The sequence below is a fragment of the Massilia sp. BHUDP2 genome (assembly GCF_046236355.1).
GTDB classification, from domain to species: Bacteria; Pseudomonadota; Gammaproteobacteria; order Burkholderiales; family Burkholderiaceae_D; genus Telluria; species Telluria varians.
This window is the reverse complement of record NZ_JBJUVW010000001.1, coordinates 795238-1023537: the sequence shown is the minus strand read 5'-3', so window position 1 is coordinate 1023537 and position 228300 is coordinate 795238. Positions and strand designations below refer to the sequence as shown.

Genomic DNA, 228300 nt, shown 5'->3' with positions numbered 1-228300 from the left:
CGAACGCTTGCCGCCCTTGAACGAATACAGCGTGATGGTGCCGTCCTTGATATCGCCGCGCGCGTCGAACGCGATCGGCCCGGTCACGCCCTTGTGCTGGATCCTGGCCAGCGCCGGCAGGTACTTGGCCGGCTGGCTGGAGCCGGCCTTCACCATCGCCTCGGCCATGGTCATCACCGCGTCATAGGCATACGGGGCGTTGATCTGGACGTCGATGCCGAAGCGCTTCTTGTAATCGGCGCGGAACTTGTCCATGGCGGCGCGGGCTTCGCCCTGCACGCCGCCCGCTTCCGCGCACACCACCTGGCCGTCCGCCATGGTGCCGCCGGAGAGCTTGTGGATCTCGTCCGAGCACAGGCCGTCGCCGCCCATCATGCGTACGTTCATGCCGAGCTGCTTCATCTGGCGCAGCATGGGGCCGGCGGTGGCGCTCATGCCGCCGAAGAAAACCAGGTCCGGCTTGGTGGCGCGGATGCGGGTGATGATGGCGGAAAAATCGGTTGCCTTGTCGTGCGTGAATTCCTTGGCGACGACGGTGCCGCCCTGGCTTTGCAGGCTGCGCGCGAATTCGGTGACCAGGCCCTGGCCGTAGGCGGTGCGGTCGTCGACCACCGCCACGCGCCTGGCCTTCATGGTGCCGGTCGCGTAGCGGCCCAGCGCCTGGCCCAGCTGCACGTCATTGGCGACCACGCGGAAGGTGGTGTTGAAGCCCTGGCGGGTGTACATCGGCGAGGTCGACGAGGGCGAGATCTGCGGGATGCCCGCCGCATGGTAGATCTTCGAAGCCGGGATGGTCGTGCCCGAGGTCTCGTGGCCGACCATGCCGTTGATCTTCGCGTCCACCAGTTTCTGCGCCACGGCGGTGGCCTGTTTCGGTTCGCCGGCGTCGTCCTCGGCCACCAGCTCGAAGCGGACCTTCTTGCCGCCGATGCTGACGCCCTTGGCGTTGAGCGCCTCGACCGCCATGCGCGCACCGTTCTCGGTGTCCTTGCCGAAGTAGGCCACCGGGCCGGTCACGGCGGCCGCGTGGCCGATCCGAACGACTTCCTGGGCCGAGGCCAGGCCGGCTGCCGCCAGGCCGGCCAACAGGACTGCTTGCTTCTTCATCGATTCCTCTAGATATCCGCTCAGGGCCCGCTGCCCTGTGAGCAAAGGGACCATTCTACCGTTACCCTGCCGCGCCTGCCGAACGCCCGCATGGCGAATGTGACAATTGGCGAGAATTCAAGGGCCATAACGCGGGTATCCTGCGCGCCTTATACAAGAACGAGAGGGGCCGGCAGTGCCGAGCGACCCTCCGGCACCACGGAGACCACCATTCCTACCCTCGCCACGCGACCTGCCGCCTCCCTGGCGGCGTGCATCCTGCTGTCCTGCATGCTGGCCCCGGCCGCGGCACGCCAGCTGGCGTCACACCATCTCGCCGTCGGCTGCGAGGCCGGCAAGACCTGCGCCGCCGCTCGTCACCGCAGCACGAAGCAGGCGCCGGAATGCGGCCGCCTGCGCGCGGCCATCCTGGAAGCGGAACAATCGGAGCGGCGCGTGCGCGCCGCGATGATGGAATCGGTGCAGCTGGACCTGCTCAGCCTGCGCAAGCGCTACCGCAAACTGGGCTGCCGCGCCTAGGGCCCCGTGCCTACAGAGATTGTTCCCACACCAGGCGCCAGGTCGGGCGCAGCTGGTAGACGGTGGCGCGTTCGAGCGGCCTGTGCCCCTCGTACGCCAGGCGTTCCAGGTAGTCGCGCTGCGCCAGGCTGGCCACGGACAGGCGTAGTCTCGAGCGCGCGTCGCGCTTCCATACCGCATACAGGTCGAGCTGGCGCCGGCTGCCGTCCTCGCTGAAGATCAGCGCGCTCGCGCGGCTCGCCACCCGTCCCCGGTAAGTCCAGGTGCCGCCCAGGTCGAAGCGGCCGGCCGGCGCCGCGTAGTCCAGCCCGAGATTGCCGCTGTAGGCCGGCTGGCCTTCGATGCGCTTGTCCGGCCCCGGCACGCTGTCCAGGCGCGACCAGTTGCGCGCCAGGTTCAGGCGTCCTGACAGCGCGCCGCGCGTCAGCTTGCCTTCGAACTCGATGCCGCGCACCGCTGCGCTGCCCGCGTTGTCCGGGGTGGCGGTCCACACGCCGCGGCTCTCGCCGATGCGCGTCAGCGTGATGTCGCGGATGCGCTTGTGGAACAGGCTCACGCTCACCATGTCCGCCGCGCCGAAGTAGCGCTCCCAGGCCAGGTCGACGGCCAGGGCGAGTTCGGGCCGCAGCCTGGGGTTGCCCTGCTGGTCCGGATTGGTGGCGCTGTTGTTGTTGTCGACCGTGTAGCGGCGCGGCAGCAGCTGGACGATGTTCGGCGCTTTGTAGGTGCGGCTGACCGCGAAGCGAAAGCCGTCGCGCGCTCCGGTGCCGCCTTCCGCCCGCTGCGGCTTGAACAAGGTCTGGAACACGGGACTCCAGGCGCCCGCGTCGACGTCCACCGGGGCAGCCGCATTGCCTTCGCCCGTCGTGCGCAAGTCTTCGCGCCGCAGGCCCGCATAGGCGGACCAGCCGGGGCCGATGTCCCACTCGTCCTGGATGAAGAAGGCGCTGCGTAGCACGCTGGCGCGGTAATCCTCGTCGCTGGAAAACAGCAGCGTGCCGCGGGGATCGACATGCCGTTCGCGCCGGTATTCGCTGCGCCCCTTACGGCCGAACTCCCATCCGGCCGCCAGGGAGTGGCTGCCCCACAGCGGGCGGCGCCAGCTGCCGCTGAAGGTCCATTCGCGCTCGACCGGGCCGGAGGCAACCAGATGGGACTCGCGCAGGCGATCCTGCGCATCCATGCCCCGGTAGACGAAGCCGGCCTCGCGCTTCATTCGGAAGCCGGACAGCTTGGCGTTCAGGCGGGCGCCGCCCTCCAGCCTGCGGGTCCAGGCCAGGTCGGCGTAGGCGTGCAGGGGACGGGTCTCGAAGCTTTGGTAGGCGTGCGGGAACGGCGTCGGCCGGCCAATCTCGGTGGTCTCCTTTTCGCGTTTGACGTTGTCGATGTGGCGCCTGCGCAGGTAGCCCTGCGCGCTGATGCTGTCGGCCGCGTTCGCCTGCCAGCTCAGGCGCGGCGCCAGTTCGAGGATGTCCTCGAACTGGTGGTCGGTCCAGGCCGTACGGCGTAGCAGCGCAGGGTCCGATCCTGCCTCGGTGCTCAGCGCCGCGATCGGATTCAGGTTGCGCTTGACGGTCGCGGTCACGGTGTAGGCGAGCGCTCCCCTGCGTCCGCTGTGCTGGGCAAGCAGCTGCGGCGCCGCATGGCCGCGCTGGAAGGCGCTGCCCGCCTTGATCTCGTTCGCGCCCTCGTTCTTTGCCGGGCCGGCGCGCCGCATGACGATATTAATGGCGCCGGCCAACGCCTGGCTGCTGGTTTCGGCGGTGGCGGCGCGCTGGATCTCGATGCGTTCGATCAGCTCGGGACTGATCGATTCGAGCGAGAAGCCGGCCGGCGCAGGCACGCCGTTGAGCAGGATCGCCACATAGCCGCTGCCCAGGCCGCGCATGCGGATGGCGGCTTCCCTCCCCGGGCTGGCCTCGAGCGTGATGCCGGGCTGCCGCTTCAGTACCTCAGCCAGGCTGGCGTCGCCCTGGCGCAGGATCTCGTCGCGCCCGACGACGATGGCGGTGGTAGTCGACTGCGCGCGGCTGTTCGTTGCGCCGGCCTTGACGACGACCTGCTGGATGGACGGTGGAGCAGCGCTCTGGGCGGATGCACAGGCGTGCGCCGCCAGCAGCAGCGCGCCTGCGCTGCCGGTTCGGGTCATTCGCATGGTAGGAATCAGTCAGGTGGGTGGATGGAAGGTAGTTCGGCTGCGGCGTTTCCCTCGGCGGCCCAGAGGATCAGCTGGTCGAGCACGGCCCTGCCCCTGCCCTCGCCGGCCTGCGGGTCGTTGACGAAGGCCGTCACGATCCAGTCCTTTCCGCGCCGGTCGCGCACGTAGCCGGACAGCGCCGCGACGTCACGCAGCGTGCCGGTCTTCAGGCGCGCGTTGCCGGCCGCGGGGCCGGTCTTCAGGCGATTCTTCATGGTGCCGTCCAGCGCCACGATCGGCAGGCTGGCGGAAAATTCCGGATACCAGCGGCCCGCCGCGGCGGACTTGAGCAAGGCGGACAGCTGTGCGGCGCTGAGCCGCTCGATGCGCGACAGCCCCGAGCCGTTCTCGATGACGATGCCGGCCGTGTCGACGCCCTGGGCGGCGATCCAGTCGAGGACGCGCCGGCGCGCCCGTTCGAGCGTCGGCTGGCTGCCGCTCCCGCCGGCCGTGGCGCCCAGCGTCAGGTAGACCATGCGCGCCTTGACCGCGTGCGAGTCCTTGTTGATGGCGCGGACCGTCTCCGCCAGGGTCTCGAACTGGCGCTCGACCAGCACGGCCGCGCGGGCGGGGACCTTGCCCTCGCGGGCGCGGCCGCGCCACCGGCCGCCCATCTCTTCCCACAGCGCGCGCACCAGGCGTTCGATGTAGAGGTCACGGTCGAGCGTGTGCAGGTCGACGGCCTTGCTGCAGTCGCGCGGAAAGCTGCCGTTCAGGACGATGCGCACCAGAGCGCCCTGTTCCTCCACCCTTGGCTGCTGCCAGGTCTCGCGCCAGTCCTTGCACGGCAAGTCGTTGAGCGTCATCCGGTTCAGCACGGACACCCCGGACAGCGGTGGCGTGGCCTGCGCCGCCACGGTCGACGCATCCGAGGACAGCGTGTAGGTGACCAGGTAGTCCGACAGCGCCAGCGCGTCGGGGATGACGTTGTACGAGGCGTCCGGCGTGTCGTCGAACGGTGGCGCGCCGATGTCGAGCCGGGTCGGCTGGAACAGGGTCCGGTCCAGCACCAGGTCCCCGCCGATGGAGACGATGCCGCTGTTACGCAGGCTGCGCAGCATGCCGCCCAGCCGCTCCCAGCTCAGGTTGGGGTCGCCCCCGCCCAGCAGGTACAGGTCGCCTTTCAGCTCGCCGTTTTCAAGCCTGGCGTCGGCGAGCATGGCCGTGGTCCAGCGGTGCGCGGGCCCCAGGGTATCCAGGGCGGCCAGGGTCGTCACCAGCTTCATGGTCGACGCCGGATTAAGCGCGCGGCGCTCGCCGAATCCCTGCGACGGCATTCCTGCCAGGGCCTCGATCCGGTAGCTCAGTGCGCCGGCAGGGATGCCCTGGCGCGCCAGTTCCTGTTCGACGACGGGAGGCATGGCGGTGGCATGCGAGCCCGCCAGGAAGGCGGCCAGGATCAGACAAAGGCTGCGAAGGAGCATGGTGGTTTCTCGATGCACTCGACAATGGACCTGGCTATTCTGCGCACCCTTTCGCCGGCCGCCACCCGGTATGTGACGAATGCCCGCTTCCGTGTGATGGCATCCCCGGCAGGCCTGGTTTGGCAGCCGTTTCGCGCTGCTATACTTTTCCGATGAGCTCCTCCTCCTATCGCATCCAGCCCTTCGCCAGGATCGTGCTGTCCATGGTCGTCCTGTGGACCGCCATCAGCGTGCTCGGCGCACTCCAGACCTACAGCGACAACCTGCGCGCCGGGCAGTCCAGCCACTATCCGGCGCTGCTGGCGACCTGGTTCGTCGAATATGCCGTGCCGCTGATCGTCCTGAGCTGCATCCTGTGCATCGCGCTGACGCGCTGGCCGGCCCTGATCTCGCGTCCGCGCAACGTGGTGGCGATGTTCGCGTGCCTGGTGCTGCTGTTCCAGCCGGCCCAGTGGATGTACATGGCCTGGCAGCGGGGGATGCTGCAGGTCTCCAGCCTGGAGGATGCCTGGCAGCTCTTGATGAGGATGCTGCTGGTCGGCTGGTTCTCGACCACCGGCACCTTTGCCGCGATCCTGGCATTCTTCTACTGGCGCCAGTCCAAGGAACGCGAGCTGGCCTGGCAACGCTCGCAGACCGACATGCTCAACCTGCGCCTGGCGCTCGAGGAGCAGCGCATGCTGGCCCTGCGCGCCCAGCTCGAACCGCATTTCCTGTTCAACGCCCTGAACGCGATCAGCGCCCTGGTGCGCAGCGACGACAAGCGCCTGGCGCTGCAGGGTATCGGACGCCTGAGCGAGCTGCTGCGCTACGTGCTGTCCGCCAGCAGCGGCCATGCCGTCAGCGTCGCCGCCGAGCTGCGCTTCGTGCAGGACTACCTGGCCCTGCAGCGCCTGCGCTACGGCGAGCGGCTGCGCATGCAGGTCGACGGCGCCGGCGAAGGGCTGGAACACATCGCCTGCCCGCCGCTGCTGCTGCAGCCGCTGGTCGAGAACGCGCTGCGCCACGACCTCGATTGCAGCGAAGGGCCGAGCGACATCCACCTGTCCTTCATCCGCGAACACGACGCGCTGCTGGTGCGGGTCACCAATCCGGCGCGCGGCGACCTTCCCGCCAACCCGGGCGCCGGCCTCGGGCTCGCCAACACCCGCGACCGGCTGCGCCTGATGCACCCGGAAGCCGCCCTCTTCGCCGGGCGGCAGGGCGAGCGCTTCGTCGCCGAAGTGCGCCTGCCGCTGGCGCAGGTGGATTGAGGCCATGGCGATCCGCTACCTGATCGTCGACGATGAACTGCCGAGCAGGCTGAATCTGCGCCTGGCCATGGCCGCCCATCCCGGCTGGCAGCTGGCCGGGGAATGCGGCGGAGCGGCGTCGGCGCGCGCGGCACTGGCGGGCCTTGACGTCGACCTGGTGTTCCTGGACATCCAGATGCCGGGGCAGTCCGGGCTGGTGCTGGCGCGTGAACTGAGCCGCCTGCGCGAGCCGCCGCTGGTCGTGTTCGTGACCGCCTACAGCGAGCACGCGATCGAGGCCTTCGAGGTGCATGCCCTCGACTACCTGCTCAAGCCGCTCGACGATGCGCGCCTGGCGCAGGCCGTCGAGCGCGCGGCGAGCATGCTGCGCCAGCGCCAGCGCGAGGCCTATGGCGCGGCCCTGCGCGGCTTCGTCGATGGCGCGCAAAGCCTGGACACGATCAGCGTGCGCTCGGTCGGCCGCATCGAACAGGTCAAGGTGGGCGACATCCTGCGCATCGAGTCGGCGGGCAATTATGTGGAGCTGCGCCTGGCGGGACGCACGGTCCTGCACCGGATGACGCTCAGCCGCCTCGAAAGCCTGCTGGCCCCGGGGGAATTCGTGCGCGTGCACCGGGGCACGATCGTGCGGCGCAGCCAGATCGCCGGCATGGAAACCCGTGGCGACGGCAGCTACTGGCTGAGCATGCGCAATGGCGAGGTGGTGGCCGTCAGCGAGCGCTACGCGGGCGCGCTGAAGGCCATCCTGATGCGCAGCAAAGGGTGACTCAGGCCGGCTGCTGGAAGCAGACCGTGGCCGACAGGCCGCCCAGGCGTTCCGACTCGCCCAGCGCCAGGGTGGCGCCGTGGCGTTCGGCAATCGCCTTGATGATCGCCAGTCCCAGCCCGCTGCCGGCCGCCTCGCTGCCGGCCACGCGGTAGAAGCGGTCGAACACGCGCTCGCGTTCCTCCGGCGGGATGCCGGGGCCGCTGTCCTCGACCGTGACCGTGACCGTGCAGCCGTCCTTTGCACTGTCGCTGCGCACCGAGATGTCGGCGGTGCCGCCCGCCGGGGTGTACTTGATGGCGTTGTCGACCAGGTTGCGCAGCAGGATGTGGAGCGCATCCGGCTGCCCTTCCACCGTGGCCGGATCGGCGTGGTGGATGCCGACGTCCACGCCCTTGGCGGCAGCCACGCCGGCCAGGTCGGCCACGGTGCGGCGCGCCAGGTCGGCCAGGTCGACCGGGCGCGCGACGGTGCCGGCGGCGGCGGTGGCTTCCTGGCGCGCCAGCACCAGCAGCTGCTCGACCAGCCGGGTGGCGCGGTCGATGCCGGCCGTCAGGCGCTGCACGGCCAGCTTGCGCGCTTCCGGCGTGTCGGCGCGGTCCAGGCTCTGGGCCTGCAGCCGCAGCGCCGCCAGCGGCGTGCGCAGTTCGTGCGCGGCGTCGGCAACGAAAGACTGCTGGGCGTCGAAGGCGGTCCTGACGCGTCCGAACAGCAGGTTCAGCTCCTGCACCAGCGGCTGCACCTCGTCCGGCAGGCCGGCGTCGGACACCGGCGACAGATCGTCGGCCTGGCGCGAAGCCACCTGCGAACGCACCCGCGCCACCGGCTCGAGCGAGCCGCTCACCACCCACCACACGACCAGCATCAGGATCGGCATCATGACGGCGATCGGGCCGAGGGTGCGCAGCGCGAGGTTGCCCGCCATGTTGCGGCGCACGGCGAGGTCCTGGGCCACCTGCACGGTCTGGTTCTCGCTCTGGATCGAGAACACGCGGTAGACGGTGCCGTTGGCCTTGACGTTGGAGAAGCCCAGCACCGCGCGCTGCGGCAGCCGCGCGCGCGAGACGCTGTGGAAGACCTGCACGCCGTCGGGCGACCACATCTGCACCACCATGTCGTCGTTGCCGGCGCCGCCCGGGCTGGCCTCGTTCTTGGCCTGCAGGCGCTGCTGCGCCTCGCTGTTCGACAGCGGCGTGCTCGAACGCAGCGACAGCGCCATCTGCTGCATGTGGTAGTCGAAGATCTGGTCGGCGTCGTGCAGGGAGGTGCGGTAGGCGATCGAGGCTTGCGCCAGGGCGGCGATGGTGATCGCCGCCAGCAGGTACCACAACAGGCGCCCACGCAGCGAGTGCGTGACCTTTGACCTGAATTTCATGCCTTGGGCACCATGTAGCCGACGCCGCGCACGTTCTGGATCAGGTCGCTGCCCAGCTTCTTGCGCAGGCCGTGGATGTAGACTTCCACCGCGTTGCTGGAGACTTCGTCGCGCCAGCTGTAGAGCTTTTCTTCCAGCTGGGCGCGCGACAGCACGGCGCCGGGCCGCGCCACCAGGGCTTCCAGCACCGCCCATTCGCGGGCGGACAGGGCCACCTGGGTGCCGTCGACCAGCACTTCGCGGGTGGCGGGATTGACCGAGATGTTCTTGTATTCGAAGATCGGTTCGGCGCGCCCGGCGGCGCGGCGCAGCAGCGCGCGGATGCGCGCCAGCAGTTCGTCGAGGTCGTAGGGCTTGAGGACGTAGTCGTCGGCGCCGGCGTCCAGCCCGGCGATGCGCTGGGCCACCGAATCGCGCGCGGTGGCGACCAGTACGGGAGTGCGGTCCTTGCGGGTGCGCATCGAGCGCAGCACGTCCAGCCCGTCCTTGCGCGGCAGGCCAAGGTCGAGCAGGACCAGGTCGTAGTTCTGGTTCTGCATCAGGGCCGTGTCGGCCATTTCGCCGTCCTTGACCCAATCGACAGCGTAGTGCTCGGCCCGCAGGAGGTCGAGCACCACTTCGCCGATCATCGTATCGTCTTCTACCAGCAATAGCCGCATGAATTATCCGTTCGTGTAACCAGCCGGTCGAGGACGCTGCGCTTCCTTAGCCAATCCGCACTGGAATGAAGATTCTTTCACTTCCGCGCTGGATCAGCAAGGCCACCGACTTGCTGGCCTTGCCCACCACGTCGCGAACCTGCTCGAGCGAGTTGACCGCACGGCCGTTGACCGAGACCAGCACGTCGCCCGGTTCGATGCCGGCGCTCGCGGCCGCGCCGCGCGCATCCTCGATCAGCAGGCCCGAGGCGATGCCGCTCTGGCGGCGCTCGATCGGCTCGAGCGGACGCAGGACCAGGCCCAGCTTGGCGCCCTTGTCGCCGCCGTTCGCGGCCAGCTCTTCCGGCGCGCCGCGCTTGGCCTTCTCGCTGGCGTCGGCGAGGACCGCATCGACGCGCACCAGCTTGCCGTCGCGCCAGACGTCGAGCGCCACGCGCTCGCCCGGCTTGGACAGCGAGACGCTGCTGGACAGGTCGCCCGGCGACACGATGGTCTGGCCGTTCAGGCGGCGGATGATGTCGCCCGACTTCAGGCCGGCGCGCTCGGCCGGGCCGCCGCGCTCGACGTTGGCGATCAGGACGCCTTCGGGCGAATCGAGGCCGAAGGAGTCGGCGAAGACCTGGTCGATCGGCTGTACGTTCACGCCCAGCTTGGCATGCTGCACCTTGCCGGTGGCCATGATCTGGTCCTTGATCTTGACCGCGATGTCGATCGGGATCGAGAAGGACAGGCCCTGGTAGCCGCCGGTCTGACTGTAGATCTGCGAGTTGATGCCCACCACTTCGCCGCGGGTGTTGAACAGCGGGCCGCCCGAGTTGCCCGGGTTGACCGCCACGTCGGTCTGGATGAAGGGCACCTGGCCGTCCGGCAGGTTGCGGCCGGTGGCGCTCACCACGCCGGCGGTGACGGTGCTCTCGAGGCCATAGGGCGAGCCGATGGCCAGCACCCACTCGCCCGGGGCCAGCGAACGCGATTTACCGAGCGGCACCACCGGCAGGTTCTTGGCGTCGATCTTTAGCACGGCCACGTCGGTGCGCGCGTCCGCGCCCACGACCTTGGCGCGGAATTCGCGGCGGTCATGGAGCTTGACGGTGACTTCGTCGGCGCCTTGCACGACGTGGGCGTTGGTCAGGATGACGCCGTCCGGGCTTACGATGAAGCCCGATCCGGCGCCGAAAACGGGCGCTCCACGACCGCTGCCGCGCGGGTCCTGGAACTGTCGGAAGAATTCATAGAACGGGTGGCGCGGGTCGAGCTGGGGCACGTTGCCGCGGTTGGCGGTCTTGGTGCTGCCGACCACCTGGATGTTCACCACCGCCTTGCCGTTCTGGGCGGCGATGCGGGTAAAGTCGGGAAGGGTCACGGTGCCTGCCGGCGCCGGGGCGGCGGCGGGAGCCGGGGCTGCAGCCAGCTGCGCAGGCGCCGGCGCTGCTGCGGCGGCCGCGGCTTCGGCTGCCGCGTTGTTATGGTTGACGGCAAGCGCACCGACCGCTCCGCCGATGACGCCCGCGGCACACAGGGCCAGCGTGAGGCGTTTGGCAGTGATGGCAGTGACGGCACCTTCGTTACGCATGTATGTGCTCCTGATGAAAATGGTTGACCGATGATGTTCTTTATCGATGGGCTTATCTTCCCAAAGCTGGCTTAGACCATGCTTAAGCAGGCAACTTTTGGCCTTATACCGCTCTTAAACCGAAGCCAGGCCCCATCGTCAAAAAGGGCGCCCCACGGGACGCCCTTCTTTCACATGACTACCTGTACTTAGGCGGCGCGCTGTTCCAGCTGCTGCACGTTATTGGTATTGCCGTTGGCGTCGCCGATCGCGATCTTGCGCGGCTTGAACGCTTCCGGCACTTCGCGCACCAGTTCGATGGTGAGCATGCCGTTGTCGAACGATGCGCTGGTGACCTTCACATGGTTCGCCAGCTGGAAGCGCTGCTCGAAATCGCGGGCGGCGATGCCACGGTGCAGGAAGGTGCGCTGGGTCTCGTCCTTCTGCTTGCGGCCGGTGACATGCAGGGTGTCACGCTCGGTCACGATTTCCACTTCGTCGCGGGTGAAGCCAGCCAGGGCCATCACGATGCGGTAGTTGTCTTCGCTCACCAGTTCGATGTTGTACGGCGGGTAGCTCGGCTCGGCGCGCTGCTCGAGCAGGCTGGCCAGGCGATCGAAACCGATGGCGGAACGGTACAGGGGAGTCAGGTCGAAAGTACGCATGATAAATATCCTCGTAAAGTTTAAGCGATATAGTTGCCGAACCTCATCGTGAGCATCCGGTGACTCCAATCTAGTGCCATGCCAAGGCAGTTTCAAGACATACGAAATATGGATTTTTAGGCATTTTTGCAAATATTATTTGCATCCCGGCATGTGCGCAAATTTGTCAAATTTGCGTTAAGGTAAGCACCTTCGGCCACAGCATCTGCATCCATGTTTTCGATCGTCCTCAATATCGTCGGTACCCTCTTCCACCTGTACGTCGCCGCCCGCCTGTATTCGCTCGATGCGGTCAAGCGCCGCATCCCGCGGCGTGCCTGGTGGATCGGCGCCTTCCTGGTCTGGCTGCTGTATTTCGCCGGCGTGCGCATCGGCGACCAGGCCCTCGACTGGCGCTGGTGGCCGGGCCAGTTCGCGCTGACCTGGCTGGGCATCACCTTCATCATGTCGCTGTGCCTGCTGGTGACGGACCTAGCCAGCGGCTTTGGATTCTGGTGGCGCGCGCATACCCAGAAGCTGCGCGCCATCGGCGCCATCGGCGGCGTGCTGCTCGCAAGCTTCGCCATCTTCCAGGGCATGCGCGCCCCCGTCATCGTCGACCAGGAAGTCGTGATGAAGAACCTGCCGCAGGCGCTGGACGGCACCGTCATCGTCGCCGTCAGCGACATCCACCTCGGCGCCCAGCGCCGCTCCGAATGGCTGGCGGCGCGCGTCGAACAGATCAACGCATTGCAGCCGGCCGCGGTCCTGCTGCTCGGCGACCAGGTCGAGGACGATCCGATCGGCGAGCCGCAGCTGGCCCCTACCCTGCGCGGGCTGCGCGCGCCCTGGGGCGTGTGGGCGGTGACCGGCAACCACGAGTTCTACGGCGACCTTGAAACCACCGTGCGCGAATTCGAGGAAGGCGGCGTGCGCTGGCTGCGCGACCGCCAGGTGGAGCTGGCCCCGGGCCTGGTGCTGGCCGGGATCGAGGACATCGGCCGCGCCATGCGCAATGAACGCGAGATCACGAGCGGCCTGGCGCGCACCATCCCGGCGCCGACCGGCAGCGCCACCATCCTGATGTCGCACATCCCGGCCGCCGGCATCATCGAGGAAGCCAGCGCGCGCGGCGTCGACCTGATGCTGTCCGGGCACACCCACGGCGGCCAGATCTGGCCCTTCGGCTATGCGGTGCAGAAACGCTTCGCGAGATACATCGGCGCCTACGACGTCAATGGCATGATGCTGTACGTGACCCGCGGCGCCGGCAGCTGGGGCCCGCGCATGCGCCTGTGGCAGCCGGGCGAGATCATCCGCCTGACGCTGCGCGCGCCGCACTGAAAGAGACCCATGCACGAGAATCCTGTCGATCCGTCCGCCCTGAACGCCCGCTGGCGCGCCTTCCAGCTCCGGCTCGCCGACCAGCTCAAGACGCTGTCCTCGCCCACCGCCATCGTCGAGACCGCGACCAGGCTGCTGGCCGGGTATCTCGGCGCCTCGCACTGCTGGTACACCGAAGTCGGCCCGGACGGCCATACCTTCTTCTCGCGCGCGGGGTGGTTCGACGCCGGGATTCCGCCCATGCCCACCTCGGGACGCATCGACGACTTCGGACCGGCGGTGGTCGCGACGCTGGGCACGGGAAGCGACTTCGTGGTCGGCGACGTGGCCGCCGACGCCAGGACCGCCGCCTTTGCCGGCAGCTACCGGACCATCATGATCGGCGCGCTGCTGGCGGTGCCGATCTTCAAGGACGGGCGCTGGGCCGCCAACCTGAACCTCGCCAAGCCGGATGCCTACTGCTGGACCGGCGACGACATCCTGGTCACGCGCGACGTGGCCGAGCGCACCTGGTCGGCGGTCGAGAATGCCCTGGCGCAGGCCGCCCTGCGCCAGGAACGCGACCGCAGCCAGTACATCTTCGATACCCTGAGCGAGGGCCTGGTGCTGCTGGCGGCGGACGATGCCGTGACCTATGCGAACGATGCGGCGCTGCGCTTTTCCGCCCTGCCGCGCGAGGCCATCGTCGGCAAGCCCTACTGCGAGGCCTTCCCGGCGCTGGCCGGCGCCGAGATCCTCGCCCTGCTCGCACGCGTGCGCGCCGGCCGCAAGGCCGAGTCGGCCGAGCAGGCCTGTCTCCTGCCGGATGGGGGCCGGGCCTGGCTCGATGTCCGGGCCAATCCCGCGCTGGACGACGGCCTGGCCGTGTTCTTCGACGACGTCAGCGCCCGCAAGCTGGCGGTGCTGGCGGCGCAGAAGGCCGAGGCGCACAAGACCATGCTGCTCGACCTGGACGAACAGCTGCGCAGCGTCGCCGACGACCCGGCGATGATGATGACCGTGGCCACCCGGGAGCTGGCACGCATCCTCGGCGTGCCGCGGGTCGGCTACGTCAGCATGGACGAGGCGGTCGAGTACGGCGTCGTCGGGCACAACTACAACGACGTGCGCCGGGTGCCGGAACTGCCGGCGCGGGTCGAGCGGCTCGACGATTACGGTCTGGCCCTGGCAGCCGATATCCGCGCGGGGCGCGTGATGCGCGTCAGCGACCTGGCCAGCGATCCGCGCACCGTCGGCGCGGCCGCCGCGGCCCACGCGGAGATCGGCGCGCGCGCTTCGGTGGCCGCCCCGATCCAGCGCGACGGCAAGACGGTGGCCTTCATGTTCGCCCATCACGACCAGCCGCGCGCCTGGAGCGACGAGGACGTCGAGCTGATGCGCCAGACCGCGGCCCGCACCTGGGATGCGGTGGCGCGCGCCCGGGCGGTGCTGGCGCTGCGCGAGGCCGACCGGCGCAAGGACGAGTTCCTCGCCATGCTCGCGCATGAACTGCGCAATCCGCTGGCCCCGATCAGCTCGGCGGCCGACCTGCTGCGCCTCGGGCGGCTCGACGAAACACGCGTGCGCCAGACCAGCGGCATCATCTCGCGCCAGGTCAGGCACATGACCGGGCTCATCGACGACCTGCTGGACGTGTCGCGCGTCACCCGCGGCCTGGTCAGCCTGGAACGGAGCGAGGTCGACGCCCGCAGCGTCGTCAGCGAGGCCGTCGAACAGGTCAAGCCGCTGATCGAACTGCGCCGCCATCACCTGGAAGTCCACGTGGCGCCGGGTCCGGCGCATGTGTGGGGCGACCTGAAACGCCTGGTCCAGTGCGTTGCGAACGTCCTGAACAATGCGGCCAAGTACACGCCGGAAGGCGGCAGCATCGTGCTGCACCTGCGTACCGAAGCGGAACAGGTGGTGATCACGGTGACGGACAACGGCATCGGCATGACACCCGACACGGTGGCCCATGCCTTCGAGCTGTTCGCCCAGGCCGAGCGCACGCCGGACCGCGCCCAGGGCGGCCTGGGCATCGGCCTGGCGCTGGTCAAGAGCCTGGTCGAGCTGCATGGCGGCCGGGTCGCGCTGCACAGCGCGGGATTGGGACAGGGAAGCAAATTCAGCATTCATCTGCCGCGCCACCGGCAGGCGCCGGCGCCCACCGTCGCGCCCCCGCAGGCGCAGGCGGCGCCGGACGCACGCGCGCGACAGGCGCGCGTGATGGTCGTCGACGACAACGTCGACGCCGCCGAGGTGCTGGCAGCCTTGTGCGAACTGCTCGGGTACGTGGTCACGGTCGAACATTCTTCCCTGCGCGCCATCGAGCGGGCCAGGCAGGAGCGGCCGGAGGTCTGCCTGATCGACATCGGCCTGCCCGACATGGACGGCAACGAGCTGGCCAGCCGCCTGCGCCGCCTGCCCGAGACCGCGGGATCGATGCTGGTGGCGGTGACGGGCTACGGCCAGGAAAAGGACCGGGAAGCCGCCCAGGCGTCGGGTTTCGACCATTACCTGGTCAAGCCGGTCGACGCGGAACAGATCTGGGCGCTGCTGCAGGCACGGGACGGCGGCAAGGCCTGAGGTCCCTTCTCTTGCGGTTCAATCCGGCAGGCGCGCGTCCCTGGCAACCATCTCCTGCAGCGTCTCGCGCGGCAGCGCGGGGCTGAAGTAAAAGCCCTGCATCTGGTCGCAGTCGTGTTCGCGCAGGAAGGCGATCTGCTCGCGCGTCTCGACGCCTTCGGCCACCACCTTGAGCTTGAGGTTGTGGCCGAGCGCGATGATGGCGCGCGTGATGACCAGGTGGCCGTCGTGGCCGACGTCGCCCAGGAAGGAGCGGTCGATCTTGATGACGTCGACCGGGAATTTCTGCAGGTGGCTCAGGCTCGAGTACCCGGTGCCGAAATCGTCGATCGACAGGCGCACCCCTAGCGCCTTGAGCTGGCCCAGCGCGTCCAGCGCTTCGTCGGGATGGTCCATCAGCTGGCTCTCGGTCACCTCGAGTTCGAGCGAGCGCGGGTCGACGCCGTGGCGGCTCAGGGTCGCGCCGAGGCGCTCGGCGAACTGGCGCTGGCGCAGCTGGCGCGCCGACAGGTTGACCGCGATGACGAAATCCTTCACGCCGAGCGCTTCCATGGCCTTGAGCGCGCTGCAGGCCTCGTCGATGACCCAGTCGCCCAGCGGCACGATCAGGCCGGTTTCCTCGGCTACCGGGATGAAGCGGTCGGGTGGGATCACCCCCTCGACCGGATGGCGCCAGCGCACCAGGGCCTCGGCGCCCACCACCTTGCCGCTGCGCAGGTCGACCTTCGGCTGGTAATCGAGCACCATCTCGTGCTGGCGGATCGCGCGGCTCAGGTTCGCCTCGAGCATCAGGTGTTCGTGCACGATCTGGTTCAGGTCGGTGGAATAGAACTGGAAGTTGTTCTTGCCGAGGGTCTTGGCGTGGTACATGGCGGCGTCGGCCGCACGCATGATCTTCTCGGGACTGTCGCCGTCGTCGGGGAAGATGCTGACGCCGATGCTGGTGCCGGGCAGGATGTCCCGCCCCTTCACCTCGACCTTCGCCATGACGCTGCGGCGGATGCGCTCAATCAGTGCGGCGATGCGTTCGTGGCTGGCCGGGTTGCAGATGACGAGGACGAATTCGTCGCCGCCCATGCGCGCGATGGTGTCCTCCTCGCGCACGTTCTCGCGCAGGCGCTGGGCGATTTCGCGCAGTACCGCATCGCCGGCATCGTGGCCGAAGTTGTCGTTGATGTGCTTGAAGTTGTCGAGGTCGAGGAAGGCCAGCGCCACCATGAAGCCGCCGCGCTTGGCGCTGTCGATGGCCTGGCGCAGCCGGTCCTGCAGCAGCGTGCGGTTGGCCAGGCCGGTGAGCGGATCGTGGTGGGCCAGGTGGTGCAGGCGGCGCTCGTAATGGCGGGCCTCGGTGATGTCGTTGATGACCCCGACGAAGTGCGTGATCTCGCCGTCGCCGTTGGACACCGGATCGATGCGCAGGTCGTTCCAGAACACCTCGCCGTTCTTGCGCTTGTTGCGCAGCACCACGCGCACGCTTTCCTTGCGCGCGAGCGTTTCGCGGATGCGCTGGCGCTCGTCCTCGTCGCAGCCCGGAATGGCCATGAAGCGCGGATCCTGGCCCCGGATCTCGGAAAGCAGGTAGCCGGTGATGCGCTCGAAGGCCGGGTTGACGTAGTCGATGCGGTGCTCGTCTTCTTCGCAGCGGGTGATGACGATGGCGTTCAGGCTCGAGTAGATGGCGCGCTCGCGCACCCGCAGGCCGAGTTCGGCCTGCTTGCGCGCCGTGATGTCCATGCCGGTACCGAACACGACCGGGACATTGCCCAGGTGGGCCAGGGAACAGCGGAACAGGTAGGGGGTGCGCTTGCCGTGCTTGCCGACCAGTTCCGCCTCGTGCGTGGAACCGCCGCCGTCGAAGGCGGCGAGGATCTTGTCGACGATGAGTGGCCGTTCCTTTTCGTCGAAGAAGAACTTGACGTTGGAAGTGGGCAGCTCCTCGGCATCCATCTCCAGCGCCTCTTCCAGCTGGTGGTTCCACAGCAGCAGGTGGCCGCTCTGGTCGATCACGTAGAACACGCAGGGCAGCGACTCGAGGATGTCGGCCACCGGCAGGTCCTGGATCAGGGCGTAGCGCGTCGGGAACTGCCTGGTGCGCGGGATGAGGATGACGCTGAAGGTGCCGGGCTTCTCGGTGTCGAAGGATTGCGGCGCCACCGTGATGCGCACCGGCAGGCGCCGGCCGTCGGCCGTGTGCAGGGTGCCCTCGTTCTCGGCGTCGGCGCGCGCGGCCATGCGCGGTTTGGCGCCTGCGGGGTCGTCGAACTCGACGATGCGGTCCAGGGTCATGCCCTGGATCTCGCCGGCGCCGTAGCCGGCCAGTTTTTCGCAGGCCTTGTTCCAGCTGGTGACGGTGCCGGCCGCATCGACGACGAACACGGCAAGGGGCAGGGGCGACAGGTTCACAGCTCCTCCGGGATGGCCGCGCAGCGGTGCGCGCGGCAGGCAGTGAGCACGTAAATACATGATAGCGCAGCAACCGATGCCCGGCCACGCGAAACTTTCATGTCGTGCGGCAAGATCGCTGCGGAAGGAAGCGCCCTGCCCTTACAATGTCATCTGAAACTTTGACAGGTGGGACATGGCGGTCATCGACCCGGCGGAAGTCGAATTCAGCGCAATCCGGGCCCAGGGACCGGGCGGACAGAACGTGAACAAGGTGTCGTGTGCGGTGCACGCGCGCTTCGACGTGGCCGCCTCGTCCTTGCCGGCAGCCGTCAAGGAGCGCCTGCTGGCCCTGCGCGACGCCCGCATCACGCAGGAGGGCGTGATCGTTCTCAAGGCGCAGGCCTCGCGCAGCCTCGAACAGAACAAGCTGGACGCGCTGCAGCGCCTGCAGGCCCTGGTCGACCAGGCCAGCGTCGTACCCCTGGTACGCCGCCCGACCCGGCCGACGCGCGGATCGCAGCTGCGCCGGCTCGATGCCAAGGCGCGCAGCGGGCGGGTCAAGTCCTTGCGCGGCAAGGTCAGCGAGTAGCCCGGGGGGCTAGGCCGCCGCGCCCGGGTCCGCCTTGCTGCCGATACGGAGCGACGGCGCTATCATCTCCTTATCGACAACCGAGAGGATGCACGCCATGTCCCTGTCCCCTGCCCTGCACGCCAGCCTCGACCGGCCGGTCTGGTCGGCCCTCGAAGGCGGCCACCGCCACCTGGCCCGCGGCGGCCCGCTGGCCAGGCGCTATCCGCGCGAGATCGGTCCCTTCGCGGCACTGGCCGACGACAGCCCTGCGGCCTGGGAGGCGCTGGCGGCGCTGCTTGAACCCGGCGAGGCGGCCATGCTGGTCACGCCCGAGGCGCCGCGCCAGGCGGCCGCGCAGCGCGCCGGACTGGTGCTGACGCCGCTCGATCCGGTACTGCAGATGGTGGCCACGCGCACGCCGGGGCCCGGCACGCTGCCGTTCACGGTGCTGGGCCAGGCGGACGCCGGCGAGATGCGCCTGCTTGCCGGGCTGACCAATCCGGGACCGTTCGCGGAGCGTACCCACGAACTGGGCGAATTCCTCGGCATCCGGGATGGCGGCCGGCTGGCGGCGATGGCGGGGGAACGGATGCGTCCGCATGGCGCGGTCGAGGTCAGCGCGGTGTGCGTGCACCCCGAGCATCGCGGCAAGGCCTATGCGCGCCACCTGATGGCCGAGCGCACGCTTCGCATCATGGCGGGAGGCCTGCAGCCCTTCCTGCACGTCTACCCCAGCAACCTGGGCGCGATCGCCCTGTACGAATCGCTGGGCTACGTGCTGCGCCGCCAGCTGCACCTGACGCGCGTCATGCCGGCCTGAAGCGTGGCGGTGCGGCCTCAGGTGCGCAGCAGCCGGAGCAGCTGGTCGATGCGGTAGGGCTTGGCAATGAAGAGCTGCTTTATCGCCTGTCCATTGAACATGCTTGGCGCCATATAGCCGGACGCGAGGATGACCTTGACCGCCGGATAGCTCCCGGCGATGCGCTCGGCCAGTTCCAGCCCGTTCATGCCGGGCATCATGACGTCGGAAATGACGGCGTCGATGTCGGGGTGGGCGGCCAGCATCTCGAGGGCCGCGGCGCCCGAATAAGCGACCATCGCGTCCATGCCGTGGGCCGCCAGCAGCATCTCGGCCAGGTCCGCGACGTCGGCCTCGTCATCGACGACCAATACCCTGCGCACCTCTCCCAGCTGTGCTCGCGCATCCTGTTCATCCGCCTGCATATTGCCGGACGGGAATCGGGGCCGCCCCTTGTCACTGCACCAGCGGCTGTTCATCAAGCCGGACACTCGGTCCTCCATGGAGTGAGATTGTTGGTAACCAGCGCAGCCCCGGGGGGCCGCATGCGCCAGTATCGCGCAAGCGCGCCGAATGAAGCGCCCGGTTAAGCCTTTGCAGGACCTTCGGTCTCCCCTGGAAACTCCTCCTTTGTATGCTATCCGAACAGCCCGTGCAGGTACCAGCGCGGCTCGGCATCCTCGCCGGCGCCGACGATGCGTTCGCGGTAGATCCAGTACAAGGTATGGTCCTGCCCTTCGGCGATGAAGTAGTCGCGGGTCTGGGCCTCGCTCCACCAGCCGGCCTCGATGCGCTCGGGTGTCGAGGCCACCATCAGCGGCGAACCGTAGAAGGGCCGGTGGTTGCGCATGAGCAGTGCGATCGGCTTGGCCAGCAGCCAGCTCGGGCGCGGCAGGCTGGTGACAATCGGCGGCAGCCGCGCCGCAGCTGCCGCCGTGCGCTCGGTCTTTTGCTGCACCGGCACCCATTCGTTGGCCACCTCGGGCCGGTAATCGGCCTGGGGCAGCGCCTGCAGCACGTTCTCCGGTCCCAGCCGCGCCACCAGCAGCTCCAGCATGCGCATGCGGTCTTCCTCGCTGCCGCCCGGCTCGGGGAACAGCGATTCGGTGGGCGGCGCCATCGCCCTCACCTGCCGCGCTTCCAGCCCGAGCCCGATCACCGGGCCCGGCAGCTCCTGCCGGGCCAGGCGTTCCTTCAACAGGCGCACCAGGTGCTCGTCGCGCCAGGCGGGCTCGGCCAGGACGATCTCGAGCGGCGTCGGCGGCATCGCCACCCGTCCGCGCTCGTGCTCCATCAGCAAGGTGAAGCGCTCCACCGCGAGCTGGCGCGCGCACAGCCAGCCGACCAGCTGCAGCACCAGGTGGTGGGCGCCGGCCAGCAGCAGATCGGCCTGCTCGATACGGTCGAACAGTTCCAGCCGGGCCCGGAAATGCTCGGGCGGCGCGATCCAGTCGAACAGCTCGGGACACATGCCGTAGGCGGCGTCGAGCATGTCGAGCAGCTCGCGTCCGCAGCGCCGCTGCAGCCCCGGACGCGGCAGGCGCCGCAGCTGGCCCAGCGCCTCGCAGCCGATGCCTTCGAACCAGGACATATAGGGCCGGGCCGGCGGCAGCAGCGCCACCGACAGGTGCTCGAGGCGGCGCTCGAGCGAAGCCATGCGCAAGGAACGTACGAGGACGCGCCTGCCGCCCTGCCTGCCGCCGTGCGCCATCGCATTCGCGCCCGCGCGCGCCAGCAGCCAGGCTGCGCGCGCCGTCGGTGCGCAGCTGACCGAGGCGGTGAAGCCGAGCGCACGCAGGCTGGCGCGCACGCGGGCGCATAGGGCGCGGATGCCGCCGAACAGGCGCAGGCTGGCGCCGATGTCGAGCAGCAGCGTCGCTTCTTCAAGCAGCGCGACCTGGGGCGTGAACTGCAGCATCGCCAGCGCGACCGCGTCGAGCGCCTCGGCTTCGCGCGCGGGATTGCGCTCGTACAGCCGTGCTTCGGGCATGAGCATGAGCACACCGCCGCGCCGCATGCCGCGCCCGACGCCGGCCGCGCGTGCTACTGGCGATACCGCCAGCACGCGGTCCTGCTCGAGCACGACGCTGCCCGGGTCACTGCACCAGTTGGGGCTGAAGATTTCGAGCGCCAGCTGGGGTAGGGAGAGGCCGATCCACAAACGCATGTCGGTGCAGGAGAGAAGAAGTGAGAGGTAAGCCGAGGGGTAAAAACAGCGGCGCATCGCGCTGCGGTCCCCGGCGCTTGACGAAATCGACGTGCATGCCGCCGGCCGCGGGCCGCAACCCCAGGCGCAGGGGCGCGGGAGAAGCGTCCTGGGCCGCGGCCAGCGGGCGCAGCATGAAGAACAGGGTTTCCCCGGCTTGGGCCGCCAGGTGCAGGCGGCGCAGGCTTTCGCCGCGCGCATGGTTGGCCCAGAACAGCAGCGCGCCGCAGCTGCCGCTGCGCAGCACCTGTTCGGCCGCCCACAGCGCGTCGGCGCTGCGGCTGGTACGCAGCCACAGCAATCGCGAAGGCGGCAGGCCCAGCGCGGCCAGCGCCAGGGCCTGGGGCGGATGGGGCGGCTGCAGCAGGACGATGCGGCGCTCGGCGCAGGCCTGCAGGGCTGGGCGCAGCAGGCGCATTTCGCCGATGCCGGGCTGCTGTTGCAGCAGCTCGACCAGGGTGCCGACCGGCCAGCCGCCGCCGGGCAGCTGGGACGAGAGTGCGGCATGCCCGGTGTCGACGCAGCGCGTGCCGGAGCGTGCCAGCTGCGAGGCGCGCCAGAGCGAAGGGTGCAAAGCCTCCGGCGCAGCCAAAGGGGAAACCCCTGCGGTAGGTGAGCAGTTCATATGGGTTGGTAAAAAAGTACTGTATAAACGTACAGTACTCGCTGAGCCCGGATTTGGCAAGATGTATTCATTTAGGCCATACCAGTTGGGCGATTGGTATTGACAGAACTTAAAGGTGTGCCCTGTCTGGAAAACCGCGCCAGCATGGCGAATCATGAAATAATGGCGCTCTGTCCATTTACACCCAGACAATGATTAACCTGTCTCATGCACGCGACGGAGTCGCTCTGTGAATACGCTCCAGATTACCGGCGCCATCCTGTTCGCGATCGCCCTCGTCCACACCTTTTCCACCAAGCTGTTTCACTCGCTAGCCAAGCGGCATCCGCGCCATGCCGGGCTGTTCCACCTGCTGGGCGAAGTCGAAGTCGTGTTCGGCTTCTGGGCCTTCGTGCTGATCCTGGCGATGGCCCTGCTGGCCGATGGCGCCACGGCCATCGCTTATGTCGAGTCGCGCCAGTACACCGAGCCGCTGTTCGTGTTCGTGGTGATGGTGATCGCGGCCTCGCAGCCGGTGCTCGACGCCGTGCGCGACCTGCTGGCCCTGCTGGCCCGGCTGGCCCCGGTGCGCACCGAGGTGGCGCTGTGCTGGCTCGGCCTGGCGCTGGTGCCTCTGTCCGGCTCCCTGATCACCGAGCCGGCCGCGATGACGCTGGCGGCCCTGATGCTGGCCCCGCAGGTATTCCGGCCCGGCATTCCCGAATGGCTCAAGTACGGCGCGATCGGCGTCCTGTTCGTGAACGTCTCGATCGGCGGCACCCTCACCTCCTACGCCGCGCCGCCGGTGTTGATGGTGGCCGGCACCTGGGGCTGGGACAGCGCCTTCATGGCCTCCACCTTCGGCTGGCGCGCCGCGCTGGCGGTGATGTTCAATGCGACCGTCATCACCCTGCTGCTGCGCCGCCACCTGAGGCCGGGGAACGTGGTCGAGGACGTGCAGCTGCCCTGGATCGTTTCCATCGTCCACCTGCTGCTACTGGCAGGCGTCGTGCTGCTGGCGCATCACCCGGTGCTGTTCCTCGGCCTGTTCCTGCTCTTCCTCGGCTATACCCAGGCCTACCCGAAGCACCAGTCGCGCCTGATCATCAAGGAAGGCCTGCTGGTCGGTTTCTTCCTGGCCGGGCTGGTGGTGCTGGGCGGCATGCAGCAATGGTGGCTGCAACCGCTGGTGTCGAGCCTGGAGCCGACCGCGCTGTTCTTCGGCGCGCTGGCCCTGACGGCAATCACCGATAATGCGGCACTGACCTACCTCGGTTCGCTGATCGAGGGCTTGTCCGATCACGCCAAGTACATGCTGGTGGCCGGCGCGGTCGCCGGCGGCGGCCTGACCGTCATCGCCAACGCGCCGAACCCGGCCGGCGCCGCACTGCTGCGCGAAGGCTTCGAGGACGGCTCGATCGGCATGGGCGGGCTGTTCCTGGGGGCGCTGGGGCCGACCTGCGTGGCGGCGGTGATGTTCCTAATTTAAAAGCGTCTAACAGAGCCCTCAGGGCAAGGCGCATCGTCGAAGACAGTACGCTAGTACGGCGAGACGATGCAACGCAGCAATGAGGGTTCTGTTAGGCGCGTGGAGGAGATAATGGACGACGACATCCTGGTGCACAAGGCGGGGACCATCGAGCGCTGCTGCCGGCGCGCGCGCGAGGAATACGAAAAGGACCCGACCACTTTTGTCACCGACCTCACGCGCCAGGATGCGGCCACCCTCAACGTGATCCGCGCCTGGGAAGCCGCCATCGAGATGGGCGACTACGTGATCGGCAACGCCAGGCTCGGCCTGCCGCACGACGAACGCGAAGTGATCACCCTGCTGGCCGAACACGGCTGGATCTCCCCTACCCTGGCCGAGGACCTCAAGCGCACCGGCGAATTCTGCCGCGCCGAATGGGATTACCAGGAAGCGCCGCTGCCGGCGCTGGTGACCATCATCAAGCGCGGGCTGGACGATTTCGGAGTGTATGCCCAGGCGCTGGTGAGCGGGGCCTCCACCGCCTGATCCAGCACGCCTTACGGCTGGGGCTCGTGCACATCTGATACCTCCACATCCTCGGCGGCGATCTTCTCGTCCGCCAGCTCGTGGTCTTCCTCGTCCGCCACCAGGCCCTCCTGATCGGCGCCGCGCGCACTGTCATAGGTGAGCTCGACCAGCATCGGGAAATGGTCGGATCCGAAGGACGGCAGGCGCTCGATGTGCGAGAGCGTGAAATGCTCGCTGTGGAACAGGTGGTCGAGCGGCCAGCGCGCGAACCAGAAGCCGGCATGGAAGGTATTGAACATGCCGCGCCCGATGCGCGGATCGAGCAGGCCGCTGATCTTGCGGAACAGCCGGGTGGTGGTCGACCACGCCACATCGTTCAGGTCGCCCGCGACGATTACCGGCGTCTCCAGGCCGGCCTCGTCCACGCTCTTGGCAACCACCAGCAGTTCGGCATCGCGCTGGGTCGATTCCATGTGTTCCGTCGGGCTGGGCGGCGTCGGATGCAGGAAATGCATGCGCACCTTGTGTCCGGACGGCAGGATGACCAGGGTATGGATCGACGGGATGTCGTCCTCGACCAGGAACTGGATGGCGCTGTCCTCCAGCGGCAGCCGCGAATAGACGTGCATGCCATACAGATTATCGAGCGGACACTTGATGGCATGGGGATAGTCCTTCTCGAGCACATCCAGCCTTTCCTGCCACCACGCATCCGTTTCCAGTGTGACGAAGATGTCGGGTTGGTGCTGGCGAATCAGCGCGATCAAGCCTTCGGTATTCCGGTTCGGCATCAGCACATTGGCCGTCAGGATACGGAACTGGCGGTTCGCCCCGCCGATCACCGCATTCTTCACCTCGTGGGGATAGGCTTTGGTGTATGGAATGATCCACCACATCTGGTAAGCAAGACAGGCGGCATTGGCCACCAGCAGCAGGTGGAAATGGCTGTCGCGCCAGTCGAGGAACACGAACTGCCCGACCAGTACGGCGAGCGACAGGATAGCCAGTTGCAGGCGGGGAAAATCAAGGTCGCGTATCCACCACCCTGTGCATCGCAACAAGGGAAGCAGCGTCGCGAGGACGATCACGGCAACCAGGGTTACGAATGTCGGCAGCATGGTCTCTCGAAAGCGGCAAGTAACTCATCATAAAACTGAGGCTTGCAGTATGCCCCTTCTCAAACGCAGTCGTCTGTACGCTAGCGTGCACAAGCCGCAAGATAATCGTCGTGCTCCCGCCTCCGGAACGCGTCGATTGCCCGAAGTTTGCGCACATCGCTTGCAAATCCCGCCGCCGAACCTATCTTTGAGCTTGAGGGCGACATTCAGGTCGCAAGCCAGAAATGAATATCATCAGGCAAGTGCAGGAAGCCGACAAACGCGTCCGCGGCAGGAAGACGAAATCCAGGTTCAACCTGTATCCCCTGCTCGGCATCGTGCTGGCCATCGTGCTGGCCGTGCTGACATACGGCGCCTTGTTCGCCTTTTTCTTCTAAATAGCCCAGGGTGCGACCTTGACCACCAGCTTGCCGAAATTGCGTCCCTGCAGCAGGTCGATGAAGGCCGCCGGCGCCTTGTCCAGGCCTTCGACGATGTCCTCGCGGTAGCGCAGGCGCCCATCCCCCACCCACCCCTGCGCTTCCTGCAGGAAGGCGGGCCGCAGCTCGGCGAACTCGCGCTGGATGAAGCCGCGGATGGTCAAGCTCTTCGTCAGCACGTCGCGCATGAGCAGGGCCAGCCGGTCGACGCCGGGCGCGGCCTGCGGCAAGGCGTTGTACTGGGCAATCAGGCCGCACACCGGCACCCGGGCGAAGTCGTTCAGCAGTGGGAATACCGCATCCCACACCTTGCCGCCGACGTTCTCGAAATACACGTCGATGCCTTGCGGGCAGGCGCTTGCGAGCTGCTGCGCGAAATCGGGCGCGCGGTGGTCGACCACGGCGTCGAAGCCCAGCTCGTCGCGCACGAAAGCGCATTTGTCGGGACCGCCCGCGATGCCGACCGCACGCGCACCCTGGATGCGGGCGATCTGCCCCACCGCCGAGCCCACCGCGCCGCTCGCCGCGGCCACCACCACGGTCTCGCCCGGCCGGGGACGGCCGATCTGCAGCAGGCCCGCCCAGGCCGTGAAGCCGGGCATGCCCAGCACGCCGAGCGCCGTGCTGGGCGGCGCCGCCGAGGGGTCGAGCTTGCGCAGTCCGATGCCATCGGACAGCGCATAGCGCTGCCAGCCCGAATGCGACAGCACGATGTCGCCCACCGCGTACTGCGCGTGGCGCGATGCGATGACGCGCGCCACGGTGCCACCTTCCATGACGGCGCCGAGCGCGACCGGCTCCGCATACGATTTCGCATCGTCCATCCTGCCGCGCATGTAAGGGTCGAGCGACAGGTACAGGATCTCCAGCAGCAGCTGGCCATCGGCGGGAACCGGGCAAGGCTCCTCTACAATGCGGAAGTTGTCCGGCCGCGGCAGGCCCTCGGGACGTGAAGCGAGCAGGACCCGCTGGTTGCGTGCTGGTGTCATCGTCGGCATCCTCCAAAAAATAAGGAACAGACAATCCTACGCCGGATCGGGAAATTTTTCTGGACAGTCCTTCGGCACAAAGCCCACATCCTCGTCGACGATTACAAGAACTTACAGAAATCCGACCATTGCCGCCTTCTCAACGGTTCGCGGCACTTGTACCATAGCCGTCATTCCCGTTTCATTACTCTTCATTAGAAAAGCACCATGACCTTCACCACCCTGTCCCGCGCGCTGTGCCTGGCCGCCTTCGCTGCCGCCGTCGCTGCTCCTGTCCACGCCACCAGCTTCACCTCGTCCGCCTCCAGCGCGGGCTCGGCCTCGTCGGGCAGCATCTCCGACTCGATCGGCGCTTCCAGCAACAGCTCGAGCGGCGAAGACCGCGTGGCCGCGGGCGAATACCGCGTGATCGACATCGCCCAGGCGCCGGGCAAGGTGGATACCACCCGCATGACCCTGCGCGCGGTCGCTGCCGGCCCGGTGCGCGAATTCACCCTCGACGTGCCCAACCGCGCGCTGGCCGAACGCGGCGTCGGCAAGGGCGAACTGGTGCAGGTCAGCGAACGCGTGTACGGCTTCGACTTCGCCCACGCTGACACCAAGCGCTCCTTCTTCCTGGCCCTGCAGGACGACTGGTACCGCGACCTGGCTTCGCGCAAGGTCACGATCTAAGCAATGTTCAGCAAGTTCGCCGCTGCCGCGCTCCTGCTGGGCGCGAGCGCGGCAGCGCAGGCCGGGCTGCCGGCCTTCTGCCAGCAGTCGATCGACATCAGCGCAGCCGAGCAGGACCGTGTGCTGCGCTTCGCCGGCGCCGTCAAAAACGAGCTGGAACGTTCGGGAGCGCGCGTCGCCCTCATCGCGCGCGCCGGCCTCGACCTGAGCCGCTTCGGCCAGCTGTATTCGCACGCCGGCATCGCCCTGCGCGACAATCCCGGCGGCCCGTGGGCCGTACGCCAGCTGTATTACGCCTGCGACGAATCGCGCCCACGCCTGTTCGACCAGGGCGTGGCCGGCTTCGCGCTGGGGGCCGACGCGCCCACGCGCGGCCATATCTCGCTGGTCTTCCTGCCTGGCGAAGACGCCGCCCTGCTCGAAGACGCGGCGCTGGACAAGCGCCTGGCCCTGGCCCTGCTGGGCGGAGAGTACAGCGCCAATGCCTATGCCTACGGCACCCGCTACCAGAACTGCAACGGCTGGGTGGCCGAACTGCTCGCCAGCGCCTGGGGCGCGCGCGCGGATCGCGGTGCCGGCACCCACCCGCGCGAGGACGCGCAGGGCTGGCTGCGCGCGCAAGGCTATACCGCCGGCCCGGTCCGGATTCCCTCGCACTGGCTGATGTTTGCCGGACAGTTCGTGCCGCTGGTGCACATGAACGACCACCCGGTCGAAGACTTGCATGCGCTCGCGATGCATACGAGCGTGCCGGCCTCGATCGAAGCCTTCGTGCGCCGCCGCGCGCCGGAAGCGCGCCGCGTCGAGCTGTGCCACACCCAGGACCGCATCGTGGTGCGCCGCGGCTGGGAGCCGCTGGGCGCCGCCTGCGAGCCAGCGCCGGGCGACGACGTCATTCCACTGAACTGAGGCTCCGCGCTTCCAAGCATGAGCAAACATGAGGGTCACAAACATGAGGGTCAGGTCTGACATTCAGACACGAACTCGAGCGTTACCTTGTCGTATTGCTCAGCCCGTGTCCAAATGTCAGACCTGACCCCGATATATGCATCCAGGTTCTTCAGCCACGCACAACAAAAAGCCCCGCTCGCAGCGGGGCTTTTTGCAGAAACCGGTAGGGCTTACTTGGCGGCCTCGGCCAGCTTGCGCAGCACGGCGGGCGATACCGAGTCGCGGCCACGGCTGAGCTGATAGAGGGTCCAGAGGTCGCCGCCGCTATTGTGGGCCATGATGGGGGCCGGGGTAAGGAAGAGGCTGCGGAAGAAATTGACGATGGTGGACATGATGTTATTTCCTGAGATCGCTATGGAGTAACTCCAGTATGCGCCCTTTCAGATAGAAATCAAATTGCGATCCATGATGATCTCCATTCACAGATCAACTATCTCTCGCACATGATAATTTGCTCACACATTTGTGCAAATGCATTGTGTGTTACACTCCAGCCCGCTGGTCAAGGCCAGCGTCAATATCCCTCTCGCCAGTAAGGGCCATAGCGCGGTGCGACAGTCTCGCAGCGATTGGTCCATACTGAACGCCTGTCATGCAGGCGATCCGTCAAGGTCAAGCTGGCAGTGCATGCCCGGCATCTCCATGCCCAGGCACCTGCTTCGCCGACCCTGCCTGCGGCTACGCCCGGCCCGCCTGCTGGCCTGCGCCCGCACGCATCAATAAGGAGAACTCATGCAACTGCTCTGCTCTGCGGGCTTTATTTTTCTTATCGTCCTATGGGGCATTATTGCCCCGGACAACATGGCCTCGGTCTTCTCGGCCATGCTCGCCGCCCTCACCCGTAATTTCGGCTGGTTCTACCTGTGGGTCGTGCTGGCCCTGGTCCTGTTCGCCGCCTTTGTCGCCTTCAGCCGCTACGGCGACCTCAAGCTCGGCGGCGAGGACGACGAACCGGAATTCACGGTGGGCAGCTGGTTCTCCATGCTGTTTGCCGCCGGGATGGGCATCGGCCTGGTGTTCTGGGGCGTAGCCGAACCGGTTTCCCACTACATCACCGCGCCGCCCGGCATCACGGCCGGCACGCCGGAAGCGGCCAACGCCGCCATGCGCTACGTGTTCTTCCATTGGGGCATCCACCCCTGGGCCGTGTACAGCGTGGTGGCGCTGGCGATCGCCTTCTTCCAGTACCGGCGCGGCGGCAATTCATTGATCAGCACCGTCACCAGCTCGCTGCCCTGGCGCCCGATCCGCGCCATGTCGGGGCTGTTCAACGGTCTGGCGATCGTGGCCACGGCCTTCGGCGTCGCCGCCTCGCTCGGCGTCGGCGCGCTGCAGATCAACAGCGGCCTGAACGCCGTGTTCGGCGTCGCCATCAGCCCCACCGCGCAAGTCGTCATCATCATCGTGACCGCCGCCATGTTCATCACCTCCGCCATCAGCGGCGTGGAGAAGGGCATCAAGCTGCTATCGAATACCAATATGCTCATGGCAGCCCTGCTCGCCCTTGCCGTATTCGTGCTCGGCCCCACGGTGGCGATCATCGACACCTTCAGCAATACCCTGGGCAGCTACGCCAGCGAACTGGTCCGGATGAGCCTGCGTTCGACGCCTTTCCGCGACAGCAGCTGGGTCGGCAACTGGACCATCTTCTACTGGGCCTGGTGGATCTCGTGGTCGCCGTTCGTCGGCCTGTTCATCGCGCGCGTCTCGCGCGGCCGCACCATCCGCGAATTCATCCTCGGCACCGTGCTGGCGCCCTCGCTGGCCGCCTTCATCTGGTTCTCGATCTTCGGCGGCACCGCGCTCTACCTGGAGATATGGCAGCATGTCCCGCTGGCCGAAGCCGTCAAGGCAGACCTGGCCACGGCGCTGTTCGCGCTGTTCGACGCCATGCCTTTCGGCCAGATCATGTCGGTGGTGGCCACGCTGCTGGTGGTGGTGTTCTTCGTCACCTCGGGCGACTCGGCCGTGCTGGTGCTGGGCATGATGAGCCAGGACGGCAATCCGAATCCGACCACCCGCACCAAGCTGATCTGGGGCACCCTGATCGCCGGTATCGCCATCAGCCTGCTGCTGGCGGGCGGGATCGACGCCGTGCAGACCGCCACCATCCTGTTTGCCCTGCCCTTCGCCCTGGTGATCGTGCTGATGGTCATCGCCCTGTGGCGGGGGCTGCGCGACGACTGGGAGGAAGAAGCACGCCGCGAACGCGCCCTGCGGCGCAAGATGCGCGAGATGGCGGCGCGCTAGCCGCCCCGGGGGAGGGGCTGGAGGACGCGCGTGCCCGGGCTGTAGCCAAACTGGTATCATGCGCGTTTTCCGGACCCTGGCCCGACAGCGCGCCCGTCCCCACCCTACAGAACATCAAGAATGAATACACCGACCCAACTGCCCGGTTTCTTCGGCCGGCTTTCGATCGCCTTCGGCAGCTTCTTCAAATCGCTCGGCGATGCCGAATTCGCCGCGCGCGTGCGCGATGACGCGGTAGGCCCTGCCGTGGTTCCCACTCCGGCGCCGACGCCTGCCCCGCCCCTTGCCCCGACGGCCGCGCCGACGCCGGCCCCTACCCCGGCGCCGACGCCTGTGCCAACTCCTGCACCGCTGCGCGCCCCGAGCGCCGAGTCGGCCCTTCAGCTGCTGAGCCTGCTCCAGCGCGAAGCCCGCCTGATCGACTTCACCCAGGAAAACCTGAGCGCCTATTCCGACGCCGACATCGGCGCCGCCGCCCGCGTCGTGCACGAAGGCTGCGCGCGCGTGCTGCGCGAGCACTTCACCATCGAACCGGTGCGCGCCGAAGCCGAAGGCAGCCGCATCACGCTGGAAGAAGGCTTCGACGCCGCCAGCGTGCGCCTGACCGGCAACGTGGTTGGCCAGGCCCCATTCAAGGGAACCTTGTCGCACCGCGGCTGGCGCGCCACCAAGGTCCAGCTGCCGCAGCTGGCGGAGAAGCACGACGCGCGCGTGCTGGCCCCGGCGGAGGTGGAACTGTGAGCGATCCACGCTATGCCATCGGCATCGACCTCGGCACCACCCATAGCGCCCTCTCGTATGTCGACCTGCAGGCCAGCGACGGCGAGAAGACCGTCGACGGCGTGCTGCCGGTTCCGCAGCTGAGCGGACCGGGCACCGTCGAGGCGCTGCCACTGCTGCCCTCCTTCCTCTACCTGCCGCACCCGGACGAACTGGCCGCGGGCGAAACGGCGCTGCCCTGGAGTGCGGGCGGCGAAGGCTTCATCGCTGGTGAAATGGCGCGCAGCCGCGGCGCCACCACCCCGATCCGCCTGGTGTCCTCGGCCAAGAGCTGGCTGAGCCACCCGAGCGTGGACCGCCGCGCCGCGATCCTGCCGCACGACGCGCCGGAAGAAGTCACCCGCGTCTCGCCGCTGGAGGCATCCACCCGCTACCTGGCGCACCTGCGCCAGGCCTGGAACGCCGCCCATCCGGACGCGCGTTTTGAAGAGCAGCAGGTCACCGTCACCATTCCGGCATCGTTCGATCCGGGCGCGCGCGAACTCACCGCGGAAGCCGCACGCAACGCCGGCTTCTCGCCTACCCTGCTGGAAGAGCCGCAGGCGGCCCTGTACAGCTGGATCCAGGGAAGCAAAGGCGCCTGGCGCAAGCAGGTCAAGGCCGGCGACATCGTGCTGGTCGTGGACGTGGGCGGCGGCACCAGCGACTTCTCGCTGATCGCCATCCTCGAGCGTGACGGCAAGCTCGAACCGCACCGCGTGGCGGTGGGCGACCACATCCTGCTGGGCGGCGACAACATGGACCTGGCCCTGGCCCACTTCGTGGCGCGTAAACTCCAGGCGAACGGCACCCAGCTCGATTCCTGGCAGATGCGCGCCCTCACCTACGGCTGCCGCAGCGCCAAGGAACACCTGCTGGCCGACGCCAACGCCACCGTGTGGCCAATCGTGGTGCCGAGCCGCGGCTCGAAACTCATCGGCGGCTCGATCCGCACCGAACTCACGCGGGACGAAGTGTCCGCCTTTATCCTAGAGGGCTTCTTCCCACGTGTGGAGGCTGCTAGCCGTCCGGCCACGCGCCAGCGCGCCGGCCTGACCCAGGTCGGCCTGCCCTATGCGCAGGACGCCGCGATCACCAAGCACCTGGCCGCCTTCCTGGCGCGCCAGGCCGGCGCTACCGCCGAGCTGGAAGGTTTCGCAGGCCGCGTGAACGCGGAACACAGCTTCCTGCACCCGAGCGCGGTGCTGTTCAACGGCGGCGTGTTCAAGTCAGGCATCCTGGCCCAGCGCGTGATGGACACCATCAACGACTGGCTCTACATGGAAGGCGCCGAGCCGGCGCGCATGCTCGAAGGCGCGGACCTCGACCTGGCGGTGGCGCGCGGCGCAGCCTACTTCAGCTACGCGCGGCGCGGCGGCGGCGTGCGCATCCGCGGCGGCACGGCCCGTTCCTACTACGTCGGCGTGGAATCCTCGATGCCGGCGATCCCCGGCATGGAGCCGCCGATCGAAGCCCTGTGCGTAGCGCCCTTCGGCATGGAAGAAGGCAGCGAACTCGAACTGCCGGGCCAGGAATTCGGCCTGGTGGTGGGCGAGCCGGTCACCTTCCGCTTCTTCGGCTCCACCACGCGTCGCCAGGACCGCATCGGCGAGGTGCTCGAGTTCTGGGGTCCGGACGAGCTGCAGGAGATGAACGAAATCCAGGCGACCCTGCCGGCGGAAGGCCGTGTCGCGGGCGATGTGGTCCAGGTCAAGCTGCACGCGCTGGCGACTGATGCCGGCACCCTGGAACTGGCCGCGGTATCGCGTGAAGGCCAGCGCTGGAAGATCGAGTTCGACGTTCGCAACGCGCCCGACCAGCAGTGAAGCCGCAGTGACGCAATACCTCGTCAGCATCGACCTGGGCACCACGAATACGGTGCTCGCCTACGCCCTGCCCGGCGCGGCAGAGGTCGATCTGCTGGCGATCGAGCAGCTGGTGGCGCCCGGCGAAGTTGCCGCGGCGCCGCTGCTGCCCTCGATGCGCTATCACCCCGCCGAGGGCGAACTCGCCCCCGGCGAACTCCAGCTCCCCTGGAGCCAGCAGGACCCGGCCGGCGTCGAACGCGTCGCCGTGGGCCGGCTGGCGCGCTTGCTGGGCGCGCAGACGCCCGGACGGCTGGTGGCCAGCGCCAAGAGCTGGCTGTCGCATGCGGGCGTGGACCGCATGGCGCCCATCCTGCCCTGGGGCGCCGAGGATGCGGACGTGGCCAAGGTCTCGCCGGTCGCGGCCAGCGCCAGCTACCTGGCGCACCTGCGCGCGGCCTGGAACCGGCGCTTTACCACCGCGCCGCTGGAAGCCCAGCAGATCGTCCTCACCGTGCCCGCCTCCTTCGACGAGGGCGCACGTGCGCTCACGCTCGAAGCGGCGCGCATGGCCGGCCTGCCCGAGCTGCGCCTGCTGGAGGAACCGCAGGCTGCCCTCTATGACTGGCTGTACCGCCACCGCGCCAGCCTGGCCCAGGACCTGGCCCAGACGCGCCTGGTGCTGGTGGCCGACGTCGGCGGCGGCACCACCGACTTCAGCCTGGTCAAGGTCGAGCTGGGAGAAGACGGCCAGCCGAAGCTCACGCGCATCGGCGTGGGCAACCATTTGATCCTTGGCGGCGACAACATGGACCTGGCGCTGGCGCACCTGGCCGAATCGCGCCTGGGCAATCCCGAACGCCTGTCCGCCGGCCGTCTTGCACAGCTGACGGAACGCTGCCGCGCGGCGAAGGAACAGCTGCTTGCTCCCGATGCGCCGGAACAGGTGAACGTGACCCTGCTGGGCAGCGGCTCGCGCCTGATCGGCGGCAGCCGCTCGGCCACCATCACGCGCGAGGACGTGCAGCGCATCGTGCTCGACGGCTTCCTGCCGCCGAACGAAGCGCAGGAGCCGGCCAAGCGCGCCAGAGCCGGCATCGTCGAATTCGGCCTGCCGTATGCGAGCGATCCGGCGATCACGCGCCACCTCGCCGGTTTCCTGCGCCAGCATGCGCAGGCCGCGCGCGAAGCGCTCGGCAAGGTGGACGACACTGAGGATGACGGCGCGCTGCCGGTGCCGGACACCCTGCTGCTCAACGGCGGCGTGTTCCGCGGCGCGGCGCTGGCCCAGCGCCTGGCGAACGTGCTGTCGCACTGGCGCGGCGCGCCCGTGCAGGTGCTACACAACCAGGACCCGGACGTGGCGGTGGCGCGCGGCGGTGTCGCCTACTCGCTGGCGCGCGCCGGCCAGGCGCCGTCGATCGAAAGCGGCTCGGCGCGCAACTACTACCTGCTGCTCGACGCGCAGCAATCCGGCGACACGCTGCGCGCGGTCTGCCTGCTGCCACGCGGCGCCCCCGCCGGTGAAGAAGTCCGCCTGGCGGGCCGCAGCTTCGCCCTGCGCCTGGGGCGGCCGGTGCGCTTCCACCTGGTTTCAATGACCGCCGACCCGGGCGGCGTACTGCCGCAGCCGGGCGACTTGCTCGACCTGCCGGCGGCCGACATCGTGCGCCTGCCCGCCATCTCGACGGTCCTGCGCAGCAAGCGCAGCACCGACATTCCGGTGCAGCTGGCCACGGTACTGTCCGAGGTAGGCACGCTCGAGGTCTTCTGCGTGGCCGAGGAAGACGCGACCCAGCGCTGGCGCCTCGAGTTCCAGCTGCGTGCACAAGATGAGGAGCCAACCGAGGACCTCAATCTGCCGCTGGAACTGGACGACGCCATCGCACGCATCGACCGCATCTTCGGCAACCGCTCGCAGCAGGTCGACCCGCGCGAGGTGCGCCAGCTGCGCGCCTCGCTCGAACACCTGCTGGGCGGACGCGAACGCTGGACCACGCCGCTGCTGCGCCGCCTGTTCGACGCCCTGCTGGCGCGCGCCAGGGGCCGCCGCCGCTCCGCCGAGCACGAGCGCGTGTGGCTGAACCTGGCCGGCTACTGCCTGCGTCCCGGCTTCGGCCATCCGCTCGACGAATGGCGCATCGAGCAGCTGTGGGCGATGTTCGAGCTAGGTGTCCAGTACCACAAGGACAGCCAGGTGCGCGCCGAATGGTGGACGCTGTGGCGGCGCGTGGCCGGCGGCCTCTCCGTCGAAGCCCAACTACGCCTGCTCGACGACTTCGCCTTCAACCTGCAGGCCGACGAATCCGAGCGCGGCCGCCGTCCGGTGACGCTGGTGGACGGCAGCGAGGACGACATGCTGCGCGTCGGCGCCTCGCTGGAGCGCATCCCGTCCGCCTACAAGGCCGAGATCGGCGACTGGCTCGTCCAGCAGATCATGGAGATGCCGCCAGCCGCCAAGATCGATGCGCGCGCCGCGGCGCGCTACGGACGCTACCTGTGGGCCCTGGGACGCGTGGGTGCGCGCCAATCCTTCCACGGCGCCGCCCACGAGGTGGCGCCCAGCGCCTCCGCCGAAAGCTGGCTGGGCCAGCTCCTGCAGCTCGACTGGAAGAAGATCGAGCCGGCCGGTTTTGCCGCCGCCCACATCGCCCGCATGACCGGCGACCGCTCGCGCGACATCGGCCAGGCGGTCCGCGACGAGGTGCTGCGGCGCCTGTCGTCCAGCGGCGCGCCAGCCAGCTGGTCGGCCATGGTGCGCGAGGTGGTCGAACTCGACCAGGCCGTCGAGACCCGCATGCTGGGCGATGCACTGCCGCCGGGACTCAAGCTGCTGCGCTAGCAAAACACGAAATCCTCGTTCGACTTCGGCAGCGCGCACATCACGGCACGTACGCTGAACCACGCAAACCCCGCAACGGGAACCAGCAGCAACCAGAACGCAGACATGATCGACTCCTTCAGCTCAGCTCGATTTCGCACAGGTGTGCGAAATCAGTTCAAAAAAAGGGACAGGCGTGGCCGGTCCCGCTTTGCCCATCCCTACTCCAGATCGTTAAAGCTCTTATAGGTTGATATCAGGCGGTTGAACGCCCGCTGCGCCCGCCGCGGCACCGCGTTCGCGCGCAGGAAGCGCGCGTCGTGCATCACCCCGATCGCCAGGCTGTAGATCTCGAACACCAGCTGCTCGGGTTCGGTGTCGGGCCGCAGGTGCCCGGCTTCCATCGCCTGCAGCACCGTCTTGCGCAGCGAGGCGCGCCAGCGCGTCACCCCGGCCTCGATGCGGTCGCGCAGCGGTCCGGGCACGTCGTCGAACTCGAAGGCGCCGGCGGTGTACAGGCAGCCCCCGCGCGCGGTCTCGTTGCCGATCTTCTTCAGCCACAGCTCGACCTGCATCGTCAGGCGCGGCAGGCCGCGCGGCGCCTGCAGCGCCGGCACGAACACTTCCTCGCTGAAGCGGCGGTCGTATTCGTCCAGCACCGCGGCCTGCAGGGCTTCGAGCGAGCCGACGCGCGAAAACACGCCGCTCTTGCTGATGCCGGTGCGCTTGGATAGCTCGCCCAGCGATACCTTGCCGATGCCCTCGCCAGCGGCCATGTCGTAGGCGGCCGTGAGGATCGTCGCGTAGGTGGCTTCGCTTTTGGCAGTCGTGTTCATGAAGTCACTTTAGCACAGGTGTGCGAAACAACAAGGATTATTTAGTTTTTTTCCTTAGAGCTAGCGAATGCCCCGCCTTGCCAATCATGGCTACCATCGTTGCGCCAGATGAGGCCAGCAGGAATGCATCCCATTACCTTCAGGAGAAAAAATGGATTCGGATAATAAGCAAAACGGCGAGACCGTGGAACCTTCGCGCCGCCGCTTCGTCAGCACCGTCGCCACCGGCCTCGCGGCCGGTGCCGCCGCCGTTCCCGCAATGGCCCAGCAGGCCGGCGCCGCCAATCAGCCGCCGCCAGGCCGGGCCCGCGAAGCGGCGATGCGCTACCCGGCCCCACCCTTCCCCAAGCAGGAGCAGCCCTGGCCGGGCCTGGCCAGCAAGATGACGCCGCGCCCGGACCATGGCGAAACCACCTACCGCGGCAGCGGACGCCTGGCCGGACGCAAGGCCCTGGTGACGGGCGGCGATTCGGGCATCGGCCGCGCCGCCGTGATCGCCTTTGCGCGCGAAGGCGCGGACGTGGCCATCAACTACCTGCCGGCCGAGGAGCCGGATGCCCAGGAGGTGGTGCAGCTGATCCGGCAGGCCGGCCGCAAGGCGGTCGCCATCCCCGGCGACATCCGCGACGAAGCCTTCTGCCGCAAACTGGTGGACGAAGCCGTGCGCCAGCTGGGCGGGCTCGACATCCTGGTCAACAACGCCTCGCGCCAGAAGTCGGCCAACTCGATCCTCGATATCTCGACGGCCGATTTCGACTGGACCTTCAAGACCAATGTGTATGCGATGTTCTGGATCACCAAGGCCGCGCTGCCGTACCTCAAGCCGGGCAGCTGCATCATCAACACCGCTTCGCAGCAGGCCTACGATCCATCGGAGAACCTGCTGGACTATTCCATGACGAAGGCGGCCGAGGTGGCGATGACCAAGTCGCTGGCCAAGCAGCTGGCATCGAAAGGGATCCGGGTGAATGCGGTGGCGCCGGGGCCAGTGTGGACGCCCTTGCAGGTATCGGGTGGCCAGACGCAGGAGAACCTGAAGAGCTTCGGTGGCGACACGCCGATGAAGCGGCCGGGTCAGCCGGCCGAGCTGGCGGCCACCTATGTGACCCTGGCCTCGGACGAGTCGAGCTACACCACCGCGCACGTCTACGGCGTATCGGGCGGCGGCGGCAACCCTTGACGGGGCCCTGAGACTGGCGCGCGGGCTGGGGCCAGCCCGCGCGCTGCGCCCCGGTTCAGCGGCGGCCGAACCAGCTCAGGCGGGCGAAAAAGGAAGCGACGGTGTTCGTGATCGAGCGGGTCGGAATGCGTTGGCTGAACAGGCCGGTATAGTTGCAGCGCGAATTGACGGTCATTTCTTTTCTCTCCGAAACATTACTTAGCACAATAACCATGCTGCAAATACTGTTCTGTGCGCTAACTCGCATAGCGCGCAGGGAGACCGTCGCCTGGCGCGCGCGCCCTCGCACGATTGCGCCATATCATGCGACCAGCAGGGCTGCGTTCTACCCTGCTTCGTGGCCAACCAACGACCTAGGAGGTGTGCGATGAGCTACGCAGATCGTGACAAATATGGCATGTACAGGAACACCCGCAGCACCGGCCCCGGCCCTGCGCTGATGGGCGCCGACACGCTGATCGGAGACAGCGTCGTCAACGCGCAGGAGGAAGACCTCGGCGACATCAAGGAAATCATGCTCGACATGCAGACCGGCCAGGTCGCCTATGCGGTGCTGGGCTTCGGCGGCTTCCTCGGCCTGGGCGAAAAGCTGTTCGCCGTGCCCTGGCAGGCCCTGCACCTGGACACTGTAAACAAGCGCATGGTGCTCAACGTGGACAAGGAAAGGCTGAAGAACGCGCCCGGCTTCGACAAGGACGCCTGGCCCGACATGAGCGACCTGAACTGGGCCAGCGGCATCCACAGCTTCTACGGCACCGATTCGCAGCGCTCCGGCGCGCCCAGCATGGGGCCGGGCACGACGATGGGCGGCATGGTGGGCGGCGCCGGCAGCAGCTCCGCAATGGGCAGCGGCATGGGCTCCAGCATGGGAGCCGGATCGGCCGGCAGCACCGGCGGCGCCGGCAGCAGCCTGGGCGCCAGCGTCGGCTCGGGGAGCGTGCATGGCGACTCCTACGGCGTCGGCGGCAGCGCCGATCCGCGGCCCGGGCATGATGGGGACGACAAGGACCTGAGCCGTATCCGCGGCAGCAATATCGGCTGATGCGGGGTTGTAGGGTAGACGGCTTCGCCGTCCGCGCGCTCAACTTTCCTGTGCATTCACGAAGCGTGATTAATACCGGCTTAAACCACTCGATTAATCACACAATGTGGATATTCAAGCGAATTTTGAACGCGCGGTCGGCAGAGCCGACCACCCTACTACTCCGCTAGCGAATCATCGATTCCCACACCTTCTGCAGGCGCTTGGCCGACACCGGCATCGGCGTGCGCAGCTCCTGCGCGAACAACGACACCCGCAGTTCCTCCAGCATCCAGCGGAACTCGGTCATGCGCGGGTCGTTGTTCTTGCCGGCCTGGTTCTTGAGCGTGCGCTGGAACTGGCTGGCCGCGTTCTGCCACTCCGCCATCAGCTGGGCGTCGCGCGAGGGATTGCCGCGCAGCTTCTCGATACGCACATTGATCGCCTTCAGGTAGCGCGGGAAGTGCGCCAGCTGACTGTACTCGTTGTCCGCGATGAAGCGCTTGTGGATCAGCCCCTGCAGCTGCGATTGGATGTCCTGCTGCACCGCCGGCGGCAGGCTCTGGATGCGCTTCGGCATGCCGTGGAACTCCGCCAGGATCGAGCCCACCAGGCGCGCGATCTCGTTGATCAGGAGGCCGATGCGCCCCTTGCCCTCGTCCTTGCGCTTGTTGAACTCTCCGGAGTTGATCGGCAGCGGGTCCTGCAGGCAGGCGATGTCGATCGCCTTGGCGATGATCTGGTCGCGCAGGTCTTCCTGCGTGCCCACGCTCATGAACTGCATGCCCATCCCTTGCAGGCCGGGGATGTTCTTCTCGGCGAATTTCAGCTGGTCCTTCAGCTGCAGCGCGAACAGGCGGCGCAGGCCGATGCGGTGGGTGCGCGCCGCCACGTTCGGGTCGTCGAACACTTCCAGGTCGCAGTGCGTGCCCTTGTCCACCAGCGCCGGGAAGCCGATCAGGGTCAGCTTGCCCTGCGTGATCTCCAGCAGTTCCGGCAGCTCGCCGAAGCTCCAGGTGGTAAGACCCGTGTGCTGGATCGCTGCCGGCGCAGCGGGCGCGGCGCCTGATGCCTGGCCAGCCGATTTCGTGACCGGCGCATTGCCCTTCCCCTTTGCCGGAACAGGAGCGGCCGGCGCCGCCTGCAGCTTCGCAGGCGCGGCCGTCGGCGTGGCTTCCGCCATCTTCTGGAAGCTCTGGCGCGCCTGGCCGCCCAGCTCGGCCTGCAGGGTCGCCAGGTTGCGGCCCATGTCGAGCTGGCGCCCGTGCTCGTCGATCACCTTGAAGTTCATGAACAGGTGCGCCGGCAGGGTCTCGAGCTTGAAGTCGCCCGTGAGCACGCGCGCACTGGTGTGCATGTGGATGTCGGCGATCAGGGCGTCGACCAGGTCGCCCTTGGCGAAGCGCAGCGGGTCCTGGTGGCGCTCGAAGAACTTGGCCGCGTACTCCGGCAGCGGCACGCAATGGCGGCGCAGCTTCTGCGGCAGGGATTTGAGCAGCAGGTGCACCTTCTCCTTCAGCATGCCCGGCACCAGCCAGCCCGCACGCTCCTGGGGAATCTGGTTCAGCGCAAACAGCGGCACCGCCAGGGTCACGCCGTCGCGCGGGCTGCCCGGTTCGAAGTGATAGCTCAGGCCCATCTCGATGCCGGTGACGTTCATCGTCTTCGGGAACAGCTCGGTGGTGACGCCGGCCGCCTCGTGCCGCATCAGCTCTTCACGAACCAGGAACAAGAGCTTCGGGTTGTCGCGCGAGGCGTCCTTGTACCACTTCTCGAAACCCGCGCCGTTCACGACCGTGTGCGGGATTTCCTTGTCATAGAAGGCGGCGATCAGCTGCTCGTCCACCAGCACGTCGAGGCGCCGCGACTTGTGCTCGAGGTTCTCGATCTCGCGCACCAGCTTGTGGTTGTGCGCGTAGAAAGGCGCGCGCGTCTCGTAGTCGCCCGCCACCAGCGCGTCGCGGATGAAGATCTCGCGCGCTTCAAGCGGGTTGTGCTGGCTGTAGTTGATGCGGCGGTTGCTGTACACGACGATGCCGTACAGGGTTGCGCGCTCGAGCGCCGTCACTTGGGCCTGGCGCTTTTCCCAGCGCGGCTCGCCCCAGGATTTCTTGAGCAGGTGCGCGCCGATCTTCTCCACCCATTCCGGCTGGATCTGCGCGATGGTGCGCGCGTACAGGCGCGCGGTCTCGACCAGTTCGGCCGCCATCACCCAGCGTCCCGGCTTCTTGGCGAGGTAGGAACCCGGCCAGATGTGGAACTTGATGCCGCGCGCGCCCAGGAACACCGGCTCGTCCTCGGCCTTGAAGCCGATGTTGCCGAGCAGGCCGGTGAGCAGGGCCATGTGCAGCTGGTCGTAGGTGGCCGGCGCGGCATTCAGGCGCCAGCCCTGCTCGCGCGCCACGGTGAGCAGCTGCGAATGCACGTCGCGCCACTCACGCAGGCGCAGCTGCGACAGGAAGTTGGCGCGGCAGTTCTCCTGCAGCTGGCGGTTCGACTTCTTGTGCGCGATGGCATCCTCGAACCAGGCCCAGATCTTCAGGTAGCTGAGGAACTCGGACTTCTCGTCGGCGAACTTCTTGTGCTTCTCGTCGGCCTGCTGCTGGTACTCGATCGGGCGGTCGCGCGGGTCTTGCGTGGACAGCGCCGAGGCCACGATCAGCATCTCGGTCAGGCAATCGTTGTCCACGGCCGCCAGGATCATGCGGCCCACGCGCGGGTCGAGCGGCAGCTTGGCCAGCTTCCTGCCCAGCGGGGTCAATTCGTTCGCATCGTCGACCGCGCCGACTTCCTGCAGCAGCTGGTAGCCGTCGGCGATCGCGCGGCCCTGCGGCGGCTCGATGAAGGGGAAGGTCTCGACGTCGGTCAGGTGCAGCGACTTCATGCGCAGGATGACCGATGCCAGCGAGGAACGCAGGATCTCCGGATCCGCGAACTTCGGACGCTTGTTGAAATCGTCCTCCTCGAACAGACGGATGCAGACGCCGTCGGCCACGCGGCCGCAGCGGCCGGCGCGCTGGTTGGCCGAGGATTGCGCCACCGGCTCGATCTGCAGCTGCTCGACCTTGTTGCGGAAGCTGTAGCGTTTGACGCGCGCCAGGCCCGTGTCGACCACGTAGCGGATGCCCGGCACGGTCAGCGAGGTCTCGGCCACGTTGGTGGCCAGCACGATGCGGCGCGCATTGGTGGTCTTGAACACGCGGTCCTGTTCCTCCACCGACAGGCGGGCGAACAGGGGCAGGATCTCGACGTGCGGCGGATGGTGCTTGCGCAGGCTTTCCGCGCAGTCGCGGATCTCGCGCTCGCCCGGCAGGAACACCAGCACGTCCCCCGAACCGATGCGGCACAGCTCATCGACGGCGTCGACCACCGCTTCCATCAGGTCGCGCTTTTCGCGCGCGACTTGCGCCTTCGGCGCCGGTTCGCCGGGCTTGGCATTGGTGCTTGTTACCGGGTCGCGGTCCACCGGACGATATCGCACCTCCACCTTGTACAGGCGACCCGAGACTTCGATGACGGGCGCGGGCTTGTCCGGCGTGCCGAAATGGCGCGCGAAGCGCTCGGCATCGATGGTCGCCGAGGTGATGATCACCTTCAGGTCCGGACGGCGCGGCAGCAGCTGCTTCAGGTAGCCGAGCAGGAAGTCGATGTTCAGGCTGCGCTCGTGCGCTTCGTCGATGATGATCGTGTCGTAGGCGCGCAGCAGCGGGTCGGTCTGCGTTTCGGCCAGCAGGATACCGTCGGTCATCAGCTTGACCGAGGCGCCCTTCGACAGGGTGTCGTTGAAGCGCACCTTGAAGCCCACGTGCTCGCCCAGCGGCGAGCCGAGTTCCTGCGCGATGCGCTTGGCGGTGCTCGATGCGGCGATACGGCGCGGCTGGGTGTGGCCGATCAGGCCCTTCTGGCCGCGGCCGAGCTCCAGGCAGATCTTCGGCAGCTGGGTGGTTTTGCCGGAACCGGTTTCGCCCGACACGATCACCACCTGGTTCTCGCTCACCGCCTTCGCGATCTCGGCGCGGCGGCTCGAAACCGGCAGGTCTTCGGGGAAGGTGATGGGCGGGAGCGGGTTGCGGAAAGGCGTGCGCTCATCCTCACGCGGCGCACGCTCGGCACGCTCGCGCGGCGGCTTGGCGCCGCCCTGCCCGTTCGCCGGACGCCGGCCATTGTCGTTGCGCGGCGGCGGCGCGCGGCGCGGCCCGCGGTTCTCACTGCTACCCGCGTGCTTGGTCTGCAGTTCGCCATCGCGCGTCTGCGTCATTGGCGCACGGGTCTCGCCCTCCGGCCGCCCATTGCGTGGATCGGTAGCGGAAGTGTTCCGGGATGCGGCGCGCGCCTGCTGAGGCGAAGGCTTGTTACTCTGTTCAGACATTGATTTTTACAAGGTATTTGGTGCGCACAACGCGCAGCGAATTATAATGCGGCAAATGGAAAATCCTACCCAATTCGTCCAGTGGCTGCGCTCTGTCGCGCCATACATTCACACCTTCGGCGGCAAGACTTTCGTCGTCGCCTTCCCGGGCGAACTGGTCGCAGCCGGCGCCCTGCCGGTGCTGGCCCAGGACCTGTCCCTGCTGCTGGGACTCGGCATCCGCCTGGTGCTGGTGCACGGCTCGCGCCCGCAGGTAGCGGAGCAGCTCGCCCTGCGTAACGTCGAAGGCCGCTTCCATAACGGCGTCCGGATCACCGACCCCGCCGCGCTCGAATGCGCGAAGGAAGCCGCCGGCGAATTGCGTCTCGACATCGAAGCCGCCTTCAGCCAGGGCCTGCCGAACACCCCGATGTCGCATGCCCAGATCAGCATCGTATCCGGCAACTTCGTCGTTGCCCGTCCGCTGGGCGTGATCGACGGCGTCGACTTCGAGCTCACCGGCGTGACCCGCAAGATCGTCGCCGAGAAGATCCAGCCGATCCTGCAGACCGAGGACAGCCTGGTGCTGCTGTCGCCGCTGGGCTTTTCGCCTACCGGCGAGATCTTCAACCTGACCATGGAAGACGTGGCCGCCTCGGCCGCGATCGCGCTGCACGCCGACAAGCTGATCTTCATCACCGAGACCGGCATGATGAGCGACGCGGCCGGGACCGAGATCCGCGAACTGTCCTCGCACCAGGCCGAAGCCGTGCTGCAGGCCGGTTTCCTGCCGCCCGATTCCGCTTTCTACCTGCGGCATGCCATCAAGGCCTGCAACAGCGGCGTGGACCGCGCCCACATCGTGCCCTTCGAGATGGACGGCTCCGCCCTGCTCGAACTGTTCACCCACGACGGCGTCGGCACCATGATCAGCCACGAGAACCTCGAGAGTCTCCGCCAGGCCACAATTGAGGACGTCGGCGGGATTATCAAGCTCATCGAACCGCTGGAAGCCGACGGCACCCTGGTGTACCGCGGCCGCGAGCTGATCGAGCGCGAGATCGACCAGTTCTCGGTGATCGACCACGACGGCGTGATCTTCGGCTGCGCCGCGCTCTACCCCTTCCCGGAAGCGAAGATGGGCGAAATGGCCTGCCTGACCGTAAGCCCGGACGCCCAGACCCAGGGCGACGGCGAGCGCATCCTCAAGCACATCGAGAACCGCGCCCGTGCGGCCGGCCTGACCAAGCTGTTCGTGCTGACCACCCGCACCTCGCACTGGTTCAAGAAGCGCGGCTTCGTGCCGGCCACGGTGGACGACCTGCCCAAGGACCGCCAGCACATGTACAACTGGCAGCGCCGGTCACAGGTTTTCATCAAGACTCTATAATGTCGGTCTGACCCGCATTAGCGCGTACTTAACAGATACAGGAGCAATACCATGGCCCGCACCGTCCAATGCATCAAACTGAACAAGGAAGCCGAAGGACTGGACTTCCCGCCGGTACCAGGCGAAATGGGCAAGAAGCTGTACCAGTCGGTCTCGAAAGAGGCCTGGCAGGCATGGCTGAAGCACCAGACCATGCTGATCAACGAAAACCGCCTGAACCTGGCGGACGACCGCGCGCGCAAGTACCTGGCCACGCAGATGGAACGTCACTTCTTCGGTGACGGCGCTGCCGACCAGGCGCAGGGCTACGTGCCGCCGGCGGCTTGACGCTCTTGTACGATGGACGGCTTCGCCGTCCATCGTACGCAACACACTACATCTTCACGCACTGGCGCAATTCACAGCGCGCCATGAACACCTTCCCATCCTCGCAGCGCATCCGGTAAACCTCCACCGGTCCCGGCTCGGTCACCAGACCGGCGCCCTGCGCGCTCGTGCAGCCTTGCTGTTTCGCCAGCTTCTCGACCGTCGCCGACGACACGCCGATCCTGAAGGGCACGCGCTCGATCGGCGTGCCGTTCGGGTCGGCCAGGCCGGGGGGCGCCAGCTTGGCGGCCGCCACAGGCGCCGGGGCCGGTTCCACCTTGCTCTTGAACAGCGTACAGCCGCCCAGCAGGACGGCGACCAGCAGCAGCGCGTGCTTCATGCGTTCTCCGCTCAGAAAGTCAGGGTCTTCACGCCTTCGGGCGTGCCCAGCAGGCAGACGTTCGCGCCGGCCTTGGCGAACAGGCCGACGGCGATCACGCCGACGATCTGGTTGATCCGCTCTTCCAGCGCCACCGGATCGGTAATGGACAGGCCGACCACGTCGATGATCTCGCCGCCGTTGTCGGTGATAAAGGCTTCATCCGAACCCGCCTTGGTGCGCAGGCGCGGCTCGCCGCCCAGCAGCGCCAGCTGGCGCATCACCGAGGCACGCGCCATCGGGATCACCTCCACCGGCAGCGGGAACTTGCCCAACGTTTCGACAAGTTTCGAACCGTCCGCAATGCACACGAATTTCTTTGCTACAGACGCCACGATCTTCTCGCGGGTCAGCGCCGCGCCGCCGCCCTTGATCATGGCGCCGCTGGCGGTGATCTCGTCCGCGCCGTCGATGTAGACCGCCATCGAGCTGACCTCGTTCAGGTCGAACACGGGGATGCCATGGCCGCGCAGGCGGCTTGCCGTCGCTTCGGACGAAGCCACGGTGCCCTTGATGCGGTCCTTGATCTTGGCCAGTTCGTCGATGAAGAAGTTGGCCGTCGAGCCGGTGCCGACGCCGATGATTTCGCCGTCCACCACGTAATCGATCGCGGCGCGCGCCACGGCTTGCTTGAGTTCGTCCTGGGTCATGATGCTGTCAGTGAGGTAAAAGGAAGCCGCCATTTTAGCGGATCGCTCCGTCCACCCCTCGAAAACGACGCTTCGTCGCATGGTTTGGCCAGTCGATGCATCACGCATTGCCAAGCTGATATCCGTACAGCACACTAAGTCTTTCCGTAGGTTAAAGAACAGCACAATGAAACTCTTGACGAAGAAGCGGGTGGCGATCGCCGCCGGGGTGATCGTGGTGTGCGGCGTGGCCGCTGCCTGGATGATGCCGAAGGGCGAGCCGAAAGTGCCGCCATCGAAATACCGCACCGCGGCGGTCGACATGGGCGCCATCAACCAGACCGTCACCGCCACCGGCACCATCAACCCGGTCGCGCTGGTGAACGTCGGCTCGCAGGTCTCCGGCACCGTGGTCGAGCTGAACGCCGACTTCAACGACCGCGTGACCAAGGGCCAGGTGCTGCTCAAGCTCGACCCGACCATCTTCAACGCCCAGATCCGCCAGTTCGAAGCCAGCCGCGCGTCCGCCATGGCCAACCTGAAGCTGGCCGAGGCCAACTACCAGCGCAACCAGCAGCTGATGGCGCAGAACTTCGTTTCCGGCACCGTGGTCGATCAGTCGCGCCGCGAGATGGACGTGGCCCGCGCCAACGTGCAGCTGGCCCAGGCCCAGCTCGACCGCGCACGTGCGGACCTGAACAACAGCGTGATCCGCTCGCCGATCGACGGCGTCATCATCAAGCGCACCATCGACCTGGGCCAGACCGTGGCGGCCTCGTTCAACACGCCGAACCTGTTCCAGATCGCCCGCGACCTCACCAAGATGCAGATCGACACCAGCGTGTCGGAAGCCGACGTCGGCGCCCTGAAGGACGGCCTGCCGGCGCGCTTCGTGGTCGACGCCTACCCGGACCGCGAATTCCACGCCACCATGCGCCAGTTCCGCCTGGCCGCCAACGTGGTGCAGAACGTGGTCACCTACAACGTCGTGCTCGACGTCGACAACCAGGACGAGATGCTGAAACCCGGCATGACGGCGCAGGTGCGCCTGGTGGTGGCCAACCGCCCGAACGTGCTGCGCATCCCGACCACCGCGCTGCGCTTCCAGCTGCCGGAAGAGGAACAGGAAAAGCTGCGCAAGCAGGAACAGGAAAAGGCCGGCAAGGATGGTAGCGTCAAGCAGGTGGCGCAAAAAGCCGCGCCACCGAGCCAGGACGACGACCTCGCCTTCCGCACCGCCAACGAGACCGCGCGCCAGTACAAGGTCTACCGCCTGGACGCGAAGAACCAGCCGCAGCCGGTCGACATCCGCGTCGGCCTGTCGAACTTCCGCTATACCGAAGTGGTGTCCGGCGGCCTGAAGGCGGGCGACCAGGTCGTCACGCGCACGCTGGCGCAGCCGAAAGAGGACATGTGAGCGCCGACGTGACTTCTTCTTCATTGATCGATATCCGCGGCGTCACCAAGTCCTACGTCAGCGGCAGCGTCGAGACCCGCGTGCTGCACGGGATCGACCTGCAGGTGGCGCGCGGCGACTTCGTTTCCATCATGGGCCAGTCCGGTTCCGGCAAGTCGACCCTGATGAACATCCTCGGCTGCCTCGACCAGGCCACCGGCGGCAGCTACCTGCTCGACGGCGCCGACACGCGCTCACTGTCGCGCGCCCAGCTGGCCGACATCCGCAACCGCGCGATCGGCTTCGTGTTCCAGAGCTTTAACCTGATCAAGCGGATGAGCGTGGCCGAGAACGTGGCGCTGCCGCTGATCTACGGCGGCTGGGGCCGCGGCAAGGCGCATGCGCGCGCGCTGCAGGAGCTCGAGCGCGTCGGACTGGGCGGCTTGGCCAAGCGCACCCCGAGCCAGCTCTCCGGCGGCCAGCAGCAGCGCGTGGCGATCGCCCGCGCCCTGGCCACCGACCCGCCCCTGCTGCTGGCGGACGAACCGACCGGCAACCTCGATACGCAAACGAGCGACGACATCATGTCCAGCTTCCAGCAACTGAACAAGGAGCGCGGCATCACCATCGTGCTCGTCACCCACGAGGCCGACGTCGCCGCCTACAGCCGCCGCCTGGTGCGCCTGAAGGATGGCCGCGTGCTGTACGACGGCCCATCCGCCGAGGGCCTGCGCCAGCTGAGCACGAACCACGCTGAGGTGCCGGCATGAACTTCATCCAGGTACTGATCGAATCCTTCCGCTCGATGGCGGCCAACCGCCTGCGCACGGCCCTGACCATGCTCGGCATCGTGATCGGCATCGCGTCCGTGGTCCTGCTGCTGGCGATCGGCGACAGCATGCAGCGCTTCATCGGCAAGGAACTGCAGCAGCTCGGCACCAACATGCTGTACGTGTTCCCGGGCGGCGACCGCACCACCGCCCAGCGCGCCCGCGCCGGCGCGGTGCCTTCGCTGTCGATCCACGATGCGGCCGCGCTCAACGACCTGCCCAGCCTGGTCGGCGCTGCGCCTGCGCTGCAGGGCAACTTCAAGCTCAGCGCGGGCAACGAGAACCTGAACAGCCAGGTGCACGGCGTGACCCCGGCCATGTTCAAGATCCGCAACTGGAAGCTCGACCAGGGCAACATCTTCAGCGAAGCGGACGTGCGCGCATCGAGCCGCATGGTGGTGATCGGCCAGAAGATCGCCGACCAGTTCTTCTACAAGACCGATCCGCTGGGGCAGTACATCCGCATCGAGAACGTCGCCTTCCAGGTGATCGGCGTGCTGGCCGGCGAAGGCAAGCAGATCGACGGATCCGACATCTCGGAATTCGTGCTGATACCGATCACGGCGGCCAGCGCCAACCTGATCAAGATGCCCTTCCCGCAGAACGTGCACTACATCGCGGCCCAGGGACGGCCCGACATGTCGCTCAAGGAGGCGGAGGAAGACGTCAAGGAAACCCTGCGCGCTCGCCACCGCATCCGCCTCGACAGCCCCGATGATTTCAAGGTGCAGAACATGGCCTCGTTCGCGGAGACCGCCAACACGATCAGCGCCGGCGTCGCCATGCTGCTCGGCCTGATCGGCGCGATCTCGTTGCTGGTGGGCGGCATCGGCATCATGAACATCATGCTGGTGTCGGTCACCGAACGGACCCGCGAGATCGGCATCCGCATGGCCATCGGCGCACGGCCGCGCGCGGTGCTGCTGCAGTTCCTGGCGGAGTCGGTGGTGATCTGCGTGGCCGGCGGCCTGGTGGGCGTGGCGATCGCGGCGGCCGGGGCGGCGGCGATCACCTCGACCGGCAAGTTCGACGTGTACCTGACCTTCCAGGGCGTGCTGGTGGCCTGCGGCTTTGCCACGGCCGTGGGGGTGTTCTTCGGATTCTATCCGGCGCGCCGGGCTTCGCGCCTGCTGCCGGTGGATTGCTTGCGCTACGAGTAGACATGAAGAAGTTGTACGATCCCGCCACGCGGCCTGTCGCGGCGTTGGCGGCATTGATGGTGTTCACCGCCTTCGCCACCGTCCCACCCGAGGCCGTCGCCCGCGAGGGTGCCTTGGGGAAGGCAGGGGCGGCCGGCCTGCAGCTGGACGAGCAGGCGCCGGTCCACGTCCACCGCAAGACCAACCGCGGCGACCTGCCCTACAAGCCCTTCTTCCTGATCCAGACCTACCTGCAGTCGCTGCTGCCGCCGGAACCGCGCGCGATCGACCTGCTGGGCCGGGTCGAGTTCGTCGCCAAGAGCGAAGCGGAGAAGGACTTGTTCGCGCCGGACTCCTGGGCGGTCGCCATCGTCGGGGATGAACTCGACCAGGTCGTCCCGGTCCGCCGCGGCGGCTACTTCCTGCTGCCGAAAGTGAAGCTGGGAATGCTGGAACTGGGCACAATCATGTTCAACACCCAGACCCAGAAAGGCAAGATGAGCGTCGCGTGGAAAGTCAGGGTTCCGCCCACGCAAACGCTCTCGTACGCCGAGTTCGCGAAAGCGCTCGAGGAAGTCAGCTACGTCCAGAGACAGATTCCCACCTACCGCTACGACCTGCGCGAGATCCGGCGCCACGGCCACAACGCCTTGCGCGCCTGCTTCCTGGGTGGCCCCGGCCGCATCGAAGTCGATGGCCGGCCAGCCACGACGATTCCCGACGGCGCCTGTCAGGTGCTGAAGTATGACGCCGCCGTGCGCGCGGGCAAGGCGCAGATCGCTTTCGTGGGAAAGCTGGACATCGTCACGCTCAAGGAAGTGATCAAGGGGGATTGAAGGTCCGGCGGCGCTCCGGCTTGCCGCCCGCTCCTGCTGCGCTCGTCACCGATCTGCCCCTGTGAAAACTTAATTCATCGGCAAGTTTTCGTTTCTTCAATGCAACAATGCTCAAGATAATTTGATGCCTGGTGTGCCCGCACCGTCCTTTAACGTTTATTCTTGATGAAAAGTTCTGGAATACTCATTCTACAAATAAAACGTTTTCTGACTAGGGCATCATGAAAATCAACAATCTCAAGATCGGCACCCGGCTGGGTGGCGCTTTCGCAGCGGTGATTCTCCTCATGGCGGTCATGCTCGCCAGCATGCTGTGGCAACTCGAGCGCATCTCGCATGCCAAGGACGTCATGGCGCAGACGGCCCGCCAGACGACGCTCGCCAAGGACTGGCTCGAAGGCGTCTCCGCCAACAGCGTCCGCTTCGTTGCCAAGCTCAGGAGCAACGTGCCGGGCGACGACCAGTACTACGACGAGCGGATCGGGACCGCCCGCGCCAAGGTGGCAAAGGTACAGGAGCAACTGCAGGCCATGGTCGATACGCCGGAGGGCAAGGCCCTGCTGGAGCGGGCGCTCGAGAACGACCGCAGCTGGTATGCGCTGGGCGACGCCGGCTTCGAACGCAAGGCCGAGCTCGGCGGCGAGCATCCCGAGGTCCAGGCCTTGTTTAAGGACAAGGTCGCTCCCCAGATGCGTGCCTATATCGCCTCGGTGGAAGAGATGGTGACCTACCAGACCGGGCTGTCGGAACGGGCCCAGGCCGACATCGACGCCCTGCAAGTGACAGGACGACGCGTGCTGCTCGGCGTCGGCGCCTTCGCGCTGATCAGCGCCGCACTGTTCGGCTGGGTCCTCACGCGCAGCATCACGCACCCGCTGGCAGGCGCCGTGCGCGTCGCGCGGCGCGTCGCGTCGGGCGACCTGAGCGCCGACATCCGGATCGAATCGCACGACGAGATCGGCGAACTGATGGGTGCGCTGCAGGCCATGAACGCCAGCCTGCTCAAGACCGTCAGTGCGGTACGCGCCGGCACCGAGACCATCGTCGGCGCCTCGCAGGAGATCGCCGCCGGCAACCTCGACTTATCAAGCCGCACCGAGCAGCAGGCCGCGTCGCTGGAGGAGACCGCCTCCTCGATGGAAGAGCTGACCGGCACCGTGCGCCTGAACGCCGACAACGCGCAGGAAGCCAACCTGCTGGCGCGGCAGGCGTCGCAGCTGGCCACCCGCGGCGGCGAGGTGGTGGCGCAGGTAGTGAGCACCATGGCCTCGATCAGCGCCTCCTCGAAGAAAATCGCCGACATCATCGGCGTCATCGACGGCATCGCCTTCCAGACCAACATCCTGGCGCTGAACGCGGCCGTGGAAGCGGCGCGTGCCGGCGAACAGGGGCGCGGTTTCGCGGTGGTCGCCTCCGAAGTGCGCAACCTGGCCCAGCGCTCGGCCGCGGCGGCCAAGGAAATCCGGCTCCTGATCGCCGATTCGGTGGACAAGGTTGGCGCCGGCGGGCGCCTGGTCGACGAGGCCGGCGACACCATGCACGACATCGTGGACGGCATCGCGCGCGTGACCAACATCATGTCCGAGATCGCCGGCGCCAGCACCGAGCAGACGGTCGGCATCGAGCAGGTCAATGCCGCCATCGTCCAGATGGACGGCGTGACCCAGCAGAATGCCGCGCTGGTCGAGCAAGCCGCCGCGGCGGCGGCCTCGATGCAGGAGCAGGCCCTGGCGCTGGCGGAACTGGTGCGCGTGTTCGATATTGGCGATGGCGCGCACGGCGCCCACACGGCGTCGGCTGGCGTTACGCGCCTGCCCCCGCGCCTGGCCCTGGACTACGACCAGACTGCCGCCTGAAGCTATCTCGGTCCTCGGCCGGTCGGCACTAGCCAGCGCGACGGCCCGCGGTGTAGGCTGCACCCGTTGAACGGCCCGTTGATCTTCGTCGTTCTGCTTCCTGTCTCAAACCAAATACCGCTCTGTTTGGCTAGGCAAGAATCGCCCTTTAAGCTACAACGGGGGCATCAATGGCGAACGACGCTTACTTGCAAATTGACGGAATCAAGGGCGAATCGACGGACCAGAAGCACAAAGATTGGCTGGAAGTTTCGAACGTCATGTATGCAGTTCACCAGCCTAGAGCTGAAACCGTGTCCACAGCTGGCGGCTTGACAAGCGGTAGAGCCGACCTGTTCCCAATCAGCTTCAAGAAGCTTGCAGACATTGCTTCCCCGGTCCTTCTGCAAACTTGTGCAGCAGGTAAGACCATCGGCAAGGCGACTTTTGAATTCATGAGGGCAGACAGCAATGGCAACCCGATTCCCTACTTTCGGATTGAGCTGGAAAACCTTCTGATTGCCAGCATCACGCCAGATAGCGGTGACGCAGGAATTATCACAGAGCGCGTCCAGCTAGCGTACGCCAAAATCAAGTGGGCTTATGTGAAGCAAAGCATCCGTGGCGGCACGCAGGGCAATTCCACAGGCGGCTGGGATTGCAGCGCCCACCGGGCCTGCTGAGCGGAGGCGATGATGCCCAAGTATGAAGGCGAAGAAATGCTTATCTGCCCGGTCCACACATCCGACTTCAAACACACTTGTGCTGTCATTGTATCGGGCGATGGTCCTAACTTCTGTGGCCATGCGCTACTTCATGTGGGCGATTCTTGGTACTTCCACATAGCCCGGCGGTTACAAAGTGCCCAAGTTCATGCACGAGAGTGGCTACATGCGGTACTTGAAAGAGAATAACAAACGGGAAATTCGCCGCTGGATTGTCAAGCAGCCCAACCCTGATGGTGCCCATAGCAAGCTGCATGAACTGATCAACAAGCGATGGCTGTGGGGCATATTGATTAACAATTGCGCCACGTTTGTGGAAGAAGTATTGCGGGCTGGCGGTAGCAACGCCGGTGTCTACTTGAATTGTCCCTCTATGGAGCCTTTCGCATGACCCGGAGAATTCTACTTTCCCTCGGCGCCGGTTTTCTGGTCTGCTTCGCTGTCTGGCTGTCCATCATTCTGTGCGCGCCCGACCTATATGTCGAAACCGCAGGTGCCATCATCTTTTATTCCTCGCTCGCTGCGACCGCCGTCACCTTTATCACTCTCTGGTTCTCGGAATATCTGCTGTTGAAAGCCGCAGCTCGAAGGAGAACTTAGGAGCGGCTGCATGAGACGCACTCTCACTTCGCTTGCAATTACCTTCTTGGTAGGTGTGCTTATCTGGTTCGGGCTTGGTGTCGTAGCGCCTGACATCTACGTCGAAAAGGCGTTCGTCTGGATTGTCTATCGCTCTATCGCTGCGGGGTTCATCACAGTGTTAGTGTGGCGGCCAAGGAACCGTCGCACATAATTTGCAGATCAAGCCCCACGTCTTGCCAGGCGCCTCAGATTCAGCAGACCGCGGCCAGACCCGCGCGACAGATTCGCCAAGCTGGACGGATCGGCCAGAAAATCCGCCAGCACCCGTTCATACAGCGCCAAGTTGTCGCGATAACGCTCCTGGCGCATGGCGCCGGGCCGGCGCAGGAATTTCAGCACGAAGTAATCGGCCAGCAGGTCGCCCTGCGCTTCCATGTTGTAGTCGGCCAGCGTCGCGCCCTCGCGCAGCGTGTAGGCATACGACAGTCCGAGACGCACCGCCCCGCGCATCCGCACCGGATACCCCAGCTGGTGCTGCCACACATGCACCATCTCATGCATGAACCAGTGGATGGCGCCGGGATCGCCGCGCGAGTAATCGGGAAGAAAGCAGGACCGGTGAAAGTACATGCTGCCGTTCGGCGTCATGCAGCAGTTCTTCGGCTGGAAGGGCATGTAGCGCCGGCCGTGAATACGGACGCGGCTGTAGTCGATGGCGTCGCGAAACAGCAGCGACGCCATCGCGATCTCGTTCTCGGTCAAGGGCCGGGAACGAGGGCGTTGCATGGAAGGTTCAGGCAGCACGCAGCGCGGAAGCCGCTTTCGCCAGTTCGGTGATCCCGGCCCAGTCGCCGCTGGCGATCAGGTCCTTCGGCGTCAGCCACGAACCGCCCACGCAGGCCACGTTCTTACAGGCCAGGAACTTCGGCGCGGTCTCGATCGAGATGCCGCCGGTCGGGCAGAAGGTCACGTCCGGCAGCGGGCCGGCGATGGCGTTGAGCATACCCACGCCGCCCGCCGGCACCGCCGGGAACAGCTTCAGCTGCTTGAAGCCGTGCTCGCGCGCAGCCATCACTTCCGACGGGGTCATCACGCCCGGCAGCAGCGGCAGGCCGCTCTTTTTCGCTGCCTCGATCATGGCCGCGGTCAGGCCCGGCGAGACGCCGAACACCGCGCCCGCGTCGCGCGACGCGGCAAATTCTTCAGGCTGGGTCAGGGTGCCGACGCCGACGATCGCGCCTTCGACGGTGCTCATGTCGCGGATCGCCTGCAGGCCGTGTTCGGTACGCAGCGTCACTTCCAGCACGCGGATGCCGCCTGCCACCAGGGCCTTGGCCAGCGGCACGGCGTGCGCCGGATCGTCGATGGCGATGACAGGGATCACGCTCGCCGAGCGCATGATTTCAAGTAAAGTCATTTCTGCGTCCTAAAGAGAAAGTCTTCGTCGGAACCGGGCTGCACTTCATCGGTCTGGATACCGTCGTGCAGCGGCACGGTGGTCTGGATCGGCGATGGCAGCGGGAACGTTGCCGCCCCCTCCTCCGCCGGGCTGGAATGGGAACGGAACATCGCGAACAGTTCGCGGCCCATGCCGATGTGGCTCTTCGACAGGTCGGCGCTGGCCATGCCGCGCGCGGCCCACACGGTGTCGGTCACCAGCGCTTCCAGGGTGCCGCTGGTGGCGTCGACGCGGATGATGTCGCCGTCGCGCACCAGGCCGAGCGGACCGCCGGCCAGGATCTCGGGCGACACGTGGATCGCCGCCGGCACCTTGCCGGACGCGCCCGACATGCGGCCGTCGGTGACCATCGCCACCTTGAAGCCGGCATCCTGCAGGTTCGACAGCGCCGGGGTCAGCGCGTGCAGTTCCGGCATGCCGTTGGCGCGCGGGCCCTGGAAGCGGATCACGGCCACGAAGTCGCGGTTCAAGAGGCCGTCCTTGTAGCGCTGCATGAAGTCTTCCTGCGAGTCGAAGGTGATCGCCGGCGCTTCCACCACGTGGTACTCGGGCTTGACCGCCGAGATCTTCATCACGGCGCGGCCCAGGTTGCCCTGCACCAGCACCATGCCGCCGTTGTTGGCGAACGGATTGCCGGCCGGGCGCAGCACGGCTTCGTCGCCGCTCTTTTCGGCCACGTCGCGGAACACGACCTTGCCGTCTTCGCCCAGGAAGGGCTCCTTGCAGTGCGCGCGCAGGCCGCGGCCGAGGATGGTGTTGACGTCTTCGTGCGCCAGGCCGGCGTCGAGCAGCTCGCGGATCACGAAGCCCGGGCCGCCGGCGGCCTGGAAGTGGTTCACGTCGGCTTCGCCGTTCGGGTAGATCCTGGTCAGCGAAGGCACGACTTTCGACAGCTCGTCGAAGTCGTTCCAGTCGACCACGATGCCTGCTGCGCGGGCGATGGCGATCAGGTGCAGGGTGTGGTTGGTCGAGCCGCCGGTCGCGTGCAGCGCGACGATGGCGTTGACGATGCTCTTCTCGTCCACGATGTGCCCGATCGGCATGTACTGGCCGCCCTGCTGCGAGATCGCGACGGCCTGCTGGGCAGCGGCTTTCGTCAGCGCGTCGCGCAGCGGCGTGCCCGGGGTGATGAAGGCGGAGCCCGGCATGTGCAGGCCCATCATCTCCATCAGCATCTGGTTGCTGTTGGCGGTGCCGTAGAAGGTGCAGGTGCCCGCGCCGTGGTAGGACGCCGACTCGTTCTCCAGCAGCTCCTCGCGGGTGGCTTCGCCCTTGGCGTAGCGCTGGCGGACGGCCGCCTTTTCCTTGTTCGAGATACCGGTGGTCATCGGGCCGCCCGGCACGAAGATGCCCGGGATGTGGCCGAAGTGCAGCGCGCCGATCAGGAGGCCCGGCACGATCTTGTCGCAGATGCCCAGGTAGAGGGCCGCGTCGAACATGTTGTGCGACATCGCCACGGCGGTCGCCATGGCGATGGTGTCGCGCGAGAACAGCGACAGTTCCATGCCCGGCTGGCCCTGGGTCACGCCGTCGCACATGGCCGGCACGCCGCCCGCGAACTGGGCCACGGCGTCGACTTCACGCACGGCGTCCTTGATCACCGCCGGGAAGGTTTCGAAGGGCTGGTGCGCCGACAGCATGTCGTTGTAGGACGAGACGATCGCTACCGACGGCTTCTTGTATTCCTTCAGCTTGAGCTTGTCGTTGGCCGGGAAGGCGGCGAAGCCGTGCGCGAGGTTGGTGCACGACAGCGCCCCGCGCTGCACGCCCTGCACGCGGGCGGCTTCCATATGCGCGAGGTAGGCCGCGCGCGATGGGCGGCTTCGCTTGATGATCCGGTTCGTTACCTGTTCGACTACGGGGTGCAGCGCCATGATCGTTCCTTCGTAAATTTAGTACCTGAAATTTTACTACAGATTTGAAAGGGACGCAGCCAAGCCATTTTTGGCCTGCCTGTAGAGAGAGCTCGCCCGAACATCGACGAACCCGACAACGAGATGCGTGGTGAAGCTGCTACTCTTTTATGTAGTGAATTTACGCACGCATCCTGTATTATTCGTTAATCTGCTATTGACAACATTGTGCCATCGGCACCGCTCATTGACACTGACCTTATGCGCCAGCCAACCCTCACCAGCACTCCCAGCTTCCAGGCCCTCGAAAACCACGCCGCCACGGCAGAAGACTGGGAGATGCGCGACCTGTTCGCCGCCGATCCCCAGCGCTTCGAGCGCATGTCTTTAGAGGCGGCAGGGCTGTTCCTAGACTATTCAAAAAATCGCCTCGACGGGCGCACGCTTGAACTGCTGGCGGCGCTTGCGCGCGAGCGCGGCGTGGAAGAACGCCGCGACGCCATGTTCGTGGGCGAACGCATCAACAATACCGAGAACCGCGCCGTTCTCCACACCGCCCTGCGCGCCCCGCGCGGCAGCAAACTGGTGGTCGACGGCCAGGATGTGAACGCCGACGTCCATGCGGTGCTCGACCGTCTCCGCAGCTTCACCGACGCCGTGCGCAGCGGCGAATGGCTGGGCCATTCCGGCAAGCCGATCACCGACATCGTCAACATCGGCATCGGCGGCTCGGACCTGGGCCCGAAGATGGTCGTGCTGGCCCTGCGCCACTATGCGCATCCGCGCCTGCGCATGCACTTCGTGTCCAACGTCGACGGCCATGACATGGACGCCGCCCTGTCCCAGGTGGATCCGGAAACCACGCTGTTCATCGTTGCCTCGAAAACCTTCACCACCGCCGAAACCATGATGAACGCGCAGACCGCGCGCAGCTGGTTCCTCGAGCGCGCACCGGAAGAAGCACTGGCCAAGCACTTCGTCGCCGTCTCCACCAATACCGAGGCGATCAAGAGCTTCGGCATCGACCCGGCCAACATGTTCCCGTTCTGGGACTGGGTGGGCGGGCGCTATTCGGTGTGGTCGGCGATCGGCCTGTCGGTCGCGCTGGCGGTGGGTTACGGTTACTTTGCCGACTTCCTGGCCGGCGCCCACGAGATGGACCAGCATTTCCGCACTGCCCCGATCGAGCAGAACATGCCGATGCTGCTGGCCCTGGTCGGCTTCTGGAACCGCGAATTCCTCGATGCGCACTCGGTCACGATCGCGCCCTACCACCAGGACCTGAACCGCTTCCCAGCCTACCTGCAGCAGCTCGACATGGAAAGCAACGGCAAGTGCGTCACGCGTGACGGCGACCCGGTCGACACCCCGACCTGCCCGGCGATCTGGGGCGAGCCCGGCACCAACGGCCAGCACGCCTACTTCCAGCTGCTGCACCAGGGCACCGACCTGACGCCGATCGACTTCATCGCCGCCCTGCGTCCCGCGCACGAGATGGAGCACCACCATACGGCCCTGCTGGCGAACTGCTTCGCCCAGTCGGAAGCCTTCATGAAGGGCAAGACCATCGACGAGGTGCGCGCGGACCTAGTGGCGCAGGGCTTGGCCGCCGAGGAAGTGGAACGCCTGGCGCCGCACAAGACCTTCCCGGGCAACCGTCCGAGCAACACCATCCTGATGGAACGCCTGACCCCAAGTACCCTGGGCGCCCTGATCGCGCTGTACGAGCACAAGACCTTCGTGCAGGGCGTGATCTGGAACGTCAACAGTTTCGACCAGTGGGGCGTTGAGCTCGGTAAGGTGCTGGCGAAGAAGATCGAAGCCGAACTGGCGGGCGAGCCGCAGCCGGCGAATCACGACAGCTCCACCAACGGCCTGATCGCCCGCGCCAAGGCCGCCTTCTGAACCTGATCACGACATTACATGGCAAGCGATAAATTTGAAGTGGTGCACGACGCGCCGATGCTGGTAGGCGAAGCGGCAACCTGGCACGAGGTCGAGTCGGCACTGTACTGGGTGGACATCAACGGCCTCACGGTCAACCGCGTGCACCCGGCCAGCGGCAAGTATTCGTACTGGAAGATGGGCTCGGAGCCTACGGCGCTGGCGGTCGACGGCGACAACAACCTGATCGTGTCCCTGCGCTCCGGCCTGATCTGCCTGAACACGACCAGCGGCAAGGAAACGCCGATCGCCGACGCGCCCTACGACACGTCCATCGTCCGCTTCAACGACGGCCGCGTGGACCCGGCGGGCCGCTTCTGGATCGGCACCATGTACGAGCCGCGCGACAAGCCGGCGGCCGATATGTACGTGCTCGAGCGCGGCCAGCTGCGCCGCGCCTGGGCCGGCGGCATGACCAACTCGAACGGCCTGGCCTGGAGCCTGGACGGCAGCACGATGTTCCATGCCGACACCACCACGCACCGGATCGACTGCTACGACTACGACCCGGCCACGGGCACGCATTCGAACGCACGCACCATCAAGACCTTTTCAACTGACAAGTCGGCAGCCGACTATGGCGGCCGCCCGGACGGGGCCACGATCGACAGCGAAGGCGCCTATTGGGTCGCGATGTTCGAAGGCGGACGCGTGCTGCGCATCTCGCCGACGGGCGAGATCCTGCGCGAGATCGCGCTGCCGCTGCGCTGCCCGACCTCGCTGGCCTTCGGCGGGCCGGACCTGCGCACGCTGTACATCACCAGCGCCAGCCACGGGCGCTCGGCCGAGGAACTGGCGCGCTATCCGCTCAGCGGCAAGGTGCTCTCCATCCGCGTCGACGTAGCGGGGCGCGAGGAGCCGGAATACCGGCACAAACCATAAGGGATCAAGGCCGGGTGATCTCGCGCACCTTCGCCATGAAGTCCATCAGCGCGAAGGGCTTGATCATCAGGTGCATCCCCTCCAGCACCTCTTGCGCCGGCGCCGACTCGGCATAGCCGGTAATCAGGAGCACCGTCGTCTCCGGATCGTCCGCCAGCGCCGCCTCGGCCAGCTGGCGCCCGTTCATTCCGCCCGGCAGGCCGATGTCGCTCACCAGGAGGTCGACGCGGTCGATGTGGCGCAGCTTGGCCAGCGCCGTGCTGGCGTCGCCCGCCTCGAAGATCGTATGCCCGGCCTCGCGCAGCACTTCCGCCAGGACTTCGCGCAGCGAGGCTTCGTCGTCCACCAGCATGATGGTCAGCTCGCGCTGCATCGCGTCCTGCTCCGGGACCTCGAGCTTGACGCGCGGCTCGGGCAGCTCGCCGGTGAAGCGCTCCAGGTCGATATGGACCGCCGTGCCCTCGCCCGGGTTCGAGGCGATGCTCACATGGCCGTTGCTCTGCTTGACGAAGCCGAACACCATCGACAGGCCCAGGCCCGTCCCCTGCCCGATCGGCTTGGTGGTGAAGAAAGGCTCGAAGGCGCGCGCCGCGGTCTGCTGGTCCATGCCGGCGCCGTCGTCGACCACGCTGATGCGCACATGGCCATTGGACACCAGTCCCGACGCTTTCACGCGATTGTCGGGCTGGAGGTCGGCGGTGCAGATCCGGAGCCGGCCGCCGCGCGGCATCGCATCGCGCGCATTGATGGCCAGGTTGAGGATCGCGTTCTCCAACTGATGCGGGTCGCAATGGGTCAGGCGCCAGCGGCTCTCCAGGCTGAAATCGACGCTGATGCCCGGCCCGACGGTACGCGTGACCAGCTCGGCCATCGAGGCGACCAGGTCGTTGACGTCGGTCGGCCGGGGCTCGAGGGTCTGGCGGCGCGCGAAGGCCAGCAGGCGGTGGGTGAGCGTGGCCGCGCGCTGGGCGGCCTGCTGGGCGCCGTCCAGGTAGCGCGGCAGCTGGGCGACGCGGCCGGCGTTGAAGTGGAAGCGCCCCAGCTCGAGGTTGCCGACCACCCCGGCCAGCATGTTGTTGAAGTCGTGCGCCAGCCCGCCGGTGAGCTGGCCGATCGCCTCCATCTTCTGTGCCTGGCGCAAGGCTTCCTCGGCCTGGCGCAGCGCCTCCTGGCCCTGCTTTTCCTCGGTCACGTCGCGCCCGGCCATGAACAGCAGCCCGCCCTGCGGCACCACGGTCCAGGACAGCCAGCGGTAGCTGCCGTTGCGATGGCGGGTGCGAATCTCGTAGCGGGTGATGGTCCTCCCTGCCCCCAGCTGGGACAGCACGGCCAGCAGCTCCTCGCGCTGCTCCGGATGGGCGAACTCGATGAAGGGCGTGGTGCGCAGCTCGTGCTCGGTCCAGCCCATGGCTTGCGTGATCGCCGGGTTGCAGCTCAGGAAGTAACCCTCGGTCGAGGCGACCGCCAGCATCTCCTGGGCCATGTCCCATAGCCGGTCGCGCTCGGCCGTGCGCTCGTCCAGCAGTGTCGCCAGGCGGGCGTTCGCCTCGCGCAGCGATGCCTCGGCCCGGGCGCGCTCGACCGCGTTCCAGACGCGCTCCGCCACGTCCTCCACCAGCTCGACCTCGTAAGGTGTCCAGGCGCGCGGCTGGTGGTGGTTGACGACCAGGATGCTGCTCAGGTATCCGCTGCGCAGCACCGGCACACTGATCTCGGCGCGCGTGTTCACGGCCAGGAAACTGGCCACAGTGTCGGGCTCGGCTTGTCCCAGCTCGGCCGGAATGTCGGCATGGACGCTGGTCTTGCCGGAAAGCAGGTGGTCGTAGACGTTCTTGCCGAACTCGGTCGTACTGAAAGGACCGATCAGCTCGGTCATCGGCGCCGCGATATAGTTGGAATGGAAAAAGCCGCGCAGGCCGTCGTCGGCGATTTCGCTGAACAGCACGCGCCCGACGCCCAGCTCCTCGCCCAGCAGCTGGCCGGCGCGCCGCATCACTTCGCGCGCGTCGGACAGGCCGCGCAACTGGTCCGCCATGGCCACCTGGAAGGCCAGCCGGCGCTCGGTGGTGACGCGGCGTGTCGTGTCCGTTCCCATCCCGTACAGGCCCGCGATGCTGCCGTCGTCGGCATGGATGGGCGAATAGGAAAACGTGAACCAGGTCTGCTCGTGGCGGCCGTTACGGAACATCACGAGCGGCATGTCCTCGATATAGACCGACTCGCCCGCCAGCGCGCGCCTGATGAGCGGTTCGAGCTGCGGCCACAGCTCGGGCCAGACCGCGCGGAATGGGCGGCCGAGTGCGGCTGGATGCTTGTCCTGCAGGAACTCCACGTAAGGCTGGTTGTACAGCAGGCCGAGCTCGGGTCCCCAGAACACGAACATGGGATGCCGGGCATCGAGCATCAGGCGCACCACGGTGCGGATCGCCGGCGGCCAGGTATCCGGTGCGCCCAGCACCGACGATGCCCAGTCGTGCTGGTGCAAGCGGGTACGCAGTTCGTCGGACCATGTGGCCAGGGGAGCGGAAAACATCGCAAGCTTCCAAAGTGGGCGCGCCTAGAATGTAAGGCCTAGCAAGTACTTTTGTGACATTGTAACGTCGCAGCGCCGATCCCCGTTTTCCCTAGGAGAGCCGCGCCCGCTTCGCGCCGGATGTGGCACCATGCTGCAAGCCATGGCTGCGTTTGCGTAGTAAATTTACTTGCAAATCACATATCTATGTAGTAAATTTACAATCGCGTTCATATCCTTTTCCCCATCGATACACACCATGGCCCTTTCCGATTTCGACCTCGTTTTCTTTGGCGGCAGCGGCGACCTTGCGATGCGCAAGCTGCTCCCCGCGATGTACGCGCGCGACGTCTGCAACGACCTGCCCGACACGGCCCGCATCATCTGCGTGGGCCGCGACGACTTCTCGCAGGAAGACTTCCTCCAGTTCATCGAGAAGAATTCGAAGCCGCACATCAAGGAAACGCCGCAGGACGAGACCTGGGCCCGCTTCCTCAAGCGCATCGTCTACGTGGCGCTGAACGCCACCGACGTGTCCACCTTCGGCCCGCTGGTGGAAGCACTGCGCAAGGACGACGCGCTGACCCGCGTCTACTACCTCGCGACGCCGCCGCATCTGTTCGCGACCATCTGCGACAACCTGGCCGAAACCAGGCTGGTCTCGCCGAACTCGCGCGTGGTGCTGGAAAAGCCGCTGGGACGCGACCTGGCTTCGGCCAAGCAGATCAACCTGGATGTCGGCAAGGTCTTCCTCGAGACGCAGATCTACCGGATCGACCACTACCTGGGCAAGGAGACCGTGCAGAACCTGCTGGCCCTGCGCTTCGGGAACATCCTGTTCGAGCCGCTGTGGCGCCGCGAGTGGATCTCGGACGTGCAGATCACCATCGCCGAGAAGATCGGCGTGGGCAACCGCCTGGGTTACTACGATACCTCGGGCGCGCTGCGCGACATGCTGCAGAACCACCTGCTGCAGCTGCTGTGCATCGTGGCGATGGAACCGCCCACCTCGATCGCGCCGGACGCCGTGCGCGACGCCAAGCTGCAGGTATTACGGTCCTTGAAGCGCTTTACCCCGACCACGCTGGCGCAGAACATCGTGCGCGGCCAGTACCGCTCCGGCCACATCGACGGCCAGGCGGTGCCGGGCTACCGCGAGGAGCCGGACGCGCCCAAGCAGTCCAGGACCGAGACCTTCGTTGCCATGAAGGCCGAGATCGACACCTGGCGCTGGGCCGGCGTGCCCTTCTACCTTCGCACCGGCAAGCGCATGGCCGACCGCCTGGCCGAGATCGTGGTGCGCTTCAAGCAGATCCCGCATTCGATCTTCAACCAGCCGACCTCGAGCTTCCAGCCAAACAGCCTGGTGATCCGCCTGCAGCCGGACGAAGGCCTGTCGATGAACCTGATGGCCAAGACCCCGGGCGACTCGATGCGCCTGAAGCAGGCCGAGCTCGAACTCGACTTCCGCGAGCAGTTCACCAGCCCGCGCATGGAAGCCTACGAGCGCCTGCTGGTCGACGTGCTGCGCGGCCAGCTGACCCTGTTCATGCGCGGCGACGAACTGGAAGCCGCCTGGGAATGGGTCGAGCCGATCCTGGAACACTGGGAACAGAACGACAGCGCGCCGGTGCCCTATACCTCGGGCACCTGGGGCCCTGCCGCCTCGAGCGCGCTGATCGGCCGCGACGGCCTGCAGTGGCGCGAAGAAGTGCTGCCTGAAGACTGACGGCCACCATCATGCTGCTCGACTCCATCCGCACCCAGCTCGACTCGCTCTCCAAATCCGAGCGCAAGGTGGCGCTCGCCGTGCTCGCGGCGCCATCGAACACGGTGAGCCAGAACATCACGGCGCTGGCCAAGAGCGCGCAAGTGTCGGAACCGACCGTGGTGCGCTTCTGCCGCACCCTCGGCTACGACGGCTGGCACGAGTTCAAGCTCAAGCTGGCCCAGGGCCTGGCGCTGGCCCTGCCGGGCGCGAACGAGCAGCCGGCGCCGGACGACCTGGCGGCCGACCTGGTGAATAAAATCTGCAGCCGCTCGATCAACACCCTGCTCGACCTGCGCAACAACCTCAAGCCGGAACTGGTCCAGAAGGCCCTCGACATCCTGTCGCGCGCCAACAAGATCGAGTTCTACGGCCAGGGCTCGTCGGGCTTCGTCGCCGCCGACGCCCAGCACAAGTTCTTCCGCTCGGGCGTGCCGACGGTGGCCTACACCGATCCGGCGATCCACTCGATCGCCGCGGCCCTGCTGCGCGAAGGCGATGCGGTCGTGGCGATCTCGCAGCGCGGCAACAATCCGGCCCTCACCCGCTCGGCCAAGCTGGCGCGCCGCGGCGGGGCCGACGTGATCGTGCTGGCGCCCTCGGGCACGCCGCTGGCGGAGATCGCGACCCTGTTCATCCCGATCGACCTGGTGTTCGCGATCGACCCCTACACGCCGATCTCGGCGCGCCTGGCCTACCTGGTCGTGATCGACGTGCTGGCGGTGGGGCTGGCGCTGCAGCGCGGACCGGAATTCCGCAAGAAAATGCAGAATGCGCAGAAGGCGCTGCAGGAGTTCGACATGCAGTTCGATTCGTTCATAGGCTGACCCAAGCCACCACAGGTGTAAAATACCCGGTTTCCATAGCATCCCGGGTCTACGCCAATGCACATCAATCCCGAACGCAGCTCCCGTCCCGACTACGCCCTGTTGGAGCGCCAGGTCGAGAGCGTCCTCGAAGGCGAACGCAGCCTGATGGCGAACGCCGCGCAGTTTTCCGCCCTCGTCTACGACACCCTGGCCGACCTGAACTGGGCCGGTTTCTACTTTACCGTTCCGGCGCGCAAGGGCGACGGCCATGACCTGCTGGTCGGCCCCTTCCAGGGCAAGCCGGCCTGCGCCCGCATTCCCTTCGGCCGCGGCGTCTGCGGCGCCTCCGCCGCCGAGCGCAAGACCATCGTGGTGCCGGACGTGCATGCCTTCCCGGGCCACATCGCCTGCGATTCGGCATCGAATTCGGAAATCGTGATCCCGCTGGTCAAGGACGGCGAGGTCGTCGGCGTGTTCGATATCGACAGCCCGCAGCTCGACCGATTCTCCGACGAAGACCGTGAAGGACTGGAGCGCATGCTCGCGGCCTTCATGGACGGCACCGATTTCTCCTGACTCTTTACTTTGGCTTCCACCATGAACCAACTCGAACAACTCAAGCAGTACACCACCGTCGTCGCCGATACCGGCGATTTCCAGTCGATCAAGGCCTATGCCCCGCAGGACGCGACCACCAACCCGTCGCTGATCCTGAAGGCCGTGCAGAAGCCGGAATACCGTCCGCTGCTGGAGAAGGCCGTCGCCGACGCCAACGGCGCATCGGTCGACGCCATCGTCGACAGCCTCCTGATCGCCTTCGGCGTCGAGATCCTGAAGTACGTGCCGGGCCGCGTCTCGACCGAGATCGATGCCGCCCTTTCTTTTGATACCGAAGCGACCGTCGCCAAGGGCCGCGAACTGATCGCCCTGTACGAAAAGAACGGCGTGTCGCGCGAGCGCGTGCTGATCAAGATCGCCTCGACCTGGGAAGGCATCCGCGCTGCCGAGATCCTGGAAAAGGAAGGCATCCACTGCAACCTGACCCTGCTGTTCTCGCTGTGCCAGGCCGTTGCCTGCGCCGAAGCCGGCGTCAAGCTGATTTCGCCCTTCGTCGGCCGCATCTACGACTGGTACAAGAAGTCGACCGGCACCGACTACACCGGCGCGGACGATCCGGGCGTGCAGTCGGTCAAGCGCATCTACCAGTACTACCGCAAGTTCGGCTACCAGACCGAAGTGATGGGCGCGAGCTTCCGCAACACCTCGCAGATCCTGGAACTGGCCGGCTGCGACCTCCTGACCATTTCGCCGGACCTGCTGCAGAAGCTGGCCGATACCGAAGCGCCGGTCGAGCGCAAGCTGGTCGCGGACGCAGGCGCCGACATCCAGAAGATCGCGATCGACGAGAAGACCTTCCGCTTCATGCTGAACGAAGACGCAATGGGGACCGAGAAGCTGGCCGAAGGCATCCGTGCCTTCGTGGCGGATTCGATCAAGCTGAAGAAGATGATCGAAGAACTGCTGAAGTAAAACAAAAGCGCACCCGAGGGTGCGCTTTCTACATGGGGCGCCGCTCAGGCGCCTCAGGCGGCGCGCAGCCCCGCCAGGTAGGTATCGATCACCGTCCCGCCCAGTTCCCGCAGGTCGAACAGGGTCGGCTCGAAGATCCAGTTGCGGATCAGGCCGTCGACCAGGATCCAGCCGCCCTGTGCGGCCGCCAGCGTGCCGATGCCCGGACGCAGCATGCCCTTTTCCTGGGCCTGTTTCAGCTGACCCTCCATCCGCTCCTGCCACAGGCCGATCGACTCGCGCCGGCGCGCGCGCACCGCGTCCACCTCGTCGATGAATTCCGTCTTCAGCGTGGCGATCTCGAACACGCGGCGCGCCTTCTCGTCCTCGACCACGATGCGCAGCACGGTCATCATGTCGTCGCGCAGGCATTGCAGCGGATCCTTCACGTCGCGTTCGTGGTCGAGCTGCTGCAAGGCTTCGTCCATCGGCAGTTTCGCGCGATCGAACATGGCGTTGAACAGCGCGGCTTTGTCCAGGAAATGCCAATAAATAGCACCGCGCGTCACACCCGCAGCGGTCGCAATATGCTGTAAAGTCGTTCTTGAAACGCCTTGTTCAGCAAACAATCTTTCAGCAGCATCCAGGATGCTGTCGCGGGTTGCCGCAGCTTCCGCTTTGGTTTTACGTGCCATTTTTTTTGCGCCCTCCCATTTGAAGGGGCTCTCCAGCAATAAACATACAGCCGTGATAGTATATAAAACTGTCCGTAAAATCCAGTGACAATTCCTGCGTGATCGAAAGGTGTGCGCCGGATATCGAAACAACAATGAGAAGGAAGCATACGTAATGCGCTCAGACCACTCCTCCCACTCCCTGACCCGCATCGCCGCAGGCACGCTGGTGGCCATCGCCCTGTTGTCGGGCTGCGGCAAGAAAGATGCCCCGGCGGCCGGCGGCCCGGGCGGCGGCATGCCGGCCCCGGAAGTTGGCGTCATCACCACCAAATACGAACCGGTCGCGCTGCTGACCGAACTGCCGGCGCGCGCCGAGCCGGTGCGTACCGCCCAGGTCCGTGCGCGTGTCGACGGCGTGGTGCTCAAGCGCCTGTTCACCGAAGGCAGCATCGTCAAGCAGGGCCAGTCCCTGTTCCAGATCGATCCGGCGCCCTACCAGGCGCGCCTCGCGGCGGCCCAGGCCGACGTCGGCAGCGCCCAGGCGACCCTGAACCAGGCCACCGCCCAGGCCGAGCGCTACAAGCCGCTGGTGGAAGCCAATGCCATCAGCAAGCAGGAATACACCAACGCCGTCGCCGCCCAGAAACAGGCGGAAGCGGCCGTGGCGGCCGCCAAGGCCCAGGTGCGCATCGCCCAGATTAATACCAGCTATGCCAACGTCTATGCCCCGATTTCGGGCCGCATCGGCCGCGCGCTGGTGACCGAGGGCGCGCTGGTGTCGGCGGCCCAGGCCACCGAACTGGCCTTGATCCAGCAGACCGACACGATGTACCTGAACATCACCCAGTCGGCCAGCGAACTGCAGCGCCTGCGCAAGCAGGCCGGCAACAACGCCAGGGACGCCGCGGTCAGCGTGATCCTCGACGACGGCACCGAGCTGGCGACCAAGGGCCGCCTGCAGTTCTCGGACATCACCGTCGACCCGGGCACCGGCCAGGTCACCCTGCGCGCCACCGTGCCCAACCCTGATAACGCCCTGCTGCCGGGCCAGTACGTGCGCGTACGCCTGGCCCAGGCCGAAATCCCGAACGGCATCGTGGTGCCGCAGCAGGCCGTCACCCGCGGCGGCCAGCAGGGCGATACCCTGATGGTCGTCGGCGCGGACAACAAGCCGGCCCAGCGCGTCGTCAAGATCGGCTCGCAGCAGGGTTCCAACTGGATCGTCACCGACGGCCTGAAGGAAGGCGAGCGCGTGATGGTCGACGGCTTCCAGAAGCTGCAGATGCTGCCGCCGGGTACGCCGGTCAAGGCAGTGCCCTGGCAGGCCGCGTCCGCGCCGGGCGCGGCGCCGGCGCCGGCCACCGCCAATGCCGGCCAGGCCGCCGCCAACAACGCGCGCCAGCTGCCTGCTTCGGCCCCGTCGGGCTCCACCGCCGGCGCCGCGCCGGCAGCCGCCTCGACGCGTAACTGAGCTGCTGCAGGAAAAGAACAGGACTAATTCATGGCACGTTTTTTCATTGACCGCCCAATTTTCGCGTGGGTGATCGCGCTGTTCATCATGGTGATCGGCGCGGTCTCGATCACCCAGCTGCCGGTCGCCCAGTATCCGAACGTGGCTCCGCCATCGATCGTGATCAATGCCGCCTATCCGGGCGCCTCGGCACAGACCCTGGAAGACTCGGTCATCTCCGTCATCGAACGCGAGATGAACGGTTCGCCAGGCCTCGTCTACATGGAATCGAGCAGCACCGCCAACGGCAGCGGCTCGATCACCCTGACCTTTGAAACCGGCACCAACCCCGAGCTCGCGCAGGTGGACGTGCAGAACCGCCTGTCGCGCGCGGCCCCGCGCCTGCCGGCGGCGGTGAACCAGCAAGGCGTGCGCGTCGACAAGGTGCGCGCGAACTTCCTGCTGTTTACCATCCTCTCGTCGGACGATCCGAAGTGGGATCCGATCGCGCTGGGCGACTACGCCTCGCGCACGGTGCTGCCTGAAATCCAGCGCATCAAGGGCGTCGGCACCGCGCAGCTGTTCGGTACCGAGCGCGCCATGCGCGTCTGGATCGACCCGGCCAAGCTGGTGGGCTACCGCCTGTCGCCGGCCGACGTCAACAACGCGATCCGCAGCCAGAACGCCCAGGTGGCTTCGGGCACCATCGGCGAACTGCCGCTGGCGAAAGGCCAGGAAATCACCGCGACCGTGGTCGTCACCGGCCAGCTCTCCACCGTCGAACAGTTCGGCAACATCGTGCTGCGCGCGAACCCGGACGGCTCGACCGTGCGCCTGAAGGACGTGGCCCGCATCGAAATCGGCGCCCAGGCCTATGGCACCTCGGCGCGCCTGAACGGCAAGCCGTCCACCGGTATCGGCGTGCAGCTGGCGCCATCCGGCAACGCGCTGGAAACCGCGCGCCTGGTGAAGCAGCGCATGGACGAACTGTCGAAGTTCTTCCCGCCCGGCGTGAAGGCCACCGTGCCCTTCGACAGCTCGAAGTTCATCGACATCTCGATCGAGCAGGTGCTGCATACCCTGGTCGAAGCGCTGGTGCTGGTGTTCCTGGTGATGTACCTGTTCCTGCAGAACTTCCGCTACACGATCATCCCGACCATCGTGGTGCCGGTCGCCCTGCTGGGTTCGCTCGGCACGCTGCTGGCGCTGGGCTACTCGATCAACGTGCTGACCATGTTCGGCATGGTGCTGGTGATCGGTATCGTGGTCGACGACGCCATCGTGGTCGTCGAGAACGTCGAGCGCATCATGTCCGAGGAAGGCCTGCCGCCGCTCGAAGCAACCCGCAAGGCCATGGGCCAGATCTCCGGCGCCATCATCGGCGTGACCGTGGTCCTGATGTCGGTGTTCGTGCCGCTGGCCTTCTTCGGCGGCGCGGTGGGCAACATCTACCGCCAGTTCTCCGTCGTCATGGTGTCCTCGATCGCCTTCTCGGCCTTCCTGGCGCTGTCCCTGACGCCGGCGCTGTGCGCGCACTTCCTGAAACCGGTCGCGGCCGGCCATCACCACGAGAAGCGCGGCTTCTTCGGCTGGTTCAACCGCAAGTTCGGCGCCACCGCCAAGGGCTATGAAGGCTGGGTCGGCAAGCTGATCCGCCACTCGGGCCGCGGCCTGGTGGCCTTCGTGCTGGTCTGCGGCCTGGTGACGCTGTTCTTCACCCGCATGCCGAATTCCTTCCTGCCGAACGAAGACCAGGGCTACGTCATCGCCAACATCCAGCTGCCGCCGGGCGCGACGCTGGAGCGCACCAGCGAAGTGATGGCCACCGCCGAAAACTTCATCATGAAGCAGCCGGAAGTGGCAAACATGGTCAGCGTGCTGGGCTTCTCGTTCTCGGGCGCCGGCCAGAACATGGCCCTGGCCTTCATTCCGCTGAAGGACTGGGACGAGCGCAAGGGCGCGGGTTCGGACGCCCAGTCGGTGGCCAACCGCATCATCGGCGGCCTGTCGGGCATCCGCGACGCCTTCATCTTCGCGCTGTCGCCGCCGCCTATTCCCGAACTGGGCCGCGGCACCGGCTTCAGCTTCCGCCTGCAGGACCGCGGCGGCAACGGCCACGAGGCCCTGCTGGCGGCCCGCAACCAGCTGCTCGGCATGGCCGCGCAGAGCCCGATCCTGACCGGCGTGCGCCCGGAAGGCCTGGAAGACGCGCCGCAGGTTCGCCTGGACATCGACCGCGACAAGGCGCAGGCGCTGGGCGTCACCTTCGACGCGATCAACACCGCGATCTCGACTTCGCTGGGCTCGGCCTACGTGAACGACTTCCCGAACGCCGGCCGCCTGCAACGCGTCGTGGTGCAAGCCGACGCCAAGGACCGCATGCAGCCGGACGACCTGCTGCGCATCAACGCGCTCAACGTCCAGGGCCAGCCGGTGCCGCTGTCCTCGTTCGCCACCACCAAATGGGTGACCGGTCCGATGCAGACCCTGCGCTACAACGGCTATCCGGCGATGAGCATCTCGGGCGACGCCAAGCCGGGCTACTCGACCGGCGACGCGCTGGCCGAGATGGAGCGCCTGGCGGGCAAGCTGCCGGCGGGCTTCGCGTTCGAATGGACCGGCCAGTCGCGCGAGGAACAGCTCTCCAGCGGCACCATGGGCATCCTGATGGCCTTCTCGCTGCTGGCGATCTTCCTGGCCCTGGCGGCGCTGTATGAAAGCTGGTCGATCCCGGTGTCGGTGCTGCTGGTGGTGCCTTTCGGTATCCTGGGCGCGGTGCTGGCGGCGCTGATGCGCGGCTACCCGAACGACGTGTACTTCAAGATCGGCCTGGTGACCATCGTCGGCCTGGCGGCAAAGAACGCGGTCCTGATCATCGAATTCGCGAAAGACCTGCAGGCGCAGGGCAAGTCGCCGATGGAAGCGGCGATCGAGGCGGCGCACCTGCGCTTCCGCCCGATCATCATGACCTCGCTGGCCTTCATCCTCGGCGTGCTGCCGCTGGTGATCGCAGGCGGCGCCGGCTCGGCATCGCAGCGTGCGATCGGTACCGGCGTGATGGGCGGTATGATGACGGCTTCCACCCTGGGCGTGCTGTTCGTGCCGCTGTTCTTCGTCGTGGTGCGCAAGCTGTTCAAGGGCAGCAAGCGCCAGCAGGACAAGTACGCGCACCATGCTGACGCGGCCACGGTCGTCGAAGGAAAACAACCATGATCCAAACAATGAAAAAACTGACTCCGCTGGCACTGGCAATGATGCTGGCAGGCTGCATGTCGCTGGCGCCGAAGTACGAGCGCCCTGTGGCGCCGGTGGCCGAGGCCTTCCCTGAACTGGCCAAGCCGGCCAGCGCCCCGGCCGCCCAGGTGGCGAACGAGGCGCCCGCAAGCATCGAATGGCAGCGCTTCTTCCCGGACGCGCGCCTGCGCGGCCTGATCGAGCAGGCCCTGAGCAACAACCGCGACCTGCGTGTCTCGATCGCCAACATCGAGCAGGCACGTGCGCAGTACCGCATCAGCCGCGCCGACCGCCTGCCGACCGTGGGGCTGGGCATCAGCGGTCAACGCCAGACCACCGGCGAAGACCAGCCGATCAACAGCCTGTACCAGTCGGGCTTCTCGGTGTCGGCTTTCGAGCTGGACCTGTTCGGCCGCGTACGCAACCTGTCGGAAGCCGCGCTGGCGCAGTTCCTGGCAACCGAGGAAGCACGCAAGTCGGCGCAGATCAGCCTGATCTCGTCGGTGGCCAACGTCTACCTGCAGCTGCTGGCCGACGAAGAGCTCCTGGCGATCACCCAGCAGACCCTGGGGACGCGCCAGGAATCGCTGCGCCTGACCCAACTGCGCTTCGACAACGGCGTGGCCTCGCGCTTCGAGCTGCAGCAGGCGCGCTCGCTGGTGGAAACCGCGCTGGCCACGCTCGCGGCGCAGCAGCGCCAGCGCGCGCAGGACCTGAACCTGCTCACGCTGCTGGTGGGCACCCCGGTGCCGCCGACCGCGGCCGCCGGCGCCACCCTGGCCTCGACCGAGCTGCCCGACCTGCCGGCCGGCCTGCCTTCGGACCTGCTGGCCAACCGCCCGGACATCCGTGCGGCCGAGCAGCAGCTGATCGCCGCCAACGCCAACATCGGTGCGGCGCGCGCCAACTTCTTCCCGCGCATCTCCCTGACGGGCAGCGTGGGCAGCGCCAGCACCGAGCTGTCGGGCCTGTTCAAGTCCGGCACCTACGGCTGGAGCTTCGCGCCGCAGGCGATCCTGCCGATCTTCGACTACGGCCGCAACACCGCGGTGCTGGGCTCGGCGCGCGCCGGCCGCGACATCGCGGTGGCGCAGTACGAGCGCTCGATCCAGACCGCGTTCCGCGAAGTGGCGGACGCGCTGGCCGGGCAGTCGACCTTCAGCGAACAGCTGCGTGCGCAGCGCGCGGTGGCCGAGGCGGAAGCCGACCGCTTCAACCTGGCGGACCTGCGCTACCGTAACGGCGCGGCCAGCTACCTCGAGCTGCTCGATGCCCAGCGCGCGCTGTTCCAGGCGCAGCAGGCGGCGGTGCAGGCCAATCTGCAGCGCCTGCAGAACCAGGTCACGCTGTACAGCGTACTGGGCGGCGGATGGACCGAGCCGGCCACGCCGGTGGCGGCGCGCTGAGCGCTGTTCGCTTCATTCGACATCGGGCCCTTCGCGGCCCGATTTTTTTTGCGGCCGCAACATGCGTCCGGGGTCAGGTCTGACATTTGGACACGAACTCGAGCATTACTTTGCGGCATTGTTCAGCCCGTGTCCGATTGTCAGACCTGACCCCGTGGTTTGAATTGAAGCGCGGAATTGAAGCGATGCCGAATTGCGCAAATGGCTACACTGGAGCCATGAACGCTTGGGGGCTTGCCGCCCGACTGCCATGCGCAAATTCGCCCGCTCACACTGGAAAATCCTCATCGCGATCCTGCTGGCGATCGCGCTGGCGACACTGACCTTGGAAACCGATTCCGCCGCCCCTGCCCCGGACCTCTCCGCCCGCCTGCGCACGCACGTCGAGGCCATCGCCTCCCGAGAACACAATACCGCCACGCCGCGCGAACTGGAACAGGCCGCGCGCCACATCGAAACCACGCTGGGGGGCTACGGCTACCGCCTGCGCCGCCAGGAGTACGAGGCCGGCGGCCAGAAGGTACGCAACATCGAGGTCTCGGTATCGAACACCGCGCCGGGTGCGAAACCGGAGCGCATCTTCATCGTCGGCGCCCACTACGATTCCGCGCGCGGCGCCCCCGGCGCCAACGACAACGGCAGCGGCACCGCCGCCGTGCTGGAACTGGCGCGCCTGCTCAAGACCATGCAGCCGAGCCGCGGCACCGAAGTGAAGTTCGTCTTCTTCGTCAACGAGGAACCGCCCTGGTTCATGGGCGAAGAGATGGGCAGCATGCAGCATGCCCGCGATCTGAAGAAACACGGACACAATGTGGAAGGGGCCTTGATCCTGGAGACGATCGGCTGGTATTCGCAGGCGCACAACAGCCAGAAGCTGCCGCCGGGGCTGGAGAAGCGCTACCCGAGCACCGGCAACTTCATCGCCTTCGTGGGCACGCTCGAATCCTCGGCCCTGGTGCGCCAGGCCCTGGCAGCCTTCAAGGCCCAGTCGGATTTCCCGGCCGAGGGCCTGGCGGCGCCGGCCCACGTGATGGGCGTGACGCTGTCGGACCATTCTTCGTACAACCGGCACGGCTACCCGGCCCTGATGATCACCGACACCGCCTTCCTGCGCTACCCCTATTACCACACCGCGGAGGACACGCCGGACAAGCTGGACTATGCGAGCATGGCGCGCGTGGTCAGAGGGCTGGCCCGGACCATGGAATCACTGGCAGGGGCTGCGCGCACGTAGGGTGGGCGGCATAGCCGCCCACCCTACGCCCCCAGGAACATCTCCTGCAGGTCGTTCAGGAAACGCTGACCAAGCTCGGTCGGCTTGATGAGCTTGTGATCACGGTAGAGCAGTCCCTTGCCTTCCGCCTCGTTCAGCGCCTTGGCAATCGCGCTGATGCTCATGCCGGTGCGCTCGGCGAACAGGTTCGGATCGAAGCCGTCGACCAGGCGCAAGGCGTTGAGCATGAACTCGAAACCCATGTCGCCGCGTGCGATCTCGTGTTCTTCCTGCACGGGGTTGCCGCGCCTGGCCGCCTCGATGTAGGAGCCCGGCTGCTTGTAGCGCGCCTGGCGCAGGACGCGGTGCGGGAAGGAGATCTTCGAATGCGCGCCGGCGCCGATGCCGAGATAGTCGCCGAACTGCCAGTAGTTCAGGTTGTGCTTGGCCTGTCGGCCTTCCCTGGCGTAGGCCGAGACTTCGTAGTGCCGGTAGCCCGCTGCGGCCGTCGCTTCCAGGATCATGTCCTGCATGTCGGCGCTCGTATCGTCGTCGGGCAGGACCGGCGGGTATTTTGCGAAGACCGTGTTCGGTTCCATCGTCAGGTGGTACATCGACAGGTGCGGCGGGGCGAAGGACAGCGCCGTCTCCAGGTCGCGGCGCGCCTCATCCAAAGTCTGCCCCGGCAGCGCGAACATCAGGTCGAGGTTGAAGTTGTCAAACGTAGAGCGCGCGATCTCCACCGCGCGCAGGGCCTCAAGCTCGTCGTGGATGCGGCCCAGCGCCTTCAGGTGGGCACCGTTGAAGCTCTGGATGCCGATCGACAGGCGGTTGATGCCGCTCTCGCGGTAGGATTTGAAGCGTTCGGCCTCGAAGGTGCCGGGGTTGGCTTCCATCGTGATCTCGGCGTCCAGCGCCAGGGACAGCAGGGTGCGCACGTCGGACATCAGGCGATCCAGCCCGGCGGCCGACATCAGGCTGGGCGTGCCGCCGCCGATGAAGATGGTGTGAATCTTGCGGCCCCAGATCATGGGCAGCGACTGCTCCAGGTCGAGGCGCACGGCGTCGAGGTATTCCTTCTCCGGCAGCTCGCCCTTGGCCTCGTGCGAGTTGAAGTCGCAATACGGGCACTTGCGCACGCACCACGGAAAGTGGATGTAGAGGGACAGCGGCGGCAGCGCCGTCAGGTTCAGCGCGCCCGGCTGCAGGTATTGCAGGGCCGTGGCGGCGGGAGAGCGCGATTCGCCGGCGATTTTGCCAAGATCTGAACCGGCGACTTTAATGGGGATCATTTCAGTTTTTCTACCAGTGCACGCAGGGCCTGGCCGCGGTGCGAGTGGGCGTTCTTCACGCTTGGTTCGAGCTCGGCGGTGGTCTTGCCGAGCGAAGGAATCAGGAAGTGCGGGTCGTAGCCGAAGCCGTTGGCGCCGCGCGGGGTCTCGATGATCTTGCCGTGCCACTGGCCGTCGGCGATGACCGGCTGCGGGTCGTCGGCGTGGCGCACGTAGACCAGCACGCAGTAGTAATAGGCCGACTTGTCGGCGTGGCTGGCGAGGTCGGCGACCAGCTTCTCGTTGTTGCGCGCGTCGGATTTCGGCTCGCCGGCGAAGCGGGCCGAGTAGACGCCCGGCGCGCCGCCGAGCGCGTTGACGCACACGCCCGAGTCGTCGGCCAGGGCCGGCAGGCCGGTCAGGCGCGAAGCGTGGCGGGCCTTGGCCAGCGCGTTTTCCACGAAGGTGCCGAAAGGCTCTTCCGCTTCCGGGACATTGAATTCGCCCTGCGGGTGCAGCTCGAAACCGATGGGTTCGAGGAGCTGGGCGAATTCCTTCAGTTTGCCGGCATTGTTGGAGGCGAGGATCAGGCGTTGGGTCATGGAGGGCTCGAGGGTGTGGGTGATGCGGAGGGTGGGTATTTTAGCGCGTTGGGCCGAACGGCGCTTTGGCGGGCGCAGTCCGGAATGTGGTCCGGACCGCCGCGGGCAACGCTCAGCCGGCCAGGCCGAGCGCCTGTTTTTGCAAGCGAATCAACTCCGTAATCCCCAGCTGCCCTAGGTCCAACAGCCGGTTCATGCCCATACGATCGAAGGCCGCCCCTTCCGCCGTGCCCTGCACCTCGATGAAATGCCCCTGGTCCGTCATCACGATGTTCATGTCGGTATCGCAAGCCGAATCCTCGACGTAATCCAGGTCCAGCACCGGCGTTCCCTGGTACACGCCGACCGAGATCGCCGCCACGAAGTGCTTCACCGGCACCGCCGGGACCAGGCCCTGCCCCGCCAGCGCACTGAAGGCGTCATAGGCCGCGACCATCGCGCCGGTGATCGAGGCGGTGCGGGTGCCGCCGTCGGCCTGGATCACGTCGCAGTCCAGGTGCAGGGTGCGCTCGCCAAAGGCTTCCAAGTCGAAGGCGGCGCGCAGCGAGCGGCCGATCAGGCGCTGGATTTCCTGGGTGCGGCCGGTCTGCTTGCCGCGCGCGGCTTCGCGGTCCATGCGCGTGTGCGTCGAGCGCGGCAGCATGCCGTATTCCGCCGTCAGCCAGCCCTGCCCTTTGCCCTTCAGGAAGCCCGGCACCTTCTCTTCGATGCTGGCGGTGCAGATCACCTTGGTGTCGCCGCACTCGATCAGCACCGAGCCTTCGGCGTGCTTGGTGTACTGGCGGGTGATGCGGATGCTGCGCAGCTGGTCGACCGCGCGCCCGCTCGGGCGTTGTGCAAACGTCATGGGAATCCTTATTTAAGTAATTGGGAGGATTTCTCGATCGCCTCGCGGATCTCGGCAATCGCTTTTTCGATTTCGTCTTCGTCGAAGGCATCCGCACCGGCAGGCAGCGGCTGCCCGGCGGTGATGGTCGAGCTGACCTCGTCCTCCGGCAGCATCTGGGTCGAGATCACGTTGGGCGACAGGCTGCCCTTGGCGTCCGCGCCCTGCCAGGTGATCGCCAGCGCCGTCGTGTTGTCGGCGCGGGCGCCGCCGATCGCGGCGGCCATCGCCACCATGTCCGGCACCGCCTGCACGATGGTGGAAGTGGACAGCCGGTGCACGATCTCGGTCTCGGGCAGCATGCCCCACAGGCCATCGGAGCATAGCAGCAGCGTATCGCCCGGCTCCAGGCTGGTCTGGCGCGAGATGTCGATCTTCGGCGCCTGGCCCGCGCCGAGGCAGTTGTACAGCTTGTTGCGGTCCGGATGGGTGTTGCGCTCGGCTTCAGTCGCCCTGCCGCGCTCGATCAGGTATTCCAGGTGCGAATGGTCGCGCGTGCGCGCCAGCACCTGGTTGCGGCGCACCCAGTACAGGCGCGAGTCGCCGCAGTGCGCCCACACGGCGCAGTTGTGCTGCACCAGGCAGGCCACTACCGTGGTGCGCGGCGTCTCCGGCAGCTTGTGACGCTCCGCATAGGCCAGGATGTCCCAGTGGGCCTGGTTCAAGGCCTCTTCCAGGAAGCGCTCGGGCTTCTTCACATAGGGCTTGGCCTGCATGCGGAACATCATCGACAGCGTCTGCAGCGCGATGGTCGCGGCGATCTCGCCGCGCATGTGGCCGCCCATGCCGTCGGCCAGCACCAGCAGCAGCGCGTCGCGCGTGAAGCTGTAGCCCATCCGGTCCTGGTTGACCTTGCGCCCGCCGATGTGGGTCTGCTGGTAGACGGAAAACTGCATGCTGCCTCCGATTTCTTAATTACTGGCCTTGCGGCCAAAGCGCCCAACCAGGCCGCGCCATCCTCCGGCCCGCGCCGGCGCTTCTTCGGCGGCGTCCAGCTGCGGCGCCAACGTCGGCGCCGCCTGCAGCACCTTCTGCATCGAGAACACGCTCTGCGGCCGGCTCAAGGGATCGAGCGCCATGCACGCGCGCACCATCTCGACCAGCTCGGGCGAATAGCTGCCTGCGATCTTGGCGAACTGCGCCTCGGTCTTGTCCTCGTCCTTGCGCGCCTCGACCGGGGGCGGCATGCTGCGCGTCATGCAAGCATACATGGCCGCGCCGATGCTGTAGATGTCGGTCCAGGGCCCGAGCGTGGCCGCCCTGCCGTACAGCTCGGGCGCCGCGAAGCCCGGGGTGTACATCGGCGCCAGCATCGGCGCGTCGAGGTTGATGGTCTGGCGCGCCGCGCCGAAGTCGAGCAGCAGCGGCGAGCCATCTACGCGCAGATAGATGTTGGCCGGCTTCAGGTCGAGGTGCAGCAGCTTGTTGGCGTGGACTTCGCGCACGCCGGCGCACACCCCGTTGAACAGCTGGCGGATCGAGGCTTCGCCCATGCGGCTGCCCCTGGCGTGCAGGCGGGCGATGTGATCCTGCAGGGTATGGCCGGATTCGTAGGCCATCACCATGTAGACCGTTTCGTGGGCGCGGAAGAAGTTCACCACCCGCACCACGTTCGGATGGACGATCCGGGCCAGCGCCCGCCCTTCTTCGAAGAAGCACTTCAGGCCGATGCGGAATACCGGTAGATTGGGCCTGGAAACGACTGGTATCAGTTCGCCCGGCGCGCGCAAGGCGAGCTGGCTCGGCAGGTATTCCTTGATGGCGACCGCGTTGCCCTCGGCGTCATATGCCAGATAAACAATACTGAACCCACCGGACGCAATTTTCTTTACAATGCGATATCCGGCAATTTCCAGGCCATCAGGCAGGGGGGCATTATTCTGTGCGGCCATTAGAGTCCTTGCTTAACAGGGCGATTGTGTGGGATAAATGTTGCCTTTGTAAAGGCCACCTCGATCAGCCCCTGACGGTTCTCGAGGTATCTAAAGAATAAAAAAGACGGGGAAATCTTTGAGCATTTCAAGCATGACAGGTTATGCGGTTGCCACCAGCGAAAGCGCTGCCGGCACCCTCACGATCGAGATCAAGAGCGTCAATTCGCGCTTCCTCGACCTCCAGTTCCGCATCAACGACGAACTGCGCGCGCTGGAACCCGACCTGCGCGCCGCCATCATGGCCGCCATCACGCGCGGCAAGGTCGAGGTGCGCTTGTCCTTCGGCCGCAAGACCGCGGGCGGCTCGCAAGTGCTCAACCAGGAACTGCTGGCCGACCTCGCACGTCTGCAGGCTGAAGTCACCAGGCATTTCGCCCAGGCGGCGCAGATGACGGTGGCCGAACTGCTGCGCTGGCCCGGCGTGATCGAAGAGTCGACCGTGGGCCAGGAGTCGCTGCAGCTTGATGTCGCCGCCCTCACCGCCACCACCGTGGCCGCCTTCGTCGACAGCCGCAGGCGCGAAGGCGCGGCGCTGGAAGCGATGCTGCTGTCGCGGATCGACGCGATGGAAGCGATCGTCAAGCGCATCACCCCGCTCATCCCGCAGGTGATCGCGCAGTTCCAGCAAAAGGCCATCGAGCGCATGCAGGACGCGCTGGGCCTGGCCGGACACGGCAACCCGTCGACCCTGACGCGCCAGGAAGTGCTGGAGCGTATTCGCCAGGAAGTGACGCTGTACGGCATCCGCATCGACGTCTCGGAAGAGCTGTCGCGCCTGTCGGCCCACCTGAACGAGACCCGCCACATCCTCAAGAAGGGTGGCCAGGTCGGCAAGCGCCTCGACTTCATGATGCAGGAACTGAACCGCGAAGCGAACACGCTGGGCGCCAAGGCCTCGGTCAAGGAGCTGGCGGATGCGTCGATGGAGCTCAAGCTGCTGATCGAGCAGATGCGCGAGCAGGTGCAGAACCTGGAATAATTTGTTGTCGTTGCGCAACAGTGCGACGGTGATGTGAACGCGCGGACGGGGGACCCGTCCACCCTACGGCAGGGTGGGCAAGTTCCTTGCCCGCGCGTTCGACGTTATGATGAACACCCGTACCAGAACAAGGAAACACACATGATCACTCCCGCCCTCTCCGGCAGCCTGTTCGTCGTCGCCGCACCATCCGGCGCCGGCAAATCGACCCTGGTCAACGCCCTGCTGAAGCTGGAACCGGGCATCAAGCTGTCGATCTCGACCACCACGCGTCCGCCGCGTCCGGGCGAGCAGGACGGCCGCGAATACCACTTCACGACGGCGGAAGACTTCGTTTCGCGCGCCGACCGCGGCGAGTTCCTGGAATGGGCGGAAGTCCACGGCAACTACTACGGCACCAGCCGCCTGACCGTGGAACAGGAGATGAAGCTGGGCACCGACATCCTGCTGGAGATCGACTGGCAGGGCGCGCGCCAGGTGAAGAAGCAGTTCCCCGACGCCGCCGGCATCTTCATTCTGCCGCCGTCGATCGAAGCCCTGGAGGAGCGCCTGCACAAGCGCGGCACCGACGAGCCCCACATCATCACCCGCCGCCTGCTGGCCGCCGGGGGGGAGATGGCTCACGCTCCGGAGTTCGAATATGCTATCATCAACGAAGAGTTCAACGTCGCCCTCGCAGAACTGCAGGCGATTGTCAAAGCGACACGTTGCCGTTTCGCCCAGCAGGCGGCGCGCAACGCCGACTTGTTTGCCCAGCTGGGAATCCACGCGCAACAACCAAATTTGTGATCTAGCAGCGTGCGGCACCGCAAGGTCGTCGCACATTGTCCAATTCAGGAGTGACCTATGGCCCGCATTACCATCGAAGATTGCCTCAAGAACGTCCCGAACCGCTTCCAGCTGACCCTGGCCGCGACCTACCGCGCGCGCCAGCTGCTGCAGGGCCACACCCCGAAGGTCGAAGCTAAGGACAAGCCGACCGTCGTCGCGCTGCGCGAAATCGCCGCCGGTAAGGTCGGCCTGGAAATGCTCAAGAAAGTGCCGATGTAAGACCCTGCGGGGAACCTGGATTTCGGTATATCGATATTCTGTTATTCTGTGCCTACACTGGCTGATCGATATTACATATGAGTTTGTCTTCCCCGGATTCGACCCATCCAGGAACCCCTGCCCGCACCAAGCGTCCGGGCAAACCGCAAGACGCCGAGGCACCGGCGCCCGCCCCGGGCGTCGCCTCGGTCACGCAGCTCATCAACAAGCTGTCCGACTACCTCACCCCCGCCGAGCTGAAAAAGGTCAAGGAAGCCTATCGTTTCTCCGACGAGATGCATCTCGGCCAGGTCCGCAAGTCCGGTGAGCCCTACATTTCCCATCCGATCGCCGTCGCGGAGATCTGCGCCGAGTGGAAGCTCGACGCCCAGGCCATCATGGCCGCGCTGCTGCACGACGTGATCGAAGACCAGGACGTCAAGAAGGACGAGCTGATCGAGCGCTTCGGCGCCCAGGTCGCCAACATGGTCGACGGCCTGTCCAAGCTCGAAAAGATCGAGTTCCAGAGCCAGATCGAGGCCCAGGCCGAGAACTTCCGCAAGATGCTGCTGGCCATGGCCTCGGACGTGCGCGTCATCCTGATCAAGCTCGCCGACCGCCTGCACAATATGCGCACCATGGGCGTGATGGTCCCGGCCAAGCGCCGCCGCATCTCGCGCGAGACCATGGAAGTCTACGTGCCGATCGCGCACCGGCTCGGCCTGAACAACATCTACCGCGAGCTGCAGGACCTGTCCTTCGCCCACCTGTACCCGCTGCGCTACTTCACGCTGGCCAAGGCCATCAAGGCGGCGCGCGGCAACCGCCGCGAAGTCGTCAAGAAGATCCTCGAGGCGGTCAAGAACCAGCTGGCAACTAGCGGCATCCAGGCCGAGGTCTACGGCCGCGAAAAGACCCTGTACGGCATCTACAAGAAGATGCGCAACAAGCACCTGTCGTTCTCGCAGGTGCTGGACGTGTACGGCTTCCGCGTGGTGGTCGACACGGTCCCGAACTGTTACGTGGCGCTCGGCACCCTGCACGCCCTGTACAAGCCGATGCCCGGCAAGTTCAAGGACTACATCGCGATCCGCAAGATCAACGGCTACCAGTCGCTGCACACCACCCTGATCGGCCCCTACGGCACCCCGGTCGAATTCCAGATCCGCACCCAGGACATGCACCGCACCGCCGAAAGCGGCGTGGCGGCGCACTGGCTGTACAAGACCGGCGACTCGAACATGTCGGACCTGCAGCAGCGCACCCACGCCTGGCTGCAGTCGCTGCTCGACATCCAGCAGCAGACCGGCGACTCGGCCGAATTCCTCGAGCACGTCAAGGTCGACCTGTTCCCGGATTCGGTCTACGTGTTCACCCCCAAGTCGAAGATCATCGCCCTGCCGCGCGGCGCCACGGCGCTCGACTTCGCCTACTCGATCCACACCGGCATCGGCGACCACACGGTGGCGGTCAAGATCAACAACGAGACCCAGCCGCTGCGCACCGAACTGCACAATGGCGACATCGTCGAGATCGTCACCGATCCGGAATCGCGTCCGAGCCCGACCTGGCTGTCGTTCGTCCGTACCGGCAAGGCGCGTTCGGCGATCCGCCACTACCTGCGCACGGTGAACGTCAACGAGTCGGTCGAGCTGGGCCAGGAACTGCTGGCCGGCGCCCTGGCCGCCCGCAACATCGGCGCCGAGCTGCCGCCGAGCACCATCGAAAAGCTGCTGGCGGAATCCTCGGCCAAGTCGATGGAAGAACTGTATGCCGACATCGGCATCGGCAAGCGCATGCCGCAACTGGTGGCGCGCCACATTTTCGGCCTGATGGACGCCGACCCGGAACACAAGCCGTCCGACCTGCCGCTGCCTGCCAGCGACATCGACCCGGTCACCATCTACGGCAGCGAAGGGGTCTCGGTGCAGCTGGCGCCGTGCTGCCTGCCGATCCCGGGCGACCAGATCACCGGCCAGTTGCGCCGCGACCAGGGCCTGGTGGTGCATACCAAGGACTGCCTGCCGGCGGCGCGGGTCCGCTCCAAGGAACCGGACCGCTGGATCGCCGTGCAGTGGGGTGAGGAACTCAACCGCCGCTTCGACTGCCGCATCCGCCTGCTCATCAACAACGAGAAGGGCATCCTGGCGCGCGTGGCCGCCGAGATCGGCGAGTCCGACGCCAACATCACCTATGTCGGCATGGACGAGGACGACGAACACCTGATGACGCAGCTGCGCTTCACCATCCAGGTGAAGGACCGGGTGCACCTGGCGCAGCTGATCCGCAATCTGCGGCGGGTCGCGGGCGTGAACCGGGTCGAGCGCGAGCGTTCCTGATACCGCAACGGCGGCCGGGCGCCCGGCCGCCCGCATGCACCCTGCATGCGCCGACACAGCTCATCCATTCGTGCGCTCATTGGCAGCTTGTCCATATTAATATTTGGACAATATCCACCACGAGAGCGCTTACATGAACACCTCCTCCCTCCGTTTTGCCCTCGCGTCGCTGCTGCTCGGCGCAAGCTTCACCGCCTCGGCCGATTCGCTGGTCACCAAGCCGCTGGTCATCACCGGCGTCATCCATGAAGTGCTGGGGCCGGCGCTGCGCTGCACCTCGAAGCTCGGCGGCACGCTGGTCGGGCATGGCAACGATCCGGCCCTGGGCCCGGTCGCCTTCATGGGCAAGGACTGCGTCACGCCCAACGGCCCGCTGCTCACCTTCAGCGACGGCCGCATCACCCTGCTCACCAGGAGCGGCGAGGTGATCTACGCCAACTACAGCGGCCAGGCCGTCCCTTCCGACCCGGGCAAGGTCGTCTTCAGCAACGCCACCTTCCAGATCACCGGCGGCACCGGACGCTACCACCGGGCTTCCGGCGGCGGCGACTTCACCGGCAGCCAGGAACTGCTGACCGGCGCCGGCACCATCAAGCTGAGCGGCAAAATCACCTACCGCGAATAAAGCGCGTTCATTGCAGCCCGATCCCGCATCGGGCTCGCGGCTGGATAGCGCAAGGAACCGACGCGTGACAAAGGCAAGTCCTGCCCTTGCCTGTTAGAATCCCTTGGTTAAACCAAGAGAACAGCATGAAGACGCGTACTTACCTTGCCGCGATCGTCCTGACCGTCCTTGTACCGCTGCTGGCGCTGTCCGCCTGGGGCCTGAACCTCTTGCTGGAAGAGGAGAAGGAAGCGCGCCTGCTGACGGTCGAGGCGCGCGCGCGCTCGATCGCGCTGTCGATCGACAAGGAACTGGTGCGCGCCGAGGGCGCCTTGCGCGTGATCGGCCAGACCGACCAGATGTCCAGGGAAGATTTTCTGCCCCTGTACGAGCTCATGCGCAAAACCATCACCTCGCCCGATTCCTGGGCCGTGCTCTACGGCGCCGACGGCAGCATGCTGATGCACACGCACCACCCCTACGGCACCCGTTTCGACGAGGGACCGAACACCTGGGTGCCGCAAGCGATCGCGCTGCAAAAGCCGAGCGTGACCAACCTGCGCGAGGGCCGCGCCGGCAAGTGGAAGGTCGTGTCGGTCAACCTGCCCGTGAAAAGCGCGGGCGGGCGCCAGTTCCTGCTGTCGCACACCTTCCACGTCAGCCACATCACCGCCCTGCTGCACCGCCAGGAACTGCCGCCGAACTGGGTGGTGGGCGTGTTCGGCGACGACGGCATCTCGATCGCCCGCAACCTGCGCGAGAAGGAATTCGTCGGCAAGCCGGTCAGGCCTGAGTTGTACAAGGCATCGCGCGAGCGCGCCAGCGGCAGGCTGGTCAACCTGACGCGCGATGGATTCTGGGCCTACAACACCTTCACCCATACCACCCGCGCCGACTGGACCATCGCCATCGCCGCGCCGGAAGAAGAAATCAACCGGCCGGCGCGCACCGCCACCCTGATCGCGGGATGCGTGCTGCTGTTCGCCCTGGGCAGCGCCCTGCTCGGCATCGTCCTGTTCGCCCGGCGGCTCAGCGCGTCCTTCGACCTCGCCCTCGATGCCGCCAAGTCCCTCGAACTCGGCAAGATGCCGGTGGTCCAGCCTTCGGGAGTGGTCGAAGCCGACGTGCTGCAGCGCGCCCTGCACGATGCGGGCGCCAAGCTCGAAGCCGAGAACGAGGCCCGGCGGCGGCTCGAACGCGAACGCGAGCAGCTGCTGTGCAGCGAACGGGACGCACGGCGCGCGGCCGAGAACCAGAACAACGCCAAGGACGAGTTCCTGGCCATGCTGGCCCACGAACTGCGCAACCCGCTCGCGCCCATCGTCGCGGCCGCGCACATGCTCAAGCTCCCGGGACGGGACGAGGCGAGCGTGCAGCGTACCGGCGACATCATCATCCGCCAGGCCGACCACCTCAAGTCGCTGATCCACGACCTGCTGGACGTCTCGCGCGTGACCCGGGGACTGGTCTCGATCGACCGGCAAGCGGTCGAGATCGACGCAGTGATCAAGAGCGCCATCGAACAGGCGCAGCCCCTGATCGATTCGCGCAAGCATGCGCTCGCGCTGGACCTGCGCTCGTCCGGGGCGGTCGTCCTCGGGGACAAGAAACGCCTGGTCCAGGTCATCGCCAACCTGTTGACCAATGCCGCGAAATACACGCCGCCGGGCGGCAGGATCGCATTAACGGTCGAAACGCGGGGCGAGCAGCTGGTCCTTGCCGTCTCCGACAACGGCATCGGCATCGATCCGGAACTGCTGCCCCATGTATTCGACCTGTTCAGGCAGGCGGAGCGCTCGGCCGACCGCTCGCAGGGCGGCCTGGGACTGGGGCTGGCACTGGTGCGCAGCATCATGGCCATGCACGATGGACAGGCGAGCGCGCACAGCGACGGTATCGGCAAAGGCGCCTGCTTCACCCTCACCCTGCCGCTGCATGCCGAGCGCGCCACCCAGGCGCGCGCGCCGCACGAGGCCGCCCGGGGAGGCGCGGCACCGGTGCACCTGATGATCGTCGACGACAATGTCGATGCGGCGCGCTCGCTGGCCCACCTTCTGGAGGCCAAGGGACACCATGTCACGGTCATGGCCAACGCCCACAGCGCCCTCGACGAAAGCCTGCGCAAGCCGCTGCCGCTCTACATCCTGGACATCGGCCTGCCGGATATCGACGGCTACGAACTGGCGCGCCGCCTGCGCGCCGCTCCCGGCAGCGCAGATGCGGTGCTGGTCGCGCTGACCGGCTACGGCCAGATGCACGACCAGGACAAGGCCTTCGCGGCCGGGTTCGACCACCATTTCGTCAAGCCGATCGATATCGCAGCGCTCGACCGCATCCTGGCGGATGCCGCGCAGGCCCAGGCGGGACAGGCCGTCTGCGACTGAAGACCCGCCTCAGTGCCGGCGGCCTGCGCCCGGCGTGGCGGGAACCAGTTCGGTAAAGTCGAGCGTTTCCCCCGACAGGAGCGCCGCCTCGTCGTGGCGATAGCCGCACAAGGCGGTGGCCAGCATCAGCGGCACTTCGAACAGGCAGTCCACGTCGGCATCGGCGCCGCCCTGTTCGTCCTGGGTCGCCTTCATTTCGGCGTGGATGGTGGCGAGCAGCGCGGGCGGCGTGCCGTCCACCGCCAGGTGGTACAGCCCTTCCTCGGACAGGTGGACCACGTCCCACAGCTTGGCCCCATCCTTGTACTGGAAGGCGGCGCTGGCCATGACGTGTTCCTCGACCTGGCAGCCGAGCGCCTCGCAGCCCGCGGACAGGCGGGCCATGCCCTCGGCCTGGGTGGCCGGGTGCGCCATGTCCTTGAAGACCAGCAGGTAGCCGCCGCCCGGCAGGTCCGCGCCGGATACCGGGCTCTCGTTCAGCTCATCGGGTTCGCCCGTGTCGGCCAGCGACAGCTGGGCAAGGATGTCGTCTTTCGATTTGCCGCGTATCGCGATCCAGGCAAGGGAAAATCCCATGTGCTGCGTCCTTTCGAAACCGTTGTCGTTGGGCGCCAGTGTGGAGCAATCCACATCGCTTGGCAAATCCCGGCAAGGGAGTCGTGCGCGGCGGGATGGGGTTCAGGCCTGCACCGGCAGGGCAAGCTGCCCGCGCGCGCTGGACTGCGGGCGCGCCGCATGCCCGTCGCGCTCCAGCCGGAAGGTGCCGACCACCTGCGCCAGTTCGGCCGCCTGCTCCTGCATCGCCACCGCGGCGGCGGCGGCTTCCTCGACCAGCGCCGCATTCTGCTGGGTCACGCGGTCCATCTCGACGATCGCGCCGTTGACTTGCTCGATGCCGGCGCGCTGTTCTTCGCTGGCGTTGGCGATCTCGTTCATGATGACGGTCACCTGGCCGATGCTGCGCACGATCTCGTTCATGGTCACGCCGGTGCGGTCGACCTGGCTGCTGCCTTCCGCCACCTTCGACACGGAGTCGTCGATCAGCGCCTTGATTTCCTTGGCGGCGCTGGCCGAGCGGTGGGCCAGGTTGCGCACCTCGGTCGCCACGACCGCGAAGCCGCGGCCCTGTTCGCCGGCGCGCGCCGCTTCCACCGCCGCATTCAGCGCCAGGATATTGGTCTGGAAGGCGATGCCGTCGATGACGCCGATGATGTCGGCAATCTTGCGCGAGGCGTCGTTGATGGCGCCCATGGTCGAGACCACCTCGGCCACCATCTCGCCGCCCTGGCCGGCGATCATGGCGGCCTCGCCGGCCAGGCGATTGGCCTGGCGCGCGTTGTCCGCGTTCTGCTTCACGGTCGAGGTCAGCTCCTCCATCGAGGCCGCGGTCTCTTCCAGGGCGCTGGCCTGCTGTTCGGTACGCGCGGACAGGTCCTGGTTGCCGGCCGCGATCTCGCCCGATGCCACGGCGATGGTGCCGGTGCCGGCGCGCACGCGGCCGACGATGCCGGCCAGGCTGTCGTTCATCGCGCCCAGCGCCCGCATCAGCTGGCCGGTTTCGTCGCGGCTGCCGGCCGTGATGCGGCTGGCCAGGTCGCCGGAGGCGACCTTCTCCGCCACCGCCACCGCGGCGCGGATCGGCACGGTGATCGAACGGGTGATCAGCCAGGCGCAGGCGACGCCGAAGACGATGGCGGCGATGCCCAGCCAGACCAGCAGCAGGCGCGTGCCCGCATAGGAATCGAGGATGGAACTGGCGACCCCGTCGGCCGCGGTGATCTGCATGTGGGCAAGCTTGGCGACGGCGTCCTGGAAACGCTTCGTATGGGGCAGCATCTGCTCGCGGTAGATCGTGCCTGCCAGCTCGTGGTTCCCATCCAGCTTCGCCTTGAACAGCGCGTCGCGCGTGGCCAGGTAGGCGACACGCTCCTGCTTGACGACCTTGAACTGTTCCTTGACGCCTTCGTTGCGCAGCGAGCTTTCGATCGCGTTCTGCAGTTCGTTCGAGCGGGCCGAGACGGCCCGCATGCGCTGCGCCATGTCGGCGTACACGGCCGGATCGGTGGCCACGAACACGGTTTCGATCCGTGCACTGTTCAGCTCGATGAGCTTGCCCCACTCCGCCACGTTGCGCTGGTTCTTGATGCTGGTGTTGACCAGGCGGTGCGTCAGGTCGCCCGCCGACTGCATGCGCGCCAGCGCGGTCAGCGTCACGACGAGCAACAGGGACAGGACGATGGCGAACCCGATGCCGAGGCGGGCACCGATCTTGAGGTTTTTCACTGCTGGATTCCTTCCGGAGGTGACGGAATGCCGTCAAGGGATGAACACAGGTGGGCCGGGCGCCCTTGCTTGCGGTGGTACCAAAGGTGCCAGCGACGCGACGACAGAGAATAACATTGCCGAGGGGCAATTGCGGTTCAATGCGGCAATTGCACAACTCAGGGATATTACGTATTCCGGTACAAGACGAATCGAGCCTGCCGCATTGCCAACAGGAAGCACGTGATGCTACTGTTGGCCTTCCCACGCACACAGCGTTCCCAGATCGGAGAGTACATGAAGCGGGTTACTGGCATCGGCGGCATCTTTTTCCACGCACAAGACCCGGTGGCGCTGCGCGCCTGGTACGGGCGGCATCTGGGCGTCGACGTGCTGGACTGGGGCGGCGCCGCCTTCACCTGGGACGATGCGGCGCGCAAGCCGGACGGCGGGGTGACGATCTGGTCGATCGGCCAGGCCGGCAACGAGCACTTCGCCCCGGGCAAGGCGAACTTCATGATCAACTACCGGGTCGCCGACCTGGACGCCTTGCTGCAGGCTCTGCGCGAGGAAGGCTGCAACGTCATGGACCAGACCGACGACTCGGAATTCGGCAAGTTCGGCTGGGTCATCGACCCGGAGGGCAATAAGGTTGAACTCTGGGAGCCGCCCGCAGCCCCCCACGCTTAGTCAGCGCTCAGCCGGCCAGCGCGGCGCGCTGGCGCTCTTCCTGCTCGCGCAGTTCCGGGGTCATGGCCTCGCCGAAGTCTTCCATGTCGAAGATCTGGCGGATCTCGATCTCGGCTTCGCCGCCCGCCATCGGCATCGGCACCCGCTTGACCCAGTCGATCGCCTCTTCCTTCGATTTCACGTTCCAGATCCAGAAACCGGCCAGCAATTCCTTGGTTTCGGCAAAGGGGCCGTCGACCACGCGGACATTTCCACTCTTATCGAAATGAACGCGTGCGCCGCGCGAGGACGGGTGCAGGCCTTCGCCGGCCAGCATCACGCCGGCCTTGATCAGCTCGTCATTGAAGTTGCCCATGTCAGTGAGCAGTTTCTCGTCAGGCATTTCGCCCGCTTCGCTGTGCTTGTCCGCCTTCAGCAAGATCATGAATCGCATCGCATCCTCCGTTTGGGTTGGTTGTTGACACTACGACGATCGGGAAGGCCGGCAATCGACATCGCCGCCCGGATTTTTTAATTTTTTTCCAGCTGGGCCAGTTCAAGGATCGCATCGAAGGCCGCACAGGCCCCGGCACAGGCCTCGGCGATCTCCACCGGGCCGGTGACATGCGCACGCAGCGCTCCCATGAAGGCGCGCCAGCGCGGGCCCGGGCCGCCCTCGTCGCCGCGCAGGTAGCGCAGCGGATGCGGGGCCAGCGGCCCGACCAGCTTGCCGTACAGGACGGCGCCGCCCAGCTGCGAGCCTTCGATCACGTAGGCGACGCCCCAGCGCCAGGCGGCGCTGGCATCCGCCGGCCAGGCCGGGGCGGGACGCAGGGGCCGGACCTCGGGCATGCGCGGCTCGGCAAGGTCGGCCTGGATCAGGGCCAGGCGTCCGGTAGGCGGGAGCGTGGGTTCGGCCTGGGGGCCGTCGGCAAAGCCGGCCAGCCAGCCTTCGAGCGGCGCCAGCCAGTCGCGCACCATGTGCAGGTGCGCGGCGTAATCGTCGAGGGAAGGAAGGGGTGCGGACAGCGGCAGGCCGCTGTCGAGCCGCTCGTGCCGCGAGGCAGTCGCAGTCCGCAGCGCGGCCAGTACGTCGGTGTCGCGCGCGGAATCGTTGGAACGGTTCATGAGGGCTGGAAAAGCGGCGAATCGTCCATCTTACCAGTTGGGGAACCTAGTCGGTAACCGGTTCCGGATATTCCACCGAAAGAATTTCCAGCTCGTCGGTTCCGAGCGGCGTCTGCAGCGTGATGACATCGCCCTCGCGCGCCTTGGTCAGCGCACGCGCCACCGGCGAGACCCAGCTGATCTTGCCGCGCAGCGGGTCGAGCTCGTCGACTCCGACGATGGTCACGGTGTGCTCCTCGCCCGCCTTGTTGAGGTAGGTGACGGTGGCGCCGAAGAAGACCTGGTCGTTGCCATGATGTACGCTCGGGTCGACCACGAAGGCCGAATCCATGCGCTTGGTGAGGAAGCGGATGCGGCGGTCGATCTCGCGCAGGCGGCGCTTGCCGTAGATGTAGTCGCCGTTCTCCGAGCGGTCGCCGTTCGAGGCGGCCCAGTGCACCACCCTCACCACCTCGGGCCGGTCGACGTCGATCAGCTGCAGCAGCTCGTCCTTGATGGCTTTGTAGCCGGCCGGGGTGATGTAGTTCTTGGCCCCGGCGGGAATCGCCTGGGCCAGCGCCAACGCCTCGGCGTCGTCATCGTCGTTGTCGGACTCTTTTACGAATGCCTTATTCATAAGCTTATTGTAACGGCAAGCGGCGCCGCCGGCTCACGCTTCCCGTATCATGTACTCCATGAAACGAGCACACGCACGATCCCGGCTGCTCGCGCCCCTGGTCCAGCTGGCGGCGCTGGTGCTGCTCGCCGAGGCCTGGACCTGGGATGTCGGCAGCCGTGCCGCCGCGCGCATGGCCGCCTGGCCACCGCTGCGCCGGCTCGAGGCGCGCGTGGGCGCCCTGCCGGCCTGGGCCGCCCTGTGCGCCTTCGTGCTGCCCGGACTGCTGCTCTTGCCGGTCAAGCTGCTCGCCCTGCTCGCCATCGCCCACGGCCATGCGCTGGCCGGCCTGGCCGGCTTCGTGGCCGCCAAGCTGGGGGGCGCCGTGGTGGTGGCGCGCATCTACGTGCTGACCCTGCCCACCCTGCTCACCCTCGCCTGGTTCGCGCGCTGGCACGGCGGCTTCCTGCGGCTCAAGGACCGCCTGCTGGCGGCCCTGCGCGCCAGCGGTTTCTGGCGCCGGGTGCGCGCGGCCATGGCGGATGCGCGGCGCCGCCTGCGCAGCACGCGCGCCACGCCCCTGGCGCGCGTGCTGCGCCGCCTCAAGACCCGCGTCAGGTCACGCTTCCAGGCGCGCGAACAGGCGCGCCGCCAAGACAAGACAGAGACCGAACTTCCATGAGTCCCATCCTTGCCCTGGCCGCCGAAATGCAGGCGGCCGCTTCTGAAATCTATTTGCTGGACGCCATCACCCTGCGGGTGATCGACGCCAACCAGGCCGCGCGCCTGAATCTGGGCATGGATGCGGCCACGCTGCAGGCGATGGACGCCTACGGCCTGGCGCCCGGCCTCGACCGCGCCGCGCTGGGCGAGCTGCTGGCCGGGCTGGGCGAGGAAGTCGGCGCCCAGGTCAGCCTGCGCACCCGCTTGCGGCGTCTCGACGGCAGCAGCTATCCGGTGCGGCTGTGTTTCCTGCGCATCGTGCGCGACGGCCGCTCGCTGCTGCTGGCGATTGCCGACGACCTCAGCCTGGAGCAGGCGTCCGCGCAGGCGCTGGCCCAGTCGCAGGCGCGCTTCGACGCCATCGTGCGCAATACCCCGGGACTGGTGTTCCAGTTCGTGCTGCACCCGGACGGGCGCCAGGTTTTCCCCTGGCTGAGCGAGGGCTGCGCCGCCCTGCTCGGCCTGTCCGTGTTGGAACTGCAGCACGACGCCAGCCTGTTCGAGCGCCTGATCCTGCCTGAAGACCGCAAGGGCTGGCTGGAATCGATGGCGGCCTCGCGCGCCGCCATGAGCGCCTGGAACTGGGAAGGCCGGATCTGGATCGACGCCTGGAAGGACGTCAAGTGGATCAACCTGCGCGCCACCCCGCACCCGAGCGAGGGCGACGCGGTGCAGTGGGACGGCATCATGACCAACATCAGCGCCAGCAAGGAGGAACAGGAAGCAAGCATGCGCTCGCGCGCCCGGCTGGCCGAACTGACCGGCCACATCGAGCAGGTCAAGGAGCAGGAACGGGCGCGCATCGCGCGCGAGATCCACGACGACCTCGGCGGCAACCTCACGGCCATCAAGATGGCGCTGGCCATGCTGGCCGCGCGCCTGCCCGACAACCAGCCGGCCCTGCTGGAAAAGGCCAACTACCTCGACGACCTGGTCGACCGCACGATCGAGGCGGTGCACCGCATCTCGCTCGACCTGCGCCCCACGATGCTCGACCTCGGCATCGTGGCCGCGCTGGAATGGCAGGCGCGCGAATTCGAGAAGCAGATGGGCATCGTCTGCATCTTCCGCTGCCCCCTGGACGAGGGGGAGGAACTCCTGCTCGACGACGACCACGCCACCGCCCTGTTCCGCATCTTCCAGGAAGCGCTGACCAACATCGCCAAGCATGCCCACGCGACCCGGGTGACGGTGACGCTGCGGCCGCAGCGCGCCCACCTGACCCTGACGATCTGCGACAACGGACGCGGCATCCACCCGGCCGACCGCCTCAAGCCGCATTCCTTCGGCCTGCACAGCATGAGCGAGCGCGCCAAGGCTTTCGGGGGAACGCTGAGCTTGTCGTCCGCGCCCGGAGGTGGCACGATGGTGACTATCAAGACCAGGCTGGCAACAGATAAATGAGTGACAAGGCAACAATCCGGGTATTCATCGCCGACGACCATGCGATCGTGCGCGAGGGCCTGAAGCAGATCCTGGCCGAGCAGCGCGACATCATCGTCGCCGGCGAGGCCGAAACCGGGCTCGATGCCGTCAAGCTGGTCGGCAAGGCGCGGCCGCACGTGATGCTGCTCGATATCTCCCTGCCCGACCGCAACGGCATCGACGTGCTCAAGCAGATCAAGAAGGACCGGCCCGAGCTGGCGGTGCTGATGCTGTCGATGCACCGCGAAGACCAGTACGCGATCCGCTCGCTCAAGGCCGGCGCGGCCGGCTACATGACCAAGCAGAGCGCCCCGCGCGAGCTGGTGACGGCCATCCGCCAGGTGGCCGCCGGCCAGAAGTACGTCAGTGCCGCCCTGGCCCAGACCCTGGCGGCCCAGGTCGGCGAAGACCACGAGGCGCCGCTGCACGACGCCCTGTCCGACCGCGAATACCAGACCCTGACCATGATTGCCTCCGGAATGACGGTCAGCGACATCGCGCGCGAACTGTCGCTGTCGGTGAAGACGGTGAGCGAATACCGGGCCCGGCTGCTGGCGAAGATGAAGCTCAAGAACAGTGCCGAGCTGACTCATTATGCGATCCGCAACCAGCTGGTGGGATAGCCCATGCTGTTGTAGGGTGGGCAGGTTTCCTGCCCACGCGGTCAACGAACAGCTAAATTATCCGATACGATTTTTCAGCTAACTATCACCGCGTGGGCGGCGTAGCCGCCCACGCTACGAAAAACGTGATTCGTCGCCATTGCAGATTTAACATCTGTTGTAGAAGTACAGAAATAACACAGTTTGTTGCTGTTTTTTAATTGATGGTTGGCAAAGAAGCTGCTTATCATGTCGCTCAACAGCATTTCGTGTCTTGACAGCCATGTCCATCTCGTCCCCGCCGGCCGGCACCGGCCAGAATCCCGCCGACATTGCCCGCGAAGCCTTCCGGCGCCTGGCAACGCGCCGCATCGCGCCGACGCCGGACGCCTATAAAGCCATCTACGACGAGATCGCCGGCGTTCCTCCCGCCCCGCCCACCCCGGTCCCGAATCCCGCCGCTGAGGTGCTGGAAAACTTCGCGCGCCGACTGAGCGAGACGCCGGGCGAAGTCTCGGAACCCGGCCGCCGCATGCTGCGCGCCGCCCGCACCGCCGACTGGACCGGCTACGCCCAGGCGCTGAGCCAGATGGCCGACCGCCACCTGCGCCGCAACACGCCGGTAATGGCACTGGGCGACGAGGATCCCGATGCGCGCCAGCTGCGCGAGATGCTGGGCCGCTCGCTGGCCTATGCGCTGGCCACCCTGCTGGCCGGCAGCCCGCCCCTGGTCCAGGAGGCGGAAGCCTTGGGCGGGGCGGTCCGGCTGGCGCGCGGCGAGGAGCTGGGCGAGCTGTCCGGGCGCCTGAAGCAGCTGTGCTACCAGATCGAACTGCGCAGCGGCGACAGCGCCGAGCAGCAGGAACTGCTGCTGCGCCTGTTCCGCCTGCTGCTCGACAACGTCAACGAACTGCTCGACGACGACAGCTGGATGCGCGGCCAGATCGCCGCCGTGCAGGACCTGATCGCCGGCCCGCTCGACGTGCGCTCGCTGGAAGACGCGACGCGCAGCCTGAAGGACGTCATCCTCAAGCAGGGCCAGCTGCGGCACAGCATCTCGGACGTGCGCGCGACGATGAAGACCATGATGATGACCTTCATCGACCGCCTCGGCTCGGTGGCGGCCTCGACCGGCGACCACCATGCCAGGCTGGCCGGCTATTCCGACCGCATCGGCCGCGCCGCCAATATCGACGAGCTGAACGAGGTGATGGAGGAAGTGCTGCGCGAGATGCGCGCCGCCCAGGACGAGGCGCTGGCTTCGCGCGACCGCATGGTGGCCGTCCACAAGGAAGTCCAGGAAGCCGAGGACCGCATCCGCACCCTGGAAGCGGAACTGCAGCACATGAGCGAGCTGGTGCGCGAAGACCAGCTGACGGGCAGCCTGAACCGCCGCGGCCTGGACGACGTGTTCGAGCGCGAGAGCGCGCGCGCCGACCGCCGCAACACGCCGCTGTGCGTGGCCATCCTCGACCTCGACAATTTCAAGAAGCTCAACGACACCTACGGCCACCTGGCCGGCGACGGGGCCCTGAAGCACCTGGTGAAGGTGGTGCGCGACACCCTGCGCTCGATGGACGTGATCGCCCGCTTCGGCGGCGAGGAATTCGTGATCCTGATGCCGGAAACCCCGGTGGACGCCGCGGCGGCGGCGATGGTGCGCGTGCAGCGCGAGCTCACCCGCCACTTCTTCTTGCACGACAACGAGAAGATGCTGATCACCTTCTCCTGCGGCGTGGCCCTGCGCATCCCGAACGAGGACCAGGCCAGTCTGGTGGCCCGGGCCGACCGCGCCATGTACCAGGCCAAGCAAAGCGGGAAGAACCGGGTCGTGGTGGCCGACTGAACAAGATTAGCGCAGCTTAATGTGTGGAAGAATACGTAAGCTGCGCAAATCTTTCTCGCCAAGCCGAGAATTGCGGCACGAATCGCAAGGTGATCAAGCAATCGCCCGGGCGGCGCCCTCGTATACTCTGCTGTTGCACGCTCATCTATTCGCCCCCAGACCATGGCCATCCTGCACCGCACCCGCACCTACCCTTCCCTGATTCCGCGCTATGTGGAGCGCTTCCGCTGCCTTGGCCCGACCTGCGAGGACACCTGCTGCGCGAGCTGGCCCATCCACATCGACAAGAAGACCTACAAGGCCTACCGCCAGGATTCCGCGCACGAACTCGGCAAGACCCTGTCGAAGAGCCTGGTTCGCACGGAAAATAATCTCGGCAGCATCGCCTACGCCGCCATCCTGCCGGAAGGAGAAGAACAGAAGTGCCCGGTCATGAAGGACGGGCTGTGTTCGATCCATGCGCAGCTGGGCGAATCCTATATCTCCGATCTGTGCTTTACCTATCCCCGTGTCACCCAGCAGGTGGATGGGCAGATGGAGCAGGCCTTGACGCTCTCCTGCCCGGAAGCCGCGCGCCAGGCCTTGCTGGCGGAAGACGCCTTCGACTTTGTCGAAGGCAGCGTGAGCCTGCGCGAAGCCATGGTCAGCAAGCTCGAGCCCGGCTACGGCCTGTCGATGGCGACGATGAACGAGATCCGGATTTTCTGCCTGAACCTCCTGCGCACCCGGGAACTGGCGCTGTGGCAGCGGCTGGCGCTGCTGGGCGTCTTCACGGACGACTTGTCGCGCCATTGCGCACAAGGCCGGCAGGCCGAACTGCCGGCCATGCTGGAGCAGTTCATCGGGCTCGTGGAAAGCGGCGCGGCGCTGGCCGCCCTCGATGCGATCCAGCCCAATCACACGGCGCAAGCCATGGTGTTCGCCACCTTGTGGGCCGCCAAGGGCTTCGCTACGCCGTCGCGCTTCCAGCAAGGCGTCATCCGCCAGCTCTCCGCGCGCATGGGCGCCGACGACAACGGGCAAACCAGCGCGGAGGCCCTGGTGGCCGCCTACCGCCAGGGCCTGGACCAGCTCGACCGCGTGCTGGAAGATGCGCCGTTCATGCTCGAGAATTACCTGGCGAACGAAATGTTCATGCATTTCTTCCCGTTCAGCGCACCGAACCCCTATGACAGCTACCTGCACCTGGTGGCACGCTTCGGCCTGCTGCGCTTCCTGTTGGCGAGCTATTGCAATACCGAGCAGCCGCCCTCCGTGTCCGAACTGATCTCGGTCGTTCACCTTCACTGCCGCCGTTTCCAACACGACAATACTTATAGCCGGCAGCTGCACACGTCGCTGCACGAGAGTGGCTGGGCAGGCCTTGACAAACTGTATTGCCTGCTCCGCACCTGAGTTTTTATTAACTCCTTGTCAAGGGCCGGACCGCAAGCGCGTCCGGCCTTTTCCTTTCTGAAGCACGAAAAATAATTTTTTTACCCCTAAAGTTCGCCCGCACGCTGTCGTTTAAGCGCACCCCGGAGGGGAACTTGAGGGGCAAAACCGAAATTTATTTCTCGAGACTTCCCTAAATGTTTCCGTACGGCCACCGTTACCAGCATCAACAGCGGTGTGATCGTCACGGAACAGCGTGGCGCACCAAAGTGAACAGGGCACAGTGGCCCACCCCGAAATACAGTCTGGAGAAATACCATGGCATCCGTAATCAACACCAACGTTGCATCCCTGAACTCGCAGCGTAACCTGTCGACCTCGCAAGCTTCCCTGAACACCTCGATCCAGCGCCTGTCGTCGGGCCTGCGCATCAACAGCGCCAAGGACGACGCTGCCGGCCTTGCGATCTCGGACCGCATGAACTCGCAGATCCGCGGCATGAATCAGGCGACCCGCAACGCGAACGACGGCGTGTCGATGGCCCAAACCGCTGAAGGCGCCCTGTCGAGCTCGGGCGACATCCTGCAGCGTATCCGTGAACTGGCAGTGCAGTCGTCGAACGCGTCGAACTCGACCAGCGACCGCAAGGCCCTGCAGACCGAAGTCACCCAGCTGACCTCGGAACTGAACCGTATCGCCAACACCACCGAATTCAACGGCCAGAAACTGCTGGACGGCACCTCGGGCACCTCGAGCTTCCAGGTCGGCGCGAACGCAGGCCAGCTGATCTCCATGTCGGGCGGCAACTTCTCGACCTCGGTGTACGGCAACAACTCGCTGAAGAAAGACTCGCTCGACGTCAGCGCCGACGGTAAAGTCGCTACCGGCAAGCTGGTCATCAACGGCTACCAGGGTTCGAAGACCGTCGAATTCGGCGCCGACATCAGCGCCAAGGCGGCTGTCGCCAAGATCAACGAAGTCAGCGGCGACACCGGCGTGGTTGCTTCGGCCAAGACCGAAGCCAACCTGAAAGGCGTGGCCGGCCAGGCCTACACCTTCGACCTGAAGTCGAACAACGACACCGACGCCGTTTCCGTCTCGTTCTCGGTCGGCTCGAAAGGCACTTCCGACGACTACGCTGCCGCCATCAGCGCGTTCAACGCCCAGACCGCCAAGACCGGCGTGACCGCGTCCTACGACGCCGCCAACGGTGGCATCCGCCTGACCAACGCCGAAGGCGCCGACATCAAGCTGGAAAACAAGTCTGCTGACGTGGCTACCTCGACCGCCGACCTGGACACCTACGCGAAAGACGGCAAGGCACTGGTCGGCAACGAGCTGACCCTGACCACCGGCGCCCTGACCGGTGTTGCCAAGGGCAACATCAGCCTGGATTCGGAGCAGAGCTTCTCGACCGCCGACGGTGCCACCGCCAGCGGCTGGGGACTGGGCGGCGAAGCCTCGGAGCTGAAGTCGGTGGCTGACATCGACATCGGCACCTTCGACGGCGCACAGGCTGCGATCAAGACCGCCGATGCGGCCCTGGCAGCAGTCAACAGCAAGCGCGCGGAATACGGCGCACTGCAGTCGCGCTTCGAATCGGCAATCTCGAACCTGGCCTCGACCACCGAGAACCTGTCGGCATCGCGCAGCCGCATCGTCGACACCGACTTCGCCGCAGAAACCGCCAAGATGACCCGCGGCCAGATCCTGCAGCAAGCTGGCACCTCGATGCTGGCCCAGGCGAACTCGCTGCCGAACGGCGTCCTGTCGCTGCTGCGTGGTTAATCGTCGACCAGCTAGTCCATCCGGGCAGTAAAAAACGCATCCTCGGCTGAAGAGATTCAGCCGAGGATTTTTTGCTAGGGAAGTCACATGAACATCCAATCACTTGGTTCACCCGTGGCGACGCGGCTGGAAGAGCGGTCGCTTCCGGTACTCGAGCAGCAGAACACCCAGCCTGCCAAGGCCGCGAAAGCGCCGGAAGCACAGGAAGCCACCCCGCCCTCGCGCGAACAGGTCGACGACGCCGTCAAGAAGATCAACGAAGGCATGCGCGTATCGTCGCAGAGTCTGGAATTCGCGATCGACGAAGACAGCAAGGAAATCGTCGTCAAGATCATCGACCAGGGCACCCGCGAAGTGGTGCGCCAGATCCCGTCGGTCGAAGCACTCGAGATCGCCAAGTCCATCGACAAGATGCGCGGCCTCCTGATCAGCCAGACGGCCTGAAGCGCTTCGACACCTGCCCGGCGCGCGCTTCCTGCGGGGAGCGCGCGCCGCTCTTGCACGTCTGTCAGCTTTACGCGCTTGATTCCCAACTATTTGAATTGGGACACATTTCCCACTCTTAAGTCCGGTTTGCTTCTGTCGATAATGACTTACATTATCGCTTTCACGGGAGAAACAAAGTGGGCATCAGTTCATCAGGCATCGGTTCCGGCCTCGACGTCGACGGCCTCATCAGCAAGCTGATGCAGGCGGAGGCGGCGCCGCTCGCCAACTTCGACAAGAAGGCGTCCGCTTTGCAGGCACGCATGGCCGCGCTCGGCAAGGTCAGCGCCGCGGTCGGCGCCTTCCAGGGCGCCCTGACGACCCTCAACTCTCCCGCCACCTTCAGCGCCCTGAGCGCCAGCTCGGGCAACAAGGACATCCTTTCCGGCAGCGCCGCCAGCAATGCGGTTGCGGGCAAGTACAAGATCAATGTTTCGCAGCTGGCCTCGGCACAGAGCCTGAGCACGGCCGGCCGGGCCAGCATGAGCGCGACCATCGGCGTCGCCGCCAAGACCGTCCTGACCTTCCAGTTCGGCAGCATCAGCGGCGGCAACTTCGGCGTGGCAGGCAGCGCGCTCGGCGCATCGGTGACCACCAGCGGCATCAGCAACGGTTCGCTGTCCATCAACGGCACCGCCATCACCACCAGTGCGGCAACCCGCAGCGCGGCCCAGCTGGCCGAAGCGATCAATGCCAAGAGCGAGACCACTGGCGTCACCGCGAAAGCCGAGCCGGCCAGCAGCGCCGCCGACCTGTTCGCCGGCTTCGGTGCGGTCACGGTCGAGGAAGGCGCACGCTACACCCTGGCCGTGGGCGGTATCGACATCCTGTCCCATAGCGACCATACCGCCCCGCTGGAAGCGGCCGACATCGACGCCGCCCTGAAGGATGGCGGCCTCGCCGCCAGGCTGGCGGCTGCCAACATCACGTTCACCGGAGAGGCCGGCAAGGGCACGCTGCGCTTCACCGCCGCCGACGGATCCAACCTGAGCGTGACCGAATCCGTGGCCGGCGAAGGCGTGGTTGCCGGCGGCATCAAGAACCCGGCCGCGAACACCGGTTCGAGCGTCACCAGCAGCGCCGGCGTAACCCTGAGCTCGCGCGACGGCAGCCAGATCCTGATCGGCGGCAGCAACCCGGCCGCCGCGGGCTTGAGCGCCGGCAGCGCCGGCAGCTACCTGACGGGCGCCAGCTTCGTCCAGGACGGCGCCCAGGCCAGCGGCACGGTCACCCTCGAGGCCGGCGACCAGTCCCTGCAGGGCATCCGCGACGCCATCAACAAGGCCAACATCGGCGTGACCGCGACCATCGTGTCCGACGGCGGCGACAACCCCTATCACCTGGTCCTGACCTCGAACGCGACCGGCGCCAAGTCCTCGATGAAGATCGGCGTCGAAGGCGCCGACGGCCTGGAGCCGAACGCGGGCATCGCCGCCCTGCTCGGCCACGACCCCGGCGGCGTGCAAGGCCTGACCCAGACCAGCGCGGCGCAGGATACCCTGCTGAACCTGAACGGCCTCGACATCCGCAGCAGCAGCACCACCGTCACCGATGCCGTCCAGGGCGTCTCGCTCGACATCGCCGCGACCGGCAGCACCACCCTGAACGTGACCCGCGACACCGCGGCGGTGTCGACCGCCGTCAACAATTTCGTCAAGGCGTACAACGAACTCAACAAGACGATCTCGAGCCTGGCCGGTTATAACGCCGAGACCAAGACGGCAGGCATCCTGCAGGGCGATGCCTCGGTGCGTTCGATCCAGAGCCAGCTGCGGCGCCAGCTGGGTGCGTCGGTCGAAGGCCTGGGCGGCAACCTGACCACCCTCAGCCAGGTCGGCATCACCTTCCAGAAGGACGGCGGCCTGGCCGTCGACTCGAGCAAGCTGAACAAGGCAGTCACCGAGAATTTCGCCGAGATCGGCGGGCTGTTCGCGGCGATGGGCAAGGCGACCGACGGCCAGATCAAGTTCGACAAGTCGGGCGCGGCCACCAAGCCCGGCACCTATGGCGTCAACATCGAGTGGCTGGCGACGCAGGGCACGCTGACCAGCGCCGCCGCGCTGACGGGCCCGACCACGATCGCCCCGAACACCACCTGGCGCGTCACCCTGAACCAGACCGACCCGGTCAGCGAAAAGAAGACCCAGGACATCAAGCTGGCCGCCGGCACCTATACCAATGCCGAGCTGGCTTCCATGCTGCGCGCCGCCGTCAACGGCAACACCGTCTTCGCCGGCGCCGGCGATGCGATCGAGACCAAGGTCGAGGACGATGGCCGCCTGTCGATCTCGTCGAGCAAGTACGGCGAGATGTCGAACATCGACATCTCCGCCGTCAGCGGCACTGCGCCCTCTACCCTGTTCGGTGCTGCCACCCCGGTCAAGGGCAAGGACGTCAAGGGCACGATCGGCGGCGTCGCCGCCATCGGCAACGGCCAGACCCTGACGGCAGCGGCGGGTTCGGCCGCCGACGGCATCCAGCTCTCGATCACCGGCGGCTTGCCCGGCGAACGCGGCACGGTCAGCTTCTCCAAGGGCTTCGCCTTCGAACTGACCAACCTGGCCGCCAGCTTCACCGGCAAGGACAGCCTGCTCAACAGCAAGACCGACGGCCTGAACGTCACGCTCAAGTCCGTCACCAGCGCGCGAGACCGGTTCGAGTCGCGCCTGGAAACCATCGAAAAACGCTACCGGGCCCAGTTCACTGCGCTCGACGTGGCCCTGATGTCGATGCAATCGACCTCGGCTTACCTGACCCAGCAGCTTGCGGCGCTCACCGCGAACGCAAGCTAAGCTTATCCACCTGGAGAACACGATGTTTGGAACCATGCAACGCGGCGTCGGCGCCTATGCGAAAGTCGGTCTCGAGACCGGCGTCGCCGCCGCTTCCCCGCACAAACTGATCGTCATGCTGTACGACGGCGCGATGGTGTCGATCCTGAGCGGCATCAGCAACATGAAGGCCGGGAACATCCCCGCCAAGGGCGCCGCCATCTCGAAGGCCATCAACATCATCGACAACGGCCTGCGCGCCGCCCTCGACAAGAAGGTCGGCGGCGAGATCGCCCAGAACCTCGACGCCCTGTACGAATACATCAGCGCGCGCCTGCTCAAGGCCAACCTCAGCAACGACCCGGCGATCCTGGAAGAAGCGCATGCGCTGCTGTCCGAACTGCGCGAAGCCTGGAACGCGATCGACCCGCAAGCCGCGGCCACCGGCGCGACGGCCCCAGCCGCCCCGGCGCCGATGCGCGCCCCGACCCTGATGAGTGCCTGAAGAACATGCCGCAGATGACCAGCGACGATATCGTCGATACCTATGAAACCATGGCGGTGATCACCGACCAGATGCTGCGCGCCGCCAGCGACAGCGACTGGGACCGCCTGGCCGAGCTCGAACAGCAGTGCGCCCTGCACGTGCGCCAGCTGAAGGAAAGCGAGCCGCAGCCGCTGGCCGGCCCGCAGCGCGTCAAGAAGGTCGACGCGATCCGCCGCATGCTTGCCGCCGACCGCCAGATCCGCGACCTGACCACCCCGTGGATGGCGCGCCTGTCGGCCCTGATCAACAACACCTCGACCGAACGCCGCGTCGCACGCGCCTACGGCGTGTAAGGCCGTAGAGCAGCATGCTGCCGCGCGAGCTCGTCTCCGCCGTCCTGCCGGCCAGTCCGGCCAGGCCGGCCGAACACCTGAATGACCCGCGCCAGCAAGCCTTCCAGCGCGCCCTTGCCCCCCAGCTGGGCAAGGCGCTGCACGGCGAAGTCCTCGCCAGACTGACCGACGGCAGTTTCGTCGTCAAGGTCGCCAACATCCCCGCCCGCATGCAGCTCCCGGCGGGCGCCCAGGTCGGCGCCGACGTGCCGCTCACGCTGGTGTCGGTGCACCCGCGCCCGACGTTCCAGGTCGGCCTCGGGACCAATCCCGTGTTCAGCGAAGCCGGCCCGCCGCTGCCCCAGGGCGCCGACCCGGGCAAGGCGCCGCTCGCCATGCGCGAAGGGACCGCCATCGGGCGTGCGGCCGCGCTGCTGCAGGCCAGCGCGGCCGGCAGCGCCGCCCAGACCCTGGGCGCGGAAGCCAATAACACGACCCTCAGCCAGGCCGGCAAGACCATCGGCGGCGTGCTCGCGGCCGCCCAGAAAGTGGACACGCCGATGACTGCCGCCCTCGGCCGTGCGCCGATCGTGGCCGCGGCCGGCGCGGATGCCGCCAGCATCGCGGCCGGCCTGCAGCAGGCGCTCGGGAAAAGCGGCCTGTTCTACGAATCGCACGTGGCCGAATGGGCGCAGGGCGCACGCGCCCTGGCCGAACTGAACGCCGAACCGCAGCAGCAGCTGGCGAAGGAAGGCGTGCGCCAGAACCCGCTCGACCCGGCCACCGCCCAGTTCATCAACCTGCAGCTGGCCACCCAGGAGCAGGCCCAGCTTGCCTGGCAGGGCAAGCTGTGGCCGGGCCAGCCGATGCAGCTGGAAGTGCAACGCGACAGCCGCGAAGGACACGACGAGGCCGGCGAGGCCGAATCGCATTGGCACAGCCGCCTGCGCCTGCGCTTTCCCGAACTGGGCGAACTGGACGCCCGCCTGACGCTCGCAAACGGTCGGGTGCAGGTGCAGTTCGCGGCCGGCAGCGAAGAAACTGCCGCCCTGCTGCGCCGCCACATGGGCAGCCTGGCCGGCGCACTTGACGCCGCCGGCACCGCCCTGGCGGGCTTCGAGGTGCGCTCGGCGCCCGTCAAGACGGCCGATGACTGACCCGAAGAAGGAGCAGGCCAGGCGCCAGAGCGCGGTCGCCCTCGCCTACGGCAGCGGCGACCCGGCGCCCAAGGTGGTGGCCAAGGGCCAGGGCCTGGTCGCCGAGCAGATCATGCGCCGCGCCAGGGAAGCCGGGGTCTTCGTCCACGAATCGAAGGAACTGGTGCAGCTGCTCATGCAGGTGGACCTCGACCGCGAGATTCCGCCGGCGCTGTATCGCGCAATTGCGGAACTGTTGGCGTGGCTATATCATATTGAGTCGGCTCGGAAACATGGAGATCCTTTACCGGATTCGCCCGATCCGACGCCCCACCTCAACCTGGACGACGCGCCAAGCGCTGGTACAAGCAATGAATGATCAGGAACTCGAGAATTGGCACGACTACGAGGTGGGGTCGCGCCGTGAAATCGTACAGCTGCTGCGCCAGATCGGCGAAAAGCACCAGCTGGTGCGCATGCTGGTCAAGGGCGAGGCCGACGTCTGCGTCACCACCGTCCTCGACGTCGACGCCGACACCAATTCGCTGGTGCTCGACCGCTCGATCGAGCGCATGCAGAACGAGCGCATCGTCGAAGCCGGCAAGGTACGCTGCGAAACCACGCTCGACAAGATCCGCATCCTGTTCACGGCCGAGAACCTGCGCCCCACCCTGTTCGAGGGCGAGGCCGCCCTGCGCGCCGACATCCCGCCGAGCCTGATCCGCCTGCAGCGCCGCGAGTACTACCGGATGGAGACGCCGGTATCGAACCCGGTGCGTGCGATCCTCCCGCTGCCGCTGGAAGCCGGGGCCGGCACCGGCGTGTTCCCGCTGCATGACATCAGCTGCGGCGGCATCGCCGTCCTCGACAACAAGCTGCAGCTCGACACGACCATCGGCGCCCGGCTTCCCAGCTGCCGCATCGAGCTGCCCGAGATCGGCCCGGTGACGGTGACGCTGGAAGTGCGCAACTCGCTCGACCTGACCCTGCTGAACAACAAGACCAACCGCCGCATCGGCCTGCAGTTCGTCGACATCTCGCGCGGCAGCATGGCCGGCGTGCAGCGCTACATCACCAAGCTGGAACGCGAGCGCAACGCGCGCCTGGCGGGCCTGGCCTGATCGGCGGCACTGCCTATACTTTTTGGCAATAATTGTGATTGCCCGAGAGTAGATCGGGTACACTGGGGCATTCAGAGTTCCAGGTATCCCAATGCCGCGCTCCTTTGCCTCCGACCATTTTTTTGCGGCTTTTGCCGACTCAACGGTCGGCATGGCCTTAGTCGACATGCGCGGCCGCTGGCTGGAAGTGAATCCTGCGCTATGCCGCATACTCGGCTATCAAAGGGAAAAGCTCCAGGCACGCACTTTCCACGATGTCACCCATCCCGACGACCTGCCTGCCGACCTGCGGCTAGTGGACCGTTTGCTGGCAGGTGAAATCGACTCCTATAACCTCGAGAAGCGCTACCGCCACGCCGATGGGCGCATCGTCTGGGGCTTGCTTACGGTGTCGCTCGGCCGTGACGCCGCGGGAGACCAAGATTGCTTCATCGCCCAGATCGTCGACATCAGCGTGCAAAAGAGGGCGGTCGCAGACCGCAATGGTTTCTTCGAGCTGTCGTCGGACCTGCTCGCGATTGCCGGCACCGACGGTTACCTGACGCAGGTTAATCCGGCCTGGACCACCACATTAGGTTGGACCGCCGATGATCTTACCGCGCGCCCCTTTATCGAATTCGTCCACCCGGATGACTTTGCCGCCACCGAAGCCCAAGCGGCCATGATCTACCTCGGCGGCGAGGCAAAGGGTTTTCGCAATCGCTACCGTCACGCAGACGGCAGCTACCGTTGGCTCGAGTGGAATACGCAGCTCGTCAACAAGCTGTTGTATTGTTCGGCGCGCGACGTCAGCGGACAGATCGAAAACGAAGAACGGCTGCGGAGCCAGGAACAAAAGATCAGCCTGCTGATCGAAAATGCCAACGATGCCTTCCTCGGCATGAACGAACAGGGCATCATCACCGAATGGAACAAGCAGGCCGAGGCCACCTTCGGCTGGAGCGCGCAGGAGGCGATCGGCCGGCCGATGTCGGACCTGATCATGCCGGCGCGGATGCGCCAGCGCCACCACGACGGCGTCCAGGCCTTCCTGAGCAAGGGCATGGTCGCGGCCTCGCGCAAGCGGGTCGAGGTCCCGGCGCTGCGCAAGGACGGCAGCGAAATCCTGGTCGAGATGACCGTGGGCGTGGTGCCCGTGGGCGGCGAAAGCTACTTCACCGCCTTCATGCGCGACGTGTCCGAGCAGCGTCGCATGACCGAGGAACTGCACCACCGCGCCACCCACGACTTCCTGACCGGCCTGCCCAACCGCTACGAATTCATGGGCCGCCTGCAGCACGCGATCGACGCGCCGGGGCGCGAGCCGCGCCCGCTGGTGCTGCTGTTCATCGACCTGGACGGCTTCAAGGCGGTCAACGACCTGTGCGGCCACGAAGCGGGCGACGCGGTGCTGACCGCCTTCGGCCACCGGCTCCGCCAATCGGTCAGGCTCAGCGACCTGGTAGCGCGCTTGGGGGGCGACGAGTTCGTGGTCCTGCTCGACCACCTGCACGATCCCTGCCACGACGCCACCCAGGTGGTGGACAAGATCCTGCTCGCGGCCAGCCAGCCCTACCCCGAGGTGGCGGGCCGCACCGAGCCCGGCGCCACCATCGGGATGGCGCTGCAGAATCCGGGCGACAGCGCCGACCGGCTGCTGTCGCGCGCCGACGCCGCCATGTACGTGGCGAAGAATGCGGGAAAGAACCGCGCCGCCTGCGAGCGCGACGGGCAGTGGGTGCTGCGCGGAGACTGAAGGGGCATGCGCAGTATTTACATAATGCAATCTTTCTAGTAACCAAAAAATAATTCGGCTACACTGGGGCCACCTCACGATGTGCAAGCGCCAATGCCGAGTTACGCCGTCCCCAGCCATTTTCTTGCGGCCTTCGCCAAGTCGGCCGTCGGCACGGCGCTGCTCGACCCGCAATGCCGCTGGCTCGCGTTCAATGACGCGCTGTGCCGCATCCTCGGTTACCCGCGCGATGAGCTGCTGACCCTGGACTACCGTGACGTCACCCATCCCGCCGATCTCGATGCCGACCTGACGCAGCTGCAGCGGATGCTGGCCGGCGATCTCGACTCCTATTGCCTCGAGAAGCGTTACTGCCGCCCGGACGGCGCCGTGGTCTGGGGCTTGCTCACGGTGACGCTGAGCCATGACGATGCCGGCCGCCCGGAGTGCCTGATCGCCCAGGTGATCGACATCACTGCCCAGAAGAAGGCCATCGAGGACCGCGATGCGCTGTTCGACCTCGCCCCCGACCTGCTGTCGATCTCCAGCCACGACGGCTATATCATGCAGGTCAACCCGGCCTGGCATGAGCTGCTGGGCTGGGACGAAGCCGTGCTGATGTCGCGTCCCTTCGTCGATTTCCTCCATCCGGACGATCGGCCACGCACCCTGGAGAAAGCCGGCGAGCTGGCCAGCGGAGGCGCGGTGCTCGGCTTTCGCAACCGCTACCTGCACGCCGACGGCAGCTGGCGCTGGATCGAATGGAGCACCCGGGTGGCCTGCGACGGACGCATGTTCTGCTCGGGACGGGACGTCACCGAGCAGATCGAATCCGAGGAGAGGACGCGCCGCCTGTCCAGGGAGCTGCACCACCGCGCCACCCACGACTTCCTGACCGGCCTGCCCAACCGCTACGAATTCATGGGCCGCCTGCAGCACGCGATCGACACGGCCGGGCGCGATCCGCATCCGCTGGTGCTGATGTTCATCGACCTGGACGGGTTCAAGGCGGTCAATGACCTCTGCGGCCATGAAACGGGCGATGCAGTGCTGATCGCCTTCGGCCGCCGCCTGCGCGAGGCGGTGCGGCGGGCCGATATCGTGGCGCGGCTGGCGGGTGACGAATTCGTGGTGTTGCTCGACCGCCCGCATGGATCCTGGCCGGCGGCGATCGAGGCAGCGCAGGCGATCCTGCGGGTTGCCGGCCAGCCCTACCCGGAGACGGGAGGGCGAACCCAGCCCGGCGCCACCATCGGGATGGCGCTGCATCGTCCGGGAGAGAGCGCCGACCAGCTGCTCTCGCGCGCCGATGCGGCCATGTACGCAGCCAAGAAGGCCGGAAAGAACCGCGCGGCGTACGAGCGCGCGGGACAGTGGATGTTGCTCGGCGCCTGAAGAAAAAACCGGCCGCATGTCACACCATGCGGCGCCGGCTCGTCTTGGATGCATGGAGGGCGCAACGGGCGCCTTCCCCATCCTGAAAGGACCGCCACCATGACGCACGCTGCCCGCATCCCCCTGTACAACCTGGCCCCCGCCAACCTCAAGGCGATGATCGCCCTGTCCCAGTCCACCAGGAACAGCTCGCTCGGCGCGCGCCTGGTGGAACTGGTGCAGCTGCGGATCTCGCAGCTCAATGGCTGCGGGGTCTGCGTGGACATGCACTGGCGCGACCTGGTCAGGCAGGGACTCGATCCGCGCCACCTGAACGCGCTCGCCGCCTGGCGCGAGGCGCCCTTTTTCAGCGAGCGCGAACGGGCGGCGCTGGCCTGGGCCGACGCCGTCAACGCCCTGCCCGGACGCGACGACACGGACAGCGCCTGGCCGGCGCTGCGCGAACATTTCAGCGATGTGGAGATTGCGGAACTGGCTTATACGATTGCCGCGATCCGCGGCTGGAACGCGATCAACCTGAGCCTGCGCAGCCCGCTGCCGGAGCATCCGGCGCCGGGCATGTGATTCAGGCCGCTGCGCCGGCGCCGCCGGGGCGGATCAGGCCGCGCTGGGTCGCGACCACCACGGCATGGGTGCGCGCGGTGGCGTCCAGCTTGCTCATCACGCCCTTCACATGGGTCTTCACCGTGCCCACGCCGATGCCCAGCTTGCGCGCGATCGACTTGTTGCAGCAGCCCTGCGCCAGCAGCTGCAGCACGTCGGTCTCGCGCCCGGTCAACGATTCGCGGGTGAGGCTGTCGGCGACGCTGCGCGTCATCGACTCGCTCAGGTAGCGTTGGCCGCGCGTCAGCTGCGCGACCGCGTGCGCCAGCTCGTCGGTGCCGCAGGACTGCAGCAGGTAGCCGGCCACGCCGGCATCCATCGCCAGCCGCACTTCCCACTCCTTGTCGAACTGGGTCACCACCAGCACGACCGGCGCCAGGCTGCCGGCGGGCGGCTTGCGCGCCAGCTTGATGCCGGTGTCGTAATCGGTCACCAGCACGCGCGCGACACGCTGCGCCTCGGGCTGGGCCAGGTGCGTGGTGACGCGCAGGCCGGGCTGGTCGGCCAGGATGGCATGCAGCCCGACCGTCATGATCGGGTCGGCGTGCATGATATGGACGGCGGAAGAGATCGGTTGCATGTGCATACTCCGGCAGAAGGCGGCAGACGACGGCGGCCTCGGGCGGCCAACAGCCGACATATTGAAACGACAAGAACGGCAAATCAAGTAATGGTTTGTAATGACCGGTCAATATGCATGCCATCCGCATCGTCAGCTTATGCACACCGGGAGGATGCATGGGATATACTCCCACGATATGCGCCTGACTTCCTTTACCGACTACACCTTGCGGACCCTGCTCCACCTCGGCAGCAATCCGGGGCGGCTCGTCACGATCCAGGAAATCGCGAACCTGCACAACATCTCGAAGAACCACCTGATGAAGGTCGTGCACGAGCTGGGCCGCAACGGCGTCATCGAGACCATCCGCGGCCGCAACGGCGGCTTCCGCCTGGCGCACAAGCCGGAAGACATCAACATCGGCGCGGTGGTGCGCCAGAGCGAGAGCGATTTCTACATGGCCGAATGCTTCGACCCGGGCGGCAACCCGTGCGGGCTGGTCAAGGCCTGTGCGCTCAAGGGCGTGCTCACCAACGCCACCTCGGCCTATCTCGCCGAACTGGACCGCCATACCCTGGCCTCGCTGCTGCCGGAACCGGCGCCGCGCGACAACAGCATTCCGGTCACCTTCCACCGCAAGGAATCGAAGGCGGCCTGAACCGGTATTCATCGCGTGGCGGCATCAATACACGGCTGTCTCCCGAGCATGGCGAACGCATGGCAGGTCGGCGGCCGCAAGCGCAATGCCAGTTCCCGCTCCGGCGCTCGATGTCACTGGTTTTCCGCCACCTTGCGGCGCGTATCCGCGAGCATGCGATCGAGGCGCGCCCGGTCATGGACTTCACCCCGGCTTACCACCATGCGGATCTTGCGGGTAGCGCCGATGTCGGCCAGCGGATCGGCATCCAGAACCAGCAGGTCGGCCGCCTTTCCCTCTTGAATGCTGCCGTAGCGATCAAGTTTGCCGAGGAAGCGCGGTCCGTTTACCACGGCGCTTTGCAGGGCTTGCAGCGGTGTCAGGCCATAGCGCACGAACAGGGCAATTTCATCGTGCAGCGCCTGTCCCGGATAGTTGAACGAATTGAGAAAACCCGCGTCGGTGCCGGCGATGATGCTCACGCCCTCCTGCGCCAGCAGCGGCAGGAGCTGTGCCGATTTCTCGAAGATGGCATGACGCAGTGCAATCGCTTCCGGCCCGTCCTTCGCGGCGCGCTCGACGCGCCAATCATACGTCGCGCGCAATCCCTTTCCGATATATTTCAGGTAATCGTCGCCGTAGTGGCTTTCCTGGTCCAGGTAGGCAGTGATGCGCGATCCCCACAAGGTCGGCACCACCGCCGTACCCTGCGCAGCCATGTGACGGAAAGCGCGGCGCGCAGTCGCTTCGTCGTAGCTTTCCAGGCTGAGCCGCATGACCTCGCGCCCGGCCAGCTTGCCTGCCGCGACCTGTTCCGCCAGTTCGGCTTCGCGTGGCGTCGTAACGCGCAGCAGGTAGCTCTGGTGCTCGACCGTGCCCAGCCCGGCTTCGAACGCGCGCGCCAGCGGAATCTGGCCTGGCAGGTGGCCGGAGGTACGCATGCCGCGCGCCCTGGCCTCGCGCAGTGCCGCCAGATAGGTTTCCGGCGTCATCGTGTTTTCGGTGATCTTCACGAAATCGACGTTCATGGCCTGGAGCTTGTCCAGCGCCTTGCCGACCTCGCCGGGCGAACCGACCTCAATCGTTCCCTTCCACATCGGCTTGCGTCCTTCCAGCTTGGAACCGGAAGTGAAGATGGTCGGGCCAGCCAGTTTTCCATCAGCAATCTGTTGGCGCCATGCGAGCACGGTCTCGGCGAGGTCACCCGCACAGTCGCGCACCGTCGTGATTCCATGCGCGAGATAAAGAGGAAGTAATTGCTTGTTTTCCTCGATGAGCGCCTCGCCTCCGCCAAAGTGCACATGGGTATCCCACAAGCCGGGCATCAAGTATTTTCCCGGCAAGGCAATGGTTTGCTTGGGAGCATAGCGCTTCAGTTCCGCGTCCGCGATCACCGCGACGATCGTATCGCCTTTCAGAAGCACGGTTTTCCCCTTGATGCGGGTGCCGCTGGCGACATCGATCAGTGTGGCTTGAGTCAGCGCCACGTCGGCGGCAATCGTGCCGGCCTGCGCTCCAGCTGACATGCTGGCGAAAAACATGACCGCGATAAGTGGCTTCAGTGCAAACAAACCAGACTCTTGGAGAATTGATATCAAGCAATTTTAACCCAGGAAAGGGGTCGACACTGATGCGCAAGCTGCTGCCATTCATTCAGCCAGGCCAGTCCGTGCTCACACCTGCATGTTCATGATGTCGTGATAGGCTGACACCAGTTTGTTGCGTACTTGCACCGTTCCCTGGAAAGCGATGCTGGATTTCTGCATCGCGATCATCGTATCGGACAGGCTCACGGTATCATCCCCCATCGCAAAACGCTTGCCGAGTTCTTCCGCGTTCTTCTGGGTATTGCTGACCTGCTGGAGCGAGGTCTTCAGGGCATCGGCGAAGTCGAGCTTGGCGACGCCGCCCTGGGGCGCAACATTGCCCAGGCCGGCAGGCGCAACCGGGCCGGCCGCCGGCTTGGTCGCCGCGGCTTTCAGCTGTTCCATCATCGCCTGGATGCGGCTGCTGTCGATGCCGCCGATTCCGCCAATACTCATCGCATTCTCCTGCCCGTGAGGTCGTGCACTTTGTTCAGGCTGTCAGATTACCAGCGCCCCAGCAAATTCCTCGCGTGAAGAAGCATGGATTTCCACCCCTATTTCAGGGTTTGAATGTTGCCCTGTGGCTTCATAATTGCGGCTAATCTCCCTATTCCCCCATTCACTTACCGACCATGGCAGCAGTTGCTGATGAACTGATCGACACCCCGGCGCCCGAACAAGAGGCGAAACAGGGCTTTTTGCAGACCACCATGGGCAAGCGCGTCGCCATCGGCGGCGGGATCGCGCTGGTCAGCGCCATCATGATCGCGCTGTGGATGTGGAGCCAGGCGCCGGAATACCGCGTGCTGTTCTCGAACTACAGCGACCGCGACGGCGGCGCCATCACCGCCTCGCTCGACCAGATGGGGGTCAAGTACAAGTTCTCGGATGGCGGCAGCGCGATCCTGGTGCCCGCCGAGCAGATCCACGACCTGCGCCTGAAGCTCGCCGCGCAAGGCCTGCCCAAGGGCGGCAACGTCGGCTTCGAACTGATGGAAAACCAGAAGCTGGGCGTGTCGCAGTTCCTGGAACAGGTGAACTACCAGCGCTCGCTGGAAGGCGAACTGGCGCGCTCGATCCAGTCGCTCGGCCCGGTGAGCAGCGCGCGCGTGCACCTGGCCATGCCGAAGCCCTCGGTCTTCGTGCGCGACCAGCAAAAGCCCACCGCGTCCGTGGTACTGACCCTGCAGTCGGGCCGCGCGCTCGACCCGGGCCAGGTCAGCGCCATCGTCCACCTGGTCGCTTCGAGTGTGCCGGAACTCACCGTCGGCAACGTCACCGTGGTCGACCAGAACGGCAACCTGCTGTCGGACACGTCGAACAAGGGTCCCGGCCACAAGGGCCTGGATGCCACCCAGCTCAAGTACGTCGAGCAGGTCCAGCAGAACATCATCAAGCAGGTCGAGTCGATCATCGCCCCGCTGGTCGGCAAGGAAAACGTGCGCGCCGAAGCGACCGCCGAGATCGACTTCGCCCAGGTCGACACCGCCGCCGAGATGTACAAGCCGAATTCGCCGCCGGAACCGCAGGCGATCCGCAGCCAGCAGACCTCGGAATCGACCCAGCCGGGCGCCGGCGCTTCCGGCATCCCGGGCGCGCTGTCGAACCAGCCGCCAGGCGTGGCCACCGCGCCGATCGACGGCCAGCCGGTAGCCGGCGCGGCTCCGGCAGCCGGTGGACCGACGCGCAAGGACGCGACCACCAACTACGAAGTCGACAAGACCATCCGCTACGAGCAGCGCCCGATGGGCGGCATCAAGCGCCTGACGGTGGGCGTGGTGGTGAACTACCGCCGCTCGGTCGACCCGAAGACCGGCAAGATCATCGTGAAACCGCTGGCGGCCGCCGAAGTCGCCCAGATCAACGAGCTGGTGAAGCAGGCGATGGGCTACTCGCAGCAGCGCGGCGACACCCTGAACGTGGCCAACGCCCCGTTCGACGGCGTCGACCGCCCGGACGATACGCCCCCTAGCCTCGACTGGTGGCGCGACCCGGCCAACCTGCCGCTGGCCAAGGAGATCGGCAAGTACCTGCTGCTGTTCGCGGTGCTGGCCTTCCTCTACTACCGGATCCTGCTGCCGCTGATGCGCCCGGCGATCAAGAAGTTCGACGAGGTCACCGCCCTGCCGCCGGAGCCGGAACCGGAAGAGGAAGAGATTCCCGAAGAAGAGCGCGAGCCCGATCCGGAAGAGCTCGAGGAGCAGGAAGTCGAACGCCGCGCCCAGGGCTACCGGGCGAACCTGCAGCTGGCGCAGGACCTGGCCCGCGAAGACCCGCGGATCGTTGCAAACGTAATCAAGGCATGGTTGGGATCAAATGAGTGACAAGGACAAGGAAGGCGTACAGCAGGCAGCGATCCTGATGCTGGCCCTGGGCGAAGCGGAAGCGGCCGAAGTGATGAAGTTCCTCGGCCCCCGTGAAGTGCTGAAGCTCGGCGCCGCGATGGCCCAGATGAAGGCGGTGCAGCACACCGAGGTGGTCAAGGTGCTGGAAGCCTTCGTCGAGGAGACCAACCTGCATTCGAACGTCGGCCTCGATTCGGACGAATACATCCGCCAGGTGCTGACCAAGGCGCTGGGCGACGACAAGGCCGCCGTCTTGCTCAACCGCATCCTGGGCGGCAAGGACGCCTCGGGCATCGAAAGCCTGAAGTGGATGGACTCGCCCTCGGTCGCGGAACTGATCCGCAACGAGCACCCGCAGATCATCGCCACCATCCTGGTGCACCTCGAGCGCGACCAGGCCTGCGAGATCCTGGCCCACTTCACCGAGCGCCTGCGCAACGACGTGGTGCTGCGCATCGCCACTTTGGATGGCGTGCAGCCTGCCGCTTTACGAGAATTGAACGACGTGCTGACCAAGCTCCTGTCGGGCAACGAGAACATCAAGAAATCCTCGCTGGGCGGCGTGCGCACCGCGGCCGAGATCCTGAACTTCATGAGCGGCGAGCAGGAAGCGGCGGTCATGGACAACATCAAGAACTACGACAACGACATGGCGCAGAAGATCATGGACGAGATGTTCGTGTTCGATAACATCATCGACATCGACGACCGCGGCATCCAGCTGCTGCTGCGCGAGGTGCAGTCCGAGATGCTGATCATCGCCCTGAAAGGCGCCTCGCAAGACCTGCGCGAGAAGATTTTCAAGAACATGTCGCAGCGCGCGGGCGAGATGATGCGCGAAGACCTGGAGTCAAAAGGTCCGGTGCGCCTGTCGGAAGTGGAAACCCAGCAGAAGCAGATCCTGCAGATCGTGCGCCGCCTGGCAGACGAGGGCCAGATCGTGCTGGGCGGTAAAGGCGAGGATTCGTTCATCTGATGATCCCGAAGGAACAGCAAAGCGCCTACCAGCGCTGGGAAATGACCTCGTTCGGCGACGAGCGCCCGAGCACCCAGTCGCGCCGCGCCGCCATGGCCCCTCCCCCGCCGGCGCCCATGCCGGAACCGGTCGAGATCGTCCCGCACGTGGCACTGCCGACGCTCGAAGAGATCGAAGCGATCCGCGAACAGGCGCGCGCCGAGGGCTATGCCGAAGGCCTGGAGGAAGGCCGCGCCGCCGGCCATGCCCAGGGTTATGCCGACGGCGCCAGGGCCGGCCAGGTCGAAGCGGAAAGCGAGCTGGAACACCTGCGCGCGATCGCCGCGACCTTCAGCGAGGCCGTCATGCAGGCCGACGAGACCATCGCCCACGACGTGCTGGAACTGGCCCTGCGCCTGGCGCGCGGCATGGTGCGCACGGCCTTCGAGGTGCGTCCGGAACTGATCCTGCCGGTGGTGCAGGAAGCGATCGGCTACCTGCCGGTGCTGGCCCAGCCGGCCACGCTCACCCTGCATCCGGAAGACGCCGAGATCGTGCGCCAGGCCATGGGGCAGGAACTGGTCAAGGGCGGCTGGCGCATCGTCGAAGACGCCCTGCTTGCGCGCGGCGGCTGCAAGGTGGATACGGCGAGCAACCAGATCGATGCGCAGGCGCAGGCGCGCTGGGCGCGGCTGACGCATGCGCTGCAGTCCAACGTCGACTGGCTCGGCAACTGAAAACATGACGACCCACACCACCGACCGCCACACCGCCCGCTGGAAGTCCTTCATCAAGGACTGCGACTCCCTGGTCGGCCTGGCCGAGCCGATGCAGGTCTCGGGCCGCGTCACGCGCGTGGCCGGCCTGGTGATGGAATGCGTGGGCCTGAAGCTGGCCGTCGGCAGCGCCTGCACCATCCCGGTGGCCAACGGCCAGCGCATCGAGGCCGAAGTGGTCGGCTTCGAGGGCGAGCGCCTGTTCCTGATGCCGCAGAGCGACGTCGAGGGCGTGGTGCCCGGCTCGCGCGTGTTTCCGGTCGAATCGGCGCTGCCCAAGCCCGGCACCGTGCAGCACCCGCGGCGCCGCCCGAGCGACCGCGCGCGCCACCTGCCGGTCGGCATGCAGCTGCTGGGCCGCGTGGTGGACGGCGCCGGCCGCCCGCTCGACGGCAAGGGCCCGCTCGGCACCGACGAAGTCGGGCCCCTGAATGCCCGCCCGATCAACCCGCTCGACCGCGCGCCGATCTCGGAAACCCTGGACGTGGGCGTGCGCGCCATCAATGCCATGCTGACGGTCGGCCGCGGCCAGCGCCTCGGCCTGTTCGCCGGCACCGGCGTCGGCAAGTCGGTGCTGCTGGGGATGATCGCGCGCTACACCACCGCCGACGTGATCGTTGTCGGCCTGATCGGCGAACGGGGCCGCGAGGTGAAGGAATTCATCGAGCAGATCCTGGGCCCGGAGGGCCGCGCCCGTTCGGCCGTGGTGGCCGCGCCGGCCGACTCCCCGCCCCTGATGCGCCTGCAGGGCGCGGCCTATGCCACCGCGATCGCCGAACACTTCCGCGAGCAGGGCAAGAACGTCCTCCTGATCATGGACTCGCTGACCCGCTACGCCATGGCCCAGCGCGAGATCGCCCTCGCCATCGGCGAACCGCCCGCCACCAAGGGCTATCCGCCTTCCGTGTTCGCCAAGCTGCCGGTGCTGGTGGAACGCGCCGGCAACGGGGTCGAGGGCGGCGGCTCGATCACCGCCTTCTATACCGTGCTGTCCGAGGGCGATGATCAACAAGACCCGATCGCCGACGCGGCGCGCGGCATTCTGGACGGCCACATCGTCCTGAACCGCCACCTGGCCGAAGCCGGCCACTATCCGGCGATCGATATCGAACAGTCGATCTCGCGGGCGATGCACTCGATTACCTCGCACGAGCACCAGCTGGCGGCGCGCAAGCTCAAGCAGCTGTACTCGCGCTACCAGCGCTCGCGCGACCTGATCAGCGTAGGCGCCTACGCCGCCGGCAGCGACCCGGTGCTGGACCAGGCGATCGCCAAGCACGAGCAGATCGAACAATTCCTGTGCCAGGAAATCCACGACAACGCGGGCATGCTGGAAAGCTTGGGGCAATTAAGCTCTCTATTCCAGTGATTGGAATTTGCCGGGCGGAACTATACTCTGACCCATTATGGCCACTTCTTCCGCCCTCGAGACCCTGATCGACCTTGCGCAGCGCGATTCCGACGCGATCGCCAAGCGCCTGGGCGCCGCCCTCAAGGCGGTCGAGGAAGCCGAGCAGAAGCTGGTCATGCTGGATGGCTACCGCGACGAGTACGTGCGCAAGCTCGACGCGGCGCAGATGGCGGGCATCACGCCCTTCGCGTACCACAACTTCGTGGCCTTCATCGGCAAGCTGGACAACGCTATTCAAGGCCAGCGCGAAGTGATCAAGCACGCGCAGTACAAGGCGGACGTGGAAAAGAAGGCATGGCAGGAAAGCGAGCGCAAGCGCCTGTCCTACCGCACCCTGAACGAACGCGCCGCAAGCGAGGCGCTGGCGATCGAGAACAAGCGCGACCAGAAACTGATGGACGACCACGCAGCCCGTGGCGCCCGCTACAAACAACGGTAATGTCCCCATGACGATGCAGACGACCACCCTTCCGTTCCAGGTCTCCGGCGCCAGTGCGCTGGCCCAGCCGCAACGCAACCCGGCAGCCGGCGTGCAGGCCCCAGAAGCCGGGCAGTTCAGCGCCACGCTGTCGCGCGCCATGGCGCCGACCATGGCGCCGACGCCGGCGCCGGCCGCCGCGCCGGCCAACAAGCCGGCGGCGCCCGCGAAGCAGGCCGACAAGCCGGCTGCCCAGGGACCGAAACCCGCAGCACGCGAGCCGGCCAAGCAAAGCGAGGCATCCTCGGACGCGCCGGCGACGGCGCAGGGGGCGGCCGGCGCCGAATCGGGCGACCCGGCCAAGGACGCGGCAGCCGCCGCCGAATCCGCCAGCGCCGCCGCCGACGCGGCCACCACGCCGGTGACCGACATGCTCGCCTTCATGGCCGCCCTGACCCAGGCCCCTGCGGCCGCGCCGGTCACGGCCGAAGCGGCAACGGCGGCCGGCGGCGCCGAGCTGCAGCTTGCCGCGCTCCAGTCCGCGTTCGCGAAACTCGAGACCGCGGACGGCGGCGTGGCAGGCGCGGATCCGCTGGCAGCCGCCGACAGCAACGCGCCCGGCTTCTCGCTGGCGGCCGGCGTGCAGAGCACGGCCCAGGAAAGCGTCGACCTGCGCGCGCAGGCACAGGCGCCGGTGCCCCTGGATGCGGGCAAGGCCCAGCCGCAGCTGCGCGACGCCGCCGCCAACACCGCGCCGAACCTCGAGGCGCCCCTGCCGACCGTCACCCAGCTGCAGGCCCAGGCCGCCAAGCTCGAGGGCTTGCCGAACCCGGCCGCCATGCCGGGCGACCGCATCCCGGCACGCCTTGGCACCCAGGCCTGGGACAACCAGGTCAGCCAGCGCATCGTCTACATGGTGGGCAAGGAACAGGCTGCGACCCTGACGCTGAACCCGCCGGACCTCGGCCCGGTGCAGGTGGTGCTCAACGTGACCAACGACGGGGCCAGCGTGGCCTTCTCGTCCAACCAGCAGGAAGTGCGGCAAGCCCTGGAAAACGCCCTCCCGCGCCTGCGCGAGATGATGGGCGAGAGCGGCATCGCGCTCGGTAACGCAACCGTCGATGCCGGCATGCCGGACGGGCGCCAGGCGCAGCAGGACGGCGAGCGCCGCCATGCCAACGGTGGTGGTCTTGGCAATGCGGGCGGCACGGTCGCGGCGGGCGATGACGCCGCTGCGCGGCCGGCTACCCGGACCGTGAGCCTGGGTGACAACGGACTGGTCGATACCTTCGCGTAATCCACCCTACCAAATCGTCAAGACGCAGGCGCAACAATCACCCGGATTACTACCCCTTCTCCCCTCTTTTCCGGGCTTGGCGGGTTGGGTTTCCCCGCGATAATGCCATAATGACGGAATCATTCTTTTAGGCAGTAAAGAGGCATCTCGATGGCGCAAGCAAAACCAAAGACCGACCCGAAGGCGGACGCAGCGGCAGCTCCGGCCGGCTCCAAGAAGAAGCTGATCGTGATCGCGGCGGCCGCCGTGCTGCTGCTCGGCGGCGGCGGTGGCGCGGCCTGGTACTTCATGCAGGGCGGCGACGGGGCAGCGGCGCACGAGAGCCCGAAGGAATCGAAGAAGAAGAAAAAGAAGGACGCCGGCGTCAAGCCGGAGTACGTGCCGGTCGAGGCCTTCACGGTCAACCTGCAGCCGGAGAATGGCGAGCAGTACCTGCAGGTGCAGTTCACCCTGCAGGTGGCGGGCACGGAACAGGCGACCCTGGTCAAGGACAACATGGCGATCGTGCGCAACCGCGTGCTGCTGCTCCTGTCGGGCAAGCGGGCATCGGAGATCAGCACGGTCCAGGGCAAGCAGCAGCTCGCCGCCGAGATCCAGGCGATCGTCCAGGAACCCTTCGACAAGGACGGCGACGAGCAGGACGTCACCGACGTATTGTTCACCTCCTTCATCATCCAGTAACTGAAGCACCATGGCCGATAATTTCCTCTCACAGGAAGAAGTCGATGCCCTCTTAAAAGGGGTCAACGGCGATCAGGACGACATTGCGGCGCCTGAAGACACCTCGGGGGTACGCACCTATAACCTGGCAACGCAGGAGCGGATCGTCCGCGGCCGCATGCCGACGCTCGAGATCATCAACGAGCGTTTCGCCAGGTATCTGCGGGTTGGCCTGTTCAACTTCCTGCGCCGCAGCGCCGAGGTATCGGTGGGCTCGGTGCGGGTCTCGAAGTACAGCGAGTTCATCCGCAACCTAGTGGTCCCCACCAACCTCAACCTGATCCACATGAAGCCGCTGCGCGGCACGGCGCTGATGGTGTTCGACCCGGGCCTCGTGTTCCTGCTGGTCGACAACCTGTTCGGCGGCGACGGCCGCTTCCACACCCGCGTGGAAGGACGCGACTTCACCCAGACCGAGCAGCGCATCATCATGCGCATCCTCGACATCGTGTTCGAGGCCTATGCCAAGTCGTGGGAGCCGGTGTACCCGATCGAGTTCGAGTACATCCGCTCCGAGATGAACACGCAGTTCGCCAACATCGCGACCCCGAACGAGGTCGTGGTGTCCTGCACCTTCACCATCGAACTCGGCTCGGTGTCGGGCCAGATCCACTTCTGCATGCCCTACTCGATGATCGAGCCGATCCGCGATGCGCTGACCTCGAGCATCCAGGGCGAAGCCCTCGAAGTCGACAAGCGCTGGGTGCGCCTGATGACCCAGCAGATCCAGGTCGCCGAAGTCGAGCTGGTGGCGGTGCTGGGCGAAGGCCGGGCCAACTTCGACGAGATCCTCAACATGAAGATCGGCGACATCATCCCGATCACGGTCCCGGAAACCCTGCAGGCGACCGTGGACGGCGTGCCGGTGATGGACTGCAGCTACGGCGTCTTCAACGGCCAGTACGCGTTGAAGGTCGAGAAGCTGCTGGCCAACAGCGACAACTTCAAATAACAGAACCGAATCAACAGTACGACTCGTGCCGGCCTGAGGGCCGGCACGCAACAGGAGAGCACCATGTCTGACACCCAGGACGATCAGAGCAGCCTCGACGACGATTGGGGCGCGGCGATTGCCGAGCAGGCCGCGGCCGAAGCGGCGGCGCTCGAACGCCAGCAACAGCAGCAGGCCACCGCCACCGCGGCCGTGTTCAAGGATTTCTCGAACAAGGGCGCGCGCAACGACACGCCGAACGACATCGACTTCATCCTCGACATCCCGGTCCAGCTGACCGTGGAACTCGGCCGCACCAAGATCGCGATCAAGAATCTACTCCAGCTGGCGCAAGGCTCCGTGGTGGAGCTCGACGGCCTGGCCGGCGAGCCGATGGACGTGCTGGTCAATGGTTGCCTGATCGCACAGGGCGAGGTCGTGGTCGTGAACGACAAGTTCGGTATCCGTCTGACTGATATCATTACGCCATCGGAACGGATCAGAAAACTGAATAAATGACCTCGAGCAACGTCGCTCATCGCATTCGCCCGCTCGCGGCGGCGCTGCTGTTCACGCCGCTCGCGGCCTGCGCGGCGCCCGTCGGCGCCGACCAGGCCACCCAGCAACAGCAAGCCGCGCCGGCCACGCAACAGGCTGCGCCGCCCAGCCAAGCCGCCGCCCCTGCGGCGACCGCACCGGTTCCGGTTCCGGCGACTGCATCGCAAGACACCCAGCCCCTGCCGCGCGGCGCCACCACCACCGGTCGCCCGGCCACGCCGGCCCGCCCCGCGCCGTCCGGCCCGGTCTCGACGCCGGTGCAGTCGCCCGGCCCGGCGCCGGCAGACAGCGTCCCGGCCGCGGCGGCAGAACAGCCCGCCACCGCTCCTGCCCCGGCAGCCACCACGCCCACCCCCGCCCAGCGCCCGCCCCAGGTCGTAATGCCGACGCCGAGCGCACCGGCCACCGGCAGCCTGCTGCAGACCATCCTGGCCTTGATGCTGGTGCTCGGCCTGCTGCTCGGCCTGGCCTGGTTCATGAAACGCTTCGGTGCGCGCGTCATGGGCGCCAGCGCCAACGTGAAGCTGGTCGGCGCGCTCAACATCGGCGGGCGCGAACGCATCATGGTGGTCGAGGTGGGCAACCAGTGGATCGTCGTCGGCGCCTCGCCGGGACGGGTCAATGCCCTGGCCACCATGCCGCGCCAGGAAGGCGCGCAGGAGGACGGCGCCACGCTGGCACCTCACGCAGCGAGTGCCGGCAGCTTCGGCGACTGGCTCAAGAACACGATAGACAAACGTAATGCGAAATAAGAAATTCCTGCTGGGTGCGGGCATGCTCGGCCTGGCGCTGCTGCCGCTGGCCGCGCTGGCCCAGCCCGGCATCCCGGCCTTCACCACCAGCCCGGCCGCGGGCGGCGGCACGCAGTATTCGCTGCCGGTCCAGACCCTGATCCTGCTCACGGCGCTGACCTTCCTGCCGGCCGCGCTCCTGATGATGACGGCCTTCACCCGCATCATCATCGTGCTGTCGCTGCTGCGCCAGGCGCTCGGCACCCAGACCGCACCGCCCAACCAGGTGATGGTCGGGCTGGCGCTGTTCCTGACCTTCTTCGTGATGGGCCCGACTTTCGATCGCGCCTACACCGAGGCCTACCTGCCGCTGCAGCAGAACCGGATCCAGATGAGCGAGGCGCTCGACCGGGGTGTGGTGCCGTTCAAGGAATTCATGATCAAGCAGACCCGCCAGTCCGACCTGGCGCTGTTCGTCAAGATCTCGCGCTCGCCCGCGCTGCAGGGTCCCGAGGACGTGCCGCTGCGGGTCCTGATCCCGGCCTTCGTCACCAGCGAACTGAAGACCGCTTTCCAGATCGGCTTCGCGATCTTCATCCCCTTCCTCATCATCGACATGGTGGTGGCTTCGGTGCTGATGGCGATGGGTATGATGATGATGTCCCCTGCCGTGATCTCGCTGCCGTTCAAGCTGATGCTGTTCGTGCTGGTGGACGGCTGGCAGCTGCTGCTGGGTTCGCTGACCCAGAGTTTTTACTAGGAGGCCCGCATGACTCCCGAATCCGTCATGACCATGGGCCGCACCGCGATGGAGATCACGCTGATGGTCTCCGCCCCGCTGCTGCTGGTGGCGCTGATCATCGGCCTGATCATCTCGATCTTCCAGGCCGCCACCCAGATCAACGAAGCGACCCTGTCCTTCATCCCGAAGCTGGTCGGCGTGTTCATCGCCCTGGTGCTGGCCGGGCCGTGGATGCTGTCCGTGATGCTCGACTACATGCGCGGGGTCTTCACCGGCATTCCCGGCCTGATCGGATAAGCGGGAGAACGCACGCGTGCTGAGCCTGACCACGGGCGAAATGAATGCCTGGATCGCGGGGCTGATATGGCCGCTCACGCGCATCCTCGGCCTGGTCGCCGCGGCGCCGGTGTTCGGCAATGCCGGCGTGCCGATGTCGATCAAGGTCGCGCTCGGCGTGCTGCTGGCCAGCGTGATCGCCCCCACCGTCCCCGAGATTCCCGCGGTCGATCCGGGCTCCTGGGCCGGCATCCTGATCCTGGTGAAGGAACTCCTGATCGGCGTGGCGATGGGCTTCGCGATGCGCATCGTGTTCGCCGCCATCGAATACGCCGGCGAGGTGGCCAGCATGACCATGGGCCTGGGCTTCGCGGTGTTCTTCGATCCGTCCTCCAGCGGCCGCTCGGCGGCCGTGGCCCAGTTCCTGGCGCTGGTGGCGACCATGGCCTTCCTGGCCGTGAACGCCCACCTGGTGCTGCTGGCGGCGCTGGCCGAAAGCTTCCATGCGCTGCCGATCTCCAGCACCCCGTTCTCGGGCAACGCGCCGCTGGAACTGGCGCGCTGGGGCGGCAAGATCTTCGCCACCGGACTGCAGCTGTCGCTGCCGATCGTGGCCGCACTATTGGTCACCAACGTGGCGCTCGGCATCCTGACGCGCGCCGCCCCGCAGCTGAACATCTTCGGTATCGGCTTCCCGGTGACCCTGGGCGTGGGCTTCCTGACCCTGAGCCTGGCCATGCCCTACCTCGGCATGCCGATCGTAAACCTGTTCAACGAGGGGATCGAGAAGGGGCGCGCGGTGCCGCGTGCCGGGGCGGTGCGCAATGCCGCGCCACCGCCGGCGCCGGCGGCGCCCAACCCGGTACAGGCTGCGCCCGGCTAATATGGCGCGCCGGCGAAAGCGGTTTTTCGGTTAGGGTAGCGGCATGAGGACGACCCACCGACTGCTCGCGGCCAGCCTGCTGGCCGCCATCTCCCTGGTTGCGGCTGCCGCGCCCACCCCACCCGCCGTGCGCGCCGAAATCGACGCCCTGATGGCGAAGCTGAGCGCGTCGAACTGCCAGTTCGAGCGCAACGGCAGCTGGCACAACGCTGCCGATGCACGCAAGCACCTGCTGCGCAAACTGGACTACATCGAGAAGCGCCGCGAGACGCTCGCCAGCGCCGAGCAGTTCATCGACGTCGCCGCCTCGAAAAGCAGCTTCTCGGGCAAGCCCTACCGGGTCAAGTGCGGCGCCGCGGAACCGGTCAACAGCCAGGTCTGGCTGAACCGGGAGCTGAAGGCGCTGCGCGCCGTCGGCCAGAAGACCAGGCCCTGAGTGCCCTTGTGCCTGGACAAACGGTCGCTTGCATCCCGCCCCGAAAATTATTTGCCGCAATCAAATAGTGCTAAGGTAACTACTTTCACTACGCGAGGGCGATCATGTTCAAGAAACTGGCAGCGGAAGCACTGGGCATCAGCGATATCGGCGTCATCGTCGGGCCGGCCGACTACAACAAGGTCGACGCGGACGACTACCTGTTCAGCGAAGACGGCGAACAGATCTTCTTCCTCATCAAGAGCAAGAAGGACGAGTACTGCTTCACCAACCTGGCCCTGATCCACGTGGACGGCGATTCGGCCGTGTCCTCGAAGCGCTCGATCAAGCGCTACGACTATGCCTCGCACCAGATCTCGGGCGTGAGCATCGAGACTGCGGGCACGCTGGACATGGACATCGAGCTCAAGTTCAGCCTGGACAACACGGTGTTCTCGATCGACGTCAAGAAAACCCACATCGAACAGCTCAAGGACATCTACAAGGCCTTGATCACCATCGGCAAGCAGCAAAAGCGCGACGCGGTCTGCCGCGACAATGCGCTGCGAGCGCTGGACGCCACGGCCTCGGTGCACAAGCTGAATGTCGCTCCCGGCGAGAACGGCCTGGTCGGCCTGTACGGCGACCTGCTGGCGGCCCTGAACACCGCCATGTTCGACACCCACACCAAGCGCGATTTCAGCGACGTGTTCAGCAAGTACATCCACAACTAACACCATAGGGGTCAGGTCTGACATTCGGACACGAGCTCGAGCATTGTATTGCTCAGCCCGTGTCCGAATGTCAGACCTGACCCCCAAAAAAAAAGACCAGGCCGAAGCCTGGTCTTTTGCAATCATCTAAACCTTCAGACGATTAGTAGGTGTAGCTTGCAGCGAAGCCGAAGCGGCGGAACGGCAGCGAAGTCGTGCTCCAGCCGCCGCGCCAGTTGATCGGCAGCTCGCGGGCGAACACGTTGTCGACGTAGGCGCTCAGCTTGACGTGCGGAATGCCCGAGTACGACAGCGCGTAGTTCCAGATGGTGCTGCTGCCAACACGGCCGCAAACGTCCATGTACTCGGCAGCGACGTTCTGGGTCTTGCAGTAGGTCGGCTGCGCGATGCTGTTGGTGCTGTAGCCGCTGGCGAAGTTGGCGGTGACGGCGTGGTCGAAGTCACCCTGCTTCATGTAGGCCTTGGCCACGACGGTCAGACGCGAACCGTAGTCGTAGGTGCCGGTTTCGTTCGGGCCGTAGGCATTGTCGGTGACGCTGAAGGTCTGGAATTTCCAGACGTAGCTGCCCTCGAGGCCCAGACGCACGGTCTGGCCCAGCACGTTGAAGCGGCCCTTGCCGTCGAAGTCGAAGCCCTGCACGCGGGTACGGCCGCTGTTGACGTACGGGTTGTAGATCATGCCCAGCTGGCCGACCGGGTAGGCCAGGGTCGTGTTCGGCGCATACTTCTTCACCAGTGCCAGGAACTGGTTGTCGTTGGCGCTGCTGTCGATACGGACCAGCTGGCCTGCCGGCAGGGCGTCTTCGCCGCGCAGGATGTCGACCACCGAACGGCTGCCGATTTCGTTACGACGTTCGATGAAGTAGTAGTCCAGGCCCACGCTCCAGTTCTTGATCGGCTCGAACACCATACCGGCAGTCACCGAACGCGAGGTTTCCGGCTTCAGGTCCGGGTTCGACGACACGAAGCTCGGCAGGCCGCCCGAGCATTCCGCGTTGCGGTAGCTGTTGGCCTGCGACTTGTCGGCGGTGGTGGCGCCCGGCGCGTTCTGCACCAGTGCGTTCAGCTGGTTGGCGATCGGGCAGCGCTTCGGATCGTTGATGCTGGTAGCCACCGAGGAGCGGCCCAGGCCGTTACCCGATTCGACCACGTTCGGTGCGCGGAAACCGCCCGACGCCGTCGCGCGCAGCAGCAGGCTGTCGGTTGCGGTATAGAGCAGGGACAGCTTCGGCGACACGTGCGCGTCCTGGTGATCGGTCTTGTCCAGGCGGGCTGCAGCTTCTACCTTGAGCTTCTTGGTCAGCGGCACGTGGGCTTCGGTGAACAGCGCGTACTGGTTGACTTCGTCGTCGACCTGCAGGCCGAAGATGCCGACCAGTTCGCCGCGCAGCACGTTGTCCGAGCTCGCCATGCGGTGGGCGGTGTTGCGGATATCGGTACCGATTGCAACGCTCAGCGGACCTGCCGGCAGCTGCATGACTTCGCGGGTAACGGTAGCGTCGAAGAACTTGATGGTTGCTTCGCCGTCGGTGGTACGGACCGGGAACATCGCGTTCAGCAGGGCCGGGTCGTTCTGCTGGCCGAACTTGTACTTGTTGTTGACGATCGCGTCGGTGTAGCCCTTGGCGCTGACGGCGCGGGTTGCCTTGTTGGCGGTCGACTTCATCCAGCCGGCGGCCGATTTCCAGTCCCAGCCGGCGTAGGTGCCGTTCAGGGTCAGCATGACGCGCGACTGCTCGCTGTCGGTGGTGTTGAAGTTGAAGCCGTCGCCGGTGTCCATCAGGCGGGCACGGTATTCGACCGGGTAGTTGTACGGGTTCTTCGGATGGCCGACCGGCAGCTTCGGATACGAGAACGGACCGACCATCTTGCCTTCCATCACGTTGTACCAGATCGAGGACGCGGTGGTGGTGCTGCCGTTGCTCATGTTGAACGGCGTGACGATGTAGTCGTTCTCGGCGCCGGCGTTCATGATTTCGAAGCTGGCGTCGATGTCCTTGCCGATGCGGAAGCTGGTCACGCTGGTGACGGCGTAACGCTTGTTATCGGTGGTGATGCCGCTGTACGGCAGGATGTCCATCTTGCACAGCTTGTCGGTCGGGTCGATGTCGCCGGCCGGGCAGCCAGGGGCTGCGACGTAGTTGCTCGCGCTGGTGAAGTAGTTACCGGTCGGCGAATAGGCGCTCTTCGCGTCCCAGGTCGAGCGGCCCGGGGTCAGGCGGTGCCAGGCCGGGTAGTACGGGCGCAGGTCGCCGGTGCTGTAGCCGTCGCGCTTGTAGACTTCGGCGGTGACGTAGGTGTTGAAACCGTTGGTGTCGATGTCGCCCCAGCCCGCGATGACGGACAGGTTGCGGTTACGGTTGTCGTTGAAATGCTGCGATTCGCGGTAGCCGCCGCGGACACGGAAGCCGGTGAAGTCCTTGCGCAGGACGAAGTTGATGACGGAGGCGATCGCGTCCGAACCGTAGATCGCCGATGCGCCGTCCTTGAAGACTTCGACGCGCTCGATCGCGTCGGCCGGGATGGCGTCGAGGTTGGTGAAGCTTTCCTGGGCGTTGTCGAACAGGCCGTAAGGAGCGATGCGGCGGCCGTTGACCAGCACCAGGGTGGCAACCTTGCTCAGGCCGCGCGAGGAGGCGGACGAGGAACCGGTCGCGAAGCTGCCCGAGCTGGCGGTTGCCGAGTTGCTGCCGGCGTAGACCGAAGCGGTGGAGGTCAGGATGCCCAGGGCGGTCGATTCGCCGGTCTTCTCGATGTCGTCGCGGTTCAGCACGTGGACCGAGGCAGCCGCTTCGGTGGCAGTGCGTTTGATACTCGAACCGGTCACTTCGACGCGTGCCATTTTTTGCGGCTCGATCGGTGCTTCCTGTGCGCCGACGAATGCCGGGAAGGCCATGCTCAGAGCGACAGCAATCGCGCTCTTGTTAAAAGTACTCTTGTGCTTCACAACGACTCCTGGACAATAAATTTTTCTAGTAAAACCGCGTGCCTCGTAGCATTTTGTTCACTGCCACCTCAGCACGCGTATAAATACTCTTACATAACATTGCTTTGCCGCAAAGCATCGAGGTGAGTTTTTGTTAGGAAATTTTGCTAAACACTACATTCGTCGCGCGAATGATACGTTTTGTTACTTCACGACAAACATGTTGTGACAGAAGAGTCAATACAAGCATTGGCATTTGTCATAAACTCATGTCCTTTTCTTATAAAGTACTCCTGATCCAGCCAAATAATATTCGCCAATTTATTGAAACTGCAAAACTATTCTCCATGAGTAAGGCATAAAAAAAGCCGACTTGCGTCGGCTTTTTGATTCCTGATAGATTTTACAAGTAGTTAAATAACGACAATCCTGACATCGTCTTGAACGACATCTGTGCCGCCTGCAGCGTGGTCTGCTGCATCGAGAAATCGGAAATCGCCTTCACCACGTCCAGGTCCTGCAGGTCGCCCAGGGTGGCCGCGTACTGGACGTCGAGGTCGTCCCCGGCGCTGTCGAGGTAGTCGAGCTCCTTCATGTGGGCGCCGACCGAGGCCTGCACGGTCAGCACGTTGTCGTGGGCCGACTTGAGGTTGTCCAGCGCCGTATTCAGCTGGTTGGTCAGCGCCGCCTTGCCGGTCGAGCCGTCGGCCGGCGCGCGCAGCGCGGCGATCAGGTCGGTCACGGTGTTGAACACCGACTGCTTCTTGCTGGGCTCCACCGTGAACACGTCGGCATCGGCGGGTTCGCCCTTGATGTCGAAGCTCAGGCCGCCGAAGCTGATGGTCTTGCCCGGCTCGTAGGCCTGGTTGTCGTGGCCCGGGACGACGCTGCCGTCGGAGGCATCCACCACAGTGTAGGTGGTGACGGCCGGGCTGCCGGTCACGCTGAAGGTCAATTCGTAGCTGCGTCCCTGGTTGGCCAGCGGCCGGTCGACCACCGCGCCCGAGGAGATGATGGCGGCGCCCTTGTTGGCCTTGTCGGCCTGGGTCTGGAATACGCCGTTGCCGGTCGGGTTGTTCTCGAACACGGCGGCGCCCGAAGCCGACAGCGGGATCTTGCGCGAAGCGCCCACCTGCAGCTGGCGCTGGCCCTGGTCGCCCTGGTAGGCCGCGCCACCCGGGGTGCGGGTAAAGGGCTGGGTGGTCGCCATGTAGCCGGAGAACAGGTAGCCCCCTGCCCCGTCGGTCATGTTGGACACGCCCAGCAGGTCTTCCAGGCGGCCTTCGAGTTCGGTGGCGAGCGCCTCGCGGTCCTGCGGCTGCATGGCGCCGTTGCCGGCATTGACCGTCAGCTGCTGGATGTCCTGCAGCAGGTCGCCGGCATTCTGCAGCGCGCCTTCGACCATCGCCAGCGAGGAACGCGCGCTGGCGCGGTTGGTGGCGAACTGGCTGTTCATCTCCTTCGACTGGCTCACTTCCAGGGCGCGCGCCGAGGCCACCGGATCGTCGGCCGGGGTCAGGATGCGGCGGTTGGTCGAGAGTTGGTTCTGGGTGCGCGCCAGGGCGCTCTGCAGCGTGTTGAGCTGCGAGGTGGCGTTGTTGTAGATCGACTGGGTGCTGATGCGCATGGGTGTCTCTCGTTACTCGTCTGGTTGCCAGTTAGCGGCCGATCGACAGCAGGGTGTCGAAGATGGTGCCGGCGATCTGCATGACCTTGCCCGCGGCTTGGTAGGCCTGCTGGTACTTGATCAGGTTGGTGGCCTCTTCGTCCAGGTTCACGCCCGAAACGTCGGCGGCGCTGGCCTTGGCCTGGGTCAGCAGCGCGCCGGCGGCGTCGCCGTTGACCTGCACTTCGCGGGTCTTGTTGCCAACCGTGCTGACCAGCTGGGCGTAGGACGACTGGATCGTGGCGCTGCCGTTGTTGAAGATGTTCTTGGTCTGCAGGTCGCCCAGCAGGCCGATGTTGCGGGTGTCGCCCACCCCGCCCGCATTGCCGGCGATGGTGAAGGTGTCGCCGTTGCCGGGCGCGCCCGTCATCGTTACGCTGATGCCACCGAAGGTGTAGGTGGAACCCGCGGCGAAGGCCACGTTGGTGGCCGGCGCCGGGTAGTTGGTCACCACGCCTGCGCTGTTCTTCACGCTCACGGCGCTGCCGGGCGGGAAGCCGCCCAGGTTGCCGCTGCCGCTGTCGAAGGTCAGCGTCACCGGCAGCGCCGGCGCGCCGGTCAGGAAGTTTTGGTCGACCCGGCCTTCGCTGATCTTGGCGGTGCCGGTATTGCTGACCGGGGCGCTGGTGGCGATCGGCGCGGCGGCGGCGATGCTCGCCACATCCTTCACCAGGACGTTGAAGTTGGCGGCCCCGCCGATGGTCGGGCGCACCAGGAATTCGTCGTCCTTGGACGCCAGGCCGGAAATCCGGAAGTCGACGCCGTCGATGCTCACGGTGGTGCCGGCCGCGTCGTAGGGCGTGACCGCGGTCGACTTGTTGTCCGACAGGCGGATCACGTTGTAGTTGGTGCCGTCGAACTCGATCTTGTAGTCGCTGTCCACCAGCTTGCCCGGGTCGCTGACGACGGCCTTGATGTCGGTGGTGCTGGACAGCGCATTGTTGATGTTCTTGCCCACGAAGGCCGGCGCCACGCTGAAGAAATCCTTGCCGGCCAGGCCGTTCTGGTCGAGGCCGAGCTTGTGCTGGGCATTGAATTCGAAGGCCAGGCCGATCGCCACCTTGCCCAGGGCGCTCTGGGCCGGGTCGAGTGTGCGGCTGCGGAAATCGAGGGCGCCGCCGAGCGTGCCGCCGGACAGGGCGCTGTCGGCCAGCACCGTCACCTTGCTGCCGGTGACATAGCCCACTTCGACGCGCGTCTGGTCGAAGGGCGACTTGGTGGCCGCCAGCTGGAAGGTGCGCGCGCCCACCACCAGCGGCTGGCCGCTGCCGATCGAGACCGTCAGGCTGTTGTTATCGCCGGGCATGACGTTGGCCTTGACCTGGGTGTTCAGTTCCATCACCAGCTGGTCGCGCTTGTCGAGCAGGTCGTTCGGCGCGTGCTGCTGGGCAGCGGCGAAGCTGCCGATCTTGTCGTTCAGGTCGGCGATCTGCTGGGCATACGAGTTGATCAGGGTGACGCTGCTCTCGATGGTGCTGTTCACGCCTTCGCGGATCTCGCCCAGGCGCGCGTCGAGGGCCTGGAAGCGCGTCGCCAGGGTGTCGGCGCTGGAGAGCATCGACTGGCGCGAGGGCACCGAGGCGCGGTTGGCGGCCATGTCCTGCACGCCCTTGAAGAAGCCCTGCAGCGACGGCGACAGGCCGGCGGTCTGGTCGGCCAGCATGTTGTCGATCTGGCTGATCTGGCTGTAGTACGAATCCAGGCCGCTCTTGCTGGACTGGGCATTGCGCACCTGCGAATTCAGGAATTCGTCGCTGTAGCGCTTGATCTGGGAAATCTGGGTGCCGGTGCCCTGGAAGCCCACGCCGGTATCGAGCATCGGCGCGGTGGCCTGCACCACCACCTGGCGGTTGTAGCCGGCCACGCCGGCATTGGTGATGTTGTGGCCGGTCGTGGACAGGCCTGCCTGTGCCGCGAACAGGCCGCTCTTGCCAATGCTGAGGAGGTTACCGGACATGTGCTTGTTCTTTCTTTGACTGATCTATCAACGGCAGATTTCTCGAAAACTGTAGGGTGGGCGGGTCTTCCGCCCACGCGGTCAACTTGCGGCGATGTCGCTCGCGCGCTTGTTCACATACCAACTATCACCGCGTGGGCGGGGAACCCGCCCACCCTACAAATGCGATCACGCTAATGAATTCTTGATAACGCGCGTCAGCTTGGCCGCATACTGCGGATCGGTGGCATAGCCGGCGCGCTGCAGGCCGTGGGCGAAGGCCGCGGCATCGCCGCCGCTGTTCAGTACCTTGTCATAGCGCGGATTCTTGGCCAGCATGTTGGCGTAGTCCTTGAACGAATCGGCCGGCGTGTCGTAGGCGCGGAAGCGCTCCACCTTCTGGCGCGCCACACCGTTGACGTATTCCGTGGTCACGGCGGTGGCGACCTTGCCCTTCCAGCCCGGGCCCGCCTTGATGCCGAACAGGTTGTTGCTGCTGCTGCCGTCGGCGTTGCGGATCATGCGCTTGCCCCAGCCGCTTTCCAGCGCCGCCTGGCCGAGCATGAACTTGGCCGGCACGCCGGTGGCGCGCTCGGCCTCGGCCGCGTGGGCATGCAGCTTTTCCTGGAAATTGCGCACGTGCGCAGGCTGGACGCGGCCGCTGGCGGTGGTCAGGGGCAGCACCGGCGCGCCCGGCTGGGTGGCGCCGGTCTTGATCATCGTCGCCGCGTCCATGCCCGGACGCATGCTGCCATCGAGGGGCGCCATGGCCGATGCAGCCGCTGCCGCCTTGCCTGCGGCGACGCCGTCGGCGCCGATGGCCAGCGCCTGCGCGCCCATCTGGTTCGAGGTCAGCTGGCGGGTCAGCACGTCGGCCAGGCCCATGCCGCGCTTGGCCAGGTTCTGGCTCAGCTGCTGGTCCAGCATGCCCGTGAACATCTTGCTCTGCTGGTTGTCCATGATCCCCTCTTGCGGGGTGGCCTCGCGCATGCTCTTCATCATCATGTTGATGAACATGGCTTCGAACTGCGTGGCCGCTTCCTTCAGCGCGGCGGGCGAACCGTTCCTGGCACCTTGCTTGAGTTCGCCCAGGCCCTTGGTGTCGAGGGCAAACTTGCTGGTCAGGTCGGTGGAGGGAGAGCCGATCATGGTGTTCTAGCGTCCGGGATTAGATGATCTCGAGTTCGGCGCGCAGCGAACCGGCGGCCTTGAGCGCCTGCAGGATGGCCAGCAGGTCTTGCGGCGTGGTGCCGATCGAATTCATGGCTTTCACCACTTCGGCCAGCGAAGCGCCGCCCTTGATCATCAGCACGCGGCCCGGGTCTTTCTTGACGTCGACCGAGTTGTTGCGGGTCACGGCAGTGCCGCCCAGCGAGCCCGGGGCCGGCTGGCTGACGTTGGTCTCGGCGCCCACCGTCACGGTCAGGTTGCCGTGCGAGATGGCGCAGCTTTCCAGCATCACGGCCTGGTTCATCACGACCGAACCGGTACGGGCATTCATGATGACCTTGGCCGAGTCCTTGGCGCGCGAGACGTCGATGCTTTCCAGCTGGCCGATGAAGGCCACCCGCTGGTCGCTCGAGGATGGCGTGCGCACGCGGATCACGCGGCCGTCCAGGGCGGTGGCGATGCCGGCGCCGAACTGGTCGTTGATGGCTTCGACCACGCGGGCGGCGGTCGAGAAATCGGTCTGGTTCAGTTCCAGGCGGATCTGGTTATCCGCGCCCAGGTTCGAGGCGACGGCGCGCTCGACGGTAGCGCCGCCCGAGATCTTGCCGACGGAAAGGTGATTCACCTGCACCTGGGCGCCGCCGGCCTGGGCGCCGACGCCGCCGACCAGCACGTTGCCCTGGGCCATGGCATACACCTGGCCGTCGGCGCCGTGCAGCGGCGTCATGAGCAAGGTGCCGCCGCGCAGGCTCTTCGCATTGCCGATCGAGGACACAGTGATGTCGATGGTCTGGCCCGGCTGGGCGAAGGCCGGCAGCGAGGTCGTGACCATCACGGCCGCGACGTTCTTCAGCTGCAGCTGGGTGCCCGGCGGCAGGTTGACGCCCTTCTGCTGCAGCATCGCCTGGATCGACTGCACGGTGAACGGCGTTTGACTGGTCTGGTCGCCGGTGCCGTCCAGGCCCACGACGATGCCGTAGCCGGACAGCTGGTTCTGGCGCACGCCGGCGATGCTGGCGAGGTCCTTGATGCGCTCGGCCTGGGCCAGCGGAGCAGCACCAAGCAAGGCTGCGCAGACGAGGACGACTTGGTAAGCGAATTTCATGACAAGGGTCCTCAGAACGGCAGCATCGACTGGAAGAAGCGCGAGAACATATTGCTCAGCTCGGCTTTATCGACGCGGCTGTTGGTGCGGTATTCGACGCGCGCGTCGGCGATCACGGTGGACGAGACGATGTTGCCCGGCTGGATGGTGTCCGGCGCCACCATGCCCGAGAAGCGGATGAACTCGACACCCTTGTTCATGGCCACCTGCTTCTCGCCGGCCACGATCAGGTTGCCGTTCGGGAGCACCTCGGTGACGGTCACGCCGAGGGTGCCGGTGAAGTTGTTCGAGGCGCTCTGGGTGTCGGCGTCCGCAAACTTGTTCGCGCCTTCCAGTCCGACGCTGGCGCCAACCCTGGCCTGCAGCGGACCCGGCACCGCGAAGCTGGCGCTGCCCGTCTTGCTGCCGGTGCTGGCGCCCGACTTGCCGGCCGAGGTGCGCTCGCTGATGTTCACCGTCAGCAGGTCGCCGATGTGGCGCGCGCGGCGGTCTTCGAACATCGGGCGGTAGCTGTTGGCGTTGTAGATGGCGCCGTCGGTGGCCGGCGCGGTTTGGACCAGCATCGGGCGGGCCGAGGTGGGGCCCTGGACGATGGTGCTCGGGGTGGTCGAGCACCCGGCAATGGCGACCAGCGCGGCCGCGGCGATGAAGGATTTGACGTTCATGTTCTTTACAGCTGGGCCAGCTTCTGCAACATCTGGTCGGAAGTAGTGATCGCCTTGCTGTTGATCTCGTAGGCGCGCTGGGTCTGGATCATGTTGACCATTTCCTCGACCACGTTCACGTTCGACGATTCGACGTAACCCTGCATGAGGACGCCGGAGCCGTTGGTGCCCGGCACGTTCAGGTTCGGGTTGCCCGAGGCGCCGGTCTCGACGTACAGGTTCTCGCCGCGCGATTCCAGGCCGGCCGGGTTGATGAAAGTGGCCAGCTGCAGCGAGCCGATCTGGGTCGGCGCCACGGTGCCCGGCAGCTTCACCGATACGGTGCCGTCGCGGCCGACCGTGATCGACTCGGCGTTGGCCGGAATCGTGATCGCAGGCTGGACCACGAAGCCGCTGGAGGTGACCAGCTGGCCGTTCTGGTCGGTCTGGAAGGAGCCGTCGCGGGTGTAGGCCTGGGTGCCGTCCGGCAGCAGGACCGGGAAGAAGCCCGAACCGTTGACCATGACGTCCTTCGAATTGCCGGTCAACTGGGGGTTACCCTGGGTGTGGATGCGCTCGGTGGCGACGGTGCGCACGCCGGTGCCGATCTGCAGGCCCGACGGCAGGTTGTTCTGCTGCGAGGACTGGGCGCCGGGCTGGCGGATGTTCTGGTACAGCAGGTCCTCGAACACCGCACGCGAGCGCTTGAAGCCGCTCGTGCTCACGTTGGCGAGGTTGTTCGAGATGACGTCGAGGTTGGTTTGCTGCGCTTCGAGGCCGGTCTTGGCGATAAACAGCGAACGGATCATGGGATTCTCCTATTGGCGACGGACGAAGTCCGCCACGTACAGGAGAATTATGCTGGAGCAACTATCAATTCAAAGCGAGGATCTGGGTGGCTTTCGCCGCGTTATTCTCGGCGTTCTTCAACAAGCTCATTTGGGTCTCGAAAGAACGTGCCAGGCTGATCATGTTCACCATCGAATCGACCGCGCTGACGTTGCTGCCCTCGAGGGCGCCGCCGGCCACGCGCACCGCCGGGTCGGCCTGCGCCGTGCCGCCATCCTTCAGGCGGAACAGGCCGTCGTCGCCGCGCACCAGGTCCTGCGTCGAGGGATTCACCAGCTTCAGGCGCCCGAGGATGTTGGCGGCTGCCGGCTGGTCGGTGGTGGAGATGGTCGAGATGGTGCCGTCGCCGCCCACGGTGACGGTGACGTCCGGCGGAATCGTGATCGGGCCGCCCTCGCCTGCGATGGTGGCGCCGCCGGCGGTAGTGAGCAGGCCGTTCTGGCTGGTCTGCAGGGAACCGTTGCGGGTGTAGGCCTCGGTGCCGTCCGGCATCTGCACCGCCAGCCAGCCCTCGCCCTTGACGGCGACGTCCAGCTCGCGCCCGGTAACCTGCAGCGCACCCGGGGTGAAGTCGGCCGCCGCGGTCGAATTGACCACGAAGGCGCGCGTCGGCAGGCCTTCGCTCTGCACCGGCACGGCGCGGAACACGTCCAGCTGGGCGCGGAAGCCCGTGGTGTTCACGTTGGCCAGGTTGTTCGAGGTCGTGGCCTGCTGTTCCAGGATGTGCTTGGCGCCGCTGGCGGCGGTGTAGATCAGGCGGTCCATCTTGTGTTTTCCTTGTCGCGGCTGCTCGTCTTGTTGTTGACCGCGTGGGCGGCAGAGCCGCCCACCCTACGGTTCGTGGCTGTTGTAGGGTGGGCGGCTTTGCCGCCCACGCGGTCAAATCACGTATGAATTAACGCAGGTTCACCAGCGTCTGCAGCACCGAATCCTGGGTCTTGATGGTCTGCGCATTCGCCTGGTACACGCGCTGCGCGGTGATCATGTTGACCAGTTCCGCGGTCAGGTCGACGTTCGAGCTCTCCACCGCCGACTGCTGCAGCACGCCCATCCCACCGGTATTGGGCGTCCCGAGCAGCGGCACGCCCGAGCTGGCCGATTCCGCCCAGGCATTGTTGCCCAAGGGTTCGAGGCCGTTCGGATTGGTGAAGTTCGCCAGGATCACCTGGCCGAGCGGCTTGGTCTGGCCGTTGCTGTACTGTCCCAGGATGACGCCGTCTGCGCCGGTCGTGAAGCGCTGCAGGTTGCCGGCCGCATAGCCGTCCTGGACCAGCCGCTTCTCGCTGGTCGCGGTGCCGTACTGGGTGGAGCCGTTGTAGTCGATGGTGATCGGCATGGTCAGCTCGGCGCCGGTCGGCGGGAACACGGGCAATCCGCCCAGCGGGGTCAACACGCCGGCAACGCCGGACGTCGCCTTGTTCAGGGCGCCGTTGGAGTCGAAACGCAAGGTGTCGATCAGCTTTGCCGGCACCTTGATGGCGTCGGCCATTGCCTTGTCGATTTCGGCGGGAGTGGCGCCGGGCACCGCGGCGGCCCTGGTCGCGGCCGCGGCGATGTCGGTCTGGTTCTCGGCAGTGGCGCCGCGGGTGCCGGCGGCCGACACCACCATGGCCGAGGCGGCCGCGGCATAGGTGCCCAGCGCCGAAGCGATCGTCGCGGCCACCGGCGGCACCGCCTTGGACGCGGCTTCCCAGGCGGCGCGGGCGTCGTTGACGGCGGTGAATTCGGGACCGCTCCCCTGCGCCGCGGCAGCTGCCTCCATGGCCGCCATCTCGACACCGTCGACGGCGACGTACACGTTCCAGGCGCCAGGCTCGGCGCCCTTGACGTAGAAGGTCGACAGCACGTGCGGATTGCCGAGGGTGTCGTACACGCTCATCGGGCTCTGCTTGTTGTACGAGGTCGGGTCGTTCGCATTGAAGGTCGAGGTGGTCGGCGGCAGGCTGCGCGAATCGAGATTCATCTCGATCTTGACGGCCGTCGTCTTGACCGGCGCCAGGTCGGACGTGTCGATCCGCAGCGGGGTCGGCGCGCCGGCCACCAGCTGGCCGTTCTGGTTCAGGCCGTAGCCGGTCAGCTTGGCGCCCTGCGCATTGATCAGGAAGCCGTTCTTGTCCAGCGAGAACTGGCCATTGCGGCTGTACTGGACGATGCCCGAGGCTTCGGTACGGAAGAAGCCGGCGCCGTTGATGGCGATGTCGAGCGGATTGTTCGAGGCTTCGACGTTACCTTGCGTGAACTGCTGGGCGATGTTCGCCACTTTCACGCCGATGCCGGCCGAGATGCCGCCGGCGCCGTTCAGCGAGTTGGCGTAGACGTCGGCGAACTGGGTGGTCGAGCCCTTGAAGCCGACCGTGCTCGCGTTGGCGATGTTATTGCCGATGACGTCGAGGGATTTGGCTGCGCCGTTCAAGCCGCTCAGACCTTGCTGGAAAGACATGGTGTACTCCTGAAGAATGAATGAAGTAAGCGGCTCGGCTTACAGTACTTGTTTGATATCGGCCATCGTGACGGCGCCCTTGACCGGCAGGTTCAGCTTGATGCCGTCCTTGCCCCCGGTGGTGACGCTGGCCACGCTGTCGAAGGACAGGGTGCGCGCATCCTTCAGTTCCTCGCCGCCGCGGGTCGCGACCACCTTGTAGGTGTAGGTGCCGTCCGGCAGGGTCACCGGCTTGCCGTCTTCGCCCAGCTTGTCCGGGTCGGGCACGCCGTCCCAGGCGATCGGCACGATACCGGCTTCCTGGGGGCCCAGGTCGATGGTGGCGACTTCCTTGCCGGTGGCGTTGCTGGTGATGACCACCTGCACCTTGTCGGCCGCGCTGTCGAGTTCCACGCCGAGGATGGCCTTGCCCTCCTGCAGACCCAGCTTGTAACCCTCGACCAGCACGCCGTGGCCGATCAGGTTGGTCGCCTGCATCGCTTCGGCCGACTGATAGCTGCTCTTCAGGGATTCCAGGGTGGCGTTGAGCTTGTTGACGCCGGTGACGGTCGACAGCTGCGCCAGCTGGCTGGTGACCTGGGCATTGTCGAGCGGGTTCAGCGGATCCTGGTTCTTCAGCTGGGTGACCAGCAGGGTCATGAACTTGTCGGTATCGGCCTGGACGCTGTCGACTTCGGCCTTCTTGCCGTTCATGGTCGACATCAGGTCGGTGACGTTGGTGCCCGGGTTGGCGGTGTTAATCGTTGTCATGGGTGGTCACGGCTGATGGGTTCTTATTGACCGAGGGTCAGGGTCTTGAGCAGCATGGTCTTGGCCGCATTCATGGTCTCGACGTTGGTCTGGTAGGAGCGCGAGGCCGACAGCATGTTGACCATCTCGTCCACCACGTTCACGTTGGGCATCGCCACATAGCCCTTCTCGTCGGCCAGCGGGTGCTTGGGGTCGTAGACCTGCTTGAGCGGCGACGGATCCTCGACCACTTCACGCACGCGCACGCCGGTGGCGCCGGACTGCTGGGGCACGGCTTCGAACACGACCGCCTTGGCGCGGTAAGCTTCGCCAGTGGGGCTGGTGGCGCTGTCGGCATTGGCCAGGTTGGAGGCCGTGGTGTTCAGGCGCTGCGCCTGGGCGCTCATGGCCGAACCGGAGACGTTGAAGATATTGAAGAGCGACATAGTCTATTAAACCTTTTTACTGTCCCTGGATGGCCGCCAGCAGGCCCTTGATCTGGTGGTTGATCATCGTGATGCCCGCTTCATAGCGCAGCGCGTTGTCGGCGAACTGGTTGCGTTCCACGTCCATGTCCACGGTATTGCCGTCCACGCTGCCCTGCACTTCGCCGCGGTACAGCACCGGGGTGCCGTTGGCCAGCACGTCGCCGGTCGCGGCGCCGCGCGGCAGGTGCCTGGGCGCGGTGGTGGCCAGCGGGCCGCCGGCGCCCTTGGAGGCGAGGGCATTCTGCAGCGCGCTCGAAAAATCGATGTCGCGCGCCTTGTAGTTCGGGGTGTCGGCATTAGCGATGTTCGACGCCAGCAATTCCTGGCGCTGGGCGCGCAGGGACAGGGCCGTTTCATTGAAACTCAGGTACTGGTCGATCTTGCCGATCATGCCGCCTCCGCTAGAGACTTGTTGGGACAGCACCGATGATACGTACGGGCAACACTTCCCAATCGATCGATAAAGATGGGCAAACCCCGGCTATTCAAAGTTTCGCCAGAGAATCCTACTACCTAGAATGGCAGCATCTCCCACCTGCATCCGCCGGATCGACCATGAAACGCACCATCGCCGCCGCCCTGCTCGTCCTGCTCGCCCCGCTCGCGAGTGCACAAGGCCGCCAGAACCTGCCGGCCCTGCGCACGGTCGTGGAACAGTACCTGCAGAGCCAGAGCGCCGGCCTGCCGGGCCAGGTGACGATCAAGGTCGGCCAGGTCGACCCGCGCACCAGCCTGGCGGCCTGCCCGGCGCCGGAAGCCTTCCAGCAGCCGGGCGCGCGGGCGTGGGGAAAAACAACGGTCGGGGTGCGCTGCACCGCTCCCTCGCCCTGGACGGTGTATATTCAGGCCACCGTGCAGGTGATGGCCGACTACGTCGCCGCCGCCGTGCCGCTGGCCCAGGGCCAGCCGGTCGACGCCACCCAGCTCGTCATGATGAAGGGCGACATCGCCGCCATGCCGAACGGCATCATCACCGACATGGCCCAGGCCATCGGCCGCACGCCGACCGCCTCCTTGCCGTCCGGCACGCCGCTGCGCCTCGACACCCTGAAGTCGCGCCCGGTGGTCCAGCAGGGTCAGGCGGTGCGCCTGGTGTCGAAAGGAACGAATTTCTCGGTCTCGGCCGAAGCGATGGCGATCAGCAATGCCGGCGAAGGCCAGGTGGCGCAGGCGCGGACCCAGTCGGGAACCGTAGTCAGCGGCACCGCGCGGGCGGGCGGGATCATCGAAGTGGCGATCTGAAAACCACTTTGCATATTTTCATTGGACGGCCTTTTCTGCGCTATGGACGTCTCGAAAAACCGTCGCGAGCGGCAGCAATGGTGGTTGAGAAGCGCAGCTGTACGAGTAGTACAGCGAGCATCGCAGACCGCCAGTGCAACGCGCAGCAGGTTTTTCGAGATGGCCTAAAGTTTGTGAAATCCTTGCCGTTACAGGATGCAGATCCCGGAGTTTCCGCTCCGAACAGAGAAGGATGATGCTGTGAAAATCAACGATACCCTCAAGGGCAACCCAGGCCTTCAGCCCACCAACACCAACGGCACCGCGAACGCACGCGGCGCCGACAAGGCCGCCACGACCGCGACGACGACCCAGGTCGCGACCGACAGCGTGCGCCTGTCCTCGCAGGGCCAGGCCATGGCCAATGCCGTGGGCGGCAACAACCAGGTGTTCGACACCAAGAAAGTCGAGCGCATCAAGATGGCCATCGCCGATGGCCAGTTCCAGGTCAACTCCGAGAAAGTCGCCGACGGCCTGCTCGACACCGTGCGCGACTTGCTCCATTCACGCAAGCGATAATCCTTCATGCCGACCAGCCCCATCTCGACCGTCCTTCAAGAACAGCAACACCTCGGCTCCCTGATCGAGCTGATGAAACAGGAACAGCAGCTGCTCGTCGCAGCTGACGCCGATGGGCTGGCGGAAACCACTCCCCGCAAGAACGCACTGCTGCAGGCGCTCGCCGATTTGTCGGCCCAGCGCCACGCGGCGCTGCTTGCGGCCGGCTGCGAAGGCTCGGAAGCCGGCATGGAACCCTGGCTGGCGGTGGGCGGCAATGACGAAGCGAGAACCCAGTGGGAAGCGCTGCTGGCGCTGGCCCGGGAAGCCAAGGAACTCAACCGCGTCAACGGCATGCTGATCAACAAGCAGCTGGCGCACAACCAGGGCGTGCTCAACGCCCTGCGCATGCCGGCCGGCGCGGACGCGGGCGGGGTGTATGGCGCCAGCGGCCAGGCTGTGGGAAGCGGGCCGTCGAAGCGCTACGTGATCGGCTAATCGGCCTTCCCTCTACTTCTCCATGAAAAATGGCCGCTTGCGCGGCCATTGTCCTATCCAGGGATCCTTGTTACTTGCCGAAGGCGCTCAGGTCTGTCTTGCGCAGCAGCGCGACGTTGGCGCGTTGCTCTTTCGTAAACGTCGCAAGCATCTCGGCGGCCTGCTTCTTGTTCATGGACGGCTCCAGGCCGACGAACATCCCGGCGTGCAGCATGGCGTAGGTGCTCAGCGCGAATTCGCGGGTACTCAGGCCATGCTTGGCCAGGATCGCCTTGGCGCGCGGTTCCTTGTCGAGCACGCGGGTGAACTCTTCGGCCGACATGTTGTTGCTCTTGCCGTCGTCCTTCTCCTCGTCGTCCTTTTCCAGTTTCTTGAGCTCGGGGCCGGCGGCTTTCATTTTCGCCAGCAGTGCGGGCGTTAGCAGAAAGCGCTCTTCCGGATCGGCTGCCTTGACGTGGCTGGCGCACAGCAGCAGTGCCACGAAGGCGGCAGTGAACAGGCGGGTCATCTTCATGATGCATCCTTTGTATGTTGCGAACAGGTGCGCAGTATAGGATGCTGTTCTTTCAGGGGAGACCCCCACGGGTGGTGGAATCGCTGGGGGTGCATGCGGTTAGAAATTTGAAAACAGAGAATCAGCCATTATGCAGAAGAGTAGTTACATCATTGCAGTCGAGGAACGCCCTGACTATCGCGAGTCGAACGTCATCGTGCAAGGACTCATTGACTTCAATGCCGCACATACAGGCGGCGAAACGCCCCAGGACCTGGTAGTCACCGTGCGCGACGAGGAAGACCGTATCGTTGGCGGCCTGGTCGGCGACACATACGTCGGCTGGCTGCAGGTGCATGCGTTATGGGTCGAAGAGTCTGCGCGCAAGCGCGGACTCGGCCGTGCCATCTTGATGAAAGCCGAGGAGGAAGGCTTGCGCCGGGGTTGCAACTGCGTCTTCCTGGAGACACTGAGTTTCCAGGCCCTGGCGTTCTACCAAAAGCTTGGCTACATCGTGAATCACCGCCTGGAAGGATTTCCGCCAGGAGGCGCTCGGTATGCGCTGACCAAGGTGCACGACGCGACGCTGCCGCCCAAGCCGTAAGCCCATGCAATGACAGCAAGGAAAACGCTGCGTCGCCAGCCTAGTCACGATCGCCGTGGGCGACCGTCGTGGCAAGGCGCCACGTCCCTGGCTCTCAGCCGCCGCCCAGCGCGATCCGCGTCGGCGCATCGCGCTCCACCCGCAGCCGGTCGCCCGACTGGATCAGCTCCGTCACCTGGAGCGAGCTGCGGCGCTGTTCCGGGCCGTCGGTGCCGGTGCCGGCGCCGCCTTGCACCTGGCCGCGTCCCGGGTGCGTGAAGTAGAACAGCCAGGCGCGGTCACCGGCCACCACGACGTCGGCATGGCCGCCGATGACGCCGTCGTCGGCGCCCTTGCCCGGCTGCTGCAGCAGGTTGTCCGGCTGGCGGGTCCAGTTCACGGCATCCGTTGATCGGTACACGGCCAGGCCGCGCCACACGTCGGTGATCATCCACCACGCGCCGCGCCACTGGAACACCTTCGGACCTTCGCCGGCCTGGTCGGCGACGACCTTCCCGCGTCCGGTCCAGTTCTCGAGGTCCGGACTGTCGGCGTAGTAGATCGACTTGCCGTCGCGCTCATTGTTGTACCACATGCGCCAGCCGCCGCCAGGAAGCCTGGTGATGGCGGCATCGATGACGCGGTCCGAGGCCAGCGGGATGTCGCGCGCGCTGCGCCAGGTGCGCAGGTCGGTGCTGGTGAGCTGCACGATGTGGCGCGGGTGCTTCCAGTCGGTGAACACGCCCGGCACCACGGTCAGGAACATGCGGTAGCTGCCGTCGTCGGCGCGCACCACGTCCGGCGCCCAGTGCGTGGCATCAAGTCCGCCCAGCGCCGCCGGCAGCTCGATGTCGGCGGTGCCGACATAGCTCCAGCTGGCGCCCTCATCAACCGATTCGGCGATGCCGATCTTCGTGCCGTGCACCCACGACACGCCCGACAGGCCGGCCGCGTTGGCACGGCGGTTGGTATAGAACATCCACCAGGAGCCGCGCGCCGCATTGCGGATCACGACCGGGTCGGCGGCGCCGTCGAAGACGGGATCGCGGAACAGCGGCTTGGCGGCGATGCGGCCTTCCGGCGATGCCGGCACGGCGGCCGGCGCGGCAGGGGCAGTCTGTGCGGCCGCGTGCGCGCCGGCGAAGAGGGATGCACAGACGAGGCAGCGCAGCAGGGTTTTCATCGGCAAGAGGGCGAGATCGGGAAAGGTCCAGTATCCGCAGGCGCGTGCCTTGCAGTCAATCCTGGCGCCGCGGATTCAGGAAAGAATCACGAAGCTGAGCATATCGGCCTGCGCCGACATGACTGCAGGCCTAGGCCGCCACATGGCCCAGCATCGCCGCGATCGCCTGCGGCTCGACCGGCCTGCTGAAGCAGTAGCCCTGCATCTGGTCGCAGCCGCGCTCCTGCAGGAAGGCCAGCTGCTCGCTGGTCTCGACGCCTTCCGCGATCACGTTCAGCTTCATCGAATGCGCCAGCGCGATCACGGCATTGACGATGGCCGCGTCGTCGGCGTCCTGGGTCAGGTCCATCACGAAGGAACGGTCGATCTTCAGGCTGTGGATCGGGAAGCGCTTCAGGCTCGCCAGGCTGGAGTAGCCGGTGCCGAAGTCGTCGATGGCCAGCTGCACGCCCATCGCGGCCAGGCGGCCCATGGTCTCGGTGGCCGCGCCCGGATTCTCCATCAGCACGCTCTCGGTGATCTCGAGGGTCAGGAAGGCCGGGTCGCACTCCGTCTCCGCCAGCAGCGCGCCGACGCGCTGGGCCACGTCCTGGCCCAGGAACTGGCGAGCCGACAGGTTCACACTGATGCGCACCGGGGGCAAGCCGGCGCGGCGCCAGGCCACCTGCTGGCGCATCGCGGTGGCCAGCACCCAGTCGCCGATCGGCACGATGAGGCCGGTCTCCTCGGCCAGCGGGATGAATTCGGCGGGCGAGACCATCGGCCTGCCCACCGGCTGCCAGCGCAGCAGCGCTTCCACGCCAGAAACCACGCCGCTGCCGATGTCCACTACCGGCTGGTAGTGCAGCAGGAATTCCTCGCGCTGCAGGGCGCGCTGCAGCGCCCCTTCCATGCGCAGGTGCTGGGCCGCCTGCTCGCCCATCTCGGCGGCGTAGAAGGAATGATGGTTGCCGCCCTTGCCCTTGGAGCCGTACATGGCGCTGTCGGCGTTCTTCAGCAGGGTGGCGCTGTCTTCGCCGTCGCGCGGATACATGGCGATGCCGATGCTCCCGGACGGGAAAACTTCCTGGCCGCACAGGAGCATGGGCTGGAACAGGTTGTCGAGCAGCTTGCGCGCCACCTTGGCCGCGTCGTCCTGGCCCGCCAGGTCGGGCAGCACCACCACGAATTCGTCGCCGCCCTGGCGCGCCACGGTATCGCTCTCGCGCAGGCTGCTCGACAGGCGGCGCGCGATCTCGACGATCAGGGCGTCGCCGGCATCGTGGCCGAGGCTGTCGTTGACGTGCTTGAAGCGGTCCAGGTCGATGAACATCACCGCCACCTGGCGCCCCGCGCGGTGGGCGTGCATGATGGCCTGGCCCAGGCGGTCCTGCATCAGGACCCGGTTGGGCAGGCCGGTCAGGGCATCGTGGTTGGCCAGGCGCAGCAGGGCTTCCTCGGCCTGCTTCTGGCGCTGGATGTCCTTGATGACGCAGATGAAGCGCTGGTTGCCGTTGGCGTCGCGCATGCGCGACACGGTGACGCTGACCCAGACCCGGGCGCCGTCGCGCCGGATCAGTCGCTTCTCGCGCTGGTAGTCGCTGATCTCGCCGGCCTTCAGGCGGTTGATCAGTGCCAGCTCGTCCGGCAGGTCGTCGTCGCAGGTCAGCTGCTGGAAGAAGCGCTGCAGCAGCTCGACCTCGGAATAGCCGAGGATGTGCGACATCTTGCTGTTGGTACGCAGCACGCGGCCGTCGCTGCCCAGCAGCGCGATGCCGACCGCGGCCTGGTTGAAGGTAAGGCGGAAGAACTCTTCGCTCTCCTGCAGGCGCAACCTGGCCTTGCGGCGGAAGGTGATGTCCTGGCCGATCAGGAGCAGCATGTAGCTGCCGTCCTTGCGCGCGCGGCGGATGTTGAAGTCGACGTAGCGCACGCCGTCGGCGCGGCCGTCGAGCGTGACCAGCACCTGGTCGTGGCGCGCGCCGGAAGCCAGCGCCTCGGCGGCGCGGTCGGCCAGTTCGCGGCAGGGAATCAGCTCTTCGAGCGCGGGCTTCCGCTCCAGCAGCAGGCTGTCGGGCACGCCCAGCAGGTCGGCCATGGTGCGGTTCATCGAGCGCACGCGCAGCTCGGCATCCACCACCACCAGGCCCGCGGGCATGCCGTCGATGACCTGTTCCAGGTAGTTCTGGTTCTGCAGGCTGCTGCGCTGGCTGGCATGGGTATAGGTGTCGAGCGCCAGGCCCATGTCGAAGCAGACGATCTTCAGCACCGCTTCCAGGGCGGCGCGGAAGCGTTCCGGCTGCCCGCGCAGGCGGCGCCACAGCAGGCCGGACAGCTCCGACAGGTACTTGCGGTAGGCCCCGATGTACCACTTCGGATCGAGTCCGATCTGCTGGTGGGTCGCGCCCACGCGCAGGCGCTCGCGCATGTATTCCTCGCCATACTCGCCGGCCGTCAGGCTGCTGAAGTAGGCGGACTGCACGTGCCGCAGGCGCGCCTCGGCACCGTCGCCCAGCATGCCGCGCAGCTTCGGGAAGGACATCAGGTGCGCGTAGAAGCGGTCCGAGAAGGCGTCGCGGTGGGACTCGAGCAGCGCGTGCACGTCGCGCAGGGCCTCGATGTCGGGCTCGTCCAGTTCCAGGTAGGCCTTGCGCGCCGCGACTTCCTCGCAGTCGAGCCCGATCTCGCGGGCGAGCTCGTCAACAAGGTCATGCAGGGCGTTCATGGCTTAGAAAGGAAAAATATTTACGGGAGGATAGTTTGATTGCATCATAGCAATGGGCCTGTCCCGAATCGAGCAAATCCTCACAGATAATCACATCTGTTGTTAATAGGCCATACTGATGGTGTGGTTTTGTTGCCCAGGGTAAATATACGCTTGGGATTGCTCAAGATGCGGTCGCGCCGGCGGCGCACAGTAGGTTCAATCCCAACTGCAAGGAGCCCGCCATGCGCCACTCAATCCTGCCGCGCCCGCTGCTGTCCTTGACGCTGGCCCTGTCCGCCCTGCCCGCGCTGGCGCAGGACGTCGACGTCAGCGTCAAGCCCGTGCGTGAAAAATTCGCCCGCAGCGACGAGGTGCTGGTGCGCGTCACCCTGCAGAACAACAGCGCCACGCCGCAGTACCTGCTCAAGTGGCACACCCCGGTGGCGGGCGTGCAGGCGCCGCTGTTCGAGGTGCTGCGCGACGGCCAGCCGGTACGCTACCTCGGCATCAAGGCCAAGCGCCCGCCCCCCGGCCCGGACGACTTCCTGCGGCTGGAACCGGGCGCCACGCTCACCAGCACGGTCGAGCTGTCGGCGCTGTACGAGATGAGCGTCACCGGCCCCTACCAGCTGCGCTACCGCACCGCCTCGAGCGGCCTGTTCGCCGCCTCCGGAATGCGCCCGGTGCCGGGTGCGCTGGCGTCCAGCCAGATCGGGATCTGGATCGACGGGCGCCTGCCGCGCGGGGCCAGGGTGCCGGCCAAGCAGGCCGTCGCCGGCGCCGCCTCGCTGGAATTCAGCAAGTGCTCGAACGCCCAGCAGGAGCAGCTGGCGGCGGCCGTGGACGCCGGCAAGGCGATGACGATCGACGCCCACAACTACCTGGCGGCGGGCGCCGGGGGCGCGCAGTACGGCGCCCGCTACGGCATCTGGTTCGGCGCCCTGGATGCCGGCCGCGCCGCCACTGTGAACACCAATTTCACGGCGATCCGCGACGCCTTCGAGACCAAGCCCCTGAAAATCGACTGCGGCTGCAACGAAAACTATTTCGCCTACGTGTACCCGGCCCAGCCCTACGCGATCTATGTCTGCAAGGCGTTCTGGACCGCGCCCCTCACCGGCACCGACTCGCGCGGCGGCACCCTGCTGCACGAGCTGAGCCACTTCGACGTGGTCGCGGCCACCGACGACCACGTGTACGGCCAGCAGGGAGCGGCCGAGCTGGCCCGGAGCGACCCGGCACGGGCGGTCAACAACGCCGATTCGCACGAGTATTTTGGGGAGAATACGCCGCAGCAGCAGTGATTTGCTAGCACTTGTATGTACATATTGCCAGCGCACGATTGACGATTTTTGCGTTTTGTTGACACTTCACAAAAATTGTCACGTTTCCCGTAATTCAACTTTACACATGCTCGTGTTTCCGTAAATATCGGATTGAGTTATTCCAATGTCATCTGGGTAACTCGATAAGGCTGAGGTCAAGCCACATAAAGATCTTTCATACGGAGAATGAACATGAGCTTGAAAGGCATCTGGAAGTCGGCATTGGGCATGGCTGCGCTCGCGGCAGCCTGCAACGCGCAAGCGGCGCCGAAGGGCGTGGCGGTCAGCGTGGTCCCCGAAAAAACCACCCTGGGTCAGAACGACGACGTGGTGGTGCGCGTCACCATCACCAACAATTCGGGCGCGCCCCAGTACATCCTGAAAGCGCGCACGCCCTTCGAAGGCGTGGACGAAGCGCTGTTCGACGTCAAGCGCGACGGCGAGCCGGTGGTCTACCTCGGCGCCCACATCAAGCGCGCCGCCCCGACCGCGGCCGACTACTTCCTGCTCAAGCCGGGCGCCTCGCACACCGTCAAGGTCGAGTTGTCAAGCCTGTACGACATGAGCGTGAGCGGCGACTACCAGATCAGCTACAAGCAGGTGTCGCCGCAGCTGTTCCTGGCCAGCGCGGGTGCCGCCGAGCGCGGCGGCGCCGACGGCGACCACGCCACCCTGGTGTCGGCCCCGGCCTCCGTGTGGATCGACGGCCGCGTGGGGCGCGGCCAGAAGTCGCAGGTGATGCTCGACATCGAAGCGATGAAGCGGGCCGCCGAACAGCCCTCCCCGTCCGCCGGCGGCCTGAGTTTCAACAAGTGCACCACCACCCAGCAGACCACCATCACCCAGGCCATGTCGGCCGGCTCGGCGATGGCCAGCGACGGCGACGCCTACATGCAGCGCGGCGTGATCGGCACCCGCTACACCAAGTGGTTCGGCGCCAACAACGCCACCCGGGTGGCCACCGTCAAGTCGCACTTCGCCGCCATCAAGGATGCCTTCGCGACCAAGCCGGTGACGGTCGACTGCGGCTGCAAGCAGAACTACTACGCCTACGTGTATCCGACCCAGCCCTACAAGATCTACGTGTGCAAGGCCTTCTGGAACGCGCCGATGACCGGCACCGATTCGAAGGGCGGCACCCTGGTGCACGAGATGAGCCACTTCAACGTGGTGGCCGGCACCGATGACCACGTGTACGGCCAGTCGGGCGCGGCCAACCTGGCCATCACCAACCCGGACCTGGCGGTGCAGAACGCCGACTCGCACGAATACTTCGGCGAGAACACCCCGGCGCTGAACTGAGTGGGACGTAGGTGGGCGGGTCTTCCCGCCCACGCGGTGATAGTTGGAGGTTGAAGGACTTAGTGCGATGATCTCGCAGCTGGTTGACCGCGTGGGCGGCAAAGCCGCCCACCCTACAAAAGCGGAAAGGGCCGGTATTGCCGCCCCTTCTCATTTACTGAAGCTGAATTTCACCGGCGCCGCCGGGCTGTGTCGTACCGCGTCGAGCTGCGTGACATCCGCCAGCCACGGCCCGTCGTAACGGATCTCGTAGCCCTGCTTCCCTTTCCTGAAAGCGTAGGACGGCGTGATGTCGATGGTGTTCATGTGCATGCTGTGCGGCGCCACCTCCTGCCAGTAGCTGGCCGTGAGCGCGCCGCGCTTGACCATCATGCCGGTGTAGTCGACCGGCTTGCCCTTGGCGTCGCGCAGCTCGAAGCGGCGGCCGGTGATCTCGTCGCCGGCGGCGATTTCGCGCGGGATGTAGATCGCGGTGTCGCCGCGGTTCTCGACCAGCAGGCGCACCCGTACCCTGCCATCGCCGGTTTCGACCTCGAGCTGGTGGCGCACCTGCTCTTCCTTCTCCTGGGCGCCGACGACGCCGGCCGCGCTCACCAGGGCTCCTAGGACCAGCAGGGTCGGCGGCAAAAAGCGTGTGACATGCATTCTTTCTCCTTGAAATATTATTTCAAAAGAACTGCAGAAACGAACTTTTATTTCATGCCTACTATACACCCGCCGGCAGCGGTTCCGGTACCGACGCCAGGATCATCACCGCCACGCGCCGGTTGCGCGCCTGGTTGGCGGGCGTGTCGTTCGGCGCCACCGGGCGCGTCGCGCCATGGCCGATGGCCGACAGGCGCACATCCTGCACGCCGCTCTCGATGAACAGGCGTACCACGCTGGCCGCGCGCACCGCCGACAGTTCCCAGTTGGAGGCGAAGCGCTCGTTGGTGATCGGCAGGTTGTCGGTATGGCCCTCGACCTCGATGCGCTGCGGCGCATCCTTGAGCAGGCCCGCCACCGCGCCCAGCATCTCGCGCGCCTCGTTCTGCAGGGTCGCCTCTCCTTGCGCGAACAGCACGCTCGCATTGAGTTCGATGCCGATGCCGCGCGCGTTCTGCGTCACCCGCACCTGGCCTGACTTCACCAGCGGCATCAGGGTGGCGGTGAGGTCCTTCGCCAGGATTTCCATGCGCTCGCGCTCGCGCCGCGCGGCCTCAACGCGCTTGCGGTTGACGATGTGCGACAGCGGCAGCACCGGCTCGACACTGGTATGCGCCTGCGGCGCCACGCTGCGTCCGCCGAAGGCGTCGCCCAGGGCTTCGGACAGCACCGCGTATTTTCCCTCGTTGACGATCGAGATCGCGTACATCACGACGAAGAAGGCGAACAGCAGCGTGATGAAATCGGCGTAGGAGATCAGCCAGCGCTCGTGGTTTTCCTGGGCCCCATCGTCGTAGCGTTTGCGCGCCATGATCCGGTTAGTGGCGCGTCAGCAGGCTCGCCACCCGTTCGTCGACCACGCGGGTGTGGTCGCCGGTGGCGAGGTCGTGGAAGACTTCGGCGAGGATCTCGTATTGCGCCACCTTGTCGCTGACGATGGCCTTCAGCTTATTCCCGACCGGGTAGAAGAACAGATTGGCCAGCCCCACGCCGTACACGGTGGAGACGAAGGCCACCGCGATGCCGGAACCCAGGCGCGCCGGATCGGACAGGTTTTCCATCACGTGGATCAGGCCCAGCACCGCGCCCAGGATGCCGATGGTGGGCGCATAGCCGGCGGCCGATTCCCAGATGCGCGCCGCCTGACGCTGCGAGAATTCGTAGGCGTTGATCTCGTTCTCGAGCAGGCTGCGGATCTTCTCGGGCTGGATGCCGTCGACCACCAGGCGCAGGCCCTTCTGGATAATTTTATCCTTGGTGCCCATGTACTGCTCGAGCGAGAGCAGGCCGTCGCGCCGCGCGGAGAGGCTCCACAGCGCGATCTCGCGCGACAGCAGCTCACGGTTCGATTTGGGCGGGAAAAACACCCAGCGCAGCATGCGCAGGCCCAGCATGAAGCTGCGCCGCTCGCTCTGCAGCAGGGTGGCGCCGAAGGTGCCGATCACCACGATGGCGAAGGCGGACGGATGGATCAGCGACGCGAACTTGCCGCCGTCCAGCGTATGGCCGATGAAGATGCCCGCGATCGCGAGCACCAGGCCGGCTACGCTGGCCCAGTCCACAATTGCTCCCGCAGCGCCGCGCGCAGGCGCGACACGGCCTGGGTGTGCAGCTGCGACACCCGCGACTCGCTCACGCCCATGACGGCGCCGATTTCCTTCAGGTTGAGTTCTTCCTCGTAGTAGAGGCCCATCAGCATCTTCTCGCGCGGCGGCAAGGCGTCGATGGCGTCGATCACGGCCTGGCGGAAGCCCGTGTCTAACAGGCTGCGCAGCGGATCGCTGTCGTCCACCGCATAGCGGTCGAGGAAGCTGTCGCTGCCGCCGTCCTCGCCCTGGTCGTGGAAGTCTTCGTAGTAGAGCAGCTGGTGGCCGCCGCCGTCGCCCAGCATCTCCTGGTAGTCGGCAAGCGACATCTTGAGCGACTTGGCGATCTCGGATTCGCTGGCCGGACGGCCCAGGCGCTGCTGCAGCGCCTCCATCGCGGCCTCCACCTTGCGCATGTTCTGGCGCGTACTGCGCGGCATCCAGTCGCTGTTGCGCAGCTCGTCGAGCATGGCGCCGCGGATGCGCAGCACCGCATAGGTCTCGAACTGGGCGCCGTGGTTGTCTTCGTAGCGGTTGATCGCGTCGAGCAGGCCCATCATGCCGGCCTGCACCAGGTCATCGACTTCCACCGAAGGCGGCAGCTTGGCCTTCATGTGGTGGGCAAGACGCTTCACCAACGGCATGTGCTCCGTCAGCAAATGGTTCTTGTCCGCTTTCCCTTTGACCGTGTACATGCGTTCTGCTTTTCTCTTCCGCTATCTTTGTTCTTCATCCCCTGCCCATGCCAGGCATCGCGTGCAACGCGAACTTGCCTGCCAGGCGACGGAAGGCGACCGAGGCCCCCGCCAGCGGGAAGGCATCGACCACCGCCCGGCCCAGGCGCGCGGCCCGGTGCAGGTACTCGTCGGCCGGCACCGAACCCATCGAGCGCAGGTTGACCGCCAGGTAGCGTGTTGCCGCAGCTGACATATTATCGTATACCACCTTGGCCTCCGCCTCTGTCGCGCCGGTCACCAGGATGCCGAAGGGGCGGCGGCCCAGCTGCTGCGCCAGGCGCTTGATCAGCGCATAGGCATTCGTGATCGAGGCGGCGGAGGTACCGACCTGCACCACGATCTCGGAGCTCGCCATCAGCGGCAGCGGGAATTCGCCGTCCGGCCCCAGTTCGCCGTCGACCATCACGATGCCGGCCTGCCCCACCAGCACGTCGAAGGTCTTGGCCAGGCGGCGCGCGTCGTTGCTGCCGTGCGGACGGCCGAGCGATGCCACCGAAAAGCCCTGCGGCACCGCGTGCAGCACCTGGTTCAGGCCATACTCCTGGCGCGCCACGGCGGCCAGGTTGGCGGCCCGGTTCAAGCCCAGGCGGCGCGCCACACCGTAGTCGCGTTCGCAGGCGTCGACGATCAGGACCTCGTTCCCCAGCTGGGCCAGCGAGGCACCCAGGTTGACCAGCATGGCGCCCTTGTCGTCTTCAGGCGTGGCGGAGAGAAAAGTGACGATGCGCGGGCGCGGGCCCTGCAGCATCCGGCGCAGGCCTTCGGCCTGGTCGAAATCGAAACTAGCCAAGGTGCACCTCGCGCAGGCTGCGATCGTTGCCGGCAGCGGCCATCATCAGCGGCAGGTCGGCATCACCGAACTGGGCTTGAGCATGACGGTTGTTGCGGAAGGCGCGGTCGACCAGCATGGCACGGTCGGCCAGGTGCAGGTCTTCCGGCACGCGCTGGCCGTTGGAGATGTAGTGCAGGTTGAGCTTCTGGCGGATCACGACGTCGAGCACGTTGCCGATCGAGGCGGCTTCGTCCAGCTTGGTCATGATGCAGCCAGCCAGGCCCGAACCCTGGTAGGCGCGCACCACTTCGTTCAGGGTCTCGCCGGTCGAGGTCGCGTTCAGGCACAGCAGGCGCTTCACGTCGGTGCCGGATTCGGAGAGCATGGCCACCTGTTCCGTCACCATCTGGTCGCGCTGCGACATGCCGATGGTGTCGATCAGGACGGTGTGCTTGTTCTTGAGTTCTTTCAGGGCGATGCGCAGGTCGGCCTCGTCCTTTACCGAGTGCACCATCACGCCGAGGATCTTGCCGTAGATGCGCAGCTGCTCGTGGCCGCCGATACGGTAGGCGTCGGTGGTGATCAGGGCCAGCTTGTCCGGGCCGTGGCGCATCACGCAGCGCGCCGCCAGCTTGGCGGTGGTGGTGGTTTTGCCGACGCCGGTCGGGCCGACCAGGGCGAACACGCCGCCGCGGTTTAGCAGATCGTCTTCGTTGGCGATGGTGGTGAGATTACGGGCCAGGACGGTCTTGATCCAGCGCAGGGCGTCGGCCGCGTCCTTGGTCGCCGGCATCTTGTCGATCAGGTAGCGCGCCAGGGTGGCCGAGAAGCCCGCAGCCAGCATCTCGCGCAGCACGGCGGCCTTCTGCGGCTCGCGCTGTTGCGTCGCGTTCCAGGACAGTTCGGCCAGCTGGGTTTCCATCAGGCCGCGCATGGCGCGGATCTCGTTCATCATGCCGCTCATTTCAAGAGCGGCCGATTCCTTGGCCTGGGCGATGGCGGCGCTCATCATCTGGGTCATGGCGGCCATGTCGATGCCCGGCTCCGGGCTCGGGGCGCGGCGGTTGACGTAGGTCGGCGGGATGTCCGGTTCGATGGCGGGCGCGGCGCGGCGTTCCACATAAGCTTGGCCGGCGAACGGGTCCAGCTTCGGCGCGGCGGCGCGCGGCGCCGGCTGGCGTGGTTCCGGTGCGGCGGGCGCGAAGGCGGCCGGGGCGCGGCTGAATACCGGTTCGGGGTCGAAATCGTTGTCGAAGGCCTGGAAGCTCGGCGCCTGCGGTTCTTCGATGGATGGGGACGCCAGTGCGGCGACGTCGTCGTTGTCGAGCGCGAGGATCTCGACCACGCCGTCGACCGGGCGGTTGGAAAGGATGACCGCGTCAGGGCCGAGCGCCTCCCGCACCTTGCGCAAGGCGTCACGGGATGTAGCCGCTGTAAATTTCTTCACGTTCATCGTTTCTCTCCGCACTTCGTTCAGCTGTACTGTTCTAAGGTACGCGGGCGTAATGCCCGTCCATAGGCAACATTATTGGCGATGCCGTAAGGAAACCATCGGAGGAAAAGGAAGGGGAATCCAGTCTATTTCAATGGCCATGGCTGGCCCAGCACGAACAAGCATTGTGCGACCACTGATGACAATTATGCAATATCATACAAACCATCAATGTCTGGTATAAGTAGCGTGATTACAACGGCATGTCATTACGAACAATTTAGTTGGCAAAACTCAATTGTCTCAGATTGTAACTATGATGAATTTGAGGCATACTCAAATCGCACCGGGTTTCCGGAACAATAACGAAAGGCCCTACAGATGAAATTCAGGATACCGAAGCGTCAAGCCGGCATGTCTGGAGAAGCCTTTTTGATCTCCTGCTGCAAGACGCTCGACAGCAGTATCCCCGCCTTGAGGACGGCGTGCCTGATCGCAGGCGTCATCGCCGCAGGCCTGCGTTTGGGTCGTGTGGGAGATTTCCTGTTCGTCACAGGATTGTTGTTGCACTTCTCGATCTGGTTCGAGAACTGGTGGGTACAGCGGCGACGCCGCTGATACCGGCCGCCGCGGGCCGGTATCGCGGCGTGCGAATCAGGAAGACGAGGAAGCGTTGGCGCTGGCCGAGATGGCATCGGCGCTGGCACGACCGGCAACACCCCAGCGGCCACGCACGAGACGGCCATACACCACGATGTAGAGCGCAAGCTGCGCCGCCACGATTGCCAGGCTGACCGGCGCCGATGCGCCGGCAACCACACTCACCGCCACGCACATCGCCACCGCAGGAGCGATGAAGCACACCACGCTGGCATTGCGGTTCCACGGACGCGACGCGTCACGGCGGACATGCTTGAAGACGAGCCGGCGGTACACCAGCGTATGCAGGTGCAGCGCGTCCGGCGCGCCCGGGCTGACGTTCTTGATCACGCGACGGCGATACATGCTGAACAGCACCTCAATGACCGGATAGCCGCAGATCGCCAGCACCTGCCATGCATTCACCGACGGGTTGCGCACCAGAAGCAGCACGGCCATTTCCGAGACCAGGAAGCCCAGGAAGTAAGCGCCGCCATCGCCCAGGAACAGCTTCCCGAACGGATAGTTCAAGGCCAGGAAACCGGCGGTTGCGCCGATGCACAGGGCGCCGATGGCCACTACCAGGTGGTCGCCATGCTGCAGGCCGACGGCAGCCAGGCCGGCGGACATGATGATGATCGTGCTGCTCGACAAGCCGTTGAAGCCGTCGATGATGTTGATGGCATTCGAGCCGCCCGAGACGACCACGGCCGTCACGATGATGGCGAACGGAGCAAATGCGAGCAACGTATCGACGCCCCACAGGTCGAGTTCGGTCACGGTCGCGCCCAGGGCGGCGCTGGCGATCATCGCACTCATGGCGGTCGCGGCCAGGCGTACCCGAACGGACACGCGCTTCGTGAAGTCCTCGATCAGGCCGGCGAGGAAAGCCGGCAGGCTGGCGAGCAGCAGCAGGCGGATGTCGGCCGAATGCAGGGGGTTGACGCCAGCCGGCGCCAGCATCTGGAACAGCGCCAGGCCAAGCAGCACGCCTGCCATGACACCGATACCGCCGATGCGCGGCACCGCGGTCGTGTGCACCTTCTGCACGCCGTTCAGGTCGTGATCGTGGGAGAGTTTACCGTGCCATTTCTGCGACAGGACGATCAGCAGACACACAGCGAAACTCACGGCCAATGCCGTCAAGCCAAGCCCAAATTGTTGATATTCCAGCATTATTAATCGCAAAGACACCGAACGTGTTCAATCCAACTGAACAACGTTGGCTGATCGGGAGGTGGTTGTAGATGAGCCGCGATGACATCACGGCCCGGGAAATTTCGTGCACTGTTTTAGAGCAACGAGAATGTTATCACAAATCAACACATAAACTTGACTTTGGGCACTGGGAACAGCCCCCAAAACAGGGGGATGATTCCAAAAAGAGACAAATCGGTAGCCATCGCTGGCCTTGACTACCCGGCATGCTTACATCGGCACGCCCACCAGGCTGGTCACCCGGATCGTCTTGGTCTCCGGAATTTCGTTATGCGACAGCACTTTCAGCTGCGGCACCGCGCGCCGCAGGAAGCGCGACAGCAGCACGCGCAGCGGCGCCGGCACCAGCAGCACCGGGCTCAGGCCCATCTGCTCCTGCTGGGCAGCGGCATTGGCTGCCTGCTGGGCGATGGTGTCGGCCAGGCCGGGCTCGATGCCGGTGCCGTCGCCGCCCGCCCCCATCGCCTGCATCAGCAAGCGCTCGAGACGGTTGTCGAGGGTCATCACCGACAGCTCGTTCGTGCCCGGGAACAGCTGCTGCACGATGGCCCGGCCCAGCGCCACCCGCACCATGGCGGTCAGCTCGTTCGGGTCCTGGGTCTGGCCGGCGTACTCCGACAGGCACTCGATGATGGTGCGCATGTCGCGGATGTGCACGCCTTCCAGCAGCAGGTTCTGCAGCACTTTCTGCAGGGTCGACAGCGACACCACCTTCGGCACCAGGTCTTCGACCAGCTTCGGCGCGGCCTTGGCCAGGTGATCGAGCAGGTCTTGGACTTCCATCCGGCCCAGCAGTTCCGAGGCGTGGGTCGTGATCAGGTGGTTCAGGTGGGTCGCCACCACGGTGCCGGCGTCGACCACGGTATAGCCCAGGCTCTGCGCCTCGTCGCGCAGGCTGGCGTCGATCCAGGTGGCCGGCAGGCCGAAGGCCGGGTCGGTGGTGACCAGGCCCGGCAGCGTGCCGCTAGCCATGCCCGGGTTGATCGCCAGGAACTGGCCGTTGATCGCTTCGCCGGTCCCCACTTCCACGCCCTTGAGCGTGATGCGGTAGGCCGAAGGCTTGAGTTCGAGGTTGTCGCGGATATGCACCGGCGGCGCCAGGAAGCCGACTTCCTGGGCGAACTTCTTGCGGATGCCCTTGATGCGCTTGAGCAGCTCGCCGCCCTGGGTCTTGTCGACCAGCGGGATCAGGCGGTAGCCCACTTCCAGGCCGAGGGTGTCGACCGCCATGACGTCCTGCCAGGTCGCCTCTTCCGATTCGGCGGGGGTGGCGGGCGCGCCGCCGGCCGCGGCCGTTGCCGCCGCTTCCGCCGCGGCCGCTTCCTTGGCCGGCTGCTCGTTCTTGCGCTTGGCGATCAGGTAACCGCCGCCGCACAGCGCGCTGCCCAGCAGCAGGAACACCAGGTTCGGCATGCCCGGGATCACGCCCAGCGCGAAGATGATGCCGCCGGTGATATACAGGGCTTCCGGACGGGCGAACAGCTGGTTGGTCACCTGGCTGCTGATGTCGTCCTCGTTGGCCACGCGCGAGACCACCATACCGGCCGCGATCGAGATGATCAAGGAAGGAATCTGGGCCACCAGGCCGTCACCGATGGCCAGCAAGGTGTACACCTCGGCGGCCTCGCCGAAGCTCAGGTCGTGCTGGATCACGCCGATGATCAGGCCGCCGATGACGTTGATCAGGGTGATCATGATGCCGGCGACGGCGTCGCCCTTCACGTACTTGGACGCACCGTCCATCGCGCCGTAGAACTCGGCTTCCTGGGCTACTTCGTTGCGGCGCTTGCGGGCCTCGGCTTCGCCGATCAAGCCGGCGTTCAGGTCGGCGTCGATCGCCATCTGCTTGCCCGGCATCGCATCCAGGGCGAAGCGCGCGCCCACTTCGGCGATACGGCCCGCACCCTTGGTGACGACCGTGAAGTTGATGATGGTGAGGATGATGAAGACGACGATACCGACCGTGAAGTTGCCGCCGATGAGGAAGTGGCCGAAGGCCTCGACCACCTTGCCCGCGGCCGCGCCGCCGGTATGGCCTTCGGTCAGGACGATACGGGTCGAGGCGACGTTGAGCGCCAGGCGCAGCATCGTCGAAATCAGGAGGATGGCCGGGAAGGCCATGAAGTCGAGCGGCTTGACCGTGTACAGCGCGGTCAACAGCACGATGACGGACAGCGCGATGTTAAAGCTGAAGAACACGTCCAGCACGAAGGCCGGCAGCGGCAGGATCATCATCGCCAGCAGGATGACGATGAAGATCGGGGCCGCGAGCGCGCTGGCGCCGCGCGACGCGAGCCCGTTCGTCCATGCCGGCAGTTTGATGCTGTTCATTAGTGCAATGCTCCGTTATTCGGGTCCGTATTTGCTGCCCCCGGTCCCTTGTAGGCCGGGTCGTTCGGGTCCATCTCCGGCGGCACCGCCAGCTTCGTCGGACGATCCGGGTAGATGCCCTCGCCCTTCCTGTAGGCGCGCAGCTGGTAGACGTAGGCGAGGACTTCCGCCACGGCCGAGAACAGCTTCTCCGGGATTTCTTCGTCGATGTCGGTGTGCTTGTAGAGCGCACGGGCCAGGGCCGGGGCTTCCAGCAAGGTCACCTTGTGTTCAAGGCCGAGTTCGCGGATCTTGGCGGCGACCTCGTCGACACCCTTGGCCACCACCCGCGGCGCGCCCTTCTGGCCATCGGCATACTTCAGCGCCACCGCGTAGTGGGTCGGGTTGGTGACGATCACATCCGCAGTGGGCACATTCTGCATCATGCGGCCGCGCGCCATTTCGCGCTGCATCTGGCGAATCTTCCCCTTAATCTGCGGATTGCCGTCCGACTCCTTCGACTCCTGGATCATTTCCTGGCGCGTCATCTTCATCTTGTCGTGGTAGTGCCACAGCTGCCAGGGGCCGTCGATGGCGGCGATCACGCCCAGCGCGCCGGTGATGAACAGAAAAGCCTTGGCCACCAGCTCGCCCACATGGGCACTGCCGGCGCCCAGCGGCTCGACCGCCAGGCCGATCAGCGCATCCTTCTGGCTCATGATGACCACCCAGGCCACGGCGCCGACCACCAGGGTCTTGGCGACGGCCTTCAGCAGTTCGATCAAGGCATTAGTAGAGAACATGTTGCCGATGCCCTTGATCGGGTCCAGCTTCATGAAATTCGGCACGAAGGCCTTGGAAGAGAAATTCCAGCCGCCGATCAGGAGCGGCGAAGCGAGCGCCACCAGCATGATAAGGCCTGCCAGCGGCAAGCAGGCGATGATCACCGCCACCAGGTCGGCGGTGATGCGTTCGATCAGGACGTTGGGGTTGAAGACCTGGTCGCGGCTGAGCGAGAGGCCGGACTGCATGGCCTGCTCCAGCTTGCCGATCAGCGAGCCGCCCGTCATCCACAGGCCGGCGCCTGCGGTCATCAGGACGGTGAACGTGGCGATTTCGCGCGAGCGGGGGACGTCGCCCTCTTCGCGGGCTTTCTCCAGTCTTCTGGGTGACGCTGGTTCTGTCTTTTCTGCGTCGCTGTCGTCCGCCATCTACTCTTCCCGTCGTTCTGTCTGTAACTACTACCAAAGCAGTATTGTCCCAGATATTGCTGCATGGCTATACTTTGAATAGGGGAAGGATTTGCCCGTATTCCTGGAACCCGGAAAACGGCGCGGATTACTTGTTCACAATTTACATTCGCATGCGACGCGCATGGACATGTTGTAAAACATGCGATACTGTTGGCTACTTTGTCGAAATGTAACGAACGGTTCCTCTTTTTTTGATTAGGGGAAATGTTTTAGTAATATAATGTGCTTGCAATTGATACACTTGCACTTCTGTAATCTGAACAAATCAAGGACCTCACATGAAAAAGCTTCTCGTTGCTAGCGCTATCCTGAGCCTGCTGTCGACCCAAGTGCTGGCGCAGAGCACCACCACCCCGGCAACCGGCGCAACCGGCACCACCGCAACCGGCACCGCAACCGGCACCACCGCTGCCGGTACCGGCGCTGCTGCTGGCACCGCCAGCACCGGCGGCCTGCTGGGCGGGACCGCCCTGGCTGGCCTGTCGACCACCACCCTGGTCGCCATCGGCGCAGCTGTTGCTGCTGTCGGCATTGCTGCTTCGGACAGCGACTCGACCACCAACCACTCGACCACCACCCACCACTAATCGGTGGCGCGAGGGCGGTTCGCCTGTCCTCGCACTGGTCTGGTTGCAAAGAAAATCGGCTGCGCATGCAGCCGATTTTTTTTTATCCGAACAACTCGACCTCGTCGAGGAACTTGCCTGCCACGTCCTTCGGCGCCAAGCGTGGCTCGCCTTCGATGGGCCACTCAACGTTGACGGTCGGATCCTTCCACAACAGCGTGCGCTCATGCTCCGGATACCAGTAATCGGTGACTTTGTAGAGTATTTCCGCGTCCTCGCTCAAGGTCAGGAAACCATGGGCAAAGCCGGGAGGAATCCATAACTGCCTGCGGTTGTCCGCGCTGAGCACAGCCCCGACCCAACGCCCGAAGGTCGGCGAAGACTTGCGCAGGTCGACCGCGACATCGAACACCCTGCCCTTCACCGCCCGCAGCAGTTTTCCCTGCGGGTGCCGGACCTGGTAATGCAGTCCGCGCAGCACGCCCTGCACCGACATGCTGTGGTTGTCCTGCACGAAGTCCACCGCCAGCCCGGTGGCTTCCCGAAAATCGCCCGCGTTGTAGCTTTCGAAGAAATAGCCGCGGTCGTCGCTGAAGACCGTGGGTTCCAGCAGCAGCACGTCGGGAATCGCGGTGGGTGTTCGTTGATAAGGCATGGTTCAGGTATCGGCTTTCAGCAGCTTCAGCAGGTAGTCACCGTAAGCGTTTGTCGACAGGGAAAAAGCCAGCTGCTCGAGTTCGGCAGCGCCGATCCAGCCCTGGCGGTACGCGATCTCTTCCGGGCAGGAGACCTGCAGCCCCTGGCGCTTTTGCAGGGTGGCGATGAAACTGGCCGCTTCCAGCAGGCTGTCATGGGTGCCGGTATCGAGCCAGGCGAGGCCGCGGCCCATGATCTCGACGTTCAGCTTGCCCTGCTCGAGATAGGCTTGGATGACGTCGGTAATCTCCAGTTCCCCGCGTGCCGACGGCTTGATGTCGGTGGCAATAGCGCACACGTTCTTGTCGCAGAAATACAGCCCGGTCAGCGCGTAGTTCGACTTCGGCACTGTCGGCTTTTCCTCGATGCTGACGACGCGCCGTCCGGCATCGAACTCGATCACCCCATAGCGCTCCGGATCATGCACGTGATAGGCGAACACGGTCGCACCGTCGATGGGTGCACTCGCCCGCTTCAGGTGGCTTGCCAGCTCGTGGCCGTAGAAGATGTTGTCCCCCAGGACCAGCGCACATGGATTGTTGCCGATGAAATCGCGCCCGATGATGAAGGCCTGGGCCAGGCCGTCCGGCGAAGGCTGGACTGCGTATTCGATGTTCATGCCCCATTGGCTGCCGTCCCCGAGCAGTTCCTGGAAACGTCCCGCATCATGCGGGGTGCTGATCAGGAGGACGTCGCGGATCCCGCTCAGCATCAGCGTGCTGAGGGGGTAGTACACCATCGGCTTGTCATAAACCGGCATCAGTTGCTTACTGACCACCTGCGTTACCGGGTATAGCCGGGTACCGGAGCCGCCGGCCAGGATAATGCCCTTGCGTTTGGTATCAAGCATCGATGTCCCTTTGAAGAAGTTGCCGCAGTACATGAAGCACGCCGTCTTGCCAGGGCGGCAGGCGCAGGCCGAAAGTATGGCGGAACAGGCTGGTATCGAGCCGAGAATTGGCCGGGCGCCTTGCCGCCGCCGGAAATGCCGCCGTCATCACCGGCAGCACGCTTTCCGGACCGGCCTGGAGGGGCTCCCCGGCTTCGTGCGCGGCCCCGAGCACAAAGCGAGCGTAATCGTACCAGCTGGTCTCTCCCGCCGCCGCGACATGATAGGTCCCGTACGGGAAGCTGGCGGCTTCTTCGCGCGCGTACTGCCGGAGGAGGTGAGCCGTCAGGTCGGCGAGTAGCGCGGCGCTGGTCGGAGCTCCAAACTGGTCGTTGACGACGCTCAAGCGTTCGCGTTGTGCGGCCAAGCGTAGCATCGTCTTCGCAAAGTTACCGCCGTGCACGCCCAACAGCCAGCTGGTACGCAGGATCAGGTGGCGCCCACAAGCCTTGGCCAGGGCCCGCTCGCCGGCGAGCTTGCTGCTGCCGTACACGCCGAGCGGTGCCGGCGCATCGTTTTCCGTCCAGGGGAGCTGCCCGGTGCCGTCGAATACGTAGTCGGTCGAATAGTGCACGACGAGCGCATGCAGGCGCGCGGCTTCTTCGCCGAGTATGCCGGGGGCCCGGCCATTGACTGCAAACGCCGGCTCGCGCTCGGACTCCGCCTGGTCGACCGCCGTGCAGGCGGCCGGATTGACGATGACGTCCGGGGCGACCCGGCGCACCAGCGCACGCAGCGCGTCGGCATCGGCAAGGTCGCAGTGCACACGGCCGACGGCGACGACCTCACCCAGCGGCGCCAGCGCACGGACCAGCTCGAAGCCGAGCTGCCCGTCCTTCCCCGTCAACAGGATCTTCATTCAGTCCCCGTAATGCTTGCCGATCCAGTCGCGATAAGCGCCGCTGGTCACGTTCTTCACCCACTCCTGGTTGTCGAGGTACCAGTGCACCGTTTTGCGAATGGCGCTCTCGAAGGTCTCGGCCGGCTTCCAGCCCAGCTCGCGTTCCAGCTTGCCTGCATCGATCGCATAACGCCGGTCATGGCCAGGACGGTCGGCGACAAACCGGATCTGTTCGCGGTAGACCTTGCCGTCGGCACGCGGGCGCAGCGCATCCAGGATATCGCAGAGCCTCGTCACGACCTCGAGGTTCGTCATCTCGCTGCCACCGCCGATGTTGTAGACCTCGCCCACCCGCCCTGCTTCGAGCACGCGCCGGATCGCCGCGCAGTGATCGCGCACGTACAACCAGTCGCGCCGCTGCTGGCCGTCGCCGTAGATCGGCAGCGGCTTGCCTGCCAGCGCGTTGTGGATGCATAGCGGGATCAACTTCTCAGGGAAATGATAGGGCCCATAATTGTTCGAGCAGTTCGTGGTCAGGACAGGCAATCCGTGGGTGTGGTGCCAGGCACGCACCAGGTGGTCGCTGGCGGCCTTGCTGGCCGAGTACGGACTGTTCGGCGCATAGCGATGGGTCTCGCCGAATGGAGGGGCGCCCTCGTCCAGCGAACCGTAGACCTCGTCCGTCGACACGTGCAGGAAGCGGAACGCCGCCTTTTCCGCAGCCGGCAAACCGCTCCAGTAGGCGCGCACCGATTCGAGCAGGTGGAAGGTTCCGACGATATTGGTCTGGATGAAGTCCTCGGCACCGTGGATGCTGCGGTCGACATGGCTCTCTGCCGCGAAGTTGAGGACCGCGCGCGGCCGGTGCTCCGCCAGCAGGCGGCCTAGCAGGGCGGCATCGCCGATATCGCCCTGGACGAACACGTGGCGCGGATCGCCGCGCAGGCTGGCCAGGTTCCCGAGGTTGCCGGCATAGGTCAGCTTGTCGAGGTTCAGCACCGGCTCGTCCGAGGCGGCGCACCAGTCCAGCACAAAATTACTGCCGATAAAGCCGGCACCGCCGGTCGTCAGGATCATGGAAGGAGGTTTCCTGGATGCGCGTACATGAGCGGTATTGTACGCGCCAGTCAGGCGCCGTCAGTAGCTGCCGCTCCAGGTCACGCCGACCGACTTCGGTCCCGGGGCGATGGCAAAGCTCGAGCGCGGGTTATCGCGCTGCGCCTGCCACAGCCAGCTGCCCATCGCATAACCGATCACGCCGCCGGCGACGATGTCAGACACCCAGTGCTGACGCCCGGCGGTACGCCCCATCGCGCTGGCCGCGGCGAGACCGTAGAGCCATGGCGCATCGTATTCCTGCGCGAACGGGGTGACCGCCGCGAACGCGACCGTGCTGTGGTTCGACGGGAAGGATGCGTCGGAACGGTCCGCGGTCCGGCTCCAGCGTCCCGCGCCTTCGCTCGGCCGCGCGCGGCTGACGATGCGCTTGGTGGCCATCGAGACGGCGGCTGCGCCGGCGATCGACTGCAGCGAGATGATTCCGGTATTCTGCGCGCGCGCATCGCCGAAGGCGACTGCGCTCGCGGCGGCGCCGGCCAGCACCACCGGCATGCCCTTGCCTACCTTGTCCCAGGCGCGCGCGGCGCGCGAACCCGCATGCTTCTCCATGAAGCGGTCGACCGGCTTGTCGAGCAGGGCGCCGGCCAGGACTGCGCCGCCGCCCAGCATCGTGCCCTTCGCCCACTGCGGCAGGGTCGGGGTAGTCGAGAACGACTGTTCCAGGCGCCAGCGGAACAGCGGCCACATGTCGGGCATCGGCCGCAGCGGCGGATGCACCGCCGGCAGGTTCTGCTCGTCGCGGCGCTCGGCGAAGTTGCCCAGGCCGTCGTAGGTGCTCAAGTCGCGGCGCGGCTGCTCGAACAGCTCGTACAGGTCGCCGGGGCTGGCGACCATCTGGCCGACATCGCGGGTCCAGGGCGACAGGGCGAAACCGGCGCTGGCCTGCGAGTCCGCCGGCAGCATGATGTTCAGCGGAATCGACAGGAACACGCCCTTGTCGTTGTACGGGCTGGCGGGTGTGCCGGGGTTCGTGATGTCCCTGCCGTTGGTCTTGGTGTACCAGGCGCCGATCTCGACGCCCGACTGGAAGCGACGTGCGAATTCGAGACGCACGCCTTCGTCGCGCGCTAGGAAGCGCCCTGCCCGTGCCGTCGCGGTGACGCCGTAGGGGAGCTTGTAGTGCAAGGCGCCCAGCGCGGTGACGGTCTTGTAGTCCCGCTTGTCGAACCAGCCCTTGTAGCCGCGCTGCTGCAGGGCGTCGACGCTGATGTCCGCGGCCCAGCGACTGTCCTTCGGCAGGTAAAGCACCTGGCCGCCAAGGCCGCGGTACATCTCCTCGTAGAAACCGACCGAGACGCGTGCATACACGCGCTCGTCGAGCGTCAGGTACTGGTTGAGCAGCAGGCGGTTTAGCTTGAAGCGGCTGCCCCGCTTATACTCGGCAATGTCAGTGCGCACATGCGGCAGCAGGCTGTTCGACTTCTGGGTTACGTCCGACACGTTTTCGAACAGGTTCAGCTTGAAAGCACTGTTCAGGTAGGTACCCGGTCCCAGGCGTCGGTCGTAGTTGGTGGCGGCCGAGACTTCGTAGCGCAGCGCGCCGCTGGGGTCGTTGAAGAAGAAGGCGATCTTCGGGATCGTCTTGAAGCGGTTCGCCTCGCGATCTTCCGACACGACCTGCACGATGTTGCCGTCCTGGCCGACCTGGACAGCCAGGCCGCCGCTATCGTCCTTCACGCCGGCCAGCAGGTTCTCCCGGTCGGGCAGGACCGTATCGGACGGATGGGCATAGCGGACCAGGACGGTCTCGAGGAAGGCATCGCGGTTCACCAGCCCGGTGAAATAGTCCGACAGGCGGCGCAGGTCGAAGAATTCGTAGGTGGCGATCGGCTGCTCGAGCTTGGTGTAGGTCACATGGATCGAGCGCGTTTCCGGCGGCGCGAAGGCCAGTGCGGTACGCGCCGCCCGCCCGACCGCGCGGCCCATGTTCGAGATCCGGGTATTCGTCAGGATCAGGCGCAGCGTCGACCCGTCGAGATCCACGCGGACGTTCTTGTATCCCTGCGCACTCAGGGCATCGATCAGCGCCGCGCGGTGCTTGCCGTCGGCATGCCACTGTTCGGCGGTCGCGCGCGTCACGGTCTTGGAGAACGGCGCCGGTTCGTAAATCTTGGGAATGAACTCGCGTTCATTGAAAGGAATGCTGACGTAGGCGTTGATGCTGAAATGATCGTCATGCCGTGCCAGCTGCGTACCAAGCCAGCCCCAGCGATACTCCAGCGCTGCGGCCACGCCCTTCTTGCGCTTGCCCGCCGAGGTCAACTCGGCATTGAAGTCCTTCGAATAATTGTTCGCGTCGTATTCGACGACGGCCGCCAGGCCCGGCACGGCGGTCGACGCCCAGCGCATGCCTGCGAACAGGCCTTCGGGGCGGCGCTGGCCGTAGCCGACGCTTACCTCCATGTTGCGCGCAGGCCCGAAGACCTTGCTCGCGACGATGTACTTTCCTTTGAAGAGCTCGGTGCCGAGGATATCGGTCATGCCGACCGACACGGCGGGCATCCAGCCGCTCTCTTCGAGCAGCCGCAGCTTACCGTCCACCACCTTGTCCTTGTAGCGTCCGTATTCCTTGCCGTAGCCGCTGGGATCGGAAAAGCCCTGGATGCCGCTGATCGAGACGTAGCGGCCGGTCATCTGCAGGAACGGCAGCATCGTCGCCGTCACCCAAGTGCTGCCGTACGGGCTATCGTAGCTGTAGCCGGTCGAGAAGGTGCCGTCGGATTCGACCCGGGCGTTCGGCATGTTGATGTAACCGGACTGGCCCTGCAGGGTCGGAGTCGCACCGAACGCGCTTGCGGCGCTTGCCAGCAGCACGCCATAGCACGAGTACTTCAAAGAGTTCCGAAAAACTGGATGCAAGAGAATGCTCACAAAAAGATGCCTGCCCGGTCGAGGCGCAGATGGTATTGACGGTCTGGTGGAAAGCGCTGCCTAGCCGGCGCAGGCGATGCGGGCGTCGACGGCGGCGCGCAGCGCGCCCAGGTAGGCCATCGCCGCGTCGCTGCCCTCGGCAGGCGCCCACGGCGCGAACGACTTGGCCTGGTCAGGATCGAAGGGGCCGGCTTTCACTTCGAACAGTACCGAACCCGGCTCTTCGGCCAGCACGGTGTGCCAGGTGTCGGTCCGGATTTCGACGGCCAGGCAGTCAGCGTCGCGGCGATGGGCGTCGCTGCCGAAGCGCCGGCAGTCCAGCACATTGCCCTCATCGTCGAACAGCACCAGCGTGAACACGCCGCGCACCGCCATCAGGAACTCGTCCGCGCGCGGTCCGAGATGCCGGTGCGGCCTGATATAGCTGTCCGTCCCGATGGCGTTGAACAGGCGCTGGACCGGGTCCTGGTAGCTGGCATGCAGGTTCGCATGCAGGCGCCGGCGCGGGTTCGCCTGCGCCGACATGGCGACATCGTCGATGAAGCCGAAACTGTAGGTTCGGACGTTCATGCTTTCTCTTGCAGGCACATTGGATCGGACGACAGCGGCCGCGCTTCCTCCAGCGCCGCACCGTCCTCACGCTCCGCGGCGCGCTGCATGCTCAGGGATTTGCAGATCCGCTCGACCGCGGCCTCGGACGAGAACAGGCGACCGGCCAGCTCGAGGCAGCGCTCGCTCATCGACACGTCGCCCTTGTGTTCGTCCACGAGGCGAACCGCCAGTTTCGCGAGTTCGTCCGCATCGTTGCCGCTGGAGGCGAAGCCGACACGGTTCTCGTTGATCAGCTTGATGAGGTCATTGCCCTTGTTGACGCTGGCCAGAACCGGCAAACCAGCGTGCACATACGACAAGAACTTGCCCGGAATATTGTGCGTGCGATGTCGATGATCGAGGGAGATCAAACCCGTATGGCATTGCTTGTACAGGCCTGCAATCTCGACAGGATCGATCTCGTCGAAGAACTGGACGTTGTCCAGGCCGAGCGCAGCGACCTTGTCGCGCAGGCGCGCCGTCTCGCTGCCGCGGCCGACGAGCAGGAACCCGATGTCGGGACGCGCTTTCAGCCTGTCGGCGAGGTCGACGACGATGTCGATTCCCTGCGCCCTGCCCATGTTGCCCGCGTAGACGAAGACGAAACGGCCTCGCAGCGCGGTCTGCTCGATCTCGATCGAGCAGCCCAGCGCCTGTGCGGGCGCGAGCCAGTTCTGCAGGACTTCGATGCGCGCCTTGTGCTTGCGTTCGCTGAAGTACCCGACGTTCGCCGGCGTCTGCACGCCGATCACGTCGGCCACCGAATACTGGTAGCTTTCGACCATCTTGAAGCAGCGGTACGGCAGGCCCCGGCCCATCACGCCCATGTCCACGGCCCACTCGGGGAAAATATCGCGCAGGATGAGATAGCTCGGGCAGTTCGAGCGCTTCTTCAGGAAATTGACGAAGGGGCCGAAAAAAATACTGGGCGAATACCAGACCACGCCATCCCAGGCCGACGCCGCCAGCGGCGATTTCTTGTAGTTGCGCAGCATCGCGAACGGCATGGCGAATTCCGCCAGCGTCCTGCGTACATAGCCGATGTCCTTGGTCTTCGGCGCACGCAGGCGCAGCAGGGTCACCCCTTCGTAGGTTTCGGTCGTCCACGCCTCGGGAAGATCGGCGGCAGGGACGATCACGGTCACCTCATGTCCCTGCTTCCTGAACTCGAGGGCCAGGTCACGCAGCTGGACTGCGGCGGAAGTCCGCATTGGGGGGAACGCGTCGCCGACGATAGCAATTCGCATAATAGTAGTAGTGATGTGTTCAGATACGCGGCCCACGCACGGTTCCGATGTGGTGAAGCCCTTGCTCATACCGATGACCGCCGTCCCTGCCGGCGGACCGGCCCTGCTTCCGATGGAAACCTCGCATCCGGTCGGATCCGGCTGCGATGGGTCAGGCCTGTGTTGCCGAGGATTGCCATCTACGCTGCGAGGACGGGCGCCCTGCAGCGTAAATGTTTATTCCCGGAATTATAGCGCCTTGCGCCAAACGGTACGGTTTACGTAATCGATATAGCTGAGCACGATGCGCAGGACTTTTTGCGACACGTACTTGGCTTCGTAATCGACCACCGTGCGCGCGAAGCCCGGGTCACGCTGGTATTGCGAACAGGTCACCTGCACCGCATCCAGCACTTCGGTCTCGGTCAGGCCGCTCATGATCAGGGTGCCTGCATCCATGCCTTCCGGACGTTCGTGCGCGTTGCGGATGGTAATCGCCGGGAAGTTCAGGAGCGCGCTTTCCTCGGTGATGGTGCCGCTGTCCGAAATCACGCAGGTGGCGTTGGTCTGCAGCGAGATGTAGTCGCAGAAGCCGAACGGATCCAGGAAACGGATCAGCGGATCCATGGTGGTCGTCAGCTCGGCCAGGCGCTTTTTCGTGCGCGGATGGGTCGAGACGATCACCGGGTAGCCATACTTCGCGGCGAGCGCATTCAGCGTGCCGAGCAGGTTGCCCAGGTTTTCCGGGTTGTCGACGTTCTCTTCGCGATGGGTGCTCACGACGAAGAACTTGCCGGCGCTCAGCCCAAGGCGTGCCAGGATGTCGGACTGCTCGATCTTCGGGCGATAGTAGTCGAGCACCTCATGCATGTGCGATCCGGTCTTGATGATGGTCTCGGAGCGGATGCCTTCGGCGATAAGGTAGCGGCGCGCGTGCTCGGTCAGCACCATGTTGATGTCACTGAGGTGGTCGAGCACCTTGCGGTTCAGTTCTTCCGGCACGCGCTGGTCGAAGCAGCGGTTCCCCGCTTCCATGTGGAAGACCGGGATCTTGCGGCGCTTCGCTGCGAGCACGGCCAGGCAGGAATTCGTATCGCCGTAGAGCATGATGGCGTCCGGCTTTTCCTGTTCCATGACGGCGTCGGCGCGCTCGATGATGCGGGCGATCGTCTGGGCGACCGTGTCGCCGACCGCTTCCAGGAAGTGGTCCGGCTTGCGAATGCCGAGGTCGTCGAAGAAGACCTGGTTCAGCCCGTAGTCGTAGTTCTGCCCGGTGTGCACCAGCACGTGCTGGGTGTGCTGGTCGAATTCGGCGATCACGCGGCTCATCTTGATCAGCTCGGGCCGCGTGCCCACGATGGTCATTACCTTACGCATTGAGTTCTTCTTTCATGTAGTCCAGCGTGAGCAGCAGACGCTTGATCTGCTCGACATTGAGGCGCTCCGTATTGTGCGAGGTGTAATCGTCGAGCAGACTGATTTCCTTCTCGCCCTCGCTGAAGTACTTCGCGTAGTTCAGGTCGCGGTTGTCGGCCGGGATGCGGTAGTAGCCGCCCATGTCTTCGGCGTGCGCCATTTCTTCGCGCGAGATCAGGGACTCGTAGAGCTTCTCGCCGTGGCGGGTGCCGATGATACGCACTTCGCTGTGGCTGTCGAACATCTCTTTCAGGGCGCGCGCCAGGTCGGCCACGGTCGACGCCGGTGCCTTCTGTACGAAGATATCGCCCTGGCGACCGTTCTCGAAGGCGTACAGGACCAGGTCGACCGAATCTTCGAGCGACATCAGGAAACGCGTCATGTTCGGATCGGTCACGGTCAGTGCCTTGCCTTCACGCAGCTGCGACACGAACAGCGGAATAACGGAACCGCGCGAAGCCATCACGTTGCCGTAGCGGGTAGCGCAGAAGATGGTGTCGCCTTCCGCCTGCAGGCGGGCTTTCGCGACCATCAGCTTCTCGGCCATGGCCTTCGAAATGCCCATGGCATTGATCGGGTACACGGCCTTGTCGGTGCTCAGCACCACGACGCGCTTGACCTTGTTGGCCTGGGCGGCGTTCATCACGTTCTCGGTGCCGAGCACGTTGGTGCGCACCGCTTCCATCGGGTAGAACTCGCAGGACGGCACCTGCTTGAGGGCGGCCGCGTGGAACACGTAGTCCACGCCTTTCATCGCCTGGTCCAGGCTCGCATAGTCACGGACGTCGCCGATATAGAACTTGAGCTTGGGGTTATTCAGCGCGATGCGCATTTCTTCCTGCTTCTTTTCGTCGCGGCTGAAGATGCGGATTTCGCGCACGTCGGTTTTCAGGAAACGCTTCAGAACCGTGTTGCCAAAGGAGCCGGTTCCGCCCGTAATCAGTAGTACTTTATTGTTGAACATTCTTTATCTCTTCTAGAAACTATTGGAAATCGTGCATTTTCGTGATCAGTTCTGGCCAGGATGGAGCGCGGTAGCCAGTGGCCGCATAGAATTTGTCTGCATTCAGAGAGCGGTCGATCACGAACTCGCTTTGCGGCACGATCTCGATCGACTTTTCATAGATATCGGCCACCAGCCTGAGCAGGTCGAGCTTGGCGATCGGCTGGGCAGCGACGTGATACAGGCCCGACAGCTCAGGACGCGGCAGCACGACATCGCGGATGACTTGTGCCAGTTCAACCGTCGGCAGGCCCGAGAAGATCGCCTTGGCGAAACCTTTCACCGAGCCGCTCTGCGCCAGGAACCAGCCGACCAGTCCGTTGTTGCTGCCCAGTTCGTGACCGATGATCGAGGTGCGCAGGGTGATCGTGTGCGGATAGCTCACTTCGCCCAGGCATTTCGAGACGCCGTACAGGTCGCGCGCGTCCGGCTTGTCGCTTTCCAGGTAGCCGCCCCTGGTTCCTTCGAACACGCAGTCGGTGCTCACATGGATCAGGCGCGCATCAACCATTTCGCACAGGCGCGCGAGACGGTGGGGAAGCAAGGCATTGATGGGGATCGCCTGCAGCGGATCGTTGGCGTCCGCCAGCTGCTTGATGAGGCCGACGCAGTTCACGACGACATCGGGACGCACCTTGGCGAACAGCAGCGCCAGGGAATCCTGGTTGTCGACGTCCACGCCGACCACGAAACGTTCGCGCAGCTCGGCGGGGAAATGGCGGATGGCGGCGCTGCTGCGCAGCGAGCCATACACTTCGTGCTCGGTGGTGGTCGACAACAGCCGGTACACCGCATTGCCCAGCATGCCGGAAGCGCCTATCACGAGAATCTTCATATCATTCCTTAATCAATAATATCGGGTATCACGCCGAGTAAAACGCGCGCCACTGCGGACTGATCTGCTCGAGCGCGTATTCCGAACGCGCCCATTTCTGGATGTTGACCGAGCGCGCAGCGTACTCATCCTTCGTCCACGCCTTTGCGGCGAGCAGGGCTTGCTGGATCGCCTCCGCGGTCGGCTCGCACAACATGCCGCCGTTGTGCGCGATCGCGAACAGGCCGGTGTAGGGCGTCGTCAGCACCGGGCGACCCAGCAGCGCGGCTTCGACGTTGACGAGGCCGGGCGCCTCCGAATACGAAGGCAGGCAGAACAGATAGCAATGGCGGTAAAGCTCCTGGCGGGCATCGCCATAGACCGGCTGCTCGACGGTCACGCGGCCTGCCAGGCCCAGGGCCGCGATCCTGGCGTCTAGCTCCTGCATGAAGCTGTCGGAACCGCGCGGACCGACGATGCGCAAGCGCCAGGGCGCCGGCAGCGCGGCGCCGGCGAATCCTTCCACCAGCTTGAGAATGCCCTTGCGCGGATCGAGCCTGCCGACGAACAGGATGTCGCGGTTGCCCGTGGAGGACTCGTGCGACACGTCGTCCGCCTTCAGGAAACACATGTCGAGGATGTGCGGGATATAGAAGGTCTTGTCGCGCAACCAGGAATGGCGGCGGAACTCGGCGAGTTCGTTTTCGCTCGACACATGAATCTTGGTCGCCCCGCGCAGCAGCCAGTTGCCCACCACGAAGCGGTACAGCAGCTTCTTCATGCGCTTGGCAGGTCCGTCCGAGGCCAGGATCGTAGTCAGCAATTGCCCGTGGGTAGTGACCATGTAATTGGTCGCGCTCTGCCGGCATGCCAGGCAAAGGCGGACGAACGCGGTATTCCAAACGCCGTGGAAATGGACGAAGTCATAGCTGCCGCTGCGGATCGCATCGGCGAGCACTTCGCGCGCCGGCCCGGTCACGCCGTCCGCGCCCTCCGGTTGGGCAGGCTCGGCGGTCGCGCAATACGACACGTCGTAGCCCAGCTCACGCTGCAGGCGCATCAAGGCCTTGACCGCGGCGGGCAGGCCGCCGCCGGCGCTGTGCATGGATTCGACGATATGGATGATTTTCATGGTCGTGGGGCCGGCGGCTCAGGCCTGCTGCCGAATGTGGCGGTAACGAAGGTATGCGTAGCAGACGCCTGCGATGCGTTTCAGGTTATTCAGCGAGAACGCCTGCAATCCGCCCTCTTTCACCGCTTGCGCGAAACGCGAGAAGCCGGTGCCGGCGCGTCCGGAGCGCAGGTGCAGGCAGCCGGAAAACACCAGTGCGGCCGCCATCGCGCGCTGGCGGCGCGGGCCGGCGCCGCTCTTTGCGCTGCCGAAGAACTCGCGCAAGGACGCGACCGATTCGTCCGCCTTGGCGACGGTGGCGCTTGCGAAGGTTTGCGAACCGGTGTGCACGCGAAAATCGCCGAGGTCCTCGTCGACTTTCACGAAGCGTGCACCCACGCCGGCGCGGATCCAGAAATCGAAATCCGGGATCTGGCGCAGCGTGGCATTCCAGCCGCCCGCGTCCAGGAACAGGCTACGGCTGAACAGGGCGCCCACGCCGATCGGGCAGACGAACTGCTCGACCATGTCGCGGTAGCCATGGAAGGGAATACGCTTGCTCTTGATCGTCTTGCCGTGCTGGTCCATCAGTCGGTAGCCGCCGAAGATGACCGATGGCGAACCGTCGTAGTGGGCGACCAGGCGTTCGATGGCGGTCGGGTCCAGCAGGTCGTCCGAGCTCAGATAGCCCAGCAATTCGCCTTTGGCCATCCCCCAGCCCTTGTTCAGGGTATTGGCCTGTCCCATGTTTTGATGCGAAATGCAGGTGACCTTGCCGGCCCACTTTTCCATGACCTCGCGCGTGTTGTCGGTGGAACCGTCATCGATGACGATGTACTCGACGTTCTCGTAGGTCTGGGCGAGCACGCTCCGGATGGTTTCATCAAGGTAGTCGCCCTGGTTGTAAGCGGGCGTGACGATCGTGACCAGTGGCCTGTTTTTATTCATGGTGCTCAATTAAAGGCTTTGCGCAGGCTGACGAAGTCGATCCGTGCAGAGGGATACGCCAGGACCTTCGTCGCAGCCAGGACGAAAAAGATGGACAGGAAAACCAGCACGCCGCGCACGAGCGGGGACGCGATCGCAGCGGCGCCATACGTGGCGCTGACAATCGCGATGCACGAGGCCAGGCGGACGATGCCGATCTCGAAACGGCCGACGAGCCTGCCGGCGATCTTGAACATGATTGCCGAGTCGATCAGCATCCGCAACAACCAGGCGATCGCGGCGCCGACGATACCGAAGCTCATCGCCAGGACGGCCAGCACCACCGCGAAAGGCAGAAACTCGCAGACATGGACCAGCGCGGTAGTACGTGCCTGCCCTGCCCCCTGGATGGCGGAGAAAGGAATGTGCGCCAGGCAGTTCACCATGATGCCGAAGCAAAAGATCTGCATGACGACCGCGCTCTTTTCCGCAAACTCGGCGCCGATCCAGACCGCCAGGATTTCATGGGAAAACGTGGAAAGCAGCAGCGTGACCGGGTAGACGACGCAGAACAGCACGCACACCCCTTGCTTGTACAGGCGCTTCGCATTTTCCGGCTCGACCCTGATCTGCGCCGCGAACCGCGGAAAGAGGACGGCCGTCAGCGCACTCGGGAGGATCCAGAGCTTCGTGACCATCTCGTTCGGCGTCACGTAGTAGGCGACCGCGGCTGCCGAGATGCAGATGCCGATCAGGAAACGGTCCAGGTAGCCCATCAAGGGGCTGACCAGGTTGCTGACCGTCATCCAGCCGCCGGAGGCCAACAACCGGTTCAGGACGGCGGTATTGAGGCAGCGCTGGCCCCAGGCGCGCGGGAACGAGCGCAGCACGTAGTACAGGTGCGCGAAACCGGCGACGTAGCGGCCCAGGACCAGGACCGCCGTCACCATGACCAGGCTGTTCTCGACGTAGACCACGGCCAGCGGACCGAGGAAGGTCAGGAGGCCCATCGGGACCCGGATGATGTTCAGCACCACGAATTCGGAATTCGCTTCGAGGATGCCGCGCAGGCCGGTGGTGAGCAGGATGGCAGGCATCGCCAGCGCCATGACGCGGATCGAATCGGCGATTTCGGCCCGGTCGCCCTGGTAGGAAACCTGGGAGGCCGCGAAAGCCGCGCCTGTCCACAACAACAGCCCGGCCAGCACACCCAGCAGCCCCAGGGTCAGCAGTCCGGACTGCAGGACGAAGGGGATTTCCTCTTCCTTTTTCTCGGCCAGCAGCACCGACAATTCCTGGGTGATGGCACGGCCGAGCCCCAGGTCGAACAGCCCGAAATAGCTGACCACGGCCCAGATCAGGGTCAGGATGCCAAAGCGCTCCACACCCAGCATATGGATGAGCTGGGGCATCGCAGCGAGTGCGACGACCAGTGGCAGGCCAAGCCCGACGAGATTGTAGAATGAGTTTCTTAACATGACTTATGTGGTGCTAGCTGATACTGCAAGCATTCTGTTTCGCTGGTGAACGGACTATTCCATCCATTGTTCCTGGGCCTGGCCCGGAAGAACGAAATCGGTACGTGTGCCGTTGCGGATCACCAGGTTCCAGTAGGTCACCACGCACAACAGAATCACCAGGAGCTTCGGCAGGACACCCTTCGACGACCTGAACACCGCTGCCGCAGTGAATGGCATCAGGCACAGGAAGAACTCGAATCCGCGCAATCCGACGGTCGGAATCCAGTACAGGAAGCCGTAGTAGACAAGGCCGAAACACGCCAGCCGGAAAGCGATGCGCTCCAGTTCGGTTTCCTCATCGGCGGGCACGACCAATGGATACAAGACCAGCAGCGCCGCATTCGTCATCAGGTAGACGGTCATAAAGTTCGTCGACGAAACGATGTTGCCGATCGCATCCGAATAGGTTGCCAGGCGGGGGTCGACGAAGCCGAGCGACAGGATCGCGCCGAGGAAGGCCGGGCTGTCGGAAATCGCCACGCCCAGCGCAGTGATCAGGCCGCAAACCGTGAGCATGCCGAGTGCACTGATTTTCAGGGGCCTCAACAGGAGCGCAACAAGGCCGAGGATGGTCGACACGTGGAAAAACAGGGTGAGGACAAAAAACACTGCCGCGCCGACATAGCGCTTCTGCGTCAGGCGGATGACGGCCAGCCAGTAGAAGGCGATGGCCAGGCCGATCCGGATCTGGGTCATTTCATGGACGTACCACGCATACATGGCGTAGCAAAGGAGGGCCACGCCGAAATGACGGGAGTAGCGCTGAAGCAAAGGCAGTTTGATGCACAGTGCGACGGTCGAGTAGAAAGCGATGACCCAGGGCGCACCTTCCCGGAACTGGAAGGTATAGAAGAAGTTCGAAATCAGCGCGAAACTGCGCTCGAAATTGAGGTCGCCGCTCTTCAGGCAGAACTCGTTTTGCGAGCACAGGAAATAGGTGACATAACCCTTGTAGTCGGCCGATCCGCTCATGTAATAAGCGGTGAACACTGCCATGAACACCAGTACGGCAACCATGAGGTCCAGCCTTGCCCTTTTGACGGGCAAGAACAGACACAGCAGCAGATTGGCCAATACGTAATGCATTATCGATGACGGGTGGGTCTTATTTCCAGCGCAGGCTGCGCTTCAGTTTGTCCAGGCGCGCCTTCTCGCGCTCATCGGCGCCGAGCGCGGAAAAGTAGGCGCGCGCGAACACATAGGCGATCGACAGGACCAGGGCCGCGACGGCGGTCATGATCACGATCAGGCTGCGGCCCGGGCGCGATTTACGGTCGGGCTCAACGGCGGTATCCAGCACCTGGATCAGGGAGCTTTGCTTGGCCTCGTCGATCTTTGCCAGTTCGAATTGCTTGGCGAGCAGTTCGAAGATCGTCTCGTTGTACTTGACGTCACGAACCTTGCGCACGTAGTCCAGGCCAACTTCCGGCACTTTGCTGGTAGGGATGGAAATATCGCCGCCGCCGGCATTCAAGCCCTGCTCCACTTTCTTCAGCTGCGCGCGCAGGCCGACCAGCTCCTGCTGGATGCGGATATAGTCGGGATTGTTCGCCGTGGCGAAGGTGCGCATCGACCCGAGCATGACTTCCTTGGTGGCGATCTGCGCCTTGATTTCGGCGGCGCTGCGGATGATGCCTTCAGTCTGGCCGGTGAGCTGGATCAGGCCGGTCTTTTCCTGGACGCCTTTCAGCGCGACCTCGGCATTGGCCAGGGCCTGCTTGGCGTTGTCGAGCTGCTTTTCGAAGAACAGGCGGCGCTGCGACGCTTCCGTCACCGCGAGCGTTTGCGTCAGCTTTTGCAGTTCCTCGATGTAGCCGTTCGCCAGGGCTGCCGCGCGCTTCGGTTCCTCGTCGTCGACCTGGACGGAGATGATGCCGTCCTTGCCGCTGTACACCGAGGTGTTCATGGCCAGTTCCTTGCGGGTATCGCTCTGGAAGTCGCGGTCGTAGACCTTCATCAGCTCGAAACGGCTGATCAGGTTGTCGGCAACGGTGCGGCTGTTAAGCATCGCCACGTAGGTGTCGTTCGGGTTCTTCACACCCAACGACTGCCCAACGGCGCCGCTCAGGGCGCTGATCTGGCCGAGCAGCGCCGATGTCGGCGACTGCGTCTGCGGCGGCAAGATCTGGGCGGTCGCGGTATAGACGTTCGGCAGCAGCATGCTGACGCCCGCGGCGGCCACGGACGCGGCAAAGGTGACGCCGATGATCAATTTCTTGTTTGCTGCGATCAGCGAAAGCGAATCCAGGAAACTCGGGCGTGCTGGTCCGTGATCGAACTCGCCAGTGCCGGCCGTTGGGGTGTGCGACATGTCTAACATAGGGATGATATGAAATCTCCACCGTTCGTCATCGGATGACGAACGGTGGAATAATTAGTCTTTCAACACTTTCAGGCCAGCGGCGCCAAGACCAAACTGGTAGAAGATCGCCGTCCATTCCTTGAGGTTCTGGGTCCAGGAAGTACCCTCGATTTTTTCCGGAATGACGATCGTGTCGCCCGGATTCAACGCGTCGGACCCGGCGAACTTCCCGAAGAATCCGCCCGACCCGTTCGCTTTCGCCGTGCCGTCGGCACGGATGACATAGCGCTCGGATTTGTCCGCACTTTCAGTCACGCCGCCGGCCAGCTCGATGTAGTCGGAAATCGACCGCTGTGGACGGTAGATGAAGGAGTTCTGCTGGAATACCGCACCGAGGACATCGACGGTATCCGGCCGCTGCGGCACGAACACGACATCGCCGTTCTGCAGGGGGAAGTCCGGCAGGTCCTTCACCTGCGCCCGGGCTCCCGACAGCTCGAGGACGACGCGTCCTTCCGCCCGAACAGTGCGTAGCCGCTGGGCCATTGCGCGCTGACGCTCAACTTCGGCCGTGATGATCGCCAGGTTGTCCTTGTCTGTCGTCGCGGTCAGGCGGCGCGTCGCGTTCGCTTCCAGGTCGCGCTCGAAGCGGTCGGCGATCTCGTTCAGGCGCTGTTGCTGGGCGCGGCGCACCGATTCGCGCTTCAACTGGAGGGCGAACAGGTAGCCGCTCGAGGTCGGGCCGCCCAGGCGGTTGACCAGCTGGCGGAGGGTCTCGCCTTTTTCGATGGCGATGACGCCGGTGCCCTGGAGTTCACCCGACACGGTGACGTATTCCTTCTCCACTTTCGCCTGGATGGGAACCGCCTGCGGCGAGAACACGCGATACACGTCTGCCGGACCAACCCGCAGCTTCGCCAGCGCATCCCTGCCCGCTTGCGCGTTGAACTCGAGCACCGGCTTGTACACGTTGCCGGTATTCTTTTCGACAACGATGTCGCCTGCCTCGGCCGCGGAATCGAGACCGCCTGCCCAGCTGACGAGGTCCGCGGTGGTCGCCGGGCCCTTCAGCTCGAAGATCCCTGGATTCTTGACATTGCCGGTCAGCGCGACACGCGGGCCCGCTTCCGGAATGTAGATGACGTCGCCGTCGCGCAAGGTGATGTCGGCGCGCTTGTCGCCCTTGGTCAGCATATCGTACAGGTCGAAGGACGTGGCCACGGTATCGCCACGCTTGACCTGGATGTCACGCAAGGTACCGGTCGGGCTCGGACCGCCCGAGGCAAACAGTGCGTTGAGCAGAGTGCTCATTGCGCTGAGCGTGTAGCTTCCCGGGTAGGCAACGTTGCCGACCACGTAGACCTGGACGGCACGCGTTTGCGAAATACTGACCGTCAACTCGAAGTTGCTGAACAGCTTGGCGACCGCTTTCTTGAGGTGGCCCTGGAGGTCGCGGTACGCAACGCCGGAGACCTTGATCGAACCCACGCGTGGAATATAGACACTGCCGCTGCGGTCGACGGTCGTGCTGACGTCGATGTCGACCATGCCCCAGCCGCGAATCTGCAGCTCGTCGCCCGGGCCGATGACGTAGTCCGGATTGACCTGGGTCGCATCGACGGGAGCGAAGGTGCTGGGCACTTCGCTGAACAGGCGGCGACCGAAGATCTCCAGCTCCTGCCCGGTCACGGTCTGCACATATTTTTCGAATTCGCCCTTGGCGTTGGCTTTCTTGCCGGCCTCCATGCGGGCACGCGCCGCCCTGCCGTCATCGAGCTGGCCTGCGCGTTCCTGCTGGGCACGCACGCCGGAAATATCCGTACGCGAGGAAGTAATGGAGGGCCGTTGCGCACTGGTTCCCGTATCGAGGGCCGCAGCACGATCGGCCAGCGATTGGGCAGACGCGCCGTTCATCAGGACCAGGCTGCTGAAGACACCCTGGCAAAGGCAAAGCGCGGCTGAGTGAGCAAATCTTTTGCGTGTTTTCATTTTCATTAATACGTCATTCTTCAGAACGTCATTTGTTCGCCCGATTGTCGAAACAAAATGAATTGACAAAGGGTCCACAAAATACGAAATAACCTAACGAACATCCAGTAACGGAATCATGGGTCTTGTTGAGCATGCACCTGAACAATCGGCCATATCGATTCCAGCACTGTCGGGAACGGCCGTGCATTCCTTGCCAGCCTTACCCGCCAGTAGATGATTCATGAGTGCGCACGTTCGCGCTGTTGACCTGGGATGCGACCTCGAGCATGCAGGGCCTTCGCCCGGGCGGCACCCTTGACAAAGTGAACACCGCTTGTCGCGATAATTAACACTGAGGCGCCTCGGGCAAACCGCTATTTTACCCGAGGGCAATAGCGATAGGAAACCTTTTGTTGTCGGCGATTTCATGAAATGTGTCGCCGAGGATGTGAAATTCAGCATATTCGCCACACTCGAAAATCCCCCCTCGGCAGGGGATTGCCACGAGTACAAAACCCGACAATCCATCTTGGGTAAATTGAATTTTCTGATGTAACACTGCTGTGATTTTTGGTGAGTTTTTGAACAGTTATCGGAACTGCATCCTGATTAACTGATCATCAATATGTTGAAATAGAATCAAAAGAAATTGGCAATTTGATATAAAAATATTTCAACTAAATTCGTGTTCCAGATCACCGGGTTTCTGCTTTACTTGCCAAATGCGCAAAGGCCTCATGCGTAGATGCTCCCGTTAAGGCGCAGGAAAGACATGTCAGCAAAGGATATGGATGCCACGCACACCCAGGCGCGCATGGCGCCGGGCCGGGGCAAGTGAGCTGGGCACTTCGCCGGCCGGGACGACTTCAAAGCACAGTGGAAATCTCAGGGCCCGCGCTGGGCCAGGGGCGTATCGGCCTGTCCCAGCACGGCGCCAGGCAGCGGATCGGCGGGTCTGATGTGTCGGCGGCGCGCCCACCATGCCGACACCACGAAGGCATACACCGACAGGTACAGCAGGAAACTGGCCAGCACCCCCTGCAGCATCGCTTCCGGCACGGCGGCGAAGCGCACCGCCATCATGGCCGGCACCAGCGCAACCACCCAGCACACCGGCGAGACGGAGGCGTTGCGCAGCGGCGCCGGCAGCGAGTGCAGGAAGCGTGCTACCAGCGCGGTCTTGACCAGGCTGTGCAGGTGCCAGCTGTCCGGGTGGCCGGGATGACGGCGGTACCACAGGCGGCGCACGACGGTGAACACGGTCTCGAAGACCGGGTAGGCGCAGGCCAGCAGCGGCGCCCAGGGCGACACCAGCGGGTTGCGGTAGACCAGCATTACCGACATCCAGGCCAGCAGGAAGCCGAGCAGGTAGGCGCCGCCATCGCCGAGGAACAGTTTGCCGAAGGGGAAATTTACAAGAAAGAAACCGGCGGTCACGGCACAGACCACGAAGCACAGCTGGGCCAGGTGGGGGTCGCCGGCATCCTGGGCGATGATACCGAGCGCTGCCATGCCGATCAGCACGGTGCCGCTGGCCAGGCCGTTGAAGCCGTCGATGATGTTGACGGCATTGGCCACGCCGCCCACCGCGACGGCGGTGAACAGGACCGAGGCCGGTAGCCAGGTCAGCATCACGTCGAGCGGGGCAATGCCAATGTGCAGCAGGGTGACGCCGGTCAGGCCCCAGCAGCACACGCCGCTGGCGATGGTGGCGAACAGGCGCGCGCGCACCGAAACCTTGCGCGTCAGGTCTTCGGCCAGGCCGAATACGAAGGCCGGCATGGCGGCCACCAGCACCGGCAGCAGCAGCTCCTGCTGCGCCTCAGGCAGTATGCCGAGTGACAGCCACAGGCCCAGCATGATGGCGGCACCGCCGATGCGGGGCGTCGGGGTGACATGGAATTTCTGGACGCCGTGCGTGGCGTCGAGCGAATAACGTCCATGCCAGCGCGTCGTCATGACGAGCAGCAGCGAACAGGCGAGCGACACGGCGAAGCCAAGCTCAAGGCCGGCAAATGGCAAAGTAATAATACTCATAGAATCAGTTTGTTAACTCGTCAATTCTATCGCATTTCCATTTAACCAACTCCCAATGTGTTACAGACTGTTTCCTTGTTGGGCGGTCCACATGCTCGATCTGTTGGGCCAAGTTTTCGATTCTAGAGATGTTGATATCTCGCAATCAATCACCCTGAAACTTCTTCTAATATTCTCGACAATTCATTACATTTTTACTCGTGGCAATTATTCACCGAAGTTCTCCGGAGCCGGCATGGTCCTCACCCGCTGCATCGACCGGCCTCGCGCCCTGCTCTTCTTCCTTTTCTGTGTACTGTTCGCCTCTCCCGCGGGGGACGCACAGGCCCAATCCGCCGCCGACCCGGCCGAGCTCCGCACCCGCCAACTCGAGGCCGAGGCCCGCCAGGCCCTGGCCGAAGCCGAACGCGCCGAACTGCTGGCGCGCCTGCCGCCAGCCCAGTCCAAGCCGCTGACAGGCAGCATCGACACCCGCCAGTTCGGCGCGGCCGGCCTTGTACGCGCCTTCGACCTGGCGCGCGAACTTGCGGCCACGCTATGCGCCCGCCTGCCTGCCAACCGCACTGCCGCCCTCTACGATCCGGCCACGAGCCAGGGCATGGTGGCGGCGCGCAGCGTCGACAGCGCCCTCACCCGCTTTTCCAGCGACATGGCCGAGCGCAACAAAGCCTTGCAGCGCTACCTCGACACCCAGCGCCCGCCGGGCTCCGGCGCGGCGGCGCTGCCGCTGGCCGTGCTCACCATCGTGCCGGCGACGGTGCGCGCGGGCGCCGACATCGCCGCCCTGCTGCGCAGCGACGTGAGCGCAACCGGGATCGGCTATGGCGAAGGGGCGCGTAGCCTGTTCGCCAGCGCCCTGGCGCAAACCTGCCCGGAGCGCATCAGCGGACTCGGGGCGGGCTACCTGGGCGAACTCGACTGGGCACGCTACGAAAAACTGCTGGGGCGCCTGAATGCCCTCGCCGTCCACCGCGCCGCCTACGCCCAGCGCATCGCCGAGCTGCAGGCGCTGCTCGATGCCGCCAAGGGCGAGCAGAAGAAGGAAATGGCGGCAGTCAGCCAGGCGGCGCTGGCGCAACTGAAAGTGGTAGATGCCTTCGTCGACTCGCTCAAGGCCGGCGAAGCCAGCGACAGGAGCCCGCTGTTCAATGCCGCGCGCTTCCTCGGCTACAGCGAGCGCACCGCCGGCAGCCTGGTGCTCGACGCCGAGCTGCGGCTGGAAGGCATGAGCATCGTGAAGGAAAACCTGTTCACCGGCCAGCACCTGCGCCTGTCGGGCGTGGCCTTCCTCTGGTACCGGCTGCACGAGCCGGACGGACGGCTGCTGGCGGCGGAGACGCTGCGGCGGATCAGCAGGCCGGTGGAGGTGGATTTGCGTGGCGAAGGAGCGCCGGATTCATTTTGGTCGGGGCCGTAACGCCTACGACCGTTCCAGCCGCTTCACCGCCTGCTCGATCGCCCCGAACACCGACTTCCCCTTCTCGTCCAGCATCTCGATCCGGATGGTGTCGCCGAAGCGCATGAACTGGGTGACCGGCTCGCCGAACTCGATGCTCTCCAGGCAGCGCTGCTCGGCGATGCAGGAGTAGCCCTTCGACGCATCCTTGTTCGACACCGTGCCCGAACCAATGATGCTGCCGGGGCGCACGTTGCGGCTCTTGGCCAGGTGCGCGATCAGCTGCGGGAAGTTGAAGACCATGTCGGTGCCGGCATCCGGCTGCCCGACCAGCCTGCCGTTCCAGCTCGACCTCAGCGGCAGGTGGACCTTGCCGCCGCGCCAGGCCTCGCCCAGCTCGTCCGGCGTCACCGCCACCGGCGCGAAGCTGGTTGCCGGCTTCGACTGCAGGAAGCCGAAGCCCTTGGCCAGTTCGTCGGGAATCAGGTTGCGCAGCGAGACGTCGTTGGCCAGCATGAGCAGGCGGATCTGGCCGTGCGCCTCGTCGGGCGTCGATCCCATCGGCACGTCGCCGGTGACCACCGCCACCTCGGCCTCGAAGTCGATGCCCCACTCTTCGTGCGCCAGCACGATGTCGTCCATCGGACCGATGAAGTCGTCGCTGCCGCCCTGGTACATGAGCGGGTCTTCCCAGAACGAGGCCGGCATCTCGGCCTTGCGCGCCTTGCGCACCAGTTCGACGTGGTTGACGTAGGCCGAGCCATCGGCCCACTGGTAGGCGCGCGGCAGCGGCGACATGCAGGCGCTTGGATCGAAGTCGAAGGGGCGGCGGGCGCGGCCATCATTGAGCAGCAGCGACAGCTCGGCCAGCTGGGGCGCGATGAAAGCCCAGTCGTCGAGCGCGGCCTGCAGGGTGGGCGCGATGCCGTCGGCGACGTGGGCGGTCTTCAGGTCGCGCGAGACGACCACCAGCATCCCGTCGCGGGTGCCGTCCTTGAGCGTGGCGAGTTTCATGGTGATAGCGGGCTCTGTTGGGAACCCGCCATTGTAGCGTCAGATCAGTATCGAACGACGACGCCGGCGCCGATGGTGCGCTGGAAGTAGTTGTAGTCGATCAGGCTCTGGCCATAGCCCGAGAACCAGTGCACATAGCCCTTGAGCGGGCCGGCCAGCGGGAAGGCCCAGCCGAGCTGGGTCGCGCCCTTGCTGGTCGAGAGGTTACGGCGCAGCATGGCGCTGAACTCGTGGCCGTCCATCCGGTAGGTGCCGGACAGTTCGGCGCGGCCCATGTAGTCGATGATGTCGGGATTGTCGTCGTCCTCGAACCGCTCGTTCAGGCGCTTCCACACGCGCGCCGTCATCGAGAAGCGGCCGCGCTCGATGCCGACCTGGGCATAGATCCGGTTCCAGCTGCGCGACAGGGTCGAGGTCTGGCCGTTCGACTGGTGGACCAGGCCCAGGTTCAGGTACTTCAGGTTGGCGCCGAAGGCGCTGAAATTCAGCGGCGTCACCACCATCACCTCGGGCTGGTAGTTGGTCTCGCGGAAGGGGCTGGAAGCTTCGCTGTTGTCGGCCTGCCAGAAGCTGTTCTGGGTGTAGGCAAACCACACGTCGATCGGCAGCTCGAAGGCCGTCTCGACCGCCTTCATCTTGAAGCCGAGCTGGTACTGCAGTTCGGCGTGCGACAGCTTGCCGGTAAAGTCGACCGCACGGAAAGGTTCGTAAGGCGCCTCGTTGGGGCGGTAGGTACGGGTCGCGATCAGGTAGTTGGGCCGGTGCGGGCGGAACACGAAGATGCCGCGGCGGTGCTTCTCGTTCAGTTCCCAGTGCGAGTCCATGGTGTACTCGGCGGCCGCTTCGACCGCCGGATCGACCGAAGCGGCCGGGTTCGGCTGCGGCTTGGCCGGGAACGCGGTCGGCTGCTGGCCGGGAACGGCGGCGACCTCCGCCCCCTGGGCCGGTGCGGCAAGGACGGCGGGCGCGGCGGGCGTGGCGCCATGGGCTGCGGCCAGGCTGTCGAAGCAGGCCAGGCGCTCTCTGGTGTCGACCAGCTTGGTGCAGTCGGCCAGTTGCTGGGTTACCGTTGGGGTCGCCTGTTGGGCGAAGGCTGGAGTGGCGAGCAGGACGGGCAGCAGGGCTGCGGGGATCTTCTTCAAATGCATGGGCTTTCTTCGGAAACGGCTGTACGGACGCAATGACAGGGGCAAGCGTGCCCATGACATGACGGTTTGTCAACGGCAGTGTCGCGGAAAACCCGGGATGATGGCGCACCGTTTGCAGCCGCCCGCCCTACCGGTTCAACCTGTTCAGCAGCTGGATGCGCAGCGCGCGGGCGCCATCCGCGTCCAAGGGGGCCAGCATCCGGCGCGCCGGTGGCGGAATATGGGCCGCCTCGCTGCCATCGCTTTCGAAGACGTAGTGGCGGAACAGCTCCTGCCAGGCACGCCGCTGGGCGGGCGGGAGCTCGCGCATGGTGAGCAGCGCCAGCATCAGGCTGCTTACCGGCGAGTCCATGTGCGGCGCCGACTGGCGCCACCAGTAATTCACCAGCGCGTTGAAAGGCTCGAGCGCTTCGATGTGGTGCCACCACATCGAGGGGATGAAGAGCGCGTCGCCCGGTCCCAGTTCGGCCGACCGGGCCTGCTCCATAGCCTGCGCGAAGCGCGGGAAGCGTTCCAGGTCGGGCTTGGCGAAGTCGACCAGGCTAATCGCCTGCCCGGCCGGAGTGAAGTCGAGCGGCCCGATGTACAGGTTCGACACCTGCTTCGGCGGGAACAGCGTGAAGCGGCGCCGGCCTGCGGCCACGACCGCGATGTTGTCCGGCACGTCGTAGTGGGCGGCGATGCGCGAGCGGTTGCCGATCCAGATGCTCACCAGCGGCACGCGCCCGCCCAGGTCGAGGTCGTTCTCGGAACGGAAGCCCGGCAGGTAGTGGTCGATCATCGTCGAGCCGACGTAGACCGAGGGCGGGCGCAGGTCGTCCTTGTGGTCTTCCAGTTCTTCGAGCACCTTGTCGAGCGGCGCCTTGATGGCGGCGTAATTGAAGCCGCTCAGGTCCTCGTTGTAGAAGTAGCGCCCCGCCATCTCGGGCGCGCCCAAGAAGGCCAGCACCTGTTCGCCGCGGTAGAAGCGGCGCAGGTAGGCGCCCGCTTCCTGCTGCGAGGCGCGCGCCCTGGCGACCATCGGCCAGCTCGACGCCAGCCCGCGCAGCACCACCGGTTCGGTCGAGGTCAGCAGTGCGTCGCTGAGCACGCCCGGTACGCTGCCGTCGAGCTCGCGGATCGGCGCGGGTTCAGGCAGCATGGCGGCTCTCTCGACGCTCGCGGCGCGCGATCAGGTCGCGGAAGTTGGCGAGCGAGGCCACCGCCATGTAGATCGCCTCCAGGTGGCCGGCGCGGCTCAGGCGCTCGAGCGCGGCGCCCGGCAGCGCCTGCAGCCGCTCCTCGTTGATCGTATAAAAGCCCATCAGGCGGTGCTGCGAGCCGTCGTTCAACTCGATGTCGGCAACGAAGGATTCGAGCAGCGCGTGCTCTACCAGCGCGTCCACGAAGGCGGGCATGGCTTGCAGGCCCTGGTGCAGGGTCAGCAGCACCGAATGGATGCGTTCCAGGTAGGGACTGGTGCCGCCGTAGGGCAGGAACAGTTCCTGCCCCTCAGTCCGGCTCACGCGCGGATGATCGATGTCGATGTGGATGTTCAGCTCGTCGCCGTGGCGGCCGATCAGGAAGGGCCGGCGTTCGATGTTCAGCGGGACGTAGTGGGCATCCCAGCCTTGCGGGCCGAGGAACAGGTTCTCGCCGCTCTCGAAGCCGAACAGCGCCAGCGCCTCGTAGCCGGCGGCGTCACCGGTGGCGCGAAAGACGATCGGGTAATGGGCCTGGACCTGGCGGAACTCCTGCGGGAAGGTCAGGCTGAACATCACGTCGTCGCCCCAGGCGGCGCCGCGCTCGGCAATGACGCGCAGGTCCTTGTGTTCCAGGCTGTGCAGCAAAACGGATTGGTTCATAGTCTCCTCCGCCCTAAGTTTCGCATGGACAAAGCCATGCGTGTCAAAAAAACAGGCCGCACGAAGACGGCCTGTCGGAAAGGCGGCAGCGGGTGCCGCCCGGCACCAAGAACTTAGAACTTGTAGCGGGCGCCCACCATGTAGCGGCGGCCGCCGGTCGATACCTGCAGCACCTGCATCTCGGAGCGGCCATGGACACGCTGGGTCGCGTCGTTGACATTGATCGCCTCGAGGGACAGGCTCAGGTTCTTGTTGACGTTGTAGCCGATCGAGAGGTCCAGCTGGCCGTAGGGCTCGACATAGCTCGGATTGGGCTTGCCGTTGTCGGCGGTCGAGGACAGGAAGCGGTCGCGCCAGTTGTAGGCTGCGCGCACCGACCAGTTCGTGTCTTCGTAGATGCCGACGATGTTGGCCGAGTCCGAGAGGCCAACCAGCGCGAACTGGTTGCCCACCCCCAGGTCGTCATAGGTCAGGCCCGACTTCACGTAGGTGTAGTTGGCCTGGAAGCCGAAACCGTTGTTGAACATGTGCTGCCAGTTGACCTCCGCGCCCTTCAGGGTGTCGCCCTGCGAGTTGACCAGGGTGGACACCTGGTAAGGCAGCGCCGGATTGCCCGCGACCCCGGTGATCGTGCCCTGGGCCACGCCGGCCGAGTTGTCGCCGGTGTAGGTCACGCCCGGCTGGCCGGCGTAATTGCGCAGGATGTAGTTGCGGATGCAGATCCGGTTCGAGACCGAGCAGCCGGAGGCCACCGCCGCATTCCAGTAGGCGCCGCCCACCGGCGTGGTCGCGCTCGGCGAACCCTCGGTGATCACGGTCGAACCCGTGTAGTCGGTCAGCTTCTTGTGGAACAGGCCCAGCGAGAGCATGCTCTGCTTGTTGTAGTACCACTCGGCCGACAGGTCCAGGTTCTTGGACTTGACCGGCTCCAGCGCCGGGTTGCCGCGGCTGACCGTCACGCCGGTGACGCTGGCGGTAGTGCCGTAGGTACTGCCGCCGGCGATCTGGTCGTAGCGCGGACGGCCGATCGACACGCCATAGCTGGCGCGCACTTTCATGTCGGAGCGCGGCTCGATGTCCCAGTCAATGCTCGGCAGGAAGTTGTTGTACTTGCCTTCCAGCGTCTCGAAGGTCTGCGATCCGAAGTCGACCGGCAGCTCGTTTTCCGAGATCCAGCGGATGCCGGTCGGCACCTTGGTCAGGCCGGTCGACGAGACGCGGGTCTGCTCGTAGCGGAAACCGATCCCGGTGTGCATCGGCATCGCGGTGTCCCAGTCGGTGTTGAACTGCAAGTAGAGCGACTTGGTCTTCTCGATCGTGGTGCGGTCGTAGGCCGGGTTGGCCAGGCTCGGGGTGTAGCCGGCGCGGTCGCCGGTGATGGCGATGGCGGCGTTGCGCACGCCTTCGAAATCGAAGGGGTGGATCTGGGTGAACAGGGCCGGATTGTCCGCGCCGCCCAGCTTGCTGAAGTAGTTGCGCAGGTTATCCGCGTGCCACAAGCTCTGGTCATAGGCATTCGACGTGACCGGCACGGTGCCGCCCCAGGTATCGCGCTGCACCTGCTGGAAGATCGACTCGTTCTTGTTCTTGGTGAAGGCCACGCCGAAGTTCAGGCCCGAGCTTTCGAACAGTTTCAGCTTGCCGCCCAGCTGGGCCTGGTCGAGCGTCATTTCGTTGCGGCCATCCTGGAACCACGAGCCCGCGACCTGGTGCGGCCTGCCGATGAAGTCGGCGCCCTGGATCGACAGCACCGGCATCTCGCTGGTGAAATCGGCGCGCGTGATGCCGCGGCTGAAGCTGGCGGTGGCCAGGTCGTTGTTGAAGCCGTAGGGGCTGTCCGACTTCGCTTCGGCCACCGAGTGGTGGGCGTCGAAGCTCAGGGTCAGGTCCGGGGTGGCGCGCCACTGGGTGTTGAAGCCGAGCGAGTTCAGGGTCGACTTGCGGGCGGAATCGCCGCCGTTCATCGAGATGTCCTGCGGGCTGGTGTAGCGCTCTTCGTAGTACAGCGGCGAGGACAGCGGGCCGCCGCTGAACTGGGCGCCCTGGATGTCCATGTTGTGGCCGAACCAGGCCGACAGCTCGCTGTAGCGGTGCTGCAGCTTGTTCTCGGCGAAGGTGTAGTCCAGGGTGGTGGTCAGCTCCTTGACCGGGCGGAACTGGAAGGTCAGCTGGCCGTTGGTGCGCTGGCGCTGGTAGCCGTTCATCTTGTACGACATGTTCTGTGGCGACAGGTACAGGTCGTTACCGCTTGGCGGGTTCTTGATGTTGACGAAGTTCGGGTTGTTCGGCTGCGGGATCGCGCCGTCGCTCGTATCGCCCATCTTGAACGGACCCAGCCAGCCGTTGATGACGGCGGCCGTGTTGATGCCCATGTTGCGTTCCTGGTAGCTGGCGCTGGCGGACAGGCCGAACATGCCGTCGTTCCAGGTATTGCTGTACAGGCCGGAGATTTCCGGGGTGGCCGAGCGCCTGGCCTTGTTCTGGTCGGGCAGGTTGTTGTTCGACTCGTCGTACATCACCTTGGCGCCGAAGCTGGCCTGCTTGCCGAGGTCGAGCGGGCGGCCGGTCATGACGTTCAGGGTGGCGCCGATGCCGCCCGGGGTGACGTCGGCGCGCACGCTCTTGTACACCTGGATCTGCGACACGGCTTCCGCCGCCAGGTTGCTGAAGTCGAAGGCGCGGCCGGACTGGTCGCCCAGGTTCGCGGTCGGCATCTGGCGGCCGTTGAGCAGCACCAGGTTCAGGTCCGGGCCGACGCCGCGCACGGTGACCAGGGCGCCTTCGCCGCGGTTGCGGTCGATCGACACGCCGCTGATGCGCTGCAGCGCTTCAGCGAGGTTGGTGTCGGGGAACTTGCCGATGTCGTCGGCCGCGATGCCATCGACGAAGCCGTCCGAATTGCGCTTCAGGTTCAGCGTCGACTGCATGCTGGCGCGGATGCCGGTCACGACCACGGTGTTGGCGGCGGTGGGGGCCGCGGTGTTGGCCGGATCGGCCGCGTTGGCGACCGCGGCGGTGTTCGCTTCCTGCGCATGGGCCTGAGCGACCAGGGTGGCGCATGCGCTCGCCACGGCGAGGGTGATCAAACGACGCTTGGTACCCGGGTAGCGCGAATTACCCTTTTTTGATGTGTGCAGCACTGTGTCTCCTCTCTTCTACAAATATGGCCGCGCCCGGGTGGGAACGTGCCGCTGGTGGTGTCATCGAAAACACCTGATTGGAACTTTGTAGTGGGGCCGTGTCCGTTGTGCCGCGTGCGAGATACTGCGTCGCCTTGGCTTAAGAATTGCCGCTCGGACTTTTTATATTGACGAAAGAGTAAAGGCGATGTTTGAATTAGTCAATTCGTCGAACAAACGAACTGTGTGCTGTAACACCATGCTTCGGCAGGAAAAATTCACTGTGGATACGGTTTCGCGACCGCCGGGACAAGCAATTGAAGCTTCCGGTCACATGTTTCGGAAGAGTTATGAAATCGATTTCATAACAAAATCAAGGACTTCGCGTTCTTCTGGAGCAGTGATATTTCTGTAAGGAGGTGGTTATACTTGCATGCTCCGTCCGGCCAACCAGATGCGTAAATATTTTTTTATGTTGCTGCCGGTGTTGCATAATCTTCACACTCACTTACCTTTATTGATCCATGCCCGTCACCGGTGACCACCAATTACTCAAGCAACTCAACCGGATGGCCCTGGTGCGGCAGGTCAGCACCCAGCCCGGACTGTCGCGCGCCTCGCTGGCCGAGGTGCTGGGGCTGACCAAGTCGACGATCAGCATGCTGGTGCGCGACCTGGTGGACGAAGGCTGGCTGACCGAGCGCGAGCTGATCGCCACCGGCGAAGTGGGCCGGCGCGCGACGCCGCTGCACCTCGACCCGGGCCGGCTGGCCCTGCTCGGCGCGGAGATCGGCGTGGACGAAGCGCGCGTGCTCGCCACCAACCTCCTCGGCGAAGTGCTCGATACGCGCGTGGTCAGCTACGACGACAGCGCCGACCCGGCGTCCTGCATCAAGCTGGTGGCTGGCGGGCTGGTACGGCTGGCGCGCCGGCTCGGGCGCTCGACCGGGACAAGCGGCGCACGCCAGGTGCTGGGCATCGGCGTCGGCCTGCATGGCGGGGTGGACGAGACGCTCGGCATGCTGCGCTATGCGCCCCACCTGGGCTGGCGCAACGTCGACGTGGACAGCCAGCTGCGCGCGCATTTTGCCGGCACGCCGCTGGACGAGCTGCCGCTGTACATGCAGAACGAGGCGAACGTCGCGGCGCTGGCCGAGTTCGAATTCACCGGGCAGTCGGGCACCGACCCGCTGGTCTACCTGTCGATCGGCTATGGCGTGGGCGCCGGCGTGATCGTCGGCGACAACCTGCTTACCGGCCTGAACGGTTTCGCGGGCGAAGTCGGGCACGCGATCCTGCAGGCCAACGGGCCGCGCTGCTCGTGCGGGCGCCGCGGCTGCGCGGACGCGCTGATCGGGCTGGGCTCATTGCTGGGCGCCGAGAAGCCGAGCCGTGCGGCGCTCGAGCGGCTGTTCGAGAAGGTGGCGCAGGGACAGCAGCAGACCTGCGCGGCGGTGAGCGCGGCCGGGGAACAGCTCGGGGTACTGCTGAACAATCTTTGGGCCGCCTTCGACCCGATGGCGATCGTCATCGGCGGGCCGGCGCTCAGCCTGGGCGACACCCTGATCGCGCCGGCACGCCGGGTGCTGGCCGGCTACGCGGATGCCGCGATGTTGACTGCGCCGGAAATCCGCACTTCGCGCTTCGGCGCGGATGCGGTCGCGGTCGGTGCCGCGGCGCTGGCGCGCCACCGGCTCACCCGGCCGCTCGACCTGCAGAGCATGGCGCGGCGGGTGGAAAAGGCGGGGCGCCAGGTGCGGCCGTTTGGACTGGAGCCCGTAGGGTTGGCGGGGTAATTCGGGCAATGCCCGGAATTACGAACGCCCACGCGGTGATTGTTGACTGCTCCGCGTTCGTGCCGGATGATCTTGCTGCTAACTATCACCGCGTGGGCGGCGTAGCCGCCCACCCTACGGCACTAGCAGCGCCAGCTGTTCCGGCTCCAGGTAGCACCACTCCCCTTCCTTCAGCCCGAGCGATTCCAGCGTCAGCCCGCCGATCTGCGAGCGGTGCAGCGCGCTGCAATGGTTGCCCGCGGCCGCCAGCATGCGCTTGACCTGGTGGTACTTGCCCTGCTCCAGCACGATCTCGAGCAGGTGCTCGCCGCGCTGTACGCAGGAGACCGCCTTGAGCGGCGCCGGCTCGTCGTGCAGTTGCACGCCGGCCAGCATCTGCTCGACCAGCGCCTCGGTGACCGGCTCGGCGGTGGTGGCCTGGTAAACCTTGGGCACGTGACGCTTGGGCGAGGATTGGGCGTGGATGAAGGGGCCGTCGTCCGACATCAGGAGCAGTCCGGTGGTGTCGTGGTCGAGGCGGCCGACCGGCTGCACCTCGCGCCACCCGAACTGCTCGGGCAGCAGGGTCAATACGCCGGGGTGGTGGCTCGGCTTGCGCGAGCACTCGTAGTTGGCCGGCTTGTACAGCGCGAGATAGAGGTGTTCGCGGTAGCGCCACTCCTCGTCGAACACCGTCAGCACCAGGTCGGTCGTATCGAACGTGGCCTTGTAATTGTCTTCGACCGCGCCGTTGACCAGCACGTCGCCGTCCTCGATCAGCGCGCGGCAGTATTTGCGGGTGCCGAATCCCTGCGATTGCAGGATCCGGTCCAGGGATAGTTTGCTCATGGGGCGCCACTTTAACAGAAGGGGCTGTCCCGACAAAGCGCCGCCCGCGCCCGTTTCCCTGGCGCTGATTACCCATTTGAGGTAAGTAATATTCCGACAGGCCTTCGGATGCTTCCGCACATTTGATGCGCGTCAAGCCTAGGAAGATTCTGATTGATAGACTTCAACGCGTTAGGAATCCACCTAATGACACGAGGATATCTTACGCATACGTCCTCGCCCAGACTGATAGGACAAGACCGTGCATACCGACGCGCAACCGACCGATGGAGTTCTTCCGCAAGCAGCCGATCCTGCCGAGCGACGCCAGATGGCCAGATTCCATGCTGCCCTGTTCCCCACCCGGCTGGCGCTGTCGCGCTGGCAGCATGGTGGCCATATTCCCCATCTGCACCATGGTGGCACGTCGGACACGACGTGCGCCCTGCGTGCCGCCTGGTATGCCGCTGCCCGGCGCGATTTCCAGGCCTGGCTCGATCGCGGCGGCTTCAGCCAGTACGAGGATGTCTCCCGTGCGCTGCCTGCTGCGCGGCCTGCCGGCTGCCAGCCGGTGCGCGATGGCGATACCCAGCAGATCGGTACCTGCACCTAGTTCCTGCCCCGGTAAAATGAAAACGACGGCCGAGGCCGTCGTTTCCACTTCCTGAGAAGGATCACTACTGTGAGGAATTGAATTCTCTCGAAGCTGCACCTGGTGTGCAGTTGGGTTACGGCTCTCGATCCGGGTGGCGATGACCTTTGCGGCCTTGCCAGTCCGCCCTCGAGTCGCACCACCTCAATATAGAACATGTTCCGCAGGATGCAAGCAAAATATCAACGAAGCTGCGGAACAGCTCCCTTGTAGGCAGCCTTCACGGCGCCATTGCCCACCGCCGCGCCGAATTTCTTCAGCACACGCTCCGGCAAGCCCTCGTGGGCGGTATAGTCGACGATATCCTCGGCCTTGACGATGTCGCGCGCCACGGTGTCGACGGTGCCGTAGCCGTCGGCCAGGCCCATCGCCACTGCGCGTTCCCCGGTCCAGTACAGACCGGAGAAGGTTTCCGGGGTTTCCTTCAGGCGCTTGCCGCGGCCGGCGCGCACCACCGAGATGAACTGCTGGTGGATTTCGTTCAGCATCGCCTGGGCGTGCGCCTTGTGCTTGTCGGACTGCGGGCTGAACGGGTCGAGGAAGCCCTTGTTCTCGCCGGCGGTGAGCAGGCGCCGCTCGACGCCCAGCTTTTCCATGGTGCCGACAAAGCCGAAGCTGTCCATCAGCACACCCACCGAACCGACAATCGAGGCCTTGTTCACGTAGATGCGATCGGCCGCCGAGGCGATGTAGTAGCCGCCCGAGGCGCAGATCTCGTCCACCACCACGTACAGGGGCTTGTCCGGGTAGCCGCGCTTGAGGCGCTGGATCTCGTCGACGATGATGCCGGCCTGCACCGGGCTGCCGCCCGGGCTGTCGATGCGCAGCACCACCGCGGCCGAACCGGCGTCGGAAAAGGCCTTGTTCAGCGAGGGGATCACGGTGTCGGCCGCGCCGCTGCCTTCGGCTTCGATCTCGCCGTTGATTTCGATCAAGGCCGTGTGGCGGCCCAGGTTTTCGTCGCTGCCGAAGCCGATGCTGGAATCGTAATAGGTCGCCAGCGCCAGGATCGCGACCAGCAGGAAGCTCAGCTTGAAGAAAATGCCCCAGCGGCGCGCGGCGCGGCGCTCCTGCACGGTGGCAAACACCAGTTTTTCGAGGGTCGCGCGTTCCCAGTTGCCGATGCTGGGATCGGCGGCAAGCCGCTTGTCGGCCTGGCTGGAGGGATCGTGGTCGTGACTCGCTTGCTCGCTCATTCGCTCAACATTCCGGTTTCGATATTGTTACACTGCGGAGCGTCCGCGCTATTCAAGGCGCGGGCGCGCATACCATCTCGTCGGGCTGCCACCAGATGCCGCCATCCCGTTCGCTCACGGCGATCGGCCGCAGCCGGCCGCCGCGGCACGGTCCGCCGGCGCACTTGCCGGTGTCCGGCTGGTACACCGCCCCGTGGGTCGCGCACATCAGGTACAGGCCGCTCGACTCGAAAAAATCGCCCTCCGACCAGTCGAGTTCGATGGGTACGTGCGCACAACGGTTCAGGTAAGCAAATGGTTTACCCGCATAACGTACCACAAAGCCGGTCGCCGGATGCCCAAAGGCAATAACCGGGAAGCGCACACCCTTGCCGCCGTCGAGCAGCGCGGATGCTTCGCATACGAACAGGCTGCTATCGTCGGTCATCGTTACGCGTTTTCCAGCAGCCAGGTGTGCAGCTCAGGGATCGAGCGGGCCGAGAAGATCGGCTTGCAGGCCTGCAGCTGGTGCACCGGATGGGCGCCGAATTCGACCGCGATACCGGCGGCGCCGGCATTGTTCGCCATCATCAGGTCGTGGGTGGTGTCGCCGATCATCACGGTACGGCGTAGAATCTGGCCCAGTTCGCGCGTCAGTTCCTGCAGCATGGCCGGGTGCGGCTTGGAGAAGGTCTCGTCGGCGCAGCGGGTGGCGTCGAACATGGCTAGCAGGCCGGCCGCGTTCATGGCGCGGTTCAGGCCCACGCGGCTCTTGCCCGTGGCCACAGCCAGGAAGTAGCCCTGCTGCGCAAGATCGGTCAACATCTCGCGAACGCCCTTGAACAGCACCAGTTCGTGGTCCTTCGTCAGGAAGTGGTAGCGGTAGCGCTCCACCATGCGCGGGTACAGCACCGGGTCGATGTCGGGCAGTACCGCCTGCATGGCCTCGGACAGGCCGAGGCCGATCACGTGCGAGGCCGAAGCGTCGCTCGGCACCGGCAGCCCGAGGTCGCGGGCCGCCGACTGGATACAGCGGACGATCGCCGCCGTGCTGTCCATCAGCGTGCCGTCCCAGTCGAAAACGATCAGGTCAAATTGCTTTCTTGGCATTGTTGTCGGCAGCCGCGCTGCCGGTCCCCTATTAATATTAGGCGGTACGGACGGCTTCACCCGTCCACCCCACGCATGATTTCATGAAATCGGTTGCCCCAAGCTTACCAAGAATCGGTCGCACTCGGCCGGCAGCGGCGCGCGCAAGGTCAGCGGCTGGCCGGTGTCGGGGTGGGTGAAGGTGATCTGGTAAGCGTGCAGGAACATGCGCTTGAGCGCCCCGCGCTCGGCAGTTGCTTTCTGAAGCTGCTTGTTCAATGCAAAATCGCCGTATTTCTCGTCACCGAGGATCGGAAAGCCGCTCGAGGCCAGGTGCACGCGGATCTGGTGCGTGCGGCCGGTCTTGAGCTCGGCTTCGAGCAGGGCGAATTCCTTCCACTTGCGCTTCAGGTTGAACACCGTGTGCGCTTCCTGGCCACCGGCCTGCACCACCACGCGGCGCTCGCCGTCCGGCGTCGTGAATTTATGTAAAGGGAGCTTTACATGCTGGCGCTTGTTGGTCCAGTCTCCGTAGACGGCGGTAAGGTAGCGCTTGTCGGTGACGCCGTCGCGCATCTGGTCGTGCAGGTTGGTCAGTGCCGAGCGCTTCTTGGCAATGAGCAACAATCCGGAAGTCTCGCGGTCGAGGCGGTGCACCAGTTCCAGGAACTTGGCCTGCGGCCGCGCCGCGCGCAGCTGCTCGATGACGCCATAGGACACGCCCGAGCCGCCGTGCACGGCGACGCCGGCCGGCTTGTCGATGACGAGCAGGTGCGTGTCCTCAAACACGATCGGGAATTCGACACCGGGCGTGGCCTGCTGGCTCGCCTTCTCGGCGATGCGGATCGGCGGAATGCGCACCAGGTCGCCTTCGACGAGGCGGTACAGCTGGTCGATGCGACCCTTGTTGACCCGCACTTCCCCCGAACGGAGGATGCGGTAGATGTGGCTTTTCGGGACGCCTTTGCAGACGCGCAACAGATAGTTATCGATACGCTGGCCGGCCTCTTCCTCGGTGATTGTCACGAACTGCGCCTGGATTGTTGGCTGTGATGAAGGGGGAACAACATCGTTCTGTACCACTGTTCGCATTGTCTTCCCAGAAATTCTCTCTAAGTCCTTCATTTTGAATATATAATCGACAGGCGGCGGTCAAACCTCTGCTGGTGTAAGAATTAAAACGATATTTTACACAGGGGCGCGCTCCACCGGCCCCGCCATGAGCAAATTCGGTGGAAAAAAACGTGTACGCACATTCAGGCGCGAATCAGGGTTGCACCTGCAGTTGCAATCGGGTTGGGTGGCTGGATGCAGGATGGACTGTTTGGATTTGTATGGATAAGTACCGGCAAGCCGCGCCGTTCGCGGCTCGCCGGTTGATGGTGTCGATAACGCTTGTCGTTGTGGCCCGACCCGATGTCAGCCTCACCTGAAGGCTGAGCGTTACGGAAGGCTGATTGATCGCCTCGGTATCGAAGTCTCGGTTGTTCGCTGGCTACGGTTTGGCTCGTTGTTGCACACCGCCCCGCTGTCTCCGCCGTGCCCACCCCAACGTGGTGGCAGGCGGACCAGCTGCTGGTTGCGGCGTGCGTAGACAATGACGTTCGACTCCACTGCGCCCCGTGCGGCAGCGATGCATTGCGTCGCCCTGCCCCGTTCCGGGTATTCCCCCCTCCAGCATTCCTTCTCCGCGTACATTCCCTGTACTTTCGCCGCGCCTAACCAGCGCGGCATGACACGGCCTTCGGGTCGCGGAGTTAATAAAAATGAAACGCATGTTGTTTAATGCTACGCAGCAAGAGGAGCTGCGCGTAGCGATTGTCGACGGCCAGAAGCTGATCGACATCGATATCGAGACCGCCGGTCGCGAGCAACGCAAGTCCAATATCTACAAGGGTGTCATCACCCGCATCGAACCCTCCCTCGAAGCCTGCTTCGTTTCCTACGGCGAAGACCGCCACGGTTTCCTCCCCTTCAAAGAAGTTGCCCGTTCTTATTTCCGCGATGGCGTCGACGTGCGTAACTGCACGATCAAGGAAGCCCTCAAGGAAGGCCAGGAAATCATGGTCCAGGTCGAGAAAGAGGAACGCGGCAACAAGGGCGCCGCACTGACCTCCTTCATCTCGCTGGCCGGCCGCTACCTGGTCCTGATGCCGAACAACCCGCGCGGCGGCGGCGTGTCGCGCCGCGTCGAAGGCGAAGAGCGCCAGGAACTGCGCGAAACCATGGACAAGCTCGACCTGCCGCAGGGCATGTCGGTCATCGCCCGCACCGCCGGCATCGGCCGCACGGTCGAAGAACTGCAGTGGGACCTGAACTACCTGATGCAGCTGTGGCGCGCGATCGAAGGCGCCGGCAAGTCGGCCGCCGGTCCGTTCCTGATCTACCAGGAAAGCTCGCTGGTGATCCGCGCAATCCGCGACTACTTCCAGCCGGACATCGGCGAAGTCCTGATCGACACCGACGAGATTTTCGACCAGGCGCAGCAATTCATGTCGCACGTAATGCCGGACATGGCGCACCGCGTGAAGCGCTACAGCGACGACGTGCCGCTGTTCTCGCGCTTCCAGATCGAACACCAGATCGAGACCGCCTACGCGCGCACCGTGCCGCTGCCATCGGGCGGCGCGATCGTCATCGACCACACCGAAGCCCTGGTCTCCATCGACGTCAACTCGGCACGCGCCACGCGCGGCTCCGACATCGAAACCACCGCCTTCAACACCAACTGCGAAGCGGCCGACGAAGTGGCCCGCCAGCTGCGCCTGCGCGACCTGGGCGGCCTGATCGTGATCGACTTCATCGACATGGAAGTGGCCAAGAACCAGCGCGAGGTGGAAACCCGCCTGAAGGAAGCCCTGCACCATGACCGTGCACGCGTCCAGATGGGCAAGATCTCGCGCTTCGGCCTCATGGAGCTCTCGCGCCAGCGCCTGCGTCCTTCCCTGTCGGAAGGCTCGCACGTGACCTGCCCGCGCTGCTCGGGCACCGGCCACATCCGCGATACCGAATCCTCGGCCCTGCAAGTCCTGCGCATCATCCAGGAAGAGGCCATGAAGGAGAACTCGGCCGCGATCCACGTGCAGGTGCCGGTCGACGTCGCCGCCTTCCTGCTGAACGAAAAGCGCGGCGAAGTGCTCAAGATCGAGAACCGCCACCGCATCACCGTGATCCTGATCCCGAACAAGCATCTGGACACCCCGCACTACAAGCTCGAGCGCATCAAGCACGACGACCCGCGCCTGGAAGACGCCGCCGCCAGCTACACCATGGCGGAATCGGCCGAGACCGACATGGGCTTCGCCAAGCGCCAGAAGGAAGAAGCCAAGCCGCGCCAGGAAGCCGTGGTCAAGACCATCACCCCGGCCCAGCCGGCCCCGATGGTGGACCGCAGCGAAGCGGCCAAGCCGGCCAAGGCCGCCGCCCCGGCAGCCCCGGTCGCGGCTCCGGCGCCAGCCGCACCGGCACCGAGCGAGCTGGGCTTCTTTGCCCGCATCAAGAAATTCTTCATGGGCGAGCCGATCCCGCCGGCACCGGCGCCGGCACCGGTCGTGGTTGAAAAGCCGGCCGCACCGGCCGCTGCAGCCGAGCGCGGCGAACGCGGCGGCCGCAATGGCCAGCGCACCCGCAACGGCCGCGGCGCCAAGGGTGGCCGTGACCGCGACGAGCGCGACCTGACTGCCAAGACCGAGGAAGGCGTCAAGCCGGTGGAAGCCGACGCCAAGCCGGCCCGCCAGCCGCGCGAGAAGCGTGAGCCGCGCGAGCCGCGCGAAGCACGCGCACCGCGCGAGCCGCGCGAGCAGCTCGACACCGCAGCGGCCGCGCCGCGCGCCGAGCGCGAGCCGGGCGAACGCAAGGAACGCGCACCGCGCCAGCCGCGTGGCGAGCGCACCGAGCGCGCCGTCCAGCAGCCGGTCGAAGCCAAGGCGGAAGAGCTGAAGCTGCAGGCCGTCCCGGCCCCGAGTGACGAAAGCGAACTGTCGACCACCACCCCGCACGGCGACGTGCTGGACCATGCGGTGAAAGTGGCAGCAACGGGCGCCAACGGCGAGGAACTGGACGCCGAAGGCGGCGACGAGCCGCGCCGCCGCCGCCGCCGCGGTGGCCGCAACCGCAACCGCCGCGACCGTGACCAGGTCGAAGGTATGGAATCGGCGGAAGGCCTCGACGGCGCCCCGGCCTTCACGCCGGTCGCCGACGAAGAAGCCGCGAAGGTTGCGGCCGCAGCCAAGGCTGCGCCGAAGGCCAAGGCTGCCGCCGAGCAAGGCCCGTGGCCCTTCCCGACCGCGGCATCGGTGGCTGCCAAGGCGAAGGCCGAAGTGGACGCCGTGGCTGCTGCGGCTGCACCGGCTCCGGTTGCCGCGCCGGCACCGGTTGCCGAAGCTGCCCCGGCTGCGGCAGTGGAACGTGGTCCGTGGGTCTTCCCGACCGCGGCTTCGATGGCCGCCCTGAAGGCCCCGGCCGCCCCGGCTGCAGAGCCGGCACCGGCGCCTGTGGCTGAAGCACCGGCTGCGCCGGTCGCTCCGGTGGCTCCGGTGGCTGCCGAGCCTGTGCAGGCAGCCCCGGCGCCCGTCGCCGCTGCTCCGGCACCTGCTCCTGCACCGAGCGCCGCGCCGATCGACATGAACGACCTGCTGTCCAAGGCCGGCCTGCAGCTCGCATCGACCGATCCGGAAAAGCTGCGCGCCGCCCAGGAAGCCGCCGCCCAGGCCAATCCTCCGCAGCGCGTCGGCCGCGCCCGCAAGCCGGTCCAGGTGCCGGTGGACGAGCCGCTGATCCAGGTGGATACGCGCCAGTAAGCGCTAGCTTGCTGGCGTAGCGAAAAGGGAAGCCCACTGGGCTTCCCTTTTTTGTTTTGCGCATCGAAACATTGGGGTCAAACATCGGGGTCAGGTCTGACAATCGGACACGAACTCAAGCGTAAGTTGCTTGTATTGCCGAGCCCGTGTCCAAATGTCAGACCTGACCCTGCACCTACTGCACCTTGACCCTGCCCCTACCACGCAAGCAACAAGTCATATTGCTGGGTTACGATAACAAGCATGCAAGCCCCCGCCCCCATCAGCTTCCGCGAAGCCCTGCTCTACTGGCTCAAGCTCGGCTTCATCAGCTTCGGCGGCCCCGCCGGCCAGATCGCCCTGATGCACGGCGAACTGGTCGAACGACGCCGCTGGATTTCCGAGCAGCGCTTCCTGCACGCCCTGAACTACTGCATGCTGCTGCCCGGCCCCGAGGCGACCCAGCTGGCGGTCTACATCGGCTGGCTCCTGCACCGCACCTGGGGCGGCATCCTGGCCGGGCTGCTGTTCATCCTGCCCTCGCTGGTCCTCCTGACCAGCCTGTCCTGGATCTACCTCACCTGGGGCCACCTGCCGGTCATCGCGGGCATCATGGCCGGCATCAAGCCGGCCGTGGTGGCGATCGTCATCGCCGCCGCCTGGCGCATCGGCACGCGCACCCTGCGCAACGGCATGCTCGCCGCCATCGCCGCGCTGGCCTTCGTCGCCATCGCCCTGCTCGACATTCCCTTCCCGCTGATCGTGCTGGGCGCAGCAACGGCCGGCCTCATTGGCGGCCGTCTCTGGCCGCAGCGCTTCCAGCCCGGCGGCGGACACCCGGCCGACCGCAAGCACTACGGCCCGGCCCTGATCGACGACGATACCCCCAGCCCGGCGCACGCCCGCTTCTCGTTGCGCGCCCTGGCCAAGGTCCTGCTCATCGGCATCGGCCTGGCGCTCGCCGCCTGGCTCGTGCTCGCCGCCGTGTATGGCGTGGATGGGACGCTGGCGCGCATGGGCTGGTTCTTCACCAAGGCCGCCCTGATGACCTTCGGCGGCGCCTATGCCGTGCTGCCCTACGTGGTGCAGGGCGCGGTCGAGCAGTACGGCTGGCTCAGCGCCACCCAGATGATCGACGGGCTGGCACTGGGCGAGACCACGCCCGGTCCCCTGATCATGATCGTGGCCTTCGTCGGCTTCGTCGGCGGCTGGACCCATGCGCTGTTCGGCCCGGACGCGCTGGCCCTTGGCGGCATCGCCGGCGCACTGGTAGCAAGCCTGTTCACCTTCCTGCCCTCGTTCGTCTTCATCCTGGCCGGCGGACCGCTGGTCGAGTCGGGGCGCGGCAACGTGCGGCTGACGGCGCCGCTGACCGCGATCTCCGCCGCCGTGGTCGGGGTGGTCGCCAGCCTGGCCGTGTTCTTCGGCCAGCACGTGTTCTTTGCCGGCGGCCAGGTCCGGCCGGCGGCGATCGCCATCGGCGCCGCCGCCAGCCTCGCCCTGCTGCGCTACAAGGTGGGGCCGATCACGCTGATCGCCGTCTGTGCGCTGGCGGGGGTCGTGCTATCGTATTGGCATGCCTGACAAAATCATTCCGATTACCGACCTGCGTTCGCCCGCGATGGCGGTCCCGGGTGCGCCGGAAGCGCCAAGCGGCCTGCTCCTGGACGCCCTGGGCCGGCCGCTGCACGACCTGCGCATCTCGGTGACCGACCGCTGCAACTTCCGCTGCGTCTACTGCATGCCGAAAGAGGTCTTCGACAAGGACTACGCCTACCTGCCGCACGGCGACCTGCTCTCCTTCGAAGAAATCACGCGCGTGGCGCGCCTGTTCATCGCCCACGGCGTCGAGAAGATCCGCCTGACCGGCGGCGAGCCGCTGCTGCGCAAGAACCTCGAAGGCCTGGTCGGCATGCTGCGTTCCCTGAGCACGCCCAGCGGGCGCCCGCTCGACCTCACGCTCACCACCAACGGCTCGCTGCTGGCGCGCAAGGCCCAAGCCCTGAAGGATGCCGGCCTGGACCGCGTCACGGTCTCGCTCGACGCGCTCGACGACACGGTGTTCCGGCGCATGAACGACGTCGACTTTGCGGTGGCCGACGTGCTGCACGGCCTGGACGCGGCGCACGCCGCCGGACTGGGGCCGATCAAGGTCAACATGGTGGTCAAGCGCGGCACCAACGAGGACCAGATCCTGCCGATGGCGCGCCACTTCAAGGGTTCGCCCTTCATCCTGCGCTTCATCGAATACATGGACGTGGGCGCCTCGAACGGCTGGAACATGGACGAAGTCATCCCTTCCGCCGAGGTGGTGCGCCGGATCGGGCTTGAATTGCCGCTCGCTCCGCTTGCCGCCAACTACAGCGGCGAGACCGCCGCCCGCTGGCGCTACCTGGACGGCAGCGGCGAAGTCGGCGTGATCTCCAGCGTCACGCAAGCCTTCTGCCACGACTGCACCCGCCTGCGCCTGTCCACCGAGGGCAAGCTCTACACCTGCCTGTTCGCCACCCGCGGCCACGACCTGCGCTCCCTGCTGCGCGGCGAACGCAGCGACGCGGACATCGCGGGTGCGATCGCCCAGCTGTGGCGCGGGCGCGCCGACCGCTACTCGGAAACGCGCACCGTCGAGTCGTCGGGGCTGGCGCGCGGCGGCAAGAAGGTCGAGATGTCGTACATCGGCGGTTAATTTCGGGCTCACATGGACAAGAAACTCATCACGGGACTCATCCTGGCGGGCGGCCGTGGCTCGCGCATGGGCAATGTGGACAAGGGCCTGCAGCCCTTCCGCGGCAAACCGATGGCGCAGCACGCGATCGAGCGCCTGCTGCCGCAGGTCGGCTCGGTCATGGTCAACGCCAACCGCAACATCGACAGCTGGCTGGAGCTGGCCGCACCAGTCTGGCAGGACGAAACGCCCGGCTTCGCCGGACCGCTGGCGGGCCTGGAAGCCGGCCTGCGCCACTGCGTCACGCCCTGGCTGCTGGCGGTGCCCTGCGATTCGCCCTTCCTGCCGCTGGACCTGGCCGAGCGATTGGCCGCCGCGGTCAAAGAAAACGATGCGGACCTCGCCTTTGCCGTCACGCAGGAGCCGGGCATGCGGCCCCAGCCCCATCCGGTGTTCTGCCTGGTGAAGGCGAGCCGGCTGCCGGTGCTGTCGCGATACCTGCTCGAGGGCGGACGCCGCATGGACGGCTGGTACAAGGACCTGAAGGCGGTCGAGGTGCTGTTCGAGGATGCCGACGCTTTCCGCAACATCAACACGCTGGAAGAACTGCAAGGCTTCGACGACACCTTGCCCCTGAGCCTGGCGAAGGTGACCAGCTGCCTGTCCGGCTACGATCCCGACGCCCTGCCCGTGCGCGACGCCCAGCGCATCATCCGCGAGTTCGTGCAGCCGGTGCGCGCGGTGGAAAAAGTCGCGCTGCGCGCCGCGCTCGGTCGCGTGCTCGCCAAGGACGTGATCTCGCCGATCAACGTGCCGGCCCACGACAATTCGGCCATGGACGGTTTCGCGCTGCGCGGCGAGGACCTGCGCGCCGACGCGCCGGTGACGCTGCGTGTGATCGGCACGACCTACGCCGGCAATGCTTCCGGCCTGGTTCCTGTCGCGGGCGAGTGCGTGCGCATCATGACGGGCGGTGTCATGCCGGAAGGCTGCGACAGCGTCGTGCCGCAGGAATTCGTCACCCAGGAAGGCGAGACCGTCACCCTGCCCGCGGGCGTGATCCGCGCGGGCGACAACCGCCGCTTCGCCGGCGAAGACCTGAAGGCCGGCAGCGCGGCCTTGAAAGCGGGCCGCGTGGTGCGCCCCGCCGATCTCGGCATGATGGCCTCGCTGGGCATAGCCGAAGTCGCGGTGCAGCGCCGCCTGCGCGTGGCCTTCTTCTCGACCGGCGACGAACTGCGCTCGGTCGGCGAGCCGCTGGGTGAAGGCTGCGTCTACGACAGCAACCGCTACACCATCTACGGCATGCTGCAGCGCCTGGGTTGCGACATCATCGACATGGGCGTGGTGCGCGACGACCCGCTGGCGCTGGAAGAGGCGCTGCGCAGCGCCTGCGAGAACGCGGACGCCATCATCACCTCGGGCGGCGTGTCGGTCGGCGCGGCCGACTACACCAAGCAGATCATGGCCAGGCTCGGCGACGTGACCTTCTGGAAGATCGGCATGCGTCCCGGACGCCCGCTGGCCTTCGGCCGCGTCCATTCGAATGGCCGCAGCGCTTTCCTGTTCGGGCTGCCGGGCAATCCGGTGGCGGTGATGGTGTCCTTCTACTTCTTCGCGCGCGAGGCCCTGCTGCGCATGATGGGCGCCGAAGCCCCGCTGCCGCTGCTGCGCGCGCGCTCAGGCGGCGCGATCCGCAAGAAGCTAGGGCGCACCGAATACCAGCGCGGCATCCTGGCGCCTGGCGCGGATGGCCAGCCGGAAGTGCGCATCACGGGCTCGCAGGGCTCGGGCATCCTGCGCTCGATGTCCGAGGCGAACTGCATGGTGGTGCTGCACGACGAGCAGGGCAATGTCGCGGCGGGCGACATGGTCGATGTGCTCGTGTTCGAGGGATTAATGTAGGGTGGGCGGCTTCGCCGCCCACGCGGCCAACTCACGTTTGATCGACCACACATCTTTTATCCGGCGCTGCCGTACTATGCGCCGATGTCTTGCTACCGCCGCGCCATAACGGGTACATCATTCTTTTTCACGGTCGTCACCCATGGCCGGCGCCCCATCCTTTGCAATGAGCCCGTACGCGAGGCTCTGCGTTCTGCCATCGAGAAGGTACGTCTTCGCCTACCGTTCCAGATCGGTGCGATAGTCCTCATGCCAGATCACCTTCACTGCATTTGGACGCTGCCAGATGGCGACATGAATTTTTCTACACGCTGGTCACAGATCAAGCATGAAGTGTCCTACAAGTGCCGTGATTTGTACGAGGCGACACTATCGCTATCGAGACGACGCCAACGCGAGGCGCCGATCTGGCAGCGGCGATTCTGGGAGCATCAGATTCGGGACGAAGTCGATATGGAGCGACACGTCGACTACATCCATTTCAATCCAGTCAAGCATGGCTTGGTCAAGGCAGCGTCAGCGTGGCCGTACTCGACGTTCGCACGCTACGTTCGGGCGGGAATATATGCTCCGGATTGGGGCGGCAATCCTGCATGCGAAGATATGCGCTTCGAATAAGCGCAGCGACGGCGCTTGCGCCGGCTGACCGCGTGGGCGGCAAAGCCGCCCACCCTACGGGTCCTGCGACTCCGAACCGAGCATCAGCTGCGCCGCCTCGCTCGGCAGCGCTTCCACCGACTTCAGCTTGCGCGCCATCTGGCGGCTGCGCACTTCGGCGCTTTCGATGTTCTTGGCGGCCTTCTCCAGCGTCGCCTTGGTGGTGGCCAGCACGTCGCCGAACTTGGTGAACTCGGTCTTCACCGCACCCAGCACCTGCCACACCTCGGACGAGCGCTTCTCCAGCGCCAGCGTACGGAAGCCCATCTGCAGGCTGTTGAGCAGCGCGCTCAGGGTCGACGGGCCGGCGATCGTCACGCGCAGCGCACGCTGCAGGTCGTCGGCCAGGCCGGGGCGACGCATCACCTCGGCGTACAGGCCTTCGGTCGGGAGGAACAGGATCGCGAAATCGGTGGTCTGCGGCGGCGACACGTACTTTTCGCAGATCGTCTTCGCTTCCACCCGCACGGCGCGTTCCAGCTCGGCGCCGGCGCGCGCCACGCCTTCGGCATCGGCCATCTCGGCCGCTTCCAGCAGGCGTTCGTACTGCTCCTTCGGGAACTTGGCGTCGATCGGCAGCCACAGCGGCGGGCCGCCATCGACCACGCCGGGCAGCTTGATCGCGAACTCGACCCGTGCGCCGCTGCCCGCGATGGTCTCGACGTTCTTGGCGTACTGGTCGACGGTGAGGACCTGCTCGAGCAGCATCTCGAGCTGCACTTCGCCCCAGGTGCCGCGGGTCTTGACGTTGGTGAGCACTCGCTTGAGGTCGCCCACGCCGATCGCCAGCTGCTGCATCTCGCCCAGGCCCTGATGCACCTTTTCCAGGCGCTCGCTGACCTGTTTGAAGCTCTCCGTCAGGCGCGTCTCCAGGGTCGCGTGCAGCTTCTCGTCGACGGTCTGGCGCATCTCCTCGAGGCGCTTGGCGTTATCGTTCTGCAGGTCGCGGATCTTGGTTTCCAGCGTGCCGCGCACTTCCAGCATGCGCTGGGCGTTCGATTCGGTCAGGTTCGACAGGGTCAGCTGCAGGGTATCGGCGAAGCGCTTCAGGGCGCGCGCCTGCTCTTCGCGGCCGGCGCTCGATTGCAGCTGCATCTGCTGGCGCATGCCGTCGAACTGCTGCACGCTAGCGGCATGGTACTGGCCCATGTGCCCCGCCACTTCCTGGCGCGTGGCCTGCGCGGTGGATTGCATCTCGAGCCGCAGCTCGCGCTCCAGGCGCTCGATGTGGCGGCCGTCGCCGTTGGCACGTGCGCGCGACAGCAGGAGCACCTGCAGGGCGATGACGACAGCGAGCGCCGCCAGGATCAGGAGTTCGGCGATACCCATGCGTCAGTCGGCCTTGTTCCGCATCCAGTCGGCAGTGTTGTAGAAAGACTGCATCAGGCGCATGCGCAGGTCTTCGTCGTAGCCCAGGTCTTCCATTGCCCAGGCCATGGCGCGCAGCCACTGGTCGCGCTCCTTGGTGCCGATGGCGAACCCTAGGTGTCGCGCGCGCAGGCGCGGGTGGCCGTAGCGTTCGACGAAGAGATCGGGACCGCCCATCCAGCCGGACAGGAACATGAACAGCTTTTCGCGCGAGCTGTCGTTGGGTTGCGGGTGCATGGCGTGGATGCCGGCGAATTCAGGTTCCAGCTGCATCAGGTCGTAGAAGCGGTCGACCAGTTCGCGCAGGCGCTCGGCGCCGCCCATCACCTTGTAGAGGGTTTGTGTGTCAAGGGTATTCGGTTCGGACATGCCGCCATGATAGCGCGCCGGGATGGCCACTGGCCACCCCGGCAATGCGTTGTTGCATTCAAGCTTCGCGCAGAGTCTGCAGCGGGGGCTGCCGTAGCACGCTGCGCAGCCCCAGCCAGCCGCCGACCAGCGCGCAGACGGCGCCCACGACCACGCCGGCCAGCCACACCTGCGGCTCGAACTTCCAGGGGAACTTGAACACGTACTCGGCCAGCACCCAGCCCATGGCCGCCGCGCCAGTCGCCGCCAGCACGCCGGACAGGCCGCCGACCAGCACGAACTCGATCCGCTGCGCCGTCGCCAGTTGCCCGCGGGTGGCGCCGAGCGCGCGCAGCAGGCCGGCTTCGCGGGTGCGTTCCGACTGCGATCCCATCAGGGCCGCGTACAGCACCAGCACGCCGGAGGCGAGCGTGAACATGAACAGGAACTCGACCGCCACCACCACCTGGTCGAGCACTTCCTGCAGTTGGCGGATGATGCCGGAGACGTCGATCACGGTCAGGTTCGGATAGGCGCGGGTCAGGCTGTTGGTGAGGTTTCCGGCGCTGCCAGGGAGGTGGAAGGCCGTCATGAAGCTCTTCGGCGCGTTCGCCATCGCCTGCGGGTTGATGATGACGAAGAAGTTGGCGCGCATCGAGCCCCACTCGAGCTTGCGCAGGCTGGTCACCTTCGCCTCCACCGGCATCCCGGCCATGTCGAAGCGCATGACGTCGCCCAGCTTCAGGCCCAGCCGGGTGGCCAGGCTCTGCTCCACCGAGGCCTCGGCCACGCCCGGGCCATCCTTGTACCAGCTGCCGGCGACGATCTCGTTGGTCTCGGGCAGGCTTGCTACCGTCGACAGGTTGAACTCGCGCTCGGCCAGGCGGCGCGCTTCGCCGTTCTGGAAGCTGTTGCGGGTGAGCAGGTCGCCGTTGATGTGGGTCAGGCGGCCGCGGATCATCGGGTACAGGAACACGTTCTGCACCCCGGCCCCGCGCAGCTGCTGCTCGACGCCCTGCGCCTGCTCGGGCTGGATGTTGATGATGAAGCGGTTCGGCGCATCCGGCGGCGTGGCCGTGCGCCAGGCGGACATCAGGTCGCCGCGCACCACGGTGAGCAGCAGCAGCGCCATCAGGCCGAGCGACAGCGACACCACCTGCACCACGGTGGCGCCGGGACGGCGTTGCAGCGAGGTGATGGCGAAGCGCCAGCTCTGGTTTTTCGAGGCGCCGCGCAGCTGGCGCAGCAGGCGCAGGCCGAGCCAGGCGACCAGGGCGAACAGGCCCAGGCCGCCGAGGAAGCCGCCGGCCGTCATCAATGCCAGCCTGGTGTCGCCGGCCTGCCACAGCAGCAGCGCCAGGAACACGCCGACGCCCAGGCCATAGGTGGCCAGCGCCAGCGGCTGCGGGCTTGCCGCTTCGCGCCGGATGACGCGGTTGTGCGGCACGTTGCGCAGCTGAAGGACCGGCGGCAGCGCGAAGCCGACCAGCAGCAGCAGGCCGGTGGCGATGCCCTGCAGCGCAGGCAGGGGCGACACCGGCGGCAGGTCCGGCGGCAGCAGGTTGCCGATCATCTGGATCAGGATGAAGTGGGCACCGAAGCCGACCGCCACGCCCAGTATGCTGCCAGCCAGGCCGACAATGGCGAATTCGATCAGGTAGAGCGCGCCGACCTGGTTCTGGGTCATGCCGAGGCAGCGCAGCATGGCGCAGGCGTCCAGGTGGCGCTGCATGAAGCGGCGCGCCGCCATCGCGACCGCCACCGCGGCCAGCATCGCCGACAGCAGGCCGACCAGCGACAGGAAGCTGTCGGCGCGGTCGAGCGTGGCGCGCATCTCGGGGCGGCCGTTCTCGAGCGTCTCGATGCGCACGCCGCGCACGTTGCGCGTGGCGATGTCGGCGCGCAGCCATTTTTCGAAGGCGGCCACGCTGGACATGTCGTTCTTCGAGGTCGAGGCCACCTGCAGCCGGTAGGTGACGCGCGAGAACGCGTCCACCAGCCCGGTGGCCGGCAGGTCCTGCAGCGACAGCATCACGCGCGGCGCGAAGTTGGAGAAGCCCGCGCCCTTGTCGGGTTCGGTGGCGATCAGCTGGGCGATGCGGAACTGCTTGTCGCCCAGCTGGATGCTGCCGCCTACCCCGGTGCGCAGCGCCGGCAGCAGGTTGGCGTCGACCCAGACGGTGCCGGGCGCCGGCGTGTCCCGGGTTTTCTGTCCGATGGCGCGGCTGGCGTCGTCGGGATTGGTGCTGATGCTGAGCTGGCCACGCAGCGGGTAGCCGTCCGACACCGCCTTTACCGCGGACAGCTGCGCCATCGAGGCTTCGCCCTCGCCGGCCTGCGCCATGCTCTGGAAGGCGGCCGTTTCGGCGACCAGCAGGCCGCGCCGCTTCGCCTCGTCCTTCCAGCGCTGCTGGATCGGATCGTCGGCATTGACCAGGAGGTCGGCGCCCAGCAGCTGGTGCGCGTCGCGGTTCAGGCCGGCGCGCATGCGGTCGATGAAGAAGCCGACCGAGGACAGCGCCGACACCGCCACGATCAGGGCCACCAGCAGGAAACGCAGCTCGCCCGCACGCCAGTCGCGCGCGGTCATGCGGAGGGATTGGATGAACATGGTGATCCCTTATGCCGTGGCGGCAGGACTGGCCTTGGCGAAGAACTCGTCCACCTCGGCGAGGAAGGCGCGCTTGCGCTCGGGGTCGAGGAAGGAGGCGGCGAAGCTGTTGCGGGCCAGCTGGCGCGCATGGCCGGCATCGAGCGGTAGCGCCTCGAAGGCGGCGATGAAGTTGTCGTTCATGTAGCCGCCGAAATAGGCCGGGTCGTCCGAATTGACGGTGGCGGCCAGGCCGGCGTCGAGCAGCTCGCGCAGGTTGTGGCTGCCCATCACGTCGAACACGCGCAGCTTGATGTTCGACAGCGGGCAGACGGTCAGCGCCATGCCCTCGCGCGCCAGGCGCTCGGTCAGTTCCCTGCTTTCGAGGGTGCGCACGCCATGGTCGATGCGCTCGACCTTGAGCACGTCCAGCGCGCTCTCGATGTAGGCCGGGGGGCCCTCCTCGCCCGCATGCGCCACCAGGCGCAGGCCGAGCTGGCGCGCGCGCTCGAACACGCGCGCGAACTTCTCGGGCGGGTGGCCGACCTCGGACGAGTCCAGGCCGACGCCGATGAATTTGTCGCGGTAAGGCAACGCCTCGTCCAGTGTGGCCAGCGCTTCCTCCTCGGACAGGTGGCGCAGGAAGCACATGATCAGGGTCGCGCTGATGGGACTGTCCTGGCAGGCGCGCCAGATGCCGTTGATGACGGTCTCGAAGGGCACGCCGCGCGCGGTATGGGTTTGCGGATCGAAGAAGATCTCGGTGTGCCGAACATTGTCGGCATGCGCGCGGGCCAGGTAGGCGGCGGTCATGTCGTAGAAATCCTGCTCGGTCAGCAGCACGCTGGCGCCGGCGTAATAGATGTCGAGGAAGGACTGCAGGTCGCTGAAAGCGTAGGCCTGGCGCAACGCCTCGACCGAGGGGTAAGGCAGCGATACACCATTTCTTTGTGCCAGCGCAAAGATCAGCTCGGGTTCCAGCGAACCCTCGATGTGGATGTGTAATTCTGCCTTCGGCATGTTCTGCAGGATATTGCGTAGTTGGGGATGCAGCATGATGTTCTCCGGCGCTGGTCTGTGTTCGATGGGACGTGGCCGACAAGTGTAACGCATGCTCGTCCGCCCTCTGTGCCATAGGCGAAAACAGGCATCCGTATTGACGGTTTGCGTGCGCCACAGCTTGAGCATATCGTGCACTATCGGCTCACAAAGTTGATATTTAAGCAGCCTGAAGCGGGCCGAATCGAACCGCTTCGGAACCGTGAAAAAGGGAGGTTTCGGGGAGCATTTTCAGTGCTCGCCAAGCCCCTCAAAAACGGACTTTTCTTATACTGTTCAAGCACTTGTATATGCAGTACCTGCGCGCACGACACTGCTTTGACTTCGGGAACTAATAGGCACATAATAAATTTCACAAACGCAAAAAAGACGCTCTCCAACCGACGGGAGACCGGACCGGCCACATTCGGCTCGGTCCGGGACGACAACAAGAAAATCGCAGCATCCACGGCCCCGGCGATCCCGATGCCAGGTGCGGGCGACCGACAAGGAGTACGCCAGATAAAGACCGGGGCCTGAGGCAGCCCTTGCACAGTCGGCTGCCATGACGTGATCGTTGTTCGTACACTAGGAAGGACATTCGAAATGAGCATCTTTGACAACTACACCGCCCGCTACGAGCGTACCCGCGAAGAGGAATACTCCATGTCGGAGTTCCTCGCACTGTGCAAGAAAGACCCCCTGACCTATGCCAGCGCGCCCGAGCGCATGCTCGCGGCCATCGGCGATCCGACCCTGATCGACACCCGCCTCGACCCGCGCCTGTCGCGCATCTTTGCCAACAAGGTGATCAAGGTCTATCCGGCCTTCCGCGATTTCTATGGCATGGAAGAAGTGATCGAACAGGTCGTTTCCTACTTCCGCCATGCGGCCCAGGGCCTGGAAGAACGCAAGCAGATCCTCTACCTGCTCGGCCCCGTCGGCGGCGGCAAGTCCTCGATCGCGGAAAAGCTCAAGAGCCTGATGGAACACGTGCCCTTCTACGCCATCAAGGGTTCGCCGGTGAACGAATCGCCGCTCGGCCTGTTCAACGAGGAAGAAGACGGCACCATCCTCGAAGAAGACTACGGCATCCCGCGCCGCTACCTGCGCGCCATTCCGAGCCCATGGGCCGTCAAGCGCCTGCACGAGTTCGGCGGCGACATCAACAAGTTCCGCGTGGTCAAGCGCTACCCGTCGATCCTGAAGCAGATTGCGGTCTCGAAGACCGAGCCGGGCGACGAAAACAACCAGGACATTTCCTCGCTGGTCGGCAAGGTCGACATCCGCAAGCTCGAAGACTACGCCCAGGACGATCCGGACGCCTACAGCTACTCGGGCGGCCTGTGCCTGGCCAACCAGGGCCTGATGGAATTCGTCGAGATGTTCAAGGCGCCGATCAAGGTGCTGCACCCGCTGCTGACGGCGACCCAGGAAGGCAACTACAAGGGCACCGAAGGCTTCGGCGCGATTCCCTTCGAGGGCATCGTACTGGCGCACTCGAACGAATCCGAGTGGAAGACTTTCCGCAACAACCGCAACAACGAGGCTTTCCTCGACCGTATCTACATCGTCAAGGTGCCCTACTGCCTGCGCGTGTCGGACGAGATCAAGATCTACGACAAGCTGCTGTACAACTCCTCGCTCGACAAGGCGCCCTGCGCACCGGGCACGCTGCGCATGATGGCGCAGTTCGCGATCCTGTCGCGCCTGAAGGACCCGGAGAATTCGAGCATTTATTCCAAGATGCTGGTGTACGACGGCGAGAACCTGAAGGACACCGATCCCAAGGCCAAGTCGATGCACGAGTACGTCGACTATGCCGGCGTGGACGAAGGCATGAACGGCCTGTCGACCCGCTTCGCCTTCAAGATCCTGTCCAAGGTCTTCAACTTCGACAATACCGAAGTGGCGGCCAATCCGGTGCACCTGCTCTACGTGCTCGAGCAGCAGATCGAGCGCGAGCAGTTCCCGCCGGAGACCGAGCAGCGCTACATGTCCTACATCAAGGAGCACCTGGCGCAGCGCTACGTCGATTTCATCGGCAAGGAAATCCAGACCGCCTACCTGGAAAGCTATTCGGAATACGGCCAGAACATCTTCGACCGTTACGTGACCTTCGCCGACTTCTGGATCCAGGACCAGGAATTCCGCGACCCGGACACCGGCGAGAGCTTCGACCGCGAATCGCTCAACGCCGAGCTCGAGAAGATCGAGAAGCCGGCCGGCATTTCGAATCCGAAGGATTTCCGTAACGAGATCGTCAACTTCAGCCTGCGTGCGCGGGCCACCAATGCCGGCAAGAACCCGGCCTGGACCAGCTACGAGAAATTCCGTAGCGTGATCGAGAAGAAGATGTTCTCGAACACCGAAGAACTCCTGCCCGTCATTTCCTTCAATGCGAAAGCGAGTGCCGAGGATGCCAACAAGCATGCCGACTTCGTGGCCCGCATGGTCGAGAAAGGCTACACGCCGAAGCAGGTACGCCTGCTATGCGAATGGTACCTGCGCGTGAGGAAATCCTCCTGACAGGGCCAGCGCACGCCACGAATCGGCGTGCGCCGCACACGCGATTGCGGCGCGTATTAAGATAGACCTATAAGACAGACCTATCGAGATTTCGCCCGCCCGCAACGTATCGGCGGCTTGAAGAACCGTCGCGAGCGGCAGCTTTGCGGTCGAGAAGCGCAACCGTACAAGCGTACGGTGAGCATCGCAGACCACACGCAACGCGCAGCAGGTTCTTCAAGCCGCCACCACAGGAGGCCAGTTTTGACTTATCTTATTGACCGTCGCTTGCAGGGCAAGAACAAGTCCGCGGTCAACCGCGAACGCTTCCTGCGCCGCTACAAGGCGCAAATCAAGGACGCGGTCGGCCGCGCCATCAAAGGCCGTTCGATCACCGACATCGAGAACGGCGAGAAAGTCACGATCCCCGTCAAGGACGTGAACGAACCCCATTTCGGCCATGCCCATGGGGGTGTCTGGGAAACCGTCAACCCGGGCAATACCGAATACCAGAAAGGCGACCAGTTCAACCGTCCGCGCAGCGGCGGCGGCGGTGCCGGGCGCGGGCGCGCCGGCAACAGCGACCAGACCACCGAGGACGATTTCATCTTCGAGCTGTCGCGCGAAGAATTCATGAATTATTTCTTCGAGGATCTTGAGCTGCCGAACATGATCAAGACGCAGCTCACCCAGACCATCGAGTACAAGAACCAGCGCGCCGGCTACAACGTGTCCGGCACCCCCTCGAACATCCACGTGCTGCGCTCGCTGCGCGGCGCGCTCGGGCGCCGCATCGCCGTCGGCGGCCCCGCCAAGCGCCAGCTGAGGGAAGCCGAGGAAGCGCTGCAGGCCCTGTTCGACGAAGGCGCGCCGTCCGACGATGAAGGGGTGATCGAACTGAAGGACAAGATCCATCACCTGCACATCCGCCTCAACGCGATTCCCTTCATCGATCCCTTCGACCTGCGCTACTCGAACCGGATCAAGGTGCCCAAGCCGAGCACCTCGGCCGTGATGTTCTGCATCATGGACGTCTCCGGCTCGATGGACGAAACGCGCAAGGACACCGCCAAGCGCTTCTTCATCCTGCTCTACCTGTTCCTCAAGCGCGTCTACGAGAAGATCGAGGTCGTCTTTATCCGTCACCATACGGCCGCGGCCGAAGTCGACGAGAACGAGTTCTTCCATTCGCGCGAGTCGGGCGGCACCGTGGTGTCCTCTGCTCTGCACCTGCTGCAGAAAGTGCTCACCGAGCGCTACGGCAGCGCGGACTGGAACGCCTACGTGGCCCAGGCCTCTGACGGCGACAACTGGGACAACGACTCGGTGCTGTGCAAGCAGATCCTGAACAACGCCATCATGCCGCGGGTCCAGTATTACACCTACGTCGAGATCACCGACGGTCCGCCGCAGAACCTGTGGGAGCAGTATTGCGAGGTGGCCGACCACCACAAGAATTTCGCGATGCAGAAGATCGTCACCCCGGCCGACATCTACCCGGTCTTCCGCGAGCTGTTCAAGAAGCAGCCAAAGTAAGAGGCCCGCCATGCCAAGAGACCCCAACAATCCGCGCGCCCTGCCCGACCAGTCGGAGTGGACCTTCGACCTGATCGAACAGGCGCACGAGGAAATCAAGCGGGTGGCCAAGCGCTACGGCCTGGACACCTACCCCAACCAGCTCGAGATCATCACCGCCGAGCAGATGATGGACGCCTACACGTCCGTCGGCATGCCGGTGTCATACAACCACTGGTCGTTCGGCAAACACTTCCTGACGACCGAAAAGAGCTACAAGCGCGGCCAGATGGGCCTGGCTTACGAGATCGTCATCAATTCGAATCCCTGCATCGCCTACCTGATGGAGGAGAACAGCCTGACGATGCAGGCCCTGGTGATCGCCCATGCTGCCTACGGGCACAATTCATTCTTCAAAGGCAACTACCTGTTCCGCACCTGGACCGATGCCGACGCCATCGTCGACTACATGGTCTTTGCGAAGAACTATATTGCCGAGTGCGAACAGCGTTACGGCATCGACGCGGTCGAGGAGCTGCTCGATTCCTGCCATGCTCTGCAAAATTATGGCGTCGACCGCTACAAGCGGCCGGCCAAGCTGTCGGTGGCGCAGGAAACCGCGCGCCAGAAGGAGCGCGAGGAATACGCTCAGTCGCAGGTCAACGCGATCTGGCGCACCCTGCCGCTGCGCGAGGAACAGGTGACGAGTACGGCGCCGAGCCGCTTTCCGCCCGAGCCGGAAGAAAACCTGCTCTACTTCATCGAGAAATACGCGCCGCTGCTGGAACCCTGGCAGCGCGAGCTGGTGCGTATCACGCGCAAGATCTCGCAGTACTTTTATCCACAGCGCCAGACCCAGGTGATGAACGAAGGCTGGGCCACCTTCTGGCACTACACCATCCTGCAGGACCTGTACAAGGAAGGCATCGTCGGAGACGGCTTCATGCTGGAGTTCCTGCAGAGCCATACGAACGTCGTCTACCAGCCGCCGGCAACCAGTCCCTATTACAGCGGGATCAACCCGTATGCGCTTGGTTTCGCGATGATGACCGATATTCGCCGCATATGCGAAGACCCCACCGATGAAGACCGCGCCTGGTTCCCGGACATCGCGGGCAGCGACTGGATCAAGACCCTGGACTTCGCGATGCGCAACTTCAAGGACGAGAGCTTCATTGCCCAGTACCTGTCGCCCAAGCTGATCCGCGAATTCCACTTCTTCGCCGTGCTCGACGACGACCGCAGCGACAAGCTGACGATCTCGGCGATCCACGACGAGCAGGGCTACCGCTACGTGCGCCACAAGCTGGCCGAGCAGTACAACATCGGCAGCCGCGAGCCGAACATCCAGGTCTGGCAGGTGAATACCCGCGACGACCGCGCCCTGACCCTGCGCCACACGCAGTTCAACCGCCGGCCGCTGAACCAGCAGGCGCAGGAAGTGCTCAAGCACGTCGCGCGCCTGTGGGGGTTCGATGTCAGGCTGGAAACAGTGGACCCGAGCGGCCACGTGGTCAGCTTCCTCGAGTGCCGTCGCGAGAAGCGCGGCCGCTGAAAGCGGCTTCATCCTTGCTGAAGGCGCGGCAGCGGCCACCCGGCGGCTGCCCTTCCCTCCTGGCCGGGCGGCCTGCCGGGTTGGAACCGGAGCGTGCGCGCCAGGCTTTTCCAGCGTAAGGTGCCGGCGCCGAGCGGCGCTAGGGCAAGCCGAGCCATCCCTCTAAAATTTTTACGCGCTCAGCCGCGCCGCCCAAGCAATTTTCCTGTAATAATGCCTGCGCTGCCCATTTCGGCTGGACCAATTTGCATCAAGCATGCGTTTGATGTCCTTGCAAGCGCCGGCCGGGCGTCTCGAGCGGCCATTTGGCGCCGAGATTGACGAGGCATGTGGCTCCTGCACGGAGAACAAGTCTACCTGAGCAACCTAGCAGCGCCTTCTATCGCCCCGCGCTCGTTTTACTACCCCCTCCCCAACAAAATGACCACCTCGACGTAATTTTTTTGCGCTTGAGTGCGCGAACACACTGTTCAAAACGCCGAATTCCATGTAGTTTTGCTATGCATGAGAAGCAGATATCCGCAAACCGGTTATCAAACGCACAACTGAAGCATATCAAGACGCGCTTTGCCCATGACTTTTAGCTATGAGTTTCGTGGGGCAGAAGCGGGTTCCAGGGCTGCTCAACAGTACGCGCCGCTTCCGCAAAACTGGCTATAGTTTTCGTAAATACCAAGATGTCATCATATGAAATTTGTTATGTGACCGCTTTGGCATGGAAAATTCGGCAAAACCGGGTTGGGTGCCTCACGATCCACAGATGGAGGAGAACTGCTACATAAAATTACAATTCACCCCTGCTTTCTGGACCACGCGCGACCGGCCGAGGGACTTGTATAGATGAGCTTCTTTGCCTGTTTTTACAGGCAGTTAGCATCCCTTCGGGGGTGTAAAAATGTCTCCTCAAAAAAGAATTCGTAGGTATAATTCTTTGATGTCCCGGATGCGGCCCTAGATTTTTGTCGTGTTTAGTGGGTTTAGTGGCAACAAAAAAGAGTTGGTATTGGAGAAAGATGGCATGAATTTTACGCATGATAAGAACCCGGGAAAGAATTACACCGGTCTCGCCATTGTTATCCTGTTGCACGTGGTGGTGGCTTGGGCATTTATCAATGGCCTGGGCACCCGGATCGTCACCAAGGTAACCGAGGCTGTTGAAACAAAACTGATTGAAGAGGTGAAGCCGCCGCCACCGCCGGAAACGCCGCCACCGCCGCCACCGCCGGAAATGAAGGCTCCGCCACCGCCGTTCATCCCGCCGGTCGAAGTCCAGGTGCAGCAGCCGCCGCCGCCGCAGAACGCGATCACGACGGCGACCAACACGCCGCCGCCGACCACGACTCTGGCACCGCCGGCACCGCCCGCTCCGCCGGCCCCACCGGCGCCGCCGCGTGCTGCAGGTCCGAGCCGTACCGAAGCAGTGGCCGACTTTAACACTTGCGCACGTCCGGAATATCCGCGTTCGTCGCAGCGTAACGAAGAAACCGGTACCACGACCCTGCAGTTCCTGATCGGGGCCGATGGTCGAGTGATGGAATCCAAGCTGCAGAAGTCGTCTGGCTTCCGCGATCTGGATCGGGCCGCACAATCGGCCCTGAGCAAATGCCGATTCAAGCCGGCCACTGTAGATGGTCAGCCGCAACAGGCGTGGACAGCGGTGCAGTACGTCTGGACGCTGGAATAAAACCGAGACGGAACATCGTCTCAACTCTATGATTTTCGTTGTCAATAGTTCAGCGAACTGTCTATTTTTATATTTTTGGAGGAAGCATGTTTAAGAATACCCGTTTGTCCGCTATGCTGGCGGCTGTCCTGTTCTCGGTAACGGCGGCATCGGCCCTGGTTTCCGCACCGGCCTTCGCTGACGCTCCTGCCGCAGGCGCCACCGCTCCGGCGGCTGACGCGGCTGCCCCGGCTGCCGACGCAGCAGCACCGGCTGCCGACGCTGCAGCCGCTCCGGCTGGCGACGCAGCTGCTCCGGCCGCTGCCGAAGGCGCTACCGAAGAAGTCCACAACCCGTACGGTATCGAAGCCATGTGGGAAGAAGGCGACTTCGTCAACAAGGGCACCATCATCATCCTGTCGCTGATGTCGATCGGTTCGTGGTACATCATCATCACCAAGCTGATCGACCAGCAGAAGATCATGCGCCAGTCGAAGGAAGCTTCGGCCAAGTTCTGGAAAGCACCGTCGATCGCCGCTGGCTCGGCTCAGCTGAAAGAAGGCTCGCCGTTCCGCTTCATCGCTGAAACCGGCACCAAGGCAACCCAGCACCACGACGGCGCCCTGCTCGAGCAGATCGACCTGTCGACCTGGGTGACCATGCAGATCCAGCGCGCCGTGGACCGCGTCCAGTCGCGTCTGCAGGATGGCCTGTCGTTCCTGGCAACCGTCGGTTCGACCTCGCCGTTCATCGGTCTGTTCGGTACCGTCTGGGGCATCTACAACGCGCTGACCGCCATCGGTATGTCGGGTAACGCGTCGATCGACAAAGTGGCAGGCCCGGTGGGTGAAGCACTGATCATGACCGCATTCGGTCTGTTCGTTGCAGTCCCGGCGGTTCTGGGTTACAACTGGCTGGTTCGTCGTAACAAGTCGGTCATGGAAGACGTCCGTTCGTTCTCGGCTGACGTGCACTCGGTCCTGATCTCGGGCGCCATGTCGACCTCGAACGCTGCCGCTGGTGCTAAGAAGGCTGGCTAATCATGTCGATGAGTGTCGGCTCCGATTCCGGAGATGAAGATGCCGTGATGTCGGAGATCAACACGACGCCCCTCGTGGACATCATGTTGGTTCTCCTGATCATCTTCCTGATCACCAGCCCGGTGGTTCTGAACCTGCAGAAAGTGAACCTGCCTGCAGAAACGAACCAGGTTACCAAGACCAAGCCGGAAGACGTCAACATCACCATCAACAAAGATGGCGAGATGTACTACAACCAGACCCGCATCGCGAACACGGACGAGCTGTTCAAGTTCCTCGCGGAGCAGTCGGTGAAAGTGCCGCAGCCGGCAGTGAAAGTTCGTGGCGACCAGGAATCCCGCTACGAATCGATCGGCCGGGTGATCTACACGGCACAGCGTGCTGGGATTCAGAAGGTCGGTTTCGTTATCGAACCGCCTGACAAGGGCTAATACCCTGTCCGCGATATCGAGGTTTCTCAGGAAACCTTGATATCGCGTCCGAGACCCCAACATTTGAAAAGGAAACACCATGGGCATGAACGTAGGTTCGGGCTCCGCTAAAGGAGCCGATCCGGAACCGATGATGGAAATGAACATGACGCCGCTGATTGACGTCCTGCTCGTTCTCATCATTATGATGATTATCACGATTCCGAAACAAAACCACTCGGTCAATCTGAACATGCCGGTCGGCACCCCGCCACCGCAGACGAATGAGAAACCGGTGGTCGTGACGATCGACGTGGACTTCGACGGCACCATCCTGTGGGATGGCCAGGTTGTCCCGAATCGCGCGGAACTGGAAGCCAAGATGAACGGCGTCGCTGCGATGCCGAACCAGCCGGAAGTGCACCTGCGTCCGAACAAGCTGGTCGAGTACAAGGTGGTGGCCGGTGTCATGGCAACCGCTCAGCGTCTCGGCGTCACCAAGATCGGCATGGTCGGTAACGAGCAGTTCCAGTAATCGATCCATGTTTGACCAACACGGCAGGGTTTCCCTGCCGTGTCCATTTTGAAGAAGGATGTTTTCAGATGATTAAATTCCGTCTCGCACACCTTGGCCTTGCACTGGCCGCCCTCGGTTTCACTGCAACCATCCCTGTCGTTGGCCTGGCTCCTGTGCACGCTGCGGTCACCCTGCGTCCGGAAGTCGGCAAGCCACTGCAACAGGCGCAGTCGCTGCTGAAACAGGGCAACGCCAAGGGCGCACTGGCCGCCCTGCGCGACGCGGACAAGGCAGCAAAGACCGATGACGAACGCTTCCTGATCGAGCGCGTGCGCGCCTCGGCAGCCTCGTCGGCCGGCGATTGGGGCACCGCTGCCACCTCGTTCGAAAAGCTGCTCGACTCGGGCAAGCTGAGCGCCTCCGAGCGCTCGCAGTTCTCGGAAGGCCTGGTCGGCATCTACATGCGCGCCGGCGACCTGAACAAGGCAAACGCCACCATCCAGAAGCTGCTGCAGAAGGGCAACGATCCGAAGCTGCGCGCCTACCTGCTGCAGAACTACTACAAGCAGGGCAACGTCGCCGCGCTGGAGCAGGAACTGCGCAATGCTGAAAAGAGCGGCCGCCTGAGCGAAGACGAGCTCGGCATGCTGGCCAACATCCAGCTGAAGAAGAACGACAAGGCCGGCTACGTGCAGACCATCGAGAAGCTGGCCGCCAGCTACCCGAAGGCCCAGTACTGGAACGACCTGCTGAACCGCGTCCAGGGCAAGCCTGGCTTCTCGGGCCGCCTGGCAGTGGACGTGTACCGTCTGAAGCTGGCCAATAACCTGATGAAGAAGCCGAGCGAGTTCATGGAAATGGCCCAGCTGGTGCTGCAGGCGAAAGCCCCGGCCGAAGCGCTGAAAGTCATCGACAAGGGCTACAAAGCCGGCGCCCTGGGCACCGGTGCGGATGCCGAGCGTCACAAGCGCCTGAAGGACCTGGCCGAGAAGAACCTGGCCGAGCAGAACAAGGGCGTCGCCGCCCTCGAAGCCGAATACACCGCCGCCAAGGACAACGACGCGCTGGTGGGCCTCGGCTACGCGCTGGTGCAGGCTGGCCAGGCCGACAAGGGCCTGAAGATGATGGAAAGCGCCATCAAGGCCGGTGGCCTGCGTTACGCCGACGAAGCCAAGCTGCGCCTGGGCGAAGCCTATGCCGCGGCCGGCAAGAAGCAGCAGGCCATCAACACGCTCAAGACCGTCGGCGGCAAGGACGGCAGCGCCGACCTGGCCCGCTACTGGATCATGGCGATCAATCGCCCGATCGCCGGCTAAGACGGCCCCGCTCCTCGTCGAGCAAGCCTAAAACGCCGCCTGTTCGCAGGCGGCGTTTTTTATTGCGCCAACGCATTCCCCTCTCCCAGGCCTTCGTTGCTGTGCAACATGCGAGTTACCGTATAATCAGGTATTTCGCGCCGGACCGGCCGGCTGCGCCACTGGAAGCATTGATGAAGGTATTTCGCGGACTACCCAACGACAGGGCGCGCGCACCCTGCGCCCTCACGATCGGCAACTTTGACGGTGTCCACCGCGGCCACCAGGCATTGTTGGGGCACGTGCGCGGCGCCGCCATGGCACTCGGGATCGAAGCCGCCGTGATGACCTTCGAACCGCATCCGCGCGAATACTTCGCCCGCAAGATGGGCGACCTGTCGAAAGCCCCCGCCCGCATCGCCAACCTGCGCGACAAGCTGGAAGACCTGTCCGCCGCCGGCATCGACCGCGTCATCGTCGAACATTTCAACGAACACTTCGCCGCCCAGTCGCCGCGCGATTTCATCGAGCGCGTGCTGGTCGACGGCCTGCACGTCAAATGGCTGATGGTGGGCGACGACTTCCGCTTCGGCGCCCGGCGCGCGGGCGACATCGCGATGCTGCAGGAAGCCGGCCGCGAATACGGCTTCCAGGTCGCGACCCTGGACGCCGTGATGCTGGGCGAACGCCGCATCTCGTCCTCGGCCGTGCGCGAAGCGCTCGCCGCCGGCGACTTCGGCGCCACCCAGCAGCTGCTCGGCCACCCCTACGCCATGTCGGGCCACGTGATCCATGGGCAGAAGCTCGGCCGCACGCTGGGCTTCCCGACCCTGAACCTGCGCGTGGCGCACCGCCCTGCCCTGGCCGGCATCTTCGTGGTGCAGGTGCACGGCCTGGCGGAGCAGCCCTTGCCGGGCGTCGCCAGCCTCGGCGTGCGCCCTACCGTCGAGGACGCCGGCCGTATGCTGCTGGAAGTGCACGTGTTCGACTACGACCAGAGCGCCTACGGCAAACTGGTGCGCGTCGAATTCCTCGCCAAGCTGCGCGACGAGGAGAAGTACGTCGACCTGCCCACGCTCACCGCCGCGATCGAGCGCGACGCCGTCCAGGCACGCGCCTTCTTCGCGCACCGTAACGGCGCGCTCACAGCGACCGACCGAATTTGACGCCTCGCATTTGACACCTGCAGGCATGCCTGCCGAAAGCGGCGCGCGCGGCCCCGCCGCGAGACCGAACCGAATCCCCTAGAGAAGAAGCATATGTCCGATACCAAACCCGTCCAGAACAAGGCCCAGAAGGGCGCCAAGCCAGAGAGCAAATACCCGGTCAACATGACCGACACCCCCTTCCCGATGCGCGGCGACCTCGCCAAGCGCGAGCCGGGCTGGGTCAAGCAGTGGCAGGACAAGAAGATCTACCAGCGCATCCGCAAGGCGGCGGCCGGCCGGCCGAAGTTCATCCTGCACGATGGCCCGCCGTATGCGAACGGCGACATCCACCTTGGCCACGCCGTCAACAAGATCCTGAAGGACATGGTCGTCAAATCGCGCACCATGGCCGGCTTCGACGCGCCCTACGTGCCGGGCTGGGACTGCCATGGCATGCCGATCGAGATCCAGATCGAGAAACAGTTCGGCAAAAATCTTCCTACTGCTGAAGTTCTCCAGAAAGCGCGCGCCTACGCGCTCGAGCAGATCGACCGCCAGCGCGCCGGCTTCATCCGCCTGGGTGTGCTGGGCGAATGGGAAAACCCCTACATGACCATGGCCTACGGTAACGAAGCGGACGAGCTGCGCGCCCTCGGCAAGCTGCTGGAAAAAGGTTACGTGTACCGCGGCCTCAAACCCGTCAACTGGTGTTTCGACTGCGGTTCGGCACTGGCCGAAGCCGAAGTGGAATACCAGGACAAGCGCGACCCGGCGATCGACGTCGGCTTCCCGTTCGCGGAACCGGAGAAAGTCGCCGCGGCCTTCGGCCTGCCGCAGCTGCCGACCACGAACGGCTTCATCGTGATCTGGACCACCACCCCGTGGACCATCCCGTCGAACCAGGCCCTGAACGCCAACCCGGAAGTGACCTACGCGCTGGTGCAGGCCAAACGTGACGGCCAGCCGCTGCTGCTGATCCTGGCGCAGGACCTGGTCGAGGCCACCCTGCAGCGCTACAAGCTGGAAGGCGCCGTCATCGCCACCACCCTTGGCGCCAAGTTGGAAGGCATCCGCTTCAAGCATCCGCTGCACGCGCAGGACCCGTTCTACGACCGCACTTCCCCGGTCTACCTGGCCGACTACGTCACCACCGACAGCGGTACCGGCGTGGTCCACTCGGCGCCGGCCTACGGCCTGGAAGACTTCCAGTCCTGCAAGGCGCACGGCATGAAGGACGACGAGATCCTGAAACCCGTGATGGGCGACGGCCGCTTCGCCTCGACCCTGCCGCTGTTCGGCGGACTCACCATCTGGGAAGCCAGCAAGCCGATCTGCGAAGCCCTGCGCGCCGCCGGCGCCCTGTTCGAACTGAAGATGTTCGACCACAGCTACATGCACTGCTGGCGCCACAAGACCCCGATCGTCTACCGCGCCACTTCCCAGTGGTTCGCCGGCATGGACGTCACCCCGAAGGATGGCGGACCCACCCTGCGCGAAACCGCGCTGGCCGGCATCGCCGAGACCCAGTTCTTCCCGGACTGGGGCCAGGCCCGCCTGCAGGGCATGATCGCCAACCGTCCGGACTGGACCCTGTCGCGCCAGCGCCAGTGGGGCGTGCCGATGGCCTTCTTCCTGCACAAGGAAACCGGCGAGCTGCATCCGCGCACTCCGGAGCTGCTGGAGCAGGTCGCCAAGCTGATCGAAGCGAATGGCATCGAAGCCTGGCAGCAGCTCGACCCAAGCGAACTGCTGGGCGAAGACGCCGCCAACTACGAGAAGAACAAGGACACGCTGGACGTGTGGTTCGACTCGGGCTCGACCCACCAGACCGTGCTGCGCGGCTCGCACAAGGAACAATCCGCCTTCCCGGCCGACCTCTACCTGGAAGGCTCGGACCAGCACCGCGGCTGGTTCCACTCGTCGCTCTTGACCTCCTCGATGCTCAACGGCCGCCCGCCATACAAGGCGCTGCTGACCCACGGCTTCACCGTCGACGAGAACGGCAAGAAGATGTCTAAGTCGCTCGGCAACACGCTGGCGCCGCAGAAGATCTCCGATACCCTCGGCGCCGACATCCTGCGCCTGTGGGTGGCTTCGACCGACTACACCGGCGAGCTGTCGATCGGCGACGAGATCCTGAAACGCGTCACGGAGTCGTACCGCCGCATCCGCAACACGCTGCGCTTCCTGCTGGCGAACACCTCGGACTTCGATCCAGGCAAGGACGCCGTGCCGGTGGCCGAGCTGCTCGAGATCGACCGCTACGCGATCGCCGCGATGGCCCAGCTGCAGGGCGACATCGCCGGCCACTTCGAGCGCTACGAGTTCCACCCGGTGGTCGCCCGCCTGCAGAACTACTGCTCGGAAGACCTGGGCGGCTTCTACCTCGACATCCTGAAGGACCGCCTGTACACCACCGGCGTCGAGTCGACCGCCCGCCGCTCGGCCCAGACCGCGCTGTGGCACATCGCCCATGCGCTGCTGCGCGTGATGGCGCCGATCCTGTCCTTCACCGCCGAGGAAGCCTGGGCGGTGTTCGCGGGCCAGCAGGCCTACGCGCAGAGCGACGAGACCATCTTCACGCAAACCCTGTGGACCTTCCCGGACATCGCGGACGGCGAAGCCCTGCTGGCCAAGTACGCCGCGCTGCGCGAAGTACGTGCCGACGTGACCAAGCAGCTGGAAGAAGTGCGCGCCTCGGGCGCCATCGGCTCCTCGCTGCAGGCGGAACTGGCGATCAAGGCTGCGGGCGAGAAATTCCAGCTGCTGGCCAGCCTCGAGGATGACCTGAAGTTCGTGTTCATCACCTCGCAGGCCAGCGTGGAACAGGTGGCCGACGCCGCCAACGAAGCGGTGACCGTGACCCCGTCGGAAGCGGAAAAGTGCGAGCGCTGCTGGCACTACCGCCGCGACGTCGGCCACGACCACGCGCATGCCGGCCTGTGCGGCCGCTGCACCAGCAACCTGTTCGGCAGCGGCGAAGCCCGCCGCTACGCCTGACCTTCCCCTCACGGGGTTCCACCGCCATGCCGGCCCCAGGGCCGGCATGGCGGGCACCGACCTGACACCATGGCCACCAAAACCAAAAAAGCTTCTCCGGGCGCCAAGCCCCTCTACAAGCCTTCCGCCAGCCTGTTCCCATGGCTCGGCCTGGCGGCGATCATCGTCCTGCTCGACCAGGTGACCAAGCTTACCGTCGAGCGCACCTTCGCCTATGCCGAGACGCTGCCGATCACCAGCTTCTTCAACCTGATCAAGGTCTACAACCCGGGCGCGGCGTTCAGCTTCCTCGGCGACGCCAGCGGCTGGCAGCGCTACCTGTTCCTGGCGATCGCCATCGGCGCGGTAGGCTTCTGCCTGTACATGATGAAGAAGAACGCCAGCCAGCGCCTGTTCTGCTTCGCGCTGGCCCTGATCATGGCGGGCGCCATCGGCAACGGCATCGACCGCGTCGTGCACGGCCACGTGATCGACTTCCTCGACTTCTACTGGCGGGGCATCGGCCACTTCCCGGCCTTTAACATCGCCGACATCGGCATTTCGGTCGGCGCCTTCCTGTTCGTCCTGGACGAACTGCGGCGCGTGAACAAGTCGTAAGCACCAACGCATCAACTGAGCTGAATCCGGAGTCATCATGAGCATGGACCTCAAGGGCAAGAAGATCGTCCTCGGCCTGAGCGGCGGCGTGGCCTGCTACAAGGCGGCGGAACTGTGCCGTTCCCTCGTCAAGGAAGGCGCCAGCGTGCAGGTGGTCATGACCGAGGCCGCCACCCACTTCATCGGCACGGTGACCATGCAGGCCCTGTCCGGCCAGACGGTCTTTACCGACCAGTGGGACCCGCGCATGGCCAACAACATGGCCCACATCGACCTCACGCGCGATGCCGACGCCATCCTGGTCGCGCCCTGCTCGGCCGACTTCATCCGCAAGCTGGCGCACGGCGCCTGCGACGACCTGCTGTCGACCCTGTGCGTGGCCCGTCCGCGGCGCGTGCCGCTGCTGGTGGCGCCGGCGATGAACGTCGAGATGTGGGAAAACCCGGCGACCCAGCGCAATGTGAAACAGCTGGTCGAGGACGGGATTTGCCTGTTCGGCCCGGCGGCCGGCTCCCAGGCCTGCGGCGAGACCGGCCTGGGCCGCATGCTCGAGCCGGAAGAACTGGTCGAGGAACTGATCGCCTCCTTCCAGCACAAGGTGCTGGCGGGGCGCCGCGTCCTGATCACGGCCGGGCCCACGTTCGAGCCGATCGACCCGGTGCGCGGCATCACCAACCTCTCTTCGGGCAAGATGGGCTATGCGGTGGCGCGCGCGGCGCGCGAAGCCGGCGCCGAGGTCACCCTGGTCAGCGGCCCGACCTCCCTGAGCACGCCGCACGGCGTGCGCCGCATCGACGTGCTCACCGCCCAGCAGATGCACGACGCCGTGATGGCCGGAGTGAGCGGCCAGCACGTCTTCATCGGCGTGGCGGCGGTGGCCGACTGGCGGGTGGCGAATGCCAGCGGCCAGAAGATCAAGAAGCAGGAAGGCGGCGGCGCGCCGCAGCTGGAGTTCGTGCAGAACGCCGACATCCTGGCCTCGGTCGCTGCCACCACCTCGCTGTCCGGCTGGCCCTACTGCGTGGGCTTCGCCGCAGAATCCGAGAACCTGATGGAATTCGGCGCCGCCAAGCGCGAGAGAAAAGGCATTCCCCTGTTGGTGGGCAATATCGGCCCACAGACCTTCGGGCAGGATGAGAACACCATCATCCTGTTCGACGAGAGCGGCCATACCGTGCTGCCGCGCGCCGACAAACTGAGCCTGGCGCGCCAGCTCGTTTCCGAAATCGCGAAACGCCTCGAACAGCGATCGCTCCTGACCTAAGCTAAGCAAGTACAAGAATGAAGAATATCGACCTCAAGATCCTCGACCCGCGTATGAAAGAGCTGCTGCCGGCCTACGGCACGCCCGGCAGCGCGGGCCTGGACCTGCGCGCCTGCATCGACGCCCCGCTGGTCATCGAGCCGGGCCAGACAGTACTGGTGCCGACCGGCCTGGCGATCCACATCGGCGACCCGGGCTATGCGGCCATGATCCTGCCGCGCAGTGGACTCGGCCATAAGAACGGCATCGTTCTCGGCAATCTGGTAGGCTTGATCGACTCCGACTACCAGGGACAGCTGATGGTCTCCACCTGGAACCGCAGCCACGCGAGCTTCACGCTGCAGCCGCTCGACCGGCTGGCCCAGCTCGTGATCGTGCCCGTGCTGCAGGTGGGCTTCAACGTGGTGGAGGAGTTCGCATCGAGCGAACGGGGCGCCGGAGGGTTCGGCAGCACCGGCAAGCAATGACAAAGAAGATTCGATAAGGAGGACCATGTTCCGCATTAATCGTTTGCGCCAGACTGCGCTGGGAATCGCCGCCGCAGTATTGCTCTCGGCCTGCGCCACGCAGGCACCGATGCAGCCGGGCCAGCCGCTCCCGCCGGGGCAGACGGCGCCCGAGATTCCGCAAGTGACACCGGAGATGGCGGCGGCAGCCGAGACCCTCACCAGGATGGCAAGCCTGCAGGACCGCCTGTACAAGGTGGCCGCGCCCCTCCTCATCGACAATGCCGAACTGTGCACGCGCCACGCGCGCAACCTGCTCGGTTTCACCGCCAAGAACCGCTATACCTACCCCGGCAGCTACAACGACGCCGCGCACGCCGTGCTCGGCATGGGCGAGCGCCTGCAGGTCACCAATGTGCTGGCCGGCAGCGGCGCGGCAAAGGCCGGCCTGCGCAACGGCGACGAGCTGGTGGCCGCCGGCGGCAAGCCCTTGCCCACCGGCCCGAACGCACTGTCGCAGGCCGGCGCCGTGTTCGGCCCCATCGTCGCGAAGCAGGCCAGCCTGCCGCTGACCATCGAGCGCCGCGGTTCGCAGCGCGACGTGACGGTGCCCGTGACCCGCGCCTGCGCCTTTGGCATCGAGCTGGGCAACGCGGACAACGTCAACGCCTATGCCGACGGCCAGCGCGTGATGGTCACGCGCGGCATGATGGGCTTCGTGCGGAACGACGACGAGCTGGCCTACGTGGTGGCGCACACGATGGCGCACAACATGCTGAACCACGCGGCCAGCCAGCGCAATGCCGCCACCATCGGCAGCATCATCGACAACCTCACCCTGATCGCACCGGACACTTCGATGCTGATCGGCAGCGGCGGCATCAAGGCCATGCCGTCCACGCTCGACAGCGCGGCCGACCGCCTCGCGGTCTACCTGCTGGCGCGCGCCGACTACCGTGTCGAGGGCATCTCCGGGTTCTGGAAGCGCTTCGCGGAAACCTATCCGGCGACGGTGCTGAACGGCCATACCGCCAACCACCCGGCGCTGGCGCAGCGCATGGCCGCGATCGACAAGGCGGTGGCCGAAGTCAAGGCCAAGAAGTCGGCCAACAAGCCGCTGACACCGTAGGGTGGGCGGGTCTCCCGCCCACGCGGTGATAGTTTGTGGATGAATAGCGTACAGGCTGATCTTGCCATGTTTGAACGCGTGGGCGGGAAACCCGCCCACCCTACCAG

Annotated in this window: 197 protein-coding genes and 1 pseudogene (1 of these 198 only partly in view); 106 read left to right on the top strand and 92 right to left on the bottom strand. The window is 65.5% G+C overall.

Annotation, left to right across the window (positions count from 1 at the left end; translation table 11 throughout):
* Positions 1-1107, bottom strand: the 5' portion of a protein-coding gene (locus ACK6C6_RS04505) for a branched-chain amino acid ABC transporter substrate-binding protein (RefSeq protein WP_409266116.1). Its footprint begins 21 nt before the window's first position; only the first 1107 of its 1128 coding nucleotides appear in the window; its start codon is at positions 1105-1107; its stop codon lies off the left edge, out of view.
* 270 nt (positions 1108-1377) lie between these two features.
* Here ACK6C6_RS04505 and ACK6C6_RS04500 point away from each other — a divergent pair, with 270 nt between their 5' ends.
* Positions 1378-1626 carry a hypothetical protein gene (locus ACK6C6_RS04500; protein WP_409266114.1) on the top strand — a complete coding sequence of 83 codons (249 nt, stop codon included), beginning with the start codon at positions 1378-1380 and terminating at the stop codon, positions 1624-1626.
* Between the two features lie 10 nt (positions 1627-1636).
* Here the strand turns inward: ACK6C6_RS04500 and ACK6C6_RS04495 are convergent, their stop codons facing one another.
* A complete protein-coding gene (locus ACK6C6_RS04495; protein WP_409266113.1) occupies positions 1637-3781 on the bottom strand; it encodes a TonB-dependent receptor plug domain-containing protein in 2145 nt (714 codons plus the stop codon).
* A gap of 8 nt (positions 3782-3789) precedes the next feature.
* Entirely contained in the window at positions 3790-5247 is a 1458-nt protein-coding gene (gene dacB, locus ACK6C6_RS04490) for a D-alanyl-D-alanine carboxypeptidase/D-alanyl-D-alanine-endopeptidase (RefSeq protein ID WP_409266111.1), read from the bottom strand.
* 152 nt (positions 5248-5399) lie between these two features.
* On the opposite strand from dacB, the gene ACK6C6_RS04485 reads away from it, so the two are divergent.
* Both ACK6C6_RS04485 and ACK6C6_RS04480 read left to right on the top strand, forming a co-directional pair.
* A complete protein-coding gene (locus ACK6C6_RS04485) occupies positions 5400-6500 on the top strand; it encodes a sensor histidine kinase (protein ID WP_409266110.1) in 1101 nt (366 codons plus the stop codon).
* Between the two features lie 4 nt (positions 6501-6504).
* The gene (locus ACK6C6_RS04480) at positions 6505-7266 is read left to right on the top strand and encodes a LytR/AlgR family response regulator transcription factor (RefSeq protein ID WP_409266109.1); all 762 of its coding nucleotides are present in this window, start codon (positions 6505-6507) and stop codon (positions 7264-7266) included.
* Position 7267: 1 nt separating this feature from the next.
* Here the strand turns inward: ACK6C6_RS04480 and ACK6C6_RS04475 are convergent, their stop codons facing one another.
* The 4 genes from ACK6C6_RS04475 to ACK6C6_RS04460 all read right to left on the bottom strand — a co-directional run bounded on the left by ACK6C6_RS04475 (position 7268) and on the right by ACK6C6_RS04460 (position 11517).
* Positions 7268-8641 (bottom strand): ATP-binding protein, encoded by a 1374-nt coding sequence (locus ACK6C6_RS04475; protein ID WP_409266108.1) that lies wholly within the window; start codon positions 8639-8641, stop codon positions 7268-7270.
* Positions 8638-9300 (bottom strand): response regulator transcription factor, encoded by a 663-nt coding sequence (locus ACK6C6_RS04470; RefSeq protein ID WP_036214193.1) that lies wholly within the window; start codon positions 9298-9300, stop codon positions 8638-8640. The genes ACK6C6_RS04475 and ACK6C6_RS04470 overlap by 4 nt, the downstream gene beginning before the upstream one ends.
* Before the next feature lie 46 nt (positions 9301-9346).
* The gene (locus ACK6C6_RS04465) at positions 9347-10873 is read right to left on the bottom strand and encodes a Do family serine endopeptidase (protein WP_209588908.1); all 1527 of its coding nucleotides are present in this window, start codon (positions 10871-10873) and stop codon (positions 9347-9349) included.
* A gap of 188 nt (positions 10874-11061) precedes the next feature.
* Positions 11062-11517, bottom strand: a complete 456-nt coding sequence (locus ACK6C6_RS04460; RefSeq protein WP_209588907.1) for an Hsp20 family protein — start codon at positions 11515-11517, stop codon at positions 11062-11064.
* Positions 11518-11730: 213 nt separating this feature from the next.
* Between ACK6C6_RS04460 and ACK6C6_RS04455 the strand changes: the two genes are divergently transcribed.
* Both ACK6C6_RS04455 and ACK6C6_RS04450 read left to right on the top strand, forming a co-directional pair.
* Positions 11731-12840 (top strand): metallophosphoesterase, encoded by a 1110-nt coding sequence (locus tag ACK6C6_RS04455; protein WP_409266107.1) that lies wholly within the window; start codon positions 11731-11733, stop codon positions 12838-12840.
* A 9-nt stretch (positions 12841-12849) separates the two neighbouring features.
* The gene (locus ACK6C6_RS04450; RefSeq protein ID WP_409266106.1) at positions 12850-15405 is read left to right on the top strand and encodes an ATP-binding protein; all 2556 of its coding nucleotides are present in this window, start codon (positions 12850-12852) and stop codon (positions 15403-15405) included.
* An 18-nt stretch (positions 15406-15423) separates the two neighbouring features.
* Here ACK6C6_RS04450 and ACK6C6_RS04445 read toward each other — a convergent pair whose 3' ends face one another.
* Positions 15424-17808, bottom strand: coding sequence for an EAL domain-containing protein (locus tag ACK6C6_RS04445; protein WP_409266105.1), 2385 nt, complete (start codon positions 17806-17808; stop codon positions 15424-15426).
* Positions 17809-17983: 175 nt separating this feature from the next.
* Here ACK6C6_RS04445 and arfB point away from each other — a divergent pair, with 175 nt between their 5' ends.
* On the top strand, positions 17984-18379 hold the full coding sequence (gene arfB, locus ACK6C6_RS04440) for an alternative ribosome rescue aminoacyl-tRNA hydrolase ArfB (protein ID WP_409266103.1): 396 nt from the start codon (positions 17984-17986) through the stop codon (positions 18377-18379).
* A gap of 97 nt (positions 18380-18476) precedes the next feature.
* Positions 18477-19181 carry a GNAT family N-acetyltransferase gene (locus ACK6C6_RS04435; protein ID WP_409266101.1) on the top strand — a complete coding sequence of 235 codons (705 nt, stop codon included), beginning with the start codon at positions 18477-18479 and terminating at the stop codon, positions 19179-19181.
* 17 nt (positions 19182-19198) lie between these two features.
* Here the strand turns inward: ACK6C6_RS04435 and ACK6C6_RS04430 are convergent, their stop codons facing one another.
* The 3 genes from ACK6C6_RS04430 to imuA all read right to left on the bottom strand — a co-directional run bounded on the left by ACK6C6_RS04430 (position 19199) and on the right by imuA (position 21991).
* Positions 19199-19543: a response regulator gene (locus ACK6C6_RS04430; RefSeq protein ID WP_409266100.1), complete on the bottom strand. Its 345-nt coding sequence runs from the start codon at positions 19541-19543 to the stop codon at positions 19199-19201.
* Between the two features lie 254 nt (positions 19544-19797).
* The gene (locus ACK6C6_RS04425) at positions 19798-21327 is read right to left on the bottom strand and encodes a Y-family DNA polymerase (RefSeq protein WP_409266099.1); all 1530 of its coding nucleotides are present in this window, start codon (positions 21325-21327) and stop codon (positions 19798-19800) included.
* Positions 21257-21991, bottom strand: coding sequence for a translesion DNA synthesis-associated protein ImuA (gene imuA / locus ACK6C6_RS04420; protein WP_409266098.1), 735 nt, complete (start codon positions 21989-21991; stop codon positions 21257-21259). Before imuA ends, ACK6C6_RS04425 begins: the two co-directional genes overlap by 71 nt.
* 229 nt (positions 21992-22220) lie before the next feature.
* On the opposite strand from imuA, the gene ACK6C6_RS04415 reads away from it, so the two are divergent.
* Both ACK6C6_RS04415 and hepT read left to right on the top strand, forming a co-directional pair.
* A complete protein-coding gene (locus tag ACK6C6_RS04415; protein WP_409266096.1) occupies positions 22221-23459 on the top strand; it encodes a putative Na+/H+ antiporter in 1239 nt (412 codons plus the stop codon).
* A gap of 111 nt (positions 23460-23570) precedes the next feature.
* Positions 23571-23987, top strand: a complete 417-nt coding sequence (hepT, locus tag ACK6C6_RS04410; RefSeq protein ID WP_409266095.1) for a type VII toxin-antitoxin system HepT family RNase toxin — start codon at positions 23571-23573, stop codon at positions 23985-23987.
* An 11-nt stretch (positions 23988-23998) separates the two neighbouring features.
* Here the strand turns inward: hepT and ACK6C6_RS04405 are convergent, their stop codons facing one another.
* Entirely contained in the window at positions 23999-25087 is a 1089-nt protein-coding gene (locus ACK6C6_RS04405) for an endonuclease/exonuclease/phosphatase family protein (protein WP_409266093.1), read from the bottom strand.
* 224 nt (positions 25088-25311) lie between these two features.
* On the opposite strand from ACK6C6_RS04405, the gene ACK6C6_RS04400 reads away from it, so the two are divergent.
* Complete coding sequence (locus tag ACK6C6_RS04400) at positions 25312-25464, top strand: hypothetical protein (RefSeq protein WP_209588896.1); 153 nt, start codon at positions 25312-25314, stop codon at positions 25462-25464.
* Here the strand turns inward: ACK6C6_RS04400 and ACK6C6_RS04395 are convergent.
* Positions 25461-26495, bottom strand: a complete 1035-nt coding sequence (locus tag ACK6C6_RS04395; protein ID WP_409266092.1) for an NADP-dependent oxidoreductase — start codon at positions 26493-26495, stop codon at positions 25461-25463. The two genes, ACK6C6_RS04400 and ACK6C6_RS04395, sit on opposite strands and share 4 nt — an antisense overlap.
* 207 nt (positions 26496-26702) lie before the next feature.
* Between ACK6C6_RS04395 and ACK6C6_RS04390 the strand changes: the two genes are divergently transcribed.
* Positions 26703-27167 (top strand): hypothetical protein, encoded by a 465-nt coding sequence (locus ACK6C6_RS04390; protein ID WP_036214174.1) that lies wholly within the window; start codon positions 26703-26705, stop codon positions 27165-27167.
* A 3-nt stretch (positions 27168-27170) separates the two neighbouring features.
* A complete protein-coding gene (locus ACK6C6_RS04385) occupies positions 27171-28076 on the top strand; it encodes a DUF2145 domain-containing protein (protein WP_409266091.1) in 906 nt (301 codons plus the stop codon).
* Positions 28077-28288: 212 nt separating this feature from the next.
* Here the strand turns inward: ACK6C6_RS04385 and ACK6C6_RS04380 are convergent, their stop codons facing one another.
* Positions 28289-28450: a hypothetical protein gene (locus tag ACK6C6_RS04380; RefSeq protein ID WP_209588892.1), complete on the bottom strand. Its 162-nt coding sequence runs from the start codon at positions 28448-28450 to the stop codon at positions 28289-28291.
* Positions 28451-28850: 400 nt separating this feature from the next.
* Here ACK6C6_RS04380 and ACK6C6_RS04375 point away from each other — a divergent pair, with 400 nt between their 5' ends.
* From ACK6C6_RS04375 to ACK6C6_RS04360, 4 genes are all read left to right on the top strand, one after another.
* A complete protein-coding gene (locus ACK6C6_RS04375) occupies positions 28851-30368 on the top strand; it encodes a BCCT family transporter (protein WP_409266090.1) in 1518 nt (505 codons plus the stop codon).
* A 120-nt stretch (positions 30369-30488) separates the two neighbouring features.
* On the top strand, positions 30489-31109 hold the full coding sequence (locus ACK6C6_RS04370) for a DUF2760 domain-containing protein (RefSeq protein WP_409266088.1): 621 nt from the start codon (positions 30489-30491) through the stop codon (positions 31107-31109).
* A complete protein-coding gene (locus ACK6C6_RS04365) occupies positions 31106-32953 on the top strand; it encodes an Hsp70 family protein (RefSeq protein ID WP_409266087.1) in 1848 nt (615 codons plus the stop codon). Before ACK6C6_RS04370 ends, ACK6C6_RS04365 begins: the two co-directional genes overlap by 4 nt.
* Positions 32954-32960: 7 nt before the next feature.
* Positions 32961-35774 (top strand): Hsp70 family protein, encoded by a 2814-nt coding sequence (locus tag ACK6C6_RS04360; RefSeq protein WP_409266086.1) that lies wholly within the window; start codon positions 32961-32963, stop codon positions 35772-35774.
* A 200-nt stretch (positions 35775-35974) separates the two neighbouring features.
* Here ACK6C6_RS04360 and ACK6C6_RS04355 read toward each other — a convergent pair whose 3' ends face one another.
* The gene (locus ACK6C6_RS04355; protein ID WP_027864366.1) at positions 35975-36589 is read right to left on the bottom strand and encodes a TetR/AcrR family transcriptional regulator; all 615 of its coding nucleotides are present in this window, start codon (positions 36587-36589) and stop codon (positions 35975-35977) included.
* A gap of 151 nt (positions 36590-36740) precedes the next feature.
* On the opposite strand from ACK6C6_RS04355, the gene ACK6C6_RS04350 reads away from it, so the two are divergent.
* Together ACK6C6_RS04350 and ACK6C6_RS04345 are read left to right on the top strand one after the other, a co-directional pair.
* Positions 36741-37769, top strand: coding sequence for an SDR family oxidoreductase (locus ACK6C6_RS04350; RefSeq protein WP_409266085.1), 1029 nt, complete (start codon positions 36741-36743; stop codon positions 37767-37769).
* Between the two features lie 367 nt (positions 37770-38136).
* Complete coding sequence (locus ACK6C6_RS04345; RefSeq protein WP_409266084.1) at positions 38137-38811, top strand: PRC-barrel domain-containing protein; 675 nt, start codon at positions 38137-38139, stop codon at positions 38809-38811.
* A gap of 166 nt (positions 38812-38977) precedes the next feature.
* Here the strand turns inward: ACK6C6_RS04345 and hrpA are convergent, their stop codons facing one another.
* Entirely contained in the window at positions 38978-43159 is a 4182-nt protein-coding gene (hrpA, locus tag ACK6C6_RS04340) for an ATP-dependent RNA helicase HrpA (RefSeq protein WP_409266083.1), read from the bottom strand.
* 55 nt (positions 43160-43214) lie between these two features.
* On the opposite strand from hrpA, the gene argA reads away from it, so the two are divergent.
* Both argA and ACK6C6_RS04330 read left to right on the top strand, forming a co-directional pair.
* Complete coding sequence (gene argA, locus ACK6C6_RS04335) at positions 43215-44528, top strand: amino-acid N-acetyltransferase (protein ID WP_027864370.1); 1314 nt, start codon at positions 43215-43217, stop codon at positions 44526-44528.
* Between the two features lie 51 nt (positions 44529-44579).
* Positions 44580-44855: an oxidative damage protection protein gene (locus ACK6C6_RS04330; protein ID WP_027864371.1), complete on the top strand. Its 276-nt coding sequence runs from the start codon at positions 44580-44582 to the stop codon at positions 44853-44855.
* 46 nt (positions 44856-44901) lie between these two features.
* Here ACK6C6_RS04330 and ACK6C6_RS04325 read toward each other — a convergent pair whose 3' ends face one another.
* Both ACK6C6_RS04325 and rpiA read right to left on the bottom strand, forming a co-directional pair.
* Positions 44902-45234 carry a hypothetical protein gene (locus ACK6C6_RS04325; RefSeq protein WP_409266082.1) on the bottom strand — a complete coding sequence of 111 codons (333 nt, stop codon included), beginning with the start codon at positions 45232-45234 and terminating at the stop codon, positions 44902-44904.
* A gap of 11 nt (positions 45235-45245) precedes the next feature.
* Positions 45246-45923, bottom strand: coding sequence for a ribose-5-phosphate isomerase RpiA (rpiA, locus tag ACK6C6_RS04320; RefSeq protein WP_409266080.1), 678 nt, complete (start codon positions 45921-45923; stop codon positions 45246-45248).
* Between the two features lie 166 nt (positions 45924-46089).
* Between rpiA and ACK6C6_RS04315 the strand changes: the two genes are divergently transcribed.
* The 7 genes from ACK6C6_RS04315 (at position 46090) to ACK6C6_RS04285 (ending at position 53054) form a co-directional block, all read left to right on the top strand.
* On the top strand, positions 46090-47319 hold the full coding sequence (locus ACK6C6_RS04315; protein ID WP_409266079.1) for an efflux RND transporter periplasmic adaptor subunit: 1230 nt from the start codon (positions 46090-46092) through the stop codon (positions 47317-47319).
* Positions 47316-48068 (top strand): ABC transporter ATP-binding protein, encoded by a 753-nt coding sequence (locus ACK6C6_RS04310; protein ID WP_409266077.1) that lies wholly within the window; start codon positions 47316-47318, stop codon positions 48066-48068. Before ACK6C6_RS04315 ends, ACK6C6_RS04310 begins: the two co-directional genes overlap by 4 nt.
* On the top strand, positions 48065-49288 hold the full coding sequence (locus tag ACK6C6_RS04305; protein ID WP_409266076.1) for an ABC transporter permease: 1224 nt from the start codon (positions 48065-48067) through the stop codon (positions 49286-49288). Before ACK6C6_RS04310 ends, ACK6C6_RS04305 begins: the two co-directional genes overlap by 4 nt.
* Before the next feature lie 2 nt (positions 49289-49290).
* The gene (locus ACK6C6_RS04300) at positions 49291-50103 is read left to right on the top strand and encodes a hypothetical protein (RefSeq protein WP_409266074.1); all 813 of its coding nucleotides are present in this window, start codon (positions 49291-49293) and stop codon (positions 50101-50103) included.
* A gap of 221 nt (positions 50104-50324) precedes the next feature.
* A complete protein-coding gene (locus ACK6C6_RS04295; protein ID WP_409266073.1) occupies positions 50325-51959 on the top strand; it encodes a methyl-accepting chemotaxis protein in 1635 nt (544 codons plus the stop codon).
* 170 nt (positions 51960-52129) lie between these two features.
* The gene (locus tag ACK6C6_RS04290; RefSeq protein WP_409266072.1) at positions 52130-52621 is read left to right on the top strand and encodes an Hcp family type VI secretion system effector; all 492 of its coding nucleotides are present in this window, start codon (positions 52130-52132) and stop codon (positions 52619-52621) included.
* Positions 52622-52829: 208 nt separating this feature from the next.
* Complete coding sequence (locus ACK6C6_RS04285) at positions 52830-53054, top strand: hypothetical protein (protein WP_409266070.1); 225 nt, start codon at positions 52830-52832, stop codon at positions 53052-53054.
* Positions 53055-53464: 410 nt separating this feature from the next.
* Here ACK6C6_RS04285 and ACK6C6_RS04280 read toward each other — a convergent pair whose 3' ends face one another.
* Genes ACK6C6_RS04280 through edd form a run of 3 tightly spaced genes read right to left on the bottom strand, consistent with a single transcriptional unit; the run spans position 53465 to position 56578 of the window.
* On the bottom strand, positions 53465-54007 hold the full coding sequence (locus ACK6C6_RS04280) for a Rhs element Vgr protein (RefSeq protein ID WP_409266069.1): 543 nt from the start codon (positions 54005-54007) through the stop codon (positions 53465-53467).
* A 31-nt stretch (positions 54008-54038) separates the two neighbouring features.
* The gene (gene eda, locus ACK6C6_RS04275) at positions 54039-54662 is read right to left on the bottom strand and encodes a bifunctional 4-hydroxy-2-oxoglutarate aldolase/2-dehydro-3-deoxy-phosphogluconate aldolase (protein WP_209588876.1); all 624 of its coding nucleotides are present in this window, start codon (positions 54660-54662) and stop codon (positions 54039-54041) included.
* Positions 54659-56578 carry a phosphogluconate dehydratase gene (gene edd / locus ACK6C6_RS04270; RefSeq protein WP_209588875.1) on the bottom strand — a complete coding sequence of 640 codons (1920 nt, stop codon included), beginning with the start codon at positions 56576-56578 and terminating at the stop codon, positions 54659-54661. The genes eda and edd overlap by 4 nt, the downstream gene beginning before the upstream one ends.
* Positions 56579-56818: 240 nt before the next feature.
* Here edd and pgi point away from each other — a divergent pair, with 240 nt between their 5' ends.
* Together pgi and ACK6C6_RS04260 are read left to right on the top strand one after the other, a co-directional pair.
* Entirely contained in the window at positions 56819-58462 is a 1644-nt protein-coding gene (gene pgi, locus ACK6C6_RS04265) for a glucose-6-phosphate isomerase (protein WP_409266068.1), read from the top strand.
* An 18-nt stretch (positions 58463-58480) separates the two neighbouring features.
* On the top strand, positions 58481-59383 hold the full coding sequence (locus ACK6C6_RS04260) for an SMP-30/gluconolactonase/LRE family protein (RefSeq protein WP_409266066.1): 903 nt from the start codon (positions 58481-58483) through the stop codon (positions 59381-59383).
* Positions 59384-59387: 4 nt separating this feature from the next.
* Here the strand turns inward: ACK6C6_RS04260 and ACK6C6_RS04255 are convergent, their stop codons facing one another.
* Positions 59388-61916 carry a PAS domain-containing protein gene (locus ACK6C6_RS04255; protein WP_409266065.1) on the bottom strand — a complete coding sequence of 843 codons (2529 nt, stop codon included), beginning with the start codon at positions 61914-61916 and terminating at the stop codon, positions 59388-59390.
* 238 nt (positions 61917-62154) lie between these two features.
* Between ACK6C6_RS04255 and zwf the strand changes: the two genes are divergently transcribed.
* The 4 genes from zwf to tal are packed head-to-tail and all read left to right on the top strand — an operon-like array spanning position 62155 to position 66002.
* Positions 62155-63624, top strand: a complete 1470-nt coding sequence (zwf, locus tag ACK6C6_RS04250; protein WP_313030549.1) for a glucose-6-phosphate dehydrogenase — start codon at positions 62155-62157, stop codon at positions 63622-63624.
* 11 nt (positions 63625-63635) lie between these two features.
* Positions 63636-64490 (top strand): SIS domain-containing protein, encoded by an 855-nt coding sequence (locus ACK6C6_RS04245; protein ID WP_027864391.1) that lies wholly within the window; start codon positions 63636-63638, stop codon positions 64488-64490.
* 57 nt (positions 64491-64547) lie between these two features.
* Positions 64548-65048 carry a GAF domain-containing protein gene (locus tag ACK6C6_RS04240; protein WP_409266064.1) on the top strand — a complete coding sequence of 167 codons (501 nt, stop codon included), beginning with the start codon at positions 64548-64550 and terminating at the stop codon, positions 65046-65048.
* 21 nt (positions 65049-65069) lie between these two features.
* Complete coding sequence (tal, locus tag ACK6C6_RS04235; RefSeq protein ID WP_285380848.1) at positions 65070-66002, top strand: transaldolase; 933 nt, start codon at positions 65070-65072, stop codon at positions 66000-66002.
* A 53-nt stretch (positions 66003-66055) separates the two neighbouring features.
* On the opposite strand, the gene ACK6C6_RS04230 is transcribed toward tal, so the two are convergent.
* The gene (locus ACK6C6_RS04230; RefSeq protein ID WP_409267301.1) at positions 66056-66493 is read right to left on the bottom strand and encodes a hypothetical protein; all 438 of its coding nucleotides are present in this window, start codon (positions 66491-66493) and stop codon (positions 66056-66058) included.
* Positions 66494-66550: 57 nt separating this feature from the next.
* Positions 66551-66676 (bottom strand): annotated as a pseudogene (locus ACK6C6_RS04225) (TetR family transcriptional regulator); the annotation flags it as partial.
* Positions 66677-66830: 154 nt separating this feature from the next.
* On the opposite strand from ACK6C6_RS04225, the gene ACK6C6_RS04220 reads away from it, so the two are divergent.
* The 4 genes from ACK6C6_RS04220 (at position 66831) to ACK6C6_RS04205 (ending at position 73982) form a co-directional block, all read left to right on the top strand.
* Positions 66831-68129, top strand: coding sequence for an efflux RND transporter periplasmic adaptor subunit (locus ACK6C6_RS04220; RefSeq protein ID WP_409266062.1), 1299 nt, complete (start codon positions 66831-66833; stop codon positions 68127-68129).
* Between the two features lie 30 nt (positions 68130-68159).
* Positions 68160-71321, top strand: coding sequence for an efflux RND transporter permease subunit (locus ACK6C6_RS04215; protein WP_409266060.1), 3162 nt, complete (start codon positions 68160-68162; stop codon positions 71319-71321).
* Positions 71322-71329: 8 nt separating this feature from the next.
* Complete coding sequence (locus tag ACK6C6_RS04210) at positions 71330-72748, top strand: efflux transporter outer membrane subunit (protein WP_209588869.1); 1419 nt, start codon at positions 71330-71332, stop codon at positions 72746-72748.
* A 250-nt stretch (positions 72749-72998) separates the two neighbouring features.
* Positions 72999-73982, top strand: a complete 984-nt coding sequence (locus ACK6C6_RS04205) for a M28 family peptidase (RefSeq protein WP_409266059.1) — start codon at positions 72999-73001, stop codon at positions 73980-73982.
* Positions 73983-74005: 23 nt separating this feature from the next.
* On the opposite strand, the gene hemW is transcribed toward ACK6C6_RS04205, so the two are convergent.
* From hemW to ACK6C6_RS04180, 5 genes are all read right to left on the bottom strand, one after another.
* Positions 74006-75253, bottom strand: coding sequence for a radical SAM family heme chaperone HemW (gene hemW, locus ACK6C6_RS04200; protein WP_409266057.1), 1248 nt, complete (start codon positions 75251-75253; stop codon positions 74006-74008).
* The gene (gene rdgB, locus ACK6C6_RS04195) at positions 75250-75834 is read right to left on the bottom strand and encodes an RdgB/HAM1 family non-canonical purine NTP pyrophosphatase (RefSeq protein WP_209588866.1); all 585 of its coding nucleotides are present in this window, start codon (positions 75832-75834) and stop codon (positions 75250-75252) included. The genes hemW and rdgB overlap by 4 nt, the downstream gene beginning before the upstream one ends.
* 112 nt (positions 75835-75946) lie before the next feature.
* Positions 75947-76681: a ribonuclease PH gene (gene rph, locus ACK6C6_RS04190; protein ID WP_209588865.1), complete on the bottom strand. Its 735-nt coding sequence runs from the start codon at positions 76679-76681 to the stop codon at positions 75947-75949.
* An 8-nt stretch (positions 76682-76689) separates the two neighbouring features.
* The gene (locus ACK6C6_RS04185) at positions 76690-77616 is read right to left on the bottom strand and encodes a PP2C family protein-serine/threonine phosphatase (RefSeq protein WP_409266055.1); all 927 of its coding nucleotides are present in this window, start codon (positions 77614-77616) and stop codon (positions 76690-76692) included.
* A gap of 15 nt (positions 77617-77631) precedes the next feature.
* A complete protein-coding gene (locus ACK6C6_RS04180) occupies positions 77632-78612 on the bottom strand; it encodes a serine/threonine protein kinase (protein ID WP_409266054.1) in 981 nt (326 codons plus the stop codon).
* A gap of 133 nt (positions 78613-78745) precedes the next feature.
* On the opposite strand from ACK6C6_RS04180, the gene ACK6C6_RS04175 reads away from it, so the two are divergent.
* The 6 genes from ACK6C6_RS04175 to ACK6C6_RS04150 all read left to right on the top strand — a co-directional run bounded on the left by ACK6C6_RS04175 (position 78746) and on the right by ACK6C6_RS04150 (position 85989).
* Positions 78746-79633 (top strand): YicC/YloC family endoribonuclease, encoded by an 888-nt coding sequence (locus ACK6C6_RS04175; RefSeq protein WP_209588862.1) that lies wholly within the window; start codon positions 78746-78748, stop codon positions 79631-79633.
* Positions 79634-79774: 141 nt separating this feature from the next.
* Positions 79775-80422, top strand: a complete 648-nt coding sequence (gene gmk / locus ACK6C6_RS04170) for a guanylate kinase (protein WP_027864404.1) — start codon at positions 79775-79777, stop codon at positions 80420-80422.
* Between the two features lie 57 nt (positions 80423-80479).
* A complete protein-coding gene (gene rpoZ / locus ACK6C6_RS04165; protein ID WP_005665923.1) occupies positions 80480-80683 on the top strand; it encodes a DNA-directed RNA polymerase subunit omega in 204 nt (67 codons plus the stop codon).
* A 77-nt stretch (positions 80684-80760) separates the two neighbouring features.
* A complete protein-coding gene (locus tag ACK6C6_RS04160) occupies positions 80761-83001 on the top strand; it encodes a RelA/SpoT family protein (RefSeq protein WP_409266052.1) in 2241 nt (746 codons plus the stop codon).
* 133 nt (positions 83002-83134) lie between these two features.
* Positions 83135-83626: a hypothetical protein gene (locus ACK6C6_RS04155; RefSeq protein WP_409266050.1), complete on the top strand. Its 492-nt coding sequence runs from the start codon at positions 83135-83137 to the stop codon at positions 83624-83626.
* A 125-nt stretch (positions 83627-83751) separates the two neighbouring features.
* Complete coding sequence (locus ACK6C6_RS04150) at positions 83752-85989, top strand: ATP-binding protein (protein WP_409266048.1); 2238 nt, start codon at positions 83752-83754, stop codon at positions 85987-85989.
* 9 nt (positions 85990-85998) lie between these two features.
* On the opposite strand, the gene ACK6C6_RS04145 is transcribed toward ACK6C6_RS04150, so the two are convergent.
* On the bottom strand, positions 85999-86565 hold the full coding sequence (locus tag ACK6C6_RS04145) for a hypothetical protein (protein WP_409266047.1): 567 nt from the start codon (positions 86563-86565) through the stop codon (positions 85999-86001).
* A 102-nt stretch (positions 86566-86667) separates the two neighbouring features.
* Positions 86668-88272, bottom strand: coding sequence for a methyl-accepting chemotaxis protein (locus tag ACK6C6_RS04140; RefSeq protein ID WP_409266046.1), 1605 nt, complete (start codon positions 88270-88272; stop codon positions 86668-86670).
* A gap of 276 nt (positions 88273-88548) precedes the next feature.
* Between ACK6C6_RS04140 and ACK6C6_RS04135 the strand changes: the two genes are divergently transcribed.
* Positions 88549-88941: a VOC family protein gene (locus ACK6C6_RS04135; RefSeq protein ID WP_409266045.1), complete on the top strand. Its 393-nt coding sequence runs from the start codon at positions 88549-88551 to the stop codon at positions 88939-88941.
* Between the two features lie 7 nt (positions 88942-88948).
* Here ACK6C6_RS04135 and ACK6C6_RS04130 read toward each other — a convergent pair whose 3' ends face one another.
* From ACK6C6_RS04130 to greB, 3 genes are all read right to left on the bottom strand, one after another.
* Entirely contained in the window at positions 88949-89374 is a 426-nt protein-coding gene (locus tag ACK6C6_RS04130; RefSeq protein ID WP_209588855.1) for a YciI family protein, read from the bottom strand.
* Between the two features lie 77 nt (positions 89375-89451).
* Positions 89452-90048: a biliverdin-producing heme oxygenase gene (locus tag ACK6C6_RS04125; RefSeq protein ID WP_409266044.1), complete on the bottom strand. Its 597-nt coding sequence runs from the start codon at positions 90046-90048 to the stop codon at positions 89452-89454.
* A 46-nt stretch (positions 90049-90094) separates the two neighbouring features.
* The gene (greB, locus tag ACK6C6_RS04120; protein ID WP_209588853.1) at positions 90095-90664 is read right to left on the bottom strand and encodes a transcription elongation factor GreB; all 570 of its coding nucleotides are present in this window, start codon (positions 90662-90664) and stop codon (positions 90095-90097) included.
* 58 nt (positions 90665-90722) lie between these two features.
* On the opposite strand from greB, the gene ACK6C6_RS04115 reads away from it, so the two are divergent.
* The 16 genes from ACK6C6_RS04115 (at position 90723) to ACK6C6_RS04040 (ending at position 108407) form a co-directional block, all read left to right on the top strand.
* A complete protein-coding gene (locus ACK6C6_RS04115; RefSeq protein WP_409266043.1) occupies positions 90723-91325 on the top strand; it encodes a hypothetical protein in 603 nt (200 codons plus the stop codon).
* Positions 91322-92770 carry an ATP-binding protein gene (locus ACK6C6_RS04110; RefSeq protein ID WP_409266042.1) on the top strand — a complete coding sequence of 483 codons (1449 nt, stop codon included), beginning with the start codon at positions 91322-91324 and terminating at the stop codon, positions 92768-92770. The genes ACK6C6_RS04115 and ACK6C6_RS04110 overlap by 4 nt, the downstream gene beginning before the upstream one ends.
* Complete coding sequence (locus tag ACK6C6_RS04105) at positions 92767-93414, top strand: response regulator transcription factor (protein WP_209588851.1); 648 nt, start codon at positions 92767-92769, stop codon at positions 93412-93414. The genes ACK6C6_RS04110 and ACK6C6_RS04105 overlap by 4 nt, the downstream gene beginning before the upstream one ends.
* Positions 93415-93676: 262 nt before the next feature.
* Positions 93677-95239: a GGDEF domain-containing protein gene (locus ACK6C6_RS04100; protein ID WP_409266041.1), complete on the top strand. Its 1563-nt coding sequence runs from the start codon at positions 93677-93679 to the stop codon at positions 95237-95239.
* A gap of 162 nt (positions 95240-95401) precedes the next feature.
* On the top strand, positions 95402-96634 hold the full coding sequence (gene fliB / locus ACK6C6_RS04095) for a flagellin lysine-N-methylase (protein ID WP_209588849.1): 1233 nt from the start codon (positions 95402-95404) through the stop codon (positions 96632-96634).
* A 297-nt stretch (positions 96635-96931) separates the two neighbouring features.
* Positions 96932-98401, top strand: a complete 1470-nt coding sequence (locus tag ACK6C6_RS04090; protein WP_209588848.1) for a flagellin — start codon at positions 96932-96934, stop codon at positions 98399-98401.
* An 87-nt stretch (positions 98402-98488) separates the two neighbouring features.
* Positions 98489-98845, top strand: a complete 357-nt coding sequence (locus tag ACK6C6_RS04085; protein ID WP_209588847.1) for a flagellar protein FlaG — start codon at positions 98489-98491, stop codon at positions 98843-98845.
* 179 nt (positions 98846-99024) lie between these two features.
* Positions 99025-101679: a flagellar filament capping protein FliD gene (gene fliD / locus ACK6C6_RS04080; RefSeq protein WP_409266039.1), complete on the top strand. Its 2655-nt coding sequence runs from the start codon at positions 99025-99027 to the stop codon at positions 101677-101679.
* A 22-nt stretch (positions 101680-101701) separates the two neighbouring features.
* Positions 101702-102163, top strand: a complete 462-nt coding sequence (gene fliS / locus ACK6C6_RS04075; protein WP_036212349.1) for a flagellar export chaperone FliS — start codon at positions 101702-101704, stop codon at positions 102161-102163.
* 5 nt (positions 102164-102168) lie between these two features.
* On the top strand, positions 102169-102498 hold the full coding sequence (locus tag ACK6C6_RS04070) for a flagellar protein FliT (protein ID WP_229413011.1): 330 nt from the start codon (positions 102169-102171) through the stop codon (positions 102496-102498).
* Between the two features lie 14 nt (positions 102499-102512).
* Positions 102513-103634, top strand: coding sequence for a flagellar hook-length control protein FliK (locus ACK6C6_RS04065; RefSeq protein WP_409266038.1), 1122 nt, complete (start codon positions 102513-102515; stop codon positions 103632-103634).
* Positions 103627-103992, top strand: a complete 366-nt coding sequence (locus tag ACK6C6_RS04060; protein WP_036212345.1) for an EscU/YscU/HrcU family type III secretion system export apparatus switch protein — start codon at positions 103627-103629, stop codon at positions 103990-103992. Before ACK6C6_RS04065 ends, ACK6C6_RS04060 begins: the two co-directional genes overlap by 8 nt.
* Entirely contained in the window at positions 103985-104734 is a 750-nt protein-coding gene (locus ACK6C6_RS04055) for a flagellar brake protein (RefSeq protein WP_409266036.1), read from the top strand. Before ACK6C6_RS04060 ends, ACK6C6_RS04055 begins: the two co-directional genes overlap by 8 nt.
* A gap of 91 nt (positions 104735-104825) precedes the next feature.
* Positions 104826-106469: a PAS domain S-box protein gene (locus ACK6C6_RS04050; protein ID WP_409266035.1), complete on the top strand. Its 1644-nt coding sequence runs from the start codon at positions 104826-104828 to the stop codon at positions 106467-106469.
* 93 nt (positions 106470-106562) lie between these two features.
* A complete protein-coding gene (locus ACK6C6_RS04045; RefSeq protein ID WP_409266034.1) occupies positions 106563-107843 on the top strand; it encodes a diguanylate cyclase domain-containing protein in 1281 nt (426 codons plus the stop codon).
* A gap of 99 nt (positions 107844-107942) precedes the next feature.
* Positions 107943-108407 (top strand): carboxymuconolactone decarboxylase family protein, encoded by a 465-nt coding sequence (locus ACK6C6_RS04040; protein ID WP_209588840.1) that lies wholly within the window; start codon positions 107943-107945, stop codon positions 108405-108407.
* A gap of 1 nt (position 108408) precedes the next feature.
* Here the strand turns inward: ACK6C6_RS04040 and ACK6C6_RS04035 are convergent, their stop codons facing one another.
* Positions 108409-109026 (bottom strand): LuxR C-terminal-related transcriptional regulator, encoded by a 618-nt coding sequence (locus ACK6C6_RS04035; RefSeq protein WP_409266033.1) that lies wholly within the window; start codon positions 109024-109026, stop codon positions 108409-108411.
* A 178-nt stretch (positions 109027-109204) separates the two neighbouring features.
* On the opposite strand from ACK6C6_RS04035, the gene ACK6C6_RS04030 reads away from it, so the two are divergent.
* Positions 109205-109666 (top strand): RrF2 family transcriptional regulator, encoded by a 462-nt coding sequence (locus ACK6C6_RS04030; RefSeq protein WP_409266032.1) that lies wholly within the window; start codon positions 109205-109207, stop codon positions 109664-109666.
* Positions 109667-109779: 113 nt separating this feature from the next.
* On the opposite strand, the gene ACK6C6_RS04025 is transcribed toward ACK6C6_RS04030, so the two are convergent.
* Complete coding sequence (locus ACK6C6_RS04025) at positions 109780-111216, bottom strand: amidohydrolase family protein (RefSeq protein ID WP_409266030.1); 1437 nt, start codon at positions 111214-111216, stop codon at positions 109780-109782.
* Between the two features lie 102 nt (positions 111217-111318).
* Positions 111319-111687, bottom strand: a complete 369-nt coding sequence (fliE, locus tag ACK6C6_RS04020) for a flagellar hook-basal body complex protein FliE (RefSeq protein ID WP_027864429.1) — start codon at positions 111685-111687, stop codon at positions 111319-111321.
* 176 nt (positions 111688-111863) lie between these two features.
* Between fliE and fliF the strand changes: the two genes are divergently transcribed.
* From fliF to ACK6C6_RS03945, 15 genes are all read left to right on the top strand, one after another.
* Positions 111864-113555, top strand: a complete 1692-nt coding sequence (gene fliF, locus ACK6C6_RS04015) for a flagellar basal-body MS-ring/collar protein FliF (protein WP_209588836.1) — start codon at positions 111864-111866, stop codon at positions 113553-113555.
* The gene (fliG, locus tag ACK6C6_RS04010; protein ID WP_209588835.1) at positions 113548-114552 is read left to right on the top strand and encodes a flagellar motor switch protein FliG; all 1005 of its coding nucleotides are present in this window, start codon (positions 113548-113550) and stop codon (positions 114550-114552) included. Before fliF ends, fliG begins: the two co-directional genes overlap by 8 nt.
* Positions 114552-115268, top strand: coding sequence for a flagellar assembly protein FliH (gene fliH, locus ACK6C6_RS04005; RefSeq protein ID WP_409266029.1), 717 nt, complete (start codon positions 114552-114554; stop codon positions 115266-115268). Before fliG ends, fliH begins: the two co-directional genes overlap by 1 nt.
* 4 nt (positions 115269-115272) lie before the next feature.
* Complete coding sequence (fliI, locus tag ACK6C6_RS04000; protein ID WP_209588833.1) at positions 115273-116676, top strand: flagellar protein export ATPase FliI; 1404 nt, start codon at positions 115273-115275, stop codon at positions 116674-116676.
* A gap of 37 nt (positions 116677-116713) precedes the next feature.
* Entirely contained in the window at positions 116714-117157 is a 444-nt protein-coding gene (gene fliJ, locus ACK6C6_RS03995; RefSeq protein WP_036212321.1) for a flagellar export protein FliJ, read from the top strand.
* A gap of 7 nt (positions 117158-117164) precedes the next feature.
* Positions 117165-118433, top strand: a complete 1269-nt coding sequence (locus ACK6C6_RS03990) for a flagellar hook-length control protein FliK (RefSeq protein ID WP_409266028.1) — start codon at positions 117165-117167, stop codon at positions 118431-118433.
* A 150-nt stretch (positions 118434-118583) separates the two neighbouring features.
* Positions 118584-119114: a flagellar basal body-associated protein FliL gene (gene fliL / locus ACK6C6_RS03985; RefSeq protein WP_409266026.1), complete on the top strand. Its 531-nt coding sequence runs from the start codon at positions 118584-118586 to the stop codon at positions 119112-119114.
* A 10-nt stretch (positions 119115-119124) separates the two neighbouring features.
* Positions 119125-120105: a flagellar motor switch protein FliM gene (fliM, locus tag ACK6C6_RS03980; RefSeq protein WP_027864436.1), complete on the top strand. Its 981-nt coding sequence runs from the start codon at positions 119125-119127 to the stop codon at positions 120103-120105.
* Positions 120106-120168: 63 nt separating this feature from the next.
* Positions 120169-120603 (top strand): flagellar motor switch protein FliN, encoded by a 435-nt coding sequence (fliN, locus tag ACK6C6_RS03975; protein ID WP_409266023.1) that lies wholly within the window; start codon positions 120169-120171, stop codon positions 120601-120603.
* A complete protein-coding gene (fliO, locus tag ACK6C6_RS03970) occupies positions 120600-121394 on the top strand; it encodes a flagellar biosynthetic protein FliO (protein WP_409266022.1) in 795 nt (264 codons plus the stop codon). Before fliN ends, fliO begins: the two co-directional genes overlap by 4 nt.
* Complete coding sequence (fliP, locus tag ACK6C6_RS03965; RefSeq protein ID WP_409266020.1) at positions 121384-122133, top strand: flagellar type III secretion system pore protein FliP; 750 nt, start codon at positions 121384-121386, stop codon at positions 122131-122133. Before fliO ends, fliP begins: the two co-directional genes overlap by 11 nt.
* 9 nt (positions 122134-122142) lie before the next feature.
* On the top strand, positions 122143-122412 hold the full coding sequence (gene fliQ, locus ACK6C6_RS03960; RefSeq protein WP_027864440.1) for a flagellar biosynthesis protein FliQ: 270 nt from the start codon (positions 122143-122145) through the stop codon (positions 122410-122412).
* A 16-nt stretch (positions 122413-122428) separates the two neighbouring features.
* Positions 122429-123274: a flagellar biosynthetic protein FliR gene (gene fliR, locus ACK6C6_RS03955; protein ID WP_209588829.1), complete on the top strand. Its 846-nt coding sequence runs from the start codon at positions 122429-122431 to the stop codon at positions 123272-123274.
* A 43-nt stretch (positions 123275-123317) separates the two neighbouring features.
* Positions 123318-123710, top strand: a complete 393-nt coding sequence (locus tag ACK6C6_RS03950; protein ID WP_409266017.1) for a DUF5329 domain-containing protein — start codon at positions 123318-123320, stop codon at positions 123708-123710.
* Positions 123711-123814: 104 nt separating this feature from the next.
* On the top strand, positions 123815-124423 hold the full coding sequence (locus tag ACK6C6_RS03945) for a PH domain-containing protein (RefSeq protein ID WP_209588828.1): 609 nt from the start codon (positions 123815-123817) through the stop codon (positions 124421-124423).
* Positions 124424-124565: 142 nt separating this feature from the next.
* On the opposite strand, the gene ACK6C6_RS03940 is transcribed toward ACK6C6_RS03945, so the two are convergent.
* The 12 genes from ACK6C6_RS03940 to flgB form a co-directional block, all read right to left on the bottom strand.
* Positions 124566-127370, bottom strand: a complete 2805-nt coding sequence (locus tag ACK6C6_RS03940) for a TonB-dependent receptor domain-containing protein (RefSeq protein ID WP_409266016.1) — start codon at positions 127368-127370, stop codon at positions 124566-124568.
* A 382-nt stretch (positions 127371-127752) separates the two neighbouring features.
* Complete coding sequence (gene flgL, locus ACK6C6_RS03935; RefSeq protein ID WP_209588827.1) at positions 127753-128976, bottom strand: flagellar hook-associated protein FlgL; 1224 nt, start codon at positions 128974-128976, stop codon at positions 127753-127755.
* Positions 128977-129007: 31 nt separating this feature from the next.
* A complete protein-coding gene (gene flgK / locus ACK6C6_RS03930; protein WP_409266014.1) occupies positions 129008-130972 on the bottom strand; it encodes a flagellar hook-associated protein FlgK in 1965 nt (654 codons plus the stop codon).
* Positions 130973-131140: 168 nt separating this feature from the next.
* A complete protein-coding gene (gene flgJ / locus ACK6C6_RS03925; RefSeq protein WP_409266013.1) occupies positions 131141-132100 on the bottom strand; it encodes a flagellar assembly peptidoglycan hydrolase FlgJ in 960 nt (319 codons plus the stop codon).
* A 19-nt stretch (positions 132101-132119) separates the two neighbouring features.
* Positions 132120-133226: a flagellar basal body P-ring protein FlgI gene (locus ACK6C6_RS03920; protein WP_409266012.1), complete on the bottom strand. Its 1107-nt coding sequence runs from the start codon at positions 133224-133226 to the stop codon at positions 132120-132122.
* Between the two features lie 11 nt (positions 133227-133237).
* Positions 133238-133891: a flagellar basal body L-ring protein FlgH gene (locus ACK6C6_RS03915; RefSeq protein WP_409266010.1), complete on the bottom strand. Its 654-nt coding sequence runs from the start codon at positions 133889-133891 to the stop codon at positions 133238-133240.
* Between the two features lie 5 nt (positions 133892-133896).
* Entirely contained in the window at positions 133897-134679 is a 783-nt protein-coding gene (gene flgG, locus ACK6C6_RS03910) for a flagellar basal-body rod protein FlgG (protein WP_027864451.1), read from the bottom strand.
* A 64-nt stretch (positions 134680-134743) separates the two neighbouring features.
* Complete coding sequence (flgF, locus tag ACK6C6_RS03905; RefSeq protein WP_409266009.1) at positions 134744-135484, bottom strand: flagellar basal-body rod protein FlgF; 741 nt, start codon at positions 135482-135484, stop codon at positions 134744-134746.
* A 130-nt stretch (positions 135485-135614) separates the two neighbouring features.
* The gene (locus tag ACK6C6_RS03900) at positions 135615-137159 is read right to left on the bottom strand and encodes a flagellar hook protein FlgE (protein ID WP_292040042.1); all 1545 of its coding nucleotides are present in this window, start codon (positions 137157-137159) and stop codon (positions 135615-135617) included.
* Positions 137160-137198: 39 nt separating this feature from the next.
* Positions 137199-137909 (bottom strand): flagellar hook assembly protein FlgD, encoded by a 711-nt coding sequence (locus tag ACK6C6_RS03895; RefSeq protein ID WP_409266008.1) that lies wholly within the window; start codon positions 137907-137909, stop codon positions 137199-137201.
* A gap of 23 nt (positions 137910-137932) precedes the next feature.
* On the bottom strand, positions 137933-138334 hold the full coding sequence (gene flgC, locus ACK6C6_RS03890; RefSeq protein WP_209588819.1) for a flagellar basal body rod protein FlgC: 402 nt from the start codon (positions 138332-138334) through the stop codon (positions 137933-137935).
* A 16-nt stretch (positions 138335-138350) separates the two neighbouring features.
* A complete protein-coding gene (gene flgB, locus ACK6C6_RS03885) occupies positions 138351-138767 on the bottom strand; it encodes a flagellar basal body rod protein FlgB (protein ID WP_036212168.1) in 417 nt (138 codons plus the stop codon).
* 164 nt (positions 138768-138931) lie between these two features.
* On the opposite strand from flgB, the gene flgA reads away from it, so the two are divergent.
* The 3 genes from flgA (at position 138932) to ACK6C6_RS03870 (ending at position 140653) form a co-directional block, all read left to right on the top strand.
* On the top strand, positions 138932-139618 hold the full coding sequence (gene flgA / locus ACK6C6_RS03880; protein ID WP_409266005.1) for a flagellar basal body P-ring formation chaperone FlgA: 687 nt from the start codon (positions 138932-138934) through the stop codon (positions 139616-139618).
* 240 nt (positions 139619-139858) lie between these two features.
* Positions 139859-140176, top strand: coding sequence for a flagellar biosynthesis anti-sigma factor FlgM (gene flgM, locus ACK6C6_RS03875; protein WP_409266004.1), 318 nt, complete (start codon positions 139859-139861; stop codon positions 140174-140176).
* Between the two features lie 6 nt (positions 140177-140182).
* Positions 140183-140653 carry a flagella synthesis protein FlgN gene (locus ACK6C6_RS03870; RefSeq protein WP_209588817.1) on the top strand — a complete coding sequence of 157 codons (471 nt, stop codon included), beginning with the start codon at positions 140183-140185 and terminating at the stop codon, positions 140651-140653.
* Between the two features lie 70 nt (positions 140654-140723).
* Here the strand turns inward: ACK6C6_RS03870 and ACK6C6_RS03865 are convergent, their stop codons facing one another.
* Positions 140724-141167: a hypothetical protein gene (locus tag ACK6C6_RS03865; RefSeq protein WP_409266001.1), complete on the bottom strand. Its 444-nt coding sequence runs from the start codon at positions 141165-141167 to the stop codon at positions 140724-140726.
* Between the two features lie 130 nt (positions 141168-141297).
* Between ACK6C6_RS03865 and ACK6C6_RS03860 the strand changes: the two genes are divergently transcribed.
* Entirely contained in the window at positions 141298-141750 is a 453-nt protein-coding gene (locus ACK6C6_RS03860; RefSeq protein ID WP_409266000.1) for a GNAT family N-acetyltransferase, read from the top strand.
* A gap of 94 nt (positions 141751-141844) precedes the next feature.
* Here the strand turns inward: ACK6C6_RS03860 and ACK6C6_RS03855 are convergent, their stop codons facing one another.
* Together ACK6C6_RS03855 and ACK6C6_RS03850 are read right to left on the bottom strand one after the other, a co-directional pair.
* Positions 141845-142912 (bottom strand): hypothetical protein, encoded by a 1068-nt coding sequence (locus tag ACK6C6_RS03855; protein WP_409265999.1) that lies wholly within the window; start codon positions 142910-142912, stop codon positions 141845-141847.
* Between the two features lie 130 nt (positions 142913-143042).
* Positions 143043-145616, bottom strand: coding sequence for an EAL domain-containing protein (locus tag ACK6C6_RS03850; protein WP_409265998.1), 2574 nt, complete (start codon positions 145614-145616; stop codon positions 143043-143045).
* A 224-nt stretch (positions 145617-145840) separates the two neighbouring features.
* Between ACK6C6_RS03850 and ACK6C6_RS03845 the strand changes: the two genes are divergently transcribed.
* Positions 145841-146902: a M35 family metallo-endopeptidase gene (locus ACK6C6_RS03845; RefSeq protein ID WP_409265996.1), complete on the top strand. Its 1062-nt coding sequence runs from the start codon at positions 145841-145843 to the stop codon at positions 146900-146902.
* Positions 146903-147115: 213 nt separating this feature from the next.
* Positions 147116-148225 (top strand): M35 family metallo-endopeptidase, encoded by a 1110-nt coding sequence (locus ACK6C6_RS03840; protein WP_409265993.1) that lies wholly within the window; start codon positions 147116-147118, stop codon positions 148223-148225.
* 150 nt (positions 148226-148375) lie between these two features.
* Here ACK6C6_RS03840 and ACK6C6_RS03835 read toward each other — a convergent pair whose 3' ends face one another.
* The 6 genes from ACK6C6_RS03835 to flhF form a co-directional block, all read right to left on the bottom strand.
* Positions 148376-148870 carry a hypothetical protein gene (locus tag ACK6C6_RS03835; RefSeq protein WP_409265992.1) on the bottom strand — a complete coding sequence of 165 codons (495 nt, stop codon included), beginning with the start codon at positions 148868-148870 and terminating at the stop codon, positions 148376-148378.
* Positions 148871-148931: 61 nt separating this feature from the next.
* Positions 148932-149681 carry a flagellar motor protein MotD gene (motD, locus tag ACK6C6_RS03830; protein WP_409265991.1) on the bottom strand — a complete coding sequence of 250 codons (750 nt, stop codon included), beginning with the start codon at positions 149679-149681 and terminating at the stop codon, positions 148932-148934.
* Positions 149682-149688: 7 nt separating this feature from the next.
* The gene (locus ACK6C6_RS03825) at positions 149689-150432 is read right to left on the bottom strand and encodes a flagellar motor protein (RefSeq protein ID WP_409265989.1); all 744 of its coding nucleotides are present in this window, start codon (positions 150430-150432) and stop codon (positions 149689-149691) included.
* Complete coding sequence (locus tag ACK6C6_RS03820) at positions 150414-151151, bottom strand: RNA polymerase sigma factor FliA (RefSeq protein ID WP_036212228.1); 738 nt, start codon at positions 151149-151151, stop codon at positions 150414-150416. The genes ACK6C6_RS03825 and ACK6C6_RS03820 overlap by 19 nt, the downstream gene beginning before the upstream one ends.
* Positions 151152-151185: 34 nt before the next feature.
* Positions 151186-151983, bottom strand: a complete 798-nt coding sequence (locus ACK6C6_RS03815; RefSeq protein ID WP_409265987.1) for a MinD/ParA family protein — start codon at positions 151981-151983, stop codon at positions 151186-151188.
* A complete protein-coding gene (flhF, locus tag ACK6C6_RS03810; protein ID WP_409265986.1) occupies positions 151976-153418 on the bottom strand; it encodes a flagellar biosynthesis protein FlhF in 1443 nt (480 codons plus the stop codon). Before flhF ends, ACK6C6_RS03815 begins: the two co-directional genes overlap by 8 nt.
* 360 nt (positions 153419-153778) lie before the next feature.
* Between flhF and ACK6C6_RS03805 the strand changes: the two genes are divergently transcribed.
* Positions 153779-154015 carry a hypothetical protein gene (locus tag ACK6C6_RS03805; RefSeq protein ID WP_409265984.1) on the top strand — a complete coding sequence of 79 codons (237 nt, stop codon included), beginning with the start codon at positions 153779-153781 and terminating at the stop codon, positions 154013-154015.
* 36 nt (positions 154016-154051) lie between these two features.
* Here the strand turns inward: ACK6C6_RS03805 and ACK6C6_RS03800 are convergent, their stop codons facing one another.
* The 3 genes from ACK6C6_RS03800 to flhB form a co-directional block, all read right to left on the bottom strand.
* Positions 154052-155167, bottom strand: coding sequence for an MraY family glycosyltransferase (locus ACK6C6_RS03800; protein ID WP_409265983.1), 1116 nt, complete (start codon positions 155165-155167; stop codon positions 154052-154054).
* 297 nt (positions 155168-155464) lie between these two features.
* Entirely contained in the window at positions 155465-157585 is a 2121-nt protein-coding gene (flhA, locus tag ACK6C6_RS03795; RefSeq protein WP_409265982.1) for a flagellar biosynthesis protein FlhA, read from the bottom strand.
* Positions 157585-158775 carry a flagellar biosynthesis protein FlhB gene (flhB, locus tag ACK6C6_RS03790; protein ID WP_409265981.1) on the bottom strand — a complete coding sequence of 397 codons (1191 nt, stop codon included), beginning with the start codon at positions 158773-158775 and terminating at the stop codon, positions 157585-157587. Before flhB ends, flhA begins: the two co-directional genes overlap by 1 nt.
* A gap of 320 nt (positions 158776-159095) precedes the next feature.
* Here flhB and ACK6C6_RS03785 point away from each other — a divergent pair, with 320 nt between their 5' ends.
* On the top strand, positions 159096-159404 hold the full coding sequence (locus tag ACK6C6_RS03785; RefSeq protein WP_409265980.1) for a hypothetical protein: 309 nt from the start codon (positions 159096-159098) through the stop codon (positions 159402-159404).
* Positions 159405-159486: 82 nt separating this feature from the next.
* On the opposite strand, the gene rfbC is transcribed toward ACK6C6_RS03785, so the two are convergent.
* The 17 genes from rfbC to ACK6C6_RS03700 all read right to left on the bottom strand — a co-directional run bounded on the left by rfbC (position 159487) and on the right by ACK6C6_RS03700 (position 180717).
* Entirely contained in the window at positions 159487-160038 is a 552-nt protein-coding gene (gene rfbC, locus ACK6C6_RS03780; protein ID WP_409265979.1) for a dTDP-4-dehydrorhamnose 3,5-epimerase, read from the bottom strand.
* A 3-nt stretch (positions 160039-160041) separates the two neighbouring features.
* Complete coding sequence (gene rfbA / locus ACK6C6_RS03775; protein WP_409265978.1) at positions 160042-160929, bottom strand: glucose-1-phosphate thymidylyltransferase RfbA; 888 nt, start codon at positions 160927-160929, stop codon at positions 160042-160044.
* Positions 160922-161827 carry a dTDP-4-dehydrorhamnose reductase gene (gene rfbD / locus ACK6C6_RS03770; protein ID WP_409265977.1) on the bottom strand — a complete coding sequence of 302 codons (906 nt, stop codon included), beginning with the start codon at positions 161825-161827 and terminating at the stop codon, positions 160922-160924. Before rfbD ends, rfbA begins: the two co-directional genes overlap by 8 nt.
* Positions 161828-162886, bottom strand: a complete 1059-nt coding sequence (gene rfbB / locus ACK6C6_RS03765; protein ID WP_409265976.1) for a dTDP-glucose 4,6-dehydratase — start codon at positions 162884-162886, stop codon at positions 161828-161830.
* A 60-nt stretch (positions 162887-162946) separates the two neighbouring features.
* The gene (locus tag ACK6C6_RS03760) at positions 162947-165763 is read right to left on the bottom strand and encodes a YjbH domain-containing protein (protein ID WP_409265973.1); all 2817 of its coding nucleotides are present in this window, start codon (positions 165761-165763) and stop codon (positions 162947-162949) included.
* A 96-nt stretch (positions 165764-165859) separates the two neighbouring features.
* The gene (locus ACK6C6_RS03755; RefSeq protein ID WP_409265972.1) at positions 165860-166369 is read right to left on the bottom strand and encodes a WbuC family cupin fold metalloprotein; all 510 of its coding nucleotides are present in this window, start codon (positions 166367-166369) and stop codon (positions 165860-165862) included.
* Positions 166366-167601 carry a glycosyltransferase family 4 protein gene (locus ACK6C6_RS03750; RefSeq protein WP_409267300.1) on the bottom strand — a complete coding sequence of 412 codons (1236 nt, stop codon included), beginning with the start codon at positions 167599-167601 and terminating at the stop codon, positions 166366-166368. The genes ACK6C6_RS03755 and ACK6C6_RS03750 overlap by 4 nt, the downstream gene beginning before the upstream one ends.
* A 264-nt stretch (positions 167602-167865) precedes the next feature.
* Positions 167866-168993, bottom strand: a complete 1128-nt coding sequence (gene wecB / locus ACK6C6_RS03745) for a non-hydrolyzing UDP-N-acetylglucosamine 2-epimerase (protein WP_409265970.1) — start codon at positions 168991-168993, stop codon at positions 167866-167868.
* On the bottom strand, positions 168986-169996 hold the full coding sequence (locus ACK6C6_RS03740) for a polysaccharide biosynthesis protein (RefSeq protein ID WP_409265968.1): 1011 nt from the start codon (positions 169994-169996) through the stop codon (positions 168986-168988). Before ACK6C6_RS03740 ends, wecB begins: the two co-directional genes overlap by 8 nt.
* 19 nt (positions 169997-170015) lie before the next feature.
* Positions 170016-170870 carry a dTDP-4-dehydrorhamnose reductase family protein gene (locus ACK6C6_RS03735; protein ID WP_409265967.1) on the bottom strand — a complete coding sequence of 285 codons (855 nt, stop codon included), beginning with the start codon at positions 170868-170870 and terminating at the stop codon, positions 170016-170018.
* A 28-nt stretch (positions 170871-170898) separates the two neighbouring features.
* Positions 170899-171981 (bottom strand): glycosyltransferase family 4 protein, encoded by a 1083-nt coding sequence (locus ACK6C6_RS03730; protein WP_409265966.1) that lies wholly within the window; start codon positions 171979-171981, stop codon positions 170899-170901.
* A gap of 18 nt (positions 171982-171999) precedes the next feature.
* Complete coding sequence (locus tag ACK6C6_RS03725) at positions 172000-172908, bottom strand: glycosyltransferase (protein WP_409265964.1); 909 nt, start codon at positions 172906-172908, stop codon at positions 172000-172002.
* A 5-nt stretch (positions 172909-172913) separates the two neighbouring features.
* A complete protein-coding gene (locus ACK6C6_RS03720) occupies positions 172914-174365 on the bottom strand; it encodes a flippase (RefSeq protein WP_409265963.1) in 1452 nt (483 codons plus the stop codon).
* Between the two features lie 54 nt (positions 174366-174419).
* Entirely contained in the window at positions 174420-175481 is a 1062-nt protein-coding gene (locus ACK6C6_RS03715; protein WP_409265962.1) for an EpsG family protein, read from the bottom strand.
* Between the two features lie 31 nt (positions 175482-175512).
* Positions 175513-176718: a GumC family protein gene (locus tag ACK6C6_RS03710; RefSeq protein WP_409265961.1), complete on the bottom strand. Its 1206-nt coding sequence runs from the start codon at positions 176716-176718 to the stop codon at positions 175513-175515.
* A 63-nt stretch (positions 176719-176781) separates the two neighbouring features.
* A complete protein-coding gene (locus tag ACK6C6_RS03705; RefSeq protein WP_409265960.1) occupies positions 176782-178623 on the bottom strand; it encodes an SLBB domain-containing protein in 1842 nt (613 codons plus the stop codon).
* 942 nt (positions 178624-179565) lie between these two features.
* A complete protein-coding gene (locus ACK6C6_RS03700; protein WP_409265959.1) occupies positions 179566-180717 on the bottom strand; it encodes an MraY family glycosyltransferase in 1152 nt (383 codons plus the stop codon).
* Positions 180718-180952: 235 nt separating this feature from the next.
* On the opposite strand from ACK6C6_RS03700, the gene ACK6C6_RS03695 reads away from it, so the two are divergent.
* The gene (locus tag ACK6C6_RS03695; RefSeq protein ID WP_409265957.1) at positions 180953-182134 is read left to right on the top strand and encodes a hypothetical protein; all 1182 of its coding nucleotides are present in this window, start codon (positions 180953-180955) and stop codon (positions 182132-182134) included.
* A 3-nt stretch (positions 182135-182137) separates the two neighbouring features.
* On the opposite strand, the gene ACK6C6_RS03690 is transcribed toward ACK6C6_RS03695, so the two are convergent.
* The 5 genes from ACK6C6_RS03690 to ACK6C6_RS03670 form a co-directional block, all read right to left on the bottom strand.
* Positions 182138-183127, bottom strand: a complete 990-nt coding sequence (locus ACK6C6_RS03690) for a fumarylacetoacetate hydrolase family protein (protein ID WP_409265956.1) — start codon at positions 183125-183127, stop codon at positions 182138-182140.
* Positions 183128-183171: 44 nt separating this feature from the next.
* Positions 183172-184275 (bottom strand): phospholipase A, encoded by a 1104-nt coding sequence (locus ACK6C6_RS03685; RefSeq protein ID WP_409265954.1) that lies wholly within the window; start codon positions 184273-184275, stop codon positions 183172-183174.
* 127 nt (positions 184276-184402) lie between these two features.
* Positions 184403-185416, bottom strand: a complete 1014-nt coding sequence (locus tag ACK6C6_RS03680) for a cupin-like domain-containing protein (RefSeq protein WP_409265952.1) — start codon at positions 185414-185416, stop codon at positions 184403-184405.
* Positions 185406-186119, bottom strand: a complete 714-nt coding sequence (locus ACK6C6_RS03675) for a SapC family protein (RefSeq protein WP_409265950.1) — start codon at positions 186117-186119, stop codon at positions 185406-185408. Before ACK6C6_RS03675 ends, ACK6C6_RS03680 begins: the two co-directional genes overlap by 11 nt.
* A gap of 113 nt (positions 186120-186232) precedes the next feature.
* Positions 186233-189205, bottom strand: coding sequence for a TonB-dependent receptor (locus ACK6C6_RS03670; protein WP_409265949.1), 2973 nt, complete (start codon positions 189203-189205; stop codon positions 186233-186235).
* Between the two features lie 557 nt (positions 189206-189762).
* Here ACK6C6_RS03670 and ACK6C6_RS03665 point away from each other — a divergent pair.
* A complete protein-coding gene (locus ACK6C6_RS03665) occupies positions 189763-191034 on the top strand; it encodes an ROK family protein (protein ID WP_409265947.1) in 1272 nt (423 codons plus the stop codon).
* A gap of 114 nt (positions 191035-191148) precedes the next feature.
* Here ACK6C6_RS03665 and ACK6C6_RS03660 read toward each other — a convergent pair whose 3' ends face one another.
* Entirely contained in the window at positions 191149-191862 is a 714-nt protein-coding gene (locus ACK6C6_RS03660) for a pseudouridine synthase (protein ID WP_036214697.1), read from the bottom strand.
* Between the two features lie 310 nt (positions 191863-192172).
* Between ACK6C6_RS03660 and ACK6C6_RS03655 the strand changes: the two genes are divergently transcribed.
* Entirely contained in the window at positions 192173-192454 is a 282-nt protein-coding gene (locus ACK6C6_RS03655) for a hypothetical protein (RefSeq protein WP_409265944.1), read from the top strand.
* Positions 192455-192675: 221 nt separating this feature from the next.
* Here ACK6C6_RS03655 and ACK6C6_RS03650 read toward each other — a convergent pair whose 3' ends face one another.
* The 4 genes from ACK6C6_RS03650 to ACK6C6_RS03635 all read right to left on the bottom strand — a co-directional run bounded on the left by ACK6C6_RS03650 (position 192676) and on the right by ACK6C6_RS03635 (position 195849).
* Positions 192676-193689 (bottom strand): S49 family peptidase, encoded by a 1014-nt coding sequence (locus tag ACK6C6_RS03650; protein WP_209587734.1) that lies wholly within the window; start codon positions 193687-193689, stop codon positions 192676-192678.
* Between the two features lie 52 nt (positions 193690-193741).
* Positions 193742-194116, bottom strand: coding sequence for a Rieske 2Fe-2S domain-containing protein (locus ACK6C6_RS03645; protein WP_036214690.1), 375 nt, complete (start codon positions 194114-194116; stop codon positions 193742-193744).
* 2 nt (positions 194117-194118) lie between these two features.
* Positions 194119-194778, bottom strand: coding sequence for an HAD-IIIA family hydrolase (locus ACK6C6_RS03640; protein ID WP_281909926.1), 660 nt, complete (start codon positions 194776-194778; stop codon positions 194119-194121).
* Between the two features lie 81 nt (positions 194779-194859).
* A complete protein-coding gene (locus tag ACK6C6_RS03635; protein WP_409265941.1) occupies positions 194860-195849 on the bottom strand; it encodes an RluA family pseudouridine synthase in 990 nt (329 codons plus the stop codon).
* Positions 195850-196523: 674 nt separating this feature from the next.
* Here ACK6C6_RS03635 and ACK6C6_RS03630 point away from each other — a divergent pair.
* From ACK6C6_RS03630 to ACK6C6_RS03610, 5 genes are all read left to right on the top strand, one after another.
* Positions 196524-199556: an Rne/Rng family ribonuclease gene (locus ACK6C6_RS03630; protein ID WP_409265940.1), complete on the top strand. Its 3033-nt coding sequence runs from the start codon at positions 196524-196526 to the stop codon at positions 199554-199556.
* Between the two features lie 243 nt (positions 199557-199799).
* Positions 199800-201119, top strand: coding sequence for a chromate efflux transporter (chrA, locus tag ACK6C6_RS03625; protein WP_409265938.1), 1320 nt, complete (start codon positions 199800-199802; stop codon positions 201117-201119).
* A complete protein-coding gene (gene moaA, locus ACK6C6_RS03620) occupies positions 201112-202221 on the top strand; it encodes a GTP 3',8-cyclase MoaA (RefSeq protein WP_409265937.1) in 1110 nt (369 codons plus the stop codon). The genes chrA and moaA overlap by 8 nt, the downstream gene beginning before the upstream one ends.
* A gap of 12 nt (positions 202222-202233) precedes the next feature.
* Positions 202234-204105, top strand: coding sequence for a gephyrin-like molybdotransferase Glp (gene glp, locus ACK6C6_RS03615; protein ID WP_409265936.1), 1872 nt, complete (start codon positions 202234-202236; stop codon positions 204103-204105).
* Positions 204106-204189: 84 nt separating this feature from the next.
* Positions 204190-204723, top strand: a complete 534-nt coding sequence (locus ACK6C6_RS03610; RefSeq protein WP_409265935.1) for an REP-associated tyrosine transposase — start codon at positions 204190-204192, stop codon at positions 204721-204723.
* Positions 204724-204777: 54 nt separating this feature from the next.
* On the opposite strand, the gene ACK6C6_RS03605 is transcribed toward ACK6C6_RS03610, so the two are convergent.
* From ACK6C6_RS03605 to ACK6C6_RS03590, 4 genes are read right to left on the bottom strand one after another with little or no spacing between them, the layout of a single operon-like run.
* Positions 204778-206091 carry a DNA recombination protein RmuC gene (locus ACK6C6_RS03605; RefSeq protein ID WP_409265933.1) on the bottom strand — a complete coding sequence of 438 codons (1314 nt, stop codon included), beginning with the start codon at positions 206089-206091 and terminating at the stop codon, positions 204778-204780.
* Positions 206092-206094: 3 nt separating this feature from the next.
* Positions 206095-206499, bottom strand: a complete 405-nt coding sequence (locus ACK6C6_RS03600) for a group II truncated hemoglobin (protein WP_409265932.1) — start codon at positions 206497-206499, stop codon at positions 206095-206097.
* 58 nt (positions 206500-206557) lie between these two features.
* Positions 206558-209089 (bottom strand): ABC transporter permease, encoded by a 2532-nt coding sequence (locus tag ACK6C6_RS03595; RefSeq protein ID WP_409265931.1) that lies wholly within the window; start codon positions 209087-209089, stop codon positions 206558-206560.
* A gap of 9 nt (positions 209090-209098) precedes the next feature.
* Positions 209099-210124, bottom strand: a complete 1026-nt coding sequence (locus ACK6C6_RS03590; protein WP_209587725.1) for an adenosine deaminase — start codon at positions 210122-210124, stop codon at positions 209099-209101.
* A gap of 588 nt (positions 210125-210712) precedes the next feature.
* Here ACK6C6_RS03590 and ACK6C6_RS03585 point away from each other — a divergent pair.
* The 14 genes from ACK6C6_RS03585 to ACK6C6_RS03520 all read left to right on the top strand — a co-directional run bounded on the left by ACK6C6_RS03585 (position 210713) and on the right by ACK6C6_RS03520 (position 228193).
* Entirely contained in the window at positions 210713-212635 is a 1923-nt protein-coding gene (locus ACK6C6_RS03585; protein ID WP_027865247.1) for a PrkA family serine protein kinase, read from the top strand.
* A gap of 243 nt (positions 212636-212878) precedes the next feature.
* Positions 212879-214150: a YeaH/YhbH family protein gene (locus tag ACK6C6_RS03580; RefSeq protein WP_285380907.1), complete on the top strand. Its 1272-nt coding sequence runs from the start codon at positions 212879-212881 to the stop codon at positions 214148-214150.
* A 10-nt stretch (positions 214151-214160) separates the two neighbouring features.
* Positions 214161-215684, top strand: coding sequence for a SpoVR family protein (locus ACK6C6_RS03575; protein ID WP_027865245.1), 1524 nt, complete (start codon positions 214161-214163; stop codon positions 215682-215684).
* A 1018-nt stretch (positions 215685-216702) separates the two neighbouring features.
* Positions 216703-217368 (top strand): energy transducer TonB, encoded by a 666-nt coding sequence (locus ACK6C6_RS03570; protein WP_036214661.1) that lies wholly within the window; start codon positions 216703-216705, stop codon positions 217366-217368.
* Positions 217369-217454: 86 nt separating this feature from the next.
* Complete coding sequence (locus ACK6C6_RS03565) at positions 217455-218387, top strand: MotA/TolQ/ExbB proton channel family protein (protein ID WP_409265928.1); 933 nt, start codon at positions 217455-217457, stop codon at positions 218385-218387.
* A 2-nt stretch (positions 218388-218389) separates the two neighbouring features.
* Positions 218390-218818: a biopolymer transporter ExbD gene (locus tag ACK6C6_RS03560; RefSeq protein WP_036214659.1), complete on the top strand. Its 429-nt coding sequence runs from the start codon at positions 218390-218392 to the stop codon at positions 218816-218818.
* Positions 218819-218897: 79 nt separating this feature from the next.
* A complete protein-coding gene (locus ACK6C6_RS03555) occupies positions 218898-219332 on the top strand; it encodes a biopolymer transporter ExbD (RefSeq protein ID WP_200879998.1) in 435 nt (144 codons plus the stop codon).
* Positions 219333-219400: 68 nt separating this feature from the next.
* Positions 219401-220630: a tetratricopeptide repeat protein gene (locus ACK6C6_RS03550; protein WP_409265927.1), complete on the top strand. Its 1230-nt coding sequence runs from the start codon at positions 219401-219403 to the stop codon at positions 220628-220630.
* Positions 220631-220803: 173 nt separating this feature from the next.
* A complete protein-coding gene (locus tag ACK6C6_RS03545; protein ID WP_409265925.1) occupies positions 220804-221775 on the top strand; it encodes a bifunctional riboflavin kinase/FAD synthetase in 972 nt (323 codons plus the stop codon).
* 93 nt (positions 221776-221868) lie between these two features.
* Positions 221869-224757, top strand: coding sequence for an isoleucine--tRNA ligase (ileS, locus tag ACK6C6_RS03540; RefSeq protein ID WP_409265924.1), 2889 nt, complete (start codon positions 221869-221871; stop codon positions 224755-224757).
* 69 nt (positions 224758-224826) lie between these two features.
* Positions 224827-225354: a signal peptidase II gene (lspA, locus tag ACK6C6_RS03535; RefSeq protein WP_036214649.1), complete on the top strand. Its 528-nt coding sequence runs from the start codon at positions 224827-224829 to the stop codon at positions 225352-225354.
* 43 nt (positions 225355-225397) lie between these two features.
* Positions 225398-226618 carry a bifunctional phosphopantothenoylcysteine decarboxylase/phosphopantothenate--cysteine ligase CoaBC gene (gene coaBC / locus ACK6C6_RS03530; RefSeq protein ID WP_409267299.1) on the top strand — a complete coding sequence of 407 codons (1221 nt, stop codon included), beginning with the start codon at positions 225398-225400 and terminating at the stop codon, positions 226616-226618.
* A 17-nt stretch (positions 226619-226635) separates the two neighbouring features.
* Complete coding sequence (gene dut, locus ACK6C6_RS03525; protein WP_036244567.1) at positions 226636-227085, top strand: dUTP diphosphatase; 450 nt, start codon at positions 226636-226638, stop codon at positions 227083-227085.
* A gap of 25 nt (positions 227086-227110) precedes the next feature.
* Positions 227111-228193, top strand: a complete 1083-nt coding sequence (locus tag ACK6C6_RS03520) for a M48 family metalloprotease (RefSeq protein ID WP_409265922.1) — start codon at positions 227111-227113, stop codon at positions 228191-228193.
* The last annotated feature ends 107 nt before the right edge of the window (positions 228194-228300 follow it).

Excerpts from the sequence above, each read along its gene's own strand:
- ACK6C6_RS04285 (WP_409266070.1), top strand. The coding sequence starts at position 52,830 with ATGCGGTACTTGAAAGAGAATAACAAACGGGAAATTCGCCGCTGGATT.
- gmk (WP_027864404.1), top strand. The coding sequence starts at position 79,775 with ATGATCACTCCCGCCCTCTCCGGCAGCCTGTTCGTCGTCGCCGCACCA.
- ACK6C6_RS03720 (WP_409265963.1), bottom strand. The coding sequence starts at position 174,365 with ATGTTAAGAAACTCATTCTACAATCTCGTCGGGCTTGGCCTGCCACTG.
- ACK6C6_RS04160 (WP_409266052.1), top strand. The coding sequence starts at position 80,761 with ATGAGTTTGTCTTCCCCGGATTCGACCCATCCAGGAACCCCTGCCCGC.
- ACK6C6_RS03595 (WP_409265931.1), bottom strand. The coding sequence starts at position 209,089 with ATGTTCATCCAATCCCTCCGCATGACCGCGCGCGACTGGCGTGCGGGC.
- ACK6C6_RS03640 (WP_281909926.1), bottom strand. The coding sequence starts at position 194,778 with ATGCCAAGAAAGCAATTTGACCTGATCGTTTTCGACTGGGACGGCACG.
- ACK6C6_RS03850 (WP_409265998.1), bottom strand. The coding sequence starts at position 145,616 with ATGAACGCCCTGCATGACCTTGTTGACGAGCTCGCCCGCGAGATCGGG.
- ACK6C6_RS04495 (WP_409266113.1), bottom strand. The coding sequence starts at position 3,781 with ATGCGAATGACCCGAACCGGCAGCGCAGGCGCGCTGCTGCTGGCGGCG.
- ACK6C6_RS04370 (WP_409266088.1), top strand. The coding sequence starts at position 30,489 with ATGAATACACCGACCCAACTGCCCGGTTTCTTCGGCCGGCTTTCGATC.
- ACK6C6_RS03950 (WP_409266017.1), top strand. The coding sequence starts at position 123,318 with ATGAGGACGACCCACCGACTGCTCGCGGCCAGCCTGCTGGCCGCCATC.
- imuA (WP_409266098.1), bottom strand. The coding sequence starts at position 21,991 with ATGAACTGCTCACCTACCGCAGGGGTTTCCCCTTTGGCTGCGCCGGAG.
- ACK6C6_RS04375 (WP_409266090.1), top strand. The coding sequence starts at position 28,851 with ATGCAACTGCTCTGCTCTGCGGGCTTTATTTTTCTTATCGTCCTATGG.
- fliQ (WP_027864440.1), top strand. The coding sequence starts at position 122,143 with ATGACTCCCGAATCCGTCATGACCATGGGCCGCACCGCGATGGAGATC.
- ileS (WP_409265924.1), top strand. The coding sequence starts at position 221,869 with ATGTCCGATACCAAACCCGTCCAGAACAAGGCCCAGAAGGGCGCCAAG.
- ACK6C6_RS04475 (WP_409266108.1), bottom strand. The coding sequence starts at position 8,641 with ATGAAATTCAGGTCAAAGGTCACGCACTCGCTGCGTGGGCGCCTGTTG.
- ACK6C6_RS04090 (WP_209588848.1), top strand. The coding sequence starts at position 96,932 with ATGGCATCCGTAATCAACACCAACGTTGCATCCCTGAACTCGCAGCGT.
- fliH (WP_409266029.1), top strand. The coding sequence starts at position 114,552 with ATGATCCCGAAGGAACAGCAAAGCGCCTACCAGCGCTGGGAAATGACC.
- ACK6C6_RS04220 (WP_409266062.1), top strand. The coding sequence starts at position 66,831 with ATGCGCTCAGACCACTCCTCCCACTCCCTGACCCGCATCGCCGCAGGC.
- rpoZ (WP_005665923.1), top strand. The coding sequence starts at position 80,480 with ATGGCCCGCATTACCATCGAAGATTGCCTCAAGAACGTCCCGAACCGC.
- ACK6C6_RS03680 (WP_409265952.1), bottom strand. The coding sequence starts at position 185,416 with ATGCTGCCTGAACCCGCGCCGATCCGCGAGCTCGACGGCAGCGTACCG.
- ACK6C6_RS03855 (WP_409265999.1), bottom strand. The coding sequence starts at position 142,912 with ATGAAAACCCTGCTGCGCTGCCTCGTCTGTGCATCCCTCTTCGCCGGC.
- ACK6C6_RS04330 (WP_027864371.1), top strand. The coding sequence starts at position 44,580 with ATGGCCCGCACCGTCCAATGCATCAAACTGAACAAGGAAGCCGAAGGA.
- ACK6C6_RS04100 (WP_409266041.1), top strand. The coding sequence starts at position 93,677 with ATGTCCATCTCGTCCCCGCCGGCCGGCACCGGCCAGAATCCCGCCGAC.
- ACK6C6_RS03565 (WP_409265928.1), top strand. The coding sequence starts at position 217,455 with ATGTTTAAGAATACCCGTTTGTCCGCTATGCTGGCGGCTGTCCTGTTC.
- ACK6C6_RS04500 (WP_409266114.1), top strand. The coding sequence starts at position 1,378 with ATGCTGGCCCCGGCCGCGGCACGCCAGCTGGCGTCACACCATCTCGCC.
- flhB (WP_409265981.1), bottom strand. The coding sequence starts at position 158,775 with ATGGCGGACGACAGCGACGCAGAAAAGACAGAACCAGCGTCACCCAGA.
- ACK6C6_RS04135 (WP_409266045.1), top strand. The coding sequence starts at position 88,549 with ATGAAGCGGGTTACTGGCATCGGCGGCATCTTTTTCCACGCACAAGAC.
- ACK6C6_RS03920 (WP_409266012.1), bottom strand. The coding sequence starts at position 133,226 with ATGAAATTCGCTTACCAAGTCGTCCTCGTCTGCGCAGCCTTGCTTGGT.
- flgA (WP_409266005.1), top strand. The coding sequence starts at position 138,932 with ATGAAACGCACCATCGCCGCCGCCCTGCTCGTCCTGCTCGCCCCGCTC.
- fliN (WP_409266023.1), top strand. The coding sequence starts at position 120,169 with ATGTCTGACACCCAGGACGATCAGAGCAGCCTCGACGACGATTGGGGC.
- ACK6C6_RS03740 (WP_409265968.1), bottom strand. The coding sequence starts at position 169,996 with ATGTTCAACAATAAAGTACTACTGATTACGGGCGGAACCGGCTCCTTT.
- ACK6C6_RS03805 (WP_409265984.1), top strand. The coding sequence starts at position 153,779 with ATGAAATTCAGGATACCGAAGCGTCAAGCCGGCATGTCTGGAGAAGCC.
- fliS (WP_036212349.1), top strand. The coding sequence starts at position 101,702 with ATGTTTGGAACCATGCAACGCGGCGTCGGCGCCTATGCGAAAGTCGGT.
- ACK6C6_RS03575 (WP_027865245.1), top strand. The coding sequence starts at position 214,161 with ATGCCAAGAGACCCCAACAATCCGCGCGCCCTGCCCGACCAGTCGGAG.
- ACK6C6_RS04385 (WP_409266091.1), top strand. The coding sequence starts at position 27,171 with ATGTTCAGCAAGTTCGCCGCTGCCGCGCTCCTGCTGGGCGCGAGCGCG.
- ACK6C6_RS04290 (WP_409266072.1), top strand. The coding sequence starts at position 52,130 with ATGGCGAACGACGCTTACTTGCAAATTGACGGAATCAAGGGCGAATCG.
- ACK6C6_RS04450 (WP_409266106.1), top strand. The coding sequence starts at position 12,850 with ATGCACGAGAATCCTGTCGATCCGTCCGCCCTGAACGCCCGCTGGCGC.
- ACK6C6_RS03655 (WP_409265944.1), top strand. The coding sequence starts at position 192,173 with ATGGCCAGATTCCATGCTGCCCTGTTCCCCACCCGGCTGGCGCTGTCG.
- ACK6C6_RS04380 (WP_209588892.1), bottom strand. The coding sequence starts at position 28,450 with ATGTCCACCATCGTCAATTTCTTCCGCAGCCTCTTCCTTACCCCGGCC.
- ACK6C6_RS03705 (WP_409265960.1), bottom strand. The coding sequence starts at position 178,623 with ATGAACGGCGCGTCTGCCCAATCGCTGGCCGATCGTGCTGCGGCCCTC.
- ACK6C6_RS04055 (WP_409266036.1), top strand. The coding sequence starts at position 103,985 with ATGAATGATCAGGAACTCGAGAATTGGCACGACTACGAGGTGGGGTCG.
- rfbC (WP_409265979.1), bottom strand. The coding sequence starts at position 160,038 with ATGCCTTATCAACGAACACCCACCGCGATTCCCGACGTGCTGCTGCTG.
- ACK6C6_RS04130 (WP_209588855.1), bottom strand. The coding sequence starts at position 89,374 with ATGCGATTCATGATCTTGCTGAAGGCGGACAAGCACAGCGAAGCGGGC.
- ACK6C6_RS03585 (WP_027865247.1), top strand. The coding sequence starts at position 210,713 with ATGAGCATCTTTGACAACTACACCGCCCGCTACGAGCGTACCCGCGAA.
- edd (WP_209588875.1), bottom strand. The coding sequence starts at position 56,578 with ATGGCGCTGCACCCCGTAGTCGAACAGGTAACGAACCGGATCATCAAG.
- fliJ (WP_036212321.1), top strand. The coding sequence starts at position 116,714 with ATGGCCACTTCTTCCGCCCTCGAGACCCTGATCGACCTTGCGCAGCGC.
- ACK6C6_RS03700 (WP_409265959.1), bottom strand. The coding sequence starts at position 180,717 with ATGAGTATTATTACTTTGCCATTTGCCGGCCTTGAGCTTGGCTTCGCC.
- ACK6C6_RS03735 (WP_409265967.1), bottom strand. The coding sequence starts at position 170,870 with ATGAAGATTCTCGTGATAGGCGCTTCCGGCATGCTGGGCAATGCGGTG.
- ACK6C6_RS03870 (WP_209588817.1), top strand. The coding sequence starts at position 140,183 with ATGCCGACCAGCCCCATCTCGACCGTCCTTCAAGAACAGCAACACCTC.
- ACK6C6_RS04145 (WP_409266047.1), bottom strand. The coding sequence starts at position 86,565 with ATGGGATTTTCCCTTGCCTGGATCGCGATACGCGGCAAATCGAAAGAC.
- chrA (WP_409265938.1), top strand. The coding sequence starts at position 199,800 with ATGCAAGCCCCCGCCCCCATCAGCTTCCGCGAAGCCCTGCTCTACTGG.
- ACK6C6_RS03755 (WP_409265972.1), bottom strand. The coding sequence starts at position 166,369 with ATGAACGTCCGAACCTACAGTTTCGGCTTCATCGACGATGTCGCCATG.
- ACK6C6_RS04105 (WP_209588851.1), top strand. The coding sequence starts at position 92,767 with ATGAGTGACAAGGCAACAATCCGGGTATTCATCGCCGACGACCATGCG.
- zwf (WP_313030549.1), top strand. The coding sequence starts at position 62,155 with ATGGCCCTTTCCGATTTCGACCTCGTTTTCTTTGGCGGCAGCGGCGAC.
- ACK6C6_RS03560 (WP_036214659.1), top strand. The coding sequence starts at position 218,390 with ATGTCGATGAGTGTCGGCTCCGATTCCGGAGATGAAGATGCCGTGATG.
- ACK6C6_RS03675 (WP_409265950.1), bottom strand. The coding sequence starts at position 186,119 with ATGAACCAATCCGTTTTGCTGCACAGCCTGGAACACAAGGACCTGCGC.
- moaA (WP_409265937.1), top strand. The coding sequence starts at position 201,112 with ATGCCTGACAAAATCATTCCGATTACCGACCTGCGTTCGCCCGCGATG.
- ACK6C6_RS03590 (WP_209587725.1), bottom strand. The coding sequence starts at position 210,124 with ATGCTGCATCCCCAACTACGCAATATCCTGCAGAACATGCCGAAGGCA.
- ACK6C6_RS03820 (WP_036212228.1), bottom strand. The coding sequence starts at position 151,151 with ATGTACACGGTCAAAGGGAAAGCGGACAAGAACCATTTGCTGACGGAG.
- ACK6C6_RS04240 (WP_409266064.1), top strand. The coding sequence starts at position 64,548 with ATGCACATCAATCCCGAACGCAGCTCCCGTCCCGACTACGCCCTGTTG.
- ACK6C6_RS04435 (WP_409266101.1), top strand. The coding sequence starts at position 18,477 with ATGTCCCTGTCCCCTGCCCTGCACGCCAGCCTCGACCGGCCGGTCTGG.
- fliM (WP_027864436.1), top strand. The coding sequence starts at position 119,125 with ATGGCCGATAATTTCCTCTCACAGGAAGAAGTCGATGCCCTCTTAAAA.
- coaBC (WP_409267299.1), top strand. The coding sequence starts at position 225,398 with ATGGACCTCAAGGGCAAGAAGATCGTCCTCGGCCTGAGCGGCGGCGTG.
- ACK6C6_RS03600 (WP_409265932.1), bottom strand. The coding sequence starts at position 206,499 with ATGTCCGAACCGAATACCCTTGACACACAAACCCTCTACAAGGTGATG.
- flgG (WP_027864451.1), bottom strand. The coding sequence starts at position 134,679 with ATGATCCGTTCGCTGTTTATCGCCAAGACCGGCCTCGAAGCGCAGCAA.
- ACK6C6_RS03610 (WP_409265935.1), top strand. The coding sequence starts at position 204,190 with ATGTCTTGCTACCGCCGCGCCATAACGGGTACATCATTCTTTTTCACG.
- hemW (WP_409266057.1), bottom strand. The coding sequence starts at position 75,253 with ATGATCCCCATTAAAGTCGCCGGTTCAGATCTTGGCAAAATCGCCGGC.
- ACK6C6_RS03840 (WP_409265993.1), top strand. The coding sequence starts at position 147,116 with ATGAGCTTGAAAGGCATCTGGAAGTCGGCATTGGGCATGGCTGCGCTC.
- ACK6C6_RS03895 (WP_409266008.1), bottom strand. The coding sequence starts at position 137,909 with ATGACAACGATTAACACCGCCAACCCGGGCACCAACGTCACCGACCTG.
- ACK6C6_RS03900 (WP_292040042.1), bottom strand. The coding sequence starts at position 137,159 with ATGTCTTTCCAGCAAGGTCTGAGCGGCTTGAACGGCGCAGCCAAATCC.
- fliI (WP_209588833.1), top strand. The coding sequence starts at position 115,273 with ATGACGACCCACACCACCGACCGCCACACCGCCCGCTGGAAGTCCTTC.
- ACK6C6_RS04480 (WP_409266109.1), top strand. The coding sequence starts at position 6,505 with ATGGCGATCCGCTACCTGATCGTCGACGATGAACTGCCGAGCAGGCTG.
- ACK6C6_RS03690 (WP_409265956.1), bottom strand. The coding sequence starts at position 183,127 with ATGAAACTCGCCACGCTCAAGGACGGCACCCGCGACGGGATGCTGGTG.
- ACK6C6_RS04030 (WP_409266032.1), top strand. The coding sequence starts at position 109,205 with ATGCGCCTGACTTCCTTTACCGACTACACCTTGCGGACCCTGCTCCAC.
- ACK6C6_RS04185 (WP_409266055.1), bottom strand. The coding sequence starts at position 77,616 with ATGCAGTTTTCCGTCTACCAGCAGACCCACATCGGCGGGCGCAAGGTC.
- ACK6C6_RS04390 (WP_036214174.1), top strand. The coding sequence starts at position 26,703 with ATGACCTTCACCACCCTGTCCCGCGCGCTGTGCCTGGCCGCCTTCGCT.
- fliO (WP_409266022.1), top strand. The coding sequence starts at position 120,600 with ATGACCTCGAGCAACGTCGCTCATCGCATTCGCCCGCTCGCGGCGGCG.
- ACK6C6_RS04175 (WP_209588862.1), top strand. The coding sequence starts at position 78,746 with ATGACAGGTTATGCGGTTGCCACCAGCGAAAGCGCTGCCGGCACCCTC.
- fliE (WP_027864429.1), bottom strand. The coding sequence starts at position 111,687 with ATGAGTATTGGCGGAATCGGCGGCATCGACAGCAGCCGCATCCAGGCG.
- flgJ (WP_409266013.1), bottom strand. The coding sequence starts at position 132,100 with ATGATCGGCTCTCCCTCCACCGACCTGACCAGCAAGTTTGCCCTCGAC.
- ACK6C6_RS03945 (WP_209588828.1), top strand. The coding sequence starts at position 123,815 with ATGTTCAAGAAACTGGCAGCGGAAGCACTGGGCATCAGCGATATCGGC.
- argA (WP_027864370.1), top strand. The coding sequence starts at position 43,215 with ATGGAAAATCCTACCCAATTCGTCCAGTGGCTGCGCTCTGTCGCGCCA.
- ACK6C6_RS04485 (WP_409266110.1), top strand. The coding sequence starts at position 5,400 with ATGAGCTCCTCCTCCTATCGCATCCAGCCCTTCGCCAGGATCGTGCTG.
- ACK6C6_RS04325 (WP_409266082.1), bottom strand. The coding sequence starts at position 45,234 with ATGAAGCACGCGCTGCTGCTGGTCGCCGTCCTGCTGGGCGGCTGTACG.
- rdgB (WP_209588866.1), bottom strand. The coding sequence starts at position 75,834 with ATGACCCAACGCCTGATCCTCGCCTCCAACAATGCCGGCAAACTGAAG.
- ACK6C6_RS04245 (WP_027864391.1), top strand. The coding sequence starts at position 63,636 with ATGCTGCTCGACTCCATCCGCACCCAGCTCGACTCGCTCTCCAAATCC.
- ACK6C6_RS03860 (WP_409266000.1), top strand. The coding sequence starts at position 141,298 with ATGCAGAAGAGTAGTTACATCATTGCAGTCGAGGAACGCCCTGACTAT.
- ACK6C6_RS04085 (WP_209588847.1), top strand. The coding sequence starts at position 98,489 with ATGAACATCCAATCACTTGGTTCACCCGTGGCGACGCGGCTGGAAGAG.
- ACK6C6_RS04115 (WP_409266043.1), top strand. The coding sequence starts at position 90,723 with ATGAAACGAGCACACGCACGATCCCGGCTGCTCGCGCCCCTGGTCCAG.
- ACK6C6_RS04040 (WP_209588840.1), top strand. The coding sequence starts at position 107,943 with ATGACGCACGCTGCCCGCATCCCCCTGTACAACCTGGCCCCCGCCAAC.
- eda (WP_209588876.1), bottom strand. The coding sequence starts at position 54,662 with ATGACTTTACTTGAAATCATGCGCTCGGCGAGCGTGATCCCTGTCATC.
- ACK6C6_RS04065 (WP_409266038.1), top strand. The coding sequence starts at position 102,513 with ATGCTGCCGCGCGAGCTCGTCTCCGCCGTCCTGCCGGCCAGTCCGGCC.
- ACK6C6_RS03710 (WP_409265961.1), bottom strand. The coding sequence starts at position 176,718 with ATGTCGCACACCCCAACGGCCGGCACTGGCGAGTTCGATCACGGACCA.
- ACK6C6_RS03630 (WP_409265940.1), top strand. The coding sequence starts at position 196,524 with ATGAAACGCATGTTGTTTAATGCTACGCAGCAAGAGGAGCTGCGCGTA.
- flgB (WP_036212168.1), bottom strand. The coding sequence starts at position 138,767 with ATGATCGGCAAGATCGACCAGTACCTGAGTTTCAATGAAACGGCCCTG.
- ACK6C6_RS03685 (WP_409265954.1), bottom strand. The coding sequence starts at position 184,275 with ATGCATTTGAAGAAGATCCCCGCAGCCCTGCTGCCCGTCCTGCTCGCC.
- ACK6C6_RS04230 (WP_409267301.1), bottom strand. The coding sequence starts at position 66,493 with ATGTTCGATCGCGCGAAACTGCCGATGGACGAAGCCTTGCAGCAGCTC.
- ACK6C6_RS04210 (WP_209588869.1), top strand. The coding sequence starts at position 71,330 with ATGAAAAAACTGACTCCGCTGGCACTGGCAATGATGCTGGCAGGCTGC.
- ACK6C6_RS03915 (WP_409266010.1), bottom strand. The coding sequence starts at position 133,891 with ATGAACGTCAAATCCTTCATCGCCGCGGCCGCGCTGGTCGCCATTGCC.
- ACK6C6_RS03665 (WP_409265947.1), top strand. The coding sequence starts at position 189,763 with ATGCCCGTCACCGGTGACCACCAATTACTCAAGCAACTCAACCGGATG.
- greB (WP_209588853.1), bottom strand. The coding sequence starts at position 90,664 with ATGAATAAGGCATTCGTAAAAGAGTCCGACAACGACGATGACGACGCC.
- ACK6C6_RS04155 (WP_409266050.1), top strand. The coding sequence starts at position 83,135 with ATGAACACCTCCTCCCTCCGTTTTGCCCTCGCGTCGCTGCTGCTCGGC.
- ACK6C6_RS04110 (WP_409266042.1), top strand. The coding sequence starts at position 91,322 with ATGAGTCCCATCCTTGCCCTGGCCGCCGAAATGCAGGCGGCCGCTTCT.
- ACK6C6_RS04035 (WP_409266033.1), bottom strand. The coding sequence starts at position 109,026 with ATGCAACCGATCTCTTCCGCCGTCCATATCATGCACGCCGACCCGATC.
- ACK6C6_RS03785 (WP_409265980.1), top strand. The coding sequence starts at position 159,096 with ATGAAAAAGCTTCTCGTTGCTAGCGCTATCCTGAGCCTGCTGTCGACC.
- arfB (WP_409266103.1), top strand. The coding sequence starts at position 17,984 with ATGGCGGTCATCGACCCGGCGGAAGTCGAATTCAGCGCAATCCGGGCC.
- ACK6C6_RS03605 (WP_409265933.1), bottom strand. The coding sequence starts at position 206,091 with ATGGGTATCGCCGAACTCCTGATCCTGGCGGCGCTCGCTGTCGTCATC.
- ACK6C6_RS04215 (WP_409266060.1), top strand. The coding sequence starts at position 68,160 with ATGGCACGTTTTTTCATTGACCGCCCAATTTTCGCGTGGGTGATCGCG.
- ACK6C6_RS03650 (WP_209587734.1), bottom strand. The coding sequence starts at position 193,689 with ATGAGCGAGCAAGCGAGTCACGACCACGATCCCTCCAGCCAGGCCGAC.
- tal (WP_285380848.1), top strand. The coding sequence starts at position 65,070 with ATGAACCAACTCGAACAACTCAAGCAGTACACCACCGTCGTCGCCGAT.
- ACK6C6_RS03990 (WP_409266028.1), top strand. The coding sequence starts at position 117,165 with ATGACGATGCAGACGACCACCCTTCCGTTCCAGGTCTCCGGCGCCAGT.
- rfbD (WP_409265977.1), bottom strand. The coding sequence starts at position 161,827 with ATGAAGATCCTGTTGACGGGGAAGGACGGGCAGCTCGGCTTCGAGCTG.
- ACK6C6_RS03545 (WP_409265925.1), top strand. The coding sequence starts at position 220,804 with ATGAAGGTATTTCGCGGACTACCCAACGACAGGGCGCGCGCACCCTGC.
- wecB (WP_409265970.1), bottom strand. The coding sequence starts at position 168,993 with ATGCGTAAGGTAATGACCATCGTGGGCACGCGGCCCGAGCTGATCAAG.
- ACK6C6_RS04255 (WP_409266065.1), bottom strand. The coding sequence starts at position 61,916 with ATGTTTTCCGCTCCCCTGGCCACATGGTCCGACGAACTGCGTACCCGC.
- fliL (WP_409266026.1), top strand. The coding sequence starts at position 118,584 with ATGGCGCAAGCAAAACCAAAGACCGACCCGAAGGCGGACGCAGCGGCA.
- ACK6C6_RS03695 (WP_409265957.1), top strand. The coding sequence starts at position 180,953 with ATGGTCCTCACCCGCTGCATCGACCGGCCTCGCGCCCTGCTCTTCTTC.
- ACK6C6_RS04150 (WP_409266048.1), top strand. The coding sequence starts at position 83,752 with ATGAAGACGCGTACTTACCTTGCCGCGATCGTCCTGACCGTCCTTGTA.
- ACK6C6_RS03865 (WP_409266001.1), bottom strand. The coding sequence starts at position 141,167 with ATGAAGATGACCCGCCTGTTCACTGCCGCCTTCGTGGCACTGCTGCTG.
- ACK6C6_RS04470 (WP_036214193.1), bottom strand. The coding sequence starts at position 9,300 with ATGCGGCTATTGCTGGTAGAAGACGATACGATGATCGGCGAAGTGGTG.
- ACK6C6_RS04060 (WP_036212345.1), top strand. The coding sequence starts at position 103,627 with ATGACTGACCCGAAGAAGGAGCAGGCCAGGCGCCAGAGCGCGGTCGCC.
- dut (WP_036244567.1), top strand. The coding sequence starts at position 226,636 with ATGAAGAATATCGACCTCAAGATCCTCGACCCGCGTATGAAAGAGCTG.
- rfbB (WP_409265976.1), bottom strand. The coding sequence starts at position 162,886 with ATGATCCTGACGACCGGCGGTGCCGGCTTTATCGGCAGTAATTTTGTG.
- flhF (WP_409265986.1), bottom strand. The coding sequence starts at position 153,418 with ATGAACGTGAAGAAATTTACAGCGGCTACATCCCGTGACGCCTTGCGC.
- ACK6C6_RS04460 (WP_209588907.1), bottom strand. The coding sequence starts at position 11,517 with ATGCGTACTTTCGACCTGACTCCCCTGTACCGTTCCGCCATCGGTTTC.
- fliG (WP_209588835.1), top strand. The coding sequence starts at position 113,548 with ATGAGTGACAAGGACAAGGAAGGCGTACAGCAGGCAGCGATCCTGATG.
- hrpA (WP_409266083.1), bottom strand. The coding sequence starts at position 43,159 with ATGTCTGAACAGAGTAACAAGCCTTCGCCTCAGCAGGCGCGCGCCGCA.
- ACK6C6_RS04465 (WP_209588908.1), bottom strand. The coding sequence starts at position 10,873 with ATGCGTAACGAAGGTGCCGTCACTGCCATCACTGCCAAACGCCTCACG.
- flgF (WP_409266009.1), bottom strand. The coding sequence starts at position 135,484 with ATGGACCGCCTGATCTACACCGCCGCCAGCGGCGCCAAGCACATCCTG.
- ACK6C6_RS03845 (WP_409265996.1), top strand. The coding sequence starts at position 145,841 with ATGCGCCACTCAATCCTGCCGCGCCCGCTGCTGTCCTTGACGCTGGCC.
- ACK6C6_RS04205 (WP_409266059.1), top strand. The coding sequence starts at position 72,999 with ATGCGCAAATTCGCCCGCTCACACTGGAAAATCCTCATCGCGATCCTG.
- ACK6C6_RS04260 (WP_409266066.1), top strand. The coding sequence starts at position 58,481 with ATGGCAAGCGATAAATTTGAAGTGGTGCACGACGCGCCGATGCTGGTA.
- ACK6C6_RS03570 (WP_036214661.1), top strand. The coding sequence starts at position 216,703 with ATGAATTTTACGCATGATAAGAACCCGGGAAAGAATTACACCGGTCTC.
- ACK6C6_RS04455 (WP_409266107.1), top strand. The coding sequence starts at position 11,731 with ATGTTTTCGATCGTCCTCAATATCGTCGGTACCCTCTTCCACCTGTAC.
- fliB (WP_209588849.1), top strand. The coding sequence starts at position 95,402 with ATGGCCATCCTGCACCGCACCCGCACCTACCCTTCCCTGATTCCGCGC.
- ACK6C6_RS03635 (WP_409265941.1), bottom strand. The coding sequence starts at position 195,849 with ATGCGAACAGTGGTACAGAACGATGTTGTTCCCCCTTCATCACAGCCA.
- ACK6C6_RS04295 (WP_409266073.1), top strand. The coding sequence starts at position 50,325 with ATGAAAATCAACAATCTCAAGATCGGCACCCGGCTGGGTGGCGCTTTC.
- ACK6C6_RS04345 (WP_409266084.1), top strand. The coding sequence starts at position 38,137 with ATGAGCTACGCAGATCGTGACAAATATGGCATGTACAGGAACACCCGC.
- flgL (WP_209588827.1), bottom strand. The coding sequence starts at position 128,976 with ATGCGCATCAGCACCCAGTCGATCTACAACAACGCCACCTCGCAGCTC.
- rph (WP_209588865.1), bottom strand. The coding sequence starts at position 76,681 with ATGACGTTTGCACAACGCCCGAGCGGGCGCGCGGTCGACCAGCTGCGC.
- ACK6C6_RS03835 (WP_409265992.1), bottom strand. The coding sequence starts at position 148,870 with ATGCATGTCACACGCTTTTTGCCGCCGACCCTGCTGGTCCTAGGAGCC.
- ACK6C6_RS03555 (WP_200879998.1), top strand. The coding sequence starts at position 218,898 with ATGGGCATGAACGTAGGTTCGGGCTCCGCTAAAGGAGCCGATCCGGAA.
- flgK (WP_409266014.1), bottom strand. The coding sequence starts at position 130,972 with ATGTCCGGTAACCTCCTCAGCATTGGCAAGAGCGGCCTGTTCGCGGCA.
- ACK6C6_RS03750 (WP_409267300.1), bottom strand. The coding sequence starts at position 167,601 with ATGCGGACTTCCGCCGCAGTCCAGCTGCGTGACCTGGCCCTCGAGTTC.
- ACK6C6_RS03660 (WP_036214697.1), bottom strand. The coding sequence starts at position 191,862 with ATGAGCAAACTATCCCTGGACCGGATCCTGCAATCGCAGGGATTCGGC.
- ACK6C6_RS04305 (WP_409266076.1), top strand. The coding sequence starts at position 48,065 with ATGAACTTCATCCAGGTACTGATCGAATCCTTCCGCTCGATGGCGGCC.
- flgC (WP_209588819.1), bottom strand. The coding sequence starts at position 138,334 with ATGTCGCTCTTCAATATCTTCAACGTCTCCGGTTCGGCCATGAGCGCC.
- ACK6C6_RS04315 (WP_409266079.1), top strand. The coding sequence starts at position 46,090 with ATGAAACTCTTGACGAAGAAGCGGGTGGCGATCGCCGCCGGGGTGATC.
- fliP (WP_409266020.1), top strand. The coding sequence starts at position 121,384 with ATGCGAAATAAGAAATTCCTGCTGGGTGCGGGCATGCTCGGCCTGGCG.
- ACK6C6_RS03645 (WP_036214690.1), bottom strand. The coding sequence starts at position 194,116 with ATGACCGACGATAGCAGCCTGTTCGTATGCGAAGCATCCGCGCTGCTC.
- glp (WP_409265936.1), top strand. The coding sequence starts at position 202,234 with ATGGACAAGAAACTCATCACGGGACTCATCCTGGCGGGCGGCCGTGGC.
- hepT (WP_409266095.1), top strand. The coding sequence starts at position 23,571 with ATGGACGACGACATCCTGGTGCACAAGGCGGGGACCATCGAGCGCTGC.
- ACK6C6_RS04070 (WP_229413011.1), top strand. The coding sequence starts at position 102,169 with ATGCCGCAGATGACCAGCGACGATATCGTCGATACCTATGAAACCATG.
- fliF (WP_209588836.1), top strand. The coding sequence starts at position 111,864 with ATGGCAGCAGTTGCTGATGAACTGATCGACACCCCGGCGCCCGAACAA.
- ACK6C6_RS04400 (WP_209588896.1), top strand. The coding sequence starts at position 25,312 with ATGAATATCATCAGGCAAGTGCAGGAAGCCGACAAACGCGTCCGCGGC.
- dacB (WP_409266111.1), bottom strand. The coding sequence starts at position 5,247 with ATGCTCCTTCGCAGCCTTTGTCTGATCCTGGCCGCCTTCCTGGCGGGC.
- motD (WP_409265991.1), bottom strand. The coding sequence starts at position 149,681 with ATGGCGCGCAAACGCTACGACGATGGGGCCCAGGAAAACCACGAGCGC.
- lspA (WP_036214649.1), top strand. The coding sequence starts at position 224,827 with ATGGCCACCAAAACCAAAAAAGCTTCTCCGGGCGCCAAGCCCCTCTAC.
- ACK6C6_RS04405 (WP_409266093.1), bottom strand. The coding sequence starts at position 25,087 with ATGCTGCCGACATTCGTAACCCTGGTTGCCGTGATCGTCCTCGCGACG.
- ACK6C6_RS04425 (WP_409266099.1), bottom strand. The coding sequence starts at position 21,327 with ATGCGTTTGTGGATCGGCCTCTCCCTACCCCAGCTGGCGCTCGAAATC.
- pgi (WP_409266068.1), top strand. The coding sequence starts at position 56,819 with ATGCGCCAGCCAACCCTCACCAGCACTCCCAGCTTCCAGGCCCTCGAA.
- ACK6C6_RS04050 (WP_409266035.1), top strand. The coding sequence starts at position 104,826 with ATGCCGCGCTCCTTTGCCTCCGACCATTTTTTTGCGGCTTTTGCCGAC.
- ACK6C6_RS04355 (WP_027864366.1), bottom strand. The coding sequence starts at position 36,589 with ATGAACACGACTGCCAAAAGCGAAGCCACCTACGCGACGATCCTCACG.
- ACK6C6_RS04180 (WP_409266054.1), bottom strand. The coding sequence starts at position 78,612 with ATGGCCGCACAGAATAATGCCCCCCTGCCTGATGGCCTGGAAATTGCC.
- ACK6C6_RS03730 (WP_409265966.1), bottom strand. The coding sequence starts at position 171,981 with ATGAAAATCATCCATATCGTCGAATCCATGCACAGCGCCGGCGGCGGC.
- ACK6C6_RS04395 (WP_409266092.1), bottom strand. The coding sequence starts at position 26,495 with ATGACACCAGCACGCAACCAGCGGGTCCTGCTCGCTTCACGTCCCGAG.
- flhA (WP_409265982.1), bottom strand. The coding sequence starts at position 157,585 with ATGAACAGCATCAAACTGCCGGCATGGACGAACGGGCTCGCGTCGCGC.
- ACK6C6_RS03725 (WP_409265964.1), bottom strand. The coding sequence starts at position 172,908 with ATGAATAAAAACAGGCCACTGGTCACGATCGTCACGCCCGCTTACAAC.
- rpiA (WP_409266080.1), bottom strand. The coding sequence starts at position 45,923 with ATGACCCAGGACGAACTCAAGCAAGCCGTGGCGCGCGCCGCGATCGAT.
- ACK6C6_RS04350 (WP_409266085.1), top strand. The coding sequence starts at position 36,741 with ATGGATTCGGATAATAAGCAAAACGGCGAGACCGTGGAACCTTCGCGC.
- ACK6C6_RS03550 (WP_409265927.1), top strand. The coding sequence starts at position 219,401 with ATGATTAAATTCCGTCTCGCACACCTTGGCCTTGCACTGGCCGCCCTC.
- ACK6C6_RS04300 (WP_409266074.1), top strand. The coding sequence starts at position 49,291 with ATGAAGAAGTTGTACGATCCCGCCACGCGGCCTGTCGCGGCGTTGGCG.
- ACK6C6_RS03520 (WP_409265922.1), top strand. The coding sequence starts at position 227,111 with ATGTTCCGCATTAATCGTTTGCGCCAGACTGCGCTGGGAATCGCCGCC.
- ACK6C6_RS04125 (WP_409266044.1), bottom strand. The coding sequence starts at position 90,048 with ATGAACCGTTCCAACGATTCCGCGCGCGACACCGACGTACTGGCCGCG.
- ACK6C6_RS04045 (WP_409266034.1), top strand. The coding sequence starts at position 106,563 with ATGCCGAGTTACGCCGTCCCCAGCCATTTTCTTGCGGCCTTCGCCAAG.
- rfbA (WP_409265978.1), bottom strand. The coding sequence starts at position 160,929 with ATGCTTGATACCAAACGCAAGGGCATTATCCTGGCCGGCGGCTCCGGT.